212 protein-coding genes, 2 tRNA genes and 1 riboswitch (2 of these 215 running past the window's edge) are annotated in these 229645 nt (G+C 63.9%); of the genes, 85 read left to right on the top strand and 129 right to left on the bottom strand.

The features are described 5' to 3' along the window. On the top strand, positions 1-563 hold the 3' portion of the coding sequence (locus tag DXH78_RS01085) for a DUF3422 family protein (RefSeq protein ID WP_115515328.1). 748 nt of this gene lie to the left of the window's left edge; only the last 563 of its 1311 coding nucleotides appear in the window; its start codon lies beyond the left edge, outside the window; its stop codon occupies positions 561-563. A 67-nt stretch (positions 564-630) separates the two neighbouring features. Here the strand turns inward: DXH78_RS01085 and DXH78_RS01090 are convergent, their stop codons facing one another. Beyond that, positions 631-2325, bottom strand: coding sequence for an FAD-dependent oxidoreductase (locus tag DXH78_RS01090; RefSeq protein ID WP_115515329.1), 1695 nt, complete (start codon positions 2323-2325; stop codon positions 631-633). A 415-nt stretch (positions 2326-2740) separates the two neighbouring features. Here DXH78_RS01090 and DXH78_RS01095 point away from each other — a divergent pair, with 415 nt between their 5' ends. From DXH78_RS01095 to DXH78_RS01105, 3 genes are read left to right on the top strand one after another with little or no spacing between them, the layout of a single operon-like run. Then, entirely contained in the window at positions 2741-3511 is a 771-nt protein-coding gene (locus tag DXH78_RS01095; RefSeq protein ID WP_115515330.1) for an ImuA family protein, read from the top strand. Then, a complete protein-coding gene (locus tag DXH78_RS01100; RefSeq protein ID WP_245416695.1) occupies positions 3432-5006 on the top strand; it encodes a Y-family DNA polymerase in 1575 nt (524 codons plus the stop codon). The genes DXH78_RS01095 and DXH78_RS01100 overlap by 80 nt, the downstream gene beginning before the upstream one ends. Before the next feature lie 38 nt (positions 5007-5044). Next, positions 5045-8509, top strand: coding sequence for an error-prone DNA polymerase (locus tag DXH78_RS01105; RefSeq protein WP_115515332.1), 3465 nt, complete (start codon positions 5045-5047; stop codon positions 8507-8509). Here DXH78_RS01105 and DXH78_RS01110 read toward each other — a convergent pair. Next, the gene (locus tag DXH78_RS01110) at positions 8506-9408 is read right to left on the bottom strand and encodes a shikimate dehydrogenase (protein WP_115515333.1); all 903 of its coding nucleotides are present in this window, start codon (positions 9406-9408) and stop codon (positions 8506-8508) included. The genes DXH78_RS01105 and DXH78_RS01110 overlap by 4 nt on opposite strands. Positions 9409-9586: 178 nt before the next feature. Here DXH78_RS01110 and DXH78_RS01115 point away from each other — a divergent pair, with 178 nt between their 5' ends. Both DXH78_RS01115 and DXH78_RS01120 read left to right on the top strand, forming a co-directional pair. Then, positions 9587-10492 carry a 2-hydroxyacid dehydrogenase gene (locus DXH78_RS01115; protein WP_115515334.1) on the top strand — a complete coding sequence of 302 codons (906 nt, stop codon included), beginning with the start codon at positions 9587-9589 and terminating at the stop codon, positions 10490-10492. Between the two features lie 61 nt (positions 10493-10553). Beyond that, entirely contained in the window at positions 10554-10952 is a 399-nt protein-coding gene (locus DXH78_RS01120) for an MAPEG family protein (RefSeq protein ID WP_115515335.1), read from the top strand. 10 nt (positions 10953-10962) lie between these two features. On the opposite strand, the gene DXH78_RS01125 is transcribed toward DXH78_RS01120, so the two are convergent. Continuing rightward, positions 10963-12051, bottom strand: coding sequence for an LLM class flavin-dependent oxidoreductase (locus DXH78_RS01125; protein WP_115515336.1), 1089 nt, complete (start codon positions 12049-12051; stop codon positions 10963-10965). 142 nt (positions 12052-12193) lie between these two features. Here DXH78_RS01125 and DXH78_RS01130 point away from each other — a divergent pair, with 142 nt between their 5' ends. The 5 genes from DXH78_RS01130 to DXH78_RS01150 all read left to right on the top strand — a co-directional run bounded on the left by DXH78_RS01130 (position 12194) and on the right by DXH78_RS01150 (position 16882). After that, positions 12194-13192: an NAD(P)-dependent oxidoreductase gene (locus DXH78_RS01130; protein WP_115515337.1), complete on the top strand. Its 999-nt coding sequence runs from the start codon at positions 12194-12196 to the stop codon at positions 13190-13192. 327 nt (positions 13193-13519) lie between these two features. Further along, positions 13520-14389 carry a branched-chain amino acid ABC transporter permease gene (locus DXH78_RS01135; protein WP_115515338.1) on the top strand — a complete coding sequence of 290 codons (870 nt, stop codon included), beginning with the start codon at positions 13520-13522 and terminating at the stop codon, positions 14387-14389. Further along, entirely contained in the window at positions 14390-15352 is a 963-nt protein-coding gene (locus DXH78_RS01140; protein ID WP_115515339.1) for a branched-chain amino acid ABC transporter permease, read from the top strand. Then, entirely contained in the window at positions 15349-16128 is a 780-nt protein-coding gene (locus tag DXH78_RS01145; protein WP_245416696.1) for an ABC transporter ATP-binding protein, read from the top strand. Before DXH78_RS01140 ends, DXH78_RS01145 begins: the two co-directional genes overlap by 4 nt. A 1-nt stretch (position 16129) precedes the next feature. Next, a complete protein-coding gene (locus DXH78_RS01150) occupies positions 16130-16882 on the top strand; it encodes an ABC transporter ATP-binding protein (protein WP_115515340.1) in 753 nt (250 codons plus the stop codon). A 190-nt stretch (positions 16883-17072) separates the two neighbouring features. Here the strand turns inward: DXH78_RS01150 and DXH78_RS01155 are convergent, their stop codons facing one another. Beyond that, positions 17073-18347 carry an amino acid ABC transporter substrate-binding protein gene (locus DXH78_RS01155; protein ID WP_115515341.1) on the bottom strand — a complete coding sequence of 425 codons (1275 nt, stop codon included), beginning with the start codon at positions 18345-18347 and terminating at the stop codon, positions 17073-17075. A gap of 234 nt (positions 18348-18581) precedes the next feature. Between DXH78_RS01155 and DXH78_RS01160 the strand changes: the two genes are divergently transcribed. Both DXH78_RS01160 and DXH78_RS01165 read left to right on the top strand, forming a co-directional pair. After that, the gene (locus DXH78_RS01160) at positions 18582-19358 is read left to right on the top strand and encodes a cyclase family protein (protein WP_115515342.1); all 777 of its coding nucleotides are present in this window, start codon (positions 18582-18584) and stop codon (positions 19356-19358) included. Between the two features lie 145 nt (positions 19359-19503). Next, on the top strand, positions 19504-20766 hold the full coding sequence (locus DXH78_RS01165; protein ID WP_115515343.1) for a M20 family metallo-hydrolase: 1263 nt from the start codon (positions 19504-19506) through the stop codon (positions 20764-20766). Here DXH78_RS01165 and DXH78_RS01170 read toward each other — a convergent pair whose 3' ends face one another. Both DXH78_RS01170 and DXH78_RS01175 read right to left on the bottom strand, forming a co-directional pair. Next, positions 20767-21369 (bottom strand): HdeD family acid-resistance protein, encoded by a 603-nt coding sequence (locus tag DXH78_RS01170; protein WP_115515344.1) that lies wholly within the window; start codon positions 21367-21369, stop codon positions 20767-20769. It lies immediately after the preceding gene. A gap of 66 nt (positions 21370-21435) precedes the next feature. After that, complete coding sequence (locus tag DXH78_RS01175) at positions 21436-21972, bottom strand: CreA family protein (RefSeq protein WP_115515345.1); 537 nt, start codon at positions 21970-21972, stop codon at positions 21436-21438. 189 nt (positions 21973-22161) lie between these two features. Between DXH78_RS01175 and DXH78_RS01180 the strand changes: the two genes are divergently transcribed. Further along, positions 22162-23790: a methyl-accepting chemotaxis protein gene (locus tag DXH78_RS01180; RefSeq protein ID WP_115515346.1), complete on the top strand. Its 1629-nt coding sequence runs from the start codon at positions 22162-22164 to the stop codon at positions 23788-23790. 62 nt (positions 23791-23852) lie between these two features. On the opposite strand, the gene msrP is transcribed toward DXH78_RS01180, so the two are convergent. The 6 genes from msrP to DXH78_RS01210 form a co-directional block, all read right to left on the bottom strand. Further along, positions 23853-24836 carry a protein-methionine-sulfoxide reductase catalytic subunit MsrP gene (gene msrP / locus DXH78_RS01185; RefSeq protein WP_115515347.1) on the bottom strand — a complete coding sequence of 328 codons (984 nt, stop codon included), beginning with the start codon at positions 24834-24836 and terminating at the stop codon, positions 23853-23855. A gap of 196 nt (positions 24837-25032) precedes the next feature. Further along, positions 25033-27114, bottom strand: coding sequence for an elongation factor G (locus tag DXH78_RS01190; protein WP_115515348.1), 2082 nt, complete (start codon positions 27112-27114; stop codon positions 25033-25035). Between the two features lie 109 nt (positions 27115-27223). Beyond that, a complete protein-coding gene (locus tag DXH78_RS01195) occupies positions 27224-28210 on the bottom strand; it encodes an ABC transporter substrate-binding protein (protein ID WP_168192665.1) in 987 nt (328 codons plus the stop codon). A 63-nt stretch (positions 28211-28273) separates the two neighbouring features. After that, positions 28274-28804 (bottom strand): hypothetical protein, encoded by a 531-nt coding sequence (locus DXH78_RS01200; RefSeq protein WP_147292550.1) that lies wholly within the window; start codon positions 28802-28804, stop codon positions 28274-28276. Between the two features lie 20 nt (positions 28805-28824). Continuing rightward, complete coding sequence (locus DXH78_RS01205) at positions 28825-29226, bottom strand: hypothetical protein (protein WP_115515351.1); 402 nt, start codon at positions 29224-29226, stop codon at positions 28825-28827. Between the two features lie 159 nt (positions 29227-29385). Next, positions 29386-30591: a pyridoxal phosphate-dependent aminotransferase gene (locus DXH78_RS01210; RefSeq protein WP_115515352.1), complete on the bottom strand. Its 1206-nt coding sequence runs from the start codon at positions 30589-30591 to the stop codon at positions 29386-29388. Positions 30592-30787: 196 nt separating this feature from the next. Here DXH78_RS01210 and DXH78_RS01215 point away from each other — a divergent pair, with 196 nt between their 5' ends. Together DXH78_RS01215 and DXH78_RS01220 are read left to right on the top strand one after the other, a co-directional pair. Then, positions 30788-32074: a glycosyltransferase family 87 protein gene (locus DXH78_RS01215; protein ID WP_115515353.1), complete on the top strand. Its 1287-nt coding sequence runs from the start codon at positions 30788-30790 to the stop codon at positions 32072-32074. A 187-nt stretch (positions 32075-32261) separates the two neighbouring features. Beyond that, positions 32262-32891 (top strand): glutathione S-transferase family protein, encoded by a 630-nt coding sequence (locus DXH78_RS01220; protein WP_115515354.1) that lies wholly within the window; start codon positions 32262-32264, stop codon positions 32889-32891. Between the two features lie 105 nt (positions 32892-32996). Here DXH78_RS01220 and DXH78_RS01225 read toward each other — a convergent pair whose 3' ends face one another. After that, positions 32997-33233 (bottom strand): hypothetical protein, encoded by a 237-nt coding sequence (locus DXH78_RS01225; RefSeq protein ID WP_115515355.1) that lies wholly within the window; start codon positions 33231-33233, stop codon positions 32997-32999. Between the two features lie 35 nt (positions 33234-33268). Further along, complete coding sequence (locus DXH78_RS19720) at positions 33269-33565, bottom strand: hypothetical protein (protein WP_168192666.1); 297 nt, start codon at positions 33563-33565, stop codon at positions 33269-33271. Positions 33566-33766: 201 nt separating this feature from the next. On the opposite strand from DXH78_RS19720, the gene DXH78_RS01230 reads away from it, so the two are divergent. Continuing rightward, positions 33767-34057, top strand: coding sequence for a hypothetical protein (locus tag DXH78_RS01230; protein ID WP_115515356.1), 291 nt, complete (start codon positions 33767-33769; stop codon positions 34055-34057). 82 nt (positions 34058-34139) lie between these two features. Beyond that, entirely contained in the window at positions 34140-35267 is a 1128-nt protein-coding gene (locus tag DXH78_RS01235; protein WP_115517660.1) for a PQQ-dependent sugar dehydrogenase, read from the top strand. A 47-nt stretch (positions 35268-35314) separates the two neighbouring features. On the opposite strand, the gene DXH78_RS01240 is transcribed toward DXH78_RS01235, so the two are convergent. Then, on the bottom strand, positions 35315-35671 hold the full coding sequence (locus tag DXH78_RS01240) for a DMT family protein (RefSeq protein ID WP_115515357.1): 357 nt from the start codon (positions 35669-35671) through the stop codon (positions 35315-35317). Positions 35672-35911: 240 nt separating this feature from the next. Between DXH78_RS01240 and DXH78_RS01245 the strand changes: the two genes are divergently transcribed. The 6 genes from DXH78_RS01245 (at position 35912) to DXH78_RS01275 (ending at position 41213) form a co-directional block, all read left to right on the top strand. Further along, positions 35912-36673 carry a hypothetical protein gene (locus tag DXH78_RS01245; RefSeq protein ID WP_115515358.1) on the top strand — a complete coding sequence of 254 codons (762 nt, stop codon included), beginning with the start codon at positions 35912-35914 and terminating at the stop codon, positions 36671-36673. Between the two features lie 240 nt (positions 36674-36913). After that, on the top strand, positions 36914-37912 hold the full coding sequence (locus DXH78_RS01255) for a CorA family divalent cation transporter (RefSeq protein ID WP_168192667.1): 999 nt from the start codon (positions 36914-36916) through the stop codon (positions 37910-37912). Between the two features lie 113 nt (positions 37913-38025). Continuing rightward, on the top strand, positions 38026-39000 hold the full coding sequence (locus DXH78_RS01260; RefSeq protein ID WP_115515361.1) for a TRAP transporter substrate-binding protein: 975 nt from the start codon (positions 38026-38028) through the stop codon (positions 38998-39000). 79 nt (positions 39001-39079) lie between these two features. Next, positions 39080-39610, top strand: a complete 531-nt coding sequence (locus DXH78_RS01265; RefSeq protein ID WP_168192668.1) for a TRAP transporter small permease — start codon at positions 39080-39082, stop codon at positions 39608-39610. Continuing rightward, positions 39607-40896: a TRAP transporter large permease gene (locus DXH78_RS01270; protein WP_168192669.1), complete on the top strand. Its 1290-nt coding sequence runs from the start codon at positions 39607-39609 to the stop codon at positions 40894-40896. The genes DXH78_RS01265 and DXH78_RS01270 overlap by 4 nt, the downstream gene beginning before the upstream one ends. 17 nt (positions 40897-40913) lie before the next feature. Beyond that, positions 40914-41213 (top strand): antibiotic biosynthesis monooxygenase family protein, encoded by a 300-nt coding sequence (locus DXH78_RS01275; protein ID WP_115515363.1) that lies wholly within the window; start codon positions 40914-40916, stop codon positions 41211-41213. Between the two features lie 124 nt (positions 41214-41337). On the opposite strand, the gene DXH78_RS01280 is transcribed toward DXH78_RS01275, so the two are convergent. The 5 genes from DXH78_RS01280 to DXH78_RS01300 all read right to left on the bottom strand — a co-directional run bounded on the left by DXH78_RS01280 (position 41338) and on the right by DXH78_RS01300 (position 44971). Then, positions 41338-41586, bottom strand: coding sequence for a DUF1272 domain-containing protein (locus DXH78_RS01280; RefSeq protein ID WP_115515364.1), 249 nt, complete (start codon positions 41584-41586; stop codon positions 41338-41340). A gap of 87 nt (positions 41587-41673) precedes the next feature. Continuing rightward, positions 41674-42105 carry a hypothetical protein gene (locus tag DXH78_RS01285; RefSeq protein WP_115515365.1) on the bottom strand — a complete coding sequence of 144 codons (432 nt, stop codon included), beginning with the start codon at positions 42103-42105 and terminating at the stop codon, positions 41674-41676. Next, a complete protein-coding gene (locus DXH78_RS01290) occupies positions 42105-42362 on the bottom strand; it encodes a hypothetical protein (RefSeq protein WP_115515366.1) in 258 nt (85 codons plus the stop codon). Before DXH78_RS01290 ends, DXH78_RS01285 begins: the two co-directional genes overlap by 1 nt. A 119-nt stretch (positions 42363-42481) precedes the next feature. Next, on the bottom strand, positions 42482-43186 hold the full coding sequence (locus tag DXH78_RS01295; protein WP_147292551.1) for a hypothetical protein: 705 nt from the start codon (positions 43184-43186) through the stop codon (positions 42482-42484). A gap of 294 nt (positions 43187-43480) precedes the next feature. After that, positions 43481-44971, bottom strand: coding sequence for a sensor domain-containing diguanylate cyclase (locus tag DXH78_RS01300; RefSeq protein ID WP_210209487.1), 1491 nt, complete (start codon positions 44969-44971; stop codon positions 43481-43483). 218 nt (positions 44972-45189) lie between these two features. Between DXH78_RS01300 and uvrB the strand changes: the two genes are divergently transcribed. After that, positions 45190-48066: an excinuclease ABC subunit UvrB gene (uvrB, locus tag DXH78_RS01305; RefSeq protein WP_115515369.1), complete on the top strand. Its 2877-nt coding sequence runs from the start codon at positions 45190-45192 to the stop codon at positions 48064-48066. Then, on the top strand, positions 48066-48665 hold the full coding sequence (locus tag DXH78_RS01310) for a hypothetical protein (protein ID WP_115515370.1): 600 nt from the start codon (positions 48066-48068) through the stop codon (positions 48663-48665). Before uvrB ends, DXH78_RS01310 begins: the two co-directional genes overlap by 1 nt. 786 nt (positions 48666-49451) lie before the next feature. Here the strand turns inward: DXH78_RS01310 and DXH78_RS01315 are convergent. The 3 genes from DXH78_RS01315 to DXH78_RS19725 form a co-directional block, all read right to left on the bottom strand. Beyond that, the gene (locus DXH78_RS01315; protein WP_115515371.1) at positions 49452-49937 is read right to left on the bottom strand and encodes a peroxiredoxin; all 486 of its coding nucleotides are present in this window, start codon (positions 49935-49937) and stop codon (positions 49452-49454) included. Between the two features lie 147 nt (positions 49938-50084). Further along, a complete protein-coding gene (locus DXH78_RS01320) occupies positions 50085-50915 on the bottom strand; it encodes a protein-disulfide reductase DsbD domain-containing protein (protein ID WP_115517662.1) in 831 nt (276 codons plus the stop codon). Between the two features lie 14 nt (positions 50916-50929). Further along, a complete protein-coding gene (locus tag DXH78_RS19725; RefSeq protein WP_168192670.1) occupies positions 50930-51106 on the bottom strand; it encodes a hypothetical protein in 177 nt (58 codons plus the stop codon). Here DXH78_RS19725 and DXH78_RS01325 point away from each other — a divergent pair. Continuing rightward, positions 51105-51764, top strand: coding sequence for a YqgE/AlgH family protein (locus DXH78_RS01325; RefSeq protein WP_115515372.1), 660 nt, complete (start codon positions 51105-51107; stop codon positions 51762-51764). The genes DXH78_RS19725 and DXH78_RS01325 overlap by 2 nt on opposite strands. A 116-nt stretch (positions 51765-51880) precedes the next feature. Here DXH78_RS01325 and DXH78_RS01330 read toward each other — a convergent pair whose 3' ends face one another. Together DXH78_RS01330 and DXH78_RS01335 are read right to left on the bottom strand one after the other, a co-directional pair. Beyond that, a complete protein-coding gene (locus tag DXH78_RS01330; RefSeq protein WP_115517663.1) occupies positions 51881-54727 on the bottom strand; it encodes an EAL domain-containing protein in 2847 nt (948 codons plus the stop codon). 250 nt (positions 54728-54977) lie between these two features. Next, on the bottom strand, positions 54978-55973 hold the full coding sequence (locus tag DXH78_RS01335; RefSeq protein WP_115515373.1) for an NAD(P)H-quinone oxidoreductase: 996 nt from the start codon (positions 55971-55973) through the stop codon (positions 54978-54980). Between the two features lie 122 nt (positions 55974-56095). On the opposite strand from DXH78_RS01335, the gene DXH78_RS01340 reads away from it, so the two are divergent. After that, positions 56096-56290, top strand: a complete 195-nt coding sequence (locus DXH78_RS01340; protein WP_115515374.1) for a DUF1192 domain-containing protein — start codon at positions 56096-56098, stop codon at positions 56288-56290. Positions 56291-56755: 465 nt separating this feature from the next. Next, positions 56756-57280 (top strand): protease adaptor protein RcdA, encoded by a 525-nt coding sequence (rcdA, locus tag DXH78_RS01345; protein ID WP_115515375.1) that lies wholly within the window; start codon positions 56756-56758, stop codon positions 57278-57280. A gap of 81 nt (positions 57281-57361) precedes the next feature. On the opposite strand, the gene rpmE is transcribed toward rcdA, so the two are convergent. Then, entirely contained in the window at positions 57362-57595 is a 234-nt protein-coding gene (gene rpmE, locus DXH78_RS01350; RefSeq protein ID WP_115515376.1) for a 50S ribosomal protein L31, read from the bottom strand. Between the two features lie 278 nt (positions 57596-57873). Here rpmE and DXH78_RS01355 point away from each other — a divergent pair, with 278 nt between their 5' ends. Further along, positions 57874-59682, top strand: coding sequence for an ABC transporter transmembrane domain-containing protein (locus DXH78_RS01355; RefSeq protein WP_115515377.1), 1809 nt, complete (start codon positions 57874-57876; stop codon positions 59680-59682). A gap of 48 nt (positions 59683-59730) precedes the next feature. On the opposite strand, the gene DXH78_RS01360 is transcribed toward DXH78_RS01355, so the two are convergent. The 4 genes from DXH78_RS01360 to ispH all read right to left on the bottom strand — a co-directional run bounded on the left by DXH78_RS01360 (position 59731) and on the right by ispH (position 62629). After that, positions 59731-60003 (bottom strand): hypothetical protein, encoded by a 273-nt coding sequence (locus DXH78_RS01360; protein WP_115515378.1) that lies wholly within the window; start codon positions 60001-60003, stop codon positions 59731-59733. A gap of 129 nt (positions 60004-60132) precedes the next feature. Beyond that, a complete protein-coding gene (gene rnhA / locus DXH78_RS01365) occupies positions 60133-60603 on the bottom strand; it encodes a ribonuclease HI (RefSeq protein WP_115515379.1) in 471 nt (156 codons plus the stop codon). A 52-nt stretch (positions 60604-60655) separates the two neighbouring features. Then, complete coding sequence (locus DXH78_RS01370) at positions 60656-61621, bottom strand: homoserine kinase (RefSeq protein ID WP_115515380.1); 966 nt, start codon at positions 61619-61621, stop codon at positions 60656-60658. Between the two features lie 6 nt (positions 61622-61627). Then, the gene (gene ispH, locus DXH78_RS01375) at positions 61628-62629 is read right to left on the bottom strand and encodes a 4-hydroxy-3-methylbut-2-enyl diphosphate reductase (protein ID WP_245416697.1); all 1002 of its coding nucleotides are present in this window, start codon (positions 62627-62629) and stop codon (positions 61628-61630) included. 197 nt (positions 62630-62826) lie between these two features. Here ispH and DXH78_RS01380 point away from each other — a divergent pair, with 197 nt between their 5' ends. Next, positions 62827-63543 carry a DUF1013 domain-containing protein gene (locus DXH78_RS01380; protein WP_115515381.1) on the top strand — a complete coding sequence of 239 codons (717 nt, stop codon included), beginning with the start codon at positions 62827-62829 and terminating at the stop codon, positions 63541-63543. 76 nt (positions 63544-63619) lie between these two features. On the opposite strand, the gene DXH78_RS01385 is transcribed toward DXH78_RS01380, so the two are convergent. Together DXH78_RS01385 and DXH78_RS01390 are read right to left on the bottom strand one after the other, a co-directional pair. After that, a complete protein-coding gene (locus DXH78_RS01385) occupies positions 63620-63838 on the bottom strand; it encodes an alkylphosphonate utilization protein (RefSeq protein ID WP_115515382.1) in 219 nt (72 codons plus the stop codon). Positions 63839-63995: 157 nt separating this feature from the next. Next, on the bottom strand, positions 63996-65912 hold the full coding sequence (locus DXH78_RS01390) for a propionyl-CoA synthetase (protein WP_115515383.1): 1917 nt from the start codon (positions 65910-65912) through the stop codon (positions 63996-63998). Between the two features lie 213 nt (positions 65913-66125). Between DXH78_RS01390 and DXH78_RS01395 the strand changes: the two genes are divergently transcribed. Next, positions 66126-66893, top strand: a complete 768-nt coding sequence (locus DXH78_RS01395) for a sulfite exporter TauE/SafE family protein (protein WP_210209488.1) — start codon at positions 66126-66128, stop codon at positions 66891-66893. A gap of 59 nt (positions 66894-66952) precedes the next feature. Next, on the top strand, positions 66953-68581 hold the full coding sequence (locus tag DXH78_RS01400; RefSeq protein ID WP_115515385.1) for an acyl-CoA synthetase: 1629 nt from the start codon (positions 66953-66955) through the stop codon (positions 68579-68581). A 30-nt stretch (positions 68582-68611) separates the two neighbouring features. Here DXH78_RS01400 and DXH78_RS01405 read toward each other — a convergent pair whose 3' ends face one another. Together DXH78_RS01405 and DXH78_RS01410 are read right to left on the bottom strand one after the other, a co-directional pair. Further along, a complete protein-coding gene (locus DXH78_RS01405) occupies positions 68612-68884 on the bottom strand; it encodes a hypothetical protein (protein ID WP_115515386.1) in 273 nt (90 codons plus the stop codon). Positions 68885-68995: 111 nt separating this feature from the next. Continuing rightward, the gene (locus DXH78_RS01410) at positions 68996-71902 is read right to left on the bottom strand and encodes an outer membrane protein (protein WP_210209489.1); all 2907 of its coding nucleotides are present in this window, start codon (positions 71900-71902) and stop codon (positions 68996-68998) included. 184 nt (positions 71903-72086) lie between these two features. Here DXH78_RS01410 and DXH78_RS01415 point away from each other — a divergent pair, with 184 nt between their 5' ends. Then, positions 72087-72833, top strand: coding sequence for a crotonase/enoyl-CoA hydratase family protein (locus DXH78_RS01415; protein ID WP_115517665.1), 747 nt, complete (start codon positions 72087-72089; stop codon positions 72831-72833). A 27-nt stretch (positions 72834-72860) separates the two neighbouring features. Here the strand turns inward: DXH78_RS01415 and DXH78_RS01420 are convergent, their stop codons facing one another. Further along, positions 72861-73160: a hypothetical protein gene (locus DXH78_RS01420; protein ID WP_115515388.1), complete on the bottom strand. Its 300-nt coding sequence runs from the start codon at positions 73158-73160 to the stop codon at positions 72861-72863. A 222-nt stretch (positions 73161-73382) separates the two neighbouring features. After that, positions 73383-73568, bottom strand: a complete 186-nt coding sequence (locus DXH78_RS01425; protein WP_115515389.1) for a YdcH family protein — start codon at positions 73566-73568, stop codon at positions 73383-73385. Positions 73569-73888: 320 nt separating this feature from the next. Here DXH78_RS01425 and DXH78_RS01430 point away from each other — a divergent pair, with 320 nt between their 5' ends. Continuing rightward, positions 73889-74095, top strand: coding sequence for a YdcH family protein (locus DXH78_RS01430; RefSeq protein ID WP_115515390.1), 207 nt, complete (start codon positions 73889-73891; stop codon positions 74093-74095). A gap of 12 nt (positions 74096-74107) precedes the next feature. Here DXH78_RS01430 and DXH78_RS01435 read toward each other — a convergent pair whose 3' ends face one another. Further along, positions 74108-74689 carry a GGDEF domain-containing protein gene (locus tag DXH78_RS01435; RefSeq protein WP_168192673.1) on the bottom strand — a complete coding sequence of 194 codons (582 nt, stop codon included), beginning with the start codon at positions 74687-74689 and terminating at the stop codon, positions 74108-74110. A 229-nt stretch (positions 74690-74918) separates the two neighbouring features. Here DXH78_RS01435 and purE point away from each other — a divergent pair, with 229 nt between their 5' ends. The 4 genes from purE to DXH78_RS01455 all read left to right on the top strand — a co-directional run bounded on the left by purE (position 74919) and on the right by DXH78_RS01455 (position 77539). Further along, entirely contained in the window at positions 74919-75377 is a 459-nt protein-coding gene (gene purE, locus DXH78_RS01440) for a 5-(carboxyamino)imidazole ribonucleotide mutase (protein WP_115515392.1), read from the top strand. A 50-nt stretch (positions 75378-75427) separates the two neighbouring features. Next, positions 75428-76507: a 5-(carboxyamino)imidazole ribonucleotide synthase gene (locus DXH78_RS01445; protein WP_283805603.1), complete on the top strand. Its 1080-nt coding sequence runs from the start codon at positions 75428-75430 to the stop codon at positions 76505-76507. A 373-nt stretch (positions 76508-76880) separates the two neighbouring features. Beyond that, the gene (gene rpsU / locus DXH78_RS01450) at positions 76881-77183 is read left to right on the top strand and encodes a 30S ribosomal protein S21 (RefSeq protein WP_056912332.1); all 303 of its coding nucleotides are present in this window, start codon (positions 76881-76883) and stop codon (positions 77181-77183) included. 128 nt (positions 77184-77311) lie between these two features. Continuing rightward, positions 77312-77539 (top strand): hypothetical protein, encoded by a 228-nt coding sequence (locus DXH78_RS01455; RefSeq protein WP_147292553.1) that lies wholly within the window; start codon positions 77312-77314, stop codon positions 77537-77539. Here the strand turns inward: DXH78_RS01455 and DXH78_RS01460 are convergent. From DXH78_RS01460 to DXH78_RS01490, 7 genes are all read right to left on the bottom strand, one after another. After that, positions 77523-78401 carry an NAD-dependent epimerase/dehydratase family protein gene (locus DXH78_RS01460; RefSeq protein WP_115515395.1) on the bottom strand — a complete coding sequence of 293 codons (879 nt, stop codon included), beginning with the start codon at positions 78399-78401 and terminating at the stop codon, positions 77523-77525. The two genes, DXH78_RS01455 and DXH78_RS01460, sit on opposite strands and share 17 nt — an antisense overlap. A 51-nt stretch (positions 78402-78452) precedes the next feature. Next, positions 78453-79850 carry an NAD(P)(+) transhydrogenase (Re/Si-specific) subunit beta gene (locus DXH78_RS01465; protein ID WP_115515396.1) on the bottom strand — a complete coding sequence of 466 codons (1398 nt, stop codon included), beginning with the start codon at positions 79848-79850 and terminating at the stop codon, positions 78453-78455. 21 nt (positions 79851-79871) lie between these two features. Beyond that, complete coding sequence (locus DXH78_RS01470; RefSeq protein WP_115515397.1) at positions 79872-80195, bottom strand: proton-translocating transhydrogenase family protein; 324 nt, start codon at positions 80193-80195, stop codon at positions 79872-79874. 33 nt (positions 80196-80228) lie between these two features. Next, the gene (locus DXH78_RS01475) at positions 80229-81362 is read right to left on the bottom strand and encodes a Re/Si-specific NAD(P)(+) transhydrogenase subunit alpha (RefSeq protein WP_115515398.1); all 1134 of its coding nucleotides are present in this window, start codon (positions 81360-81362) and stop codon (positions 80229-80231) included. Between the two features lie 76 nt (positions 81363-81438). Next, complete coding sequence (locus tag DXH78_RS01480) at positions 81439-81732, bottom strand: aa3-type cytochrome c oxidase subunit IV (RefSeq protein WP_115515399.1); 294 nt, start codon at positions 81730-81732, stop codon at positions 81439-81441. A 100-nt stretch (positions 81733-81832) separates the two neighbouring features. Then, positions 81833-83194 carry an ABC1 kinase family protein gene (locus tag DXH78_RS01485; RefSeq protein ID WP_115515400.1) on the bottom strand — a complete coding sequence of 454 codons (1362 nt, stop codon included), beginning with the start codon at positions 83192-83194 and terminating at the stop codon, positions 81833-81835. Between the two features lie 98 nt (positions 83195-83292). Continuing rightward, positions 83293-85182 carry a M3 family oligoendopeptidase gene (locus tag DXH78_RS01490; protein WP_115515401.1) on the bottom strand — a complete coding sequence of 630 codons (1890 nt, stop codon included), beginning with the start codon at positions 85180-85182 and terminating at the stop codon, positions 83293-83295. A gap of 269 nt (positions 85183-85451) precedes the next feature. Here DXH78_RS01490 and DXH78_RS01495 point away from each other — a divergent pair, with 269 nt between their 5' ends. From DXH78_RS01495 to DXH78_RS01505, 3 genes are all read left to right on the top strand, one after another. Then, positions 85452-86993 carry a sigma-54-dependent transcriptional regulator gene (locus DXH78_RS01495; RefSeq protein ID WP_115515402.1) on the top strand — a complete coding sequence of 514 codons (1542 nt, stop codon included), beginning with the start codon at positions 85452-85454 and terminating at the stop codon, positions 86991-86993. 225 nt (positions 86994-87218) lie between these two features. Next, entirely contained in the window at positions 87219-89342 is a 2124-nt protein-coding gene (locus tag DXH78_RS01500) for a L,D-transpeptidase family protein (RefSeq protein ID WP_115515403.1), read from the top strand. 218 nt (positions 89343-89560) lie between these two features. Continuing rightward, on the top strand, positions 89561-91165 hold the full coding sequence (locus DXH78_RS01505) for a peptidoglycan L,D-endopeptidase MepK (protein ID WP_115515404.1): 1605 nt from the start codon (positions 89561-89563) through the stop codon (positions 91163-91165). Between the two features lie 137 nt (positions 91166-91302). On the opposite strand, the gene DXH78_RS01510 is transcribed toward DXH78_RS01505, so the two are convergent. From DXH78_RS01510 to DXH78_RS01525, 4 genes are all read right to left on the bottom strand, one after another. Further along, positions 91303-91578: a DUF2312 domain-containing protein gene (locus DXH78_RS01510; protein ID WP_115515405.1), complete on the bottom strand. Its 276-nt coding sequence runs from the start codon at positions 91576-91578 to the stop codon at positions 91303-91305. Positions 91579-91758: 180 nt separating this feature from the next. Continuing rightward, positions 91759-92067 carry a DUF1244 domain-containing protein gene (locus DXH78_RS01515; protein ID WP_115515406.1) on the bottom strand — a complete coding sequence of 103 codons (309 nt, stop codon included), beginning with the start codon at positions 92065-92067 and terminating at the stop codon, positions 91759-91761. A gap of 113 nt (positions 92068-92180) precedes the next feature. After that, a complete protein-coding gene (locus tag DXH78_RS01520) occupies positions 92181-94385 on the bottom strand; it encodes a xanthine dehydrogenase family protein molybdopterin-binding subunit (RefSeq protein ID WP_115515407.1) in 2205 nt (734 codons plus the stop codon). Further along, the gene (locus DXH78_RS01525; protein ID WP_115515408.1) at positions 94382-94843 is read right to left on the bottom strand and encodes a (2Fe-2S)-binding protein; all 462 of its coding nucleotides are present in this window, start codon (positions 94841-94843) and stop codon (positions 94382-94384) included. The genes DXH78_RS01520 and DXH78_RS01525 overlap by 4 nt, the downstream gene beginning before the upstream one ends. Positions 94844-95028: 185 nt before the next feature. Between DXH78_RS01525 and DXH78_RS01530 the strand changes: the two genes are divergently transcribed. From DXH78_RS01530 to DXH78_RS01550, 5 genes are all read left to right on the top strand, one after another. Beyond that, a complete protein-coding gene (locus DXH78_RS01530; RefSeq protein WP_115515409.1) occupies positions 95029-96318 on the top strand; it encodes a glycerate kinase type-2 family protein in 1290 nt (429 codons plus the stop codon). A 63-nt stretch (positions 96319-96381) separates the two neighbouring features. Continuing rightward, positions 96382-96963, top strand: coding sequence for a DUF1036 domain-containing protein (locus DXH78_RS01535; RefSeq protein WP_430727464.1), 582 nt, complete (start codon positions 96382-96384; stop codon positions 96961-96963). Continuing rightward, positions 96960-98393, top strand: a complete 1434-nt coding sequence (gene pyk / locus DXH78_RS01540; RefSeq protein WP_115515411.1) for a pyruvate kinase — start codon at positions 96960-96962, stop codon at positions 98391-98393. The genes DXH78_RS01535 and pyk overlap by 4 nt, the downstream gene beginning before the upstream one ends. A 130-nt stretch (positions 98394-98523) precedes the next feature. Continuing rightward, entirely contained in the window at positions 98524-99741 is a 1218-nt protein-coding gene (locus DXH78_RS01545) for a GGDEF domain-containing protein (RefSeq protein ID WP_115515412.1), read from the top strand. Between the two features lie 68 nt (positions 99742-99809). Then, positions 99810-101405, top strand: coding sequence for an MBL fold metallo-hydrolase (locus DXH78_RS01550; RefSeq protein ID WP_115515413.1), 1596 nt, complete (start codon positions 99810-99812; stop codon positions 101403-101405). Between the two features lie 23 nt (positions 101406-101428). Here DXH78_RS01550 and DXH78_RS01555 read toward each other — a convergent pair whose 3' ends face one another. The 3 genes from DXH78_RS01555 to ykgO form a co-directional block, all read right to left on the bottom strand. After that, complete coding sequence (locus DXH78_RS01555) at positions 101429-102364, bottom strand: alpha/beta fold hydrolase (RefSeq protein ID WP_115517666.1); 936 nt, start codon at positions 102362-102364, stop codon at positions 101429-101431. 100 nt (positions 102365-102464) lie between these two features. After that, the gene (locus tag DXH78_RS01560; RefSeq protein ID WP_115515414.1) at positions 102465-103085 is read right to left on the bottom strand and encodes a tetratricopeptide repeat protein; all 621 of its coding nucleotides are present in this window, start codon (positions 103083-103085) and stop codon (positions 102465-102467) included. Between the two features lie 107 nt (positions 103086-103192). Continuing rightward, positions 103193-103318, bottom strand: coding sequence for a type B 50S ribosomal protein L36 (gene ykgO, locus DXH78_RS01565; protein ID WP_115515415.1), 126 nt, complete (start codon positions 103316-103318; stop codon positions 103193-103195). Between the two features lie 148 nt (positions 103319-103466). On the opposite strand from ykgO, the gene DXH78_RS01570 reads away from it, so the two are divergent. Beyond that, a complete protein-coding gene (locus DXH78_RS01570; RefSeq protein ID WP_115515416.1) occupies positions 103467-104609 on the top strand; it encodes a cobalamin-independent methionine synthase II family protein in 1143 nt (380 codons plus the stop codon). Here the strand turns inward: DXH78_RS01570 and DXH78_RS01575 are convergent, their stop codons facing one another. Further along, positions 104610-105296 (bottom strand): TVP38/TMEM64 family protein, encoded by a 687-nt coding sequence (locus DXH78_RS01575; protein WP_115515417.1) that lies wholly within the window; start codon positions 105294-105296, stop codon positions 104610-104612. A gap of 239 nt (positions 105297-105535) precedes the next feature. Between DXH78_RS01575 and DXH78_RS01580 the strand changes: the two genes are divergently transcribed. Continuing rightward, the gene (locus DXH78_RS01580) at positions 105536-105829 is read left to right on the top strand and encodes a hypothetical protein (RefSeq protein WP_115515418.1); all 294 of its coding nucleotides are present in this window, start codon (positions 105536-105538) and stop codon (positions 105827-105829) included. Between the two features lie 24 nt (positions 105830-105853). Here the strand turns inward: DXH78_RS01580 and amaB are convergent, their stop codons facing one another. The 9 genes from amaB to DXH78_RS01630 form a co-directional block, all read right to left on the bottom strand. Further along, the gene (amaB, locus tag DXH78_RS01585) at positions 105854-107365 is read right to left on the bottom strand and encodes an L-piperidine-6-carboxylate dehydrogenase (protein ID WP_115515419.1); all 1512 of its coding nucleotides are present in this window, start codon (positions 107363-107365) and stop codon (positions 105854-105856) included. Between the two features lie 16 nt (positions 107366-107381). After that, a complete protein-coding gene (locus tag DXH78_RS01590) occupies positions 107382-108665 on the bottom strand; it encodes an NAD(P)/FAD-dependent oxidoreductase (protein ID WP_115515420.1) in 1284 nt (427 codons plus the stop codon). Next, on the bottom strand, positions 108662-109597 hold the full coding sequence (gene lhpI / locus DXH78_RS01595; protein ID WP_245416698.1) for a bifunctional Delta(1)-pyrroline-2-carboxylate/Delta(1)-piperideine-2-carboxylate reductase: 936 nt from the start codon (positions 109595-109597) through the stop codon (positions 108662-108664). Before lhpI ends, DXH78_RS01590 begins: the two co-directional genes overlap by 4 nt. Positions 109598-109838: 241 nt before the next feature. Then, a complete protein-coding gene (locus DXH78_RS01605; protein ID WP_115515423.1) occupies positions 109839-111074 on the bottom strand; it encodes an iron-containing alcohol dehydrogenase in 1236 nt (411 codons plus the stop codon). 28 nt (positions 111075-111102) lie between these two features. Beyond that, positions 111103-112608, bottom strand: a complete 1506-nt coding sequence (locus DXH78_RS01610) for a tripartite tricarboxylate transporter permease (protein WP_115515424.1) — start codon at positions 112606-112608, stop codon at positions 111103-111105. Then, a complete protein-coding gene (locus DXH78_RS01615; RefSeq protein WP_115515425.1) occupies positions 112601-113248 on the bottom strand; it encodes a tripartite tricarboxylate transporter TctB family protein in 648 nt (215 codons plus the stop codon). Before DXH78_RS01615 ends, DXH78_RS01610 begins: the two co-directional genes overlap by 8 nt. Before the next feature lie 37 nt (positions 113249-113285). Beyond that, on the bottom strand, positions 113286-114281 hold the full coding sequence (locus DXH78_RS01620; protein ID WP_168192674.1) for a Bug family tripartite tricarboxylate transporter substrate binding protein: 996 nt from the start codon (positions 114279-114281) through the stop codon (positions 113286-113288). 305 nt (positions 114282-114586) lie between these two features. Beyond that, positions 114587-115339, bottom strand: coding sequence for an SDR family oxidoreductase (locus DXH78_RS01625; protein ID WP_115515427.1), 753 nt, complete (start codon positions 115337-115339; stop codon positions 114587-114589). Positions 115340-115396: 57 nt separating this feature from the next. Next, entirely contained in the window at positions 115397-116326 is a 930-nt protein-coding gene (locus tag DXH78_RS01630) for a hypothetical protein (protein WP_147292554.1), read from the bottom strand. 271 nt (positions 116327-116597) lie between these two features. Between DXH78_RS01630 and DXH78_RS01635 the strand changes: the two genes are divergently transcribed. Further along, positions 116598-117539 carry an IclR family transcriptional regulator domain-containing protein gene (locus DXH78_RS01635; protein WP_168192675.1) on the top strand — a complete coding sequence of 314 codons (942 nt, stop codon included), beginning with the start codon at positions 116598-116600 and terminating at the stop codon, positions 117537-117539. A gap of 11 nt (positions 117540-117550) precedes the next feature. On the opposite strand, the gene DXH78_RS01640 is transcribed toward DXH78_RS01635, so the two are convergent. Continuing rightward, positions 117551-118012 (bottom strand): nuclear transport factor 2 family protein, encoded by a 462-nt coding sequence (locus DXH78_RS01640; protein WP_115515430.1) that lies wholly within the window; start codon positions 118010-118012, stop codon positions 117551-117553. A 20-nt stretch (positions 118013-118032) separates the two neighbouring features. Here DXH78_RS01640 and DXH78_RS19730 point away from each other — a divergent pair, with 20 nt between their 5' ends. Beyond that, positions 118033-118185: a hypothetical protein gene (locus DXH78_RS19730; protein WP_168192676.1), complete on the top strand. Its 153-nt coding sequence runs from the start codon at positions 118033-118035 to the stop codon at positions 118183-118185. A gap of 72 nt (positions 118186-118257) precedes the next feature. Here DXH78_RS19730 and DXH78_RS01645 read toward each other — a convergent pair whose 3' ends face one another. The 5 genes from DXH78_RS01645 to DXH78_RS19735 form a co-directional block, all read right to left on the bottom strand. Next, positions 118258-118929: an energy transducer TonB gene (locus tag DXH78_RS01645; protein ID WP_245416699.1), complete on the bottom strand. Its 672-nt coding sequence runs from the start codon at positions 118927-118929 to the stop codon at positions 118258-118260. Positions 118930-119227: 298 nt separating this feature from the next. Further along, entirely contained in the window at positions 119228-122815 is a 3588-nt protein-coding gene (locus tag DXH78_RS01650) for a TonB-dependent receptor domain-containing protein (protein WP_115515432.1), read from the bottom strand. A 95-nt stretch (positions 122816-122910) separates the two neighbouring features. Continuing rightward, positions 122911-123909: a FecR family protein gene (locus DXH78_RS01655; protein ID WP_245416700.1), complete on the bottom strand. Its 999-nt coding sequence runs from the start codon at positions 123907-123909 to the stop codon at positions 122911-122913. Between the two features lie 87 nt (positions 123910-123996). Beyond that, positions 123997-124512, bottom strand: coding sequence for an RNA polymerase sigma factor (locus DXH78_RS01660; RefSeq protein WP_115515434.1), 516 nt, complete (start codon positions 124510-124512; stop codon positions 123997-123999). Between the two features lie 506 nt (positions 124513-125018). Then, positions 125019-125138, bottom strand: a tRNA-OTHER gene (locus DXH78_RS19735). A 96-nt stretch (positions 125139-125234) separates the two neighbouring features. Between DXH78_RS19735 and DXH78_RS01670 the strand changes: the two genes are divergently transcribed. Beyond that, complete coding sequence (locus DXH78_RS01670; protein ID WP_115515436.1) at positions 125235-125864, top strand: flavin reductase family protein; 630 nt, start codon at positions 125235-125237, stop codon at positions 125862-125864. A 27-nt stretch (positions 125865-125891) separates the two neighbouring features. Here the strand turns inward: DXH78_RS01670 and DXH78_RS01675 are convergent, their stop codons facing one another. Continuing rightward, entirely contained in the window at positions 125892-126896 is a 1005-nt protein-coding gene (locus tag DXH78_RS01675; protein WP_115515437.1) for a Bug family tripartite tricarboxylate transporter substrate binding protein, read from the bottom strand. A gap of 162 nt (positions 126897-127058) precedes the next feature. On the opposite strand from DXH78_RS01675, the gene DXH78_RS01680 reads away from it, so the two are divergent. Continuing rightward, entirely contained in the window at positions 127059-127385 is a 327-nt protein-coding gene (locus tag DXH78_RS01680; protein WP_245416701.1) for a tyrosine-type recombinase/integrase, read from the top strand. 2 nt (positions 127386-127387) lie between these two features. Here the strand turns inward: DXH78_RS01680 and DXH78_RS01685 are convergent. Both DXH78_RS01685 and cpdR read right to left on the bottom strand, forming a co-directional pair. Continuing rightward, positions 127388-127462: transfer RNA gene (locus DXH78_RS01685), tRNA-Val, on the bottom strand. Positions 127463-127556: 94 nt separating this feature from the next. After that, on the bottom strand, positions 127557-127916 hold the full coding sequence (cpdR, locus tag DXH78_RS01690; protein ID WP_115515438.1) for a cell cycle two-component system response regulator CpdR: 360 nt from the start codon (positions 127914-127916) through the stop codon (positions 127557-127559). 300 nt (positions 127917-128216) lie between these two features. On the opposite strand from cpdR, the gene DXH78_RS01695 reads away from it, so the two are divergent. Continuing rightward, on the top strand, positions 128217-129092 hold the full coding sequence (locus DXH78_RS01695; RefSeq protein ID WP_245416833.1) for an N-formylglutamate amidohydrolase: 876 nt from the start codon (positions 128217-128219) through the stop codon (positions 129090-129092). Positions 129093-129497: 405 nt separating this feature from the next. Beyond that, entirely contained in the window at positions 129498-130280 is a 783-nt protein-coding gene (gene hisN, locus DXH78_RS01700; protein WP_115515440.1) for a histidinol-phosphatase, read from the top strand. Positions 130281-130295: 15 nt separating this feature from the next. Here the strand turns inward: hisN and DXH78_RS01705 are convergent, their stop codons facing one another. Beyond that, positions 130296-131240, bottom strand: a complete 945-nt coding sequence (locus DXH78_RS01705; RefSeq protein ID WP_115515441.1) for an alpha/beta fold hydrolase — start codon at positions 131238-131240, stop codon at positions 130296-130298. Positions 131241-131515: 275 nt separating this feature from the next. On the opposite strand from DXH78_RS01705, the gene DXH78_RS01710 reads away from it, so the two are divergent. Continuing rightward, positions 131516-131965: an Hsp20 family protein gene (locus tag DXH78_RS01710; protein ID WP_115515442.1), complete on the top strand. Its 450-nt coding sequence runs from the start codon at positions 131516-131518 to the stop codon at positions 131963-131965. 76 nt (positions 131966-132041) lie between these two features. Here DXH78_RS01710 and DXH78_RS20185 read toward each other — a convergent pair whose 3' ends face one another. Together DXH78_RS20185 and DXH78_RS01720 are read right to left on the bottom strand one after the other, a co-directional pair. After that, positions 132042-132731: a hypothetical protein gene (locus DXH78_RS20185; protein ID WP_115515443.1), complete on the bottom strand. Its 690-nt coding sequence runs from the start codon at positions 132729-132731 to the stop codon at positions 132042-132044. Then, the gene (locus DXH78_RS01720) at positions 132732-133463 is read right to left on the bottom strand and encodes a DoxX family protein (protein ID WP_168192677.1); all 732 of its coding nucleotides are present in this window, start codon (positions 133461-133463) and stop codon (positions 132732-132734) included. A gap of 495 nt (positions 133464-133958) precedes the next feature. On the opposite strand from DXH78_RS01720, the gene gltB reads away from it, so the two are divergent. Both gltB and DXH78_RS01730 read left to right on the top strand, forming a co-directional pair. Then, positions 133959-138710, top strand: coding sequence for a glutamate synthase large subunit (gene gltB / locus DXH78_RS01725; protein ID WP_488225865.1), 4752 nt, complete (start codon positions 133959-133961; stop codon positions 138708-138710). A gap of 1 nt (position 138711) precedes the next feature. Continuing rightward, complete coding sequence (locus DXH78_RS01730; protein WP_115515445.1) at positions 138712-140154, top strand: glutamate synthase subunit beta; 1443 nt, start codon at positions 138712-138714, stop codon at positions 140152-140154. 73 nt (positions 140155-140227) lie between these two features. Here the strand turns inward: DXH78_RS01730 and DXH78_RS01735 are convergent, their stop codons facing one another. Both DXH78_RS01735 and DXH78_RS01740 read right to left on the bottom strand, forming a co-directional pair. Beyond that, positions 140228-141964: an SGNH/GDSL hydrolase family protein gene (locus DXH78_RS01735; RefSeq protein WP_210209490.1), complete on the bottom strand. Its 1737-nt coding sequence runs from the start codon at positions 141962-141964 to the stop codon at positions 140228-140230. A 120-nt stretch (positions 141965-142084) separates the two neighbouring features. Next, positions 142085-143416, bottom strand: coding sequence for a lytic murein transglycosylase (locus tag DXH78_RS01740; RefSeq protein WP_115515447.1), 1332 nt, complete (start codon positions 143414-143416; stop codon positions 142085-142087). 180 nt (positions 143417-143596) lie between these two features. Here DXH78_RS01740 and galU point away from each other — a divergent pair, with 180 nt between their 5' ends. Then, positions 143597-144478, top strand: a complete 882-nt coding sequence (gene galU / locus DXH78_RS01745; protein WP_115515448.1) for a UTP--glucose-1-phosphate uridylyltransferase GalU — start codon at positions 143597-143599, stop codon at positions 144476-144478. Between the two features lie 13 nt (positions 144479-144491). On the opposite strand, the gene DXH78_RS01750 is transcribed toward galU, so the two are convergent. The 11 genes from DXH78_RS01750 to DXH78_RS01800 form a co-directional block, all read right to left on the bottom strand. Continuing rightward, positions 144492-146126: an outer membrane beta-barrel protein gene (locus DXH78_RS01750; protein ID WP_147292555.1), complete on the bottom strand. Its 1635-nt coding sequence runs from the start codon at positions 146124-146126 to the stop codon at positions 144492-144494. 149 nt (positions 146127-146275) lie between these two features. Further along, entirely contained in the window at positions 146276-147310 is a 1035-nt protein-coding gene (hemH, locus tag DXH78_RS01755; RefSeq protein WP_115515450.1) for a ferrochelatase, read from the bottom strand. Between the two features lie 48 nt (positions 147311-147358). Then, on the bottom strand, positions 147359-148591 hold the full coding sequence (locus DXH78_RS01760; RefSeq protein ID WP_115515451.1) for a phenylacetate--CoA ligase family protein: 1233 nt from the start codon (positions 148589-148591) through the stop codon (positions 147359-147361). Between the two features lie 20 nt (positions 148592-148611). Beyond that, positions 148612-149457 (bottom strand): ABC transporter ATP-binding protein, encoded by an 846-nt coding sequence (locus DXH78_RS01765; protein WP_115515452.1) that lies wholly within the window; start codon positions 149455-149457, stop codon positions 148612-148614. 135 nt (positions 149458-149592) lie between these two features. Continuing rightward, positions 149593-150924, bottom strand: a complete 1332-nt coding sequence (locus DXH78_RS01770) for an ABC transporter substrate-binding protein (RefSeq protein WP_115515453.1) — start codon at positions 150922-150924, stop codon at positions 149593-149595. Positions 150925-151044: 120 nt separating this feature from the next. Further along, entirely contained in the window at positions 151045-152121 is a 1077-nt protein-coding gene (locus DXH78_RS01775) for a branched-chain amino acid ABC transporter permease (protein WP_115515454.1), read from the bottom strand. 77 nt (positions 152122-152198) lie between these two features. Continuing rightward, complete coding sequence (locus DXH78_RS01780) at positions 152199-153155, bottom strand: branched-chain amino acid ABC transporter permease (protein WP_210209491.1); 957 nt, start codon at positions 153153-153155, stop codon at positions 152199-152201. Positions 153156-153164: 9 nt separating this feature from the next. After that, the gene (locus DXH78_RS01785; protein ID WP_115515455.1) at positions 153165-153968 is read right to left on the bottom strand and encodes an ABC transporter ATP-binding protein; all 804 of its coding nucleotides are present in this window, start codon (positions 153966-153968) and stop codon (positions 153165-153167) included. After that, positions 153965-155935 carry an AMP-binding protein gene (locus DXH78_RS01790; RefSeq protein WP_115515456.1) on the bottom strand — a complete coding sequence of 657 codons (1971 nt, stop codon included), beginning with the start codon at positions 155933-155935 and terminating at the stop codon, positions 153965-153967. Before DXH78_RS01790 ends, DXH78_RS01785 begins: the two co-directional genes overlap by 4 nt. Positions 155936-156297: 362 nt before the next feature. Further along, a complete protein-coding gene (locus DXH78_RS01795; protein WP_115515457.1) occupies positions 156298-156972 on the bottom strand; it encodes a Crp/Fnr family transcriptional regulator in 675 nt (224 codons plus the stop codon). A 109-nt stretch (positions 156973-157081) separates the two neighbouring features. After that, positions 157082-160564, bottom strand: a complete 3483-nt coding sequence (locus DXH78_RS01800) for an indolepyruvate ferredoxin oxidoreductase family protein (protein WP_115515458.1) — start codon at positions 160562-160564, stop codon at positions 157082-157084. A gap of 270 nt (positions 160565-160834) precedes the next feature. Here DXH78_RS01800 and DXH78_RS01805 point away from each other — a divergent pair, with 270 nt between their 5' ends. Then, complete coding sequence (locus tag DXH78_RS01805; RefSeq protein ID WP_115515459.1) at positions 160835-161698, top strand: OmpA family protein; 864 nt, start codon at positions 160835-160837, stop codon at positions 161696-161698. A 78-nt stretch (positions 161699-161776) separates the two neighbouring features. On the opposite strand, the gene DXH78_RS01810 is transcribed toward DXH78_RS01805, so the two are convergent. The 6 genes from DXH78_RS01810 to DXH78_RS01835 all read right to left on the bottom strand — a co-directional run bounded on the left by DXH78_RS01810 (position 161777) and on the right by DXH78_RS01835 (position 167593). Then, positions 161777-162058 carry an EscU/YscU/HrcU family type III secretion system export apparatus switch protein gene (locus DXH78_RS01810; protein ID WP_115515460.1) on the bottom strand — a complete coding sequence of 94 codons (282 nt, stop codon included), beginning with the start codon at positions 162056-162058 and terminating at the stop codon, positions 161777-161779. Continuing rightward, positions 162055-163548 (bottom strand): flagellar hook-length control protein FliK, encoded by a 1494-nt coding sequence (fliK, locus tag DXH78_RS01815; protein WP_115515461.1) that lies wholly within the window; start codon positions 163546-163548, stop codon positions 162055-162057. Before fliK ends, DXH78_RS01810 begins: the two co-directional genes overlap by 4 nt. Positions 163549-163634: 86 nt before the next feature. Then, on the bottom strand, positions 163635-164858 hold the full coding sequence (locus tag DXH78_RS01820; RefSeq protein ID WP_115515462.1) for an acyl-CoA dehydrogenase family protein: 1224 nt from the start codon (positions 164856-164858) through the stop codon (positions 163635-163637). An 11-nt stretch (positions 164859-164869) separates the two neighbouring features. Beyond that, positions 164870-165649 carry an SDR family NAD(P)-dependent oxidoreductase gene (locus tag DXH78_RS01825; RefSeq protein WP_115515463.1) on the bottom strand — a complete coding sequence of 260 codons (780 nt, stop codon included), beginning with the start codon at positions 165647-165649 and terminating at the stop codon, positions 164870-164872. A 50-nt stretch (positions 165650-165699) separates the two neighbouring features. Then, entirely contained in the window at positions 165700-167073 is a 1374-nt protein-coding gene (locus tag DXH78_RS01830) for a TRAP transporter large permease (RefSeq protein ID WP_115515464.1), read from the bottom strand. Then, positions 167060-167593: a TRAP transporter small permease subunit gene (locus tag DXH78_RS01835; RefSeq protein WP_115515465.1), complete on the bottom strand. Its 534-nt coding sequence runs from the start codon at positions 167591-167593 to the stop codon at positions 167060-167062. Before DXH78_RS01835 ends, DXH78_RS01830 begins: the two co-directional genes overlap by 14 nt. An 83-nt stretch (positions 167594-167676) precedes the next feature. Between DXH78_RS01835 and DXH78_RS01840 the strand changes: the two genes are divergently transcribed. From DXH78_RS01840 to DXH78_RS01855, 4 genes are all read left to right on the top strand, one after another. After that, a complete protein-coding gene (locus DXH78_RS01840) occupies positions 167677-168150 on the top strand; it encodes a nucleoside deaminase (protein ID WP_115515466.1) in 474 nt (157 codons plus the stop codon). 36 nt (positions 168151-168186) lie between these two features. Next, the gene (gene nthA, locus DXH78_RS01845) at positions 168187-168819 is read left to right on the top strand and encodes a nitrile hydratase subunit alpha (RefSeq protein ID WP_115515467.1); all 633 of its coding nucleotides are present in this window, start codon (positions 168187-168189) and stop codon (positions 168817-168819) included. Next, complete coding sequence (nthB, locus tag DXH78_RS01850; protein ID WP_115515468.1) at positions 168816-169475, top strand: nitrile hydratase subunit beta; 660 nt, start codon at positions 168816-168818, stop codon at positions 169473-169475. The genes nthA and nthB overlap by 4 nt, the downstream gene beginning before the upstream one ends. Positions 169476-169573: 98 nt before the next feature. After that, a complete protein-coding gene (locus DXH78_RS01855; RefSeq protein WP_115515469.1) occupies positions 169574-169963 on the top strand; it encodes a nitrile hydratase accessory protein in 390 nt (129 codons plus the stop codon). Here the strand turns inward: DXH78_RS01855 and DXH78_RS01860 are convergent. From DXH78_RS01860 to DXH78_RS01895, 8 genes are all read right to left on the bottom strand, one after another. Beyond that, positions 169937-170977: an NAD(P)H-dependent flavin oxidoreductase gene (locus DXH78_RS01860; RefSeq protein ID WP_115515470.1), complete on the bottom strand. Its 1041-nt coding sequence runs from the start codon at positions 170975-170977 to the stop codon at positions 169937-169939. The genes DXH78_RS01855 and DXH78_RS01860 overlap by 27 nt on opposite strands. Before the next feature lie 104 nt (positions 170978-171081). Continuing rightward, the gene (locus tag DXH78_RS01865; protein ID WP_115515471.1) at positions 171082-172185 is read right to left on the bottom strand and encodes a nickel/cobalt transporter; all 1104 of its coding nucleotides are present in this window, start codon (positions 172183-172185) and stop codon (positions 171082-171084) included. Between the two features lie 45 nt (positions 172186-172230). Next, entirely contained in the window at positions 172231-172881 is a 651-nt protein-coding gene (locus tag DXH78_RS01870) for a DUF1007 family protein (protein ID WP_115515472.1), read from the bottom strand. A gap of 78 nt (positions 172882-172959) precedes the next feature. Then, positions 172960-173916: a cation diffusion facilitator family transporter gene (locus DXH78_RS01875; RefSeq protein WP_115515473.1), complete on the bottom strand. Its 957-nt coding sequence runs from the start codon at positions 173914-173916 to the stop codon at positions 172960-172962. Between the two features lie 144 nt (positions 173917-174060). After that, positions 174061-175659, bottom strand: coding sequence for a gamma-glutamyltransferase family protein (locus DXH78_RS01880; protein WP_115515474.1), 1599 nt, complete (start codon positions 175657-175659; stop codon positions 174061-174063). A gap of 108 nt (positions 175660-175767) precedes the next feature. Beyond that, entirely contained in the window at positions 175768-177822 is a 2055-nt protein-coding gene (locus tag DXH78_RS01885; RefSeq protein ID WP_115515475.1) for a M3 family metallopeptidase, read from the bottom strand. Between the two features lie 197 nt (positions 177823-178019). After that, complete coding sequence (locus DXH78_RS01890; protein WP_115515476.1) at positions 178020-178523, bottom strand: YciE/YciF ferroxidase family protein; 504 nt, start codon at positions 178521-178523, stop codon at positions 178020-178022. A 114-nt stretch (positions 178524-178637) separates the two neighbouring features. Next, positions 178638-180476, bottom strand: coding sequence for a heavy metal translocating P-type ATPase (locus tag DXH78_RS01895; RefSeq protein WP_115517670.1), 1839 nt, complete (start codon positions 180474-180476; stop codon positions 178638-178640). A 143-nt stretch (positions 180477-180619) separates the two neighbouring features. On the opposite strand from DXH78_RS01895, the gene DXH78_RS01900 reads away from it, so the two are divergent. The 4 genes from DXH78_RS01900 (at position 180620) to DXH78_RS01915 (ending at position 184828) form a co-directional block, all read left to right on the top strand. Continuing rightward, the gene (locus DXH78_RS01900) at positions 180620-180862 is read left to right on the top strand and encodes a hypothetical protein (protein WP_115515477.1); all 243 of its coding nucleotides are present in this window, start codon (positions 180620-180622) and stop codon (positions 180860-180862) included. Positions 180863-181416: 554 nt separating this feature from the next. Beyond that, complete coding sequence (locus tag DXH78_RS01905; protein WP_115515478.1) at positions 181417-182559, top strand: type III PLP-dependent enzyme; 1143 nt, start codon at positions 181417-181419, stop codon at positions 182557-182559. Positions 182560-182684: 125 nt separating this feature from the next. Beyond that, a complete protein-coding gene (locus tag DXH78_RS01910; RefSeq protein ID WP_115515479.1) occupies positions 182685-183275 on the top strand; it encodes a GNAT family N-acetyltransferase in 591 nt (196 codons plus the stop codon). Positions 183276-183391: 116 nt separating this feature from the next. Next, positions 183392-184828: a homospermidine synthase gene (locus DXH78_RS01915; RefSeq protein ID WP_115515480.1), complete on the top strand. Its 1437-nt coding sequence runs from the start codon at positions 183392-183394 to the stop codon at positions 184826-184828. Between the two features lie 38 nt (positions 184829-184866). Here DXH78_RS01915 and DXH78_RS01920 read toward each other — a convergent pair whose 3' ends face one another. Next, a complete protein-coding gene (locus DXH78_RS01920) occupies positions 184867-185769 on the bottom strand; it encodes a LysR family transcriptional regulator (protein WP_115517671.1) in 903 nt (300 codons plus the stop codon). A gap of 114 nt (positions 185770-185883) precedes the next feature. On the opposite strand from DXH78_RS01920, the gene DXH78_RS01925 reads away from it, so the two are divergent. Further along, on the top strand, positions 185884-186606 hold the full coding sequence (locus DXH78_RS01925) for an SDR family oxidoreductase (protein WP_115517672.1): 723 nt from the start codon (positions 185884-185886) through the stop codon (positions 186604-186606). A gap of 9 nt (positions 186607-186615) precedes the next feature. Here DXH78_RS01925 and DXH78_RS01930 read toward each other — a convergent pair whose 3' ends face one another. The 5 genes from DXH78_RS01930 to DXH78_RS01950 form a co-directional block, all read right to left on the bottom strand. Continuing rightward, on the bottom strand, positions 186616-187626 hold the full coding sequence (locus DXH78_RS01930; protein ID WP_245416702.1) for a WD40 repeat domain-containing protein: 1011 nt from the start codon (positions 187624-187626) through the stop codon (positions 186616-186618). Positions 187627-187743: 117 nt separating this feature from the next. Continuing rightward, positions 187744-188802 carry a CobW family GTP-binding protein gene (locus DXH78_RS01935; protein WP_115515482.1) on the bottom strand — a complete coding sequence of 353 codons (1059 nt, stop codon included), beginning with the start codon at positions 188800-188802 and terminating at the stop codon, positions 187744-187746. A gap of 133 nt (positions 188803-188935) precedes the next feature. Beyond that, the gene (locus DXH78_RS01940; protein ID WP_115515483.1) at positions 188936-189205 is read right to left on the bottom strand and encodes a YMGG-like glycine zipper-containing protein; all 270 of its coding nucleotides are present in this window, start codon (positions 189203-189205) and stop codon (positions 188936-188938) included. Between the two features lie 220 nt (positions 189206-189425). Further along, positions 189426-190064: an NrsF family protein gene (locus DXH78_RS01945; protein WP_115515484.1), complete on the bottom strand. Its 639-nt coding sequence runs from the start codon at positions 190062-190064 to the stop codon at positions 189426-189428. A gap of 1 nt (position 190065) precedes the next feature. Beyond that, positions 190066-190605, bottom strand: coding sequence for a sigma-70 family RNA polymerase sigma factor (locus tag DXH78_RS01950; RefSeq protein WP_283805604.1), 540 nt, complete (start codon positions 190603-190605; stop codon positions 190066-190068). Between the two features lie 193 nt (positions 190606-190798). Here DXH78_RS01950 and DXH78_RS01955 point away from each other — a divergent pair, with 193 nt between their 5' ends. The 4 genes from DXH78_RS01955 to DXH78_RS01970 all read left to right on the top strand — a co-directional run bounded on the left by DXH78_RS01955 (position 190799) and on the right by DXH78_RS01970 (position 193269). Then, positions 190799-191089 carry a BufA1 family periplasmic bufferin-type metallophore gene (locus DXH78_RS01955; RefSeq protein ID WP_115515485.1) on the top strand — a complete coding sequence of 97 codons (291 nt, stop codon included), beginning with the start codon at positions 190799-190801 and terminating at the stop codon, positions 191087-191089. A gap of 64 nt (positions 191090-191153) precedes the next feature. Next, the gene (gene bufB / locus DXH78_RS01960) at positions 191154-192011 is read left to right on the top strand and encodes an MNIO family bufferin maturase (RefSeq protein WP_115515486.1); all 858 of its coding nucleotides are present in this window, start codon (positions 191154-191156) and stop codon (positions 192009-192011) included. Further along, positions 192011-192805 carry an HvfC/BufC N-terminal domain-containing protein gene (locus DXH78_RS01965; RefSeq protein ID WP_115515487.1) on the top strand — a complete coding sequence of 265 codons (795 nt, stop codon included), beginning with the start codon at positions 192011-192013 and terminating at the stop codon, positions 192803-192805. The genes bufB and DXH78_RS01965 overlap by 1 nt, the downstream gene beginning before the upstream one ends. Continuing rightward, positions 192802-193269, top strand: a complete 468-nt coding sequence (locus tag DXH78_RS01970; protein ID WP_115515488.1) for a DoxX family protein — start codon at positions 192802-192804, stop codon at positions 193267-193269. The genes DXH78_RS01965 and DXH78_RS01970 overlap by 4 nt, the downstream gene beginning before the upstream one ends. 93 nt (positions 193270-193362) lie before the next feature. On the opposite strand, the gene DXH78_RS01975 is transcribed toward DXH78_RS01970, so the two are convergent. Then, positions 193363-193983 carry a L,D-transpeptidase gene (locus DXH78_RS01975; protein WP_115515489.1) on the bottom strand — a complete coding sequence of 207 codons (621 nt, stop codon included), beginning with the start codon at positions 193981-193983 and terminating at the stop codon, positions 193363-193365. A gap of 443 nt (positions 193984-194426) precedes the next feature. Between DXH78_RS01975 and DXH78_RS19740 the strand changes: the two genes are divergently transcribed. Then, the gene (locus DXH78_RS19740; protein WP_168192678.1) at positions 194427-194603 is read left to right on the top strand and encodes a hypothetical protein; all 177 of its coding nucleotides are present in this window, start codon (positions 194427-194429) and stop codon (positions 194601-194603) included. Between the two features lie 15 nt (positions 194604-194618). On the opposite strand, the gene DXH78_RS01980 is transcribed toward DXH78_RS19740, so the two are convergent. Beyond that, positions 194619-194837 (bottom strand): hypothetical protein, encoded by a 219-nt coding sequence (locus DXH78_RS01980; protein WP_147292556.1) that lies wholly within the window; start codon positions 194835-194837, stop codon positions 194619-194621. Between the two features lie 181 nt (positions 194838-195018). Here DXH78_RS01980 and DXH78_RS01985 point away from each other — a divergent pair, with 181 nt between their 5' ends. The 3 genes from DXH78_RS01985 (at position 195019) to DXH78_RS01995 (ending at position 197746) form a co-directional block, all read left to right on the top strand. Continuing rightward, positions 195019-195912: a metal ABC transporter solute-binding protein, Zn/Mn family gene (locus tag DXH78_RS01985; RefSeq protein WP_210209492.1), complete on the top strand. Its 894-nt coding sequence runs from the start codon at positions 195019-195021 to the stop codon at positions 195910-195912. A 184-nt stretch (positions 195913-196096) separates the two neighbouring features. Beyond that, on the top strand, positions 196097-196933 hold the full coding sequence (locus DXH78_RS01990) for a metal ABC transporter ATP-binding protein (RefSeq protein WP_115515492.1): 837 nt from the start codon (positions 196097-196099) through the stop codon (positions 196931-196933). A gap of 12 nt (positions 196934-196945) precedes the next feature. Then, complete coding sequence (locus tag DXH78_RS01995; RefSeq protein WP_115515493.1) at positions 196946-197746, top strand: metal ABC transporter permease; 801 nt, start codon at positions 196946-196948, stop codon at positions 197744-197746. A gap of 68 nt (positions 197747-197814) precedes the next feature. Here the strand turns inward: DXH78_RS01995 and DXH78_RS02000 are convergent, their stop codons facing one another. From DXH78_RS02000 to DXH78_RS02010, 3 genes are all read right to left on the bottom strand, one after another. Next, entirely contained in the window at positions 197815-198777 is a 963-nt protein-coding gene (locus DXH78_RS02000; RefSeq protein WP_115515494.1) for a TAXI family TRAP transporter solute-binding subunit, read from the bottom strand. A gap of 104 nt (positions 198778-198881) precedes the next feature. Continuing rightward, entirely contained in the window at positions 198882-201086 is a 2205-nt protein-coding gene (locus DXH78_RS02005) for a TRAP transporter permease (protein WP_115515495.1), read from the bottom strand. A gap of 189 nt (positions 201087-201275) precedes the next feature. Then, positions 201276-201785 carry a bactofilin family protein gene (locus DXH78_RS02010; protein WP_245416836.1) on the bottom strand — a complete coding sequence of 170 codons (510 nt, stop codon included), beginning with the start codon at positions 201783-201785 and terminating at the stop codon, positions 201276-201278. 179 nt (positions 201786-201964) lie between these two features. Between DXH78_RS02010 and DXH78_RS02015 the strand changes: the two genes are divergently transcribed. Beyond that, complete coding sequence (locus tag DXH78_RS02015) at positions 201965-202210, top strand: DUF6494 family protein (protein ID WP_115515497.1); 246 nt, start codon at positions 201965-201967, stop codon at positions 202208-202210. A gap of 8 nt (positions 202211-202218) precedes the next feature. Here DXH78_RS02015 and DXH78_RS02020 read toward each other — a convergent pair whose 3' ends face one another. Next, positions 202219-203814: a regulator gene (locus tag DXH78_RS02020; protein WP_115515498.1), complete on the bottom strand. Its 1596-nt coding sequence runs from the start codon at positions 203812-203814 to the stop codon at positions 202219-202221. 14 nt (positions 203815-203828) lie between these two features. Further along, on the bottom strand, positions 203829-204497 hold the full coding sequence (locus DXH78_RS02025; protein WP_245416703.1) for a cysteine hydrolase family protein: 669 nt from the start codon (positions 204495-204497) through the stop codon (positions 203829-203831). Between DXH78_RS02025 and DXH78_RS19745 the strand changes: the two genes are divergently transcribed. Next, positions 204497-204685, top strand: coding sequence for a hypothetical protein (locus DXH78_RS19745; protein WP_168192680.1), 189 nt, complete (start codon positions 204497-204499; stop codon positions 204683-204685). The genes DXH78_RS02025 and DXH78_RS19745 overlap by 1 nt on opposite strands. 54 nt (positions 204686-204739) lie before the next feature. On the opposite strand, the gene DXH78_RS02030 is transcribed toward DXH78_RS19745, so the two are convergent. The 3 genes from DXH78_RS02030 to DXH78_RS02040 are packed head-to-tail and all read right to left on the bottom strand — an operon-like array spanning position 204740 to position 209616. Continuing rightward, the gene (locus DXH78_RS02030; RefSeq protein WP_115515499.1) at positions 204740-207865 is read right to left on the bottom strand and encodes an efflux RND transporter permease subunit; all 3126 of its coding nucleotides are present in this window, start codon (positions 207863-207865) and stop codon (positions 204740-204742) included. 21 nt (positions 207866-207886) lie between these two features. Next, a complete protein-coding gene (locus tag DXH78_RS02035; protein ID WP_115515500.1) occupies positions 207887-208984 on the bottom strand; it encodes an efflux RND transporter periplasmic adaptor subunit in 1098 nt (365 codons plus the stop codon). Further along, positions 208981-209616: a TetR/AcrR family transcriptional regulator gene (locus DXH78_RS02040; RefSeq protein ID WP_115515501.1), complete on the bottom strand. Its 636-nt coding sequence runs from the start codon at positions 209614-209616 to the stop codon at positions 208981-208983. Before DXH78_RS02040 ends, DXH78_RS02035 begins: the two co-directional genes overlap by 4 nt. A 247-nt stretch (positions 209617-209863) precedes the next feature. Then, positions 209864-209925, top strand: a riboswitch (Fluoride riboswitch). Between the two features lie 96 nt (positions 209926-210021). Here DXH78_RS02040 and crcB point away from each other — a divergent pair. After that, the gene (gene crcB, locus DXH78_RS02045; RefSeq protein ID WP_115515502.1) at positions 210022-210396 is read left to right on the top strand and encodes a fluoride efflux transporter CrcB; all 375 of its coding nucleotides are present in this window, start codon (positions 210022-210024) and stop codon (positions 210394-210396) included. A gap of 107 nt (positions 210397-210503) precedes the next feature. Continuing rightward, complete coding sequence (locus DXH78_RS02050; protein ID WP_147292557.1) at positions 210504-210764, top strand: hypothetical protein; 261 nt, start codon at positions 210504-210506, stop codon at positions 210762-210764. Positions 210765-210781: 17 nt separating this feature from the next. Here the strand turns inward: DXH78_RS02050 and DXH78_RS02055 are convergent, their stop codons facing one another. Then, a complete protein-coding gene (locus DXH78_RS02055; protein WP_168192681.1) occupies positions 210782-211180 on the bottom strand; it encodes an SH3 domain-containing protein in 399 nt (132 codons plus the stop codon). A 144-nt stretch (positions 211181-211324) separates the two neighbouring features. Between DXH78_RS02055 and DXH78_RS02060 the strand changes: the two genes are divergently transcribed. The 3 genes from DXH78_RS02060 to DXH78_RS02070 all read left to right on the top strand — a co-directional run bounded on the left by DXH78_RS02060 (position 211325) and on the right by DXH78_RS02070 (position 212305). Further along, positions 211325-211600: a DUF3297 family protein gene (locus DXH78_RS02060; RefSeq protein WP_115515505.1), complete on the top strand. Its 276-nt coding sequence runs from the start codon at positions 211325-211327 to the stop codon at positions 211598-211600. Between the two features lie 36 nt (positions 211601-211636). Continuing rightward, positions 211637-211984: a hypothetical protein gene (locus DXH78_RS02065; protein WP_115515506.1), complete on the top strand. Its 348-nt coding sequence runs from the start codon at positions 211637-211639 to the stop codon at positions 211982-211984. 117 nt (positions 211985-212101) lie between these two features. Beyond that, entirely contained in the window at positions 212102-212305 is a 204-nt protein-coding gene (locus tag DXH78_RS02070; protein ID WP_115515507.1) for a hypothetical protein, read from the top strand. 102 nt (positions 212306-212407) lie between these two features. Here the strand turns inward: DXH78_RS02070 and fdhF are convergent, their stop codons facing one another. Both fdhF and DXH78_RS02080 read right to left on the bottom strand, forming a co-directional pair. After that, positions 212408-215194, bottom strand: coding sequence for a formate dehydrogenase subunit alpha (fdhF, locus tag DXH78_RS02075; protein ID WP_115515508.1), 2787 nt, complete (start codon positions 215192-215194; stop codon positions 212408-212410). Then, entirely contained in the window at positions 215191-216939 is a 1749-nt protein-coding gene (locus tag DXH78_RS02080; protein WP_210209493.1) for an NAD(P)H-dependent oxidoreductase subunit E, read from the bottom strand. The genes fdhF and DXH78_RS02080 overlap by 4 nt, the downstream gene beginning before the upstream one ends. Positions 216940-217110: 171 nt before the next feature. Between DXH78_RS02080 and DXH78_RS02085 the strand changes: the two genes are divergently transcribed. Next, the gene (locus DXH78_RS02085) at positions 217111-218001 is read left to right on the top strand and encodes a LysR family transcriptional regulator (RefSeq protein ID WP_115515510.1); all 891 of its coding nucleotides are present in this window, start codon (positions 217111-217113) and stop codon (positions 217999-218001) included. 17 nt (positions 218002-218018) lie between these two features. Here DXH78_RS02085 and ppa read toward each other — a convergent pair whose 3' ends face one another. From ppa to DXH78_RS02140, 10 genes are all read right to left on the bottom strand, one after another. Beyond that, entirely contained in the window at positions 218019-218585 is a 567-nt protein-coding gene (gene ppa / locus DXH78_RS02090; RefSeq protein ID WP_115517675.1) for an inorganic diphosphatase, read from the bottom strand. Between the two features lie 106 nt (positions 218586-218691). Next, entirely contained in the window at positions 218692-219378 is a 687-nt protein-coding gene (locus DXH78_RS02095) for a glutathione S-transferase family protein (RefSeq protein ID WP_115515511.1), read from the bottom strand. A gap of 193 nt (positions 219379-219571) precedes the next feature. Beyond that, a complete protein-coding gene (locus DXH78_RS02105) occupies positions 219572-221269 on the bottom strand; it encodes a formate--tetrahydrofolate ligase (protein WP_115515513.1) in 1698 nt (565 codons plus the stop codon). Between the two features lie 83 nt (positions 221270-221352). Beyond that, on the bottom strand, positions 221353-222282 hold the full coding sequence (locus DXH78_RS02110) for a methionyl-tRNA formyltransferase (RefSeq protein WP_115515514.1): 930 nt from the start codon (positions 222280-222282) through the stop codon (positions 221353-221355). 143 nt (positions 222283-222425) lie between these two features. Beyond that, positions 222426-223895: a formyl-CoA transferase gene (gene frc / locus DXH78_RS02115; protein ID WP_245416704.1), complete on the bottom strand. Its 1470-nt coding sequence runs from the start codon at positions 223893-223895 to the stop codon at positions 222426-222428. Between the two features lie 59 nt (positions 223896-223954). Next, complete coding sequence (gene oxc, locus DXH78_RS02120) at positions 223955-225682, bottom strand: oxalyl-CoA decarboxylase (RefSeq protein ID WP_115515515.1); 1728 nt, start codon at positions 225680-225682, stop codon at positions 223955-223957. A gap of 77 nt (positions 225683-225759) precedes the next feature. After that, entirely contained in the window at positions 225760-226521 is a 762-nt protein-coding gene (locus tag DXH78_RS02125) for a GntR family transcriptional regulator (protein WP_115515516.1), read from the bottom strand. Positions 226522-226602: 81 nt separating this feature from the next. Next, positions 226603-228123, bottom strand: coding sequence for a tripartite tricarboxylate transporter permease (locus tag DXH78_RS02130; RefSeq protein WP_115515517.1), 1521 nt, complete (start codon positions 228121-228123; stop codon positions 226603-226605). Between the two features lie 29 nt (positions 228124-228152). Continuing rightward, the gene (locus DXH78_RS02135) at positions 228153-228659 is read right to left on the bottom strand and encodes a tripartite tricarboxylate transporter TctB family protein (protein WP_115515518.1); all 507 of its coding nucleotides are present in this window, start codon (positions 228657-228659) and stop codon (positions 228153-228155) included. Positions 228660-228808: 149 nt separating this feature from the next. Further along, positions 228809-229645 carry the 3' portion of a Bug family tripartite tricarboxylate transporter substrate binding protein gene (locus tag DXH78_RS02140; protein ID WP_115515519.1) on the bottom strand. 180 nt of this gene lie beyond the right edge of the window, so 837 of the gene's 1017 nt are visible here — the last part of the coding sequence; the start codon falls outside the window, past its right edge; its stop codon occupies positions 228809-228811.

Genomic DNA, 229645 nt, shown 5'->3' on the forward strand with positions numbered 1-229645 from the left:
CGGACAACCAGCGTCTGCTCGGTGAACTGACTGCGCTCGCTGCCGAACTCGAAGCGGGCGCCGGCACCAGCCATTATCGCTTCGGCGCCAGCCGCGCTTATAACGAAATCGTGCGACTGCGGCTTGAGACCATCGGCGAGCGCAAGGCCGGCATCTATCCGACATGGAGCTCGTTCCTGGCGCGGCGTCTGGCGCCGGCGATGCGCACCTGCATCACCACCGAGGAAAGACAGGCGACCTTGTCGGCACGGCTGTCGCGCGCTGCGAACCTGTTGCGCACGCGCGTCGACGTCGAACTGGAGCGGCAGAACCGCGATCTCCTCAAGTCGATGAACGAACGCACGCGACTGCAACTGCGACTGCAGACCACGGTCGAAGGCCTCTCGGTAGCGGCGGTAAGCTATTACGTCGTCGGTTTGTTTCACTATGCCATCGAAGGCGCGCACGCCAAGGGCCTGCATATCGACACGACCTTTGCCACGGCGTTGTTCGTGCCGGTGGCGATCGCGATGATCTGGCTGGTGGTGCGCGGCATCCGCAAAAGGCACGCCGGCGGAGAGTGACCGGCGATGGCTTACGCGGCGGCCTGTCGGACGAGGCGGCTGCCTTTCTCGCCAAATATTTCTAGCTTTACTCCGCCGCCTGCTGCACCGGCTCGTCGGCCAGCGCCAGCACCTGATGAATCTGCGACACCACCGCGGCGCCCTCGCCGATCGCGGCGCCGACGCGCTTGGTCGAGCCGGCGCGCACATCGCCGATGGCGAAAATGCCGGGCACGCTGGTTTCCAGCGAGTGCGGCGTCCGCGACGATCTGCGGTCGAACTCGGCGCCAGTAATGACGAAGCCCTTGCCATCGGTGGCGACGCAGCCTTCCAGCCAGTCGGCGTTCGGATCGGCACCGATGAACAAAAACAGATGGCGCAGCGGTAGGGACTTTTCGGTGCCGCTGCGGATCTCGCGGAAAGTGGCACCGCGCAGGCCGGATTTATCGCCTTCCAGTGAGACGATCTCCTTACCGACATGCACCGACACGTTCGGCAATGCCTTGATGCGGTCGATGAGATATTTCGACATCGTCTCCTCGAGCGCGCGGCGCACGATGAGATGCAAATGCTTGACCTTCGGCGCCAGGAAGACGACGGCTTGGCCCGCGGAATTTCCTCCGCCAATGAGCGCCACTTCTTCGCCTTCGCACAGCTTGGCTTCGATCGGCGAGGCCCAAAACGAAATACCGTTATTGTCGAAATCCGACAGGTTATCGATCGCCGGACGCCGATAGCGCGCGCCGGAGGCGACAATGACCGTGCGCGCCTGCAGCGCGCCGCGGCCGTCGGTCAGCTCGATGCGGAACGGCCTGCGCTTGGCGCAATCGGCATCGCCGCAATCAAGCTTGGAGACGGACAACGGAATGGCGATCTCGGCGCCGAATTTCTGCGCCTGATTGAAGGCACGGCCGGCGAGCGCCATGCCGGAAATGCCAGTCGGGAAACCGAGATAGTTTTCGATGCGCGCCGAGGCACCGGCCTGTCCACCGAAGGCGCGCGAGTCCAGCACGATCATCGACAGCCCTTCGGAGGCGCCATAGACGGCGGCAGCAAGTCCGGCCGGCCCGGCGCCGACCACAGCAACGTCATAGATCTTGCTGTGATCGAGCTCCGGCGTAATGCCGAGACAGGCGCCGGCTTCCGCATCGCTGGGCCGCTTCAGGAGCTTGCCATTCGGGCAGATCATCAGCGGCAGTTCGTCGTCGCGAATGCCGAAGCGCTCGACCGCATCGCGCGCGTCCGTGTCGGTTTCGACGTTGAGCACGGTGCACGGGTAACCGTTGCGCGACAGAAATCCCTGCAGCCGCACGATCTCCGGCATGTTCGGATGGCCGATCAGCAACGAGCCCGCGCCGTCGGTCTGGATTAACGCGACGCGGCGCAGGATGAAAGCGCGCATCACGACTTCGCCGATCTCCGCCGAGCCGACCATCAGTGCCCGGATATGAGCGGCGTCGAACGGCAGCGCGGTCAGGCCCTTCGGGCCGGCACGGCCGGAGGGAATCGAGCCGTTGCCACTCAATTGGCTGACCTCACCGGAAAACTGACCGGCGTCGTGCGAGATCACCGAGGCGAAACGGTGCAGGCCATCGCGGCGCACGATTTCCAGCGTGCCTTCCAGCACCAGATAGGCGGGGACATTGCGTTCGCCGGTGTCGAAGAGCGCTTCATTCGGCGCGAAGGTCCGCGCCGGACCGCTGGCGAAACGCGCCATGGTCTCGACCTGGGCCGGCTCGAGAACCGGGAACATCTGCTCGAAACGCTCGTCGGCGAGGCTCATGTCACACTCCTTGAACTACAGCGCTTCACGCTGCCGAGCCCTTTTGTCAATTGCAAGTCAACGTCCAGCGTCAAGAGACATCAGAGCTTGCCGGCATGCGTTTTGAATGATGGCGTCATGAAATCCAATCACTCGGGCCTCCGGCCTGGACACTGGTTTGGCAGTGCCGGTTTTTGTCGCCTGTGTGACGCATATCTGATCGGGCGCCGACAGCGAAATAACCTGGACAGGCTGATCGATAATGCCCCGGCTGTTCCCGGACGCCAGCGCTGCCGCCTGGTCGCGCCAAGAGCCCCCACTCGTTGTGGCTTGACGGCTTCCTCCGTCTTCGGCACATTAGAACAAATAGTGAACAATATAGAGGCCTATCCGCCGAATTCCGACGGATAACAAAGCTTCTTCAAAGGCTTGATCGATGCTCGATATGCTGCGCCAGCAGCTCATCCGCCTGCAGAAACCGGCCGGCATTGCCGACGCCCCGGCGGTGTTGCCATTGGGCGTCCCCGCTGTGGACGATGTGCTCGGCGGCGGGCTCTTGAGCGGCGCGCTGCACGAAATCGCGGCAACAAGCGAAGCGCATTTGCCGGCGGCGACCGGCTTTACGCTCGGGCTGGCGGCGCTGGCCACAGGCAACAAGAATTTCGTCTGGATCGCCGAGGACATGGCCCTCACCGAGAACGGCGCGCCTTACGGCGCCGGCCTCGATGTCTTCGGGCTGTCGCCCGAACGACTCGTCATCGTTGCCGTCGCGCACCGTCATGAACTGATGGCCGCGATGGAAGAAGCCCTGCGCTGCCGCGCCGTCGGTGTCGTGATCGGCGAGGTGCGCAACGGTACGCTCGATGCCGTCGCGGTGCGGCGGCTGTCGCTCGCGGCAAGCGATAGCGGCACCCTCGCCTTTTTCCTGCGCACGCAGCCGACCCATGACGCCTCCACCGCCGTGACACGCTGGGTGGTGGGGGCATCGCCTTCTGTCATTCCGGGACACGCACGTCAGTCCGCATCCCCAAATGGCAGCGAATTCGGCGCGCCGCGCTTTGCCGTTCATCTCACCCGCAATCGCCGCGGCCCGTCCGCGTCCTGGATTCTGGAATGGAGAAATCCCGATGACCGCTTCGTCCTCGCCGCGCCTCATGAGCCTGTGGCTGCCCCGCTTCGCCACCGACCGCATCAGAAGGTTGCGTGAGATTACAGCGCCGCTTGTCATCGCCGGCAAGCGTGGCAATGCCGATGTGCTGATCGCCATCGACGACTCCGCCGAACAACTCGGCCTCTCCGCCGGCATGGCACTGGCGCAGGCGCGCGCCATGCATCCGACGCTCGATGTCGTGCCGGAAGATGCGCGCGCCGATGGTGAACTGCTCGACAGCATCGCCGACTGGTGCCTGCGCTATACGCCGCTCGTCGCCTGCGATGCACCGGATGGCTTGCTGCTCGACATTTCCGGCTGCGCACATCTTTACGGCGGCGAGCGCGAACTGGTCGCCGATCTCGGCCGCCGTCTGACGCAAGCGGGCTTTGCCTATCGCGTCGCCATTGCCGGCACCATCGGCGCCGCCTGGGCCGCGGCGCATGACGGCCGGCCGGATGCTTACAAAAATGGCGAGGAGCGCGACATTCTCGCGCCGTTGCCGCTTTCCGCGTTGCGCCTGCCGCCGCCGGTCATCGCTTCGCTTGGCCGCGTCGGCCTGAAAACGATCGGCGCCATCATCGACATGCCACGTTCACCGCTCACCGCGCGGTTCGGTGCCGAGCTGCTGCGTCAGCTTGACCGCGCCCTCGGTCGTGAACATGAGCCGCTGACGCCGCGCCTGCCGATTGCACCTTACGTCGCCGAGAAACGCTTTCACGAGCCGATTGCCCGCGAGGAAGACGTCCTCCGCACCGTCGAGAAGCTGGCGACACGGCTGGCGACGGCGCTGGAGCGGCGCGGCGACGGCGCCCGCCGCATCGAGCTGACCTTGTTCCGCACCGACGGCGTCCTGCGCCGCATCGCCGCCGGCACCGCGCGACCGCTGCGCGATGCTGCCGACATGCGCGCCCTGTTTGCCGAACGCCTCGCGACCATCGCCGACGAACTTGATCCCGGCTTCGGCTTCGACATGGCCCGGCTGTCGGTGCTGATCGCCGAACCGGCGCCGGCCGAGCAGATCGGCATGGGATCGGCAGACGATGCCGGCGAACTGGTGCGTCTGGTCGATCGCCTGAGTGCGCGACTCGGCGCGCAACGTGTGCGACGCGTCGTGGCGCAGGACAGCCATATTCCCGAAATCGCGTCGATCACCTTGCCCGCACAGACGACGGTGAAAGACGACGGCTGGGCCGCTTTCAACCGGCATCGCAGCGCCATTGAACTCGCGCCGCGGCCGCTGCGGCTGCTCAGCAAGCCGGAGCCGATCGAAGCCGTCGCCGAAGTGCCGGACGGCCCGCCTTTGCGCTTCAAGTGGCGGCGCGCGCTGCACGATGTCGTTGTCGCCGAAGGTCCCGAGCGCATCGAGGGCGCGTGGTGGCAGGAAGCGAATGAAGCGGAAGTATCGCCCGCCGGCCACCGCGCCCGCGATTATTTCCGCGTCGAGGACAAAAGCGGTCATCGCTTCTGGCTGTTCCGCGCCGGGCTCTATCGCGATCTTGTCCCCGGCACCGCGCCGCCCGCGTGGTTCGTGCACGGAATGTTCGGGTGAGAGCTCTCTCACCCTCTCCCGCCAGGGGGGAGAGTTAGATGCGTTACGTCGAATTCGCCACCGCAACCAATTTCTCGTTCTTGCGCGGCGCCTCACATCCCGAGGAACTGATGCTGCAGGCACAGACCCTCGAGCTATCGGGCATAGGCGTCTGCGACCGCAACACGGTTTCCGGCGTGGTGCGCGCGCATCTGGCCAAACGCGAACAGAAATTGTCGCTCGCCTATCACCCCGGCGCGCGTCTCGTTTTCTCGGACGGCACGCCCGACATTCTCGTCTATCCGCGCGACCGCGCCGCCTGGGGTCGGCTGACGCGCCTGCTCACCGTCGGCAATCTCCGCGCCAAAAAGGGTGACTGCATTCTCACGCTCGACGATCTCGTCGCCCATGCGTTCGGGCTGGAGCTGGTGGTGATGCCGGACACAAACGCAAAAGAGACAATCGCTGCCCTCCGTCCGCTCGCTCCCGGCCGTGTACGACTCGCCGCCACCATGCTCTATCGTGGACAGGATCGCGCCCGGCTGATGCGCCTCAAGGCACTGGCGCAAGACACCCAGGTACCGCTGATCGCCATCAACGACGTACATTATCATCATCCCGACCGCCGCCCGCTTGCCGATGCGCTCACCTGCATTCGCGACAAGGTGACCATCGACCGTGCCGGGCGCCGCCTTGCCGTCAATGCCGAACGCTTTCTTAAAGCCCCGACCGAGATGGCACGGCTGTTCCGCGACGCGCCGGAAGCCATCGAGGAAACGATGCGCCTTTCCAAGACGCTGACCTTCTCGCTCGACGAACTAAAATATGAATACCCCGACGAAACCATGGTCGGCTTTCCCGACGCACAGTCCGCGCTTGCGCATCTCGTTCACGAGGAGGCGGTGAGGACCCGCTATCCGCAGGGCATACCGAACAAGGTAAAAGCCCTGCTCGATCACGAATTGCAGCTCATCGCGGAAAAGAAATACGCGCCCTACTTCCTGACCGTTTACGACATTGTCAGGCAAGCGCGTTCGCTGAACATCCTCTGTCAGGGTCGCGGCTCGGCGGCCAATTCCACCGTGTGCTACTGCCTCGGCATTACCGAGGTTGATCCCAACGAGAACAACCTCCTGTTCGAGCGGTTCATCTCCACGGAGCGACATGAGCCCCCCGACATCGACGTCGACTTCGAACATGAGCGCCGCGAAGAAGTCATTCAGTATATCTACGGGAAATACGGCAGCGACCGCGCCGGAATCGCCGGCACCGTCATCTGCTATCGTGGCCGCTCCGCCATTCGCGAGGTCGGCAAGGCCTTCGGCTTGAGCGAAGATACGATCGGCGCGCTGTCGTCATCGATCTGGGGCGGTGGCGGCGGCAATGTCTCGGAGGCCAGCGTCAAACGCACCGGGCTCGATCCGGACAGCTTCCGCATGAAGCAGGTGGCGGCGCTGGCGCAGGAGATTTCCGGCTTCCCGCGCCACCTGTCGCAGCATGTCGGCGGCTTTGTCATCACCCGCAGCCGACTCGATGAAGTGGTGCCGATCGGCAATGGCGCGATGGACGAGCGCACCTTCGTCGAGTGGGACAAGGACGATCTCGATGCGCTGGGCATTCTCAAGGTCGACGTGCTCGGCCTCGGCATGCTGTCCTGCATCCGCAAGGCCTTCGACCTGATGGAAAAGCATTATCCGGAGGCGACGCCGCCGGGCAAAAGGCTCGCCACCATTCCGTCGAAGGATGAGGCTCTCTATCGCATGCTCGGACGCGCCGACTCGCTCGGCGTGTTCCAGGTCGAAAGCCGCGCGCAGATGAGCATGCTGCCGCGCCTCAGACCGAAGGAATTCTACGATCTCGTCATTGAGGTGGCGATCGTCCGGCCGGGCCCGATCCAGGGCGACATGGTGCATCCTTATCTTCGTCGGCGAGAGAGCAAGGAGAAGATCGTTTATCCCTCAAAAGAACTCGAAGATATTCTGTCGAGAACCCTCGGCGTGCCGCTGTTTCAGGAACAGGCGATGAGTATCGCCATCGTTGCCGGCGGTTTCACACCGGGCGAAGCCGATAATCTGCGGCGCGCCATGGCCACCTTCAAGCGCACCGGCACCATCGGCACGTTCCGCGACAAGATGATCAAAGGCATGCTGGCAAAAGGCTACGAACGCGGTTTCGCCGAACGCTGTTTCAGCCAGATCGAAGGCTTCGGTGAATACGGCTTTCCGGAAAGCCATGCCGCCAGCTTCGCGCTGCTCGTCTATGCCTCGGCCTGGCTCAAATGCCACTACCCGGACGTGTTCGCCGCCGCGCTACTCAATGCGCAACCGATGGGCTTTTATGCTTCGTCGCAGATCGTACGCGACGCGCGCGAGCACGGCGTCGAGGTGCGCGCGCCGGATATCAACCACTCCGATTGGGATTCGACGCTCGAACCCGGCACATGGGACGATTCACGCCTGCATGACCTGCATAAAGACATGCGTAGCGATATCCGTACCGCCCGCGCCGTCCGTCTCGGCCTCCGTGAAATCAAGGGCATGAGCGAGAACGATGCGGAGCTGATCGCGGCAAAGCGCGGGGCAATCGCATACGACTCCGTCCGCGATCTGTGGCTGCGCACCGGCTTGCACACGCGCATGCTGGAACGGCTGGCCGATGCCGATGCTTTCTCATCGCTCGGGCTTACCCGCCGCGATGCGCTATGGGCGGCGAAAGCGCTCGGCCGCGTTGGCGACCAGAATGACGATCTGCCACTGTTTGCTGCCAGAGCAGCCAACTCAGCCGCCATATCCTACGCAAGCGGGGTATCCGGCACTGCCCTTGCAAAAGCTGGATCGTCTGCCTTCGCGGGCGATGACGGTGACAGAAATGACCTTCGCCATTTCCGCGAACCGGACATCGCGCTTCCGCCGATGCCGCTCGGCGAGGAGGTCGTCAACGACTATCGTTTTCTCCGCCTGTCGCTGCGCGCGCATCCGGCTGAGTTCCTGCGCGCCGACCTGTCCGCGCGTAACATCGTCGGTAACGATGCGCTGCGCGCCCTCAGGACCGGTGCACGCGCCACCATTTCCGGACTTGTCACCTGCCGGCAGCGACCGGGCTCAGCCAAGGGCGTAGTGTTCATGACGCTGGAGGATGAAACCAGTGTTGCCAATGTCATTGTCTGGCCCAAGATGTTCGAGCGGGTGCGGCCGATCGTGCTCGGCGCACGCTATGTATCGGTGACCGGCCGCGTGCAGTCGGAGTCGGGCGTCATCCACGTCGTCGCCGATGAAATCGAGGATCTCACTTTCCTGCTGGCGCGGCTGGCCGAACAAGGCGCCGATATCGACAGCCTCGTCCGCGCCGACGAAGTGCGCCGGCCGGTGCAAGAGATGCGCGAGGCCCACCGCAATGGTGGCCGCGAAAGCAGCCTCGAACGCCTCATTCGCGAGATGCCGGAACTGGCCGCCGATCTCGGCGTGCATGCACCTGGCTCGGCGCATATTCCGTTGCGCAGCGCCTCGGCGCGGAAAGCACGTTAACCGCGCGGCTTCTTCGGCGCCCGGGGCTTCACTGTTTTATCCGGGCTCGCCGGCTTCGGCGCCGCCATCGGCGCCAGATCTTCCTCGATCACTTTGCGCAGTTCCGGCGTCACTTCGGGCTTCACCCCGAACCACAATTCAAAACCACGCACGGCCTGGTGCAGCAGCATGCCGAGCCCGTCGGCAACCCGCAGGCCCTTGTCGCGCGCCGCGGCAAGCAGTTTGGTCTCGAGCGGAACATAGACGAGGTCCGAGACCACCATCGACATTGGACAACGCAGGTTGATGTCGATTTGCGGCTGACCGACCATGCCGAGCGAGGTGGTGTTGACCAGAAGCCCGGCGCCGCCGAGCAATCCCGTCATCTCGCCCCATTGCGCGACATTGACGCGCGCGCCAAAACGCGCGCGCAAAGCCTCGGCGCGCTCCGGCGAGCGATTGACGACATGGATGCGCTGCACGTCGCGCTGGATCAGCGCATAGACCACGGCGCGCGCGCCGCCGCCGGCCCCCAGCACCACGGCGCTTTCCAGGCCACGATCCCAGCCCGGCGTTGTCTGATCAAGATTGGCAAGGAAGCCTTCGACGTCGGTGTTGGTCGAGCGCAGCTTGTCACCATCGAACCACAAAGTGTTGGCGGCGCCGACCGCCTTGGCGCGATCGTCGGCAACCGTCAACTCCATCGCCGCCTGCTTGTGCGGTACCGTGACGTTGCACCCGACATAGCCGCGCTCGCGCAGGTGCGTAATGAAGTCGGCGAACTGCTCGGGCGGAATCGCCTCCTTGCGATACTCCGCATCGATGCCGTGTTTCTTCATCCAGTACTGATGGATGAGAGGCGAGCGCGAATGGCCGGCCGGCCAGCCGACAACACACACCGCTTTACGATTGTCACTCATGCCCCGAAATCACCCACATTCAGACTCGCCTAGGCCGCCCAGAACGTTTTGATGACGGTCCCGACGCGCCGCGCTACCAGCTTTGGCGTCCATCCGCCCCCGGCGCCCGCATTTATGCTTTGCCTGCAGGGCCGTCAACGCCGTATCCTCGCCACTCCCTTCCACAGTGGTTCAGGCGATGAAATCCATCTTTTTTGACTGCAATGACCAGCTCGGGCCGGTCTGGGAACAGGTTTTGCGCCCGGACGATCCCCCGATCGACGTCAACATGACGCCGTTCAAAAAGGAGGAACTGCCGCTGGTTATCGCCGGCTACGACATCGCCATCGACGACCACTCCTACATGCCGACCGATCTGGTCGAGCGCTGCAAGCAGCTCAAGCACATCGTGTTCCTCGGCACCGGCGCAGCGAGCTACATGAACATCGCCGAGCTGAAAGAGCGCGGCATCACCGTTCACATCATCAAGGGCTATGGCGACGTTGCGGTGGCCGAACACACCATGGCGCTGCTGTTCGCCTGCGCCCGCGATATCGCGCGCATGGACCGCGAAGTGCGCGGCGGCAGCTGGGCGCCGAAGGAAGGCATGCAGCTTCAGGGCAAGACCGTCGGCCTCATCGGCCTCGGTGGCATCGGTGGTGAATTTGCCCGCATGGCGGCCGGCATCGGCATGAACGTCATCGCCTACAACCGCACGCCCAAGCCTGAGCTTGGCATCAAGCAGGTCGATATCGAGGCGCTCCTCAAAACCTCCGATGTCGTGTCGCTGCATCTGACGCTCGGCGACGAGACCCGCGGCTTCCTTGGGGCCGAACGCATTGCCCTGATGAAGCACGGCGCCATTCTGGTGAACACCGCGCGCGGCGCACTGGTCGACGAACAGGCGCTCATTCAGGCGCTCAAGAGCGGCATCATCCGCCACGCCGGTCTCGACGTGTTCCATTCGGAGCCGCTCGATGCGAAATCCGAACTGGCGCAGTTGCCGAATGTGACGCTGAGCTCGCACGCCGCTTTCCGCACACTGGAAGCCTCGCAGACGCTGCTGCGGCGGGCCATCGATATCGTCAAATCGATCAAAGGCTAAACTTCGAATTGATCCAAAGTCACGTCTCGCGCGTTGTGAGCTAAACCGAAAGAGGTTCGCCATGCCGCTGATCGTCCCCGCTTACGCCGCCGTGCTCGGCCTCCTCTTCGCCGTGCTGTCGTTCCGTGTCGCCAATACACGGCGGGTCATGCGCATCGGGCTCGGCAGCGGCGGCGACCGGCAACTGGAGCGTTACATCCGCGTCCAGGCCAATTTCGCCGAATATGTGCCGATGGCGCTGATCCTGCTGGCTTTCCTTGAAGTGCAAGCCTGGCCGGAGTGGCTGTTGCACACGCTCTGCGCCTTGCTTCTCATTGCCCGCGTCGTTCACGCTCTCGGCGTTGCCCGCGAGCCGGAAGACATCCGCTTCCGCGCCTCGGGCATGGTGGCCACGCTGGCGGTGCTAATCGTGACATCGGTCCTGCTGCTCGCCGGCGGCATCTGGCAACCGTCGGCGTGAGCGATGAAAGCTAGCTCTCTATCGCCGCGTTGAGCTTCGGCAGCACTTTCTCCGCCAGTAGGATCATGGACCGGCGACCGAGATCGCGGTCGGCCCAATCCTTGCCGGCATAAAGCAGCGTGCCGAAATCGCCGACCGCGTCGCGATATTTCAGCAATTCATCGGCGACCTTGTCGGGCGTGCCGTAGGTGATGAGCTGGCTGCACACGGCTTCCAGCGTCACCTCGTCGTCCGGCTGATCGCGCCGCGTCTTGAACAGCTCGATACGGCCGTTCTTCTTCAACTTGGTGTAGAGCTGCTTGTAGTAGAAGACATAGGGACTGTCGGGGTCGGTGGCATAAGCCTTCGCCGTCTTCTCGTCGTCGGCCACAAAGATCGACCGCGCCACGCGCCAGTTTGCCGCGTCCACCGCGCGCCCAACGCGCTCGCAGCCTTCGACGTACTTCGGCCAGTGGCTTTTCACCCATTGCGGCATCAGGAAGTTGGCCGAGATCGGATCCCAGCCGCGCGCCGCGGCCTCCGTAACGCCCTTGGAAAACGGCGCCACCGCGGTGACGACGATCGGAGGATGCGGCCGCTGCAACGGTTTGGCGATGTAGCCCTGCCCTAATTCGGGAATGAACTGACGCGCCACACTGATGTCCCAGTATTTGCCGGTGAGGTCGTAAGGCGGCTCGCTTTGCCAGAGCGCAAGCACCTGGTTGATGGCCTCGAGGAACATGGCATTGCGGTCGGCGTCGAGATTGCCGAAAACCTCGGCATCGGACAACAGACCGCCGGGCGAGATACCGAACAGAAAGCGGCCGTCGAGCATGTGGTCGAGCATCGCAATCTGCGAAGCTACCGCCGCCGGATGCTGGTTCGGCATATTGACCGTGCCGGTGCCGAGCTTCATGCGCTTCACGCGGTCGACCAGGCTTGCCAGAAACACGACGCAGGAGGTGATGTTCTCGGCGCGGTCGGTGACATGCTCGCCGCAATAGGCCTCGGCGAAGCCCAGTTCGTCGGCCAGGATGAAGGCCTCACGGTCTTCGCGCAGCGATTGCCGCCAGTCCTTGTCAAGCGGGTGGATCGGCATCGTGAAAAAGCCAAGCTGCATCGCAATGCCTCCCGGTCATGTCTTTTTATTGCTGCCAACGATAGGCGAACGCGCAGCCGTTTGGAATGCCAAGGCTGCGCGTGACGCGGCCGCTCGCGCCATGGTACCCATTTAAAAGACCTGACACTGGGCAAGGCCGAACATGGCAAAGACAAAGAAGACGTCGAAAGCGTCGAAGCGATCGAAAAAGCGCGCGGTCGCGCGCCAGAGCAAAGGCACGGTGGGCATCGTCGGCCTCGGCATCATGGGCGGGGCTTTTGCCCGCCACCTCAAGAAGGCCGGCTGGCGCGTCGTCGGCTATGATCTCAGTGCGGCACGGCGGCTGGCGGCCAAGGATCGCGGCATTACGATCCTGCGCAACGCGACCGAGGTGGCGAAACAGGCGCCCGTCGTGCTGACGAGCCTGCCCTCGCCCAAGGCGCTGGAGTCGGTGGTGCATGAAATCGCCGGCGCCAAACTGCCGCCGATCACACTCGTCGAACTGAGCACCTTCGCCCTCGCCGACAAGCTGAAGGCCGAACGCCGCATGCGCAAAGCCAAGCACACCATGCTGGACGTACCGGTGAGCGGCACCGGGGCGCAGGCAGCGCGCGGCGATATCGTGTTCTACGCCAGCGGCTATAAAGCAGCGATCAAGCGGCTCAGACCGATGTTCGCCGATTTCGGCCGCGCCGCCTATGACGTCGGCGCATTCGGCAATGGCAGCAAGATGAAGTATGTCGCCAATTTGCTGGTCGCGATTCACAACGTCGCCAGTGCCGAAGCCATGGTACTCGGCATGAAGGCCGGGCTGCCGCCGCTGGCGATCCTCGAACTGGTCTCCGCCGGCGCGGGGCAATCGCGCATCTTCGACCTGCGCGGACCGATGATGGTGAAGAACGATTACGACGTCGTCACAGCGTCGCTCGATGTATTCGACAAGGATCTCAAGCTGATCGGCGATTTCGTCCGTGCCACCCGCGTACCGACGCCGGTGTTCGACGCGACGCGTCCGGTCTATGACAAGGCGATCAAATCCGGCCTCGGCGCCAAGGATGCCGCCGCAGTCTGCGCGGTTGTGGAAAAGATGGCGCGGCTCAAGCGCGACAAGACGGTGAAGGCGCCGAAGACGACGGGCCTCCGCCCACAAGCAACAGACTGAGCGTGCCGGCGGCGCTGCTACGGCGCTCCAGTGGGACGGCGCGCAACGCTCCGTGATGCCGCATGGATAGGCAGCGCTGGGCCGAGTCCCTGCCCGATCAACAGGCTAGCCAAGGCCATCCACTTCCTGCACACTGGGACGCAAGGCATGGGCGCCCGGCTGCGCACCGGCCACAAAAAGATCACTGGGGAGGTCAGAGTGCCGGCTATTGGCGGCCGATCACGCGAGCGCGAGGGTAGCGTTGCTTTTGATTTCACGATCGAAAGCCGAGCCTGTCGCACGTGACGCCGCCGTTCTGACGCAGCCGCCGGCCCGGCAGACGTTTTCATGCAGTTCGACCTGTTGATCAATGCCATCATCGCCGGCTTGATGCTCGGCGGCTTTTATGCGGCGGTCACCGCCGGCATTTCGATTTCTTTCGGTATGCTCGATATCGTCAATATCGCGCATCCGGGCTTCATCGTTCTGGGCTCCTACATCGCTTATATCGTCAATGCACAATTCGGTATCGACCCGATCGTCATCGCCATCCTGGCCCTGCCGGTGTTCTTTGCCCTCGGCACCGGGATCTATGGCATCTACTTCCATTCCTTCGAGAAGCACGGACAGGATGCGTTGCGCGGCCTCGCCTTCTTCTTCGGCCTGCTGTTCGTCACCGAAGTGCTGCTGATCCTGGTTTTCGGTGTCGATTACCGGACGGTGAGCACGGCCTATGTCGGCGGCAGCCTGAAAATCGGCGTCATGGAGTTCCCGCTGCGCATGCTGGTGCCAGCACTGGTGTCGTTCGCCATGTTCGCCGCCCTGCAGCTCTACATGTCGCGTACCTTCATCGGCCGCGCGGTGATGGCCGTGTCGCAGGACCCGCAGGCACTCGAACTGATGGCGGTCGATCCAACCCGCATCAAACGCATCGCCTTCTCGATCTCGATGGCGACCTGTGCGATGGCCGGCGCCTTCCTCATCGTCATCCAGCCAGTGCTGCCGTCCTCGGGACGAGAATATATCGGCCGGGTCTTCGCCATCTGCGTCCTCGGCGGGCTGGGCAGCCTGCCCGGCACGCTGATCGCCGCGCTGCTGATCGGCGTCATCGAAAGCATCGCAACGACCTTCTACGGACCCTCCTGGGCGCCGGCGGTGTCGTTCGGATTGCTCCTCCTCACTTTGGCCGTTCGGCCCTCCGGATTGCTGGGTCGTTAAATGAAGGCGCCGACATTCCTCCTCATTCTTACCGCCGTGGCCGCCGCCCTGTTCATGGCGTTCCGCCTTGTCGGCAACGATTACCTGTTCTTCGCCGGCTACACCGTGCTGCAATACGTCGTCATCGCCACCGCCTGGAACATCCTCGGCGGCTATTGCGGCTATGTGAATTTTGGCAGCGCCGGCTTCTTCGCGGTGGGCGTCTATTCAACCGTGTTTTTCCACAATATCGGCCAGATGGTCGATTTCCAATTGCCGATTCCGGTGCTGATCGTGATCGGCGGCATCATGTCGGGTCTGCTCGGCCTCGGCATGGGCTATCTTACGCTGCGCCTGCGCGGGGTGTTCTTCGCCATCGCTACACTGGCGTTGCTGGTGGTGATCGAAACCTTTGTCGTCAACTGGTCCTTTGTCGGCGGCTCGCGCGGCGCCTATATCATTCCCCCATCCGAAATCCCGATCCTCGGCGCCTTCATCCAGTATTTGTTCCTGCTGATGCTGATCCTGGTGGTGCTGTCTCTCGCCGCCGCGCGCACCATCGAACGCTCGCGTCTCGGCATCGGCTTTGCCACCATCCGCGACGACGAACTCGCCGCAGAAGCCTCCGGTGTCCCAACTTTGCGGCTCAAGCTGATCGCCACCGTCGTCTCCGGTGCGTTATTTGGCATGGCCGGCGCACCGTTCCCTTATTACATCGGCTACGTCGAGCCGAATTCCGCCTTCAACCTCGCCTATTCGGTGAATGCCATTGCCATGCCGATGATCGGCGGCACCATGACCTGGGTCGGGCCGATGGTCGGTGCGCTGCTGTTGTCAACGTTGCAGCAGGTCATCACGGTCACGATCTCGTCGGCCGCCAATCTCCTCATCACCGGCCTGTTGCTCATCGGATTCGTCATCCTCGCGCCCAAGGGTCTGGTCGGCCTGTGGCAAAGCCTAACCGCCGGGAGGAAACAGCCATGAGCCAGATCATGGGCCAGCCCGTTGCTGAGGAAGTGATTGGCGACGTGCCCCTGCTCGCCATCGAGCAGCTCGGCAAGCGTTTCGGCGGCTTCGTCGCGCTCGACACCGTCGATCTCAAGGTGCCGCAGGGCCAGCGCCTCGGCCTGATCGGACCGAACGGTTCGGGCAAATCGACTTTGGTCAACTGCATCAGCGGAACGCTGCAGAACGAAACCGGCAGCGTGAGCTTCGACGGCCAGCGGATTGATGGTTTTCCGGCGCACCGCCGCGCCCGGCTCGGCCTGGCCCGCAGTTTCCAGTTGCCGCGGCCGTTCCGCACCATGACGGTCGCCGAGAATGTGCGCGTGCCCTTGATCTACACCGTCGGCGCCCGCGCGGGCGTTCACCTGACTCAGAGCGAGCTTGAAGACCGCTGCATGGAAGTCCTGAGCCTTGTGGCGCTGCAGGACAAGGCCAACAAGAACCCCTTCGATCTCACCCAGGTCGAAATGCGCAAGCTCGAACTGGCCCGTGCCATGGCAGCGGAGCCGAAGCTGCTGATCGCCGACGAATCCATGGCCGGCTTGTCGCACTCCGAGGTCGAGGACATCGTCGCCCTGCTGATCCGCATGAACGAGCGCGGCGTCACCATTATCATGATCGAGCATATCATGCGCGCGGTGATGGCGTTCTCGCAGCGCCTGGTCGTGCTCGTATCCGGCCGCAAGATTGCCGACGGCGCGCCGGAAGACGTGATCAAGGACAAGGACGTGGTGGGGGCCTATCTTGGGACCTGACGTGACACCGGATCCGGCCCATGGCGCCAACAGTATCGCCGTCGAGGGCATCGACGCCGGCTACGGCCTGGTGCGCGTGCTCGATGACGTGTCGCTCAATGTCGGTTCCGGCGAGACCGTGGCGCTGCTCGGCACCAACGGCAACGGCAAAAGCACGTTGATGAAATGCATCATGGGTTGGGTGCGGCCGACAAAGGGCCGCATCGTCGCCGAAATCGACGGCGTCCGGCATGATCTCACAAAAATGGCGACGACCGACATCGTCGATCTCGGCATTGCGCTGGTGCCGGAAGGCCGCCGCCTGTTCCCGCGCCAGACCGTCGAGGAAAACCTGCTGCTCGGGGCCAGCCGGCCGAAAGCGCGACCCCACATCAAGACCAATCTCGATTTCTGTTTCGAGACCTTCCCGCGGCTCGCCGAGCGCCGCGGCCAACTCGCCGGCTCGATGTCCGGCGGCGAACAGCAAATGCTGGCGCTCGCCCGCGCGCTGATGCTCAACCCGCGCATTCTGCTGGTGGACGAGCCGTCGGTCGGCCTGTCGCCGCTTCTGGTCGGCCGCACCATCGACGCCATCAAGACGCTGAAGGAGCACTACAAGCTCACGGTGCTGATGGCCGAGCAGAATTTCACCCAGGCGCTGCGCATCGCCGACCGCGGCTACGTCATTGTCCACGGCAAGATCGAGTTCGAAGGCGCCTCGGCGGACGAACTGAACAACAACGATCTTATCCGGCAGTTCTATCTGGGGATGTGATGTCCTGCCCCGGACGCGGTGCAGCACAAGGTGCTGAACCGCAGATCCGGGGCCGTTCCAAATTTCGAAATTCGTGACGGTCCCGGGCGCGGCGCACCGCGAAGGTGCGCTGCGCCGCGCCCGGGACAAGAACAAAAAACGCCGCGGATTGCTCCGCGGCGTTTCGTCGTTTCAGCCCTCGATCAGGAGCTTACTTCATCGCCTTCTCGTAAGGATAGATCAGCTTGCCGGTGGCGAGGCTCGGCGGGTCGACCACGGTCTGGTAGCTCATGCCGCGCCAGGTCTCGAGGTTCGCCGCGTCAGTCAGGCTGTGGTACTGCACCTGCATCATGCGGCTGTCAGCCCATTCGCCCTTGGCGCCGAACTTGATCGGGCCGACCACGGTCTGGACGGTCGCCTTCTTCAGATATTCGGCAATCTTGGCGTCGTCGAAGCTCTTGGCACCCTTGATGCCGGCTTCCAGCACCTGCATCTGGGCATAGCCCCAGCCACCGAGATAGTAGCCGAGCGGATCGACGCCGGCAGCGCCGGCGCGCGACTGGTATTCCTTGTAGAAGGCTTCGGCGCCCTCATACATCTGCTTCTTGTCCGGCACCCAGGTCTCGTAATTGACGATGCCGTTGAGCTTGCCCTTGAGCTTGTCCTTGAACGGCGTGGCCTGCAGGCCGACCATGGCGCCGCCCATCATCTTCGGCTTGAGATCGACTTCGTGCGCCGCCAGCACCAGGCCGATCGAGTCGAGCGGATAAGAGCAGATCATCACCAGATCGGGATTCTCCGCCTTGATCGCGCGCACGATCGGGGCAAAATCCGTGGTCTTCGGCGGCGGCGGATAGGCCTTGTCGTAGACGATCTTGAGGTTCAGCTTCTTCGCGGTGGCGCGCGCGCCTTCGCAAGCGTTTTGCGAGAACTCGGCGTCGGCGAAGGTCAGCGCAATGGTCTGCGGCTTCGGCGACTGCTGCATCGCCACGTCGAACCAGCCCTGCGTGAACGAGCCCTTGGTGTCCTGGCCGGTCGGGATGATCGAGAAGTACTTGTCGTATTTGAACTTGTCGTTGATATCGAGGCCGAACAGACTGATGAAGGTCTTCTTCTTGCTCATCACGACCGGCATCGCCGGCGCGATCTGGTTCGAGGCGTAGCCGGAGACCACGAGGTCGACTTTGTCGACATCGATGAGCTTGGTGTAGATGCCCGGCACTTCGGAGCCCTGGCTCTTGTCGTCGTAGTATTTCAGCTCGACCTTTTTGCCGAGCAGACCGCCGGCCTTGTTGACTCGGTCGGCCCAGATTTCTTGACCGAGCAGCGCCTGCTTGCCGTTCGGCGACAGGAATCCGGTGAGCGATTGCGAGAACCCGATCTTCACCGTGTCCTGCGCATGGGCGCCCAGCGTCATGGCCGCCGTGACGGCAAGGCTAACGCCCGCAATCAAGGCAAGCTTCCGCGATTTGAGGCTATGCAGCATCTGTTTTTCCTCCCGAGGGTTTTAATTTTATTCGGTGACGCGATAATGCCAGTGACCGGCGCAACGGTCCACTGCGGCGTAAAAGCTGGAGCGAAGCGGCCGTGGCGCTTCGGTGGGCAGTGTCCCGCGGAGGCGGATTGTTGCACTGCACGATGATGTTGGTTGTTGCGATCAGTGCGCTGTCCCCGAATGATGCGCGCCAACAAGAACACTTCCCGGGAAGGAGCCCGCCCCATGCCGCGCCGGATCGTCGATATATCAATCCCGCTCGAGAATGATGTGGCGGCCGATCCGCCGGGCTACGGCCCCCAAATCCAGTACCTCGGTCATGAATCCACCGCCGCTGACATTCTCAAATTCTTTCCGGGGCTGAAGAAGGAAGACCTGCCGGACGGCGAAGGCTGGGGCTTCGAGTGGGTCAAACTGTCGACGCATTGCACGACGCATCTCGACGCGCCCTGGCATTTCGCCTCGACCATGGACGGCGGCAAACGCGCCATCACCATCGACGAGGTGCCGCTGGATTGGTGCTTCCAGCCCGGCGTCAAACTCGATTTCCGGCATTTCGCCGACGGCTATGTCGCCACCGCGGCCGACGTCGAAGCCGAACTCAAACGCATCGGCCATACTTTGGCGCCGCTGGACATCGTCGTCGTCAACACCAGCGCCGGCATGGCCTACGGCCAGCCTGACTACGTCGCCAGAGGCTGCGGCATGGGCCGCGAGGCCACGCTGTACCTATTGGAACGCGGCGTACGCGTCACCGGCACCGACGGCTGGAGCTGGGATGCGCCTTTCGTCTACACCATGAAGCGCTATGCCGAGACGCACGACCCCTCAATCATCTGGGAAGGCCATCGCGCCGGCCGCGATATCGGCTATTGCCACATCGAGAAACTTCACAATCTTGAAAGCCTGCCGTCGACTGGCTTCACGGTGAGCTGCTTCCCGGTCAAAATCCGCGGCGGCTCGGCGGGATGGACGCGGGCGGTGGCAATTATCGACGGGTAGGAACAAGTCCTTCCGGGACGCTCATGTAACGCGAACCCGGAGTCCAGAAGCTCGCTCCTGTCGCCGGATTCCGGTCTCGGCCTGCCGCCGATCCAGGAATGACGGAAAACTTTCGCGCCTGCGAAGGCACAGCTACCATGACAGTATGAACGCGACCGCCCTGCCGAACCTCCGCATCGATCCCGAACGCCTGTGGGCCGATCTCATGGAGAGCGCCAGGATCGGCGCGACGGCCAAAGGCGGCATTTGCCGCCTCACCCTCACCGATCTCGACCGTCAGGTCCGCGACTGGTTCAGAACCGCCGCCGAAAGTCTCGGCTGCACGGTCACCGTGGACGATATGGGAACGATGTTCGCGCGCCGCGCCGGCCAGCGGAACGACATTCCGCCGATCGCCATGGGCAGCCATCTCGACACCCAGCCGACCGGCGGCAAATTCGACGGCACCCTTGGCGTATTGGCCGCGCTGGAGGCTTTGCGCGCGCTGCATCGTGCCGGTTACGAGACCTTCGCACCGATCGAAGTGGTCAACTGGACCAATGAGGAAGGCTCGCGCTTTGCGCCGGCCATGATTGCATCCGGCGTCTTCGGCGGGGTTTTCACGCGCGACTGGGCGGTGGCGCGGCAGGATCGCGCCGGCGTGTCATTCGGCGACGCGCTTGAGGCCATCGGCTATCGCGGCGCACAGCGCTGCGGCGATCATCCGCTGTCGGCGTTTTTCGAAGTCCATATCGAGCAAGGCCCCTATCTCGAAATGGAGAACAAGAATATCGGCGTCGTCACCGGCGTGCAGGCGATCCGCTGGTACGACGTCACCTTCACCGGGCAGGACAGCCACGCCGGCACGACGCCGATGCACAGGCGGCACGACGCCCTGCTCGGCGCAGCGCGGCTGGTCGAGACCGTGAATGCCATCGCGCTCCGGCACAAGGGCTCGGTCGGCACCGTCGGCGTTCTCGAGGTCAAGCCGGCCTCGACCAACGTCATCCCCGGCGAGACCTATCTCACCATCGACTGCCGCGATCCTGACGAAGCGGTCCTCGATCGCATGGAACAGGACCTCAACGCGGCCGCCGAGGCGATCGCCCATGCGCTTGGCCTCGAGGTCGTGCTCAAGAATATCGTCAGGCAGCCTGCGGTGCATTTCGATCCGCAGTGCATCGAAGCGGTGCGGCGCGGAGCCGCGTCCGCAGGCCTGTCAACGCGCGACATGATGTCGGGCGCCGGACACGACGCTGCGTACGTCGCGCGTGTTGCGCCGGCATCCATGATCTTCGTGCCGTGCAAGGACGGCATCAGCCACAACGAGGCGGAATATTCGAGCAAGGAGCAGTGCGCCAATGGCGCACAGGTGCTGCTGCAGGCCGTGCTCGACTATGACCGGACGCTGGCGGAGAAGATGCGTTAGCTACGCAGCCTCGTTGCGCGCGTGCAGCGCCATCGCGATCAGCGCGACGCCGCCGAACACCATGTTGATGCCGACCAGAAGGCCGAGCGCCCAGACCGCCGTCGACGGCAGCCCCATGAGCAGCATCATCGCCAGCACCAGGTCGATCGCGCCGCTCGCCAGCATCCAGACCCACTGGCCGGACAATTCGCGGCGATGATCGAGCGCGAAGAAGATCGAGGCGATGCCTTCGATGATGAAGAAGGCGATCAGAATGAGGGTCAGCGACAGCGCGCCTCCGACGGGCTGCGCCAGCAGCCAGCCGCCGGCGAGAATGGCGAGCGCGGCCGAGATCAGCGCCCACCAGAAGCCCGGCGCGTTGCGCATCCAGAAGGTGGTGACGAGACCGATGACGCCGCTGATCAGGAACAGCCAGCCGAACAGGATAGTGACGGCAAGCGTCGCCAGCGGCGGAATGAGAATGGCGATGACGCCGAGGGCGACCAGCAGAATACCTTCGGCGAGATAGAGCTTCCAGTGCTCGTGGAGAGCCTTCACCACCGCCTTCTGCATGGTGGCGAGTTCGGTGTTGTCGCCCTGGGGCGTCGGCAGATCGGTCGGCATGTCAGTCTCCGTCGGCGTCATTCCGGGCCGGGAACTTAGCCCGGAACCTTGTCGTACGCCATTACCTTAGTTTTGCACCCAGTCAGCGCATTTGGGCACGTCGGTCTGCGAGCCCCATGGCATGATCGGCACGGACGAGGTCGAATTCTTCGGCGAGCCTTCGATGATTCGGTCGCTGTAGACCATATAGACCAACACGTTGCGCTTGAGATCACAGCCGCGCACAATCTGCATCTTCTTGAAGAACAGAGATCTGCGCTGACGGAACACGTCCTCGCCCTGCTCAAACTTCTCCTTGATTCGGATCGGCCCGACCTGCCGACACGCTAGCGAAATGTCGGACACTTCTTCCGCAACCCCAATCCAGCCCTTGAAACCGCCCCGCTCCGGCACGGTGAAATGGCAGGCGACGCCCTCCACATCCGGATCGTCGAGACCGTAGGTGGCAAGTTTGTCGTTCGGCGTCAGCCACTTGAAGACAGTCGACTTCTTGAAGATGAGGTCCGGCTGCTCAGCGGCGAAACTCGCATTCGCGCCGAGCCCCAGTGCCAATACCGCAACCAATACCACTCTCGTCCACCGCAACACGAAACCCTCCGCCATTAGTCGTAACCCAATGCAGATAGGAACTCTCACCGGCAGAGAAAAGATGTCGGCGGTACGATCGTGTCCGATCCAGATTATCAAGATGCGATGGAAAGCGCGCCTGCCAACCGAGTTAACGCGTCCATAAACTTGTCGGTCTAGATTCGCTGGGCAATTCCCGAAGAATCTGAGAGCGGAAGGCCAGCCATGCGCCTCAACAGCCCTGTCGTCGATGTCGAGCACGTAATCGAAGACGGCAAGACCATCGTCTCGACCACGGACCTCCACGGCAACATCACCTACGCCAATACCTACTTCATCGATGTCAGTGGTTACACCGAAGAAGAGCTCATCGGCGAGCCGCAAAATATTCTGCGGCATCCCGATATGCCGCCGACGGCTTTCAAGAATCTGTGGGACACCATCAAAGCCGGCCTGCCCTGGCGCGGTCTGGTCAAGAACCGCCGCAAGAATGGCGAATATTATTGGGTGATGGCCAATGTCACCCCGGTGATCGAGAACGGCAAAGCGGTCGGCTACATGTCGGTGCGCACCAAGCCGACGCGCCAGCAGGTCGATCTAGCGACCAAGCTCTACGCGCAAGAGCGCGCCAAGCCCGGCAGCGTCAAGCTGTCCCAGGGCCAGGTCGTCACCTCGTCGTGGGCGAGCTTCGCCTTCATTCAGCGCTATTCGATGGCGACCCGCACCCGCATCATCATGGCGATACTGCTGGCCTCGATCGGCACCGTCGGCGGCACCGCTATCGCGCAGGGCCTGCCGTGGTGGATCGGCGCCGTCTCCGGCATCAGCTTCGTCACCGCCGCTTCGGTCTGGTTCTATCTCGAGCAGAACATCCTCGGCCCGATCAAGGAGGCGCTGCGCGTCGCGCAATGCATGGCGGGCGGCGACCTCACCAGCCATGTCCAAACCACGCGCACCGACGAGATCGGTCAGTTGCTGCGCGCCATGGCGCAGCTCAACACCAACCTGCACTCGATCGTCGGCGACATCCGCAATAACTTCAACGATATCCTGTCGGCGACGGGCCAGCTTTCCAGCAGCAACCGCGATCTGTCGGCACGCACGGACTCGCAGGCCGCGGCATTGGAAGAAACCGCCGCCAGCATGGAAGAACTCACCTCGGCGGTGAAGCAGAATGCCGACAACTCCCGCGACGGCGACAAATACGCCGCAAACGCCCTGCAGACCGCCGAGAAGGGCGGCGCCATTGTCGGCAATGTTGTCGCGACGATTGCCGAGATCAGCGAGTCGTCGAGCAAGATCTCCGACATTGTCGGCATCATCAACGGCATCGCCTATCAGACCAATCTGCTGGCACTCAACGCCGCGGTCGAGGCGGCGCGCGCCGGCGAGGCCGGTCGCGGTTTCGCCGTGGTCGCCACGGAAGTGCGCAGTCTGGCGCAGCGGTCTGCAGCGGCGGCGACCGACATTCGCCAGTTGATCGAGGCCTCGGTCGCCAAGGTCAATCACGGCACCGTTCTCGCGAACGACGCCGGCACGGCGATGAACGACATTCTCGCCGCGGTTGCCAAGATGACCGGCCTCATGGCCGACATCGCCAATGCGTCCAACGAGCAATCGACCGGCATCAGCCAGGTCAATGATGCAGTCACGCAGATGGATCAGGTGACGCAGCAGAACGCCGCGCAGGTCGAGGAGACGTCGCACGCGACCGACGGCCTCCAGCAGCGCAGCACGAAGCTGAAGCAGGCGCTCGATGTCTTCAAGCTCGGGCGTACGGGCGGCGGCGCTGCCGCCACCCAGTCGGCTCAGAAAAACGACAAGCCGCGCCGGGCGATGCGCCGGGCGGCCTGAGCCGGTCCATCAAAGCGGGATCAATGCAGCGCGCGCCGCATTAAGCGGCGCGCGTATTGCTTTTACGCCCAGAGCCGCTCGCCGCTCATGCCCTTGTAGAGATCGGCGACGAACTCGCCATAGCCGTTGTACAGCAGCGTCGGCCGCCGCTCGCCGGTGCCGATGACCTCTTCGGTCGCCTGGCTCCAGCGCGGATGCGGCACCTCCGGATTGACGTTGGCCCAGAAGCCGTATTCGGAAGCCTGCAACGCCTCCCACATGCCCTTCGGCCGTTGCTCGACGAAGGAGAAGCGCACGATCGACTTGATCGACTTGAAGCCGTACTTCCACGGCACCGCGAGGCGCAGCGGCGCGCCGTGCTGCTTGGCCATCGGATGGCCATAGGCGCCGGTGGCGATGAAAGCGAGGTCGTTGGTGGCCTCGGCCATCGACAGACCCTCGACGTAGGGCCACGGATACCAGGATTGACGCTGGCCCGGCGCGACCTTCGGATTCAGGAAGGTTTCCATCTTGACGTATTTGGCCGAGCCTTGCGGATTGGCGAATTCCACCAGCTTCTTCAGCGGGAAGCCGCTCCAGGCGATCGCCATGCCCCAGGCTTCGACGCAGCGGTGGCGATAAGCACGCTCCTCGACACCCATCTTCTTGATGAGATCGTCGGCGTCGATCTCGATGGGCTTGTCGACCAGGCCGTCGATCTTCACCGCCCATGGCCGGACCGGCAGCTTCTGCGCCTGCTCGGCGACGTTCTTGCTTGAGTTGAACTCATAGAAATTGTTGTAGCTGGCGTTCACCTTCTCGTCGGTGATCGGCCGGTCGAGCACATACTTGTCGTTGCGCTTGGCCGGATAGAGCCCGGCATTCGGGTCCGGCAGGTTCGCGGCGTCGGACACCCGCTGCGCCTGCGCCAGGGTCGGGGCCAATGCCGGCGCCATCGCCAGCGCACTCGCTCCGGCAATCAAAACCTTGCGCCGGCTGAACACGAGGTGCTCGGGCGTGATCTGGCTTTCCGGGATTTCCCAGCCGCGGCGGCGAATGATGTTCATTGCGAAATGATCCCTCTGTCGTCCCATGTCGACATATACGGCCTAATGCCGCAAGGGGATCACAGGCAAATCACGGAATGGGGAGAACGGTCATTCCGGGCCGCGAGCAAAGCTCGCGGACCCGAAATCAACAGTTTGTGCGGCGGTCGCGCCCGGATTCCGGTTCGCGCTGGGCGCGCCCCGGAATGACGTGGTGCTACTCCGCCGCGCGCCGCGCGGCCACGACCTGCTCGGCCTGCCGGCCGGTCAGTTCCGCCATGTGGTCGAACTTGAAGCTGAACGAGCCGACGCCCGCCGTCGCCGAGCGCACCTCGACGATGAGATCGCCGATTTCGGCCTCCGCCATTTGCGCCCGCACGGTGTCCCAACCGTCCCAATTCTCGCGCGTATCGAAACCGAGGATGTGACCACGCCGGCCCGACAGGATGGCGTTGATGCGGGCGGTGGCGTCGTTCGGGCAGACAATCTCAACCATGTAGACCGGCTCGAGCAACACCGGCTGGCACTGCGGCAGACCGTCGGCGATGGCGATGCGGCCGGCAGTGCGGAACGCCATGTCCGAGGAATCGACAGTGTGATACGAGCCGTCGGTCAGCGACACCTCGACATCAACCACCGGGAAGCCGAGCGGACCGTGCTTGAGCCCGTCCTTGACGCCCTCCTCGACCGCCGGGATGTAATTGCGCGGCACCACGCCGCCGGTGACCATGTCGTTGAACTTGAAGCCGCCCTCGCGCGGCAGCGGCTTGATGTCGATCAGCACATCGCCGAACTGGCCGTGGCCGCCGGACTGCTTCTTGTGCCGGCCGCGGATGGTGATGGCCTTGCGGATCGTCTCGTGATAGCCGACCGCCGGCCGATGCGTCAGCACCGGCACGCCGTAACGGTCGGCAAGCCGCTCGGTGGCGACGCGGAGGTGCATCTCGCCCTGCCCCCACATCACCACCTCGTGACTCTCGGTGTTGTGGATCACGGTGAGCGAGGGGTCTTCCTCGGTCAGTTTGGTGAAGGCGACGCCGAGCTTGACGTCATCCTTGCGCTCTTTGGCCTCCACGGCCATGGCCAGCACGGGCGGCGACGGCGTGATCGTCACCAGCGGTTCTGTCGCGTGCTTGCCGGCCGATAATGTATCGCCGGTCTTCGCCCCATCGAGCTTGCCGAACGCCACGGTTTCACCCGCCGTGGCAGGGCCGCGCCTCGAAAACGCCTGGCCCATCAGACCGAAGACGCCGGACACCCGGCCGGCATCGCGGCGCGGCGCGAGGAATGTCGCGCCTTCGGCGACCTCGCCATTGAGCACGCGCGCGACCGACATCTTGCCACCATGCGCGGTGTGGAAGGTCTTGAGGACAATGGCCGTCGCGTCACCGGCTTTGGCGCCGAGCCGCTTCGCCGTGTCGGCAATGCCCGGCGCTTCGTGCCGCAACGCCTTCAACAGACGCAGCACGCCGTTCGAGCGCGAAGCGACGCCGAGCAGCACCGGACACACCGCGCCATCGCGCAGTTCTTTGGCCAGATCGTCGAACACCTTGTCGCGCGGCGGCTCCATGTCGCCGAGCAGTTGTTCGAGCAGCTCGTCGTCGTGATCGGCGAGCTTCTCCAGCATGGTGAAGCGCGCTTCCTTCTCGCGGTCCCTGTTCTCGCCGGCGAGTTCGATCACCTCGGACGCGGCATATTCGCGATAGACATGGGCGCGTTCCAGCGCCAGATCGACGAAGCCGGAGACAATGTCGCCGTTCCAGATCGGAATCTGGCGGAGCAGCAGCGGCACGCGCGACGCCGGCTGCAACAGCCTGACGGTCTCACGCACGCGCTTGTCGGCCTTGTCGATCTTGTTGAGAAACAGGAAGCGCGGAATCTGGCGATCTTCCAGTTCGCGCAAGATGAGCTGCAGCTGCGGCACCTTCTTTTCGTCGGCTTCACAGACGACGACGGCCGCATCGACGGCCGGCAGCACGCAGCGCATGTCGTGAATGAATTCGATGGAGCCCGGGCAGTCGACGAACGTATAGGTGTCGCCCATGAACTCGGTGGTGGCGAAGGTCGTCTCGACGCTCATCTTGTGATGACGCGCCTCCTTCGAGGCATCGCCGACCGTATTGCCGGCTTCGACGGAACCCTGCCGTGCGATGGCGCCGGTGCGCGCCAGGATCGCCTCAAGCAGCGTGGTCTTGCCGCTCTGGAATGGGCCCACCAGCGCGATGGTGCGGGGGCCCTTGGAACTTATCCCCTGGGAACGCGTGCCTTTCTGTTGCGCATTGTCTTGCTTCGAAAGCATGGCAACCTCCCTGGCCGGGAGCTGGACCAATATTACCCGGCCCGTGGCGCAATCGTTTCAGGCCTTATCGGCACTGGCAAGTCACGTTTGCGACGTTGCGCTGCAATAATCACTTGAAGTTCAAATCGACGAGATTTTGTGCATTGACCGTTTTGTCGAGCAGACCCTGCGCCTGATACCACGCGACGCGGCGGCTAAGGTCAGCGGTATCGACGCGCGCCTGCGCATCCATGTAATGCACTTCGCCTTCGGCCGCGGCCAACCCCTCGTCGCGGCGGGCGCGCGGATAGACATAATAAGCGAGAATCTTCGCCGCCTCTTGCGAGACCGCGTTCGACACGCGCTTGCTGTATCTGTCGAGGCGCAGAAATGCGGCGTGATAGTCGGCGGCGCCGCGCCGGTAGGCGCGAAGGAATTTCTCGCTGACGGCACGGCGGCCCGACAGCATCGCCTGTGAGGCGAACAGCGCCCCAAGTTCCGAGGTCGAGAACTGTGAGCACCAGGCCACCAGCTTGGCCTGATTGGTCGCGAGCAGATTGCGCGCTTCCACCATCGGCAGCATGGCAATGTCGGCGCGGCCTTCGGTGATGGCGGCGGCGGCCGCCTTCGGCGAGCCGGCGAAGCGCAAGGTGAAGCCCACCATACTGGCGCCCTTGGCCGTTCTGGCCTGCTCCAGTTGATAGTGCAGCGTGGAGCCGACGGCATCGACGACGACCACGCCGCTGAGCAACTGATCGAGCTTGCGGACGCCGCGGTCATAGGCGGCCGCCGACACAACCATCTCGTTGCCTTCGTAACCGTCCTTTTCACGCGCCTGGGCGGCCACGGCCTTGAAGACGCCCTGGCTCGCCAGCTTGACGGTCTCGATGCTCCAGTTGGCCAGCGCGATGTCGGTAGAGCCGGCGGCCATCGCCTTCACCACGTCGGCGTCCGACGCGTAGGCGGTCATGTCGAGCTCGATGCCTTCAGCCTTGAAGTAGCCGCGCGCCGCGGCCAGGAACAGCGCGCCATTGGCAGAACTGCGCGTGACAGCGACGGTCACGCGCTCCTGCGCCACGGCAGGCGCCAAAGCAAAAACGAATAATATCGCTGCCACGAGGCGGATAAACATGCCGCATGATAGCGAGTCCGTCCTCGATTCGCGCCTATGCCTGACAATCTACCGGCGACGGCCGATCAACATGCCGATAACCGCCGTCGCGGCCAAGGTGGCCAACAGCGTCTCCCGCGAGCCGTCGCGCACGACGCTGGCCGCTGCATCAATTGTCTGCCGGCTCAGAGCCACCGCGTCTGTCTCGGTTCGGTTGCCCGCCCCAGATGCAACGCGCTGGCTCTTGCGCAAGATGTCACGCGCCTCGGTCTTAATAGTGGCAAAATCGGGCGACGGTTGACGCGCGGCATTGGTGCGGATGGCAACGATAGTGAACGTCAGCAGCGCGATCACCAGTGACGCGCCGCCGGCAGCCGCGAGCCCGGCGAACGGGCCATGCACCATGGCCACCGCAAGATAAAGCGCGGCCAGACCGAACAGCACCGTAACCAGGGTGAATGCCAGCCCGACCACCACCAAAGCCGCGGTAACGCCGGCGGCAGCCGCCTGCCGCTTGGCGTCAGCGATGGTGCGATCCTTATACGATTGCGCGAGCAGCATCAGGCGGGATGCCTGCCCCTGCAAGACAATATCGGCCACGGATCGCAAGGTGCTCCACATCAGTTGCGGCCCCGGGACAGCATGCCGATGACGATGCCGACGAACAACGTGCCGCACACGGTTCCGAGGGGATTGCGCCGTGCCGTGTTCTCAAGCTCCGCGGCGAAGGTTTTGACCTGCGCAGTCGCGGTGCTCGCCGCCTGGCTTGCAAGGCCGCTCACCTCTTCGGCGACGTTCGACCCGATGTTCTGCGCTGTGCGATAGGCTTCGCTGCCGGCGTTGGAGACGAGCTTGGACAAGGTCTGCTGGATCGAGGCCATGTCGTCCTTGAGTTTGGCCATGTCACGGGTCAGATCGGCACTCGCGTCATTGGCCGAATTGGCAACGCGCGAAGTGCCCTTATTGAGTTCGTCGCTCAAATTGTCCTTGACGTTTGATGCCTTGGTGGCGAGGTCTGTCATGTTTCCGTCTCCTGTGCGCGCCTGCATTCTGTGTCCCGCGCCAACGGAAGCGAACCCGCAAAGTTCCGACGGCCGTCAAATTAAAAAAGCCGGCACACTTTACGTGTGCCGGCCTTTAGCTTTTGACATACCACGCCGCAATTACGCGGCGGAAAAACACTACTTCAAATTGCCGCAGAAACGCTGGATGCGCTGGCAGGCATCTTCGAGGTCCGACGTCTTGGTGGCGTAGGAGATGCGGAAGGCCGGACCAAGGCCGAAGGCCGAGCCCTGCACCACCGCGACGCCTTCGGCCTCGAGCAGTTCGGTGACGAAGTCCTCGTCGGTCGCGATCTTCTTGCCGCCCGGCGTGGTTTTGCCGATGGTGCCGGCACAGGACGGATAGACATAGAACGCGCCTTCCGGCATCGGGCACTTGATGCCGCTCGCCTGATTGAGCATCGACACCACGAGGTCGCGGCGCCCCTTGAAGATGACGTTGTGTTTGGCGATGAAGTCCTGCGGACCGTTCAGCGCCTCGACCGCCGCCCACTGCGACACCGCCGCCGGGTTCGACGTCGACTGCGACTGCAGCATCGCCATCGCCTTGATCAGTGGCTCGGGACCGCCGGCATAGCCGATGCGCCAGCCGGTCATGCAATAGGCCTTTGACGTGCCGTTGATGGTGAGCGTGCGCTCGTAGAGCTTCGGCTCGACCTGCGCCGGCGTGAAGAACTTGAAGTCGTCATAGACCAGGTGCTCGTACATGTCGTCGGTCATCACATAGACATGCGGATGACGCACGAGCACGTCGGTCAGCGCCTTCAACTCGGCCTGCGTATAGGCGCCGCCGGTCGGGTTCGACGGCGAGTTCAGCAGGAACCACTTGGTCTTCGGCGTGATCGCCTTCTCGAGCTGCGCCGCGGTGATCTTGAAGCCGGAGTCCATCGAGCAGACGACCTCGACCGGCGTGCCACCGGCCAGCATCACCATGTCGGGATAGCTCACCCAGTACGGCGCCGGGATGATGACCTCGTCGCCCGGGTTCAGCGTCGCCATGAAGGCGTTGTACAGCACCTGCTTGCCGCCGGTGCCGACGGTGATCTGCGAGGGCTTGTAGTCGAGGCCGTTCTCGCGCTTGAACTTGGCCGCGACCGCGGCCTTCAGCTCCGGAATGCCGTCGACATTGGTGTACTTCGAGGCGCGGCCTTCGCGGATCGCCTTGATCGCCGCTTCCTTGATGTTGTCCGGCGTATCGAAGTCCGGCTCGCCGGCCCCGAGGCCGATGACGTTACGGCCCGCCGCTTTCAGCGCGCGCGCTTTATCGGTCACCGCGATGGTGGGCGATGGCTTGATGCGCTTGAGGCTGTCGGCGAGGAAGGCCATGTCAAATCTCCCAAAATTCAGGTGCGCGGAGGGTCTAAAGCGCAGTGGGCTGCACTGCAAGGCGGTTTGAATGATCCACCCATCAGCGCTGTTGATGGGCGTTTCGCCCTCCCGCCCTTCGTCATTCCGGGACACATCAGGAGGACGTCGGCCCCGGAATGACCAAGCGTTAAGCCCGCTTTGCTAGACCCGGCCCATGGCCAGACTGTTCGACAACCTGCGCACCGGCGCCTGGGTCTCCCGGGAACGGGCCCGGCTGGTCGGCTTGGCCGTTCTAGCGACCTCCCTGTTCGGCCTGCTCTATATTCTCGCCACCGCGACCGGTCTGAACGACTATTCCGGCCGGCCGATCGGGTCCGATTTTTCCAATATCTACGCGGCCGGCACCTATGTGCTGGAGGGCGAGCCGGCCAAACCCTTCGACCCCGCGGCCCAGCACAGCCGCGAACAGGCGATCTTCGGTGCGGTCACGCCGTTTTACGGCTGGCATTACCCGCCGTTCTTTCTCGGGCTGGCGGCGCTGCTGGCGACCATGCCCTATCTGCTGGCGCTGGCCGTCTGGCAGGGCGTGACGCTGGTTTTGTACCTGCTGGCCATACGAGCCGTACTTCCTATCCCTCCTCCACTTGCCGGAAAGAATGGCCCGCCGAGCTGGCTATCGTTCCCTTTCGGGGGCGGGATAGAGAAGCTGTGGCTTCTCCTCGCCCTCGCCTACCCGGCCGTGTTCATCAATCTCGGCCACGGCCATAACGGCTTCCTCACCGCGGCGCTGTTTGCCGCCGCGCTGTTGACGCTGGACAGCCGGCCGATCCTGTCCGGAGTCCTCATCGGCTGTCTCGCCTACAAGCCGCAATTCGGACTGCTCATTCCGCTGGTGCTCCTCGTCACCGGCCGCTGGCGCGTTTTCATCGCAGCCGGCGTCACCGTGGCGCTGATGGCGCTCGCTGTGACCGCGGCCTTTGGCGTCGAGGTCTGGCGCGCTTTCCTCGCCAGCGGTGAGTTCACCCGCACGGTCGTACTCGAACAGGGCGGCACCGGATGGCACAAGATCCAGAGCGTCTTCTCATGGGCGCGAATGTGGGGCGCCGGCCTGCCGCTCGCCTACGCGGCGCAAGCGGCGACAACCGTGGCGGTCGCCACCGCGCTTGTTGTCATCTGGCGCGGCCGCTCAAGATTTGCCGAGAAAGCTGCCGCACTCCTGATCGGCTCCATTCTGGCGACGCCGTACAGCCTCGATTACGACCTGATGCTGATCGCGCCGGCCATCGCCTTTCTTGCCGCCGATGCAGCCCGGCACGGCCCGGCGCCGTGGCAGAAAACGCTGCTCGCCGCGCTCTGGCTGGTGCCCTTGATCGCGCGTTCGTTTGCGCAATTCACCCACATACCATTGGGCGTTCCTGTCTTGCTGTTGTCGTTCGTCTGGCTGCTTGACCGGGCCTTCCGTACCGACGCCCCGGACATCATCGAATCGCAAACGGCATAAATCTTCTGCATGTACGAAGATTGCTGGAATCGTTCTGCGCTTGAGGCCGTAAAATTAGCGCAAACATCGTGCGGCCGCATGATACGGTGGCCATGCAATTGCCCGAGTCTGACGTTTCATAAGCACCGCGTTGCGCCGGACCATGCGTGTCGGCGCCGACAATTGAGCCTGCTTCGGAGGCGCTCCAATGTATACCCTTTATTCGATGCAGCGTTCGGGCAACAGCTACAAGGTCCGCCTCGCGCTGGCCAAGCTCGCGATGCCCTACAGGCTGGTCGAAGTCGACATCCTGCAGGGCGAAAGCCGCACCCCCGAATTTCTCGCCATGAATCCCAACGGCCGCGTGCCGCTGCTCGAGGTCGCGCCGAATCGTTATCTCGCCGAGTCCAACGCCATTCTCTGGTACGTCGCGCGCGGCACCGAACTGGCGCCTGAAGACCCGATCGAGCGCGCCGAGGCGCTGCAATGGATGTTCTTCGAGCAGAGCAGCCTCGAGCCGAACATCGGCGCCGCCTATTTCTGGCTGTCGCTGGTCAAAGGCGGCCGCGAGCTGCAGGAACATTCGCTCGATGACTGGATGGAGAACGGCAACCGCGCGCTGCGCGTGATGGAGATGCATCTGGCGAAGCACGACTTCTTCGTCGCGGATCGCTTCACCATCGCCGACATTGCGCTCTATGGCTATGCGCATGTCGCGCATCTGTGCGATTTCGACCTGACGCCGTTCCCGGCGGTCAAGGCCTGGCTCGGTCGCGTCGTCGAAGAACCGGGTTATGTGGCGATGGATGAGCAGCCCACAGCGGTTGCCGCTGAATGAAATCGCGGCCATGAGCCGCGAACCGTCTTCACATCAATCTCATCTAAAAGCATCGGCCGTCCGGAGGCTTGCGCCTCCGAACGGACCGATAGCACCGCGCTTCGGTTACTGAGAAAGCGCAGCCTCAGTGGCACGATCGAACGCACGCTGTTCGGCGCTGGTGTAGGACGCATTGTTGTGCGCCGGCGCGTAGGCATAAGCCTGCGTACCGCGCAGCTGCTGCGTCTGCTGGGCGACGACCGGCTGGTTGACGTTCTGGTGCAGCACTTCAGACGCGTCGCTGGCGAAAGCCGAGGTGGCGAAGCCGACAGCGATGAGCGAAGCGATGATGGTCTTGGTCATTGTCGTGGTCTCCTTCTTGAAACGACAACGGTGATCTAGATCGCGATCGCGCCACGCCAAGTGGTTACATGGAGGATATCATGCGTTGTGATGACTCCCGCATCGCGGATCACGCGAGCGTGAGACACACGCGATAAAAATTTCACCGTGGTGTTTCCGCGCAACGCGAATGCGAAAAGCCCCAGCACAAAGCGAATTTCGACAGTGCGTGGAGCAGCAGCATCGCTTTGCCGCCACATCATCGCTCGCACTGACAGCGCGGCACCACTCGCACTACAAATGTCTGCCATGCGCCTGTCGGCAGGACCATGCGGGGTACCAGGTGCGGTCATGGATGTACCCGCCTTCGGCGTAACGCCCCCGGAACCGCGCGTCCTCTCCCCCGGCATTAACGGGCGGTTAACCATCATTGCCACCAAACCGCCCCGGTTCCTGAATGCCTTCGCCACAATCGGGTCGAACCAGCGCCGGGTTCCGGCGTTAGAAAGAAGAACGATTCAACATTCGAAACGGCTGGTTTTGACGGTTTCGTCATGCGCAAGCACCGTAAAGTCGAAGGTTTCCGGGGTCCGGCGGACCCTGACGCCCCGGGCGTAGAAGCCCGGCGTGTCGTGCTGGCCGAGTTGGCCGCCATTGCCGGCCTGACCGTTGCCACCCTCATCGCCGCGACCGCGGTCTCGGTCGGCATCGCGCGGGCCAGCGCGCTGGATGGCGTCATCGACAATGACGGCGGCCTGTTCACCATCGCGCTCATCCTCGGCTTGGCCTTCCTCGCCGTTGGCGGCTTGTCGCTGCTGCCGGGCGTGCGCAAACCGCGGCACTAATCCGCAGCCCTTTTTCCTGGTCTGCCGCGTTAAGGTGGCAATGGGCGCGTTTGCGTCCTGATCGCTGAACGAGGTGACCATCATGCTGCGCCATCTTCCTCTAGCTGCCGCCCTCGCTCTCGCGCCGGTGGCCGCAGCTGCGCAGACTTACTCGTCGTCGGCTGGGCCGCTTGCGGTCGAAACCGTGGCGCGCGGGCTCAATCATCCTTGGGCCCTCGCCTTCCTGCCTGATGGCCGCATGCTGGTGACCGAACGTCCTGGCCGCCTTCGCATCGTTACGGCCAAGGGCGAAGTGTCGAAGCCCGTCGAGAATGTGCCCAAGGTGTTCGCCCGCGGCCAGGGCGGCCTGCTCGACATTATTCTCGATCGCAATTTCACGCAGAACCGCACGCTCTATTTTTCGTACGCGGAGCCTGTCAGCGGCGGTGGCCGCACCGCGCTCGCCCGCGCCGTGCTCGATGCCGGCGCAGCGCCGGCCTTGCGCGATGTGAAGGTGATCTTCCAGCAGTCCGGCCCGCCGTCGAGCAGCAATCACTTCGGCGGCCGCATCGTGCAAGGCGCGGACGGCAATCTCTTCATCACCACCGGCGACCATTTCACCGATCGCGACATGGCGCAGACGCTCGACAACGATCTCGGCAAGGTCGTGCGCATTACACCGACTGGCGAGGTGCCGAAGGACAATCCCTTCGTCAACCGCGCCGATGCCCGTGCCATCATCTGGTCCTACGGCCACCGCAACCCGCAAGGCCTCGCCATCAATCCGGCCGACGGTTCGCTGTGGGAACAGGAACACGGCGCCCGTGGCGGCGACGAGATCAACATCATCAAGCCCGGCCGGAACTACGGCTGGCCGGTAGTATCCTTTGGCGTCAATTACGACGGCACCCCGGTCGGCACCGGCAAGCAGCAAGCCGAAGGCATGGAAGATTCGGTGTGGCACTGGACGCCATCGATCGCTCCGTCCGGCCTCACCTTCTATACGGGCACCCTGTTCCCGCAGTGGAAGGGCAGCCTGTTCAGCGGCGCGCTGCGCAGCCAGTTCTTGTCGCGGCTGGACATCAAGGATGGCAAGCCAGTCAAGGAAGAACGCTTGCTGCAAAACCTCAACGAGCGCATCCGCGATGTCCGCCAAGGCCCCGATGGCGCGCTTTATCTGCTCACCGACGCCGACGACGGCCGCATCCTGCGCGTCGCGCCGGCCAAGTAATCAGCGCGCATCGGCCTCACACGGGATCCAGCGACCGGTGCCGGCCATCACAACGGGCCGCGGAAAATGAAGTACGCGCCCGACGCGATCAGGGCAAAGCCAACGAGGTGGTTCAGCGTCAGGCCCTGCTTGAGATAGAGGACGGAAAATCCGGCAAACACCACCAGCGTGATCACTTCCTGGATCGTCTTGAGCTGCGCCGCCGAATAGACGTCGCTGCCGAGGCGGTTGGCCGGGACCGCCAGGCAATACTCGACGAAAGCCAGCCCCCAACTGATGAAGATGACGCTGAGGATCGGCACCTCTTTGTATTTCAGGTGCCAGTACCAGGCGGCGGTCATGAAGATATTGGAGCCGAGCAGCAAGGCGATCGGCATCAGATAAGGTGACAGTGCGGCGGGCATGTTGATCTCTGGACAAGAGGGAGATTGGCAGGGATTTTCATCTACCGGCATCGTCAGAACGCGGCAACAAGCGGCGGCCTGAATTCGTAGCAACTTTTCGAGAATGGCCCGCCGGCGCCGCGCGCGGCCGCATGGAACAGCGACCGGTTCGTCCGCGGCGGATAAGTTGAAAAGGGATCGCGGTTCTGCCGCATCATCTGTGGTAGATTCACACCAGTTCTTCCGGCCCGGAGCGGCGCGATGCCGAACACGATCCTGACGACCGCTCTGCTCGCTGTCGCCTTGGCAGCGGCGGCTGTTCCCGTGCAGGCGCAAAGAGCCGCCGCACAGCAAGCCGCGCCGGCCGTCGCCGGCAAGCCTTACCGCGCCGTCGCCATCACGCCACCGGCCGAGATGAAGGATGGGGACTTCACTGTGTTGCGCGCCAAGGTTGCCGAAGCCGCCAGGAACCGCGATCGCGCCGCTCTGGCCAAGCTCGTTGCAAAGGGGTTCTTCTGGGACCGCGATGGTGCCGACGCCGCCAAGGGCCGGTCCGGCATGGATGTGCTCGCGGCCGCGCTCGGTCTGTCCAACAAGGATGGCGTCGGCTGGGACATGCTCGCCGGACTGGCCGACGACCCCAGCGCCTCGCCTGCGCAAAGCCGCAAGAACGCAGTCTGCGGGCCGGCCGAGCCGCGTTACGACACCAAGGCCTTCGCCGCGTTGCTCAAGGACACGCAGACCGACGCCGCCACCTGGGGCTATCCGCTCATGGCAGGCACCGATGTCAGGGCGACGCCCCAGGCCAGCGCGCCGGTGATCGACAAGCTCGGACTCGCCTTCGTGCGCGTGCTGCCGGAGGGGTCGGTCAATCCGAATTACATGCGGGTGCTGACCCCGGCCGGCAAAGTCGGTTTCATCACCATCGATGCCCTGGCGCCGGTCGGCAACGACCAGCTCTGCTACGTCAAGGAAGGCGGCGTCTGGATGATCGGCGGCTACATCGGGGCCGGCGAGCCATGACCGTCACGCCGCAACCGACGTCCGCGCGCACGCTCACTTGCGCCGCCTGCGGCACGACGTTCACCTGCAGCGGCGATGTTGGATGCTGGTGCGCGGCGGAGCCCTTTCGCCTGCCGATGCCGTCACTGGAGGCCGCCGCCGATTGCCTCTGCCCGTCATGCCTGCGGGCCAAGGCCGCCCGGGGCCAAAACGTATAGCGGCTGTCATCGCCCTGTCACATGGCGCAGCACCTTTAGCGCTATGCACACCGATATCGCGACCGTCCATCCCGCAACCGGCATCGTCTGGGCCTACCGGTTTTCGGCCGACGGCACCGCGGAGCGGCTTCCGAACGACCGCGTCGATGACGCCTTGAGCGACCATCGCGACGCCTGGATCTGGGTGCACCTGGCGCTCGCCGACAATCGTTGCCGCAGTTGGATCGCGAGCTATGCGCCGCTGTCCGAGATGGCGCGCGAAGTGCTGTCCGGACCGGACAAGCACTTGCGCCTCGACATCATCGGCGACGAAATCGTCGGCGTGGTGCCCGATCTGCATCAGGGCCTGGTCGAGGAGAGCGATGACATCGTGCGCCTCCGCTTCGTCATGACCGAACGCATGATGATCACGGCGCGCCAGCAGCCGGTGCATTCCGTCGAGCACAACCGCCGCGCCATCGAGAGCGGCAAGCGCTTTCCGAGCGTCGTGTCCTTCCTCGATGCCATCATCGACCAGTTCGCCGACGCCATTGCGCGCATGGCGGAACGCCTCGGCGACGAACTCGACGGCATTGAAGAAAACGTCATGCGCGAGGAGCCGGCCGACGAACAGCGCCGCGTCGGCAAGGTGCGGATGCAGACCGTGCGCGTTCATCGCCAGCTTGCGCAACTCAAAACCATGTTCGCGCGCCTCGAGCCGCGGCTGGCGCAGCATAACAAGGCCGCGGCCGAGGCGGTGGGAGCGTTGGCGCAGAAGCTCGACGCCATCGACCACGAAATCGGCTCGCTTTACGAGCGCGCCCGCCTGCTGCTCGACGAGGCCGCCGCCAAGGTCAGCGCCCTTACCAACAAACGGCTTTTTACGTTGTCGATCCTGACGGCATGCCTGCTGCCTCCGACTTTAGTTACAGGCTTCTTCGGCATGAACACCAAGGACATGCCGTTGCAGAACACCGATGGCGGGAGCTGGCTCGCTTTGTGCGTCGCCTTTACGGCGGGGGCGGTCACTTACTGGGCGTTGCGGCGGCTGCGCGCCCTATAAAAATTTAGTCTGAGTGCGGCGCACAATCGCACTTGCGGCAAATTGACAAGTTCATACAACTCTATCTACGCTCCCTCCCAAGCAAAAAATACATAATTCCCAGGGAGGTTTGCATGAAGAAACTCGCCGCACTCGCGGCTGCTGCCATCGTTACGGCCACGGCCGCACACGCGCAGCAGATCGTCACCAAATATTCCGGCATTCAGCCGACCGACCATCCGGCCAGTTATTCTGAGCAATACTTCGGCCGCGAAGTCGGAATCCTGACCAAGGGCACGGTCAAGGTCGAAGTCTATCACAACACTCAGCTTGGCGACGCCGTCGCCAATGTGCAGAGCATCCGCAACGGCACCATCGGCTTCACCACCGTGTCGGCCTCGAACCTCAACCAGGTCGTGCCGGCGATGGACATGTATTCGCTGCCGTTCCTGTTCAAGAATGCCGACCACTTCTGGTGGTTCCTGGCTCAGCCGGAAGCCGCCGCGCTGGCCAAGCCGCTGGAGGATAAAGGCATCAAGGTGCTCGGCTATATCGACTCCGGCGCCCGCAACTTCTTCACCGACAAGGCCGTGCGAACGCCCGACGATCTCAAGGGCGCCAAAATCCGCGTGATGGCCTCGCCGGTGATGGTCAATACCATGAAGGCGCTCGGCGCAACCGGCGTGCCGGTGGCGTGGTCGGAGCTGTACACCGCGCTGCAGACCGGCGTCGTCGACGGCGCCGAGAACAATCATCCCTCCGTCGTCGCCAAGAAGTTCTACGAGGTGTCGAAGTTCTACACTCTCGACGAACACATGCGCATTCCGGACGTGATGATCATGTCGATGAAGCTGTGGAATCAGCTTAACGACGATCAGAAGAAGGCCGTCGCCGAAGCCGGCGCGCGGGCCCAGGCCTATATGCGCGGCGCCTGGTATGTGTCGGAAGTGAAGGACCTCGCCGAACTCAAGAGCAAGTTCAAGGAAATCATCACCCCGGACAAGGCACCGTTCGTGAAGGCGGTGTCGGGCATGGTGAGCGAGGAAGCCAAGCGGCTCGGCGTCGAAAAGACCGTCGCCTTCATCCTCGACAGCCAGAAGAACTTCTGATCGTCGACCGCAGGACGCACAGCAAAGGGCGGCGGATAACCGCCGCCCTTCTTGTTCGGGGGAAACCGTGGATACTGTCTTGAGCCTGTTCGACCGCCTCGTCGCACTCACCGCCGCGCTGGTGCGCATCGTCTGTATCGTGCTTGCCACCGCGCTTTTCGTCATCGTTGTCGCCGCGGTGATCGCGCGCTACGGCTTCGGCCAGGCGGTGTCGTGGACCGAAGAGGTCCCGCGCTATCTCCTGATCTGGATTTCGTTTCTGGCCGCCGCAAGCTGCGTGCTGCGCCGCGAGCACGTCGGCTTCGACGTCTTGTTCAATGCCCTGCCGAACGGCCCGCGCCGCGTATTGGGCACGGCGCTGAGTCTTCTCGTGTTCGGCTTCGGCTGGATCGTATTCCGCTACGGCATAACCTTCGTGCAGGACTTCGGCTCCGACCTGATGGAGACGATTCCCTACACCAACTACTGGTACTACCCGGCAATGCCAATCTCCGGCTTCCTGATCATGCTGTTCTCGATCAAGGTCATGATCGACGAATTGCGCAGCAAGGAAGCGGGCGCCATCGCCGGCGCCTCGGTCGAAACCGTCGGCATGGAGCAGCGCCCGTGACCCTCGCCATTCTCGGACTGGCCTTTATCGTCCTTGTCATCGTCGGCTTGCCCATTTCCTTTGCGGTCGGCGTCGCTTCGGTGATCGCGACCTTCCTGCTGTCCGGGGTCGACAACGCCACCATCGTCCAGCGCATGTTGACCGCCATCAATACGTTTCCGTTGCTCGCGGTCATCTTCTTCGTCTTCGCCGGTGTGCTGATGGCGCGTGGCGGCATCGCGCGCCGCCTGGTGATGATGGCCGAGGTGCTGGTCGGCTGGCTGCCCGGCTCGCTGGCGCAGATCGTCTGCGTTGCTTCGATGTTCTTCGGCGGCGTCACTGGGTCTGCAGTCGCCGAGGTCTCGTCCATCGGCTCGATGATGATCCCTGCAATGGAGAAGGATGGCTATTCCCGCCGCTTCGCCACCGCCATCGTGCTGATGGCCGCGACCATGGGGCCGATCATCCCGCCGTCCATCGGCATGATCGTGTTCGCCCATGTTGCCGGCAACGTGTCGATCGCCGCGCTGTTCCTCGCCGGCGTCATCCCCGGCGTCCTCATCGGCATGTCGCTGATGGCCGCCTCCTTCGTCCACGGCAAGCTCTATCACCGCAAGGAATTGCCGGTGATTCCGATGCGCGACAAGATCATCCGCGTGATCGACGGCATGGCCGGCGTCTTCACCATGGTGATCATCCTCGGCGGCATCATCTCCGGCATCTTCACGGCGACCGAGGCCGGCGCCGCCGCCGCGGTCTATGCGCTCATCCTCACGGTCTTCGTCTACAAGGAGATCAAGATTTCCGAGCTGCCGGAAATCATGTGGGAATGCTGCCTGACCAATGCCGTGGTGATGCTACTGATCGCCACCTGCTCGGTGTTCTCCTGGATTCTGACCTACGAGAACCTGCCGACACTGCTCGCCGAGAACTTCTTCAACCTGATCCAGTCGAAGTGGGCGTTCCTGCTGCTGCTCAACGTCTTTCTGCTGATCGTCGGCATGTTCATCGACATGACGCCGGCGCTGATCATGCTGGTGCCGATGCTGATCCCGCTGGCGATCAAGTTCGACATCAACATGGTCCACCTCGGCCTGATCATGGTGATCAACCTGTCGTTCGGTCTGACCACGCCGCCGGTCGGCACCGCCCTGTTTGTCGCGCTCAAGGTCGGCAAGATATCCATGGACAAGCTGTTGCCGCCGCTGCTGCCGCTGCTGGCGTGCATGTCCGTGGTGCTGCTGCTTGTCACCTACGTTCCGTCCATTTATGACTGGCTGCCGCGCATGCTCGGCCTGATGAAATAGCAGGAAGGAAATCGACGATGGTTACGGAAATCGCCCAGATCGAGGTCAAGCCCGGCATGGAAGCCGAGTTCGAAGCCGGCGTGGCCAAGGCCGCCCCGGTGTTCAAGCGCGCCAAAGGCTGCAAGGCCATGCGCCTCGAACGCTCGATCGAGATGCCGCAGCGCTACCGCCTGTTCGTTGCGTGGGAGACGGTGGAGAACCACACCGTCGATTTCCGCGGCTCGCCGGATTTCCAGGAATGGCGCGCCCTCGTCGGCCACTGCTTCGCCGCCCCGCCGGCGGTCGAGCATATCCAGGAAGCGGTGAAGGGGTTTTAGTGATTTTCGTCATTCAGGGGCGCCGCGAAAGCGGCAAACCCGGAATGCAGACACATCTCCAGAACTTGCCTCTGGATTCCGGGTCTGGCGCTAACGCGCCCTCCCGGAATGACTGCGAAAAAAACTACGCCGCCTGGCCGCAGCCCTGCGGCTTGAACACCCGCTCCGTCTGCGGCGGATATTTGCCGAGCTTGCCCGCCGGGCGAAGCGGCCGGCGTTCGAGATTGCCGCCGCAGTTCGGACAGACACCGCCGAGCCGGGTCTCGACGCAGTCGCGGCAGAACGTACACTCGAAGGTGCAGATCATCGCGTCCGCCGCATCCGGCGGCAGATCCTTGTCACAGCATTCGCAGTTCGGGCGCAGAGCGAGCATGGCGGGCTCCTGATCGCGGATTGGCTCAACGAGTGTGACCGCTCACTTTCGTGCTTTCAAGCGCCAACGCGGGTTCTGGCCGCGGCGTCAGAGCCTTCGCCCCAGCACGATGCCTGTGACGATCGCGGTCGTAACCGCCTGCACCATGCGCTCATGCGAACCCTCGCGCAGCGCGTCGGCGGCTTCGTTCACCGCGCGCTCGGTGGCGGCGATGGTGGCGCGCACCTCGTCGGCTTCGGTCGCCGCCGCCTTCTGCGGTTGTGGCGCCGGGCGGCGCGTCCCGTTGAAGGCCAAAGCCAGCAGGATCGCCGCCACCAGCACATTGCCACCGGCGATGGCCGCCAGCGTGTACATCGTGCCGAATGTTTCCTGCAGATAGACGAACAGCAGCGCCAGCCCGCTGACGAAAGCGGCCAGCAGCAGCGCGAAGGCGACCAGCGCCAGCAGCGCGCGCAACGTCAACGCGCGCAGCACGCGGCCGATTTCCGCGGCGATGGCATCGACAAGAATGCCGATCATCAATGCCTCCGCAGCAGCAGTCCGAGCAGAACGCCGACGCCGACCGCACCGGCAATCAGTGCATTCGGATTGGCGCGGGCATAGGCCTCGACGCTCGACATCGCGGACTGCGCTTCGCGCATGGCCGACTGCGCTTCGCGCTTGCCGGCCTGCTTCAGCGTGTCCTTGATGGCATCAAGATCGGCCTGCAGCCGGCGCAATTGCGCGGCAAGGTCGTCGGGCTGGGCCTGATTGGACGTATGTGCTTGATCGGACATGATGACACTCCGGACGGTATCTTCTGCAAAAGCAGGATGTCATGCCGCCCGGCCGCCGACTTTGCGGTGGATCAATCGTGCCGTACCAGGCTTTCAAAGCCCGAGGCCATCACGCCGCGCTAGGATACTTCGTTGAGGCGCCCGCCCGCCAACGTGCCTTCGAACCGGACCAGCACCGAGTCGTACTGCTCTGCCGGGCCGAGCGGCCCGTCCGCGGGCACGATAGTATGGCAAATCACATCAAGCGCGATGCCGCTCGGCCGCGTGGCGAGGAGATCGCACAAGAGCGTGCGGCCGGTGAAGCCGAAGGGCCCAACCATGGTGAGGCGATAGAGATAGCCACTGGTCGGCGCCCACATACCAACGCGGATATGAACACTCGATGGCCCTATCGGCATCCGGTTGATCCAGCCACCGACCTCGCCGGGGCCAATCCAGGCTCCGCTCCTTTGCGGAGCGACCAGCGTGGTCAGCGCAGCCAGTTCGCTCTCGTTGCCGGATGGGACGGCGATCGAGGACGCCCCGACAACGACGCCGTTCATCACGACAAAGGCAGTGAGTCTGGTCTTGCCAAGCGAGATCGGAATGCCGGCCAGTTGAAAGCGCACCGGTGTGACGCCCTGCGTACACATCACGCCTTCATGACGGCCGAGATGCAGAATGACGCTTTCCGTCTCCGGCGTCACGGACAAGCCAAGCGGCACCCCGCGCTGAGCGCCGTTGCCGAAGTAGCAGCCATTAGGAACGAACACGACCGCGTCGAGTGAGTAAGCGTTTTGCCCGCCATTGACGGTCAAGCTGAGGACCGGCTCAAGATTTCCCACGCGTCCCTCCCACTGTTTGAAAATACACAACGACACATCGCGCGTGCCGCACCTAACTTGCGGTAGTATCGAACAGACCGGCGCGCCAGGAATGAAGGGCGCGATTGTAACAAGGTGAAAGGAATAAACAGAGTGCTTTTTCTATCTATTCAACTATAAATAGCATTTCGGAGAAGCGCAAGCCCGCCGCAAACTGCAGCACGTCGTCGTGGCTGAACCGTCGTTGTGGCTAAGGTAGAGAGGCGGAAATCCGGGCGGATGCTCGCCGTGAAGGGGCGAGCGCCATCATGTCGATTACGACGCCGCCACGCGCCGCCGGTCGAATTCAGCCTGCGCATAGTGCGCACGCTTGGCTTCCAGCATGGCGAGGTCGGCGCGCTTGACCACCTGCTCCAGCCGCTCGCCGGGCTGGCTGGTGGCGATACCCATCGACAGCGACAGCGGCAGATCGGTGTAGAACTCGTTGTTGATGCCGATCAGGTCGCCGATCACTTTCATCATCGTCTCGCCTTCGGCACGCTCGGTACCGGGCAGGATGACGGCGAATTCGTCGCCGCCGATGCGCGCGGCGCGCGCCGGCTTGTCGACGATGGAGTTGAGCACCTCACCGGCGCGGCGCAGCAGTTGATCGCCGGCGGCGTGGCCGAGTTCGTCATTGGCGGCCTTGAGGCCGTTGAGGTCGGCCATGATGACGGTCACCGGCCACGGACCCTTGCGGTCCAGGCGGTTGAGCTCGTCGGCGAAGAAGGTGCGGTTGCACAATTTGGTCAGCGCGTCGTGGCTGCCGAGATATTCAAGATAGGCTTCGGCCTTCTTGCGCGCGGTGATGTCGGTGAGCGCAACCTGAACCAGCGACCAGTCATGCTCGCGGTCGGGAAACACCGAGAACTGCAGCAGCAGGTTCAGCTTGGTGCCATCCAGCGTGTAGTTCACCACCTCGCGCTGCTGGAACAGCTTGCCGTTCCACAGATCGATGAGCTGTTCGCGGAAGCACGGCTCCATCTCGTCGCGCATCACCACAGGCAGGCTCGACAGCAGGGTCTTCTTGTCCGGCGCGCCGAACAGCTCGAGCGTGTGCTTGTTGACGTCGACGATGCGGATCTCGCTGATGCAGCGGGCGACGAATTCCTCGTGGACGTCGGTGAAGACGCGCAGGTCGGTGATGCCTTGCATCCGCACTTCGTCGATCAGGCGCTTGACGCCGGAGAAGTCTTCCACCCACAGCGACACCGGCGAATGGGCGAACAGGCCGCGCGCATAATTCTCGCTGCCGGCGAGCCGCCGCCGCGCATCCTCGCGATCGGTGACATCCTCGGTCGAGAGCAGCACTTGCGACCAGTCGTCCTCGTGCCCGGGCAGAATGGTCGCCTTGAGCTGGATGTCGAGCCGGTCGCCGTCGAGCGTGTAGTTGACGGCGTTGCTGGTGAATGCGGTCTTGCCCTCCCAGAGCTGCACGAGCTCCTCTATGTGGGTGGTCAGCATGTCGTCGCGGAACACGTGGCCGATATTGCCGACCAGGTGCTCAATGTCCTTGGCGGCGAACAGCTCAAGCGTCTTGCGGTTGACCTTGAGAACGCGGATGCGGGATGCGCATTCGCGCACACGATCCGGATGGCCGGCAAGATGCTCGCGCAGCGAGATGACGCCGGCGCGCCGCCAGCCTTCGAGCAGTGCTTTGACGCCGGAATAATCTTCCAGCCACAGCGCCACAGGCGCCAGGTCGAAGACACCGGCGTCGGCTTGCATGGCGGCAGGAACGGGGCTGGGCACGTCGGTCATGGGCATTGGCGATACGAACAGTAGGTGATTCTCGGCCGCGCGGCCTCAGGCGTCCCCTTTCCTGCCACACGGTTCGTGACGAATCCCTTACAGGCGCCGCCCGCAAAGGCGGTACGCCGCGATAATACGGCAGAGCACCGGTTTCAAATGCTACTGCCGGAAACTGTCAGCGGGTTCCGTCAAGCTGCCTTTCATCCTCCCCGGACTCGCCCCATATTCCCGCCATGGCCAAGTCCCCTCCCAAGAAGCCCAAAGATCCAGCAAAGCCGACCCGCTCCAAGGCAAACCGGCCGGATTCCCCGGCGGTGCCGCAGGCGCTGGCCGACATCCTTAATCCGGCGTTGAACAAGGGCACCGCGGGCCTGGGTTCCGGCACCGGCGAAAGTTCCGGCCTGCAGCCGCCGCCGGACAATTCCTGGGACCGCCGCGCCGACAATGCCGCCGAACATCGTGCGCGCAAATCGGCGAAAGGGTTCGAGGAGGCGCCGCAAAAAAGCTACGAGGCCGACTTCGACGGCCCGCCGGTGACCGGCATCGATCCGCAGCTGGCCGAGGAACTCGGCCTGTCCGACACGCTGAAATATCGCCTGCCCAAGGCCGACTTGCCGACCGGCCCCGGCGGCCTGTCTTCGATGGGCGTCGCCGCCACCGCGGAGTCGCTGGAGCGGCTGCTGCGCGAAGGCCGGCCGGAATTCGCCACGGCCGGCGGCGCCTGGACGCCGCACCGTCCGCCGCGCCCGGAGAAATCCGAAGGCGGCCTGCGCTTCCAGATCAAGTCGGACTTCGAGCCGAAGGGCGACCAGCCGCAGGCGATCAAGGAACTGGTGGAAGGCGTGTCGCGCCACGACCGCACCCAGGTGCTGCTCGGCGTCACCGGCTCGGGCAAGACTTTCACCATGGCCAAGGTGATCGAGCAGACGCAGCGCCCCGCGCTCGTCCTCGCGCCGAACAAAACGCTCGCCGCCCAGCTCTATGGCGAGTTCAAGTCGTTCTTCCCCGACAACGCGGTGGAGTATTTCGTCAGCTACTACGACTACTACCAGCCGGAAGCCTACGTCCCGCGCACCGACACCTACATTGAGAAGGAATCCTCGATCAACGAGCAGATCGACCGCATGCGCCACTCGGCGACGCGCGCGCTGCTCGAACGCGACGACGTCATCATCGTCGCCTCGGTGTCGTGCATCTACGGTATCGGCTCTGTCGAAACCTATTCGGCGATGACCTTCACCCTCAAGCAGGGCGGCAAGGTGGAACAGCGCCAGTTGCTCGCCGACCTGATCGCGCTGCAGTACAAGCGCACGCAGGGCGATTTCTTCCGCGGCTCCTTCCGCGTGCGCGGCGACACTATCGACATTTTCCCGGCGCACTACGAAGACCGTGCCTGGCGCGTGCATTTGTTCGGCGACGAGATCGAGAAGATCGAGGAGATGGATCCGCTCACCGGCGCCAAGACGGACGAGCTGGAATTCGTGAAGATCTATGCCAACTCGCATTACGTCACGCCGCGCCCGACGCTGATCCAGGCCATGGACGGCATCAAGCGCGAACTGAAGATGCGGCTCGACCAGCTCAACGGCGCCGGCCGCCTCCTCGAGGCGCAGCGGCTCGAACAGCGCACGCGCTACGATCTGGAAATGATGGAGGCCACCGGCTCCTGCGCCGGCATCGAGAACTATTCGCGCTATCTCACCGGCCGCCAGCCCGGCGAGCCGCCGCCGACCTTGTTCGAATATGTGCCGGACAATGCGCTGATCTTCGCCGACGAGAGCCACGTCACGGTGCCGCAAATCGGCGCCATGTTCAAAGGCGACTTCCGGCGCAAGGCGACCTTGGCCGAATACGGCTTCCGCCTGCCCTCCGCCATGGACAACCGCCCGCTGCGCTTCGAGGAGTGGGATGCGATGCGGCCGCAGACCGTCGCGGTGTCGGCGACGCCGGCCGGCTGGGAGCTCAACGAGTCGGGCGGCGTGTTCGTGGAACAGGTCATTCGTCCGACCGGCCTCATCGATCCGCCGGTCGAGGTGCGCCCGGCGCGCACGCAGGTCGACGACCTCGTCGGCGAAGTGCGCGAGGTGTCGCGCAAGGGCTATCGCGCGCTGATCACCGTGCTGACCAAGCGCATGGCCGAAGACCTCACCGAATATCTGCATGAGCAGGGCGTCCGCGTCCGCTACATGCATTCGGACATCGACACGCTGGAGCGCATCGAGATCATCCGCGACCTCCGCCTGGGCGCCTTCGACGCGCTGGTCGGCATCAACCTGCTGCGCGAGGGCCTCGACATTCCCGAATGCGCCCTGGTCGCCATTCTCGACGCCGACAAGGAAGGCTTCCTGCGCTCGGAGACGTCGCTGGTGCAGACCATCGGCCGCGCCGCGCGTAACGTCGACGGCAAGGTCATTCTCTACGCCGATCAGGTGACCGGCTCCATGCAGCGCGCGATGGACGAAACCACGCGCCGCCGCGAAAAGCAGATCGAATACAACACCGCCAACGGCATCACGCCGGAGAGCGTCAAGAAAGGCATCTCCGACATTCTCGACAGCGTTTACGAGCGCGACCACGTTCTCATTTCGACCGGGGCTAAGAACAGCGAAGGCGAATTCGGCGACGCCGCCACCATCGGCCACAATTTCGAAAGCGTGCTGGCCGATCTGGAGACGCGCATGCGCGAAGCCGCCGCCGATCTCGACTTCGAGGAGGCCGCACGCCTGCGCGACGAACTCAAGCGCCTGCGCCAAACCGAACTGGCCGTGGTCGACAACCCGACCGTCCGCAATGTGATGATCACGCAGGATCCGAAATTGCGCCGCCACAACAAGGCGGCCGCCAAGGCCAACGAGAAGGCGGCGGCGAAAGTCGATCCGCTATCGCGCCCGCACAAGCCTGTGCTCGACGAAATGGGCATCGCCACCTGGCACGAGTTCAAGCCGGCGCGGCCGGGTGACCGCAAGGATGGTCCGCGCAAGCCCAATCTCGATGAAATGGGCCCCGGCGTCGAATCGATCCCGGCGCGCAAGGGCGAAGGCCCGCGCTCCACGGCCGGCAAACCCGGCCAGCGCGGCGGCTTCAGGACAAATAAGAAGCGGGGACGGTAATGCGCTTATGGGCCATCGCCTGTGCGCTTTTTTTGTGTGTTGCAGCGATCTTGCCCGCGTCGGCACAAAGCAGTTCGCGCGGCAATCGAGATCACATTGTTTTCCCGCCCGACCGGGACGAGATCGAATATCGCAAGACCGACGAAATTCCGCGCCAGTTGCGCGCCGTTATCGGTCGGGAATGCAATTACGCATTTTGGCTAAAAGATATTCCGATCAAAATCGTACGGCCAGCTCCGAAAGGAAGGGCGATCGCAATGGTTCCCTGCGGAAATATTATCCCGCGGAGCATGGCGTTCACGGACCTGACATCGCACACGCCAAGGTCCATGGCCTTCGCCGTGAAGGTCGCACCGAACGGGTTCGGTGTCAGTGACCTGCCAGGCTATCTCGAGTGGGACAGTGGCACACAAACAATGACGGCCACGGCGGGGACAGATATGATTGGAAGTACGGAGTGGCGTTACAGTTATCGCTATAGCCATATCGAAGGGCATTCGGCGTTTGTGCTAACTCGAATTGAACATCGCAAGACCGGGCATCCCCTATCGAATTGGCTGCCGTATTGGGAGGCTTCCGTTTGGGCCGAACCGCGCTAATCGATCGGCCTCATCCTGAGGAGCCCGAGCGCAGCGAGGGCGTCTCGAAGGATCGAGGCCGCCCCATCCTTCGAGACGGGCGCAAGCGCGCCCTCCTCAGGATGAGGACGGAATTTATTCAAAAAGCCGCTTGACTGTATTTAAGCCTAGGCCTATATTCCCCTGCATCCCGCCCCATCTAGCGAGGGGTGTCTGATCAGCGTCTCCAGATGCTGGGGCGGGGAGCGGTGGCCGGGTTCGGGGCGTCGGAGATGCGGCGCAGTTTCCCCTCCCGGCGGTCCAAGCCGCGCCGGGATTCCTGCACGCCTGCCGCGTGCCGGGGCCCTGACGGCCGGTACCCGGTCCTGAGTCAGAACAGGACCGGCGAGTTGCCTGCCCCTTCGGTGGAGCGTTGTCGGGCTGCGAACAGGCCGATGACGAACGGACGACCACCGGGAACGGCGCGGAGCAAACCTAGAAACACCGCGTGCGGAACGCCGGAAGTCCGGCAATTCCGTGGTGACGACGCTCGCGTGAATCTAACTCACACATCACGCGAGGCTGCGGGGCTGTTCGGGCCCCGGCGTTCCGCGCGCCCTCGTTATCGAAGGGCGATGGAATGAAGGTCTTGGACTGCGGCCTGCCCGGGGCCGACCAAACAATGCGGGCGATGAGTCATGTCCGCTCGTCATTCCGGGCTCGCGGCCAGAAGGCCGCGCCCCGGAATGACAGAGAAAGTACCCGCCGAAAAAGAAATGGCCGGGCAAATGCCCGGCCATCAACTCATCGCTGGAGGCGCTTATGACCTCAGATCTGCTTCAGCAGCGCGTCGCCGCTGGTCAGCTCGCACTTGCCCGGCGCGTCTTCCAGGTTGAGCTGCTTCACGGTGCCGTCCTCGACCAGCATCGAATAGCGCTTGGAGCGGATGCCGAGCACCGGCATGGCGCCGTCGAAATCCATGCCGATCGCCTTGGTGAATTCGGCGCTGCCGTCGGCGAGATAATCGATCTTGCCGTCGCCGCCGCTCTTCTCGGCCCAGGCCTTCATCACGAAGGGATCGTTCACCGAAACCACCGCCACGGTGTCGACGCCCTTGGCTTTGAAGTTGGCGAGGTTGTTGAGGAAGCTCGGCATGTGCAGGTTCGAGCAGGTCGGCGTGAAGGCGCCGGGAACGGCGAACAGCGCCACCTTCTTGCCTTTGAACACCTCGTCGGTGGTCCGGGGCTTGGGGCCCTCGCTCGTCATCACGCGAAACGTTGCAGCAGGCAGCTTGTCACCGACCTTGATGGTCATGGGTTTCCTCTCGGCTTTGGTAGATTTGGTGTAGCGGATTGCGATACCGGGGCAGAACCTAGAGCATTTTCCCGCGCAGGGGAAACCGCTTCGCATGCGGAAAATGCGCCTGCTGGAAAGCCACGATTCGGACAGAGCCGAGGCCGGTCAGTCGAGCCGCGTCGTCACCTCATAAGCGCGGTCGCCCTCGACCACCGTGAAAGTCAGATTGTAAGCGGTCTGGGGGTTGGCGCCCGGCGGCAGGCCGTCGAGCTCGAAGCCGAAATGGCGCCGGCCGGCCGGCGCGCCCTGCGCCGGCTTGGGAATGGGCAAAGCCCAGTCCGGCGATGGCCCTTCGGCGAACACCTGCATCGGCTTGTCGCCGGCCGCCTTGAGGTCCAGCGCGACCAGCGGCTTGGCGGCGTCGTTGACGCGGCGCACCGAAAGCCCCAGTGCAGCCGCCGTGACCTGCTGGGGCACACGCGCTTCGGCTTCCTTCAGCGCCGCATCCTGCGTGCTGGGCGCGGCGCCGACCGGCAGCTCGGCCTTGCCTTCGGCCGGTACGCACAGCTTCTCGCACACCGCATATTCGATCTTGAGTCGCGCGATCACCGGCTTGGCCGGATCGTTCGGCACGATGGTGACCGGAAAGATCACGCTGTCGTTGTAGCCGATCGACTGGCCACCGCCGTCGCTGAACAACAGCGGCGCCGGAAAACGCACCGTCGCCGATTTGACGTTGTCGGACCCGGCAAAGGAGAAGCGCGGCGGCACGCCGGAGTCGCCGGGGTAGCGCCAGTAGGTATGCCAGCCCGGCTGCATCTTGATCTCAATGCCGGCGCGCAGCGGCGCGCCTTTGGTGTTGGCGCCGGCGATCAGCCGCACCGCGGACTTGGTATCCTGGCTCCAGGCCGACGTATCGGCGGCCAGCGCCGGAGCGGCCGCGACCAAAGCCAGGCCGGCGGCAACGCAAGGAATTATTCCGTGACGGATCTTCATGCGCATACGTTTAATCAGAACGGCGCCGCCGCGCCATTGAACTCATTGTGAGCAGAGGTGAGCATCTTCTGGGCAGCAACTTGGCGCATGGCGTTTTTCGCCACAATTGACGCGCAGATTTCCAATTCACGCGGCCCCATCAAACTGCGGTTTGTTGGCAAAGCACCGCCGATCGGATAACCTTTACCCATGCCCGCCTCACGTCCCATCAAGACTCTGCCGAAAGCGAAAGGCTCGCGCCGCTCCACCGCGTCGGCAACGCCGACCGCGCGCGGCTATCTCGACGGCCAGATGCTGATCGCCATGCCAACGATGACCGATGAGCGCTTCGAACGCGCGGTCATCTATGTCTGCGCCCATTCGAGTGAAGGCGCGATGGGCATTATCGTCAATCAGCCGGCCGCGAACATCAAGTTTCCCGATCTCCTCGTGCAGCTCGAAGTCATTCCGGCGAATGAGCGCATTCAGTTGCCGGTCGAGGCCGGCGATGTGAAGGTGCTCAAGGGCGGCCCCGTCGAAACCGGGCGCGGCTTCGTCCTGCACTCGGCCGATTTCTTCATCGAGAATTCGACGCTGCCGATCGACGAAGGCGTCTGCCTCACCGCGACGCTCGATATCCTCAAGGCGATCGCGCATGGCCAGGGGCCGGAGAGCGCGATCCTCGCTTTGGGTTATGCAGGCTGGGCGCCGGGCCAGCTCGAGCAGGAGATCCAGCAGAACGGCTGGCTGCACTGCGCCGCCGACAGCGAACTGATCTTCGGCGTGGACACCGGCGCCAAATACAACAAGGCGCTGCGCAAGATCGGCATCGACCTCAGCTTCCTGTCGAACGAAGCGGGCCACGCTTAAATCGTCATTCCGGGGCGCGCGTTGGCGCGAACCCGAAATCCAGCCACCATAGACGACTGAGTTTGTTTCTGGATTCCGGATTGCCGCTGCGCGGCGTCCGGAATGACGTCAACGGGTCACTCGGACGCGATCTTCAGCGTGCGCGGCCGCGCCGGCTTTTCGATCAGCAGATCCAGCGCCTCGTCGGAGGTCATCGGCTCGCCGAAGGCAAAGCCTTGGGCATATTCGCAGCCCATCTGGTAAAGCTCGACGGCATCGCTGTCGGTCTCGGCGCCCTCCGCCACCACTTCCATGCCGAGGTCGTGCGCCAGCGCGATGATCGAACGCAGGATGACCGGCCGGGTGCCGCGCGATGTCGTGCGCACGAAAGACTGGTCGATCTTGATGGTGTCGAAGGGGAAGCGCTGCAGGTAAGCCAGCGACGAATGCCCGGTGCCGAAATCGTCGAGTGACAGCCCGGCCCCCAGTTCCTTGATGCGGGTCAGCATCTGTGCAGCGTGTTCGGGGTTTTCCATCACCAGACTCTCGGTGATCTCGAGCTTGAGCGAGCCGCGCGTGATCGGCGTGCGGGAGAGAACGCCGCGCAGGTCCTGGATCAGATCGTGGCGCAGCAACTGCCGCGACGACACATTGACCGATGCAAACACCGGCTCATGCCCACGCGGCAGTTCGGCCTGCCAGCGCGCCAGTTGCTTGGCGGTGTGATCGAGTACGAACAGGCCGAGATCGACGATCAGGCCGATTTCCTCGGCGATGGAAATAAACTCGGCCGGCGACAGCCGCCCCATTTTCGGATGATCCCAGCGCGACAACGCCTCGAAGCCGGCGATGGCGCGATCCTCCAGCCGCACGATCGGCTGGAACAGCACCTTGATTTCCTGCCGTTCGATGGCGCGGCGCAGTTCGGATTCCATGGTAAGCCGGTCGGTCTTGCGCGCACGCATGGCCGGCTTGAAGATTTCGATACGGTCGCCACCAATGCGCTTGGCGTAGTACATCGCCAGTTCGGCGTCTTTCAGCACTTCCTCGGTCCGGTGCGGCGCGCCTTCGGCCAGCGCCAGACCGATCGAAGCCGTGAGGAAGATTTCGCGATCATTGAATGCGATCGGTGCGCGCAGCGCGCGGCGCAAGGTTTCGGCAAAGGATACGATGCGTGCCGGTTCCTTCTCAGACAGGAGAATGATGGCGAACTGGTCGCCGGACAGGCGGGCCAACGTGTCCTGCGGCTTGAGCGCGCGACCGAGCCGGCGGGCAATGGTCAACAGAATGGAATCGCCGACCGCGATGCCGACCGAGTCATTGACCTGCTTGAAGCGGTCGAGGTCGATCACCATCACCGACGGTCGGATATTGCTATCGGAGCGCGCGAAGGCAAACGCCGCTTCCATGCGGTCGATGAACAGCTCGCGGTTCGGCAGGCCCGTGAGATTGTCATGCACGGCGTCGAACAGCAGGCGCTCTTCAGCGTTCTTGAAATCGGTGACGTCGGTCAGCGTGCCGACCACGCGCACGACTTCGCCGTCGGAGCCGACCACCGGCCGGGCCTTCAGCGTGAACCACACATAATGTCCGTCGGCGGCGCGCAGGCGGAAGTCCTGCGTGAGTCGGCCGCGACGTTGTTCCAGCACGCTATCGAGCGACGCGCGGAACCGGTCGCGGTCGAGCGAGTGCAGGAATTCAAGCCAACTGGCGGCGGGGCCTTCGAGCGCGCCGCGCTTGAGGCCGAGCGTGTGTTCGGTTTCGGGGCTGGTGAACACCTTGTCGGCGGAGACGTCCCAGTCCCAGATCATGTCGCCGGCGCCGGTCAGCGCCAGCGCGCGTCGCTCGACGTCGGAAACAATGCCGTGGGTGATGCCGCCGGCGAAAGCGTGCTGCATCACCGTGAAGCCGATCAGCATCACGATCAGCACCAGACCGCCGAGCAAGGCGGGGCCGATAATGTCGTTCTGCACGGCGCCGGTGACGGCAAGGCCCGCGGCGAAGGTCCACACCACCAGCAGGATCCAGGTCGGGATCAGGAGCACGGCGCGGTCGAAGCCATGCGTCGACAGGTAGATCACCAGCCCCAGGCCGAACACAGCGATGAGAGCCAGCGAAATGCGCGCGATGCCCGACGCTACGGCCGGATCGAACACCGCAACCGCAACCAGCGCAGCAAGCGCCGCCAGCCAGGCGATGGTGATGTGGGCATAACGGACGTGCCAGCGCGACAGATTGAGGTAGGCGAACAAGAACACCAGCAAGGTCGCCGACAGGATCGCCTCGCCGCAGGCGCGCCAGACGCGCTCGGCGCCGGCCGACATATCGAATACCTTGCCCCAGAAGCCGAAGTCGATGCCGATATAGATCAGCACCGCCCAGCCCAATGCCGCCGCGGCCGGAAACATCACCGATCCCTTCACCACAAAGAGAATGGTGAGGAACAGCGCCAGCAGGCCGGCAATGCCGATAACGATGCCCTGATAGAGCGTGAAGGAGTTGACCTTGTCCTTGTAGGCGTCCGGCTCCCACAGATAGATCTGCGGCAGATTGCCGGTGCGCAGTTCGGCGACGAAGGTGATCACCGTGCCGGGGTCGAGCGTGACGCGGAAAATGTCGGCGGCGTTGCTCTCCTGCCGAACCGGACGATCGCCGGAGGACGGCGTGATGGCTACGACTCGCGACAGGCCGAGATCGGGCCAGATCAAGCCGGAGCCGACCATGCGGTAGTGCGGAACGACAATCAGCCGGTCGATCTGCTCGTCCGAATTATTGGTGAGCGCGAACACGGCCCAGTTGGTGTTGGCCTCGCGGCCGCGGACCTCGATGCGGCGCACGATGCCGTCGGGGCCAGGTGCGGTGGAAACCTGGATGCGATCGTTTTCGGTACGCTGACGCTGGGTGGCGGCAGTGAGGTCGATAGCCGGAGTGTCGAGACGAACGTTGACCGCTTCCACGGCATGCGCGCCGACGCTCGCCACCATCGCTGCGGCGAGCACGAGCGCACTCAACAGTCCGTGCACGGCAGCTTTCAAAATCCGAACCCGCTTTTCGACCAGACGATATCCCGCTGGGCGCCCCGCTAAGATGAGTAGCGGGCGATGAGGCCACCCGGCAAGCATTTACCGATGCCCCCAGAATGTGGCAGCGAATAGGCTTAACGCGAAAACATACGGTATTTTCGTGGGTTAAGCCTAAGCCGACAAGGTTTTCCTAGGCTTTCGGGGCCTGCCGTCAAGCCGTCAGCACGATCTTGCCGATATGGGCGCTGGATTCCATCAGGGCGTGTGCCGCAGCAGCCTCTTGGAGCGGGAAGGTCTTGTAGATGACCGGCTTGATCTTGCCCGCAGCAACGAGCGGCAGGACGTGGGTCTCGATCGCATCGCGGATTGCGCCCTTGTCGGCGACCGAGCGCGAGCGCAGCGTCGAACCGGTATGGTGCAGGCGCTTGAGCATGATGCGACGGAAATCGACCGTCGCCTTCGGCGAGCCCTGGAACGCGATCTGCACAATACGGCCTTCCACGCTCGCCGCTTCGTAGTTGCGCTCGATGTAGTCGCCGCCGACCATGTCGAGGATGACCTCAGCCCCCTTCTTCTCGGTCGCCTTCTTCACCTCGGCGACAAAGTCCTGCGTCTTGTAGTTGATCGCAACATCGGCGCCGAGCTTGAGGCAGGCGTCGCATTTGTCGTCGGAACCTGCGGTGACGATGACCTTGGCACCGAAATGCTTGGCCAGTTGGATCGCCGTGGTGCCGATGCCGGAAGAGCCGCCATGCACCAGCAACGTCTCGCCTTCCTTCAGAGCGCCGCGCTCGAACACATTGTGCCAGACGGTGAAGAAGGTTTCCGGCACGGCGGCCGCTTCCACCATCGGCAAGCCGCTCACCGCCAGGATGTGCGAGACATGCGCCTTGCAGTATTCGGCGTAACCGCCGCCGACCACCAGCGCCATGACGCGGTCACCCACCTTCCAGCGCTTGACGGCCGAGCCGATCGCGGCGAGTTCGCCGGCGACTTCAAGACCGGGAATGTCGGGGGCGCCCGGCGGCGGCGGATAGAGGCCCTTCCGCTGCATGACGTCCGGCCTGTTGACGCCAGCCGCAGCGACCTTGATCAGCACCTCATCAGCCGCCAGTTCCGGCATGTCGCGCTGCTCGGGCACGAGCACTTCAGGCCCTCCAGGTTCCTTGATGCCGATGACGGTAATGCGGGCGGGAAGCGCGGACATAAGCGGCCCTTTCCAGGCTGGAACTTGCGAGGCAGGTATTTCACCACTTCTTTAGGCAGCAGTCCGCGGTGTGACAACCCGCGCCTTGGGAGGTAGTTTCCGGCTGCGGGAGGACGACGACCATGGCAGCTTTCGACGACGATGACCGGCCGAAAAAGAAAATCGCGCATGAGGTGGGGCAGGATCTCAGTCTGCTCTCGGTCGATGAGATCACGGCGCGGATCGGCCTGCTTCAGGACGAAATCAAAAGACTCGAAGCCGACAAGGCGCAGAAGCATGCCAAGCGCGCCGCCGCCGATCAGTTCTTCAAGAGTTAATATGGTTAACGGCGGTGGTAATTTGGTGCGGCGACGCAATTGTTAAGTCGCAACCTAATTCACAGCTTAACGCGACATTAAGCTTTCCCGCCTATTACTGAGATCTGTCCATCTTCATGGACTTTGAGTGGCTCCTGTCCACTCTGTTTGACGCCTCCCTGTTATCGAACTTGAGCCGCCGGCAACGGCGGCTCCTTTTTTTGTAAGTTGTTTTATATTTGTTCGCGGCCGTTGTGCCGTTTTGACGCAAAGGTCCGATCTGGGCTGTGGTTTCCGCAGCCGTAGCAACTATGTCGCAAGCTTTGCCGGCCGAGGATATGGACAGAACGACCGGTGGCGCGCATCCTTACCCAATCGTGAACGGCGCCGGGCCGTGGCTAAATATCCGTCAATGTCCGGCAACGGCAAAGAGCGCCTAAGAACAATTACAAGCGGCGCGTTCAGTGTTTTGGTGAGGCGTAGCGTATGTCCGAGCACAGTATGGTTAACCCGCATGAACCGGTGGCGTTCGGCGAGCGGTTGGCGAACTCACAGGCCTTCTCCGAGCTGTTCCGCAGCGGCATGGCGCTGGTGGAGGAAACCGCCGGCTATCTCGACGGTCCGGGCCGCACCGAATCCAAGCAGCTCGCCCGTGCCGCGGCGCTGGCCTACGCTACCGAGAGCATGCGGCTGACGACGCGGCTGATGCAGATCGCGTCCTGGCTGCTCCTGCACCGCGCCGTGAAGGAAGGCGAGATGTCGCTCGCCCAGGCCAACAAGGAAAAGACCAAGGTCAAACTGTCGGCGCTCGACAACCACGACCCGAACAACGTCGAGCTGTTGCCGCAGCAGCTGCGCGACCTTATCGACCGCGCTCAGAAGCTGCGCATGCAGGTGCGCCGCCTCGACCAGACCATTCATACCGTGCCGGACGAACAGGCGCCGTCGATCAATCCGGTCGAGCACCAGCTTGGTCTGTTGAAAGCAGCGTTTGGCCGCGAAAGCGCCTAAGCACCGCGCACTGACATCCGACAATGCAAAAGCCCCGGGGCGATGCCCCGGGGCTTTTCAATTCCGCAAAGCGGAAATCGCTTACTTCTTGTCTTCCTTGAGGAAGCCCGAGAACTTCTTCTGGAAGCGCGAGACGCGGCCGCCGCGATCCATGATCTGCTGCTGGCCACCGGTCCAGGCCGGGTGCGACTTGGGATCGATGTCGAGATTCATCGTGTCACCTTCCTTGCCCCAGGTGGAGCGGGTGGTGAACTCGCTGCCATCCGTCATCACGATCTTGATGGTGTGGTAGTCGGGGTGGATTTCGGCCTTCATCGCTATGGTTCCATCGAGCTAGGGTCGGGCCGGTCGGGCGACCCGAAAATTCGTCAAAATTGGCTTGGAATTGGCCGGGTCTATACATGACGAAGCGGCCTGCGGCAAGTCACTGGCCCTGCCGGCGGAATTGACCCAGGACAACGCCCCGGGGCATGTTCCGGCCTAGTTTAGACCCTTCTGGCGCCCGGGCGAGGCGTTTCAGTGCATGATCCCGAAAGGGAAACCCGTTTCGGGCCAGATCATGCGTCATCGGATGAGAAAAGGCAGCGCGTCGCATGAGTTTTGCCAGTGAAGGCCGGGGGTTGGGAACGCCGCAGCCGGGCGCCCCCACCGACAGCCGAAGGGTCAATGTTAAACCCTTCAAACGGCTCGTCCCCTATATCGTCCGTTACCGCGGCCGCGCTTTCGCCGCCCTGATCGCCCTGATCGTTGCCGCCCTGACCACATTGGTGGTGCCGGTCGCGGTGCGACGCATGATCGACTTCGGTTTTTCGGCGCAGGCAGCCGAACTCATCAACTCCTATTTCAGCGTGCTGATCGCCGTGGTGGCCGTGCTCGCGACCTCGAGCGCTCTGCGCTACTATCTCGTCACCACGCTTGGCGAGCGCATCGTCGCCGACCTGCGCGCCGACGTATTCGCACATCTGATCCGTCTGTCGCCCGGCTTCTTCGATTCCGCCAAGACCGGCGAGATGATCTCGCGGCTCACCGCCGACACCACGCAGATCAAATCCGCGGTCGGCGCCTCGGTGTCCATCGCGTTACGTAACCTTGTGCTGTTCTTCGGTGGCGCAACCATGATGGTCGTGACTTCACCGCGCCTGTCGCTGTTCGTGCTCGGTGTCATCCCGGTCATCGTACTGCCGCTGGTCGGCTACGGTCGCGCCGTGCGCAAGAAGAGCCGCCAGGCGCAGGATACGCTCGCCGAAGCCTCCAGCTATGCCAGCGAGTTGATCGGCGCGGTGCGCACCCTGCAGGCCTTCACCAACGAAGCGACGGCCAAGGGACGGTTCTCCGGCGCGGTCGAAGACGCCTATAACGCCGCGCGCGGCGCAACGCGGGCGCGCTCGGTGCTCACCGCCATTGCCATCTTTCTCGTCTTCGCCAGCGTTGTGCTGGTGTTGTGGGTGGGTGCGCAGGATGTGCTGGCCGGCGACATCACACCCGGCCGGCTCGGCCAGTTCGTGCTGTACGCGGTGTTCGCCGCCGGCGGCCTCGGCGAGTTGTCTCAGGTATGGGGCGAAATTTCACAGGCGTCCGGCGCAGCCGAACGGCTGTTCGAAATCCTCGACGTCGAGCCGGAGATCAAGGCGCCGGCCAATCCCGCTGCAATGCCGGTGCCGGCGCGTGGCGCCGTCACGTTCGACGACGTGCGCTTTGCCTATCCGACGCGACCAGAAACTTTCGTGCTCGACAGCCTATCGTTCGCCGTGAACACCGGCGAACGCCTGGCGCTCGTCGGCCCTTCCGGCGCCGGCAAGAGCACGATCTTCCATCTGATCCTGCGCTTTTATGATCCGGCCAGCGGGCGCGTCCGCTTCGACGGCGTGGATCTGCCAACGGCCGCGCCTGCGGACCTGCGTCAACGCATCGCGCTGGTGCCGCAAGAAACCGTCGTGTTCGCCGCAAGCGTTGCCGACAACATTCGCTTCGGCAATCCGGACGCGAGCGACGACGATGTGAAGCGCGCCGCGGAAGCCGCGCACGCCACCGAGTTCATCACGCGGCTGCCGCAAGGCTACGACACGCAACTCGGCGAGCGCGGCATCACCTTGTCGGGGGGACAACGCCAGCGCATCGCGATTGCCCGCGCCATCCTGCGCAACGCGCCGCTGCTCTTGCTCGACGAGGCCACTTCGTCACTCGATGCCGAAAGCGAGACCTTGGTGCAGAAGGCGCTGACGCAACTGATGCAGCAGCGCACCTCCATCGTCATCGCGCACCGGCTTGCCACCGTGCTGTCCTGCGACCGCATCCTCGTTATCGACAAGGGCCGCATCGTCGAGGAAGGCACGCACGCCCAGCTCTCGGCGTCGGGCGGGCTCTATGCGCGGCTGGCAAAGTTGCAATTCGAAGCGGCATAGCGGCCCTCATCCTGAGGAGCGCTGCGCGCCGCCTCTCCATGAGGCGGATCAACGCGCGGCGACAAACGCCCGCGCCGCATCCTGCGTATCGAAGCGCTTCACCACACGCCAGTTTGGCCCGCGCCGGGTCACCTTGGTGCATTCCATCACGACGAAGCGCGAACCGTCCCGATCGATGACGCGCGAGAAGTCATCGCTGCGATAGGGCGCGACGTCATAGGCCCGGCAGTGCGGACAGTGAGCGCTGTCGGTTTCCGCCGCCTCGAGATGCCAGTGCCCCTCGCAGACGGTGCAGACATAGTGATTGCGGAACCAGGTCATGGGAACTCTCGCGTAAAACGAATCAGTTCATAAAATGAGAGCACAGAATTCGCGACGAACTAGGGCCGATGCCCCACCGTTCGTCCCCTGCAATGCAAGGAGGGTGGCGCAAGCAGGCGGGAAAGACCGTTACGTCTTGCTCATTGCGCCTTTGGCGCCAGCGCGGGCAGCGACAATGCCTTCGCGCGCCAGTTCATCGGCGCGTTCGTTCATCGGATGGCCGGCGTGGCCCTTGACCCAGTGCCAATGCACATTGTGCGGCTTGAGCGCGTCGTCGAGACGCTGCCACAGATCGACATTCTTCACTGGCTTCTTGTCCGCCGTGCGCCAGCCGTTTTTCTTCCAGCCGTGAATCCAGCTCATGATGCCGTTGCGCAAATACTGGCTGTCGGTGTGCAGATCGACGGTGCAAGGCCGCTTTAACGCTTCAAGCGCCGAGATCGCCGCCATCAGCTCCATGCGGTTGTTGGTGGTGTGGGCCTCGCCGCCGAATATTTCCTTGCGTGTGTCGCCCAAGGTGAGGATGGCACCCCAGCCGCCTGGCCCCGGATTCCCCGAGCAGGCGCCATCGGTGTAAATCGTGACGCGCTGGTCGCTCATGGCTTTGCTTTGCACATGATCTTGGTCGAAAACCGGTGACCACTTTTCGGGATCATGCGTCCAGCCCGTAATCGGTCGCACTCGTCACCGACTGGTGGAAGCGCAGCTTGCGGAAATATTCGAGCGGATCCTTCGGCTTGACCAGCGCCCCCTCCGGCACCGCGAGCCAGTCCACAAGCCGCGTCAGCAGGAAGCGCATCGCCGCACCGCGCGCCAGTATCGGCAGCGCGGCGCATTCGGCGGCCGAGAGCGGCCGCACCGTCTGATACGCCTTCAAGAGCGCGCGGCCCTTGGTGACATTGAACGCATGATCGGGCTCAAAGCACCAGCAGTTGAGGCAGATCGCCACGTCATAAGCGAGCGTGTCGGTGCAGGCGAAATAGAAATCGATCAGGCCCGACAGCTTATCGCCGAGGAAGAACACATTGTCCGGAAACAGGTCCGCGTGAATGACGCCCTGCGGCAGATCGCGCGGCCAGGATTTCTCAAGCACGTCGAGTTCTTTGGCGACCTCGGCGCACAGGCCCGGCCGCACGTCATCGCCGCGCGCAGCAGCGCGATCGAGCAAAGGCCGCCAGCTTTCCACCGACAGCGCATTGGCGCGCGTCATCGCGAAATCGCTGCCGGCAATGTGCAACTGCGCCAGCGCTTCGCCGACTGCGGCGCAATGGCCAACGCTGGGCTTTCTGATCCACAAGCCATCGAGGAAGGTGACGATCGCTGCCGGTCGCCCCGCCAGCATGCCCAGCGCACTGCCGTCGCTGGTCTTCACCGGTTGCGGACAGTTCAGCCCGCGCGCGGCCAGATGCTCCATCAAGCCGATGAAGAACGGCAGATCTTTTTCCGCCACGCGCTTTTCGTAAAGCGTGAGGATGAAATGACCTTTGCTCGTGTGAACGAGGAAATTCGAGTTCTCGACGCCCTCAGCGATGCCTTTGTAGGAGAGCAATTCGCCAATGTCGTAACGGGAAAGAAAACGCGCGAGATCGTCGGTGGTAACATCGGTATAGACCGCCATGAGCGCCTACTCCGCCGCCTGGTTTTCGCGCAGTGCGCGCGGCAGCGGGAAGAAAACGCCCTCCTCGGCCGCAGACACCGTCTCGACGCTCACGTCATAGCGCGCGGCAAAGGCATCAATGATTTCCTCGACCAGGATTTCCGGCGCTGATGCGCCGGCCGTGATGCCGAGGCGCGCGATGTTGCCGAAAGCGCCCCAGTCGATATCGGCGGCGCGCTGCACCAAAGCGGCATGGGCGCAGCCGGCGCGCTCGGCGACTTCGCGCAAGCGCTGCGAGTTCGACGAGTTCGGCGCGCCGACGACGATCATGGCGTCAACGATGGGCGCGACGCGCTGCACGGCCTCTTGCCGGTTGGTGGTGGCGTAGCAGATGTCTTCCTTGTGCGGGCCGACGATGGCGGGGAAACGCTGCCTCAGCCGCTCGACGATCGCCGCCGTGTCCTGCACCGACAATGTCGTCTGCGTCACATAAGCGAGCGAAGCGGCATCGCGCGGCGCAAAGCGATCGGCGTCATCGAGCGTCTCGATCAGGCTCACGGCGCCGGCCGGCAGTTGCCCCATGGTGCCGATGACCTCGGGGTGACCGGCGTGGCCAATCAGCACGATCTCGCGGCCGCGCTTGTAATGGATTTCGGCCTCGCGATGCACCTTGGTGACCAGCGGACAGGTGGCATCGAGCGCGAACAGGTTGCGGCCCGCCGCCTCGTCCGGCACCGATTTCGGCACCCCATGTGCGGAGAAAATCACCGGCGCCTTGGTGCCCTCAGGTACCTCGGCCAGCTCCTCGACGAAAATGGCGCCCTTGGCGCGCAGGCTTTCGACCACATAGCGGTTGTGGACGATCTCGTGGCGAACATAGACCGGAGGGCCGTAGATTTTCAGGGCCTGCTCGACCGAATCGATGGCCCGGACCACCCCGGCGCAGAAGCCGCGCGGCGAGCACAGGAGCACCTTCAAGGACGGCTTGGCTGAGCTCCCGGATCCCATCTTTTCGTCCTGATCGGCCATCTAGACCTCGAAAAACCCGGAATTTCCCGCCGGTTCGCCCGCCCGACATGGGGTTGGGCGCCCCACCCTGTCAAGCCGGAACGGTTGCGCGCCGTCCCCTGTGCCCTTATATTCCGGCCACTTCCCGATCATCGCCGATGATCTTTTGTTCCGGCCCGTAAGAATTTGCGGGCGGAGCGCTTGAGGAGATTTGCCTTATGGCCAGCGCAGCCCCCCTGATGCCCAAAGCCACCGCCGTGTGGCTGCTGGACAATACCGCGCTGTCGTTCGACCAGATCGCGGACTTCTGCAAGCTGCACCCGCTTGAGGTCAAAGCCATCGCCGACGGCGACTCGGCCCAGGGCATCAAGGGCCTCGACCCGGTCGCCACCGGCCAGCTCACCCGCGAGCAGATTGCCGCGGCCGAGGCCGACCCGTCGGCATCGCTGAAGCTGGTCGATCCCAAGGTGCCATTGACCGGCAGCGCCGGGGGCAAGAAGAGCCCGCGCTACACGCCGGTGTCGCGCCGCCAGGACCGCCCGAACGCCATCCTGTGGCTGGTCCGCAATCATCCCGAACTCAAGGACGCGCAGATCATGCGCCTGGTCGGCACCACCAAGTCGACCATCGCTGCGATCCGCGACCGCACCCACTGGAACGCCACCAACCTCGCGCCGATGGACCCGGTGACGCTCGGCCTCACCTCGCAGATCGAGCTCGACATGGAAGTGGCGCGCGCCAACAAGGAAAAGCCGCTGCCGACCGCTTCCGGCGCAACCTTGCTGCCGGCCGCCGAGACCACGCGCAAGGAAGCCGAAGTCGCGGCCGCTGCAGCCGAAGAGAAGGAAAAGTCCGGCGACGTGGATGTCAGCGCCGTGTTCGCCAAGCTCAAGCAGATCGGCGGCAAGAACGCGCGCGACGAGGACGAGGAATAAGCGCTCTGCGCTGCCTCACGCAACGTCATTCAGGTCAAACGGCCGGAGCCATGCTCCGGCCGTTTTGTTTCAGCCCTCAGGCCTTCTTCAAGAACTCGGTGCGCAGCACCAGGCCCTTTACCTTGTCGGTGCGGCCTTCGATTTCATCCTCGCTGCCGTTGAAGCGGATGTTCTTGATCACCGTGCCGCGCTTGATCACGGTGGACGAGCCCTTGACCTTCAGATCCTTGATGACGGTGACGGTATCGCCCTCACTGAGCGGCGTGCCGTTCGAATCCTTGACGACGATGTCCATCGATGAAGCCTTTCCGGAAAGATGCGTGGCGCGAAATGTTGAGCGCATGTGCGCGAACGGATGGTGCGGTGTCAATTGGCGGCGTGCGCTGCTGCCGTCCTTCGAGACGCAGCACCCTCAGGATGAGGCGGGTCTGGCCTCGGGAGAGAAAAGGCGACTAGCCGCCGCTCCCCACCCCATGCCCCTTCAGCGCATCGCCGATTTCGCCGAGCACCGCCGGGTCGTCGATGGTGGCCGGCATGCTCCATTGATCGCCGTCGGCGATCTTTTTCATGGTGCCGCGCAAAATTTTTCCTGAGCGCGTTTTGGGCAGGCGAGCCACCGTAATCACCAATTTGAACGCCGCGACGGGGCCGATCTTGTCGCGCACGAGTTGGACGATTTCCTTTTCGATGATGGCGGGGTCACGTTCCACACCGGCTTTCAGCACGATGAAGCCGCAGGGTACTTCGCCCTTGAGCTGATCGCGCACGCCGAGCACGGCGCATTCGGCGACATCCTTGTGCGAGGCCAGCACCTCTTCCATGCCGCCGGTCGAGAGGCGGTGGCCAGCCACGTTGATGATATCGTCGGTACGGCCCATGACGAAGACATAGCCGTCGTCGTCCTTGTAACCGGCGTCCGCCGTTTTGTAGTAGCCGGGAAACTCGGCGAGATAAGCGTCCTTGAAGCGCTCGTCGTTCTGCCACAACGTCGGAAACGCGCCGGGCGGCATCGGCAGCTTGATGACAATGGAGCCTATCTTGTTGGCGGGCACGGGCTTGCAGGCTTCATCCACCACATCGATCTGATAGCCCGGCATCGGCACCGTGGCCGAGCCGTGCTTCACCGGCAGCAGGCCAAGACCCATGGGATTGCCGGCAATGCACCAGCCGGTTTCCGTCTGCCACCAGTGATCGATGACCGGAACGCCGAGCACCTCCTCCGCCCATTCGATGGTCGGCGGGTCGGCGCGCTCGCCGGCCAGAAACAGCGCACGGAATTTCTTGAGTTCGTATTGCTTAAGCAGCTTGGCGTCCGGGTCTTCCTTGCGGATGGCGCGGAAGGCGGTGGGCGCGGTGAACAGCGCGACGGCATTGTGATCGGAAATGACGCGCCAGAACGCGCCGGCGTCCGGCGTGCCGACCGGCTTGCCCTCGTACATCACCGACGTCGCGCCATGCAGGAGCGGGCCGTAGACGATGTAGGAATGGCCGACCACCCAACCGATGTCGGAGGCACACCACCACACCTCACCGGGGTCGATATTGTAGAGGTTCTTCATTGACCATTTCAGCGCGACCATGTGGCCGCCATTGTCGCGCACCACGCCCTTCGGAATGCCGGTCGTGCCCGAGGTGTAAAGAATATAAAGCGGGTCGGTCGCCTTCACCGGCACGCAGTCCGAGGTCTTGGCGTAATGGACCGCGTGCTCCCAGGTCTTGCGCCAGTCGTGGTCGCGGCCGTCGGTGAGCCGCGCCTCGCATTGCGGGCGCTGCAGGATCATGCAGTTATCCGGCTTGTGCGCGGCAAGACCGATCGCCTCATCCAGCAACGGCTTGTAGGCGATGACGCGCTGGCCCTCGATGCCGCAACTCGCCGACAGGATCAGCTTGGGCTTGCAGTCGTCGATGCGGGTTGCAAGCTCCTTCGGCGCGAAGCCGCCGAACACCACCGAATGCACGGCGCCAATGCGCGCGCAGGCCAGCATGGCAAAGACCGCCTCCGGCACCATCGGCATGTAAATGATAACGGTGTCGCCCTTGCGGATGCCGAAATCGGTGAGGATGGCGCCGAGAATCTGCACCTCGGACAGCATGCGGCCATAGGTGTAGGTGATCTTCTGCCCGGTGACCGGGGAATCGTAGATCAGCGCCGCCTGCTGGCCACGGCCCGCCTCGACATGGCGGTCGAGTGCGTTGTAGCAGGTGTTGCAGACACCGTCGGGGAACCAGCGGCCATAGACGCCCTGCGCGCCGTCAAACACGGCCTTCGGCGTCTCGATCCAGTCGATCGCCTCGGCGGCCTCGCGCCAGAAACCCTCCGGGTCCGTCCGCCACTGGGCATAGGTCTGGTGATAGCGGCTGGCATCCATGGCATCTCCCCTCATTTGCCCGGCATTGTGTCCCGCCGGCCATGCGCAAACAAGGCTGGCGAACATCCGGTTGATTGCGTAGGGAAACGATGAGTGAGGGCCGTCATTCCGGGACGGCCCGACAGGGCCGGACCCGGAATCCAGATACAACCTCATGCGGGTCTGGATTCCGGGTTCGCGCTAAAGCGCGCCCCGGAATGACCGGGGAGTATTTTGACCATCATCACCGATCCCCTGTTCTACGCGCTCGCGATACCGGCGGTGATCTCGCTCGGCCTGTCGAAAGGCGGCTTCGCCGGCATGGGGCAGATCGCGACGCCGATGCTGGCGCTGATCATGCCGCCGCTGGAAGCGGCCGCCATTCTGCTGCCGATCATGCTCGTCCAGGACGCCAACGCCGTGTGGGTTTACCGCAAGGACTGGAGCGGCCGCATCGTCGCCATCTTCGTGTCCGGCTCGCTGATCGGCATCGGCGTCGCCTGGTGGCTGGCCTCCTATATCTCGGACGCGGCGGTGCGCATTTTCATCGGCGGCTTTACCATCGCCTTCGTTGCCTATTCCATCGTCGGCATGATGCGGGTGCCGCGCGAGCCGGGACAGCCGGGCATTCGCGACGGCGTGTTCTGGGGCGCGCTGTCGGGCTTCACCTCGACGATTTGCCAGGCCGGCAGCCCGCCCTACCAGATGTACGCACTGCGGCTGCGCCTGTCGAAAATGACCTTCGTCGGCACCACGGCGATGACCTTCGCGCTGATCAACGTGATCAAGGTCGTGCCCTATTTCGCACTCGGCAATTTCACCACCAAGAGCCTCGGCACCTCCCTGGTGCTGTTGCCCCTGGCGATGGTGACCAACTGGCTCGGCTTCTGGCTGGTCAAGGTGACGCCCCAGGAGCGGTTCTACCGCATCATGCTGGTCGTCATGCTGGTGCTGTCGCTCGAGCTGACGCGCGAGGGCGTGATGGAGCTGTGGGCGCATTAACGGCATTGCTTGCGCCCGGTCCGGTTCGCTAACCTCTCGAAATAGAGGGGAAACGACCAATGGCGAAAGCGCCTTACGATACCGATCTCGACCGCAATCCGGCCAACCACCAGCCACTGACGCCGCTCGGCTTTCTTGAGCGCGCCGCCAGCGTCTTCCCGGACCGCACCGCCATCGTCCACGGCGCGCTCAGGCGCACTTATGCGGATTTCTATGCCCGCGCGCGCCGCCTTGCCTCGGCGCTGTCCAAACGCGGTATCAAACGTGGCGACACGGTAAGCGTGATGCTTGCCAATACGCCGGCCATGCTGGAGGCCCATTACGGCGTGCCGATGTGCCAGGCCGTGCTCAATACGCTGAACACACGGCTGGACGCCGCCATCATCGCCTTCTCGCTCGATCACGCCGAAACGAAAGTGCTGATCACCGACCGCGAATATTCAAAGATCGTCAAGGAAGCGCTCAGCCTCGCCAAGGTGAAGCCGCTGATCATCGACTATGACGATCCTGAATATTCCGGAAGTGGCGAGCGGTTGGGTGGCATCGATTACGAGGACTTCATCGCCCACGGCGATGCCAACTTCGCCTGGTCGATGCCGGACGACGAATGGGACGCCATTACGCTTAACTACACCTCAGGAACGACCGGTGACCCCAAGGGCGTGGTCTATCATCATCGCGGCGCGCATCTGCTGAGCGTCGGCAATGTCGTCACCTGTTCGATGGGCAAGCATCCGGTCTATTTGTGGACGCTGCCGATGTTCCATTGCAATGGCTGGTGCTTCCCATGGTCGATCTCGGTCGTCGCCGGGACGCATGTGTGCCTGCGCTATGTGCGCGCAGCGGCGATGTATGACGCTATCGCGAACCACAAGGTGACGCATCTGTGCGGCGCGCCGATCGTGATGGCGACCCTGCTCAACGCGCCGGACACCGAGAAGAAGCCGCTGCCGCACGCGGTCGAATTCTTCACCGCGGCGGCGCCACCGCCGGAGGCGGTGCTCGCGGCCATGAAGAACGCCGGTTTCAACGTCACGCATCTTTATGGCCTCACCGAATGCTATGGCCCCTCTGTGGTGAATGACTGGCACAGAGAGTGGGACGCCCTGCCCCCGGCTGAGCAGGCGGCGAAGAAGGCGCGGCAGGGCGTGCGCTATGGCGCGCTGGAAGCGCTCGACGTCTTGGACCCGGAGACCATGCAACCGGTGCCGCGCGACGGCACGACCATGGGCGAAGTGATGATGCGCGGCAACGTCGTCATGAAGGGCTATCTGAAAAACCGCAAATCGACCGACGCGGCTTTCGCCGGCGGCTGGTTTCACACCGGCGATCTCGGCGTCATGCATCCGGACGGCTACATCCAGCTCAAGGACCGCTCCAAGGACATCATCATTTCCGGCGGCGAGAACATCTCGTCGATTGAGGTCGAGGACGCGCTGTACAAGCACCCCGCGGTGATGGCGGTCGCCGTGGTCGCCAAGCAGGACGACAAATGGGGCGAGACGCCCTGCGCCTTCGTGGAACTGAAACCAGGCGCGCAGGCCAGCATCGAAGACCTCACCGCGTGGTGCAAGAAGCACCTCGCCGGCTACAAGGTGCCGCGCCATTTCGTGTTCGCCGAAATTCCGAAGACGAGCACGGGGAAGATCCAAAAGTTCAAACTGCGGGAGATGACGAAGGGACTGTAAGCTCGGCTCTTCGAGACGGCCCGGCCGCCTCTATTGCCCGAAAGGTCGCCCGCCCCTGTCGTTGGTCATCCCATCGAGCATCCTTTGATAGCCGCGCGTGCCGCGAGCCTGCGCTTCGGCCAGGCGCTTGCGGCAATCCTCATAGGCCGGCGAGCCCGGCTGCAGGCCGGATGATCGGCATTTGGCATCATCGGCGGCGACCTGGTCCCGTCCGGCCGCCTCCAGGTTCGCGTTCCGCGCCTCATCGTATTGCGCACAGCCCACGAGAGACGTCAGAATCACAAGCGCCGCCACAAACCGCATCGCACGTCTCCTTGCACTGCACCTTATAGGCCCGCGCGTCTCCTGCCGAACGCCAAGGTACCATCCGTGTCATCGCCAGCGCGAAACGACCGGCCTTTGCGCCGAGCCACCTTACCGAGACATCGGCGAGAAGTGGTAATTCACGCCCAATGTCATCAGATGCAAATGGGACTTAATGTTGTTCGGCGTGACCGCCGCCGCCACCGCCGGCACGTTAAACGCCACCGAACGCGTGCCGAAGTCGACGTACTTGTAGTCGACATTCACCGACCAGCGCGCGTTGAGCGAATGCTCAAGGCCGCCGCCCACAGTCCAACCCCAATCGGTCACGGTGTGGCTGTCGATGGCGCCGCCGCCCGCGATCGAATTGAGCGTGTAATTCACCCGCGCCGTCGCCGCGCCGGCGCGGAGATACATCAGGCTGCGGCCGAAGGCGTAACCGGCGCGGCCGGTGAACAGACCGATCGGCAGCGTCGTGTTCTCGCACTGGAAACCCGCGCTGGTGGACGGCGGCAACAGGCCGAAGCAGGTGTCCGCGCCCTCAATGCGCGCGAACGCTCCCGCCGCTTCCACGCCGGCAACGAACTTGCCGAATTGGGCATTGTAGCCCACCTGAGCGCCGCCGAGCGCGCCGGCCGTCTTCACACGATCGCCGACCGGCGCCTGCGGATAAGGATCGCTCCAGTCGAAGGTGCCGACACCGGCGCCGAGCTGGCCGCCGGCATAGAAGCCGGCCCAGTTCACATGCTGCTCACGTTCTTCCGAGGCGAAGGCGTTGGTCTGCGTACCGCCGATCTTGTACGAGGCCTGCATGAACGCGCCGTAACGGTCTGCTGTAAACTTGACCGGCGCCGCCGTCGTGGCCGGGAACGGCGCCGCGCCATCGAGCGTCGAGTAGTACCAATAGCGGCCGCCGACGCCGACATTCATGCGTGGCGTCACGGCATAGGAGACCAGCGCCTCGATCTGCGCGCCCCAGGCGCGGCCGGTTTCCGGGCCCGCGTTGATATCGGCGCGCGCCCAGTGATTGTCGACGCCGGCGCGATCGACATAAGGCAGATACGCGGCGTCAACTTCGACCTTCCAGCGCGGCGTGATGTTCATGCGCGTATTGAAACCGACGGCCACACCGCGCCAGGTTTCGGTTTCGGTCAGAGCCAGATTCGAGAACGGAATCTGACCGGCGCCCGCACAGATATTGCCTTGCGCGACCTGCGCACAACCGAAGCCGCGCGCCCGCTGATAGAAGTAACGATAGCCGACATAAGGCCCGAGGCTGCCGGCCGCGCCGTCGATCACGTTGTAGCCGAGATCGAGACTGCCGTAGCGCATGCTCGAACTGCCGATATTGTGGACCGTCGCCGAATACGGCGTCGTATCCGGCGGCATGTCTTCGTCGTAAAGCGAACCGCCGACGATGGAGCCAAGGCCGAGATTGCCCTTGATGAAAACGCGGCTTTCGTGATCGAGCCGAACAAAGGCTTCCGCCGAATGCGAAAGCAGTCCGCCATAGATCAGCCGCGAATTGACCTGACCCGGCACGGTGCCGGCGTACAGATCCTGCTGCGACTTGCCGTTGCTGTAGAAGTAACGCAAGCCCGCTTCCATCGCCCAGCCTGAAGAGACCATCGGCATTTTTCCGAACAACGCTGAGTTCGCATGCGTCGCGGTCGGGTCCTCGCCCAGTTTGTAGTTGAGGCCCAGCTTGATGAGATGAATGTCCTGGCCGATGGCCACATTGGACGTGCCTGTCGCTCCCGACAGCGAGACGGTCTTCTCACCCAGATCGACGAAGTTGTATTCGATCTTGCCGGAGAAGGCCGGCGTGAACGCATATTCGATGCCCGAGCCGAGCACGTAACCGCTACGCTTGCTGGAGCCCGACAGTTCGGGGGTGACGCTGGAACGATAGGCGTCGTGCGTTTCCGCGCCCCAGGCAACGCCCGCAAGACCGTAGATCAGGAAGTTGCCATAGGCCTGACCGAGTTTGCCGGTCGCGGTGTACAGGCTGTTCATGCGGCTGTGGCACACATAGCTGTCCACCGCCGCGCTGGTGGCGCACTTGGCGTAACCGTCCAGATTGGTCCAGCTGGCGGCAAGCTCGGCGCCGATCACCCACGATCCGAATTGCCGGTTGTAACCAACCTGCCCGCCCAGGATCGAACCGTCGGCGGTACCGGATCCCGCGAATGTCTGGGTCGAGAACGCGGCGAGCACGCCGTCGGCCGAATTCCAGTCCGTGGTGCCGAAAGCTCCTCCGCCGTGAACGCCGACATAGAGACCTGTCCAGTCATGGGTCGGCTCTCCGGTCGAACTCCACAAGGGACGCTCGAAGGGCGAGCGTTTGCCGAACTGGTAGTTCAGGCCGAGCTTGATCAGATGGATGCGCTGCGTCAGCGCGACGCTGGGGTTATTGCCTTCATTGCCGGAGAACGAAACATCGCCGCTGAAATCGAGGAAGTCGTATTCGACCTTCGCAGCGAGCGAGGAGGTCAGCGCGTATTCAAGCCCCGCGCCCACAACAAACCCCTTGCGCCATGTCTTGCCGACATAGGTTTCGGTCTGGCCGTTGCCCGGCGTCGGCGTCATCTTGAGATGCTCGTGCATCAATGCGCCGCCGGCTTTGCCGTAAGCCAGCAAGCGACCGAATGCATAGCCGCCCCGCAGCGCAAGCGTGCCGATACCGTCGATAGACGTCTGGCAGAGATAAATGGCGTCGGCGCAGCGTGCCGAACCTTCGATGTCGGCGAGCGACGCTTCGGCTTCGACACCCCAAACCCAATTTCCGATCTGGCGGTTATAGCCGGCCTGGAAACCGTTGCTCAGACCGCCGCCGGTGAAGGCCCCGGCGAATTCAGGACCAGCCCCTGTCCCGCTTTTCCACTGACTGTCGGCAGCGCCGTTCGCGATGTGCGTACCGGCATAAAAACCGGTCCAGTCGTGGGTCGTCTGCGCTTTCGCAGCGTTTTGCCCTGCAATACAAATCAGAAAGCCGGCAACAAAAGTGCCGGCAGCCATTCCCAGTTTCAACGTCGACCCCCGTAACGCAACGCGCCGCAAATTTTTCAACGCCGCCGCTCGCCTGTACATTGACGGGCCCGGCGCCCGATGACAATGGCAAGTTGGCAACAGGGCGCACCAAAAGTTCTTTCGCGCCCCGATAGTATAGTCTGCCGGGTTCAGGTGCCTGGGGGAGGACGTCATGGCCGACATCGACATTACCGACGAAGGATCCATCCGCATCATCCGCATGAACCGGCTGGACAAGAAGAATGCGTTGACGCTGCCGATGTATACCGCCATGGCGGAAGCGATCAGCGGCGCGGCGCAAGACGCCAGCATCCGCTGTCTCATGATCGCCGGCGGGCCCGACGTGTTCTGCGCCGGCAACGACATCGGCGATTTCATGAAGGCAGCGCAGGGCGGCGGGCTCGGCCAGCCGATCCTCGATTTCCTCTACGCGCTGGTTCGCTGCGAAAAGCCGGTGGTGTCGGCTGTAAATGGCAACGCCGTCGGCATCGGCACAACCATGCTCTTGCATTGTGATTACGTGGTCGCCGGCAATGGTGCTCGGTTGTCGACGCCGTTCGTCGGCCTTGGCCTGGTGCCGGAAGCGGCGTCGAGCCTGGTAGCACCGCGGCTGATGGGGCACGCGCGGGCCTTCGCGCTGCTGGTCATGGGCCTGCCGTTAAGCGCGCAGGCGGCAATGGACGCCGGCATCGTCAATGCGATGACTGAACCGGGTGAGACCGACGCGGTCGCGCTCGCCGCTGCGGCGCGGATTGCCGCACTGCCGGCCGAGGGTGTGCTGATGTCGCGGCGGCTGATGCGCGGTTCGCCGGACGAGATCGTAAAGCGCATTGATGACGAGGCCGAAGCCTTCAAGACCCGCCTCAAGTCGCCCGAGGCGCAGGCGGCATTCATGGCGTTTTTGACGCGGAAGAAGTAGCGCGGAGAAACGTCGCCGCCTGAGCGGCTACTTGCCCATCAGGTAATTCGGCGAGAAGTACTGGCTCGGGCTGAAATTTTGGTTGGCGCTGCCGGACGGCCCGAAGAAGACGCGCGGGCCATTATTGTCCAGCGTCCGCTTGTCGCCGTCGCGCGACGGCTTCTTGTTCGGGTCGTTGTAATTGAGGTCGACCCAGCCATTGGCCGGACCGTTGTTCGCACCACCATAGTTCTCGATGGTCAGCGCAGAAGCGGGCCGGCCGGCAGCCGCCACAATGGCCGCTGCGACAGCGAACCCAGCAAGAATAGCGGTCTGGCGACGGGTCATGACAGCCTCGCGAATGAATCCGTCCCGACAATACTGCAAATATTGTCGTCGGCAAGGCGGCACCGGGCCGCACGATTAGCCGCCCCGGTAACGCAAAACCGCCGGCGCCTGTTCAGGCCGGGCCGGCGGTTTGCACTGCGTCGAAGGCAACGCGCTTCTGGAATGAAAGAACGCAGCCTCCTCATTCAAAGACGGTCTGAATGATATCAGGTCGTTCGGAAATTAGTGAACGCTGGGTGGCGGGCCGTGCCTCAGCCTTTCGATCTCGTCTTTGACCAGCAGCTTTTTGCGCTTGAGTTCCACCACCTGGAGATCGTCGACAGCGGGGTGGGTCTGGCAGTCGTGTATCTGTTGTTCGAGGGCCTTATGCTTCTTTTCGAGTTCCGCAAGATGCGATTGCATCGACATGTCAGATGTCTCCTCAATCCTTGGTTCTTCGATCAGGGTTTTTAGTGCAGCAAGGCTTTCTGTCTTTGATATGGCACTCCGGTTGAAATTAACTGCAAGCCTACGCCTGACCCGGCGCCGCCTCAAGGGCGACCGGGGGCAGCGGTTAAACATCCATCAACGTCGCAACCCCCTTGATCGGCCGGGCTTTTTCCGCGGCGCTTGTGCACCTCTGTGGAAAACGTGATAATTTATGTCGCACCGGACTGTATAATACCTCTCATGGTTCCCGCATGCGGGTTGTCGGTTCCCTTCCGCGGTTGCTGTGAACGACCAGACATATGAATGACAATGACGAGACCGCGCTGCGTGCCCTGCTCGCCCGGCTGGAACAAGAGCACCGCGATCTTGATGCGGCGATCGCCGCACTGGCGTCCTCGCCCGGCTCCGACCTCATCCAGGTCCAGCGGCTGAAGAAGCGAAAACTGGTACTGCGCGACAAGATCCGACAGATCGAAGACCAACTGACGCCGGATATCATTGCCTGACGGCGGGACGACCTAGGTCCGCTTGGACTTCTTGCGCGCATACATGGCGCGATCGGCTTCGACAATCAGATCCGCCGCCGTCACGCCGGCGCGCAACGCCACGCCGCCGGCGCTGGCGCCGACCGACAGGTTGGCGCCGTTATGATCGATGTGCGCCTGCGCGATGATGGTCTCGAGATCGAGCGCTTTCGCCGCCACCAGGTTCTGATCCGCATTCCACATCAGGATGCAGAACTCGTCGCCGCCAAGCCGCGCTACAACGTCGGATGCTCGGACCTTCGATACAAGGGTGGCGGCCACCGCCTTGAGCAGCGCATCGCCTACGGTATGACCATAGATGTCGTTGATCGGCTTGAAGCCGTCGAGATCGATGAAGATCAGCCCGGCGCGGGTTCCGTAACGCGCGAAGTAAGCTAGCGAGCGCGTCAGCTCGCGCTCGAAGCCGCGACGGTTGAGGACATCGAGCAACGGATCGACATCCGCACGGACCTCCAGCTCGGCGATCCGCTCCTGCGCCAAGGACAGCTCACGCCGGAGGCGCCTGACCTCGGCGAGAAGCTCATGCGGCGGCGCATCGGAATGGTCGTGTTTCATGGTCCGCTGAGGCTTGGGTGCAGGCGCGCTTGTCGCTCGCCGGCTGCCGATGGAAACGGTCAGAATCACTTGCGGCAAGCATAACGTGAGCCGGGCCGAACACCACGGGAGACCCGTACCTTTCGCCTTGCCAGCAAGGGTTCGGTACCTATAATCCGCCGCTTCCTTGCGCCGGGGGTGGCGCTTTTCGGGGAGCAGAAAAGCCGTGGCAAAGCCGGTCGCCGTGATCATGGGCAGTCAGTCCGACTGGGCCACGATGAAACATGCCGCGGATACGCTCGACGCGCTGAAGATCGGCTACGAAGCCCTGATCGTATCGGCGCACCGCACCCCGAAGCGACTCTATGAATTTGCCCATTCCGCCCGCGACAAAGGCTTCAAAGTGGTGATCGCAGGCGCCGGTGGCGCCGCGCATTTACCCGGTATGGCGGCCTCGATGACGCCCCTGCCCGTGCTCGGCGTGCCGATGAACACGCATGCGCTGGAAGGCAAGGACTCGCTGCTGTCGATCTTGCAAATGCCGGGCGGCATTCCGGTCGGCACCTTGGCTATCGGCAAGGCCGGTGCCATCAATGCCGCACTGCTCGCCGCCGCCATTCTGGCTTTGTCGGACAGCAAGATCGCCAAGCGGCTCGACCTGTGGCGCGCCAGGCAAACAAGCTCGGTGAAAAAGAAGCCGAAGGATTGAGATGGTGAGATTGCGTCTCGCCCCGCTCATCCCTCATAAGGCCGACTGACGTGCTGAAACCAGGTTCCACCATCGGCATTCTCGGCGGCGGCCAGCTCGGCCGCATGCTGGCGCTTGCGGCGGCGCGGCTCGGCCTGCATTGCCACATCTATTCGCCGGAGAAGGACTCCGGTGCCTTCGAGGTCGCCCGGGCTTTTACCCGTGCGGATTATGAGGACGAGGCGGCGCTGGCGAAATTTGCGGCCGCTGTCGATGTCATCACCTACGAGTTCGAGAACATCCCCGCCGCAACGGCCGCCTTCCTGTCGAAGCGGAAGCCGGTACACCCGAACCCGAAAGTGCTGGAAACCACACAGGATCGGCTGGTCGAAAAGAACTTCATTTCCGCTCTAAAAATTCCAGTCGCGCCCTATGCGCCGGTTCATTCGGCGGCGCAACTTGCCAATGGCATCGAGAAGCTCGGCCTGCCTGCGGTGCTGAAGACCACGACCATGGGCTATGACGGCAAGGGCCAGATCAAGATCATGCCGGGCGACGATGCCAACGCGGCATGGCGCTCGCTCAAGAACAAGCCCTGCGTGCTCGAGGGTTTCGTCAATTTCCAGCGCGAAGTCTCGGTGATCGCGGCGCGTTCGGCCGACGGCAAGGTCGAATGTTTCGAGGTGACCGAGAACGATCACCAGAACCACATCCTGAAGACCTCGACCGTGCCGGCGAAGGTGACGGACGAGACGGCGAAGGAAGCCGAAAGGATCGCCGCCAAGATCGCCAAGGCGCTCGATTATGTCGGCGTGCTCGGCGTCGAGATGTTCGTCGTGAAGGTCAAAGGCAAGCAGGCGCTGATGGTCAACGAGATCGCGCCGCGCGTACACAATTCCGGACACTGGACGCTGGACGGCGCCACGGTGTCGCAGTTCGAGCAGCACATCCGTGCCGTGGCCGGCTGGCCGTTGGCCAAACCGCTGCGCCTCGGCCGCAAGGTGCAGATGACCAATCTGATCGGCGACGAGGTACACGATCTCGCGCCCTGGCTGACACTGCCGGGTACGTCACTGCACCTCTACGGCAAACCGGACGCCCGCGCGGGGCGCAAGATGGGCCACGTCACGCGCGTGTGGCCGGCGAAATAGCGAACCCTCTGTCCGATCCTGGTGGAGCCGGCGTCTCCCTAAGGTAGTCCTATAACGGAATACAATCAAAAGGATATAGGCGCCGACTCGCCCGCGGACCTGTTCCGGGGGCCTAGGCGCCGGCCCGCGGGGCCCGCCTGAAGGGCGCCTTTTAGGGGCTCAGGACCCTCTGGAGACCTGGAAAAGTCCGCCCCATATGAGGAAAGCAGCCCGCGGAGCGCAAAACCGCCAAATTGGCGCGATTTGTTGGACTCAAGGCGACAGGCCTGCTATAGGCACCCGACTCGAAAGCCCTGCGATTACGCGGTTTTCGACCCGAAATTCGAACCATCTGCCGATATCTGCCAGATTTGGCATCAGCTAAGGAGCAAGCGTGCAAGTTCTCGTTCGCGATAACAACGTCGATCAGGCCCTCAAGGCGCTCAAGAAGAAGATGCAGCGTGAGGGTATCTTCCGCGAGATGAAGCTTCGCGGCCACTACGAAAAGCCCTCCGAGAAAAAGGCTCGTGAAAAGGCGGAAGCGGTGCGCCGCGCCCGCAAGCTCGCGCGCAAGAAGATGCAGCGCGAAGGTCTGCTGCCGATGAAGCCGAAGCCAGTGATGGGCGCCGCGGGCGGCCGTGGCGGCGAAGGTCGCGGCGCTGGTGCCGGCGGCCGTGGCGGCGCGCCGCGCTTCTAAGCGACGGTATTCCCGCGCCGCTGACTTTCAGCGAATCACAAGCTAATCTGTCCGACATGTATTTGACGCGGGCGTTCGAAAGAACGCCCGCGTTTTATTTTGGCAATGTCGGCACGCAGGAGAAAAAGATGGCCAGCAAGCCCTGGACGCTCGGGTCCATTCGCAGCATGAACCTGCAACTGGAAGCCGCGTGCATCGAGCCGGGCTGCGGCTGGACGGCGTCCTACGACGTCGACAAGATGATCGCCGAATTCGGCGCCGACTGCGAATTGCCGACCAGCCAGGGCGGCCTCGCCTGCGAACATTGCGGCGCACCGGTCGATTTCGGTCTCGTCGCGCTCAAGAAGACCGCCTGATCGCGTCGAGACCTTCGCGATAGGTCGGATAGCGCAGCGTCACGCCAAGCACGCTCTTCAGCCGCTCGTTCCGCACACGGCGGCAATCGGCGTAGAAGCTCGCCGCCATGGGCGACATGGATGGCTTTGCCGTTTCGAACGGGATCGCGGGCGGCGGCGCGACGCCGAGGAGCGTCGCGGCGTAGACAACGGGATCGCCCGGCGGCGTCGGCTCGTCATCGCAGACATTGAAAATGCCGCCGACGCGACGATCTAAAGCCGCCTTGATCGCCTGCGCGATGTCATCGACGTGGATGCGGTTGAAGACCTGCCCCGGCTTGTCGATGATACGGGCCGTGCCAGCCCGCACATTATCGAGCGCGCTGCGGCCGGGGCCATAAATGCCGGCCAGCCGCAGGATGGTGACGACTGCGCCCGTCCGCTGGCCGAACGCGAGCCACGCCTGTTCGGCTTCGTAACGCCGCCGCGTACGGCCATCCCTGGCCCGGCATTCGCTCGTCTCGTCGACCCAGGCGCCGTCGTAATTGCCATAGACACCGAGCGTTGAGAGATAAACGACATCGCGCAGCTGGCCCGACGCAGCGAGCGCCTCGCCGCAACAGGTGAGCAAGGAGTCACCCGCCTCGCCCGGCGGCGCGGAAACGAGCAGCGCATCGGCCCGCGCGACGGCTTCCGCGAGCGCCGACGAGACCAGGCTGCCGTCGAACGGCACAACGTTGAGAGGGCCCGGCGTCGCCGCATCCAGCATCGCGGCGCGATCCGCATCGCGCACGGTCGCGGTGACGCGCGTCCAGCGCGCGGCATCGAGGGCGAGATAATGCTCAGCGGAAAAGCCCAGGCCGAGGACGAGTAGATTGGACATAGACTGCAGGCTCGCCAGCGCGCAATTCGGGCGCGCCCTCTCCCGCGCCAATTACAGCGACTTGACGATGCTCTCGGTCATCTTCTTCGCGTCGCCGAGCAGCATCATCGTGTTGTCGCGGTAGAACAGCGGATTGTCGATGCCGGCATAACCCGAGGCGAGCGAGCGCTTGATGAACATCACCGTGCCGGCCTTCCAGACCTGCAGCACCGGCATGCCGTAGATCGGCGAGGTCTTGTCTTCTTCGGCGGCCGGGTTGGTCACGTCGTTCGCGCCGATGACGAAAGCGATGTCGGCCTGCGCGAATTCCGAGTTGATGTCCTCGAGCTCGAACACTTCGTCATAAGGCACGTTGGCTTCGGCCAGCAGCACGTTCATGTGGCCGGGCATACGGCCGGCCACCGGGTGAATGGCGTATTTCACCTCGACGCCTTCGGCCTTGAGCTTGTCGGCCATTTCCTTGAGCGCGTGCTGCGCCTGCGCCACCGCCATGCCGTAGCCCGGCACGATGATGACCTTCTGCGCGTTCTTCATGATGTAGGCAGCATCGTCCGCCGAACCGAGCTTGACCGGACGCTGCTCAGCCGCGCCGCCGCCCGAAGCCGCGGTCTCGCCGCCGAAGCCGCCGAGGATGACCGAGATGAACGAACGGTTCATCGCGTGGCACATGATGTAGGACAGGATCGCGCCCGATGAACCGACCAGCGCGCCGGTGATGATCAGCGCCGAATTGCCCAGCGTGAAGCCGATGCCGGCTGCCGCCCAACCCGAATAGGAGTTGAGCATCGAGATCACGACCGGCATGTCGGCGCCGCCGATCGGGATGATCATGAGGACGCCGAGCACCAGCGCGATGATGGTGATGAGCCAGAAATCGATCTGGCTCTGCGAATGCACCAGTCCGTAGATGAAGAACACCAGCGCCAGCGCCAGCACGATGTTGATGATGTGGCGGGCCGGCAGCATGATCGGCGCACCGCTCATGCGGCCCGACAGCTTGAGGAAGGCGATCACCGAGCCGGTGAAGGTCAAGGCGCCGATGGCGACACCGAGCGCCATTTCGACGAGGCTCGCCTTGTGGATGGCGCCGCGGGTGCCGATGTCGAAGGCGGCGGGCGCGTAGTAGGCGCCGGCGGCGACCAGCACCGCGGCCATGCCGACCAGCGAGTGGAAGGCCGCGACCAGTTCCGGCATCGAGGTCATCGGCACCTTGCGGGCGATCACCGCGCCGATGGCGCCGCCAATCGCGATGCCGCCGATCACCAGCACCCAGGACGTGGCGCTTGCCGGCGGGTGAGCCGCCAGGGTCGTCAGTACGGCGATGGTCATGCCGACCATGCCGAACAGGTTGCCGCGGCGCGAGCTATCGGGGCTCGACAGGCCACGGAGCGCCAGAATGAACAGGACACCGGCGACGAGGTAGAGCAAGGCGGCTAGGTTGGCGCTCATGGCGTCATTACTCTCCCGTCATCACTTCTTTTTCTTCTGGTACATCGCGAGCATGCGCGAGGTCACCAGGAAGCCGCCGAAAATATTGATCGACGCGAAGATCAGCGCGACGAAGCCGAAAGCGCGGGCCCAGAGCGGCCCATTGTCGTCGACCACCAGCGGCACGCCGACGGCGAGCAGCGCGCCAACAACGATGACCGAGGAAATGGCGTTGGTGACCGACATCAGCGGCGTGTGCAGCGCCGGCGTCACCGACCAGACCACGTAATAGCCGACGAACACGGCGAGAACGAAGATCGAAAGGCGGAAGACGAAGGGATCGACCGCGGTGGCAAGTTCGTGCATCACGCGCTCCTTGGGTGCGGACCCGCCGCTCGTTTAAGCCGCCGTCTTTGGCATGAAATTCGGATGCACGACCGCGCCATCGCGCGTCAGCATGGTCGCCTTGATCAGCTCGTCGTCCCAGTTGATGGCGAGCTTCTTCTCTTTCTTGTCGATCATGGTGTCGATGAAGGTGAGAAGGTTCTTGGCGTAAAGCGCCGAGGCCGAGGCCGCAAGACGGCCGGGCACGTTGAGATGGCCGACGATCTTGGCCGGACCGACCTGAACCACCTGTCCCGGAACCGCGCCTTCGACATTGCCGCCGCGCTCGACGGCGAGATCGATGATCACCGATCCGGGCTTCATCGAGGCTACCATCGCAGCCGTAATCAGCTTCGGCGCCGGACGACCCGGAATGAGCGCGGTGGTGATGACGATGTCCTGCTTCTTGATGTGCTCGGCGACCAGTGCAGCCTGCTTGGCCTGATACTCTTTCGACATTTCCTTGGCGTAGCCGCCAGCCGTCTGCGCGTTCTTGAATTCCTCATCCTCGACGGCGAGGAATTTGGCGCCGAGGCTTTCCACCTGCTCCTTGGTGGCGGGGCGCACGTCGGTCGCGGTGACGACGGCGCCGAGACGGCGCGCAGTTGCGATCGCCTGCAGGCCGGCGACACCGACACCCATGATGAAAACCCGGGCCGCCGGCACGGTGCCGGCCGCGGTCATCATCATCGGCATGGCGCGGCCATAGGTCTCCGCGCCGTCGATCACGGCGCGGTAGCCGGCCAGGTTGGCCTGGGAGGACAGCACGTCCATCGACTGCGCGCGGGTGATGCGCGGCATCAATTCCATGGCGAAGGTGGTCAGCCCGGCATCGGCCATCGCCTTGAGCGCGGCCTCGTTGCCGTACGGGTCCATGATCGCGATGACGATGGCGCCCTTTTTGTAGGACGCGATCTCGCCGGTCGAGGGCCGGCGAACTTTCAGGATCAGGTCGGCGTCCCCGCCGACCGCCTCGGCGATCGTCGCGCCGGCGGCCTCATACTCGGCATCGGGATAGCCGGAGGCGTTGCCGGCGCCCCGCGCCACCACCACCTCGGCGCCGAGCGCCTTGAATTTCTTGACGGTCTCGGGGCTGGCCGCGACACGCGGCTCATTGGCCTCGGTTTCCCGTGCAACCGCAATACGCATTCCGACAGCCTCCGCTCGCCCAGCCGAAGGCCCGGGCCGCTAACGGCCCCAGCCTACCCGGGCAGATTATGCGCCACTACGACAGGGCGGTGAAGCCGAAGATCAGGAAGCTGAGGATAAATGCCACGTAGCTCGGCGTCTTCGAGCCGGAGCCAAGCGCCACCACCAGACCGAGAATCGCGATCAGGAAGACGGGGATCGCGGTCAACCAGTGGCCGAGCACGCCGCCAACGGTCAACGCCAGCAAGAGGTTGATGACGTGGATGGTGCCGTCAAACGAGTACTTGATGAAGCTTTCGTAGGTCTGCTCGTGCGCCGGATAGTCGTTGCCGGTCGCGGTGGCGTATTCGACGGGCCCGTGGTCGGCCATGGCGGAAAGTCTCCGGTTCGCTTGGTTCCTCAGCGCACAGGGGTTAGCGCAATCGCGGCGGCAGGGCAACGTCTGGGAGGCTACGGGCGGGCCTCCCCCGTCAGGGCACAGTGAGCCCCGCCTCGGCCAGCGCGGCGTCCTGCCGCGCCGTCACCTCCTCGACCGAGAAGCGCTCGATGGCCTCATTGAACAGCCGATAGAAATTCAATTCCGCCGCCAGATGCAGGAAGACGGCCCCGAGGCCGATGGCAGCGCGGTCCATGAAGACGAATTCGCGCGGCACCTGTACCGGGCCGAGTTTCTTCAACGCCTGGTGGACCTGGAAAGCCTGTTTGCGACCGTAATCGGCAGGCTTCACCCCGTCGGCAATGGTGCGGACACGGTCGTCGAGCAGCGGGCCGTAGATGAAGCGCGCCCAGATATTGAGGGTGTCGATCAATTCCCGGGTCAGGCGGCGGAAGCCCCAGATCTCGTAGGCATGCACCACCCTCGCCTCGTCGCCCTCGAGCAGACCGCGATAAAGATCGACCACACCGGCGACGAAGCTGGGCGGGAAAATCCGGATGCACCCGTAGTCCAGGAGATTGATGCCGGCCGGCGCACCGCCTTCGGTGAAGACCGAATAGTTGCCGAGATGCGGATCGCCGTGGATGACGCCGAAGCGGCTGAACGGAAACCACCAGGCGGTGAACATCGCGGTGGCGAGACGGTTGCGGACCTCGAGACTGTCGTCCTTGTGCGACAGCATTTTACTGCCGTCCATCCAGTCCATCGTCAGCAGCCGTCCGCTCGACAAATCCGGCCACACATTCGGCACGCGGATCAGCGGCTCGTCCTTGAGCATGTGGCGATAGAGCGACGCGTGTCTGGCCTCGCGCACGTAATCCAGTTCCTCGCGCAGCCGGGCGCCGATCTCGACCGCGATCTGGTCGGTGTCGATGGCCGGTTCGAAGCGCTTGCGCAGCGAGAACAGAAGATTGAGCTGATGCAGATCGGCTTCGACCGCCGACTGCATATCCGGATACTGGAGTTTGCAGGCGAGATGCGTGCCGTCGAGCGCCTCGGCGCGATGCACCTGGCCAAGCGAGGCGGCGGCCGCCGGCTGATGCTCGAAGGATTTGAACTTTGCCTGCCAGTCGGCGCCCAGCTCCGCAGCCATGCGGCGCTTGACGAAAGCCCAGCCCATCGGCGGCGCCTGGCTTTGCAGCTTCATCAGTTCGCTGGCGTATTCCGGCGGCACCGCGTCGGGAATGGTGGCGAGCAGTTGCGCCACCTTCATCAGCGGACCTTTCAGGCCGCCCAGCGCGGCGGCCAGCGCCTCGGCATTGCCGGCGCGGTCACCTTGCGCGCCGAGATAACGCTGGCTCGCCATGCGCGCGGCGACACCGCCGACTTTGGTGCCGACCCTGGCATAGCGGGCGGCGCGGGCGGCGAAGCGGTTTTTCTCAGGGTCGGTGGACATACATATGAGGTAGTGACGAAAGCAGCCCTTCGCAAACTAAGGACCATCACCCTGAGGCGCTCGGCCGCAGGCCGAGCCTCGACGGGCCGGGAAATAGCCTACCCCAGCCCCTCCAGTTCCTCGATCAGCTTCGCGATCACCGATAGCCCGCCGTCCCAGAACTTCGGGTCACGGGCGTCGAGGCCAAACGGCGCGAGCAACTCGGAGTGATGCTTGGTGCCACCGGCCGAGAGCATGGCGAGGTAGCGCTCGGCAAAGCCGCCCTCCGACTTTTCGTAGACCGCATAAAGCGAGTTCACCAGGCAGTCGCCGAAGGCATAGGCATAGACGTAGAACGGCGAATGGATGAAGTGCGGAATGTAGACCCAGAAGGTCTCGTAGCCGGGCCTCAAATCGATCGCCGGCCCGAGGCTTTCGGACTGTACCGACATCCACAGTTCGCAGAGCTTGTCGACGGTGAGTTCGCCGTTGCGGCGCTCGAGATGGACCTTGCGCTCGAAGGTGTAGAACGCGATCTGCCGCACCACCGTGTTGATCATGTCCTCCACCTTGGCGGCGAGCATGGCCTTGCGCTGCTTCTTGTCGGTGGTGTTGGCGAGCAGCCTCTTGAACGTGAGCATTTCGCCGAACACGCTGGCTGTTTCAGCGAGCGTCAGCGGCGTCGGCGCCATCAGCGCGCCGTTGGGCGCGGCGAGCACCTGATGCACGCCGTGGCCCAGCTCATGCGCCAGCGTCATCACGTCGCGCGGCTTGCCCTGGTAATTGATCAAGACATAAGGATGCGCCGACGGCACGGTCGGATGTGAGAACGCGCCCGGTTGCTTGCCCGGCCGCACACCGGCATCGATCCAGTTCTTCTGGAAGAAACGATCGGCCACTTCCGCCATCGTCGGCGAAAAGGCACCGTAGGCCGTGAGCACCGTATTGCGCGCGTCGGACCACGGAATGCTGCGCTGCTCGACCTTGGGCAGCGGCGCGTTGCGGTCCCAGTGCGCCAGCTTTTTCTTGCCGAACCAGCTGGCTTTCAGCGCGTAGTAGCGGTGCGACAATTTCGGGTAGGCGGCCCGCACGGCCGACACCAGCGCCTCGACCACCTCCGGCTCGACCCGGTTCGACAGATGCCGCGCGTCGGCAACGTCCTTGAAGCCGCGCCAGCGATCGGAGATCTCCTTGTCCTTGGCCAGCGTGTTGGTGATCAGCGTGAACGGCCGCAGGTTGGCCTTGAACGTTTTGGCCAAAGCCTCGGCGGCGTCCTTGCGCTTGGCGCCGTCGGTGTCCTGCATGAAGTTGAGCGTCGGCTCGATCGGCAATTCCTTGCCGCGCACCTTGAAGCGCAAGGCCGCAATGGTGTCGTCGAACAATCTGTTCCACGCCGAATAGGCGGTCAGCGACTTTTCGTGGAACAGCTGCTCGATGCGGTCCTCGAGCTGATACGGCTTTTCCTTGCGCACATCCTCGATCCACGGCCGATAATGGCCGAGCGCCCCGGACGACATCGCGGCGTCGATCAGCTTGTCGTCAATGCGGTTGAGCTCGAGATCAAAGAACAGCAGATGCGAATAGGCGGTGGTGATGCGCTCGTTCATGTCGCCGTAGAATTTGGCGATGGTCTGATCGGTCGAGTTGCCGGCATGCAGGAGGCCGGCATAGGAGCCGATGCGGCCCAGCACGTCGGCGATTTTCTCGTAGCGCTTCACCGCCTCGCACAGGGCCTCGCTGGCGCCGGGCTGCGCCGCGAGGACGCCGAGCTTGCCCTTGTAGAGCTCCTCGAAGGCCACGCATTCGCCGTCCATCCAGGACAGGTCCTGCTTGAGCGCCGTGCTCTCGATGCCGGGATAAAGATCGTCCAGATTCCAGTCCGGCAGCGCGCCCACCCGGGCGGCACCCGCCGCTGCCGCCTTCGGCCGCGCCTTGGCGGCCTTGCGGGCGGGCTTGGTCTTCGCGGCGTTGCGGGCAGCGGGCTTCTTGCGGGTCGCGGATTTGGCCATGTGTCGGTTACGTTTCGTTAGGGAAAAAGATCGGGGTGGAATCGGTTCGGACGCTCACTTTACCCAAGCTTGCCCACAATTAAGCGTTCGGCAGTGGCGGCGCGATGGCAATCCGGGACATTTTTCCGTCTTTTTCACCCTGTCGGCAGAGCCCGGCCCCCGGCCCGATCCGATTAAGAAGCCCTTAAGCGTGCCTCCCAATACTGCGCCAAATCGGCACAGCCTGAGTCGCGTTAGAGCGCGGGCCGCCGCGCTGTAAGGGCGTGTCCATGTCGCAAGTCGTGTTGATCGTCGACGACGATCCGGTCCAGCGTCGCCTGCTCGAAGCGATGGTGCAGCGTTTCGGCTACCGGGCGATCACCGCCGACGGCGGCGACGCGGCCTTGGGCGTGCTCACCGGCGTCGATGCGGTCGCGGTCGATTGCGTCATTCTCGACCTCGTGATGCCGGACCTGGACGGCCTCGGCGTCATGGCGCGGATGCGCCAGGCCAGCCTCGATATTCCGGTCATCGTTCAGACCGCCCATGGCGGCATCGACAATGTCGTCTCGGCGATGCGCGCCGGCGCCACCGATTTCGTCGTCAAACCCGCCAGCCCCGAGCGCCTCGAAGTCTCGCTGCGCAATGCGCTCGCAGTCCGCGCGCTCGCCGGCGAACTGCAGCGCGTCAAACGCAGCCGCGATGGCACCTTGAGCCTCGCCGATGTCATCACCCGTTCGCCGGCAATGACGCCGGTCCTGAAAGCGGCGGAGAAGACCGCGGCCTCCGACATCCCCGTCCTGCTCGAAGGCGAAAGCGGCGTCGGCAAGGAACTGATGGCGCGCGCCATCCATGGTTCAGGCGAGCGCCGCGCCAAACCCTTCGTCGCCGTCAACTGCGGCGCGCTGCCCGAGCACCTGATCGAGTCGATCCTGTTCGGTCACGAGAAAGGCGCCTTCACCGGCGCCACCGAAAAGCACACCGGCAAATTCGTCGAAGCCGACGGCGGCACCCTCTTCCTCGACGAAGTCGGCGAACTGCCGCTGGCGGCGCAGGTGAAGCTGCTGCGCGCGCTGCAGGAGAGCGAAGTCGAGCCGGTCGGCTCGCGCAAGACCGTGAAGGTCAATGTGCGCATCATCTCCGCCACCAACCGCGACCTCATCGCCGAAGTGAAGGCGGGGCGCTTCCGCGAAGACCTGTTTTATCGCCTGCACGTCTTCCCGATCACCATTCCGCCGCTGCGGCAGCGGCCGGAAGACATCGAGACGCTGGCGCGCCATTTCGTCACCCGCATCGCCGCCGAGCAGGGCAAGCGCATCCGCGGCCTGGATGCCGCGACGCTTCATGCGCTCGCCGCCCATCGCTGGCCGGGCAATGTGCGCCAGCTCGAGAACGCGGTGTACCGCGCCGTCGTCATGGCGGATAGCGACACCATCGGCATCGCGGAATTTCCGCAGCTTGCGACGACGAACGGCGATGCAATGGTAAACGTCGGCATCGCGCCGGCCACCGCTCCGTCGTTCGATCATGACGCCGTTTACGTTGACGGCAGCATCAGCTTGCAGGAGCGCATGCTGCGGCTTAATCCTTCAGCCATGTCGCAGACACAACCAGTCCTGTCGTTAACCGACGATCGAAACGACGTGAAACCGCTCGAAGATATCGAGCGCGAGGTCATCCGCTTTGCCATCGAGCATTATCGCGGACAGATGTCGGAAGTCGCGCGCCGTCTCAAAATCGGACGCTCGACGCTGTATCGCAAGCTCGAAACGCTGCAAATGCACGACGAAACGAGCATCGCGCCCGACAACAACCCCGTCGACGCCGGTTAATCATTAAAATTTTAACGACCGCGCGCCGCGTTCACTTTGATGCAAAGTAAGCGGCGACCGCACGGCGATTTCATTTCATGCCGCGCGCCGTTCGGTCGCATAATGCGCCGATAACACTTGTCCTATGCTTGTCTTGCCGGAGAGACCGGCCGGCGCCAGTTAACAAGTCGCATTGCATTCGATGCATCGTGGTAACGGCGCCGTGTGGTGTGGAGTTGAAGCGTGATGCGTAAATCGAGGTTCGAGCGTTTGCTGGCCGGCACTGTGCTGGCCCTCACGACGGCGACAGTGACGACGGCGACGCCGTCTTTCGCCGCACCCGACGGCATCCGTCAGGTCGCGCCGCTGCCGCCGTCGCTGAACGGCGTGCGTGTCATTCAGCGCCGTCCCGAACCGGCACAGGACCAGGTCCGCGTCGATCCGCCGGCGCCGGTGCCGATGCCCCCCGAGGTCCGCCGCGAAGCGCCGCGCCCCGAACCGGTGCGCCTGGAGACGCCGCGTCAGGAATTAACGCACCCCGAGCCCGTGCGTCAGGAGCCCGCGCGCGTCGAGACACCGCGGCAGGACCCGGCGCGTCAAGAACCCGTGTCGGCCGAGCCGGCCCGCGCCGAAGCGCCGCGCGACAGCGGCGTCATCGCCTCCGCGCTCGACAAGATTTTCGGCGTCTCCGATGCGCAGATTGCCGACAGGCTGCGCGCTACGATGGCCGGCAGTAAAGCGGACAAGGGCGACTCCGAACGCAAGGCAGTCGAGAGCTTTTATGCCGCGCGCAATTACGCGCCGGTCTGGATCCGCGACGGCCGCCTGACTGGCGGCGCCAAATCGGCGGTCCTGCGCATGAAGAATGCGCAAGGCGATGCGCTCGAACCGGCCGACTATCCGGTGCCGGATTTCGCCCACGCCAACGGCGCCGACCAGCTCGCCGCCGCCGATCTCAAGCTCACGCTCGCGGCGCTCGATTATGCACGCCATCTCTCGCTCGGCCGCATCGCGCCGACGCGCGTGACCGCGGAAGTCGATTACGGCAAGCGCGACATGGACAACGCCGATGCGCTGCGCAAGCTTGCCGACGCCCGCGACGCCAATACTGCCTTTGACGGCTTCGAGCCGCCGCACCAGGCGTACAAGGCGCTCAAGCGCAAACTTGCCGACATGCGCAACGCCGGACCGCGCGCCGATGCGAGCGAGCGTATCGCCGGCGGCCCGGCGATCAAACCCGGCGACAAGGATGGCCGCGTGCCGCAATTGCGCGAGCGGCTCAATGTGCGCCTCGCGGTGCAGGGTCCCCGCACCACGCAGGTGCGCGACCCACGCACCGGCCGCATGAAGACCGTGAAGGTGGCTGGCGAAGATCCGAAGGCCGCCGAACTCGTCTATGACAGGGCGCTGTTCAACGCGATCAAGAACGTGCAGGCGCGCGCCGATATCAAACCGACCGGCGTGATCGACAACAAGACGATCGCCGCCATCAACGGCCCGACCCAGCAGCAGCAGATCGACACCGTCATGGCCAATATGGAGCGCTGGCGCTGGCTGCCGCGCAACCTCAGCGCCAATTACGTGATGGTCAATGTGCCGGACTACACGCTCAAGGTCGTGCGCGACAACAACGTCGTCTGGCGCACCAGGATTGTCGCCGGCAAGCCGCAGACGCCGACCCCGCTCCTGACCGCGGCGATGGACAATGTCGTCGTCAACCCGTCCTGGTATGTGCCGCAGTCGATCATCCAGAACGAACTCCTGCCGCAATACGCCAGCGACCCGAACATCTTCGACCGCATGGGGCTCGAAGTGAAGCGTGGCGCCGACGGCCACATCAATGTGGTGCAGCCGCCGGGCATGGCCAATGCGCTCGGCCGCATCAAGTTCAACTTCCCGAACAAGTACCAGGTGTATCTGCACGACACGCCGGAGAAGCGGCTGTTCGCAGCCGACAAGCGCGCCTTCAGCCATGGCTGTATGCGCGTCGAGAACCCGACCAAGTTCGGCGAGGTGATGCTGGCGATGGCCATCCCCGGTCCGACGCCGACGCAGCCGCAGATCGAACGTCTCGTCGGCCATGAGGAAAAGACCTTCAAGATGGTCAACCGGCCGATGGTGCATCTGACCTATCAGTCGGCTTTCGTCGACGATGACGGCAAGCTGCAGATGCGCGACGACATCTACGGCTTCGACAAGCGCATCCACGCCATCATGACGAGCGACGAACGCCGTGTCGCCGACGTCGCGCCGCCGCAGGACAAGTCGCGCGATCTGGCAACGATGAAGAGCAACCAGGAAATCCTCGGCCGCGTCGAGCGGCGCGAAGCGGGCAATCCGTTCTCGTTCTTCGAGAAGATTTTCAGATAAGCGCTCACGGCTGCGCTGACGCACATACTGTCGACCCTCCCCCGCCAGGAGGAGGGTATGATTCTGCCTGAAGTTCCCTCCGATACCGACCTTATTTCGACAATTTTGCCCCTTAACCAAAGTGCCGCACGGGGGATCATCGCCCGCATAAGGGATGGTTAACGAAATCCCGCCAACACTGACGGCCGTCAGCGCGGCCGCTTGAACCGGGCGTACCGATGGCTGTCGGACGAAGTTCGTGGATTGTGTCAGTGTCGGTACGCGGCGTGTCTCGCCATAAATCCCTTTTCAATCGGCGCCTGGGCACCCGGCTCGGCCTGTCGGCCGCGCTCGCCGGCATCGTGCTGCTGGGCGCCGGCAACGCGCTGCTGCCCGCCGCAGCCGAGGGCGACAGCCGCACCCTCTCCTTCCTGCATCTCCACACCCGCGAGACCATCACCGTCACGTTCAAGCGCAACGGCCGCTATGACGATGCCGCGCTGACGAAGCTCAACTGGTTCCTGCGCGACTGGCGCCGCGACGAACCCACAACGATGGACCCCAAGCTGTTCGACATCTTGTGGGAAGTCTATCGCGAGGTCGGCGGCAAGGAGCCAATCGAGATCATCTCCGCCTATCGCTCGCCCGGCACTAACGCCATGTTGCGCACGCGCTCGAGCGGCGTTGCCGAGAACTCAAACCACACCACCGGCCACGCCATCGATTTTGAAATTCCGGGCGTGCCGCTCGCCAGAATCCGCGAAGTCGGCCTGCGGCTGCAACGCGGCGGCGTCGGTTTCTATCCCACCTCCGGCTCGCCTTTCGTGCATCTCGACACCGGCTCGATCCGCCACTGGCCGCGCATGACGCGCGAGCAGCTCGTCAAGGTTTTCCCCGACGAGCGCACCGTCCACATTCCTTCCGACGGCCAGCCGCTGGCCGGCTATGCCTTGGCGCTGGCCGACGTACAGAGTCGCGGCAATGCGCCTTCGAACGTGTTGATGGCGCAGGCGCGCGAAGCCGGCATTACCGAAGCGCGGAGCGACACGGCGAAGAAGCCGCGTAGTTTGCTGGCGGCGCTGTTCACCCGGTCCGCCACCGCGGATGAGTTGTCGGACGAGGCCCAGGCGGCCGAGCCGACGCCAGCCAAGGTCACGCTGGCGAGCGCCAGTGCCAAGCCCGACGTAAAGCCGAAGCCGGTCGCCACCGCGACAATCGTGCCGTTGCCATCATCGCGGCCGAGGCCCATCGCTGTTGCCGCCGCCGACCCGGCGCCGGCCGCGGCGAATGTCATCGCACCGCCCGGCGGCGCGCTGTGGGCCAACGCCGTCGAGAGCGGCGATCTCGCGCCGAAGGTCGCGCAATCGCCTTTCACCTTCGCCGACACCATGACGACGGCCTCGACCAATGTGCTCGCTTATGCCGCCGAGCCGGCGCGCGTCGCCACGCAGTTGCCGCCGCCGCGCCCGGCCAAGGCGCCGCCGATGGGCGCCAATATTCCCGTGGCGCCGCCGGCGGCCATGATCGCCGCTGCGCCCGCCGGCACCAGCGCCGCACAGGTGGTCGCCCCTGCGATCGCCGGCGGTGGCGGCCGCACCGACAGCCCGTGGCTGCGCGCGGCCATCCTGACGCCGGACCTCGCGAGCTTCATGACTGCGACGCATATGGGCGCCCGCGACATGAGCCAGTTCGGCCATCTGTTCCACAAGCCGGCGCAGGCGGTGATGATGAGCTTCTCGGCCGACCCGGGCCTCGGCCTCGTCGCCGGCCGCTTCACCGGCAGCGCGGTAACCTTCCTCGCCACGGCGACCTTCGTGCCGCAGACCACCGCATCGCTGCGGTAATGACGACTTGTCCCGGACGCGATGCAGCGTAAAACGCTGCTTCGCAGAGCCGGGACCGTCTCACATTCGGAATTTGGGAAGATCCCGGTTCAGCAGCGCGTCATTGCATGCCGCGCTGCGCCCGGGACAAGAGAACCTTACTGCAACATCCCCAGGGCGTGCATGTAGGTCTCGAGGATCTCTTCCTGCTCGCGGCGCTCGTTGGCATCCTGCTTGCGCAGGCGCACGATGGTGCGCAGCGCCTTGGCATCGAAACCGTTCGACTTGGCCTCGGCGTAGACGTCCTTGATGTCGTCGGAGGTCGCCTTCTTTTCCTCTTCCAGCCGCTCGATGCGCTCGATGATCGCCTTGAGCTGATCCTTGGCGAAGCGGTGCGAGGTTTCTTCTTTATCGGCCGCTGCGGGCATCGACATACCTTGAACTCCTTCAATACGCACTGAACGCGCGCGCGGCAGAACCCGCGCAAGCCGCGGGAACCGGACAACGTCTCACCGGAAAGCTTTCGGAATTCAAGCGCTCAAGGTCAAGGCGGGGGTGGGGTCATCCACGTTGTTCACAAGCGCCATTCTTTTGGTTGTCACGAATGGCTTTTTTCAGTGGCCCGGTCTGGACTTTTCGAATGCCGCCTTCTGCTCGGACGACGCCTCTTTCTGGTGCTTGGCGCGCCATTGCTCGTAGGGCTCGCCATAGACGATCTGGCGGGCCTCGTCCTTGGAGAGCGGCACGCCCTTGGCGTCGGCGGCGTCCTTCATCCAGTTCGACAGGCAATTGCGGCAGAAGCCGGCCAGATTCATCAGGTCGATGTTCTGCACGTCGGTCCGCTTGCGCAGATGCTCGACCAGGCGGCGATAGACGGCCGCTTCGAGCTCAATGCGGGTCTTGTCGTCGAATTCGGCGCTCATGGAAAAGCCTTTCCTCGGTTTCCTCGAAGATAGGGTCGCCGGAGCGCCGTTTCCATCAAAAAACCCGCCGCATTCCGGTCTGGAACGCGGCGGGCCGGATTCATGACCGAAGGTCAGGTCTTGAGCGCCGCTTTCACCCGATCCGGCGAGAACGGCATCTCGCGCAGCGGCTTGCCGGTCAGCGCCAGGAAAGCGTTGGCGACCGCCGGCGCCGCACCGCCGATGGCGAGTTCGCCGACCGGGAGCGGGATGTCGCCGGAACGCTGAACCTCGGTCATGAATCGAGGCACGTCCGACTGGCGCAGGACCTCGTAATCGTGGAAATTCGACTGCTCCACCGCGCCGTCCTTGATCGAGATCGCCTCCTTCAGCGCGCCGCTGAGGCCGTAAACCAGGGCGCCCTCGATCTGGGCGACGACGTTGTTCGGCTGCAACGGCAGGCCGACATCGGCGACGCTCCACATGTTGTGGACCTTGATCTTGCCGCTGGCGCGGTCGGCGGAAATCTCGGCGACCGTGGCGATCATCGAGAACCCGACCGGCGGCAGGCCGAGCTTGGAGAAGGCCATACCGAGCGCACGGCCGTCCGTCCGCTTGCGCTTCCACTCCGACATCTCGGCGACGCGCGAGACGATGGCCTTGGCGCGCGGGTCCTTGAGCAAGGCCATCCGGAACTCGAACGGGTCCTTGCCGGTGGCGCGCGCGATCTCGTCGATCATCGCCTCATTGGCAAAGTTGGTGTAGCCCGCGCCGATGCCGCGATAGGCGGCGACGCGCGCGCCGCGATCCTCGTAGATGTGCTCGGTGACATGCGCCGGCACGTCGTAGAACGGCATGTCGGCGCCGTAGATGACGATGAGATCGACGCCCTTGTCGGCCTCGAGCCGCGCCTGGTTATAGACGTAAGGCGCGACCGGTTCGGCGGCGAGGCGATGACGCCACGCCACGACCTTGCCCTCCGCATCGAGACCGACATCGACCTTTTGCGCCGTCATCGGCCGGAAGCGGCCGACACGAATGTCGTCCTCGCGGCTCTGCACCATCTTCACCGGCTTGCCGACAGCCTTCGACAGCAGGACGGCGTCGGTGACGTATTCCACGAAAGCGCGCCGGCCGTAGCCGCCGCCCATCTGCAGCGTGTGGAATTTGACCTTGTCCGGCGTAACGCCCGCCGCCTTGGCCGCTTCCTCGACGGATTTGGTCGGCCATTGCGTACCGGCCCAGACCTCGACACCATCGGCCGTCACCGACGCGGTGCAGCTCAAGGGCTCCATCTGCGCGTGATAGACATAAGGCGAGGTGAACTCGGCCGAGATCACCTTGGCGGCCGACGCCAGCGCCGGTTCGGCCTCGCCGGTCTTGCGCACGACCACACCCTTCTTCGAGGTGTCGCGCACCGCGGCGAGATATTCCTTCAGATCGCGGCCGGAATCGATCTTCGATCCCTTGGCGTCCTTCCACGTCGCCTGCACCTTGTGACGCGCGGCGAAGAGCTGCGGCACCGATTGTGCGACGATGCCGATGGCATGATCGAAGGCCACCGCATCGACAACGCCGGGCTGCTTCTTGATCTCGTCCCGGTTGAACGAGACCGGGCCCGAGCCACGCGCCGGCGCCCGCACGATGGTGCCGTACAACATGCCCGGCACCTGAACATCGCTGGCATAAGTGAGGCGTCCGCTCGATTTGTCAGCGATGTCGAAACGCGGCGTATCCTTGCCGAGCAGCCGGAACTGCGCCGGCGGCTTGAGTTGCTCCGGCTTGATCTCCGGCAACTTGTCCGAGACCTGCGTAATCGAGGCGGCTTCGCCGTAGCTCATCTTCCGATTCGAGGCGGCGTGCACAACAATGCTCGGCTCGGTGGTCAGCTCGGTGACCGGCACATTCCACTTCGCCGCCACCGCATCGAGCAGAACGCGGCGGGCCTGCGCGCCCGCAGTGCGCAACGGCATCCAGTAGCCACGGGTGGTCAGGCTCGCGACCTGGTACTGGGCGCGGAACACCGGATGATTATAGGCCGGATTGACCGGCGCCTGTTCGATCTTCACCTTGCTCCAGTCGGCATCGAGTTCTTCGGCGATGATCAGCGGCAGCGCGGTGTTGACGCCTTGCCCCATTTCCGGCGCCGGCATCAGGATCGTGATCGCGCCGTCGCCGGCAATGGTGACATAGGCGTTGAGCTTGCCGGTGACGCCTTGCGCCAGTGCGTCCATGGCCGGCGCAAAGGCAAAAGCGAAGGTCAGACCGGCGGAGCCGGCGAGCATCTGGCGGCGCGTCAGGCCGCTTTCGGTGCGCATGGCTTTATCGATCATGTTCATGACCGGCCTCCCGCAGCGCGTTCGATGGCGCGCACGATGCGCGGATAAGTGCCGCAACGGCAGATGTTGCCGTCCATGTGCTCGACGATCTGATCGCGCGTCGGCTGTTTATTTGTCGCGAGCAGCGCCGCGGCCTGCATGATCTGGCCCGACTGGCAGTAGCCGCATTGCGGCACCTGCTCGGTAACCCAGGCCTTCTGCAGCGGATGCTGACCGTCCGGCGACAGACCTTCGATGGTCGTCACCTTGCGACCCTGCACCTGCGACACGGAGGTCTGGCAGGAGCGCACCGGCTTGCCGTCGACATGGACCGTGCAGGCGCCGCACAGGCCCGAGCCGCAGCCGAATTTGGTGCCGGTCAATTTCAGTTGTTCGCGCACGACCCAGAGCAGAGCCGTGTCCGGCTCTGCGTCGACGCGCGCAGGTTTTTCGTTGATCGTGAACGAAATAGACGCCATCAGTTCCCTCCCTCGAGGAATGTCTGTTGCCGGGCGCGGTTTTTCCGCGTTCGTTGCAGCCGGAGCGTCAACGAACCTGACGCGCCACGCTTGGCGGCCAGAGTCGAAGAAGGCATCCGTACTGCCTTGTTAGAACTGGATAAATTATAGACAGTAATCGCCGCCGGACAGGTAGGAAAAGATTGATGAGCGACGGACTGCGACCATTTCTCACAGGATTGTTTCGCACAGCAGTGGAGGTCGCCCACCCGGCGTCGTTCCTGCCCGGGCTTTTGCCCACGCCGCCGAAAGGCCGTGTCATCCTGCTCGCCGCCGGCAAGGCCGCCGGCTCGATGATCGAAACCGCCGAACGGCATTATCTCGACACGCTCAAGCTGCCCACCGACCGGCTCGCCGGCATTGCCGTAGCGCGGCATGGCTATGGCCGGCCCACCCGTGTGGTGACGATGATCGAGGCGGGACACCCGGTGCCGGACGAAGCGGGTTTGAAAGGCGCAGCCCGCGCGCTCGAACTCGCGGGCAGCGCCGGCGCCGACGATATCGTGCTGGTGCTGATGTCGGGTGGCGCCTCCGCCAACTGGATCGCGCCGTCTGGCGGCATTTCGTTCGCCGACAAGCAGACGGTGACGCGGGCGCTGCTGCGCAGCGGCGCGCATATCGGCGAAATCAACACCGTGCGCAAACATCTCTCGCGCATCAAAGGCGGACGCCTTGCCGCGCATGCCTTCCCGGCAAGAGTGATCACTGTCGCAATTTCCGACGTGCCCGGCGACGATCCTTCCGCAATCGGCTCCGGCCCGACGGTGCCCGATCCGACAACGCTCGCCGACGCGCGCGCCATCGTCGTCAAATACAAACTCGATCTGCCGGCGTCGATCACGCAAGCGCTGAACGATCCTGCCAACGAATCGCCCAAGCCCGGCGATCCGAAGCTCGCGCATTCATCTTTCGTGCTCGCCGCGCGTCCGCTCGATGCGCTTAAGGCCGCCGAGAAGGCGATCACCGCCGCGGGCTACGAATGCATCTCGCTCGGCGCGGATGTCGAGGGCGAGGCGCGCGAGGTTGCGGCCCGCCATGCGGCGATGGCGCGCGATCTGCGCATCAAGGGCAAGCGCGCCGTGATCGTGTCCGGCGGCGAACTCACCGTGACCATGCGCGGCAAGGGCCGAGGCGGCCCGAACCAGGAATACGCGCTGGCGCTGGTGGCGCCTCTGGCCGGCTTGGCTGGCGTGGCTGGCATCGCCGGCGACACCGACGGCACCGATGGCGGCGGCGGCTCCGCCACCGACCCCGCCGGTGCGCTGGTCGACGGCGATACGGCCGCCCGCGCCAGGGCCCTTGGCCTCGATCCGGCCGCGTTTCTGGCCGATAATAATTCGACGGAATTCTTCGCCCGCCTCGGTGACCTGCTTGAACCGGGCCCTACCTTCACCAACGTCAACGACTTTCGTGCGATCGTCGTCGACACGCCATGATCGTCGTCGACACGCCATGATGGTCTGCTTTACAACGTTGAATCGTCAGACCACGCCGGCACCGTGACCCCTTTGCTTTTTTCACTCGCCAGATGCCGCGTCCTCCGCCTCGCCGCCGTCCTCGTGCCGGCGTTGATCGTCTGCGCCTTCGCCACCGCTGAGCCGGCGCGCGCCGACTTCCGGCTCTGCAACAACACCGGCGGCCGCGTCGGCGTCGCCATCGGTTACAAGGATGCCGAAGGCTGGATCACCGAAGGCTGGTGGAACATCTCCGCGCGCAGCTGCGACACGCTTTTGCGCGGCACATTGGTCGCGCGCTACTACTACATCTATGCGATCGATTACGATCGCGGCGGCGAGTGGTCGGGCCATGCCTTCATGTGCTCGCGCGAAAAGGAATTCACCATTCGCGGCACCGAGAACTGCCTGGCGCGCGGCTATGATCGCACCGGTTATTTCGAAGTCGACACACAGGAGCAACGCTCGTGGACGGTGCAGTTGACCGACACCGCCGAGCAGCCGGTCGACCGGCCGCTCTCGCCGCGCAGCGGACCGCCACCGCGCACGCCGTTGGGCGGCGGGCCACCGCCTGGAGGCGCACCGCCGGCGTCGCCTGATCTCAACAAGGAAGGACTGCGCCGATGAGACGCCACCGCCGTGCCAAGATCGTGGCCACGCTCGGGCCGGCTTCGTCCAGCCGGGACATGATCGACGCGTTGTTCAAGGCCGGCGCCGACGTCTTCCGAATCAACATGAGCCATACCAGCCAGGAGCGTCTGCGCGAACTGGTGGCGATGATCCGTCAGGTCGAGGAGGACAACGGCCGTCCGATCGGCATTCTCGCCGACCTGCAAGGCCCGAAGCTGCGCCTCGGCACCATTGCCGGCGGCGCGATCATGGTGAAGCAGGGCGACACCGTGGTGCTGGATTCCAATCCGGCCATTGGCGGCGCCGACCGCATCTATTTGCCGCATCCGGAAATCATCGCCGCGGTGCAGCCCGGCCATACGCTGCTGATCGACGACGGCAAGGTGCGACTTACCGTGACCAAGACCGAGCCGGACCGGATCACCTCGCGCGTCGAGGTCGCCGGCAAGCTGTCAGACCGCAAGGGCGTCAGCGTGCCGGATACGACGATTCCGGTGTCGGCGCTCACCGCCAAGGATCTCTCTGATCTCGAAGCGGCGCTTGAAGCCGGCATCGACTGGCTCGCGCTGTCCTTCGTGCAGCGGCCCGAAGACGTGGCGGAAGCCAAGAAGCTGACGCGCGGCCGCGCGCTGGTGATGGTCAAGGTCGAAAAACCACAGGCCGTCGCGCGCCTCAGCGAAATCATCGAAATCGCCGATGCCCTGATGGTGGCGCGCGGCGATCTCGGCGTCGAGATGCCGCTCGAGAAGGTCCCGGGCGTTCAGAAGCAGATGACGCGGCTCTGCCGCGCCACCGGCAAGCCGGTCGTGGTTGCGACGCAAATGCTGGAATCGATGATCTCTTCGCCGGTGCCGACGCGCGCCGAAGTCTCCGACGTCGCCACCGCCATCTTCGAAGGGGCGGATGCGGTGATGCTGTCGGCGGAATCGGCGGCCGGGCAATATCCGCTCGAGGCGGTCGAGACCATGAGCCGCATCGCAACGCAGGTGGAGAGCGACCCGCCCTATCGCGAGATCATCAATGCGCAGCGCACCAGACCGGAAGCGACCGGCGCCGACGCCATTGCCGATGCGGCGCGGCACATTGCCGACACGCTCGATCTGGCCGCCGTGATCTGCTGGACCTCGTCGGGATCGACGGCGCTGCGCGTGGCGCGCGAGCGTCCGCGTCCGCCGATCGTGGCGTTGTCGCCGAAGATGGAAACCGGCCGCCGCCTCGCTGTGGCGTGGGGCGTGCATTGCGTCGTCACCGAAGACGCACATGACCAGGACGACATGGTCGACCGCGCCTGCCGCATCGCCTTCAAGGAAGGCTTCGCCAAGCCCGGCCAGCGCGTCATCGTCGTCGCCGGTGTGCCGCTCGGCACGCCGGGCGCGACCAACATGCTGCGAATCGCTTATGTCGGCGCCGACGACAGCGCCGATTGAGGATTCCGAGGCTTGTTTCAGCTGACCGCCGCCGTGATTTACCTTTCGGCAATCACGACCGGGGCCGGACGAAATCGTAAAGCCGTTGTTAAGCCCCAAGGTGTCTTTAGGCCCTGAAACGGGGACAGGAATGCAGAAAGACGCCAGGGTCTACAGCTTGCCGAAGTGGCGCCTGACCCGCTGGCTGGTCGATGCCGGTCCCGGGATTCCTGACGACATCCGTGACGCGCTCATCGCCAGCCTGTTCAGCGGTCTGCCGGTCTTCTTCGGCGGCGCTGTCAATGTCATTCTGGTCGCCGGCGCGGTCGCGCTCCAGACGCAGAAGCCTGTGTTCATCGCCTGGTTTGTCTTCGAAGTCGTCGTCTGCCTGGCGCGGCTCGTCGTCCTGGTCATCGCGCGGCGCGCGGCGCTCGCAAGGCGCAAGACGCCCACCGATCTCTACCTGCTGCTGGGGCTGGCCTGGAGCTGCGGCGTCGGATACGGCGTTCTGACCACCATGGCGAGCGGCAACTGGCTGATCGCCAGCGCCACCTGTCTGTCGGGCGCGGCTATGGTTGGCGGCATCTGCTTGCGCAATTTCGGCGCGCCGCGTCTTGCCGCTGCAATGATCTTCTGCAGCATTGGGCCGAGCATCGCCGGCGCGGCGCTGGCCGGCGAACCGCTGTACTACATCGTGTTCATCCAGGCACCGATGTATTTCTTCGCCATGGCGGCCGCTGCCTTCCGGCTCAAGACCATGCTGGTGACCAGCATGCTTGCCGAACGTGAGAACGATCATCGCGCCCGGCACGACGCACTCACGGGCCTGCCGAACCGGCACGGCCTGGTCAACGCCGCGGAGGCCAAGCTTGCCGCCGCCTGCGAGACCGGCCGCCCGCTCTCGCTGCTGTTCGTCGATCTCGACGGCTTCAAGGCCGTCAACGACACCTATGGCCATGCGGCTGGCGATACGTTGCTCAAGCTGGTTGCCGAACGTTTGCGGCACATGCTGCGCCCCGACGATCTCGCCGCGCGCATCGGCGGCGATGAATTCGTGATGCTGGTCGCCAACCGCGACGAACGGGAAAGCATGGCCTTCGCCGAGCAACTGATCGCCACGGTATCGTCGTCCTACGATCTTGGCGGCGGCGCCAACGCCCCTATCGGCCTGAGTATCGGCATTGCCATGGCGCCCGAGCACGGCGCATCGATCGAAGCACTTCTGGCGTCGGCCGACGCCGCGCTCTACGAGGCCAAATCGAAGGGCAAATGCCGCTGCTGCATGGCGTCGGTCGCGGCCAACATCGCTGCCCTCCAGCGCCTCAGCGGTCACACCGTAACGGGCGAGGCCTCCTCGGTCGCGGCCTAGCGTGGCGGCCTTCGGCCCTTGCTGCTAACGAGAGCAGACCAAGCGACGATTGAACGAAAGACAATACCATGAGTGTCACGCTGCAGTTCTGCGGGGCCGCACGGACGGTGACCGGCTCCTGTTATCTCCTGCAGAGCAAGGCCGGACGGCTGCTGGTCGATTGCGGCATGTACCAGGGCTCCAAAACGCTCAAAGAGCTCAACTACGGCGCCTTCCCCTTCAATCCGGTCGATATCGACGCCGTGCTTCTCACGCACGCCCATATCGACCACAGCGGCCTGCTGCCGAAGCTGGTCCGTACCGGCTTTCGCGGCCATATCTTCGCGACGCGCGGCACCATCGACCTGTGCTCCTACATGCTGCCCGATGCCGGCAGCATCCAGGAATCCGAAGTCATTGCGCTCAACCGGCGCAACGCCGCGCGCGGTCGCCCCGAAGTCAGTCCGATCTACACCGCCGCCGACGCGGCGGCGTCGCTACAGGCCTTCCAGCCGGTCGACTACGAGACCTGGATTGCGCCGATGGCGGGCGTGCGCGCACGCTACTGGAACGCCGGCCACCTGCTCGGCTCGGCCTCGATCGAAATCGAGTTCGCCGGCGAAGGCAAAGACGGCAAGCCGCTGCGGCTGTTGTTCTCCGGCGATGTCGGTCCGGATGCGAAGCTGCTGCAGCCCGATCCGGAAGCGCCGGCAGGGCTCGACTACGTCATCTGCGAATCGACCTACGGCAATACGGACCGGCCGGCCATCACGCCGCCGGCGCGGCGCGCGCGGCTCGCCGAATTGGTGCGCGCCGCCCATGCCGCCGGCGGACCTTTGCTCATTCCGGCCTTTGCCGTCGAGCGTACACAGGAACTGATCGTCGAACTGATCGACCTGATGGAAGAAGGGCTGGTGCCGGCGGCGCCGATCTTTCTCGATTCACCTTTGGCAATCCGCGCGACCGACGTATTCCGGCAGCACGCTTCCGAATTGACGACCGACATCGACGTCAATCGCATGCTGGCCTCGCCGCATCTGCGCTTCACCGAGACGGTGGATGAGAGCAAGGCGATCGCCAAGCTCTCCGGCTTTCACATCATCATCGCCGGCAGCGGCATGTGCGATGCCGGCCGCATTCGCCACCATCTCAAGCGCTGGCTGTGGCACGCAAATGCCACCGTGCTGCTGTCGGGCTTTCAGGCGCAAGGCACGCTCGGACGCTTCCTTTTCGACGGCGCCAAGGCCGTTCGCATCCAGGGCGAGGAGATCAAGGTCGCGGCCCGCATTGCCTCTTTCGATGAATATTCCGGCCATGCCGACGGCCCCGAACTGGCGCGCTGGATCGCCGAGCGACGGCCCATTGAACGCGCGGTGTTCCTGGTGCATGGCGAAGAGCCGGCGCTGGCCGGCCTGTCGGAACGCATTGCCGAACGCTTCGTCCCCGCGGCCCGGGTCAATATCCCGATCCTCGATGACATCTACGAACTCACCACCGCCGCGCCGACGCCGCTCGCCGGCAAGCAAAGGCGGCGGCTGGCGCCGGAAGCGGTCATCTCGCTCGACTGGCACAACGACATGTCGAAGCTGATCCTCGACATCAACGATCGCATCGAGGCCGCCGCCGACGACCGCGCCCGCGGCGTCCTTGTGCGGCGCCTGCGCCGGGCGCTGGAGCAGGATTAGACGTCGCGCGCGCGAGCGAACGATCAGCGCGGCACGGCGACAACGCCATCGATCACCGCCACGACGTCGTCGCGGGCAATGCTGTGAACCATGTGGCCGACGCCCGGCAACACGGTGAGCGTCGCCTGCGGTATCTGGCGTTCGAGCGCGCGCGAATGAATGTCGGTGTAGACGACCGGATCGGCATCGCCGGCAACGATCGCCACCGGGACCTTGATCTCCGGATAGCGCGGCATCTGCCGCGTGACAAATTCCTTGAGTCCGTCGAGATCGCGGGCATTGGCGATGAACTCGCGCGGCCGCAGCAGCATGGTGACAGCGGTTTTTGCATCGTAATCCGGCGGCGGCGATTGCGGCGCGAACACGCCCCTGATGCCGGAGTCGATCAGAAAATAGCCGGTCGGCATGATGAGCGTATAAGCCAGCAGCGGCCCGATGACGGGCGTCGCGACGATATGGTTGATGGCGCCAATGCCGCCTGGCCAGCGATGCGTGACAGGTGCCAGCAGCACCAGACCGCTGATGTCGGCGGGATAGGCGAGCGCATAAGCGGTCGCCAGCGCCCCTGACCATGAATGTCCGACCACGACGGGTGCGCGCACACCGAGTTTGGCCAGAGCTTGATGAATGAGCGCCGCCTGTGCGGCCGGCGATGCATCGGCCGCACCGCCCGGCCTGTCGCTCCATCCATGGCCGGGGCGATCGACGAGAATGACGCGATAACGCGACGACAGCGCATCGCCCAGCGCCAGCTTCATGTCGAGCAAATTGCCGCTCGCGCCATGCAGCAGCAAGACCGGCGGCGCCGCGGCGGGCCCGAGCTCGACGACATGCAGCCGGCCGCCTTCGACATCGACGAAACGGCCGGACGGCGGATTGTTGCTCTCGATCAGTCGGGCGCCGATCAACGTGCCGCCGATAAGCGCGACGACGATGGCGACGAAGATCAAGACGGCCATGCGGACCTTACGAATGAAACCCTTCACGACAACAGATACGGCCCGCGGCGCCGTTGGGATCACTGGAATTTGCCGGATCGGCCTTAAATAGACGCGCGCGTCAGATGTCGCGGCCTTCGACCTCTTCCTGCAGCTTCTTCACCACGTCGGGAATGCGCTGCAGGCGCGGATAGACATCGAGCGCACGGCGATAGGCGTCGAGCGCGTGCTTGTCGTCGCCGATGTCCTGGAGGATGAGGCCGAGCCCGGCCAGCGCGCCGAAGTGGCGCGGCTCGCGGCGCAGCACCTCACGAATATCGGCGAGTGAGCGGCCATAATCCTTCTTCATGTAATAGAGCGTGGCGCGGCGGTTCCAGCCTTCGACATAATCGGGCCGAATCTTGACGATGCCGTCGAGAAGCTTGATCGCCAGATCCATGTCCTTGGCTTCGATGGCGGCGCGCACCCGCATCATCAGCAGATTGGCCGTGTCGCTGGTCGACACCATCCACTGCGCCCAGATGCGCTGTTCGATGGCCTTGGCGCTGGTTTCGTCCGGCGCGACTTTCAGGGCGCCGAACAGGAAGTCGAGGTCTTCGCTGAAAGGCTTGCGCTTGGGGGTATTGACCGGCGCGTCCACCCAACCGCCAGGCTCGGCCCGCGCAGGCGCAGGCACGCTTGCCGTGAGGCCTACGGCCAGGGCGGCGGCGATCAGGACGGCAGACGTGCGGAATCGGTCCATGAGCAAAGACTAGCGTCTTCGCGCTTCATGGCAAATCGGCGGCCAAATCTGTGGCTTTGTGGAAGGAAACCGGCCCGAGGCCGGTAAAGGGCCTGGCGGCGGTCGCCTTAGCCCTGGCGGGCCTTAAAGCGCGGATTGGTCTTGTTGATGATGAAAACGCGGCCTTTGCGCCGGACCAGCTTGTTGTTCCGGTGGCGCCCACGCAGCGATTTCAATGAGTTACGGATCTTCATTGCAATCTCACTAGGTCAGCTTTGGCGGGTTTTTAGGGGTCCGGAGGCCCCCTGTCAACGAATGGTGCGGGGATGTGGTTTAGGGCTCCCCCATGCTCTACTGTCCGACCAAAGGCCCCTCAGAGGGCCGGACCTCCGAGGAGCAGCCATGCAGCGCAGCCGCGATCGTTTCTTGACCACCCACACCGGCAGCCTGCCCCGCCCCGACGACCTCATCCGGATCATGTACGCGAAGGAGGAAGGGGTTCCGGTGGAACCCACGGCACTGAGTGAACACATCAAGGCCGCCGTCGCCGACGTCGTGAAGAAGCAGGCCGACGCCGGCGTCGATCTGATCAATGACGGCGAGATGTCGAAGCCGAGCTACGCCACTTACGTCAAGGACCGCCTCAACGGCTTCGGCGGCACCGGCAACACCTTCGTCTATCAGGACGTCCACGAATTCCCGGCACTGGAAAAGAAAGTGTTCGGCGATCCCGGCCGCTCGCGCCGCAAGACGCCGGCCTGCAACGCGCCGATCAGCGTGCGCGACGCCCAGGCCCCGCTCGACGATATCGCCAACCTGAAGGATGCGCTCAAGTCCGTGCCGCATGTCGGCGGCTTCATGAGCGCGGCCTCGCCCGGCGTGGTGTCGCTGTTCTTCCGCAACGACCACTACAAGGACTTCGAGACCTATATCTACGCCATCGCCGACGCGATGAAGTATGAGTACGAGGCGGTGGCGAAAGCCGGCTTCGTGTTGCAGATCGACTGCCCCGATCTCGGCATGGGCCGGCACATTCAATATGCCGATCTCGACCTCACCGGCTTCCGCAAGCGCGCCCAGCTTCATGTCGAGGCGCTCAACCACGCCGTCGCCAATATCCCGGCCGAACAGCTCCGCATGCATTTGTGCTGGGGCAATTACGAAGGCCCGCATCACTTCGACGTGCCGCTCGCCGACATCATCGATGTCGTGTTCAAGGCCAAGCCCGTTGCGATCTCGCTCGAGGCCGCCAATCCGCGCCACGCCCATGAATGGGCGGTGTTCGAAACGGTGAAGCTGCCGGACGGCAAGGTGCTGATCCCCGGCGTGCTCGAATCCAAATCGAACTTCATCGAACATCCCGAACTGATTGCGCAGCGCATCGGCCGCTACGCCAAGCTGGTCGGGCGCGAGAATGTCATCGCCGGTTCGGATTGCGGTTATGGCACCTGGGTCGGCCAGGCCGCGGTCGATCCGCAGGTCGTGTTCGCCAAGCTCGCGGCGATGGCGGAAGGCGCGCGCATCGCCACCAAGCAGTTCTGGTAGTCAGACCGGCGGCGGCGCTTTCGTCTCGTCGCCGTTCTTCCAGCGCTTGTAGAAGTACGGCGCGAAAATCACGAGCGCGATCACCGCCAGCATCAGCAGCGCATAACGGATGTTGTCGGTGTCGCCGGCCAGCGCCTGGGTGCCGGCGTAACCGATATAGGTGTAGGCGATCGTCGATGGCGCCATGAACACGAGCGTTGCCAGCACATAGTGCCAGAACGGAATGCGCGTCAGCCCGAGCATGTAATTGACGATCGTGTAGGGAATGACCGGCACCAGCCGCACGAAAGCGACGAAGCGCCAGCCGTCGGCCTCGACGCTGGTCATCACCTTCTGCACGCGCGGGCCGGCCCGGCGGCGCACCCAGTCTGCGGCGCCATGACGCGCGACAAGGAAGGCTCCGGCCGCGCCCAAAGTGCCGCCGGCGAGATTGATCAGGCTGCCATAGACCGGACCGAACACCGCGCCGCCGACAACGTCGAGCACGCCGCCCGGCAAGCCCGCCACCGTGCTGACGGCGTAAAGCATGATGAAGCCCGCCGGCGCCCAGTGACCCAGGCTTTCCACCCGCGTCTGCAGCGCGGCGACGCTGGTGACACCCCAGAACAGCCACAGCATGGCGAGCACGGTCGCCGCGATGGCAAGCGCAGTCAGGGCCAGTAACAGCCAGCGACGATGACGTGTCATGGACCTGGGGTGCCGATGGAAGCGCGTGTACGGAACGATGCGCGGGCCTGGATTTCGGCAGTGCCTACCATACCCGGCCGGAACCGGTCAAACCGCTGATTTTCAATGTATATTCAGAAGCCTCGCCACCGTGACCGGCGCTGCGCAGGGCGCAGGGCAGGCGCGACACTGGCGCGGTTCATTTTGCCCGCCGCCCATGCGAAGGACCGCTCATCGCACGAACCGCACGGGACCTCCGCATGACTGCCATAGCCAGAACCTTCTTTCATGTGCCCGTTTTCGGGTGGCTCCTGAAAGACGCCGTCCACGGCGCGGTCGATGCGAAGTACTACTTCTTCGGCAACCTGGTCGCTGTCCTCGCCGTGCTGGTCTACATGGTCGGCTATCCGCTGCTGATCGTGCTGGCGCTCACCATGGCGGCGGCGGTGTTGAGCATGATCCTCATCCTCACGGCGACCGACCTGATCGACCAGCGCACGCGCCGCACCAAGGCGCACGCCACCAGGACCGCAGCGCTCGCGCGCCGGGCGTAACCGCGCGACAGGCGCGCGCTTCTCTCAGATATCGAATTTGACGCCCTGGGCGAGCGGCAGCTTGCGGCCGTAGTTCACGGCGCTGGTCTGGCGGCGCATATAAGCCTTCCAGGCATCGGTGCCGCTTTCGCGGCCGCCGCCGGTTTCCTTTTCGCCGCCGAAAGCGCCGCCGATTTCCGCGCCCGACGTGCCCATGTTGACATTGGCGATGCCGCAGTCGGAACCGCGCGCCGACAGGAAGGTCTCGATTTCGCGGATATCGGTGCCGAAGATGGACGACGACAGTCCTTGCGGCACGCCGTTATGCAGCGCGATGGCCTCGTCGAGATCCTTGTATTTCAGCACATAGAGAATCGGCGCGAAGGTCTCGTCGCACACCGGACCCACCTGCCCCGGCATCTCGACCAGAGCCGGCCGCACATAGAATGAGTTCGGCCCGTTGATGTCGACGCGCTCGCCGCCATGCACAATACCGCCGGCTTTCTTCGCCTCGGCCAGCGCTCCTTGCATCGACTCGTAAGCGCGGCCGTCGATCAGCGGACCGACCAGCGCGTCCGACGTGATCGGGTTGCCGATCGAGATCGACTTGTAGACCGAGGCCAGCTTCGGCACGAGCTTGTCGTACACGCTCTCGTGCACGATCAGCCGGCGCATCGTCGTGCAACGCTGGCCGGCGGTGCCCATGGCGCCGAAGGCGACCGCACGCAAGGTGAGGTCGAGATCGGCCGACGGCGTCACGATCGAGGCATTGTTGCCGCCGAGTTCGAGAATGGCGCGGCCGAAGCGGCGCGCCACGCGCTCGCCGACGACACGGCCCATGCGCGTCGAGCCGGTGGCGGAGACGACCGGCACGCGAACGTCATCGACCAGCGCCTCGCCGACTTCGCGGCCGCCGATCAGCATGGTCAGCAAGCCTTTCGGCACGCCGCCGAACTTCTGCGCGGCGCGCGCCATGATGGCCGCAACCGCCAGCGCCGTGAGCGGCGCCTTCTCCGACGGCTTCCACACCACCGAGTCGCCGCAGACGAAAGCCAGCGCCGCGTTCCACGACCAAACCGCGACCGGAAAATTGAACGCCGAGATGACGCCGACGACGCCGGCCGGATGCCACTGTTCGGTAAGGCGATGGTCCTCGCGCTCCGACTGGATGACGAGGCCGTAGAGTTGCCGCGACAGCCCGACGGCGAAGTCGCAGATGTCGATCATCTCCTGCACTTCGCCCAAACCTTCGGACGGCGACTTGCCGACTTCGAGGCTGACGAGCCTGCCGAGCGCGGGCTTGGCCGCGCGCAGTTCCTCGCCGAGCAGACGCACGAACTCGCCGCGGCGCGGCGCCGGCACGGCCCGCCATTCGAGATAAGCCTGATGCGCCTGGCCGATCAGCGTCGCCGCCTCGGCCGGCGTCGTCTCCGGCACCGCCGCGACCACCGCGCCGTCCACGGGCGACACCACTTTCAATGTGCCGCCTTGCGTCTGTGCCGGCGTCACGCCGAGCGCGTCGAGAACGGTGCGGACGTCGGTGCTGATTGTTGTCATGGCCTGGCCTGTTCACTCAAAAACGCGCATCCGCGACATGCGCCAGCTGCGCGCCGACCTCGTAGTAGATTTCCTTCGCCGCACGCAAGGCGGCGGCCTGCGGCTCGCTCACCGGCAATGGCAGATCGCCATCGCCGGTCCGGCCCAGCATCAGATCGGCCAGGCAGCGGCCGAATACCGTGCCGGGTGCGATGCCGCGGCCGTTATAGCCGCTGAACGAGATGACATTGCGGCCGAGGCGATGGAAACGCGGCAGGTTGTCCGCGGTCATGCCGATCCAGCCATACCATTCGGTCTCGAAACCGACGCCCTTGAGTTGCGGAAACAGCTTCGTCATGGCGCGGCGGCCCCAGCCGCGATGCACCGGCCCGCCGCTCCCGCGCAAGGCGCCGACGCTGCCGAAGATGAAGCGGCCTTCCTTGTCGAAACGGAACGAGCTGAGGACTTCCCTGGTGTCCCACGCGCCCTGCCGCTCCGGCAGAATGGAGCGGCGCAAATTGCCGGAGAGCGGCGGCGTCGCCATGTTGAAATACGGCAGATGCACCAGCTCGGCGCGGAGCTGCGGCCACAACGTCGTCGTATAGGCATTGGTGGCGACGATCACCGCCGGCGCGGCCACCACGCCGCCCGGCGTCGTCAGCCGCCACAGCGCGCCGTCGTCGTCAGCCGCCGTCACCGGGCTCGATGTATAAATCGTCGCGCCCGCCCGCACAGCGGCCTGCGCCAGCCCGCGCGCATAGGCCAAAGGCTGGATGGTGCCGGCGCGCTCGTCGAGCAGCGATCCGGCATAGGCCGAGGTGCCGACCTTGCGCGCCGTCTCCGCCGCATCGAGCACACGCACCGCCGCACCGCGCGCCTGCCATTGCCGCGCGCGCTCCTTGATCTCGGCCAGTCCGGCCTCGCCAACCGCGCAATGCAACGTGCCCTGCCGCTCCGCCTCGCAGGCAATACCGTGTTTGTCGATGAGATCGAACACCGCGCGCGGCGCATTGCCGAGCAGATCGAGCAGCCGCGCGCCGTAAACATCGCCGAGCACCGCCGGCAATTCATCCGGCATCACCCACATGCCGGCATTGACCAGGCCGACATTGCGGCCCGAGCCGCCGAAACCGGCTTCCACCGCTTCCAGCACCACGACCTTGGCGCCGCCTTCGCAAAGATGCAGCGCCGCCGACAGGCCGGTGAAGCCGGCGCCGATGATCGCCACGTCGGCCTTCACCGCGCCGGCGAGCGGCCCGGTGAGCGGCGCCGGCGGTGCGGTGCACTCCCACAGGCCGTGGCTGCGCGGATCGTTCTTCATGCCCGCACCAGAAGCGAAGCCGCCGTCAGATCCTCGATGGCCGCGCCGACCGACTTGAACACCGTAATCTCCGCCTCGTCGCGGCGGCCGGGCACCGCGCCGCTGGCGAGATCGTGCAAATCGCCGCGAATGGCGTCGGCGCTCAACAGCCCCGCCGCCATCGGCTGCAGGATGTCGCCGGCCTCCTTGAGCGCGCCCGCGCGCGTATCGACGTAAACAGCCGCACGCAACATGGTGTTGTCGTCGCATTCGCGCATTTGCGGCGTGAAAGCGCCGACGAGATCGACATGCGTGCCGGGACGCAGAAGGCGGCCCCGCACCAGCGCCTGCGTCGACGTCGTCGCGCAGCTCACGATATCCGCCTGCGCGATCGCGACGTCGAGATCGCCGACCGCCGTCGCCGCAAGCCCTTTGCCCTGGAGCGTCGCCGCCAGCGCCGCGGCACGCTCGCCGTTGCGGCCCCACACCAGCACCTTGTCGATCGGCCGCACCGCCGCATGGGCCGGCGGCAAATGATGCGCGAGGTGCCCGGTGCCGACCATCAGCAGCGTCGAACTGTCGGGGCGCGACAGATAAGAGGACGCCAAAGCCGAGGCCGCGGCGGTGCGGCGGTTGGTCAGCGCCTCGCCGTCGATCATGGCGCGCGGCACGCCGGTCTCGCCGTCGAACAACACGTAAAGCGACGACACGGCGCCGAGGCCGCGCGCTGCATTCTGCGGAAACACCGTGACCAGCTTGACGCCGAGCGTCTGGCCGCGCTGCCAGGCCGGCATGGTGAGCAGATGCGCCGGCGCGCCGGCAAAGCCGACGTCGTAGGCCTGCCGCACCGGCATCGGCTCGCCGCCCTGCCGGAACGCTTCACGCAGCGCGTCGATCAGCGACGGGTAATCCAGCGCGGCATGAACGTCATCGCCTGAGAAATTGCGCAGCAAGATCGGACCTCGATACCGGAGGCGGCACGGCCGCCGAGGCTCCATTTGGCGCATTTTTCGGGAGGGGAGCAACTGATACTAACGGACGCAGGGAATAGCGACCCACGGCCCACCGGCTTTCTCGATGGGCTTAAAGTGCGGCTCGACATTTCATATCTGGTGCCGGAAGCGGCGCAGGCCGCCGTGCTGCAGGCTGGCGCACGCGGCTATCTGCACGGCGTTCATCGCCAAATAGCTTTTGTCAGCTCGCAGCCGTGCGCAGGCGCGCCCGGTCGCCGGCAAAGGCCGCCTCGACCAGATTCGCCATGGTGCTGAGTTCAATCAGACGCGGGTTGTTCTTGATGAGCCGCGCACTGCCCATCGCCTGCTCGGCAACCAGTCCGAGCTGCGATTGCACAACGCCGAGATCGGCAATCGTCTTCGGGATGCCGATAGAGGCAAAGAGCTTCTCAACTGCGTCGATGGTGGCACCGGCTTGCTCAGACATGGTGCGTTCGGCGCGATCGAGACCCATGGCTTTGCCGATCTCGGCCAGCTCCGGCTCACAATGACCGCGATTGAATTCCATGACGTAAGGCATCATCACCGCGACGCCCGCGCCGTGCGGCGTGTGAGTCATGGCGCCCACGGGGTATTGCACCGCATGAGCCGCGGCCGTGCCGGCGGTACCGAAGGCCAGGCCGGCCATCGTCGCTCCCAGCATCAGCCGCTCGCGCGCTTGCGTATCGTCGCCATCGTCGTAAGCGCGCTTGAGGCTCGCGGCGATATGCGAGATCGCCAGGAGCGCATAATTGTCGCTCAGCACATTCTTGCCGAGGAAGACGTGCTCATGAACGATGCTGCCGGTCGGCTCGCGGCGGATCGCGGTGAATGCTTCAATGGCGTGGGTCAACGCATCGGCGCCGGAGACGGCGGTGAGCCCCGGCGGGCATGAATAAGTGAGTTCGGGATCGCAGATCGCGGTGTGGCTGATAATGTGCGGTGAGGCGATTCCGACCTTCACCGCCCTGTCGGGGTCGGTGATGACCGCGACGGGTGTCACCTCCGAGCCGGTGCCGGATGTCGTCGGTACCGAGATCAGCGGCAGCACCGGGCCGGGCACCTTGAACTCGCCATAGTAGTCGGCCGCCTTGCCGCCATGCGTGAGCAGCACGGCCGCGACCTTCGCCGCATCAAGACAACTGCCGCCGCCGATGCCGATGACAAGATCGGCGCCGTGGGCCTTGCCGGCATCGACGGCGGCCGCAATGCACTCCATCGGCAATTCGGCAATCGTACCGTCGAAGACGCGAACCTGAAGTCCGGCCTGCATGAGCGATGATATCAGACGCAAAAATTCCGGGTCGGCGCCGAGCCGCTCGTCTGTCACGACCAGCGGGCGGCTGCCGAGAGCCTTGGCATAACCGGAAAGCGCTTGCCGTTGACCCGCGCCGAAAACGAGATGGCGCGGGGTGCGCAGAGTTCCAAACAGCGACAAATGAATTCTCCTGATGAGCCGGCGGGGCTTAATCTTCGTCGACGAGTTTTTCCCGGCCCTTGCTAATCGACGGCACCAGCGCCAGGCCGAGCGCCAGCAGCGCCGCGGTGAGCAGCGCCAGCGTCAGCGGTTCGCTGAGGAAGGTCCAGACATTGCCGTTGCTGAGGATGAGGCCGCGCCGGAGATTGTCTTCCAGCATGGCGCCAAGCACGAGGCCGAGCAGCAAGGGTGCCAGTTCGAATTTCAGCCTGTAGAACAAGTAGCCGAGCGCTCCGAAGGCAGCCACTTCCAGCACGTCCGACGGTCGCGAGTTCACCGAGTAAATGCCGATGCAGCAGAACAGCACGATCATCGGAAACAACAGGTGGTACGGCACCTTGAGGAATTTCACCCACATGCCGATGAGCGGCAGGTTGATGATGACGAGCATCAGGTTGCCGACCCACATTGATGAGACCACACCCCAGAACAGATCGGGATGCTTGGTGATGACCTGCGGGCCAGGCACCACGCCATGCAAGGTCATCGCGCCGCCGACCAGCGCCATCACCGCCGTCGACGGCAGGCCCAGCGTCAGCAATGGAATGAAGGTCGTCTGCGCCGCGGCGTTGTTGGCCGACTCCGGGCCGGCCACGCCTTCAATCGCGCCCTTGCCGAACCTTTCGGGATGCCGGGAGAGCGCTTTCTCCAGGGCATAGGATACAAACGACGACAAGGTCGCGCCATTGCCCGGAATGATACCGATGATCGACCCGAGCACCGAACCACGCGCGATGGCGCCGGCGGAATCCTTGATGTCCTTGCGGTCGGGCAACAGGCCGCCGATCACCTCCCCGACGAACGGCTTCTGCTCGGGTGCTTCGAGATTGCGCAGGATCTCGGCAATGCCGAACAGCCCCATCGACACGATGGCGATGTCGAAGCCGTCGTAGAAAACCTGAATGCCGTAGGTAAGGCGCGGCTCGGCCGTGATCTGATCGGCGCCGACCAGCGCCATGACGACACCGATGATCAGCGTACAGACCGCCTTGATCACCGAGCCGCCGGCCAGAATGATGGCAAGGCTCAGGCCCAGCACCATCAGCGCAAAATAGTTCCCAGCGGTGAAGCTCAAGGCCAGCTTCGACAGCGGAATCGCCGTGCCGGCGATAACAAACGTGGCGAAAGTGCCGGCAATGAAGGAGCCGATAGCGGCGATGCCGAGCGCCTTGCCCGCCCTGCCCTGCCGCGCCATCGCGTGGCCGTCGAAGGTCGTGACCAGCGACGAGGTCTCGCCAGGCATGTTGACGAGGATCGCCGTCGTCGAGCCGCCATACTGCGAACCGTAGTAAATACCGGCCAGCATAATGAGCGAGCCGATCGGCTCGGCGTTGTAGGTCAGCGGCATGAGAATGGCGATCGTCGCCAGCGGGCCGATGCCCGGCAAGACGCCGATCAGCGTGCCGAGAAGACAGCCGACGAAGCAGAGCAGGATATTCTGCACCGACAGGATGGCGGCGAAGCCGACATACAGGTTCTGGAAGAGATCAGCCACGCGGCATCTCCGGAAGCCCGAAGAAGGCAACGTAGAGCACCGCCGCGACTGCCGCGTAAGCGGCGTAAGCGATCCTCACGACGGTATCGATGCCGAGCGAGAATGTCAGCGGGTCCTGGATGAATTTCGGAAACACCGGGATCGTCACGCCCAGCATGTCCATGAAGATCACCAGCATCGCGGCGGTGAGCCCAAAGCACAAAACCAGCAGGCTCTTCACATGCATTTCCGGCGTCGCGCATCCAGCGATGAACACCGTCAGCGGACCGACGATCATCAGTCCGAGTTGCGGCGTGGACATGAAACCGAAATTCCCACCACGGATGAAAAGACCGAAGATCGCAATGGCAACAATGACGATCGCCCCCGGACGTACCGCCGCGTAAAAGCGCACGGCCTCGCTGTCGCTCTGCAGCAGCCCCTGGAGCAGGATCACAAAACCCGCCAGGAACAGCAGTACCGCGAGAGCCCTGGGCAACGCGCCCGAGCCGATGCGCATGAGCGAGCCGGCATCCAGCGCTATTGCGCCGAACCAGATCAGGGCGGCGATAAAAACCATCAGCGCCCCGCCGATCACATCGATACGTGCGTAACGCGGGACGGCGGTATGGCGCCGCCCCTCGATCGGCTGGTTCGTCATCGACGCGCTGCCTCCCAAATCCTTGCCGCGGCCTACGTCACTTCGCCGCGACTTGCTCGATAAGCGCCTTCCAGCCCTTGGTCTGGCGCTCCATGAAAGCCTGCGTTTCGGCAGCGCTGTAGTCGAGCTGCTCGATAGCGACTTCGGCGTAACGGTCCTGCACGGCCTTGGTCTTCAGCGCCTCGCGCGACTTGGCGTTCAGATACTCGACAATATCATTGGGCGTGTCCTTGGGAACGAACATCGCAACCCAGGAGTCGATGACGTAGTCCTTCACGTCAAGCTTGTCGATCGTCGGCACGTCGGGCAGGAACGACGACTTCTGCGGCGTGGTGATCGCGATCGGCGTGACGCTGCCCGCCTTGATAAACGGCATGATCGAGCCGCTGTCGGCAATGGTGGCCGAGGCGCGCCCGGCGACGACGTCGTTGATGGCGTCCACCGAGCCCTTGTAGGGCACGAGCGTCATCGCAAGGCCGGATCGCAATTCGAGTCCCCTGCGCGCCAGATCCCCGACGCTGGTCCAGCTTGCATAGGTCAGCTTGCCGGGATTTTCCTTGCCGTACTTCATCAGTTCGGAGAAGGACTTGATGTTGAGATTGTTGGCCACCACCAGAACGTAAGGCGTGTAGCCGATGATCGCGACTGCCTTGAGATCGGTCAGCGGCTTGTAGTCGGCCGCCTTGTTGGTGAACGGGTTGATGGTAATCGTCGAGGCGACGCCCATCAGCACGGTGTAGCCGTCCGGATCGGCGGCGATGCCCTGCTTGGTGGCCGGGATGCCAGCCGCGGCGCCGTTGTTCTCGATGATGATGCGGCGATTGATGATCGGGCCTATGGCACCGCCCCAGATACGCGTCTGGGTATCGGCGCCGCCGCCGGCGGCAAAGGGTACGATCGCGGTGATGTTCTTCGCCGGATACTGCTGCGCCAAAGCGGTGCCAGCCGCGAACGTCGTGGCAGCGAGGGCGGCTGCGATCGCAAGGCCTCGTAACGGCCGGGCGGTCGTCAGGATCTCCGAGGTTCGCTTCATCGTCGTCTCTCCCTTTGATCGTGTCATTGCATGGCCGCGCGCTTGTTGTCGCCCGCGTTGTGACGAGCCGAATCTGGCGTTCCGGGACGGACAGAAGGCCGAGCGCCTCTTCATCCCGGAGCAGTTTCGGCGGCTGGGCGCGATGCTAGAGAAATCTGGACCGCGGCCCACCGGCCAAACGCTTAGTTTCGGACAATGAAACAGGGTCGGGCGCGACGACGTCGCCAAAAGCAAAGAGCGGCCAATCGATTGGCCGCTCTTTGAGGATTTGCCCCGGTCCAGCCTCGTGGACGGTCGCGGTGTTCCTAGCGCTGCGCGCCCATGACGTCGAGAACCGCGCCCGTCACGAGCGAGGCCTTGTTCGACAGCAACCAGATGATGGCTTCCGCCACCTCTTCCGGTCGCCCGGCGCGGCCCAACGGGTTCTTGGCGGCGAATTCCTTGACCCGGTCCGCTTGCCCTGCCTTGGCGTGAATGGGCGTGTCGACCATGCCGGGGCGGATCGAATTGACACGCACGCCGTCGCGCGCCACTTCGACCGCCAGGCCCTTGGTCATCGTGTCCACGGCGGCTTTCGAGCCGGCATAGTGGATGAAGCGGCCCGGCGAGCCGGTCAGCGCGCCGATCGACGAGATGTTGACGATGCTGCCGCCCTTGCCGCCGAACTTGGTCGACATGCGCTTGATACCCTCGCGGCAGCAGATCAGCACACCGATCGCGTTGACCGCATAGATATCCATCGCTTCCTGGAAATCGTAGGTATCCGCCGAGCGATGGTTGGTCCCGTTGACGCCGGCATTGTTGACGAGACCCGTCAGAGGACCGAACGCCTTGTCACATTCCTCGAACATGCGGACGATATCGGCTTCGGATCCCATATTGGCCTTCACCGCGATCGCCTTGCCGCCGAGCTTCACGACATCGGCCACGACGCCGTCGGCCAGCTCCTTCGAGCTGTTGTAGTTGACGACGACATGTGCCCCGGCGGCGCCCAGCATGCGCGCCGTGGCGGCGCCGATGCCGCTGCTCGCACCGGTAACAATAACGACTTCCTGCATGAAACCTCTTGTCTTGCGAAACGATGTAATGGCGCAAAGGCGCCGGCGTTGATTGTGTCAGCCCGGCTTCTGCCAGCTCAAAAGCGTACCCCCGGTCTTGACCTTGTGTTCACCCTCGACGACGGGAAGCGGATACTCGTCCTCGTTGATCACGAAGCCCTTCTTCGACGCAAAGTCCATGCGCGGCGGGCAGAAGATATCGTAGAGCGAGCTCGATGGCCCGTCGGTGCCAATGCAGCGGCTGGTGTGGATGGCGTAGGCCGGAATGATCACGACCGACGGCGTTCCCATCTCGGCATGATCGTCAGGCACCCAGCTGCTCATGTCGGCACCCCAGTTGTAGCGCATATGGTGTACCCATGTGCCTTCGAAGCAGAGCGAGCCCTGCTCGAAGTCATCGTGCCAGTGCGGACTGAGGGAGTTCGTCGGCCGCCGGGTGAAGAACTGGCCGAACAGATTGACCATCATGTTGGTCGAACGGAAGCAGCGCGGCTGAATGCGGTCGCCTTTCGGATCGAGATATTGCGCCAGCGGATAGTGGCGCAGCTTGAAGCCGCCGACCGGCGCCGGCCACAGATCGGGCGCCGCCAGTTCCGGCGCGCCATCGGCATAGACGGACGCGTTGACCGCCAGGGCCATGATGTCGGTCGACGCCTTCGAGAAAATCCGTGCCACCTTGCCGGCGCTGCGCGCCACCACCCGGCTCTGGCCCGGCGGCACGATGGTCAGCGACTCCGGTTCGGCGTCGACGGTCTGGCCGCCCGCTTCGATGGCGATCGAGGCGCCGCCCGGGGGCAGGATCACCATGTACTCTTCGGGGTTGTTGTCACGCGCCAGCACGGCGCCCGATTTCACCTCCGAGACGCAGACGGCGAAATTGCCGCCGCGCGTGATCCACGTCCGGGCCAGGCCGTCCTTGCTGATCTCCTGAGGTTCCTGGTCGGAAAACACCGACTTGGTCGCCAGTCGCCTCGACAATCCGCTCATCGTCGTCTTCTTCCCTTGGCCATGCATGGATGCCCCCGCGCAGGGGCTGCGCCGAGCCTGTGCCCGAATATGCGGCAGGAGAAGATGCCGGGGCAGCGCAATCCCGTCGAATTTCGGGTAATGAAATGACCGATGCTTGTACCGACCAGGCCGGGCTTTGGCCGCGCGCGGCCTTATCCTCGTTGGAGTGTCTTGGTATAATTCTGTCAAAAGCGGCAAAAGCCCTGATCCACCTTGGATTTTGCGGCACCGCCGGGTGAAGGGAGTTCCAGTGAACAAGATCGTCCGCAGCCTCGCCGAGGTCGAGCCGGTCAGCGGGTCCGTCCCAGACCTTGTGCCGTCGACCATCCACTGCCGGACCAATTCCCGGCGCGGCCACACCAACCCTCTCGATCGCTCCTATCCGCCGGTCAACGCCGTATGCCGGGCCTTGCACGTGCTCAAGGTGGCGAACCAAAAATCCATTGTCACGGTCAACTCCATCCACGCCGCCACGGCGATCCCGCGGCCGACCATCGTGCGCATCCTCGAGACCCTGATGCACGAAGGCTATGTCGTCCGCGACAACATGTGCGGCGGCTACCGCGTCACGCAGAACGTGCTTGAACTGTCGGCGGGCTATGGCGGCATTCCGCGCGTCATCGAAATCGCGCGGCCGCTGTCGATCGGGCTCACGCGACAGATCAAGTGGCCGATCGGGCTCGGCGTCATCGACGGCGATGCCATCGAGATCGTGTACTGGACCGGCACCATCAGCCCCGTGGTTCACACCAACACGGTGCTGGGCAAGCGACCCGACCTGTTCCGCTTCGCGATGGGCCGCGCCTATATGGCATTCTGCGGCGACGACGAACGCGAACGGCACATCGCACGCATGCGCAAGGAAATGCCGGACGAATTCGGCGCCAATGAAGAAGCCGCCTTCCGCCAGCATCTCAAGCGCGCGCGCAGTGCCGGTTATGCCATGCGAGATCCGCGCACCGAGCCCGCGCGCATGACGACCTTCGGCGTGCCCTTGATGGAAAAAGGCAACGTCGCGGCGGTGATGTCAGTGAGCTTTTTCACGTCATCGGTACCGCAGAAGGACGTGAAGAAAGCGGTGTTGAAGCCGCTGATCGAGACCCGGCTCAATATCGAGCACGCTCTGGCTTTTATCAGCGACCGGCCGCATCTCGACGCGACTGCCCGCCGCGAATACGACGTGAATATCTAGCTGCCCCAGGACTACTTGTTGTCGAGCACCGGATTGGTCGGCGGCGTGCCGCCTTCGAACAGCGGATCGAATTTGCGATAGGTGACTTTCCAGCCGCTGGCGGTCTTGATCAGGCGGTCTGTCATGTAGGCGATCTGGATCGGCGGATGCGTCGGGAGCACCGGCTTGCCGTCGGCGGCATAAAGCATCATGAACCAGTGACAAATCGCCTTGTCGGGACCGCCGTCGAAGAAAGCCTGGAAGTTGATCACCGAGTGCACGACGGTACGGTCGCCGCGATCTTCGCGCCACTTGTAGAAGGCGCGGATCTTTTCGCGGCCCTCATATGCCGCTGCAGAGCCGATGAATTTCGCATCCTCGGTATAGTAATCTGGAGCGTTGCGTCCCCAGTTGGTATCGACGTCATGCCAGTAATCGATCACCAGGGCATGAAGCAGTTGCGTCAACTTCAGCCGCTCGTCGTCGAATTGCATCGCCTGTCCTTCGCACTGCCGTGGCTATCGCCGCTTCGTACCAAAGCGGCATCGGCTGGCGTGGGCAATTACTGACTTTTTCGATGCGTGAAACAGGTGCGCGGCGCGCCGGCAGAACGCGCCTCGACGATGAGGACGACCTGCAGGCCTTCGCCAGCGCAACATTATGGTGAAAACAGAACAATTGCGGCCGTCACTCCAAACTGTGCACTTCAGCGTGAATAGTCAGCCTCGCACCGCCAGGATCAGTTCGTGTTGAAGCGAATCGGGACCGTAATGCTCCGGTTAACGCCCGGCGGCGGCGGCGGAACGGGTGAGGCACGCCGCACCATCGCGAGCCCTTCTTGATCGAACCCGCCAACCCCCGATGATCTTGCCACCGCAACGTTCAGGACATTGCCTGCATTGTCGATGGTGAAGCGCACATACACGATCCCCATTCGTGCCCCAGCATCGCCCGGATAGCGTTTGCGGGTTTCCAGATGCGCCATCAGCCGTGACTGCCAGGTCGCAGGCGACATCGCCATGCCTTCGGATGTCTGCGCAGCAGCGAAGCGGTCCGATTGCCGCGTCTGCAACTGCGCCTGCCGTTTTGCGTTCGATGCCCTCGAAGCACGTTGAGAGGTGGACGCCTTTTGCCTCGCAGGCTTCGGCTCCGGTTTCTTCGCCGGTTCGGTGCGCTCCGGCGGCAATTTGACCTCCGCCTCCTCGATTACCGGCACCTTTTCCTTTGAAACTTCATGCTCGACGGTCTTCTCGTAGCTCGGATCTTTCGCTTCCTCGGCCTGAGGTTTCTGCGGCTCGTCCTGCCGCTTCCGCTCTTGCGCCGCCGCGTTTTCGTCTGCCGACGTCTTGTCGGACGCAATATCGGTCATCTCAGCCTGCATGGCCTCCGGCGCGATGGCGAGTTCGAGCATGATCGCCGTAGGCGGCGAGCTGTCTGCGGCGACAACCGGGTCCACATGCAACATCCAAGCGACGACGCCGACATGCGCCGTTACCGTCACCAGCGAGGCGCCCGACCAGATCAGCGCTGCGGTCGCCTTGTCACGGCGCGACGTCCCAATGCCGCAACCGATCATCGAACGCCCTGACTTCCGTGTGCGGACCGTATCGCGAGCGTCGTCGCCACTGGCTGGCTATGCGTCAAGATCATTGACCTTGGCTGGCTGGTGGCGATGGCTATGCTGACCGACACTGATTGGTTTCACGCGATCAGAAGCGATAGTTGACGCCGAGCCGGATCATCGGAATATCGACCTTGCTGAACACGCGGCGGCCGGTAACCGTATTCGCCGTCACCGGATAGCCATAGTTGTTGGCGTCTACGACACCGGCTTTGGCGTTGGCAAACACCATCGGGCCTTCTTCAGCAAATCGCGCCAGCAGGTATTCACCCTTCAGCGACCACGACTTATCGAGCGCATATTCAAGACCGCCACCGATGACATAACCGGTACGCGTCCGGGACGCTTCCTCGGTAAAGGTCGCCGCCGTTGTCGTGAAACTTCGCGAGACTGTCGCATATTGCGTGCGTTCGGCGTCGTGACGCATGAAAGCAAGACCGCCGGTGCCGTAAACCATCAGACGGTCATTGACCGCATAACCGAGACGGCCGCGCAAGGTCGACAGCCACTGGACGCTCTCCTTCTGCACCGCTTCATACTGCCGCTGGCGGAACAGATTACTGCCGAAGTTCTCGGTTGCACCTTCGGTCGCGTAGGTGATCTGCGAACCGCTCATTTGTGTCTTGGCAATGTCCGCTTCGACACCGACAACCATGCGGTTGACAAACTGGTGATTAAAGCCGGCGTGGATGCCAAAAGACATGGCGTCCAGATTGAAGTCCGGCGATTCGGATGCGCCATAGCGGCCGCTGGTGCCATCGAGCTGCGTCGTCCGGCCGGTGATGTCGGCGTAGTTATACGCCCCATTGACGCCGGCGTAGAAGCCGCTCCAGTTGGCTGCGGTCCGGGCCGGTGCAAACACGCGCCCCAGCGATGCAGGCGATGCGGGTTCGGCGCCGCCGAACTTCCCGGTCATGCCGAAGCGCAAGGTGCGGCCCGGACTTGGTTGTGCGACGAGGCTGAGCGGATCGACGTAGTATTGGTCGTTCAGGTTCTCGACCGACGTCCACATGGTGACGTCCCTGGTCAGCTTGTACTCGGCGAAGACATCGAACAGCCAGTAAGGCTGCCATACGATCGGGGAGATGATCGCGGCCGCACCGTACTGTACAGCGCCGTACTTCACCGAGCGCGGGCCGGTGTGACTGACGCGGGTGCCGACCGTAAGGTCGTCGTTGAGCAATTTCTGTGACAGAGTCAGATTGGCCGAATATTGCGGCGGCACCTGATTGGTCGCGTAATCTCCCGACAAGGTCGACGCCGAGCATGAATTGGGGATGGGGCAGAATTCGACATTGAGGTAGTAATTCGCCGCCAGGTCCGCGCTGAAACCGCCGTTCTCGTAGCGGCCGGAAAATTCCAGTCCCGAGAATTTCGCGCGATCGATGTTGAGGATCGTCAGAGCCGTATAGGCATAGCCATAGGTCGGATCGACGAACTGCCGGCTCTGGCGCGCGACGTAGTCCTTCACATTCCAGTTGAAGTAGCCGAACTTCATCATCGCCTTGTCGTTCGACGAGAAGAGACCGGTCTTGTCCAAGTTGACGCCGAATTCCCAGTTGTTCGAACGCTCCGGACGCAGGTTCGGATTGACGACCAGCGTGTAGGCGGCAACGGTCTCGAATAAGGTCGGCATGCGCAACGCGCTCGAGTAATTGGCATATAGCTGCGCGCCCTTGATCGGCTCCACAACCACGCCGCCGGACGGACTATAGCCCTTGTACTCGCGCGACGCGTCCGGATTGACGTAGGCGGCGTTGGTCTGCGTGCTCAGATCAAGCGACGTACTGCGCGAATAACGCAGGCCGCCATTGAGCGTGAGCCAGTCCACCGGTTTGTAGGCGACCTTGCCGAAGAAGCCGGATTCACTGCGGGTGCCGTCGCGGGTCGGAATACCCAATGTGAGCTGGCTCGAGTAAGGCGTCGGCTGCGTTGACTCGTGGATATAGGAGAAGCCGTAGGTCAGGTCGAACGACCCGAAGCGATTGAGCGACAGGTGACTCTTGTTGCTGACGTCGCCGCCCCACATCCGGGCGTCGTTGCCGGTCTTGTAGTCACGCGGCAGGCCGAAATCTTCCGGCTTGGCTGCGGCCGAACTGACGCGCAACGGTGTGCGCAGCCTGAGTGTCGTCAGCCACAGATTGGCCTTCAGATCGACAAAACCGTTTTCATTGGGTTGAAAGCGATAGCGCAGTGTGCCGGTGTCGAGCTTGGTGTCGTCGGACTGCGTCTGTTCGACCGCCTGCGATCGCGTACTCCCGAATAGCGACGCCAGCAGATCACCCGCCTGCGCACGATAACCATTATAGCCGAGTTGCAAGCTCTGACCGTTGTTATCACGCAACGTGCCCTTGGCGATCCACGATTCGGTGTTCAGCCAGGTGTTGAGAACCTGCTCGCCGGCGCGATAGCTCGACAACCCGCCGTTCTGATAAACGTGAGCGTAGGAAATCGGGTGCGGTGGATAGTAGCATGTACCGCTTGGATAGCAGAGCGGCTGTGGGCCGGTATCGATCACCTGCGCACCGGGACCATTCTTACCGGCGAAATAATTGCCCTGCTGCCGCTTGGCGTAGCCCCACAGCAGATCGTAATTCTTTTCCTTGATCGCCGCGATGGTGCTGAAAGAACCACTGGTCGGCGTCAGTGCATTCGGCCGGTCGAGTCCCGAGGCCTGCGCCGTTGGGACCGGATAAGGCTGCGGATCGCTGACATAAGGCATGGGCCAGGTGTAACCGCCAAGAGAGCCCGGCTTTGGCGCCGTCGTATTGGTGCCGAAACCGCCCTTAACCCAGACGCCCCACTTTTCGCCCGGTTTCACGACATCGTTCGCGCCCAATGTGCGCATCGACACGGTGCCGGCAATCCCGCGCGAACTGGCGTCCGAACCTTTCAGAATATCGGCGCCCGCCAGAAGATCGGGGTCGATATAAGTGCGGTTAGAGATGCCCTGATAGCCCTGATAGACGGAGAGGCCGTTTTCTGCGCCATCGACATTGACCGCGACGCGCCCCATGCCCTGCATGCCGCGCACGTTAACGTCGATGCTGCCGCCACCGTTACGCGCTTCACCGGACAGCACGCCGGGCGTGCCGCGGAAGATGTCGGCCGGCGACGAGCCGCGGAAACGCTCGATGGTCTCGCCCGAGATATGGCTCACGGGCGCCGGTGTCTGATAAGGCGCTTCGACCGCGGTGCGGCCGGTGCCGTAGACGTCGATCGTATCGAGCATCAGCGTTCCGTCCGACGCCACCGCGCTGTTGGCATTGAACGCAGCGGAATCAATCAGAGCAGCCGAGCCCGCAGCGCCGATGCGCACATCGATGCCGGTGCCGGCAACAAGCCGTTTCAGTGCCTGCGCCGGCGGCATGTCGCCGACGATCGCCGCCGATGTCTTGCCCTGCACCAATGCCGTCGAATAGCTGATCTGCCAGCCCGTCGCGCGAATAAAAGCCGTGACGGCCGACGACAAAGGCTGTGCGGAAATCGAAAAGCGAACAGTTTGACCGGCAGCCGCCGTGCGGGCGCCTTGCGCATGGGCCGGTGTTGTCTTTGTCGCCGCGGTCCCGAAGCCAAGCACGGTCGTCGACAGCAGCAGAATGCCGAAACGCCGCAAACCACCGATCGTGCTGGCGGCTCCATTCACGCGCGACGAAGCCGGAACCACACCGTCCATTTTAGAAACCCTCTTGTCTGTCTCGAGGGCTTCGCAATCATCCGTCCCTCATGAAGCTGACGTTTTGAGGGACGCGATCCGGAAAATTTCTTTTGCTATCTCAGAATGACGACACTGCCCGGCAAACGAAGCATCGTGATGCCGGCCGCATCGGCCAATGTGCGCATCGCGCCTTCGATGTCGTCGATGCGATAATTCCCTGACACCGCAAGATTCTTCACGCTGTCGCCGATGACAATCAGAGAACCGGGATAGTAACGACGCAATTCGTCGACGACATTCGCGAACGGTTCGTTATCGAACACGATGCGTCCGTCGCGCCACGCCAGGGCATGGGCGAGATCGACCGGCGACACCATGATCGACGCAGCGGTCGCAGTCGCCATTTGCCTCGGTGCAAGTGTCGACTTGTCGTGGGCACTTGCCGAACGCCGCACATCGACCACGCCGCGCTCGAGAACGACCTGATCCAGTTTATCCAGCGTCTTGACGGCAAAGGCCGTGCCCTTGACTTCAACATCGCCGAAATGCGCGGCAACGCGGAAAGGGTGTTGCGGATCGTGGCGCACGTCAAAGAAGGCTTCGCCCTTCAGCAAATGAACATTGCGTCGGCCCGCGGCGAAATCGATCGCGACGGCGGAGCCACTGTTCAGCATCATCGTCGAACCATCCGGCAACGTGACCGTCGATTGCACACCGGCCGCCGTCACGTAATCCGCGTTCAACCACAACTGCAGACGGGGAAATTGCCAGACACCGATAGCCAGAATAGCAATCGACGCGGCCAGCGCCATTTGCCTCGATACGCCGCGCGAGCGGCGCACGGCAACAGGCGGCGTTGCCACAGACTGTCCCGGCGACAGGCTTCGGGCCGATTTTTCGAAAGACGGGGAAGCCCACATCGCCTCGATATTGCGAAATTCGGCCCCATGACTCGGGCTGCGCGCGAGCCAGGCCTCGAAGGCCACCCGCGTCGCGCCGTCGGCATCGGGCTGGCGCAACCGGATGACCCAGTCCAGCGCCTCGTCGGCGACCGCGTCGCCATGCGCGAGCCCCCGCCCCCCGTTCTTGTCGTTGACATCGTCGCGCTTCAAGCGAGCCATCCAGTTGATGCAGCCGCAGCCTTATAGCCGAGACGTCTCGCGGTCTGGAATTGGCAAAAAAAGCGAAAGGAGTCCCGGCTATCGGGATTCGAGCCGGGCAAGCGAATCGCGGCAATGGGCCAGCGCCAGCTTGAGGTCGTTGAACACTGTGCGCTCGGAGACACCGAGGTGCTCGGCAATCTGCGCGTTAGACCAGCCTTCGATACGGCTGAACCGCAGCACGGTCTGAACCCGATCCGGAAGTTGCGTCATCGCATTCTGAAACGTGCGCAGCCGCTCTCGCTCGATCAGCTCCGTTTCCAGCGACGGAATGTCGGCGGGAATGTTGCTCAACTCCGTCTCGGTCGGGCGGGCCGCGCCGAGCTCGCCCCGCGTCTTGCGCCGGCGCAAATAGTCGATCGCCAGATTGCGCGCGGTCTGGTGAAGGAAGGCTTCGATGTGCTCGATGCGGCCGGCTTCGAACGCTTTGCGGGCCCGCAGATAGGCATCCTGCGCCAGATCCTCGGCGGTCTGCCGGTCGCGTACGATACGAAACACCGCCCCCATCAGGGCGTTCCGTTGCACCAGAAACACCTCATTCAACAAAGCAGACATCGCACAACACAACCAACGCCCGGCGCCAAAACAGCGCCACCGCGTCAATGGTGTTAAGGCATCACTAAAATCTACGCAACATCAATGATTTAGAGAGAGTCAAAACAATGCTACGCGCACGGCGCACTCTGGGAATGGCTGCACTCCAACTGACCGCGCCCTGAACTTTCATCCAGGAGCGATTAGAGTCTCGGCGGATGTACGCCGTTCCGGCGCATCGCCTGTCCTTCGCACTGCCATGGCTATCGTCGCTTCTTACCAAAGCGGCATCGGCTGGCGTGGGGCAATGACTGACTTTTTCGATGCGCGCAACAGGTGCGCGGCGCGCCGGCAAATGGCCTCGACGATGAGGATGACCTCGACGGCAGCATCACGCGCGAAATCTACGCGGGATTCTCATCGAGCTTTCTGCTGCGCGAGGCTGCGGCAGCACCGGAATTCGCCGACCAAGCTTCAACGAACCTGGAGACCGCTATTCAAAGGGCGGATAACCATCTTGAATTAGATGGCGAGCGCGACAGGGATCGAACCCGTGACCCCTTCCATGTCAGCGAAGCCGCCGCCGAAGCTGTAGTGAGTTCAAATTGCGGACCCGGATGCGAAAGCGATTAAAATAAGACACGCCCGCCCGCACCCGGGAAACACCCAACGCGCATGTTCACTGTGCAGACTGTACGAATGCATTAGGGTCAGTCCGCGCAGCACTCTAGAATGAATGCATCATGTTCTACCAACCCTCAAGAAAAGATCACGGCTTGCCGCACGACCCCTTGTCGGCTTGCATCGCCCCGAGGCCCATCGGATGGATCAGCACTATTGACAACAACGGGGTTTCCAACCTCGCGCCGTTCAGCTTTTTCAACGGCGTGGGCTACAACCCTCCGACGGTGATGTTTTGCCCGAACGGGCGCGACGTGAACGGAGACTTCAGTCACACACTGGTCAATGTGGAACAGGTCCACGATTTCGTCGTGAATATCGCCACCTACGATCTTCGGGAAGCGATGAACTTGACCAGCCGCCAGTTGCCGCCGGGCGCGAGCGAATTCGCGCTCGCCGGCTTGACCGAGGCGCCATCGCGATGTGTGAGGGCGCCGGGTGTCGCGCAATCGCCGATCCGACTCGAATGCAGGCACTTGCAGACAGTCCACCTGCCGTCGACGATACCAGGCTACCCCTTGAACATCGTTTTCGGCGAGGTAGTCGGCGTGCACATCAGTGAAAGCGTCCTCACGGACGGCAAGGTTGACTACGGCAAGCTGCGGCCGATCGCCCGCCTGGGCTATCGGCAGTTCGCCGTCATCGACGCCGTGTTCGAAATGCAGAGCGAGACGTTTAAATATCGCCCTTGAGGGGAATGTGCGTCTCGCTCCGCAATCTCAGTTCTTCGGAATTTTGATTTCGTCTATAAGCGCAGCCCACTTGATATAGTCTTCGGATGCGGTCGCCTTGAATTCAGCAGGCGTGGTCTTCTTGATGGTGGCGCCGTAATCCTTCGCCGTATCATGCATGGCCTGGGTGTTCTTCGCCGTGTCGGTCATGTCCGACAGCTTGGTCAAAACGTTTTGCGGAAGCTTGGCGGGAGCGTAGATGCCGTACCAATTATCGGCCGTGTATTTCGGGAACGTCTCGCCGACAGTCGCCACATTGGGAAGCAGCGCCGATCGGGCTTGAGAAGTCACGGCTACCGCCTTGAGTTGCCCGACCTCGATGTAAGGCATGGCGTTGCGGATTGGCATGATCTCGACCTGAACCTCTCCCTTGAGAACCGCCGGCAACGCTTCCGCGCCGCCTTTATAGGCTACGCAAATGATCTTCGTGCCGGCGATGACGTTCAGAAGCTCCGTCGCCACGTGCGAGAAGCTACCGACACCCGCCGTCCCGGAATTGAGTTCTCCGGGGCGCGACTTTGCAAGGGCGACAAGATCGGACAGTGAGTTTACCTGAAGGCTCGGATGCGCAACGAGAACGTTGGGGACTTCGATCAGCAGGCTGATGGGCGTCAGGTCGGAGACTGGATTGTACCGCGGGACCTTGGCCAAAGCCGGTACAAAGCTGTTCGTGGAATTGTCGCCGATCAGCAGCGTGTAGCCGTCCGCGTCGGCGTTGATAACGTTCTGAGTGCCGATCAATCCGCCGGCGCCGGCGCGATTTTCAACGATGACAGGGTGCCCCCCGATCTTCTCAAGTTCGCGCGCGAAGCGCCGTGCAACGATGTCGGTGCCCCCGCCAGCCGAATAAGGCACCACAAGCTTGATGACACGTGTCGGGAAATCTGCCGTCTGCGCGTGAAGCTGGACGTTCCCCATCTCGCCGAAGAGAGCAACAATCAAGCCAAGGAAAATGTATTTTCGCATTGTCACGCCGCTCCATTGAAAAAACATCTCGCACCAAAAGCACAAGCCGATTTATTCAACCTCCGGCGTTGCGGCCGAATAAATCATGCGCGTCAGGTCGCACGACAACGCTAGAGCGAATTTCGACCATGACAATTCGTATTTACTGCTTGGTCGATTGCGCCCGTCTATAAATTCAGTGCAAACCGATTGAAGAAGCCCCCGCTCCTCAAGCAAGGAATGTGGCGTGCGTTCGGCAGAGAAACGCGGCATCACTGGCCGTGCCTCGCACATGGAGCGGCCGGTTTCGCCCACATCTTCCGGCACTCGGCCGCCGTGCACATGGCAGAGGCCGGCATAGCGATGGAGGTGATTGCGCAACTCCTCGGCCACGAGGATGTCAGCGTCACGCGCGAGATTTATGCAAGATTTCCGCCGACCTATCTGCGGGAGGCCGCAGCGGCGCTCGCATTCGGCAATGCTGGTTCAACGAACCTGGAGACCGCCACTCAAAGGGCGGATAACCATCTTGAATGAGATGGTGGGCGCGACAGGGATCGAACCTGTGACCCCTACCATGTCAAGGTAGTGCTCTCCCGCTGAGCTACGCGCCCTTATCGAGGGTGGTCTTTATCGGCTCCGATCCGGGGTGGCAAGGGCCTGTCTGAAGGCCTCGGCTGCCGGACGAGGGAGCTGCCGGGCGGCCCCTCAGGCCGCCAGCATCTTGTGGACCTCGTTGACGAGGTCGCGCAGGTGGACCGGCTTGGACAGAACCTTGGCCTGCTTCGGCGCGGTCGAATCCGCGTTCAGGGCCACGGCGGCAAAACCGGTGATGAACATGATCTTGATGTCGGGGTCGAGTTCGGCGGCCCGGCGGGCCAGCTCGATCCCGTCCATTTCCGGCATCACGATATCGGTCAGCAGCAGTTCGAAAGGTTCCTCGCGCAGCCGCTGATAGGCCGACAGGCCGTTGTCATAGGAGGTCACGTCGAAACCGGCGTTTTGCAGCGCCTTGACCAGAAAGCGCCGCATATCGGTATCGTCTTCGGCCAGCAAAATCTTCGACATTGGACCTTCCGGTGCCCCTTCTCGCCAGCCTTGAACCCCATGGCCGGCCGGCGCTTTCCGCGCGCCGTCGCCTCATAAGACTTGTCCCGGGTAAATAACGGGTGAACCCCAAGCTTCGCTTGGCATTACCCCCGGGCGGATGGACAATAGACCGTAACATATGCCCAAAACAGGGCCGTTTGCCCGCTCCGCCGCGGCTCCGGCCCCGGGGCGTCAATTTGGGAACACCAACCACCGATGAGCGATGCCCGTCCCGGAGCCAACCGCCAGGAGCTGAATCCGGACCCCGATCGGGGCCAGATCCAGGATTTCGACCCGCCGTTCGAGATCGTCGAGTCGGCGGCGCTCGCCGGGCCGCTGCTGTTCAATTCGCCGCATTCCGGCGCCATCTATCCGGAGGCGTTCCTGCGGCTCTCGCAGCTCGATGTCGCCACCTTGCGCCGCTCGGAGGATTCCTTCGTCGACGAATTGTTCGCCGGCGTGGTGGCGCAGGGCTATCCCATGATGCGCGCGCATTTCCCGCGCTGCTTTGTCGATGTGAACCGCGAGCCTTACGAGCTCGATCCGCGCATGTTCGAAGGCCGCCTGCCCTCCTTCGCCAATACCCGCTCGATGCGGGTGGCCGGCGGGCTCGGCACCGTCGCCCGCGTCGTCGGCGACGCGCAGGAAATCTATGGCCGACGCATTCCGGTGGACGCGGCGCTGGCGCGCATCGAGAGCCTGTACAAGCCCTATCACCGCGCGCTGCGGCGGCTGTTTTCGAAGCTGCACCGCGATTTCGGTTACGCCATCCTGATCGATTGCCACTCGATGCCCTCGACCGCCGGCCAGCGCGACGAGCGGCCGCGGCCGGAATTCGTCATCGGCGACCGCTACGGCACCAGCTGCACCGGCGCGGTGACGGAGGTGATCGAGCAGACCTTGCGCGAACTGGGCTACACGGTGAGCCGCAACAAGCCCTATGCCGGCGGCTTCATCACCGAGCATTACGGCAATCCGGCTGCCGGGCTGCATGCCGTCCAGCTCGAGATCAACCGCGCGCTCTACATGGATGAGCAGCGCCACAAGCGCACCGCCGGGTTTGAGCGATTGTGTGAGGATATTGGAAAGCTGGCGAACTGCGTTGGCGAGATTCCGCCCGGGGAGCTGCAGCCCTATCGCGCGGCCGCCGAATAACGGGCGGCCCCTAGCGGGCGGCGTTCCGACATCCCAAAAGATGGGCAAGAAAAAAGGGCCGCTCGCAATGCAAGCGGCCCAAGTCTAGGGAGGAAACGCCCAAGGAGGGCAACGGTATCGCTACCGCATTGCGGTAAGATACGCCGCACCGCACAAAGCGCAAGCGCGGATACGTGTTTTCCCATGCATCCAACGCATATCGATCTACTAAAATCGCAATATATGCTTTCGGGCTATGCATAAATATTGCGGCTTGCCCGATTGCATCGCAACAAACTGTCGCCACCCGAGGCTATTTGGACACTTCGCAGCATTGTGCCGCTATGCCGATCAAGAGGCAGTCTGGGCGACTTTTGCGAGTGCCGGGCGCACCGCTGGCAATGCCCTTAGAGCAAAAGGACGAATATGACGGCCATCGATTTTACCAGCTTCGTCGACCGACTAGCCGCCGTTTCGGGCGAAACCATTATGCCCTTCTTCCGGTCAGCGTTGACCGTCGAGAACAAGAAGGCCGGTGGCTTCGACCCGGTCACCGCTGCCGACCGCGCGGCGGAAGAAGCCATGCGCAGCCAGATCCGCAAGGCCTTCCCCGAACACGGCATTCTCGGCGAGGAATACGGCTCGGAGCGTACCGATTCCGAATATGTCTGGGTGCTCGATCCGATCGACGGCACCAAGTCTTTCATCTCGGGCATGGTGGCCTGGGGCACGCTGATTGGGCTGATGCGTTTCGGCGAACCGGTCTACGGCATGATGCACCAGCCGTTCACACGCGAACGCTTTTCCGGCGACAACGGCGCGGCGCTTTATCGCGGCCCGACCGGCAATCGCAGCCTCAACGTGCGGCCCTGTACCGGGCTTGACGATGCGCTTCTCTTCACCACCAGCCCGTTGCTCATGAAAGAGACCGACCGTGCGCAGTTCCGCAAGGTCGAGAACAAAGTGAGGCTGTCGCGATATGGTGGCGATTGCTACGCGTATTGCATGCTGGCGGCCGGGCAGATCGATCTGATCATCGAAACCGAACTGAAGCCTTACGACATCATCGCTCTCATCCCGATCATCCATGGCGCCGGTGGCATCATTACCACGTGGGAAGGCACGCCTGCGCAAGGCGGCGGCCGCGTCGTGGTCGCTGGCGACAAGCGCGTGCATGAGGCGGCGTTGGAAATCCTGAACCGGGTATAGGCCAGTCTCTGCCGATTAGTACCGCGGCGTGCCGGGCACGAAGGCGTCGAAGGCAGCCCAGAATTGAGCGCGATACTGATCCTGCTCCTGCAGGATTTCGTGGCGTGCACCCGGCAGTATGAGATGACGGCCCGCAAGCAGGTACATACCGAAATCCTCGATCGCCGGTGTCCACACCACCTGATCGTAACCTGCGGCGACCAACAGCATCGGCTGGCGGATGTGCGCAGCGTAGGATGGATTGCTGAAGTCCCGCATCTGTCGCAGTGCTGCGTCGGCCCAGCCGATGGTCGGCGGCCCGAGGGCAAGATCCGGCTCCTCGGCAAGGATCGCTAGATTACGCGCAAACCGCACCGGGTCGGACGTCAGCACATTGCCGACGAAATCTTCTGGACCGGAGGGTTGCTGATCGCCGCCGGGGATATAGGCTCCCCCTCTCCCCATCCAACGCATCAGGCGCGCCATCGGCGCCGCCATGCCTGCAAACCGCCGCGGCGGCAAAGCGAGCATTGGCGCGGACAGTACGACGCGCTCAAACCACCGCCTTCCGTCATGACAGGCGCGGATCGCCACCGCGCCACCCATCGAGTGCCCGAGCACGAAATAAGGCGGCGGACAATCCGGCAACACCACCTGTTCCATGATGGTGTCGAGATCCATGGCGTACTGCGCGAAGTTACGCACGTAGCCCTTGCGCCGGTCGGAGAAGGCACGATCGGAGAGACCTTGTCCGCGCCAGTCAAAGGTCGCGACCGCAAAGCCTCGCGCGCGCAGGTCACGCACCGTCTCGAAATACTTTTCGATGAACTCGGCACGGCCCTGAAGAATGACCACTGTGCCCTTGCGCCCCGGCGGCGGCTCCCAACGGCCATAACGCAGCGACACGCCGTCTGGCGTCTTGACGACGCCGGCAAGGCCGTTCTCGGGCACTGGATTGGCCGGGATGGAAACGAATTTCATGAAGAATCAAACTGCGCGCGGCGATGTTCAAGGCGTTATAGGCCATGCACCGGCAAAGTGTGAGCCGGATTTGAAATCGGGCCGCCGCTGGATCGTAGAACTAAAAATACCAATATTTCAATGTCTTGCATGTCCGGCGCGGGCCCCTTGAAGGCCCGAAAAACTGCCCCATATCAATCGGGCGCAGGCCACTCCATGGCTGCGCGCGGGACGGTCCGGCCATCAGGCGGATTGCCCGAAGACCAACCTCAAGTCGCTCACAGGAGGACTTTGACATGCGTACTTTCGATCTCTCTCCCCTTTACCGTTCCACCGTCGGTTTCGACCGGCTGTTCTCGATGCTCGATGGCTTTGAAGCCGCGCCGGGCTATCCGCCCTACAACATCGAACGCACCGGCGAGAACGCTTACCGCATCACCGTTGCGGTCGCGGGTTTCGGCGAGAACGAGCTTTCGATTGAATCGAAAGAAAACACCCTCACCATCAAGGGCGCCAAGCAGACACAAACTGCGCAGAACGGCGAGGTGCTGTATCAGGGCATCGCGGCGCGCGCCTTCGAGCGCGCATTCCAGCTGGCCGATTATGTGACGGTGAAGAATGCCGCCCTCGAGAATGGCTTGCTGCACGTCGATCTCGTGCGCGAGATCCCCGAGGCCAAGAAGCCGCGCCAGATTCCGATCAGCAACGCTCAGCCCCAGGTGGTCGAGACCAAGGTCGCTGCGTAACGGCAACGCCTGACCTCCAGAATACGACAAGCGCCCCGGATGCCCCGGGGCGCTTTTTTATTGGCAAGAGCGGACCTCAGTCCTTCGGCTCCGGCGGCGCGAGGCGTGGATCGCCCGGCGGCGGCAGGTGATCGTCGTTGTCATCGACGGCACCCGGCAGTGGCGTCATGGGATCCGGCGCGGCGGAATCAGCCACCGGCGCTGCGACAGCAACGGGCTTGGCGGCCGGAGCCGGCAAAGGAGCCGGCATGGGCGGCGGCGTGAAAGTGGTGAGCGGCTCCGGCGGCGGGGGACGCGGCTGGCCGAAACGCGGGGTTGGCCGCAAAGGTGACGGTCCGTCATGAATCGAGGCGGTCGGCGGCGGTGGCGGCGCGCTTAGCAGTGCGCGCTTCGGCCCGCTCGGTTCCGGCTCCGGCGGAGGCGGCGGCTCGGGCAGCGACGCGCTGAACGGCTTGCGGCGCGCCGGCTCGTTCTTTTTCGATTGCGTCTTCGGCAACGGCTCGGCGCGCGACGCGCGCGGCGTGGCCGGCCGCTCGACGCGACGCGGACGCACCGGCGGCGCCGCTTCTCCAGCGTCATCGTCGTCCAGGTCGTCAGGCGCCGTGGTTCGCAGGCTCGCTTGCGTGCGGCGCAAGTCGTCGCCCGGCTGCGGCACCACGATCACACGCGGCGCGCTCAGCGTATAATAGGTGTTGTCCGCCCACGCCGCCGCGCTGGCGACGATAACCGCCGCCGACGCCATCGCGATGGTGAGCCGCCGTTTCAACTAGCGCCTCACCAATCGGCGGATCAGGTGGTCGAACGACGCCGGGCCCGGGCCTTGGGACACCAGCACCAGCAAAATGGCCGCCCAGTAGATCTGCGCCGTGGCCAGCGGATCGGGGGCGACGAAGGCCAGGATCATCGCGGTGATGACCAGCAGGCCGAGCGCGGCAAAGCGCGTGCCCAGCCCGATCACCAGCATGATCGGCAGAATGAACTCGGCGTAGCTGACGAGATAGGCCGCGATCGCCGGCGGCACCGGCACCAGCGGATATTGCGTGGCGAAGGCGGAGAAGGTTTCCGGCCGCACCGCCGTCGGCACCGTGACGGCGAAATTCCAGCCGGTCAGGTAATAGTTGGTCAGTTCCGCGACATTCACCGGCAGGCGGATGCCATCGATGCGCGTCTGGCCGTCGACGAAGAACACACGCGCCATCATCAGGCGCAGCACGAAAGCCACGGCGGCGTAAGGCACGAAGGCGCAGGCCGAGACGAAGCTCTCGATCAGATTGACCAGCACCGGGCGTTGCGAGCGGCGCGCGCGCTCATGGGCGCGGCGGGCGATCGCAGCGCTGGCGGACAGCCCGGCGGCAACCGCCGGCGATTGCCGGACGATATTGTTGGTGGACAGGTCGAGCGGCGCGGGTGCCAGGGCGGTCAGCCGGTCGGCCAGCCGCTCCATCGCAGCGGCGCCCGCAGCGCGGTCAGCCATCGTCTGCGCATTTGCAATAGACATGAGGGGTCTCCGAAACTTCTGAGACACCATACCGAGGCGCCAAAACCGCGCCGCTGTTTCCCGTTTTCACCATTAAACGGTTAATCGGGCGCCCGTTTCCGACGCTGCGCCGAACGCAATGGCATTGCGCAAAAGCCCCCCGCCGTGGTCTTGTTCTTGCTTGGCTGGAAGGCGCGGTAGCAACAAAGCGCAAGGATTGAGCGATTCCAGCATGGACCGGTCTTGTGCGGCCGGGCAAAATTTGGCATGGTCTATTAGGACAGCATTGCTGTCCTAATGGTGCCGCCGCGGTGCCGGCTTATTAAAGCGGGGCAGGCAGCGCGGGCGCCCAACGGGAGCTGCCGCGCCCGACAGTCGGGCCAGGGCATGCGCCTTCTTTAGATCGGTTACGCTTTCCAGCGGGCCCCTTCAAGGCTGCCATGATGTGGCCAGGCAACAAGGGTGTCGCGGATAAGACGAGTGCGCCGGGATTGGTCCGGCAGGGGTAGGATGACGATGAGCCACGGGACGAAGAGCACGAAGTTTGGCGGACGCAAGGTGGAAGCACCGTTGCGCGACAAACATTCGTTCGCGGACGAGTCCTTTGCCGGCGAGCCTTTCATGGGCTCGACGGCCGACCCGGGCGTTCCCGCGCCGATGGGCCTTTACGATCCCGCGCGCGACAAGGACGCCTGCGGCGTCGGCTTCATTGCGCACATCAAGGGCCAGAAGTCGCACAGCATCATCGAAGATGGCCTGCGCATTCTCTGCAATCTCGAGCACCGCGGCGCCACCGGTGCCGATCCGCGCATGGGCGACGGCGCCGGCATTCTGGTGCAGATCCCGCACAAGTTCTTCGTCAAGGAAGCCAAGAAGCTCGGCTTCGAACTGCCCGCCCCCGGCCAGTATGCCGTCGGCCAACTGTTCATGCCGCATGAGGCCAACTGGCAGGAAATCATCCGCGACATTTATGCGGACGTGATCGACCGCGAGGGCCTGACGCTGCTCGGCTGGCGCAACGTGCCGAAGGACAACGCATCGCTCGGCGAGTCGGTGAAGCCGACCGAGCCGGTCCATATGCAGGTTTTCATCGGGCTCGGAGCCAAGAAGCTCAGCGAGAGCGAATTCGAGCGCCGGCTCTACATCCTGCGCAAGTCGATCTCGAACGCGATCTATCGCCGGAGAGAGCGGCGCACGTCGAGCTATTACCCGGTTTCGATCTCGTGCCGCACCGTCGTCTACAAGGGCATGTTCCTCGCCGACCAGCTCGGCAGCTACTACCCCGATTTGCACGACCCGGATTTCGAGTCGGCGATTGCGCTGGTGCATCAGCGCTTCTCGACCAACACCTTCCCGACCTGGTCGCTGGCGCATCCGTACCGCTATCTGGCGCACAACGGCGAAATCAACACGCTGCGCGGCAACGTCAACTGGATGGCGGCGCGGCAAGCCTCCGTGTCCTCGCCGCTGTTCGGCCAGGACATCAAGCGGCTGTGGCCGATCTCCTACGAAGGCCAGTCGGACACCGCCTGCTTCGACAACGCGCTCGAATTCCTGGTGCAGGGCGGCTACTCGCTCGCGCACGCCATGATGATGATGGTGCCGGAAGCCTGGGCGGGTAACCCGCTGATGGATGAAGAGCGCCGCGCCTTCTATGAATACAACGCCGCGCTGATGGAGCCGTGGGACGGTCCGGCCGCGCTCGCCTTCACCGACGGCCGCCAGATCGGCGCCACGCTGGACCGCAACGGCCTGCGCCCGGCGCGCTATTTCCTGACGCGCGACGACCGCATCATCATGGCCTCGGAAATGGGCGTGCTGCCGATTCCGGAAAAGGACATCCTGAAGAAGTGGCGCCTGCAGCCGGGCAAGATGCTGCTCGTGGATCTGGCCGAGGGTCGCGTCATTCCCGACGAGGAACTCAAGGCGACGCTGGCGAAGAGCCATCCCTACAAGGAGTGGCTCGACCGCACGCAGATCGTGCTCGAGGAACTGCCGGGCGCCGCGGGCGGCGCGCCGAAGTCGAACCTGTCGCTGCTCGATCGCCAGCAGCTCTTCGGCTACACCCAGGAAGACATCAAGATCCTGATGGCGCCGATGGGCGCAACCGGCGAGGAAGCCATCGGCTCGATGGGCAATGACACGCCGATCTCGGCGATGTCGGACAAGCCGAAGCCGCTGTTCACCTATTTCAAGCAGAACTTCGCGCAGGTGACGAACCCGCCGATCGACCCGATCCGCGAAGAACTGGTGATGAGCCTGGTCTCGATCATCGGGCCGCGCCCGAACATCCTCGATCACGAGGGCATGTCGAACACCAAGCGCCTCGAGGTTCGCCAGCCGATCCTCACCAACAGCGATCTGGAAAAGATCCGCTCGATTTCGGAAATGTCCGGCGACCACTTCAAGTCGCTGACTTTCGACATCACCTACCCGGCCGACCACGGCCCGGAAGGCATGGACTGGGCGGTCGACGAGCTGTGCGTGCGCGCCGAGGAAGAGGTCAACGGCGGCTGCAACATTCTCATCCTGTCGGACCGCAAGGCTTCGGCCGAGCGCATTCCGATTCCGGCGCTGCTCGCCTGCGCCGCCGTGCATCATCATCTGATCCGCAAGGGTCTGCGCACGTCGGTCGGCCTCGTGCTCGAGACGGGCGAACCGCGCGAGGTGCATCACTTCGCCTGCCTGGCCGGCTACGGCGCCGAAGCGATCAACCCCTATCTCGCCTTCGAAACCTTGTCGGCGATGAAGGACCACCTGCCGGGCAAGCTCGACGACTACGAACTGACCAAGCGCTACATCAAGGCAATCGACAAGGGCCTGCTCAAGGTCATGTCGAAGATGGGCATCTCCACCTATCAGTCTTATTGCGGCGCGCAGATCTTCGACGCGATCGGCCTGAAGAAGGACTTCGTCGACAAGTATTTCACCGGCACGCATACGCAGATCGAAGGCGTCGGCCTGACCGAAATTGCGGAAGAGACGGTGCGCCGCCATCGCGCCGCCTTCTCCGACGCGCCGATCTATCGCTCGATGCTCGACGTCGGCGGCGACTATGCCGTACGCGTGCGCGGTGAGGATCACGTCTGGACCGCGGAGACGGTCAAGGAACTGCAGCACGCGGTGCGCGGCAACTCGGTGGAGCGCTACCGCGCCTTCGCCAAGGCAATCAACGATCAGAGCGAAAAGCTGCTGACCATCCGCGGCCTGTTCACGATCAAGTCGGCGGAGTCGGACGGCCGCAAGCCGGTGTCGATCGACGAGGTCGAGCCGGCCAAGGATATCGTCAAGCGCTTCTCGACCGGCGCCATGTCGTTCGGCTCGATCTCGCGCGAGGCGCACACCACGCTCGCCATCGCCATGAACCGCATCGGCGGCAAGTCGAACACCGGCGAAGGCGGCGAGGAAGCCGATCGCTTCAAGCCGATGCCGAACGGCGACTCGATGCGCTCGGCCATCAAGCAGGTGGCGTCGGGCCGCTTCGGCGTGACAACCGAGTATCTGGTCAACTCCGACCTGATGCAGATCAAGATGGCGCAGGGCGCCAAGCCCGGCGAAGGCGGCCAGTTGCCCGGCCACAAGGTCGACAAGACCATCGCCAAGGTGCGTCACTCGACGCCGGGCGTCGGCCTGATCTCACCGCCGCCGCATCACGATATCTACTCGATCGAGGATCTGGCGCAGCTCATCTACGATCTCAAGAACGTCAATCCGGCCGGCGACGTGTCGGTGAAGCTCGTCTCCGAAATCGGCGTCGGCACCGTTGCCGCCGGCGTGTCGAAGGCGCGCGCCGACCATGTCACCATTTCCGGCTACGAGGGCGGCACCGGTGCCTCCCCCCTCACCTCGCTCAAGCATGCCGGCTCGCCGTGGGAAATCGGCCTCGCCGAAACGCATCAGACGCTCGTCGCCAACCGCCTGCGCTCGCGCATCGCGGTGCAGGTCGACGGCGGCCTGCGCACCGGCCGTGACGTCGTCATCGGCGCTCTCTTGGGCGCCGACGAATTCGGCTTCGCCACCGCGCCGCTGATCGCGGCCGGCTGCATCATGATGCGCAAGTGTCATCTCAACACCTGCCCGGTCGGCGTTGCGACGCAGGACCCGGTGCTGCGCGCCCGCTTCAAGGGCCAGCCCGAGCATGTGATCAACTACTTCTTCTTCGTCGCCGAGGAAGTGCGCGAGATCATGGCCGAACTCGGCTACCGCACGATGGACGAGATGGTCGGTCAGTTGCAGATGCTCGATCAGCGCCGCCTCGTTCAGCACTGGAAGGCCAAGGGCCTCGACTTCTCCAAGCTGTTCATGAAGCCGAAGGCCGACGCCAAGACACCGATCTATCACTGCGAAAAGCAGGACCACCACCTCGAGAAGGTGCTGGACCGCAAGCTGATCGCGGAAGCGCAGACCGCGCTCGACCGCGGCGCGCCGGTGCGCCTGCAGACCGCCATCAACTCGACCAACCGTTCGGCCGGCGCCATGCTGTCCGGCGAGGTCGCCAAGCGCTACGGCCATGAGGGCCTGCCCGACTCGACGATCCACGTTCGGCTGACCGGCACCGCCGGCCAGGCCTTCGGCGCCTGGCTCGCCAAAGGCGTGACCTTCGAGCTCGAAGGCGACGCCAACGACTATGTCGGCAAAGGCCTGTCGGGCGGCCGCATCATTATTCGCCCGCCGGCCGACTCCGGCATCGTGCCGGAGGAGTCGATCATCGTCGGCAACACCGTGATGTACGGCGCCATCGCCGGCGAATGCTATTTCCGCGGCGTCGCCGGCGAACGCTTCGCCGTGCGCAACTCGGGCGCCACCGTCGTCGTCGAAGGCACCGGCGACCATGGCTGCGAGTACATGACCGGCGGCATTGTCGTCGTGCTCGGCAACACCGGCCGCAACTTCGCGGCCGGCATGTCGGGCGGCATCGCCTACGTGCTCGACGAGGACGACTCGTTCAAGTCACGCTGCAACATGGCGATGGTCTCGCTCGAGCCGGTTCCGGCAGAGGAAGCGATTTCCGAAACCGAGTTCGGTCACCAGCTCGAAACCAGCGGCATGGTCGATATCATGTCGGACCTCACCACGCGCGACGCCGAGCGGCTCAAGAAGCTGATCTCGGATCACGCGCGCTATACCAACTCGGCACGCGCCAAGGCGATCCTCGCCGACTGGGCGCGATATCGTCCTCTGTTCAAGAAAGTGATGCCGGTCGAATACGCCCGCGCGCTCGCTGAGATGGCAAAGGAAAAGGCCGCGACCATGCAGGCGGCGGAGTAAGATGGGCAAGATTACCGGTTTTCTCGAGTTCGAACGTCATGATCGTCACTACGCTCCGGTCGAGGAGCGTATCAAACACTATCGTGAATTCGTCGTGCCGCTTCCCGAAGGCGAAGTGCGCCAGCAGGCCGCGCGCTGCATGGATTGCGGCGTGCCCTATTGCCACGGCACCAGCCGCATCACCGGCCAGCCGACCGGCTGCCCGGTCAACAACCAGATTCCGGACTGGAACGATCTGGTCTATCGCGGCGAATGGGACGAGGCGGCGCGCAACCTGCACTCGACCAACAACTTCCCCGAAGTGACGGGCCGCGTCTGCCCGGCGCCGTGCGAAGCATCCTGCACGCTCAACATCGAAGATACGCCGGTCACCATCAAGACCATCGAATGCGAAATCGCCGACCGCGCCATCGCGCAGGGCCTCAAGCCCGAGGTTGCCGCGCACAAGACCGGCAAGAAGGTCGCCGTCGTCGGTTCGGGTCCCGCGGGCATGGCCTGCGCGCAGCAACTCGCCCGCGCCGGCCACGACGTGCATCTCTATGAGCGCTGGGCCAAGGCCGGCGGCCTGATGCGCTACGGCATTCCGGACTTCAAGATGGAGAAGGTCCACATCGACCGCCGCGTCGCGCAGATGCAGGCCGAAGGCGTGACGTTCCATTACGGCGTCCATGTCGGCGTCGATCTGCCGGTGGACAAGCTCACCGCCGAATACGATGCGGTGGTGCTGTCGGGCGGCGCGGAAAAGCCGCGCGACCTGCCGATCCCGGGCCGCGAGCTCAAGGGCATCCATTTCGCGATGGATTTCCTGCCGCAGCAGAACCGGCGAGTCGGCAACGAGGCGCTCGGCTCGGTCGCGCCGATCCTGGCGACCGGCAAGAAGGTCGTCGTCATCGGCGGCGGCGACACCGGCTCGGACTGCATCGGCACCTCGATCCGTCAGGGCGCCGTGTCGGTGACCAACTTCGAGATCATGCCGGCACCGCCGGAGAAGGAAAACAAGGACCTCACCTGGCCGAACTGGCCGCTGAAGATGCGCACCTCGTCGAGCCACCTCGAAGGCGCCCAGCGCGGCTTCGCCGTCGGCACGCTGAAATTCTCCGGCGAGAACGGCGAGGTGAAGAAGCTGCACTGCGCGCATCTCGACGACAAGTTCAAGCCGGTGCCGGGCACGGAGTTCGAGATCGAGGCCGATCTCGTGCTGCTCGCCATGGGCTTCGTGCATCCGGTTCATGAGGGCATGCTGAAGTCGCTCGACGTCGCGCTCGACCAGCGCGGCAACGTGGTGGCCGACACGGTGTCCTATGTTACGTCGGTGCCGAAGGTATTCTCGGCTGGCGACATGCGCCGCGGCCAGTCGCTGGTGGTCTGGGCGATCCGCGAAGGCCGCCAGTGCGCCCATGCCGTCGACAAGTTCCTGATGGGCTCGACGACGCTGCCGCGCTGAACGCCCGCGCATCCGACAACTAAAAAGCCCCGCTTACGCGGGGCTTTTTATTGGGTCGTCGCTGTCAATCGTTCTACCGGAATAACCCAAACAATCCGCCATCGTCGCGGCGGCGCGGCGGCTGTTGCGCAATGCCCTGCGGCGGACGCGGCGCGCGCGGATCGACCGCCTGCTGATGCTGCGGCGGGCGCTGCCGGTTATCGGCGGCGGCCGGCGGAGCGCGCGGCCGTTCCACAGCGCGCGGCGGCGCGGGAGCGGGCTTCGGCTCGATCGAAGCTTCAGCGGGCTTCGGCTCGGCCGGTTTGGTCTCGACAGGTTTTGCTTGCGGCGCCGGCTCAGGCTTGACGATCGCGGCGGGAGCCGGAGGCATGACGACGGCCGGTGCGACAGGCGCCGGAGCAGATGGCGTCACCGCTGCCGCCTTCGGCGCTGCAGGTTGAACGGCCGGCATCGCAACCGGCGTCGGGGGCTTCGGCCTTTCACTGCCGGGCGGCCAGACGAAATCGTCAGCGCGGCCAGGCGCAGCCTGAACCGCATCGCCCTTCACCAGCACTGCGGTTGCCGAGACATCGGCGCGCGCATTCGCAGCGCTGCCACCGACCAGTTCGTCGTTATTGCCGGTGATCGCAGTCAACGGAACCACCGGACCGGCGAGCGGGCGCGCCGCCGGCTTGCCGTCACTCGGCAGCGGCGCAGCCGGTCCCATCGGCAGCGCGATCGGACCGCGGTTCGCCATATAGCGGCGGATCTCGCGCTCGACATAGTGCGCGAGCTTGCGCGCGCCGTATTTGGTGAAATAGACGCCGTCGGCCGAACGCAGGCGGCGCATCTGGCCTTCATAATCAGGGCCGACATTCGTGTACTTGCCCTCTTCGTCGACGAAGCCGTCCCACACATCGACGTAAACGGCGCCGGCCTTCTCGGCGCGGGCGCGATAAAGATCGTTGAGGTAACCAGTATCGGCGGTCGATTTGGTGCCGCGGATCGGCGGCAGACCGACCCAGAACACCGGCACACCCTTCGATTTGAGCGCGGCAATCGTGTCGTCGATACGCCGCGTATAAACCTTCTCCCACGGCTCGGAGCGGAACTCGATGGCGCCGCCGGCGCTACGCCGCGCAGCCGGCGCCTTCGGTTCGGGCGCGACGATGCCGCCCTCGTCGTCGGTTTCCTTCTTCGGCTGACCGGTGGCGTCGCTCTTGTTCGCCTGGTCCTTGCCGGCCTGGTCCTTATTAGCCTGATCTTTGGCCTGCTGCTCGGCTTCCTTGGCGACGTCGCGCTCGCGCAAGTTCTGGCGGTCGCCGACGCCGATCATCATCACGACGTAGCTCGCCTTCTCGTTGGCGAGCAAATCGCGTGCGACGTGCCACCAGTCCTGATCGTTGCGGGCATCGTAGCGCAACAAACCGGAATGCTGTTTGGCCTTGCGCAGGATGGCGATTTCCGGCGCGTCGCCGAAAGCATCTTCGAGGCCTGAGGCCAGCCAGTCCGCCATGCCGTCGCCGAGCACGACGATCGACGTGGTCGGTTCGACCTGATCGGCCCGGGTGTCCTTGCGCGGGGCCGGAGCGCGCGAATTATCCACCGGCGCTTCGCGATAAATCTCGCGATCGTCAGGGCGCTGGCGGCTGCCGCCGCCGAACAGACTGTCAAAGAAGCCGCCACCGCGCTGACGTTGCAGCGACGGGTAACGTGGTTCAAAAAACTGGGCCTGCGCCGGCTGCACCATCGTCAGCCCGGTAAAAGCCACAGCGGCGAGTTCGGCCAGCCCCAACAGAGCCAGCCCGCCAAGGAACCGCACGGCTTTCATTTTGCGCATCATCGGGACGTCCAGCGAGCGGTCGGGCTCGGTTTCCGGGACAAATCCTTTGCGTCCCGGGCCATGGACCAATAGCCGGGAAAAAATGTCAACTCGAAGGTCGACTTCTAGTTAGCGCCCGGCGCGCAAGCTATCGAGGACCCCGGCGGAGGCAAATCCATCCGGAATACGGCCGATTCTGACCTGGAAATCGCGCAGCGCCTCGCGGGTCTTGGCACCCAGACGGCCGTCCGGCTCGCCGACGTCGAACCCGTGCCGCTCGAGAAGCTGCTGGAGTTCAAGGCGCTCGGCGCGGGTCAGGACCCGTTCATAGCGGGGCCAGTCCTGGACAAATGGCCCGCCGCCCCGCAGCCGGTCCGCCAGATGGCCGATCGCCAGCGCGTACGACTCCGAAGGATTGTAGCGCATGATGACCTTGAAGTTCGGCAGCATCAGGAAGCCAGGGCCCTGCACGCCGGCCGGCACCAGCAGAAAGGCCCGATCGTCGGGTCGCGGAAAGGCCCTGCCCCCGGCGCGGGAAATGCCGTGGCGTTCCCATTCGCGGATCGTCATCACGCGGCTTCGATCGGCCAGCATGAAATCCAGAGTGCCGGGAAGGACGACCTCGTAGCCCCAGGTCTCGCCGTTCTGCCAGCCGGTCTTCTTGAGGTTGTTGGCGGTCGAGGCAATGAGATCCGGCATCGAATCGATGACGTCGCGCCGCCCGTCGTGGTCGCCGTCGACGGCGTAGCGCTTGAACGCGGTCGGCATGAACTGCGTCGGCCCGAAGGCGCCGGCCCAGGAACCGATGAAGCGATCCGGCCGCACGTCGCCGCGATGCAGAATGTCGAGGGCGGCGATGAATTCGTCGCGGAAATAGCGCTGGCGTCGACCGACGCAGGCCAAAGTTGCGGTCGAACGCAATACCGGGCGATCGCCGCCAATAGCGCCGTAATCGGTCTCAACGCCCCAGATCGCCGCGATGATGTAACGATCGACACCATAGGCACGTTCAGCGGCGTCGAACTGAGCACTGTATTTCGCGAGTACTTCGCGGCCGCGCGCCACGCGCCGTTCGTTCACCAGGATGTCGAGATAATCCCATACCGCTTTGGTGAACTCGGGCTGGCTGTCGAGCAGATCCATAATGCGCAGTTCGGGCGTCAACCGCGCCGTCATGCGATCAAAACTTTCGCGCGAAATGCGGTGGCGGGCGGCAAGCGGCCACATGCGTTCGATGCAGTGAGGGAAATCGGCGACGGCAGCGCGGATCGCCGCGGCCGTCATCAGCGGGTGCCCTGAGGCACCGTCCTCGCCGCTCCATGCGCGTTGATCGGTCCGGTCGACGCCAGCGGCGGCGGGGATGGACCCGGTCTGCTCGATGTCGCCAGCAGCCGCGGCCAAGCCCCCGCCGGCGGCGAGGGCCAGAAAGCCGGCCAAGAACAATTTCCGGGTATTCCGCATTAACCTGCCGCGCCCTTGTCGTTTTCCGTCGCCCCATCCGACCGGGATATCGTTTCGACAAGGTTAACAGCTTACCGCTTTGTCTCAATCCGGGCCAGTTTCTGGCCTCAACTGGACCTTTCCGGGCGAGCGTGCTTTTTAGCCGCATGTTTGCCGCCCCTTGAGCGAGACCCATCCGACATGAAGCCTGTCCGCAAAGCGATCTTTCCCGTCGCCGGCCTTGGAACCCGGTTCCTGCCCGCCACCAAGGCGATGCCGAAGGAGATGTTGCCGGTCGTCGACCGCCCCCTGATTCAGCACGTGGTGGACGAGGCCCGCGAGGCTGGCATCGAGCACTGCATCTTCGTGACCGGACGCAACAAAAGCGTGATCGAAGATCACTTCGACCGTCAGTTCGAGCTTGAAGTCACCCTGATCGAGCGCGGCAAGAATGCCGACCTTGAATTGCTCAAGGAGGATCTGCCGGAAGCCGGTGGCACCAGCTTCACGCGCCAGCAGTCACCGCTCGGCCTCGGCCATGCGGTGTGGTGCGCACGTGACCTGGTCGGCAACGAGCCCTTCGCCGTGGTACTGCCCGACGTGCTGGTGAAGAATCCCAAGGGCTGCCTGGCGCAGATGATGGAAGCTGCGAAGGACCTCGACGACAAGGCCAATATCATTGCCGTCGAAGAAGTGCCGATGGATCGCATCCATATGTATGGCGTCGTCGGCGTCGGCAAGACGAAAGGCAAGGCTTTTGAAGTGACCCAGATGGTCGAGAAGCCGAAGGCAAAAGATGCGCCGTCCAATCTATCAATCACCGGCCGCTATATCCTGCAGCCGGAATTGTTCGAGGTGCTGAGCAGCCAGGCCGCCGGCGCCGGCGGCGAAATCCAGTTGACCGACGCCATGCTGACGCTGGCGAAGTCGCAGCCGTTCTACGGCTTCAAGTTCGACGGCCGCAGCTACGATTGCGGCTCGAAGATCGGCTTCCTCACGGCCAACGTCGCTTACGGGCTCGACCGCAACGACCTGTCGGCGGAATTCCGTTCCGAGATCGAACGCATTCTCGCCGGCAAGTAGACCGCACCATCGATCACTGCTGCAGACGGACACCGACGAGGAAAGTGCTCGCCGTGTAGTCGTTGCCGCTGAAATTCGAGCGCAGCCAGTCCTGCCGGAACTCGCCTTTGATCTGCGCCCAGCGCGATAGTTTATAGGTCAGGCCGAGGGCGACCATGTAGCGGTTGTCATCGCGGCTCGACCCCTTGTAGTCGTCATTGCCGTATCCGGCCTTCACGCTGCCAATCAGCCAGCGGCGGAAGGCGTGATCGACCTGAAGCCCGAAATCACGCGACAATACGCCGGAAACCCCGGCCACAGCCGACTCCTGAACCGCCGATTTTGCGTTGAACTGCACGGTGGTAAGCGAACTCGCCGTCCAGATCAGCGAGGCATTGCCGACAAAGCCGCTCAGTTTGTCGAGGCGCGTGTCGTCATACTTTCGCTCGGTGTAACCGATGCCGGTTTCGCCGGTGAGCAGCCGCGACAATTCGAAAGTCGAACCGACCAGCGCTGTCCAGCCCTTCGAGTTGCGCTGATAGCCGGAGAAATCAGTCGCCAGATCATGCCGGCGGGTATCGACCGTGCCTTCGACATAAGGCGTGACGCCGGGCGTCAATTCGTAGCCGCCGCGCAACGTAACGCCGTATTGATCGTAGTTGCGATCCTCATTCGAGGCGGTCGTGCCGTCGGTCAGCTTTGAGTTCTGGTAGGCGGTGCGCTCGGCATCGCCCTTGAGCGACAGGTCGAGACGGTTGAATTTCTGTCCGAGGCCGACCGAGCCGCCAGCCGTGGTGAAGATCGGCAGTTTTGAAAGTCCAGCCTGCAAATTCGGGCTGCCGGGATTGTCGGTCGATACAAGGACGCGGCCGCCGAGGTCGATACGAGTCGAGCGGGTGACATCGACGCGGCCATCGATCTTGCCGTTCGCATAAGGGCGACTGAGCGTCGGCGTCGTGTCGGGCGAATAGCCGGTGTAGCTGCCGCGCAGATCGGCCTTGAGTTCGTGGCGCGACCAGTTCGATTGCGCGCGAAGTTCCGGCGCAGCGCTGTAGAGCGAAGCGCCGGCCGGGTTTGATGATTGACCGGGGTTGGTGCTGTAGCCGCCGGACAATTCGATTGCCGGATAGAGCAGGAAGCCGCCGGCGTGAACGCCAAGCGGCGCGTAAGGATCGTCGGCGTCGTCGCGGCGGCGCTTCTTCAGCGGCTTGCGAATGGGGCCGATCTCGACCGGTGGCTGGCCAGCGGCGGCCGCCATTGCACTCTTTGCTTCAGTCGGAAACGGCTTCTGGTACGGCGACAGCGTCAGCGGCGCCGGCTGGCCGGTGGTGAGCGCCTGAGCCTGGGCGCGTGCCGCGGCGCCGGGCTTCTGCGTCGCCGCCTGCTTCCTGGCTTTGGCGCGGCGGCTGTTGGTTGAATCGTATCCGGTGTCGCCGGCGGCGGAGGCTGGCGGGGCGAAGCTCGGCGTCTGCGCCAGTTGCTGTTGTTGCTGTGGCCCGAATTTCTGGAATTTTTGCGGCTTGCTCGCCTGCTTCGGCGCCAACGGATCGGCGTCCGGGGTCACGATCTGCGCAACAGCCGCACCGCTCGCAAACGACAGCACACAGGCAAGCGCCATCGCCCCCATGAATGGGTGCGAAACTGCCGGGATGACGCGTGCGCGCTTCACGTCCTAACGCAAGCCTCCTGGGACCGGCCGCAAGGGCGCGCGCACGGGCGCACGCCCGCCGAGCCGGCGGGAAGTGGTTAACGGACGTTAAAGCGCTATGGTTAACGAGGTGTTGCTGACCCCTTCCCTTTCAGGGACGGATCAGAAGTTCACACCCAGCCCTGAAGCTCCCGGGCGACGACATCGGCGATCACCGCCATGCCCTCGGCAGTATCGTTGAGGCAGGAAATCGCGGCGAAGTTCTCGCCACCGTGTTCCTTGAAGATGCCGGCATTCTCCATGGCGATCTCTTCGAGCGTCTCAAGGCAATCCGAGGAAAAGCCCGGCGTGATGATGGCGAGGTTCTTGACGCCGCGCTGGGCCAGCGCCTCTACCGTCTTGTCGGTATAGGGTTTGAGCCATTCCGCGGGCCCGAAGCGGGACTGGAACGTCATCATCAATTGCGTCTCGTCGAGCTTGAGACGCTCGCGCAGCAGCCGCGCCGTCGCCGCACATTGACAATAATAGGGATCGCCCTTGGCGAGATACTCTTCCGGCATGCCATGGAAGGAGGCGAGGATGACATCCGGCTTGAAACTGAGCTGCGCCAACGATGCCTGCAGCGAGTTGGCCAGCGCCTCGATATAGACCGGGTTGTTGAAATAGGCCGGCGCGATGCGCACCGCCGGCTGCCAGCGCATTTGTGCCAGCGCCTCGAAGGCCTTGTCGGCCACCGTCGCTGTGGTTGCGGCGGCGTATTGCGGATAGAGCGGCACGATCAGTATGCGGTCGCAACCCTCGGCCTGCAGCGCATCGAGCCGCGACTTGATCGACGGATTGCCGTAGCGCATGGCCCAATCGACGACGATGCGCGCGTCGCCCTTCATCGCGGCGGACAATTTCTCGGCCTGCGAGCGCGTGATGGTCTTGAGGAATGACTCGTTGCGCTCCTTGTTCCAGATCTTGTCGTAGTCCTTGCCCTTCCGGCCCGGCCGGAAAGTAAGGATGATCAGATTGAGCACCAGCCACCACTTGATCGGGTTCTCCTCGATGACGCGGCGGTCCGACAGGAATTCCTTGAGGTAACGCCGCATCGACCAGTAGTCGGTGGCGTCGGGGGTGCCGAGATTGACCAGCAGCACGCCGATGCGGCGCGGCGGCAGTTTCGGGTGGTTTGGCGGCAGGTGCGGATTGGGATCGGTCATACCCCGCAATCAGCGGGAAATGCGCCGGGGCGTCAAGTCACGACTGCCCTACCCGACCGGCCGCTCGTCGGCGATCACCTTGCCGTCATTCGGCAACGAGCCGGGCGCGACCAGCCTGACTTCGCCGCGCAGCTTGGTCACCGACTGCAGCGTCGCAGCCACGGCCTCGGCGAGCGCAACGTCCAAGCCCGATGCTTCGGCCATCAACGTCATGGTGTCCTGCTCGGCTTCACGGCCCACCACCAGGCGCAGCCGCTTCAACTCAGAATGCCGCGCGCCGACCTCGGCAACCTGCTTGGGATGAACGAACATGCCTTTAACCTTGGCAGTCTGGTCGGCGCGGCCCATCCAGCCCTTGATCCGATGATTGGTGCGGCCACACGGCGACAGGCCCGGCAGAATCGCCGACAGGTCGCCGGTGGCCAGGCGAATCATGGGGTAATCGGGATTGAACGAGGTGACGACCACCTCCCCGACCTCGCCATCCGGCACCGGATCGCCAGTGCCGGGCCGCACGATCTCCAGAATGACGTGCTCGTTGACGATCATGCCGTCCATCGCTTCGGTCTCATAGGCGATGACGCCGAGCTCGGCGGTGGCGTAGCACTGGAGCACCTGGACGCCGCGCGTGCGCAATTCCTCGCGCAATGAGCCAGGCAAAGCCGCGCCGGACACCAGAGCGCGCCTGATCGAGGACGCATCCTTGCCGCCCTTCGCGGCGGCATCGAGCAGGATCTTGAGGAAATCCGGCGTGCCGATATAGGCCGACGGCCGGTAATGCGCCATGGCCTCGAGCTGCTGCTCGGTGTTGCCGACGCCGCCGGGAATAACGGCACAACCGAGCTTGTGCGCGCCCGACTCCAGAATGAAGCCGCCGGGCGTGAGATGATAGGCGAACGAATTGTGGACGATGTCGTCTGCGCGCATGCCGGCGGCGAAGCAGGCGCGCGCCGCCCCCCACCAGTCATCACCGTAACCCTCGGGCTCGAAGATCGGCCCCGGCGACATCAGCAGCCGCTTGGCCTGGCCCGGCGGCGTGACGTTGAGTCCGCCGAACGGCGGATGCTCTTTCTGCAGGGCAGCGATATCGGCTTTGCGCATCACCGGCAGCTTCGCCAGCGTTTCGCGCGAGACGACCGATTTCGGATTGACGCCGGATAGATGCTTCGCCCAGCCCGGCGCCTTCATTGCGTGGGCGACGATGCCGTGCAGGACGGCAAACTCCTCGCTGTCGCGCAGCGCCGCACCGCGGGTTTCGAGATGGTCGTAATGCTCGGGCATTGCCGCTCCGCGATGAATTCTTACGCCAGCCACCTTTTGCGCCGGCGATAGTGCTTGCCTTCGCGGAACGACTTGCGGCGGCCCTCGGAGATGCCGAGGTAGAACTCCTTGACGTCGGCGTTGTCGGCCAACGATTTGGCATCGCCATCCATGACGACGCGGCCGTTTTCAAGAATATAGCCGTACGTGGCGTATTTCAGCGCCATGTTGGTGTTCTGCTCGGCGAGCAGGAAGGACACGCCTTCCTTGGCGTTCAGGTCCTTTACGATTTCGAAGATTTCCTCGACGATCTGCGGCGCCAGTCCCATTGAGGGCTCGTCAAGCAGGATCATCTTCGGCTTGGACATCAATGCACGGCCGACCGCGCACATCTGCTGCTCGCCGCCAGAGGTATAGCCGGCCAGCGAATTGCGGCGTTCGCGCAGCCGCGGAAAGTAGGCGTAGACCTTTTCCATGTCGCGCCGGATCGCTGCCTTGCCGTCGCGCCGGGTGAAGGCACCTGTGAGAAGGTTCTCTTCGATCGACAAATGGCCGAAACAATGCCGGCCTTCCATCACCTGGATGCAGCCGCGCTTCACCAGATCGTTCGGCGACTGGTCCTGCACCTCGGCACCGTCGAAAATGATGGAGCCCTTGGTGACATCACCGCGTTCGGCATGCAGCAGATTGGAAATCGCTTTCAGCGTGGTGGTCTTGCCGGCGCCGTTGGCACCCAGCAACGCCACGATGCCGCCTTTCGGCACCGCGAGCGACACGCCCTTCAGCACCAGGATGACGTGATCGTAGATCACTTCGATATTGTTGACGGCAAGGATGGTTTCCGTCGCGGGGGTGGGGGCGAGCTTGTCTTGTGCGGCAGCCGTCATGACACATCCCGAAAGGGCCCTCATCCTGAAGAGGCGCGTCAGCGCCGTCTCGAAGGATGAGGGCGTTTACTCGGCCCCTCGCCCTCGAGACGCGCCTGACGGCGCTCCTCAGGACGAGAGGATCCATTCACAACCTCACGACGACTTGTCGCAAGGCTCCGTGCGCTTCGGCCAGCCGGTGTTGGACTCGACATAGGCCTTGGCGGCCGCCTCGATCAGCGGGCGCACCTTATCCTTCATCGGCTCCATCCAGTCCGACGACTTCACCCACTTGGTGCCGTCCCACGTGGCCATGAACACCTTGTGATGGCCGTTGTGATCGGTGCAGGACGTGCGCACCGGCGAGGCAAAGCCCGCGGCGCCCATTTCCTTGAGACGAGCCTCGGTGATGTCGAGTTGCTCAAGGCCACGCCGCACATCTTCACCGGTCACAACCTTCTTGCCGGTGATCTTCTGCGCGGTGCGGATCGCTTCCGCGATCAGCATCGAGTTGTAGACACCACGGTTGTAAAGGTTCTCGCCGACCTTTTCCTTCTGGACCTGACTCTTGCCCTTATCGACCACGAACTTCTGGATGTCCTTGATCACCGGGAAGTCGGTGCCGACCGCGTGGAAGTCGAGCGACGAGTAGCCCTTGGCACCGTCGCCGGCCGGACGCGCGTCGTCATCGCCGCCGGCCCACCAGACGCCGATCAGCCTGTCCATCGGAAAGTTGATCTTGGCGGCTTCCTTCACGGCCGTCGGGTTCATCGCACCCCAGCCCTGCAGGTAGATCCAGTCCGGACGATCGCGGCGGACATTGAGCCACAGCGACGACTGGTTCTGCATTTCCGAGGCCGGCACCGGATAGAGCTTCAGTTCGAAGCCGTATTCCTTGGCCAGCGCTTCGAGCAGCGGGATCGGCTCCTTGCCATAAGGCGCGTCGAGATGGACGAGGCCGAGCTTCTTGCCCTTGAGCTTGTCCAGACCGCCTTCCTTCTGCGCCGCGAACTTCACGAACACCGACGCGCCATCCCAATAGGTCGCCGGCGGGTTGAACACCCACGGGAAGTTGGTGCCGTCAGCCGAGGCCGACAGGCCGTAGGCCATCGACAGCACCGGGATCTTGTCGACCGCGGCCTTGGGGATCAGCTGCAGCGTGATGCCGGTCGAGTAGGGGTTGGTAATGACCGGCTTCTTACCCTTCGAGGCCTCGTAGCACTCGACGCCCTTCTTGGTGTCGTAGCCGGTTTCGCATTCCTCGATCGCCAGCTTGACGCCGCCGATGCCGCCATCGCGCTCGTTGAGCATGGTGAGATAGTCCGACATGCCGTTGGCAATCGGAATACCGGAACCGGCGAACGGGCCGGTGCGATACGTGAACAGCGGAACGTAGATCGTGTCCTGCGCCTGCGCGGGCGGCGCGACGAAGTCGCCGCCGATCAGCGCCGCAATAGCGGCACCGAGTACGAGATGCTTCTTACGCATCGTTTCCCTCCTTTGTTTCCCTCCGAGGCCCGCGGCGGTTGCCGCGGCTCGACTTATTGGCCCCGGATGGGGCTGTTTCCGGCCCCTTACCGGGGCGGAATTGGAAGAGAGTGTGCGCCTTCAATACGGGAAAGGCCACACCCGCAATTTCTGCTTTCCGATCTGCCAGAGCCGCGCCAGACCGTGCGGTTCGACGATCAGAAAGACGACGATCAGCGCACCGACGATGATGAAAGTGAGGTGCTCAACGGTTGCGGCATGCAGCGGAACGCCCAGTTCCGCCGGAACGAAACGCAGGATGATCGGCAGGATGTAGATCAGCGCCGCGCCGAAGAACGAGCCGATCAGGCTGCCAAGCCCGCCGATGATGACCATGAACAGGATGGTGAAACTCTGATTGATGTTGAACACCTCGGCTTCGGCGCCGCCGTACCAGAGGAACACCATCATGGCGCCGGCAACGCCGCAGTAGAATGACGACACCGCGAAGGCGAGCAGCTTGGTGTTGAGCAGGCGAATGCCGATCAGCTCGGCAGCGATGTCCATGTCACGCACCGCCATCCACATGCGGCCGATGCGGCCGCGGATGAGGTTGGAAGCGAGCCAGGTCATGACGATGACAATCGCCAGCACGATGAGGTAACGCGTGACCGGCGCTGAATTGGGCCCGGTGATCGGGACGCCGAACAAGGTCCGCTGCGGCACCTCGATGGCACCGGAGACATTGTAATTGAACAGCCACGGCACGCGGATAAAGCACCAGGACAGGAAGAACTGCGCGGCCAACGTCGCCACCGCCAGATAGAAGCCCTTGATGCGCAGCGACGGCAGGCCGAACAGCACGCCGACCGCAGCGGAGAAGAAGCCCGAGCAGACGATCCAGACGATGACGTTCACACCCGGGAACGAGGTCGTCAGCTTGTAGCAGGCAAAGGCGCCGACCCCCATAAAGGCGCCTGTGCCGAGCGACAGCAGACCGGTGTAGCCGGTGAGCAGGTTCAGCCCGATAGTGGCAAGTGCGAAAACCAGGAACGGTGTCATCACCGCCTGCAACAGGAAGTCGCTGCCAAACAGCGGAATGATGACGGCGGCGATAAACAGGATGACGCCGACGCCGATCCTATCCTGAAGGATCGGGAACACCGCCATGTCCTTGGTGTAGTCGGTCTTGAACTGGCCGGCCTCGCGGTAAAGCATGGGCTATTTCTCCGTCATTCCGGCGCGCGAGCGCGGCGAGCGAACCCGGAATGACAATGTGGAATGGCTCATCATCGTCATATTCTCTCGATGATCTTCTCGCCGAACAGGCCCTGCGGCCGATACAGCAGGAACAGAAGGGCGATGAAGTAAGCGAGCCAGCTCTCAATGCCGGAGCCGAGCAGCGGGCCCCAGTAGAATTCGCCCAGCTTCTCACCAATGCCAATGATGAGGCCGCCAACAATGGCGCCGGGAATAGAGGTGAAGCCGCCGAGGATCAGCACCGGCAGCGCCTTCAGCGCGATGATCTGCAGCGCGAAGGACACTTCCGAGCGCGCGCCCCACATGATGCCCGTGGCCAAGGCCACCACACCGGCGGCGAACCAGACGATCACCCAGATCTGCTCCAGCGAGATGCCGACCGACAACGCCGCCTTGTGGCTGTCAGCGACCGCGCGCAGCGCACGGCCGACGCGGGTTTTCTGGAAGAACACGGCGAGCGACGCCACCATCGCCGATGCGATCACGGTCGCGGCGATATCGATCTTCTGCAGCGACACAAAGCCGCCAAGCATGTTGATGTCGATGGTACCCTTGGGCAGGCCGAGCTCGCTGGCGATCATCACCTTCGGATTGCCGCCGAACACCAGTTCGCCGAGGCCGATGAGGAAGTATGTCAGGCCGAAAGTCGCCATGAACAGGATGATGTCGGGCTGGTTGACCAACGGTCGCAGCATCAGCCGCTCGACGCCAACCGCAAGCGCGAACATCACGGCGACGGTCATGGCGAGCGCGACATAGGCGGGCACGCCCTTCTCGTGGAGGCCAACCAATGTCAGCGCCGCGAACACCACCATGATGCCCTGCGCGAAATTGAAGACACCCGAGGCCTTGAAGATCAGCACGAAGCCGAGCGCGATCAGCGCATAGAGCACGCCGGCCACGAGGCCATCCCACAATGTCTGCACCAGCAGGTCAGGCGCCATGCCCATCTGGACAAAGGGGTCGATGAAGATCTTGTAGAGGATGTCCATCGCAGGCCCCTAATGCGCCACGCCGAGATAGGCGTCGATCACCGCCTGATTGCGCTTGACCTCGTCCGGCGTGCCATCGGCGATCTTGATGCCGTGGTCGAGCACGACGACCCGGTCGGAGAGATCCATGACCACGCCCATGTCGTGCTCGATCAGCGCAATCGTGGTGCCGTAGTATTCGTTGACGTCGAGGATGAAGCGCGACATGTCCTCCTTCTCCTCGAGGTTCATGCCGGCCATCGGCTCGTCGAGCAGCAACAGCTCCGGCTCCATGGCGAGCGCGCGGCCGAGCTCGACGCGCTTCTGCAGGCCATAAGGCAATCGGCCGACCGGCGTGCGGCGGATGTCCTGTATCTTCAGGAAGTCGATGATCTCCTCGACGAAGCGACGGTGCTCCACCTCTTCGCGCACGGCCGGACCGTGACGGAAAACCTGCCAGAAGAAATTGACATGCATCTTCAACGTGCGGCCGGCCATAATGTTGTCCAGCGCCGACATGCCGCGGAACAGCGCCACGTTCTGGAATGTACGGGCGATGCCGCCGGACGCCGCCTCGTAAGGACGCATGCGGCTGCGCGTCCGCCCCTTGAAAGTGATGCGGCCCTGCTGGGGATGGTAGAAGCCGTTGATGACGTTGAGCATCGACGTCTTGCCGGCGCCGTTCGGGCCGATGATGGCGCGGATCTCGCCCTGGCGGATGTCGAACGACACGCCGCTGATCGCCTTGACGCCGCCAAAGGCCAGCGACACATCCTCCACCGCGAGCAACACGTCGCCAATGCGGGCCTTCGGTGAACCGTCTGGCGCTCTCATGCCGCCTTCTCCAGCGCGGCAGATGGCTCGACCTTCATGTCGCGGATCTTGACACGGGCGCTGATGATGCCCTTGCGGCCGTCCTCGAAGGTCACTTCAGTCGAGATATCGGCCTCGCTCGACCCGTCATAGAGCGCGTTGATCAGCGGCGCGTAACGTTCGGCGACGAACCCGCGGCGGACTTTCTGCGTGCGCGTCAATTCGCCGTCGTCGGCGTCGAGTTCCTTGTGCAGGATCAGGAAGCGCCTGACCTGCGCACCGGCCATCACCTTGTCGGCCGCCAGCGAACGGTTCACTTCGGCAACGTTCTTTTCCAGCATGTCGTAGACCAGCGGGTGGCCCGCGAGTTCCTGGTACGAGGCATAGGACACGTTGTTGCGCTCGGCCCAGGAGCCGACCGCGGTGAGGTCGATGTTCAGCATCACCGTGACGAAGTCGCGGCTGTCGCCATAGGCCACCGCCTCGCGGATGTTCGGGAAGAACTTGAGCTTGTTCTCGATGTATTTCGGCGCGAACAATGTTCCGTCGACAAGCCGGCCGACATCCTTGGCGCGATCGATGATCTTCAACTGCCCGGTCTTGTCGTCGAAGAAACCGGCATCGCCGGTCTTTACATAGCCATCCGGTGTCATCACTTCCGCGGTCTTCGTTGCATCCTTGAAATAGCCGGTGAACATGCCCGGCGACCTGAACAGCACCTCACCATTGTCGGCGATCTTGATGTCGACATGCGGCGCCGCCGGTCCGACCGTGTCGGAATAGATGGCGCCGTCGGGCTGGCAGGTGACGTAGAGGAAGGCTTCGGTCTGGCCGTAGAGCTGCTTCAGATTGAGCCCGATCGAGCGATAGAAGGCGAACAGGTCCGGCCCGATCGCTTCGCCCGCGGTATAAGCGGTGCGCACATATGTGAAGCCGAGCACGTTCTTCAGCGGGCCGTAGACCAGAAGATTGCCAATGCCGTACAGGACGCGGCCAAGCAGCGGCACCTTCTGGCCGTTGAGAATGCGCTCGCCGTATTGCCGCGCGATGCCGATGAAATAGTGGAACAGCTTGCGCTTGAAGGGGCTCGCGTCTTCCATGCGGATCATGACGCGGGTGAGCAATGCTTCCAGCGTGCGCGGCGGCGCGAAATAGAATGTCGGGCCGATCTCGCGCAGGTCCGCCATCGCCGTATCGGCGTTTTCCGGGCAGGCGGTGCAGAAACCGGCGACCATGCCTTGGGCGAAATTGAGGTAGTGATCGCCGACCCAGGCCAGCGGCAGATAGGCCAGCGCCACATCGTTCTCGTCGAGATGATCGAAGTTCACGGTGTCGGTCGCCGCCGCGATCGAGCGCTCGCCCGACAGCACTACGCCCTTGGAGGTGCCGGTGGTGCCCGACGTGTAAAGAATGATGGACGGATCGGAGCCCTTGGTCGCGGCAATCTCGTTGTCGAGCCATTCGCCGAGCGCGGCATCGGCGGCCAGCGCCGTGCGGCCGTCGGCGATCACGTCTTCCATCGACCGCAGCCGGCTGTGGTCGTAATCGCGCAGCCCCCGGGCCTCGTCGTAGAACATCCATTCAAGGTTCGGCAGACGGTCCATCACCGACTGGATCTTGTCGACCTGCTCCTGATCCTCGACGGCGGCAAAACGCACGTCGGCATGCTTGAGCACGAAGGCCAATTCGTCGGCTACGGCGTCGGCGTAGACCGGCACCGGAATGGCGCCAAGGGCCTGCGCCGCCAGGATCGACCAGTAAAGTTTCGGCCGGTTGGACCCGATGATGGCGACCGCATCGCCTCGCTTGACACCGAGCCGCGACAAACCGGCGGCATAAGCGCGCACAAGGTCGAGCGTCTCGCTCCAGGTCCAGCTCTGCCAGATGCCGAGATCCTTGTGCCGCATGGCCGGCCGCGCCGCGAATTCGCGAGCGTTCAACGCAAGCAGCTTCGGAAACGTGTCCGCGCGCGCGGCGGTATTCGCCACAGCCAATCCTCCCAATGACCGCGCGATTGGTTCATCGCGCCGGCCGCATTTCCCCTCGCGCCCCTTTTCGGGTCGTCTTGGTTTGCCTCGATAAGAAAACACCACCCGATGCCGGTCAAGCCTTTGGCGGTCCGGTATTGGGCTGCAGCAGGCGTCTAAGCCATTCCGCAGCTTTGCGAAGTTCTCTTATTTCAACGATCGTTTTCGCGATGCAGTGTGAAGCGAAACAGCCGTGCAGAGAACAGGCCGCTTGACAGACAAGACGGGGCCTTGTTGGCTATGTGAGCCGGGATGTCGACTCTTATGTCGCGCCGCACAATCCCGGCAACGATCAGCCAGCAAAAATCTGCACTTGGTCGCGCTCAGGCGCCGTAGCGCGAGAGCCGTTCCGCATCCAGCACGGTGATGCCGCCATGCTCGATGCGCAGCAGACCCTTCTTTTCGAGAGTCTGCAAACTTTTGTTCGCCATCTGCCGTGACAGACCCGACAGCAGCCCAGCCTCTTCCTGCGAAATTTCCAGATGCGGATCCGGCTTGTGATACAGAACCGGATTGAAGAGCCAGGCAATGCTGCGCGCCAGCCGCGCCGCTGCATCGAGACTGCGATCGTATTCGACAAAGGCAATGAACTGGCCGAGGCGCTCATTGAGCTGGCGCACCAGGAAGCGATTGAAGCCGACGCTGTTCTCGAACAGCCACATGAAGGTCGCGCGCTCCATCAGCGCCAGACGGGTGTCGCGCAGCGCGACGAGATCGTATTGGCGCAGCTCATTCTTGAGCACGGTACCTTCGCCGAACCAGCCGCCAGTGCGCATGCCGGCAAGCGTGACGGCTTTACCGGAGCGCGAGATCGCGGCGATCTTCAACAGCCCTTCCGAGACGCCGGTCCAGGCGTCGAACCGATCGCCGCGGTGAAAGACATAAGCGCCCTTGGCATAGGACTTCTCGACGATACCGCGGCGCGCCCGCTCGAACTCCTGTTCGGGCAGCTCATGGGACCAGAATGCAATGCGCCGCAGATGATCGCCTGAGATCACGAATCCATGTCCTTCAGCAGCCGGGCTTCGGTTGCGTGCAATGCAGTATGGCGCTGATCGAGGCGGTAACCAAGCGGCGTGCGCGTTTAGCCGCTGGTTGACGACGGCACTATTCTGCCGCTTTGAGGAAAGCCGCGGCGCCGGAGCGGAATTGCTCCCACAACCCCTGCTCTTCGGCCTGCGCGATCTTGAGCGAGCGCGCCTTGACCGGACCGTAGCCGCGGATTTTCTCCGGGATGGAGGCAATCGCCACGGCAGCCGGGTAGTTGGCCGGCGTCAGATCAGCAGCCAGGGTCTCGATCTTGGCAAGGTAGTCGGTCACCAGCTTGCGTTCGGTGCGGCGCTCCTCGGTATAGCCGAACGGATCGAACGGCGTGCCGCGCAGGATCTTGAACTTCGCCAGCACACCGAATGCCTTGAGCATCCACGGCCCGAAGGTCATCTTCTTCGGCTCGCCGGTCGACGGATCGTGTTTGGCGAGCATCGGCGGCGCGAGATGGAATTCGAAGCGCAGATTGCCGGGAGCGAACTGGCTCTTCACCCGCTCGACGAAACCGGTATCGGTATAAAGGCGAGCGACTTCATACTCGTCCTTGTAGGCCATCAGCTTGAACAGATAGCGCGCGACCGCGTCCGACAGCGCACTCTGGCCCGGCGCCTTCTCGGCTTCCGCGACGACGATCTTCTCGACTGCTGTGCGATAGCGGCGAGCATAGCGCGCGTTCTGATAGGCTGTGAGGAAGGCAACGCGGCGGTCCAACGTCTCGCCAAAGCTCTGCGACAATTTCAGCGAGTCGTTGTCTTCCGTCGGCGCCGGCGTGATCAGCTTTTCCAGCGCCGCCGGATCGACCGCGGCACGGCGGCCATAGCGGAACGCCTGGATGTTCATCTTCACAGCTTCCCCGTTCATCTCGATCGCCTTCTCGATCGCCTCGGGCGACAGCGGCAACGCGCCGTTCTGATAGGCGTAACCGAGCATGAACATGTTGGCGCCGATCGAATTGCCGAGCAGCGCTGTCGCAAGCCGCGAGGCATCGATGAAATGACTGTTGTCGCGCCCCGCCGACGAGACTATGGCGCGCTTGAGACGTTCGGTCGGCAACGAGAAGTCTGCATTGCGGGTGAAGTCGCCCGGCAGGAACTCGGCGGTGTTCACGATCATCCGGGTGTTGCCCGGTTTGACCGCTCCCAGCACCTTCTTGTTGCCGACGACGACGATATCGCCGCCGAGGACAAGATCGGCGCCGGCCGCCGACACGCGGATGGCGTGGATGTCGTCCGGATTATTGGCGATACGGATGTGGCTATAGACCGCACCGCCCTTCTGCGCGAGGCCGGCCATGTCGATAATGCCGACGCCCTTGCCTTCCAGATGCGCCGCCATGCCGATGATGGCGCCGACGGTGACGATGCCGGTGCCACCTACACCGGTGACGATGATGCCGTAGGGATGGTTGATCAGCGGCACGCTCGGCGACGGCAGCGCCGTCCAGTCTGCCGGTTCGGCAATCGCGTCGGCCTTCTTCGGCTTGGCGCCGTGGACCGTCACGAATGACGGACAGAAGCCCTTCACACAGGAGAAGTCCTTGTTGCAGCTCGACTGATCGATGGTGCGCTTGCGGCCCCATTCGGTGGCGAGCGGCTGAACCGAGACGCAGTTGGACTTGACGCCGCAATCACCGCAGCCTTCGCAGACGAGATCATTGATGACGACGCGCTTGTCCGGATCGGGGAAAGTGCCACGCTTGCGGCGACGGCGTTTCTCGGCAGCACAGGTCTGGTCATAGATCAGCACGGTGACGCCGGATACCTCGGCCAGCTGCCGCTGCAGCATGTCGAGCTCGTCGCGGTGATGCAGCGTCAGCCCCTTGGGCCAGTCGGTGTCCTTCGGATACTTCCATGGCTCGTCGGACACGACGATAACGCGCTTGGCACCTTCAGCGGCGACCTGCGCGGCGATCTGCGGCACGGTCAGCCCACCCTCGTGATGCTGACCGCCGGTCATCGCCACCGCGTCGTTGTAAAGAATCTTGTAGGTCATCGTCACGCCGGACGCGATCGCAGCGCGGATGGCGAGATAACCGGAGTGATTGTAAGTGCCGTCACCCAGATTCTGGAAGACGTGGTCGCGCTTGGAGAACGGCGCCTCGCCGATCCAGTTGGCGCCCTCGCCGCCCATCTGCGTGAAGCCGAGCGTTTTGCGATCCATCCACTGCGCCATGTAATGGCAGCCGATACCGGCATAGGCGCGGCTGCCTTCCGGCACGCGCGTCGACGTGTTGTGCGGACAGCCCGAGCAGAAATAGGGCACGCGCACGGCGACGTCGCCGGTTTCGGCCAGAGCGCGCTGCGCGCCCTTCAGCCGCACCACATGCGTCGCAAGTTCGTCATTGACGCCAACATGCTTGAGGACGCGCTCGCCGATACAAACCGCGATATCATTGGGATCGAGCGCACCTTTGACCGGGAACAGCCAATTGCCGCTCTCATCCTTCTTGCCGATACAGACCGGCTGGTTCGGCATGCCGTACAGCTCTTCGCGCACCTGCACTTCGATGAGCGAGCGCTTTTCCTCGACCACGATGATGAGGTCGAGACCGCGAGCGAATTCGACCAGTTCCTCGCGTGGAATCGGCCACGGGCAACCGATCTTGAACAGGCGGATGCCAAGATCGTTACACTTGATCTCGTCGATGCCGAGTTCGTCGAAAGCCTGACGCACGTCGAGATAGGACTTGCCGGTGGAGATGATGCCGATCTTCGGGGCGCGGCCGCCGGTCGTGATCATCTTGTTGATCTTGTTGGCCCGCACGAAGGCGAGCATCGCATCGCGCTTGTAGTCGTGAAGGCGCGCTTCCTGTCCAAGAACAGTATCGACAAGGCGGATATTCAGACCGCCTTCCGGCACGACGAAATCAGGCGGCGTTACGATCTGAAGGCGCTCGAGGCTGCCGTCGACGATGCCGGTCGATTCGACCGTGTCGTGCATGCACTTGAGAGCGGTCCAGGCGCCGGTGTAGCGCGACATCGCCCAGCCGAGCTGGGCATAGTCAATGATCTCCTGAACGCCGGCCGGGTTCAGGATCGGGATCATGACGTCGACAAAATGGAATTCGGACTGGTGCGCCGTGGTCGAAGATTCGGCGGTGTGGTCGTCGCCCATCAGGGCAAGGACGCCGCCATGCTTCGAAGAGCCGGCAAGATTGGCATGGCGGAAGACGTCGCCGGAGCGGTCAACGCCCGGGCCCTTGCCGTACCAGAGGCCGAAGACGCCATCGAACTTGCCCTCGCCGCGCAATTCGGCCTGCTGGGTGCCCCAGAGCGCAGTGGCGGCCAACTCCTCATTGAGGCCGGGCTGAAACTGGACGTCGGCCGCCGACAGATGCTTGCTGGCACGAGCGAATTGCTGGTCGAGGCCGCCCAGCGGCGAGCCGCGATAGCCGGTCAGAAAGCCGCCGGTGTTCAGGCCGGCCCGACGGTCGCGCTCCTTTTGCATCAGGATGGCGCGGATCAGGGCTTGGTAGCCGGTGACCAGGACATGGGTCTGGTTCAGGTCGTATTTGTCGTCGAGGCTGACCGGTCGGAGCGTCATTGAATGGCCTCCCGCCGGGCCTTCCGGCCCACGCCGTGACTGGCTTGAATACGATACCGGCTTCGCACGACATTCATATAGGCACTCGAGGCCCGAGGCAAAACCAGTCCGACCAGCCTATCCCCCGGAACTTGCGGGTCAATTTCGTTTTCTGGGGCGGCTCTAAAAGGAAATTTCCACGGCCGCGGCCCCGGCGCAGTTTCCAGGCGACAGACAGCCGCGGCCGTATAAACTTTTGATAAAGGGGCCGATCGAAACGGGGAGGTGGCGATGGCGGGGGCAGCACTGGCGGCCGGCACGGCAGCGGTTCTGGGAGCGGTCGTAGCAGTGGCCGGTACCGCATATGTGATGTGGAATTCGACAGCGGACCAGCGCACGAAACTGTTCGCGCAAATCGAGACGCTCAGCGCCAAGGTCGACAAGACCAGCGCCGCGCTCGCTGACCTCACCCGGACGCCGGCAGCCGGCGGTCCAGATATCGCCCTCGCCGCGATGTCGGCCAAGCTCGACGCCGCCAACAAGTCGCTCGCGGCGCTCAGCGCCAAGATCGACTCGACCGACAAGGCGCTCGCCGACCTCAAGAGCGCAACCTCGGCGCAAACGCAATCGCTGCAGCAGACAAAGGCTTCGGTCGACAGCATCAAGACGACGGCCGAAGCGCAGAAGGCGGCGCTCATCGCCATGAGCACGCCAACCACCACCGTCGCCAAGGACACCGCGCAATTGGACATGAAGGCGCCGGCCGAGCGCGAATTGATCGTCGTCTATGTGCCGCAGGCGGCCACGGCGGCCGCTTCCGCACCGCCCGGACTGTCCGTGCGTTTCGACAGGACCGCCAACGCCAATATGCAGACTCAGAAGCTCGGCGCCGATCTCAAGACGATCATCGGGGCGCGCAAGAGCTGCGTTGTGACCGTGGCCGGCTATGCCGACACGCTCGGCAGCGATCAGACCAACCTGGCGGTGTCGCGTGAGCGCGCGCAGATCGTCGCCAACGGCCTGCGTTCGGCTTTGCCCGGCGTCGAGGTCAAGGAAGTCGCCTGGGGCGAGCGCAGCCTCGCCGTGTGGACGCCGGACAACAAAATCGAAATGGCCAACCGCCGCATCGACGTCAATGTCGAGTGCAAGGGGTAGGCTTTACCTGTCATTCCGGGACGCGCGTAAACGCGCTGGTGCGCCCGTGCCCCGGAATGACGGACGAAATATCTTCCATTACTTCCCCGCCGCCAGCTTGCCCGAGGTGCGCAGGATATAGGACAGCACCTCGGCGACGGCGCGGTAGAGCTTCTCGGGAATTTCCTGATCGAGCGGCAGTTTCGACAGCGCCGCGGCAAGCTGCGGATTTTCCACCAGCGGCACACCGTGATGGCGAGCAATCTCCAGCATTCGTTCGGCCAGTTCGCCCTTGCCGATGCCGGTGACGCGCGGCGTGGTTTCCCGGTCATATTCGAGGGCCACAGCGAGCGGTGGTTTCGGCGTGCTGTCGTCGCTCATGACGCGCGGTTCACGAACTGGCCTTGCGGCGCCGTGACCCTGGTCTGATCGTGACTGAGGCAATGCAGATCGCCGGGCTCAAGATTGGCCTGCGCCAGCGCGGCCTTGAGCGAGCCGATGTCCTGTTGCAAGGCGGCGGCGCTTTCCAGCTTTTCCGCGACCAATGTCGCGCTGGTCCTGCCGCCGATCTGCGCCACCCGCGCGCGCACGGGGCCGATCGGCTCCATGTCGACGGCGAAGCGCACGCTCCATATCGGTGCCTCGGCTTCGCGCTGCGGCGCGTCGCGCTCGATCTGAATCTGCACCACGGTGGTGCCTTGCGGCGTGACCAGCGGAATATCGAACACCAGACGCTGCGTGTGATCGTCGGGCGGATGCGCCGGCTGTTGCGCGGCCGGCAATGACGCGATCTGCAACATGACGTGGCGGGCGATCGCGGCATCGGCCTGCCCCAGCACCGTCATCGCCGCTTCGCGCAAGCTCGCGCCGGCGATGGTCGCGGGCATCGGCGGCTGTGCCACCGGCAAGGCGCCACGAAACGGCGGTGGCAAAGGCTTGCTGCGACCGGCAGCCGGAGCGCTGTCGACACCGAGGAAGGCCTTCAATGCATCGCGCAGACTTTGCACCGCCATCTTGACCGCGGCGTCGGCCAATGCCGCATCCGGCAACAGCGCGCCGAGCGGAAGCACGGACGACGCGCTCGGCAATTGGGGAACGGCCGCAGAGCGTAAACCGAGCAACGCCTGGGCGGCGTTGCGCACAGCCTCCGGCAAATTCGGCTGTGCCAATAGCGTCTCAAGATTATCCGACACGGCCGGCAATCCGGCTGAGCGTGGCGCGGCCACCGGCGGCGCGAGGATCGTCTCCGCTTCGACCAGCATCGCCATGGCCGCCTGCTGCACGTTCGCTCCGACCGCCGGAGACATTGGCGCAGACGCAGCCGGTGTCGCTGCCGGTGTGGACACCGAGACCGGCGTGGGCGTCGCGGCCGTCGAGACCGTCGCGGCTCTCGCAGCCGCCGGCGCATCACCAAGACCGAGCAGGCCCTGCAACGCCGTGCGCAAATCCTGCAAAGCCGACTTGATGTTGGCATTGGGTGTCAGGCCTTTGGCCTGCACCGCTTCGACAAACAGGCCGGAGCGGCTGATGGCCTGGCGCAGCGTGCCGCCCTCGATCGCGGTACCCGACAGGCGCAGATTGAGCAGCGTCTGCGCCGCGTTACGCGCGGCGTCGGGCAGATCGCTGCGCCCGATCAGCGCCTCGAGATTGGCGAGAAGCGGCGCGAGGCCGTTCTGACGCACGGCGGCGGCGCCGAGCGCCTGAGACAATGCCGCGATCAGGGGATCGAGCGGCGGCGCTTGCGCCCCAACCGCGGAAGCCGCCGCGGCGGAGGCCACACCGCCACCGCCATTGCCGACAACAGCCGACGGCTCCGGACGCTGGCCGGTCGCGGCGTAAGACAGGCCGGGCTGCACGGGCGGAACGGACATCCAGGGCCCCCATGATTCGGCAATAATCCAATCTAGCCGAATTCACAGGCCGGCGCGCGGGTTCCCGCCGCTGCCCCCTGGCTCGCCTAAGGCGCGTTCCTGCGCCCCTCTCCGGGACCCCAGGCCCAGAAATCCTGGCCTTCGTCGCGCATGAACTTGGCGAGCACCATCATGTGGACCTCGGAAGCGCCATCCACGAGCTTGGCCGAACGGGCGTAGCGATAAAGCCACTCGACGATGGTGTCCTTGGAAAAACCACGGGCGCCCTGAAGCTGGATCGCGACGTCGGCGGCCTGATGCAGCGCATTGGCGACATGCACCTTGGCCATCGACACCTCTTTGCGCGCGCGGCCGCCCTGATCGAGCATCCAGGCCGCATGCATCGTGAGCAGCCGCGCGATCTGAATCTGCTGCGCGACTTCGCCGAGCTTGATCTGCACGCTCTCGCGATCGGCCAGCCGGACGCCGAAGCCTTCGCGGCTGGCAATATACTCCTGCGCAATCTCGACGCAGCGCTTGGACCAGCCGGTCCAGCGCATGCAATGCGTCAGCCGCGCCGGGCCAAGGCGCACCTGCATCAGCCGCAAGCCCTCGCCCACATTGCCGAGCACGTTTTCTTCCGGAATTTCGAGGCCGTCGAATTCCAGCTCGCAGTGGCCGCCATGCTCCTCCGGTCCCATGATCTCGATGCGGCGCAGGATGCGCCAGCCCGGCTGATCCTTATGAAAGAGAAACGCGGTAATGCCCTTGCGGGCATCGTCCGATGTGCGCGCCATAAGGATGAAATGCGATGCGCCGTCGGCACCGGTGATGAACCACTTGCGGCCATGGACGACATATTTGCCGCCCTTCTTTTCCGCACGTGTGCGCATCATGGTCGGATCCGAGCCGTTGCCCGGCGCCGGTTCGGTCATGACGAAAGCCGAACGCACCTTGCCGGCGACGATCGGCGCCAGCCATTTGTCCTTCTGCGCCTGCGTGCCGACCAGACGCAGCATGTTCATGTTGCCGTCGTCCGGCGCCATGCAGTTGATCGCGAGCGGGCCGAAGACCGAGCGCGCGGCTTCCTCGTAGATCGCCGCCCAGGCGACCATCGGCAATTCCATGCCGCCGTATTCCTTCGGGCTTTGCGGCGCCCACAGGCCGAGCTTGCGCGCCTTCTCGCGCACCGGCTCCAGCCGCTCATGCGGAATGTTCTCGTGCTCGGCAAAATTCGCCGGGTCTTTCTCCAGCGGCAGCACGTCTTGCGCAATGAAGGCGCGCACCCTGAGGCGCAGCTCTTCGTGTTCGGGGGAGAGAGAGAAGTCCATGGTGTTCCTCTTTATCCTTTAAGCTGCACCACCTGCCCGCCATCGACGACGATGGTGGCGCCGGTGATGTAGCGACCGGCATCCGATGCCAGCAGCAAGAGCGCGCCATCGAGATCGCCCTTCTCGCCGAAACGGCCCATCGGGATGTCGCGCTTCATCGCATGACCTGCCTCGCTGTTGAGGTAGGTGTCATTGATCTCGGTCACGAACCAGCCCGGGGCGATGGCGTTGACACGCACGCCCTTGAAGGCGAGTTCGATGGCCAGCGCCTGCGTCGCCTGCACCACCGCCGCTTTCGCCACCGCATAGGCGGCCGTGCCTTTCGACACGCCGAAGCCGAGAACCGAGGCGATGTTGACGATGGAACCCTGCTGGCCAGCGGCGATCATGCGGCGGGCGCCCTCCTGCGCCCAGTAGAACACGGCATCGAGATCGACCGACAACACGCGGCGCCATTCCTCGACGCTGACCTCGACGGCGCGCAACGGCTTCTGCGCCACGCCGGCATTGTTGACGAGGATGGTCACGGTACCGAATGCCTTTTCCGCAGCGTCGAACGCCGCTTTCATCGCGGCCGGATCGGTGACGTCGGCCTCGATGGCGACGGCCCTGGCGCCGGCCGCCTCGAGTTCGGCGCGGAATGCTTCGAGCCGTTCAGCGCGGCGCGCGACCAGCGCCACCGATGCGCCGTTATCGGCCAGCGCGCGGGCGAATTGCTGACCCAGACCCGACGACGCGCCGGTGACCAGCGCGACGCGGCCCGCGAGACTGAACATGTCGGCGGCTTTCATGGCGCTTCCTTCCTTATCCCTCCCCCGCAGGGGAGGGATTAGTAAATCATCTACCGCCCATCAAACGCGTGCGGCAGCGCGGTGGCAAGAGCCGGCCAGAACCACAGCACCACCAGCGCAACGAGCTGGATGGCGACAAACGGGATAATGCCGACATAGATGTGCCGCGTCGTGATTTCCGGCGGCGCCACGCCGCGCAGGAAGAACAAGGTCGGGCCGAGCGGCGGGTGCATATACGAGGTCTGCAGGTTCACCGCGATCATGATGCCGAGCCAGATCGGATCGATGCCCGGCAGCTTCAGAAGCGCCGGCGCCACGATCGGCACCACGACGAAAATGATTTCGAAGGCGTCCATGACGAAGCCGAGCAGGAACACCGCCAGCATCACGATCAGCACCGCGCCGTTGGCGCCGCCCGGCAGATCGGTGAGCGCGCGCGCCACCATGTCGTCGCCGCCGAGCGCGCGGAACACCAGGCTGAACAATGTGGCGCCGATCAGAATGAGGAAGATCATGGCCGTGATCTGCGCCGTCTTGTCGACCACCGGCCGCAGCATCGGCGCAAGCGGCGCGCGCCGCCACGCCAGCAGGATCGAACCGACGGCACCGACCGATGCGGCTTCGGTCGGTGTCGCGATGCCGAACAGGATCGAACCCAGCACGGCGACAATGAGCACTACGGGCGCCAGCAATATTTCGAGCAAGCTGCCTTTGGGCGCGTCCCCGGTCGCGACCGCAGGCGCGCTCGCCGGCTTCAGCCAGGCGACGGCCGCGATATAGACAAGATAGAGAACGACCAGCAGCAGCCCCGGCCCCAGCGCGCCGGCGAATAGATCACCAACGGAGACGACATCCGGCGCGAACGAACCCTTGGCGAGTTGCGCCGCCTGAAAGGCGATGTTGATCTGGTCGCCGAGCAGGATCAGCACGGTCGATGGCGGCACGATCTGCGCCAGCGTCGCCGAAGCCGCGACGGTGCCGGAGGCGAGCCGCGGATCATAGCCGTGGCGCAGCATCGACGGCAGCATGATCAGGCCCATCGTCACCGCGGTGGCGCCGACGAGACCGGTCGAGGCCGCGAGCAGCGCGCCAACCAGCACCACCGCGTAACCGAGGCCGCCCCGCAGCGGACCGAACAGCCGGCCGACGCGTTCGAGCAATTCCTCGGCGATACGCGACTGCTCCAGCATCACGCCCATGAAGATGAACATCGGCAGCGCCAGCAGCACGTCATTGGTCATGACGCCATAGATGCGCTGCGGCAGCGCGCCGAGAATGGCGATGTTCATCAGCCCGAGCGCGTCACCCAGCAAGGCGAAGGCCAGCGACACGCCGGCCAGCGTCAACGCCACCGGATAACCGATCAGCAGCGCGCCGACCGCCGCGGCGACGAGCAGGATGGACAATATTTCAGGAAGCGACATGGGATTCGTCTTTGCGATGCGGGATCGCGGTGCGCAGCACGGCGATGCTGCGGATCGCCTGAGCGAAGCCCTGCAGCGCCAGCATCGCGGCGAACACGGGAATGAGCGTCTTCAGCACGAAGACCAGCGGCAGCCCGCTCGCTTCCTGCGAGCGCTCCAGGATCGCCCACGACCGCATGGCGAACGGCAGCGACAACCACAACAGAGCCAGTGCGAACGGCATCAGCAGCAACAGCGCGCCGAGGAGATCGATAAAGGCACGGGCGCGCGGCGACGCGTCGGCATAGAAGACGTCGACGCGCACGTGACCGCCGCTGCGCAAGGTCCAGGCCGAGGCCAGCAGAAACAGCGCGGCGTGGCCATAGACGACGCTTTCGGTGACCCATATCGAGCCAATACCGAACAGGTAGCGTGCCACTACGAGCGCGAATTGCAGCAGCACGATGACAAGTGCCAGCCATGCAACACTGCGGCCGATAAACGCCGAGAGGCCGTCGATTGTGTCCGCGATCCGGTTCATGATGCTATGATGGCATAGCAGCCGGCGGCGCGCGATGCGATCCCGGCGCGGAAGAGCGCCTGAGTTTTTTGGAAGCATCTGGGATGTCCACGACCGATGAAGACCTGCTGCGGCTCGCTTTCGATGTCGCCGAACGCGCCATGGACAATGGCAACCACCCATTCGGCGCCGTGCTCGCCGGACCCGACGGCGAAGTGCTGCTCGAGGTCGAAAACGGCTACCTGCCCGACGGCGACATGACCGGCCATGCCGAGCGGCTGCTCGCCACGCTCGCCTGCAAGACCTTCGAGCCGGAAGAACTGGCCGACTGCACCATCTATTCCTCGGCCGAGCCCTGTGCGATGTGCGCCGGCGCCATCTACTGGGCCGGCATCGGCCGCGTCGTCTACGGCCTGTCGGAGGAACGGCTGAAGACCATGACCGGCAATCACCCGGAAAATCCGACCTTGTCCCTGCCCTGCCGCACCGTGTTCGCCGCCGGCCAGCGCAAGGTCGAGGTGATCGGGCCGCTGCTCGAGGACGAGGCCGCGGAACTGCACGAAGGCGTGTGGGAATAGCTTTCGCACGGACCCGTGGCGCATTAGACTACGGCCATGGCCCACGATCACGACCACCACCACGATCACGAGCATTCCGAACTGTCGGAGACCCAGCTGCGCGTCCGCGCGCTGGAGACCATCCTGACGGAAAAAGGCTACGTCGATCCCAAGGCGCTCGACGCCATTGTCGAGATGTACGAGACCAAGATCGGCCCGCGCAACGGTGCGCGCGTCGTCGCCAAAGCCTGGACCGACCCGGCCTTCAAGCAGGCGCTGCTCGCCGATGCCACGCAGGCGATCAACACGCTCGGCCATGTCAGCCGCACCGGCGATCATCTGATCGCGGTCGAGAACACACCGCAGCGCCACAACATGGTCGTCTGCACGTTGTGCTCCTGCTATCCGTGGGAAATGCTCGGCCTGCCGCCGGTCTGGTACAAGGCCTCGCCCTACCGCTCGCGTGCCGTGAAGGATCCGCGCGGCGTGCTCGCCGATTTCGGCGTGACGCTGGCCAAGGACACCGAAATCCGGGTTTGGGATTCGACCGCCGAAACGCGCTTCATCGTGTTGCCAATGCGGCCCGAAGGCACCGACGGCTGGAGCGAAGACAAACTCGCCGAACTCGTTACCCGCGACTCCATGATCGGCACCGGTCTGCCGAAGAAGCCGGCGGAGATGAAGTCATGAACGGCGTTCATGACATGGGCGGCATGGACGGCTTCGGCAAGGTCGAGCCGGAGGCCAATGAGCCGACCTTCCATCACGAATGGGAAGGCCGCGTCATGGCCATGGTGCGCGCGATGGGCGCCAATGGCGGCGTCAATATCGACTCGCAGCGCTTTGCCCGCGAGTCGCTGCCGCCCGAGGTCTATCTCGCCAGCTCCTATTACAAGAAGTGGTTCCTCGCGATCGAGAACCAGCTCGTCGAACGCAACATGGTCGGCGCCGACGAACTCGAAGCTGGTCATTCGCTGCACCAGAGCCCGCCGCTGCCGCGCGGCAAATTCACGCTCGACGACGTCAAGCGCTGCGAGACGCGCGCTAATTTCGATCGACAGCCCCAAGGTCCGGCCAGCTTCAAGCCGGGCGACAAGGTGCGGACGAAGAACATCAACCCGCTGACGCATACGCGCCTGCCGCGCTACGTGCGCGGTCATACCGGCGTGGTCGAGCGCATCAATGGCTGTCACGTGTTTCCCGACACCAATGCGCACTTCAAGGGCGATCATCCGCAGTGGCTCTACACGGTGGTGTTCGACGCCCGCGATCTGTGGGGCGACGATGCCGACCCGACGCTGAAAGTGTCGATCGAGGCCTTCGAGCCCTATCTGGAGAAAATCTAGCTGTCATTCCGGACGCCGAGCACTGCGAGGCGATCCGGAATCCAGCGCTGGATTCCGGGTTCGCCGCTACGCGGCGCCCCGGAATGACGAGGAAAACAATGACGAGCATCGACCCCGCCGCCGCCCGCCGCGCCACCGAAGAAGTGCCAAGCATTCCTCGCGACGGCGACGGCCCCGTGTTCAAGGAGCCGTGGCAGGCGCAGGCCTTCGCCATGGCGCTGGCGCTGCACGAGCGCGGCGTTTTCACCTGGCCGGAATGGGCGGCGACACTGTCGGACGAGATCAAGCGCGCGCAGGCCGCGGGCGATCCCGACACCGGCGAGACGTACTATATGCACTGGCTGGCGGCGCTGGAGCGGCTGGTCGCCGAGAAGGGCGTCGCCTCGCGCGACACCCTGCACGAATATCGCCATGCCTGGGAGCACGCCTGCGATCGCACGCCGCACGGCAAGCCGATCGAATTAACGCCCGCCGATTTCCATCACTAAGGTGCGCATCAGTTCGGCCGCCGGCATTTCGCGCGCCCGCGTCACGCCGCGCCCCGCCCATAGCGAGATGTAATCAGGCAAGCCCTTCTTGCCGGACTCCGTGCGCATGGCGCGCGTGAGATCGTTCTGCTGGCGGAACGGCAGCACCGCCACGCCGTCGCATTCGTCGATGAACAGATTGCGCAGGCCGCGGGCGGCGCGACCGGAATAAACGCGCGTGATCACGGTCGTATCCTTGCGCGCGCGCAAGGCCTGCCGGTAAGGCTCGGGAATGCCGCTCTCCGGGCACAGCAAAAAAGCGGTGCCGAACTGCGCCGCCTGCGCGCCGGCATCGAAGGCGCGCTTGACGTCGGCGCCGTCCATCAGGCCACCGGACGCGAACACAGGCAGCTTCGTCGCAGAAGCAATGGCGCGGGTGAGGTCGAGCGTCGGCACCATCGATTCTTCCGCGCTGCGCAGAAAGGTGCCGCGATGGGCACCGGCTTCCTCGCCCTGCGCCACGATGGCATCGACGCCGGCCTCGGCCAGCGCCCGGCCCTCTTCCAAAGTCGTCGCGGTGCCGCAGGTCGGGATGCCGGCCTTGCACAGCCGCGCCAGCGCATCGGCCGACGGAATGCCGAAAGTGAAAGAGAACAGCGCCGGCTTCGCTTCGATCACCGCGGTGAGTTGATCGTCGAATGGCGAGGCCGGATTGGGCGGCAGCACCGGCGGCGCGAGGCCAAGCCGTTCATGCGCTCTCGCCACCACCGCGAGCATCGGCGCCGGCTCGACGACGCGATCCGGCTCATAACCGCCGGCGAACAGATTGAGCGCAATGGGTTTGTCCGTCAGCGCGCGGATGTCCTTGACGGCGTCGAGGATCTGCTGCGGCGACAAATAAGCCGCGCCGAAGGAGCCGAGCCCGCCGGCATTCGACACCGCCGCGACCAGCGCCGGGGACCCGGCCCCGCCGGCCATGGGCCCGAGCACCACGGGATGACCGACACCGATGCTGCGCAGAAATTCACCCGGCATGAGGCTCTCCCTGTTTCGCGCAAACTAGTGGCGCGGCGCGCAGCCTGCCATTCTTGTTCGACGATGGCAGCCTCAAAAATGCGCGAGGGGAAGATTGACCTGCGTCAAACCCCGATCATGCGCTCGCTCACCATGTAGCCGGTGAGCAGCAGCACGCCGAAGGCGACGATGGCAACGGCGGCGGCCGCCTCAAGACCACGCAGCAGCAACAGGCCGCCGCCGGCTTTCGACGCCGCGATCTTGCCGGCGACGCCGCGGGCCGCGACCGCCAGCATGGCAATGGCGGAGACGGTGATGGCGGTGCCGAGACCCATGACGAAGGTCGAGGCGATGCCGATCCAGAATATGCCCTGCGCCAGCGCAAAGACGAGGACGATGATCGCGCCCGAACAGGGCCGCAGACCGACGGCGACCACGGCGGCAAGGCCGCGGCGCAGCCAGTGTTTGCCGGTCAGTTCGCGCGGCTCCGGCGCATGAGCATGACCCCAGGCATGACCATCGTCGTGGTCGTGGTGGTGACCGTGGGAACACGCTTCGGAATGCACATGCGCGGGGTGATGGTGGTCATGATCGTGCCCGTGATCGTGATGATGGTCATGGCCGTGCGAGTGACCATGCGCGTGGGCATGAGCGAGTTGCGGCGCCTGCTGCGGCACCAGAAGCTTCAGGAAAGCCCGGCCCTTGACCCAAACCAGCCGCAGCCCGATCAGCACGATCAAGCCGTAGCTGACGATCTCGACGAAGCGCACGGTGTCGCCCATGACCTTCGACGTCGCGCCCAGCAGCACCGCGGCCACCGCCACGATGACCACCGCGGTCACCGCCTGCAGCACGGCCGAGATGAAGGAGAGCACAATGCCGCGCTTCCAGGTTTCATTGTTGGCAACGAGATAGGACGAGATCACCGCCTTGCCGTGGCCGGGACCGGCGGCATGGAAGATGCCGTAGGCGAAAGAGATGCCCATCAGGCCGAAGGCCGCGGTGCCGTCGGCCTTGGAGGCGCGGATCGCACCCGACAGCATGCGGTAGAACTCGGCCTGCTTCATCAGGATCCAGCCCGTGAAGCCATCGAGCGACTGCGGCGCCGGGCCCGCCGACGCGCCGAACGGCGCGGCGGATGCCGCATCGATGAGGCCGGCGACGGCCAGAACGATCGCGAGAAGCAAAAGCGATTGCGTGAGGGCAGAGCGCCGCGCGAACCATGTCATGGAAGGTTTCCCCGGATCGCCGCCCCGCGATCGATCAGATTCGGCTCAAGGACAGTGAACGAGAATTCTGTTGGCGAACTCGGCGCCGATGGCCATGCTGACATTGGGCTGATCGACGGGTATCTGGCTGAGCGCCTTGCCTTCGGCGAAGGTCATTTCGCGCGGCAGCACGACATCGAGCTTGCAGTGCGCCGGCGCATCGACAAGCTTCGCCGGGTTCTGCTTGGCAAACGAGAAATCGACGAAGATCGTCGGATCGTAAACCTCGACCTGCAACTCCCTGGTCTTCACCGGATGCTCGAAGGGCAGCGTCAGGTGCAAGGTCAGCACCGCGTCCTTCCATTCGAGATAATAGCCGGGGGCGGGCTCCTTGAGCTTCACCTTCTTGCCGTCGACCTTCACGTAGGTGAAGTAGTCGTATTCCTTCAGCGACTCGACATTGACCTGCGCCAGCGGCTGCAGCTCCTCGCGGGTGAACTCGCCTTTGACCTTGCTCTCATAACCCTGCGTGGCGAAGGCCGAGAACATGTCATCGAAGGCCCAGGCGTGGCGGATGCCGGTGATGGTGCCGTCCGGCGCGTAAACGAGCTCGGTCTGCATCGTCACCCAGACATGCGGGTGGGCGCGCGCCGGCTCGGCGACAATAATCATGCCGTAAACGGCGGCCAGTGCGGCAAGAAAGCGGGAGCCGGTCATGTGGTTCCTGTCAGACCCGAACAAGGCGCCACCATTAGCACAGTCTGCGGCGGAAACGGGGCGGCGGCCAAAACACGGCTAACGGCGGGCGTTGGCATCGCAGGCGGTCTCGCAGGTGCCCTTGTCCGCCGTCTCGACCTGAACGGTGCAATGGCCGATGCCGAAACGGTGCTCCAGCTCATGGGCAAGCCTGTGCAGGAAGGCGTCGCCGGGATGGCCGGCCGGCGTGACGAGATGCGCCGTCAACGCGTTCTCGGTGGTGCTCATGGCCCAGATGTGCAGATCGTGAACGCCCTGCACCTCGGGCAGACCTTGGAGATAGCCGCGCACGACGGTGGGGTCGATTTCGCGCGGCGCGGCGTTGAGCGCGAGGCGCAGCGAGTCACGCAAAAGCCGCCAGGTGCCGACCAGGATCACGGCGGAAATCAGCAGGCTCACTGCGGGGTCGAGCCATTGCCAGCCGGTCAGCCAGATGCCGAAACCAGCGGCGATGACCGCGACCGACACGGCGGCGTCCGCCACCATATGCAGGAAAGCGCCGTGCATGTTGAGATCGGACTTGCTGCCGTGGCTCAACATCCAGGCGGAGGCGCCGTTGACGACGACGCCGAGCGCGGCCAGCAACATCACCGTGCCGCTCGCCACCGGCTGCGGCGCCGCGAAGCGTTCGATCGCCTCATAGCCGATGACGGCCACGGCTGCGACCAGCAACAGGCCATTGGCCAGCGCCGCGAGGATCGAGGCGGCGCCCAATTGATAAGTATAGCCACTCGACGGACGCCAGCGTGCAACCGCGAAGGCGACCCAGGCCAGTATCAGGCCCATGACGTCGCTGAGATTGTGACCGGCGTCGGCGATCAGCGCGAGCGAATTGGCCCACAGGCCGAAGCCGAACTGCGCTGCGACCAGCGCAACGTTGAGAGCGGTGGCGATCGCGAAGGTGCGGCCGAAATTGGTCGGCGCATGATGATGCCCGCCAATACCGTGGCTGTGAGAATGGGTGTGATCGTGGGAATGCGAATGGTCGTGCGGCATGCGACAGAAATAGCGCGGCGGCCAATGGATACTAGAACGTAATAGTGTGACAGATCTGTCGGGTGGGCTGAGCAACGCGAAGCTCACCAGCAAGTGCCACGGTGGGCTCGGCGCTACGCGTCTTAGCCCACCCTACGCACCTCATCACACCCCCGCCGCGCCGCCGTCGGCGCGTGGATCATGGCCGCCTTCGCAAGTACCATCCGGATGCAGCACCACGGCGCCGGCATGACCCATGGTGTCGGAATAGTCGGCGTCCAGCACGTCGACATCGTGGCCCGCCGACATCAGCCGGTCGACAAGCCGCTCATCGAAGCGCTTTTCCAATCGCAAATTCATGTGTGACGAACCCCAGGTACGCCCCAGCAGCCAGCGCGGCGCATCGAGCGCGCGCTCGAGCGGCTGTTTGTATGTGACATGGCGCGTGAACAGCGCGCTCTGCGTCTGCGGCTGGCCCTCGCCGCCCATGGTGCCATAGGCCATGACCCGGCCATCCTTGAGGACCGCGAGCGCGGGATTGAGCGTGTGGAACGGACGGCGGCCGGGCGCGAGCGCGTTGAGCGCGCGCTCGTCGAGCGAGAAACTGGCGCCGCGGTTCTGCATCAGCACGCCGGTCTTCGGCAGCACGACGCCGGAGCCGAACTCCCAGTAGATCGACTGGATGTAGGAGACGACAAGACCGGACGCATCCGCCGCGCCCATCCAGATGGTGTCACCGCGCGCCGAGGGATCGGGCCACGGCGCAGCTTTCTTCGGATCGATCTTCGCCGCCTCGCCATCGAGGAACGCCGCGTCGAGAAACCGCGACAGCGGACCGTCAATGCGATCGGGATCGGTGACGACGCGATCGCGCACCAGAAAGGCGCGCTTGGTGGCTTCGATCAGGCCGTGGATATGCGCGAAGCTTTCGCCATCGCCGATGCGCAGACGATCGTACAAAGCGAGGATGATAAGCGAGGCAAGGCCCTGGGTCGGCGCCGGCGTATTGTAAAGCGTACCGGCGCTGACATTGACGCTCAAGGGGTCGGTGACGAAGGCTTCGTATTTCGTCAGATCCTCGCGCGTCACCGGCGAACCGATACGCTCGAGGTCGGCGGCCATCTCGCGGCCGACATCGCCGCGATAGAAATCGGCAAGACCGGCATTGGCAAGATGATCGAGCGTCGCGGCCAAAGCCGGTTGCTTCATGGTCGCGCCTTCGTCCGGCGCCTTGCCGTCGACGAGGAAGGCCTCGCCGAAGCCGGGCACCTTTTCCAGCTCGGCAAACTTGTCGCGCGTCAAGGCCCCCTGGCTGCGCGTCACCTTGTAGCCCTCGCGCGCATGCCTGATCGCGGCGGACAGCAACAGATCGAGCGGCAGCCTGCCGCGATGCGCGCGCGCCGCGTCGAACGCCCGTTGCCAGCCGGCGATGGCGCCCGGCACGGTGAGCGCGGCGCCCGGCCCGCGCGTCGGCATCTCGTGATGACCGGCATCGCGATAGAAACGGACGGTCGCCTTCGCCCCGGCGCGCCCGGCGCCCATGATGGCGCGCACGCGGCCATTCGGTTCGCGGATCAGCCAGAAGCCGTCGCCGCCGATGTGGTTCATGTGCGGATAGACGGCGGCAACCGACGCCGCCATGGCGATCATCGCCTCGATGGCGTTGCCGCCTTCGGCGAGAATGGCGCGGCCATCCTCGGCGGCGGCGGCATGCGGCGCGGCGACGACCCCGCGACGATGGCCGGCGGTGTGGAGATTAGTCATTCTCTATCATTCCGGGGCGCGAGTGAAACGAGCGAACCCGGAATCCAATACTCACAGACCGGGGTTATGGATTCCGGGCCCGGCCCTGCGGGCCGCCCCGGAATGACGTCAAGCCGCCGCCTCATCAAGCCCCCGCTTCTTCAAGAGCGCGTCGACCGACGGCAGCTTGCCGCGGAAGGCCTTGTAGGCCTCCGCGGGGTCGCGGAGATTGCCGGCGCTGTAGATGAAATCGTGCAGGCGCTTGGCGGTGGCGGCGTCGAAGGCGTTGCCGGTTTCCTCGAAGGCTTCGAAGGCGTCGGCATCGAGCACCTCCGACCACATATACGAGTAATAGCCGGCAGCGTAGCCATCGCCGGAGAACAGATGACCGAAGTGCGGCAGGCGGTGCCGCATCACGATCTCGGCCGGCATCTGAAGGGCGGCAAGGCGATCCTTCTCGAACTGCGTGACGTCGAGCGTGTCTGCAATGCCCTTGTCGTGAATGTCGAGATCGACCAGCGCGCAGGACGTATATTCGACGGTGGCGAAGCCCTGATTGAAGGTGCGCGTCGCCAGCACCTTGTCGAGCAGCGCCTTCGGCATTGGCGCGCCGGTCTTGGCGTGGCGCGCATATTTCTCAAGGATCGCCGGCACTTCCAGCCAGTGCTCGTAAAGCTGCGACGGCAGTTCGACGAAGTCGCGCGCCACCGCGGTGCCCGACAAGGTCGGGTAGGTCACGTTCGACAACAGGCCGTGCAGGCCGTGGCCGAATTCGTGAAACAAAGTGCGCGCGTCGTCGAACGACAACAGCGCCGGCTCACCCGCCGCCGGTTTGGAAAAATTGCAGACATTGAGGATGACCGGCCGGGTGTCGCCGGTGAGGCGCTGCTGGTCGCGCAGCGAGGTCATCCACGCGCCGGAATGCTTCGACGGCCGGGCGAAGTAATCGCCGATGAACAGGCCGACATGCTTTCCGGCGGCGTCGCTCACCTTCCAGGCGCGAGCGTCGGGGTGATAGAGCGGCACCGTCACGGGCTTGAAGGTAACGCCGAAGAGGCGCGTCGCGGTTTCGAACGCCGCCTCGATCATCTTGTCGAGCTGGAAATACGGTTTGATCTCGGACTCATCCAGATCGTATTTCGCCTTGCGCAGCTTCTCCGCGTAATAGCGCCAGTCATGCGGCGCCAGTTTGAAATTGCCGCCCTCGGCCGCAATCATCTCCTGCAGCGCATCGCGCTCGCGGCCGGCTCTGGCGCGGGCGCGGCCCCAGACGTTGTTCAGCAGGTCGCGCGCCGCTTCCGGCGTTTTCGCCATCGTGTCTTCGAGGCGGTAGTCGGCGAAAGAGGCAAAGCCGAGCAAACGCGCACGCTCGTCGCGCAGCTTCACCATCTCGGCGATCACGGCGCGGTTGTCGGTCGCGCCGCCATTCTCGCCGCGCCTGATCCAGGCATCGAACACCTTCTCGCGCAGATCGCGGCGTGACGAAAACTGCAGAAAACCCTCGCAGGACGAGCGCAGCAGCGTGATGGCGTATTTGCCGGGATGGCCGCGATCCGCCGCCGCCGCGCCGGCCGCGGCGCGGGCGAAATCCGGCAGTCCGGCGAGATCGGCCTCCTCCAGGATCAGCGCCCAGGATTTCTCGTCGGCGAGCACGTTCTGGCCGAACTGGGTGCCGAGCGAGGCGAGCCGCTCGTTGATGGCGGCGAGGCGGTCCTGCTTGTCCTTGTCGAGCGCGCCACCGGCGCGGACGAAGCGCGAATGAGTGCGGTCGAGCAAACGGGCCTGCTCATCGTTCAGGCCGAGCGTGTCGCGGCGGGCATAGAGGTCGGCGATACGCGCATAAAGCTGGGCATTGAGGTACAGCGCGCTGGAATGGCGCGCGAGCAGCGGCGAGATATCGCGCTCAATGGCCTCGATTTCGTCGCCGGTATCGGCGCCAGCCTTGACGAAGAACACATTGGCGACCTTGTCGAGGTCGCGGCCGCTTTTCTCCAGCGCCTCGATGGTGTTGGCGAAAGTCGGCGCGGCCTTGTCGGCGGCAATTGTCGCGATCTCGGCGCGGTGGCGCTCGAGCGCGGCATCGAAGGCCGGGCGAAAATGTTCAGGCTTGAGGTCGTTGAAAGACGGCAGGCCGAAAGCCTGGGTCCAGTCGGCGAGCAGGGGATTCGTGGCGGTGTTTGTCATGCCCCTGATCTAGGACATGCGGGGCGCAAACTAAAGGTCCGGGGGGCGGGCGCGAAAACTGCTGAACCTGCCCGGCCCGACACAGAAAGGCCCCGAGCCTTGCGGCCGGGGCCTTTCCGGATCGTCGCGATGTCCTGCCTAACCGCGCGATCGGAGCTGCCCGTTGGGACGGGCAGCACTACATCAGGCAACCATCACTAGGCCGCTTTGGCGTTGATGCCGCGTTCGGCCAGCGCGGTGAGCTTGGCGTCGGCCGCCTTCTCCTCCTTGAGATTCTGCTCGAGGATGTTGGCGCAGTCGGCCCGGCCGAGTTGGCGCGCCCAGGCAATCAGAGTGCCGTAGCGGGTCATCTCATAATGTTCGACCGCCTGCCCCGCCGCGATCAAAGCGGCGTCCAGCCCCTTCTTGTCGTCGATCTCGCCGGCGATCTCGTTGGTTTCTTCGATGATGCCGTCAATCGCGGGACAGGCAACGCCTTCGGCCTTGGCACCGTGCATCTTGAAGACCTGTTCCAGTCGCACGACGTGGTTCTTGGTCTCGCCAAGATGCGCCTGCAGGCCCTGCTTGAGGCCGCCATCGGTCGCCTTCTCGATCATGTCGGGCAATGCCTTCAGAATCTGGTTCTCGGCGTAATAGATGTCCTTGAGCGTGTGAACGAACAAATCGTCCATCGTCTTGATGTCTTTGCTGAACAGGCCCATGGGGTCCTCCTTATTGAGATTGTTTGTGTGGAGCCGGCGCGCCCGGTTGTTCTGTTAATGCGTGAACCGCAGGCGCGTTCCTGTTCCGGCGCAAAAGCGCACAGCGGCGGGAACTCAGGCGCGCAAGGCGCGCAGCGCGTTGAAAATGACGGCGACGTCGATCACTTCCTGTAACAGCGCGCCCTCCACCGGCTGGAGATAACCGGCCGCGGCCGCAAGCATTGCGGCGAAGGACAGTCCGATACCGACGACGACGCTCTGCAGCGCGATCGCGCGCGAGCGGCGGGCGATACCGATCGCCGGCAGGATGCGATCGAGACGATCGACCAGCAGCACGACGTCGGCGGCTTCGGAACTCGCGGCGGCGCCGCGCGCGCCCATGGCAACGCCGAGATCGGCGGCAGCCAGCGCCGGCGCATCGTTAACGCCGTCGCCGATCATCATCACCGGGCCGTTCTTGCGTTCGGAGAGCACCACCAGCACCTTCTGGTCGGGCGTCAGGTCAGCGCGCACCAGATCGAGACGGAGACCGGCGCCGACGAAGCGGGCGACGTCCATGCGGTCGCCGGTCGCCAGCACGATACGTTCGATGCCCTGCTCGCGCAGGCGGCGCAGCAGATCCTCGGTTCCCTCGCGCACCCTGTCGGCGAGGACGATAACGCCGGCCGCCTTGCCGTCGACGGCGACCGCGACACCGACCGCGCCGGGCGGGCGGCTGCGGCTGAGTTTGCGCAGCTCGGCGTCGCCGACGCGATCAGCGACATATTGAAAGCCGCCGACCGAAACCAGCCGGCCGTCGACGCGGCCGCTGAGGCCGGCGCCGGGCGTATCCTCGACCGTGGTCGGAACCGACAAAGCCAGCCCCTGCTCGCGCGCGGCGGCGACCAGCGTTTCGGCAATGATGTGCTTGGAGGCCTGGTCGAGCGAGGCGGCAAGGCGCAGCAACTCGGACGGCGAAATGGCGTCGGCAACCCGGGTATCGACAATGTGCGCCGTGCCGACGGTCAGCGTCCCGGTCTTGTCGATGACCAAAGCCCGCACGCGGGCCAGCATCTCCAGCGCCTTGCCGCTCTTGATCAGGATGCCGCTCTTGGCGGCCCGCGAGATGCCGGCCATCAGCGCCACCGGCACGGCAAGGATCAGCGGGCACGGCGTTGCCACCACCAGCACCGCGACGACCCGGACCGGGTCGCCGGTGAGCCAGCCGGTCAGGCCAGCCAGCAGCACGGTGACGCCCAGGAACACCATGGCAAAGCGGTCGGCCATGCGGGCCATCGGCGCGCGCGAGCGCTGCGCCTCCTCGGCCAGCCGCACCACGCCGGCATAGGTCGAATCGGCGGCACGGTGGGACGCCATGAGGTCGAAGGCATCGCCGGCGTTGGTCGAACCGCTGAGCACGTCGTCGCCGGCGTTCAGGCGCACCGGCATGGCCTCGCCGGTCAGCGCCGACTGGTCGAGCACAGCAACGCCGTCGACGACGCGGCCGTCGACCGGGATCACGTCGCCGCGGCGGATCAGCAGGCGGTCGCCGGGCTCGAGGCGCTCGACCAGGACTTCCACCAGTGCACCGTCCGAGTGCAGCATGGCGCTGCGCGGCACCCGGGCCAGCAGCGCGGTCATCTCGCGCTGGGCGCGGCGCTCGGCGAAGTTTTCCAGGTACTGGCCGCCGGCATACATCAGGGCGACGATGGCGGCGGCCAGATGCTCGCCGATGGCCATGGCCGCCGACATCGACAGCGCGGCGACCACGTCGAGGCCGAAGTCGCCGCGCCGCAGCCCGCCGGCGATCTCGGCAACCAGCACCGCAAGCACCGGGGCGCTGCCGACGATCCAGAGCACGCTGGCCAGCGCCTCGTTGCCGGCAAAGCGCGCGGCGAGGCCGGCGACGAGCCCGATGACGGGCCAGGCTACCAAAAAAGGCCGCAAACGGCTGACAAACGATGGTGCAGGCATCCTTGGCGACATCGCGACAATCTGCCCCGCGGGCCCCGTTTTGCCCATGAGGCAAATCAATCCGCAGGGCCGCCGGGCCGGTTTGCGGGCTTGATCGGCGGGGCCATTTCGGAGAGATTGCGCCCGCTTAACAGGAGAATGAGATGGCTACTGGCCGCCGCATCAACTGGCTCAACGTATCGACCGTCGTCTCGGCGGCGATCCTGATCGGCGCCGAGGTGTTCGGAGCGGCCTTCGCCGGCTCCTGGGCGCTCGCTACCTTGTTCGATCTCGGCACGACCGGCCAGCGTATCCTCGACGGCGCCTTTGTGCTCGTCGGCCTCCTCGTGATGGCACGTTTCATCAACAACGCGCACCGCATCGAGCCTTTCACCAAGCGCGCCTGACGCGCCGCGCGACGCGGCGGCAAGCCTGGCTGCGGCGAAGCAGCGACGCATCCGAGAAAAGTTAAGGATGATTTGTCGCGCGGTGAAGAAATTCTCTTGCAACCGGGGCGAAAGGTGTTATTTCCACTCTTGCCCAATTTCGCACGTGCCTGTGGTCGTGTGTCAATCGGTAGGTAGCCGGACAAGAGGCCGGCCAGCCGCCTGAGGTGAGCGAGCTCCTTCTCCCACGGGAGAGAGTAAGTAGCCTCAAGTTTTCTGATTGGCAGCCGGAGGCGAAACCGGCGCACTCTGCTCTCCGCAGGGGACGCGACTTAAAGCAACGACGGAGCGGGCTTCTTTGGTCTCTGCTGGCCTTCCACCGCCAGCGACGGGTTACCGACGAGGCTTGTCCATCTTTGCCAACAGTGCGGCGGGGATCCCCCACCAATCTCACGGCAGCACCTAGCGGTTAAGAGCCTGCGGCACGGCTGCGTCCCCAAAGCGCACCTGCTCGAGGCTCCCAAACGCATCATCCGAGCGACAGACGTCGCTCCTTGAGCTGGGAGTTTGCGCCAATGACCGAGCGCATCCGTGAGTTTTTGCGCGACCGCCGCGAGCGCGGCATCGATGAAGGCCCCGTCCTGGTCGTTGACCTGGACGTGGTCAAGGACAACTACACCGCCTTCGCCAAGGCGTTGCCGGACACGCGCGTGTTCTACGCCGTGAAGGCAAACCCGGCGCCGGAAGTGCTGTCGCTACTCGCATCGATGGGCTCCTGCTTCGACACCGCCTCGGTCCAGGAGATCGAGATGGCGCTCGCGGCCGGTGCAACGCCCGACCGCATCTCGTTCGGCAACACGATCAAGAAGGAACGCGATATCGCGCGCGCCTACGCGCTCGGCATCCGCCTCTTCGCGATCGACTGCCAGGCCGAGGCCGACAAGGTTGCCCGTGCAGCCCCCGGCGCGAAGGTGTTCTGCCGCATCCTGTGCGACGGCGCCGGGGCCGAATGGCCGCTGTCGCGCAAGTTCGGTTGCGAGCCGGCGATGGCCGTGGACGTCCTCGAGCACGCCTTCAAGGCGGGCCTCGAGCCCTACGGCATCTCGTTCCATGTCGGTTCGCAGCAGCGCAACCAGCATGCCTGGGACCGTGCCCTCGCGCAGGCGGCGGCCGTGTTCAAGGAGTGCGGCGAGCGCGGCATCAACCTGTCGATGGTCAACCTGGGCGGCGGCTTCCCGACCAAGTACCTGAAGAACGTGCCGACGGTTCGCACCTACGGCAACGCCATCTTCAAGGCACTGCGGAAGCACTTCGGCAACCGCATCCCGGAGACGATCATCGAACCGGGCCGCGGCATGGTCGGCAATGCCGGCATGATCGAGACCGAAGTCGTCCTCGTCTCGAAGAAGAGCGAGGAAGACGACGTGCGCTGGGTCTACCTGGACATCGGCAAGTTCGGCGGTCTCGCCGAGACGATGGACGAGTCGATCCGCTACGCGATCAAGACGCCGCGGGACGCCGACGCGATGGCCCCGTGCGTGCTCGCCGGTCCGACGTGCGACTCGGCCGACGTGCTGTACGAGAAGCAGCCCTACCCGCTCCCGGTCAGCCTGGAGATCGGTGACAAGCTGCTGATCGAAGGCACCGGTGCCTACACGTCGACCTACTCGGCGGTGGCGTTCAACGGTTTGCCGCCGTTGAAGACGATCCACATCTGACGGCTCATACCGTCTGATTGTTAAGGGAGGCGGTTCTCCGCCTCCCCCTTTCCTCCGAACTTGAACTGACGGCGCTCTCGTCGCACGCGTTTGCGCGCGCCCGGGAGCGGGGAAGGAGTACGACCATGATCCAGATCCGCCACGAACGGCTTGCCGACTTCGATGCGCGCGAAGCGCTGCTCGACGCCGCCTTCGGCGAGACCCGCTATCGCAAGTCGTCGGAACGGCTGCGCGAAGACCGCCTGCCGGCCGAAGGCCTGTCCTTTATCGCCGCGGAAGGCCGCCGCGTGATCGGTACCGCACGGCTGTGGGACGTTTGCGTCGGCAACGGCAAGCGGGCGCTGCTGCTTGGGCCGGTGGCGGTGGCCGAAGACTGCCGGGCCAAGGGCCTCGGCGGCGCCATGGTGCGCCGCGCGATCCAGATGGCGCGCAAGCTGGGCCATGACGCCATCGTGCTGGTCGGCGACCCGGAATATTACGAGCGCTTCGGCTTCTCGGGCGAGAAGACCGCCGCGCTGTGGATGCCGGGGCCGTTCGAGCGGCGCCGCCTGCTCGGCCGCGAACTCACCGCCGGGGCGCTCGACGGCGCACGCGGCATGATCGCACCGGCCGGCCGTATGGCCCCGACGCCAGACCTCGACGTGCTGGTGGCGCAGGATGCCCGCGCCAACGGCTCGAAGGTCTTGCGTCTTCGCCGGGTCTCGCGCGCCGCCTAACCACAGAAGAAGGCCGTTCACGGCCTAACCTTGGGACGCTCCGCCACAGCGGGGCGTCCCTTCCGTTTGTCACACAGGGCGGCTATCACGACCTGATTATCTGGAGGAATTTCAACATGGCTGATTGGCCCGTTTACGCCACCATCACCGGCCCGATTGTCATGGTCGGCTTCGGCTCCATCGGCAAAGGCACGCTGCCGATGCTCGAGCGGCATTTCAAATTCGACAAGTCGCGCCTTGTCGTGCTCGATCCCAAGGACGAGGGCCGCAAAGCGCTGTGCGACAAGCACGGCGTGCGCTTCATCCAGAAGGGCCTGACCCGCGACAATTACCGCGAGATCCTGACGCCGCTGCTCACCGCGGGCGGCGGCCAGGGCTTCTGCGTCAATTTGTCGGTCGACACCGGCTCGGTCGACATCATGGAGCTGTGCAGCGAAATCGGCGCGCTCTACATCGACACCGTCAACGAACCGTGGCTCGGCTTCTACTTCGACAAATCGAAAGGCGCGGCCGCACGCTCCAACTACGCGCTGCGCGAGACCACGCTCGCCGCCAAGCGCGCGCGCAAGCCCGGCTCCACCACAGCCGTGTCGTGCTGCGGCGCCAATCCGGGCATGGTGTCGTTCTTCGCCAAGCAGGCGCTGCTCAATGTCGCGGCCGACCTCAAGCTCAACGTCCCCGAGCCGAAGACCAAGGCCGAATGGGCCGACCTGATGCGCCAGGCCGGCGTCAAGGGCATCCACATTGCTGAGCGCGACACGCAACGTTGCAGGACGCCCAAGGAAGCGGAAGTGTTCGTCAACACCTGGTCGGTCGAGGGCTTCCTGTCGGAAGGCATGCAGCCGGCCGAACTCGGCTGGGGCACGCACGAGAAGTGGATGCCGGCGAACGCCCATACGCACGAGACCGGCTGCGGCGCGGCGATCTATCTGATGCAGCCCGGCGCCAATACCCGCGTGCGCACCTGGTGCCCGACGCGCGGCGCGCAATACGGCTTCCTGGTCACGCACAACGAGTCGATTTCGATTTCGGACTATTTCACCGCGCGCGATGCGTCGGGCAAGGTGACGTACCGGCCGACCTGTCATTACGCCTATCACCCGGCGGACGACGCCGTGCTGTCGCTGCACGAACTATTCGGCTCGGGCAAGATGCAGGAGAAGCATCACATCCTCGAAGAGGACGAAATCGTCGACGGCATCGACGAGCTCGGCGTGCTGCTCTACGGCCACGGCAAGAACGCCTACTGGTTCGGCTCGCAGCTCTCTATCGAGGAGACGCGGGCGCTGGCGCCCTATCAGAACGCCACGGCGCTGCAGGTGACCTCGGCGATCATCGGCGGCATGGTATGGGCGCTGGAGCATCCGAACGAGGGCATCGTCGAGGCCGACGAGATGGACTTCCATCGCCTGTTGGAAATCCAGCTGCCTTATCTCGGGCCGGTGAAAGGCTATTACACCGACTGGACGCCGCTCGCGAGTCGTCCGGGGCTGTTCCCGGAAGACATCGACACGTCCGACCCGTGGCAGTTCAGGAACGTGCTGGTTGGGTGACGACATGCAAAAGGCGGCCTTCTGGCCGCCTTTCTGCTTCAAGCCTGTTTCATCACGTCCGCGACGAAATCGACGAAGGCCCGCACCTTGGCCGGCTGCTGGCGGCGTGAGGGAAATTCGACGTAGAGCGGAAAGTGCTCGCCGTTCCAGTCGGGAAACAGATCGACCAATTTTCCCTTGCGCAGACCGGGCGCGGCGAATTCCAGCACCTGGGCGATGCCGTGACCCTGCTCGCACAGAGTGAGCATGGTCTCGCCGTCGTCGAGCGTAAGACGCCCTTTCACCGTGACCTTCTCGACCCGACCCTTGCGGTGAAACTCCCAGGCGAACGGCCGCCCGCTTCCCGCATCGACGTAGTGAATGCATTCATGTGCGGCGAGTTCGCGCGGATGCGTCGGTCTGCCGTGGCGCTTCAGGTAAACAGGCGAGGCGCAGGTCACGACACGCGTGTCGGTAAGGCGCCGCACGATATGACCGGGCCGTTCCGGCTCGCCGAAACGCACGGCGACGTCGAAGCCATCGGCCACCAGGTCGCTCGCCACATCCTGTGCGGCGATGGAAAGTGACAAATCCGAATACTGCGCGAGGAAAGCGCTAAGCTGGTCCGCCAGCACCATGCGCAGCACCAGCGGATTGACGCTAACTCTCAGAGCGCCGCGCACCGCGGTCGCTGCGCGGCCGACGTCATTCACCGCTTCATCCAGCTCGGCGAACAGAGGCGCGGCGCGCTCGAAGAAGCGGCGGCCCTCATCGGTCAGCACTACGGCGCGGGCGTGACGCTCGAAAAGGCGCGCCCCGACGCGCTGTTCCAGCCGCGCGACCGCGCGCGACACACCGGATTGCGTCATGCCGAGCACGCTCGCCGCGCCGACAAAACTGCCGGACTGCACCACCGCCGCAACGACACCGATGCCGCTCAACAGCCGTCCGTCGAAGGTCAATTCCGCCTCCATGATCTTTAGTCATCTATGGAGTGACATTAATGCGCTGGAATCATGTCATGTCCAGGCGCATTTTCCGCCCAGAACAAACCCAACGGCAAAGGACTGAAGGCCATGACCACTCTCAACGGCAAAAAGATCGTTCTGCTCGGCGGAACGTCGGGCATCGGCCTCGCGACCGCGCAAGCCGCGGCGGCGGAAGGCGCAGAGATCGTCGTCGTCTCCAGCCGCAAGGAGAGCGTCGATCGCGCGCTCAAGGCACTGCCGGCCGGCGCGCGAGGCCACACCGCCGACCTCACCAACGAGGCAGAGTTGAAGGCGCTGTTCGAACGCATCGGCGATTTCGATCATCTTGTCTTTACCGCCGGCGAAAATCTCGCGCTAGCGGACCTCGACAAGACCGCGGTCGCCGAGGCGCAGGGTTTCTTCAAACTGCGGTTCTGGGGCGCCTTTACCGCGGCCAAATACGGCCACGCTCACATCCGCAAAGGTGGCTCGATCATGCTGACCACCGGCGTTGCCGGGGCGCGGCCGCAAAAGGGTTGGAGTATCGCGGCAAGTCTCTGCACGGCGATGGAGGGTTTGACGCGCGCGCTCGCGGTCGAACTGGCGCCGATCCGCGTCAACGCCGTGTCGCCGGGTGTCGTCAGGACGCCGCTGTGGGCTGGCATGAGCGAGGAAGACCGCGAAGCGCTGTATCGCAATGTCGGCGCCGCGTTGCCAGTCGGCCGCGTCGGCGAAGCCGAGGATGTCGCGCAGACCTATCTCTATCTGATGCGCAACGGCTTCGTCAGCGGACAGATCAGCATCGTCGATGGCGGCACGGTGCTGGTGTGACGCAGGTTCTTACAGCGTCAGCACCCGCGCATCGCCCTGCTCGGTGCCCATCGCAAGCACCTGCCCCTCCGGGCTCCAGCCGAGCGCGCTGACGGGCTGGCCATCGGCCTCGCGCGCGAGAATGAGCGCGCCGTCTTCGAGACGCACCATCAGGACCGTGCCATCGGCAAAGCCGGCCGCACAAACCGGCTGCTTCGGATGGCAAGCAACGCGGGTGCAGCGCGACGGCGATTGCGCGAACATGGTCGGCTGCTTGCCCATCGGGCCATCCTTGCCGTCGAAGGGCCAGAGAATGAGTTGCTCGGAGCCGGACGTCGCCAGGAGGCCGCCGTCATGCGTCCACGACACCGAGCGCACGCGCGCCGAATAGCCCGACATGCGCATGTGCTTGGCGTCGACGAGGCGCCAGCCGTGCAAGGTCGGCTCCTGCATGGTGGTGATGAGGAAGCGGCCGTCGGGGCTCAGCGTGACGCCGAGATGCGAGCCCTTCCACTCCAGCGCTTCCGGCTTGGCGCCCGCCGCGTTGGGAAACCACAGCGCTACCCCATTGTAGTGCGCGACCGCGAGGCGGAAGCCCTTGGGAAAGAAGGCGAGCCCACCGACGGTCGAGGCCGCCTGGAATTCGCGCAGTTCGCCCTTACCGGTCTTCACGTGCGCGATCTTGCCGGTGGACCACGCCACCGCGCCATCGGGTCCCAGCGCGACCTGATCGATCCAGCGCTTGCGCTCGTCGCTCGCCAGCACCTCGGTGTTGCCGTCGCGATCCGTCGCAACAAGTTTGCCGTCATCGCCGCCGGTGACGATGCGCAACGGGTCCGCGACGCTGGTCAGAATGCCGCCGTCATGCACGGCGACGCGCGTGCGCTTTTCGGCGGGCGCGAACAGCAGCGCCTCCTCGCCGAGCACAAAGACCGGCGTCTGGCGCAGGAAGTGCACGCCGATGATGGTCGAACCTTCGGCTTCGGAAACGATCCGCGCGCGGTCAGCAAGCGTGAGCATGGTGGAGGGAGGGTTGGTCATTTTTTCCGTCATTCCGGGGCGCCACGAAGTGGCGAGCCCGGAATCCATAGTCACAGACAGGGGTTATGGATTCCGGGTTCGCGGTCTAACGACCGCGCCCCGGAATGACCAGCAATTTTACGCCACGCAGCTCTCGAAACCCTTGCGGATCTTCTCTTCCGGCAAATGACGGCCGATGAAGACGGCGCGGCTGATGCGCTGCTCCCCATCCTTCCATTTGCGCTGGTGATCGCCATCCAGGATCATGTGGACGCCCTGAAACACGAAGCGCTCCTCATCGTCCTTGAACGACAGGATGCCCTTGCAGCGCAGGATGTCCTTGCCGTCGGTCTGCACCAATTCCTGAATCCACGGGAAGAACTTGTCCGGGTTGAGCGGCTTGTCCGATGACAGCGCGATCGATTGCATCTCTTCGTCGTGATAGTGCTTCAGCCCACCATGATGGTGATGATGGCCGTGGCCATGATCGTGGTGGTGATGATCATGATCGTGGTCGTGATCGTCGGCCTCGAGGAAGGCCGGCTCGATCTCGAGGATGCGGTCGAGGTCGAAGGCGTTGCGGCCGAGCACATCCTTGATATTCACCTGGGCGCGCTCGGTCCGATGCAGCGTGGCATAAGGATTGATGCCGCGAATGCGCGCCTCGACTTCGTCCAGTTCGGCCGGCGTCACGAGATCGGTCTTGTTGAGCACGATTACGTCGGCAAAGGCGATCTGGTTCTTGGCTTCCGGCGCATCCTTGAGGCGGTCCTTGAGCCACTTGGCATCGGCCACCGTGACCACGGCGTCGAGCTTGGTCTTGGCGCCGATATTCTCGTCCATGAAAAAGGTCTGGGCGACCGGCGCCGGATCGGCGAGGCCGGTGGTTTCGACGATGATGGCGTCGAATTTGCCCTTGCGGCGCATCAAGCCGTCGATGATGCGGACGAGGTCGCCGCGCACCGTGCAACAGATGCAGCCATTGTTCATCTCGAAGACTTCCTCGTCGGCGTCCACCACGAGGTCGTTGTCGATGCCGATCTCGCCGAACTCGTTGACGATGACGGCGAACTTCTGGCCGTGCGGCTCGGTCAGAATGCGGTTCAGCAGCGTGGTCTTGCCGGCGCCGAGATAGCCGGTGAGCACGGTGACAGGGATCTTGCCGGCCGGCGTGGCCGCGGAATTGGCGTCGGTCATGAGAAATGAGCTCCTTAGGGCGCACATATAAGGGCTCGCCGCCGGAGGTGCAAAAGCCCTCTTTAGGAGCTGAAATACAAAAAGGCCGCCCGAAGGCGGCCTTTTAGTCCGTCGAAACGACGGAATATCCGGCTTAGCGGCAGCGCACGTAGTGACGGCGGCCGTAACGGTCGTGGTAGTAGCAACGGCCCGGACGGGTCGCGTCCGCAATGATCGCACCGGCAGCAGCACCGACGAGACCACCGGCGACCGCACCGCCGACCGAATTCGTGGCCAGACCGCCGATCAGGGCGCCACCGCCGCCGCCGATGAGGGCGCCGCCGGCCATACGATCCTGCCGCGCGGTTTCGCAACCACCGAGTGCGAGGGCCAGGGCACTCACAACCAATACCTTCTTGAGCATGTTCTTTTCTCCCGGGATGTCCAATTGACGTACAAATCGTAACAGGCTGTCAGGATGACATTATGGCCCGCCCCGGTAATGCCCGAAAGCGTCCTAAGGTTCCGACCGGCCGTGCGCCGAACAGACGTCATACCGGCCGCTGATTAACGGATTTTGGCGTTAAATGCGAAGTTTGGACGGTATCAAACCACCCGCTGGCGCCGGAAGCCACAAGACTTCCCTACCAGCGTAGCAGAACGCGGCCCAGCAGCGCGCCAGCAATGGTCACGCCTGCGATGGCGATCGGATACCAGACAGCAACGAACAGCGGCGAATCGTCGGGACAATGGGTGGCGTAGAGCATAGCCGCCAGTCCGCTGGCGGCGAGACCGGCTACCGCACCCGCAACGGCGCCCGAGGCCGGCGCGCCGCGCCTGAGCACGACCATGAACGCCGCCAGGAGCGGCAGTGACATCAGCGGAATGGCGGTCAGGCAAACGCGCGAATTGGTACCCACCAGCCTGACGAGCCACTGGTTCGAGGGAACGGCGAGCAGCTCGGCAACAACCGTGACAAGCAACAGCGCCGGCGCCGCGGCAAGCGCCACGGTGCGCCATCCCCGCGCCGGCACCGGCCGGCCGATCTGCAGGACAAGAGCAAAGGCTGTCGCCGCCAGCAGGATCACTTCGACGATCTTGATGTCGAAACGCACCGTGGCCACCGCCCGGGCAATGTCGGCACGCGGACCGAGCACCAGCAGAAATCCGGCGGCGGACAGCACAAGGCCGACACCAAGCGCCCAGGCGAACTGAGCGCCCAGCGGTGATTGGGCCGTCGCGCGATCGGCCACCAAAGCCTGAACCAGATCGTCCGTCCGCATCTCAGTCCTGTCCCAGTTGTCTTGCCAGCGCCGCCAAGCCGCGATGCAACGCGACCCGGACGGCGCCCGCCGTCATCTTTAGCCGTTCCGCAGCCTCGCCGATCGAATGGCCTTCAACCGCAATCGCTTGCACCACCGTGCGCTGACCGGTCGGCAGCTTCGCCAGATGGCGCTCGACCTCGCCCGGCGAGGCCGACGGCTCCGGCGCCTCGGCCGCGAGCGTCTCGGAAAACTCGTCGATCGACAGATCGAACTTGCCGGTGCGCCGGCGCAACACATCGACAACCTTGTAGCGGGCGATGGCATGCACCCACGGCTCGATGGGACGTTCACTGTCCCAGGTATGCCGCTTCAGATGCACGGCCAGCAGCACCTCCTGAACCACATCCTCCACATCGGCAGCGGACCGCCCCGCGCGCAAAAGATGACGGCGGATCGGCGCGCGCAAAGCAGCCGCTATGGCCCGCAGCAGACGCTCGTAAGCCTCCGCATCGCCGGTATTGGCGGCGCGCATCAGGTCTGACCAGCCGGCGTCGCTCAAACCCGCTCCTTCATCGTCATTCGTAGGTTTCTGGCGTTTGTTACACGCCACATCGAAAAATTCGCATTCATAGCCGCCCAACACAAAAACGTGAGCGATGTAACGCCGGGGGTCCTGGCCGCGAAAGACGGGAAGTGAGCCGGGACACCTCCCGCGCCGCGATTCGTAAACGCCTCACAGGAAGGACCATCTTATGACAAAGAATGCCATCGCCGCCACGACGCTCGCTGGTTCGCTGGCCGCCGCCTTCGCGATGATCTCGGTCGCTTCGGCTGCGCCGGCCCCCGCCCAACCGAACGCCGACAAATGCTACGGCGTCTCGCTCGCCGGCAAGAACGACTGCGCCGCCGGCCCCGGCACCACCTGCGCCGGCACCTCCAAGGTCGACTATCAGGGCAATGCCTGGAAGTACGTCGCCAAGGGCACCTGCGCCGCGATGAAGACGCCGAAGGGCATGGGCTCGCTCATGCCGATCAAGAGCTGATCGGCCAACGGGAGGCGCGTCTCCCCGCGCGCCTCCCGCCTCATCATCCCAAGCGAGATCCGCCATGCCCAGCGCTTCCTCTCTCCCCGCCTCCGCCGGCGTCGGCTTCAAGCCGCAACACTTCGCCGACATACTGGCCGGCGACGCACCGATTGGATTCATCGAAGTCCACGCCGAGAACTACATGGGCGATGGCGGGCCGCCGCATGCGCAACTCAACACACTGAGTGAACACTTTGCACTTTCGGTGCACGGCGTCGGGCTATCGATCGGCGGCGACGGTCCGCTCGACCCCGCGCATCTCACACGGCTCAAGACCTTGTGCGACCGGCATCAGCCGCAGAGCTTCTCCGAGCATCTGGCCTGGTCGTCGCACGGCGAGTTTTTCTACAACGACCTGCTGCCGCTGCCCTACACGGAAGCGACGCTGGCGCGCGTCTGCGAGCATATCGATAGAGTGCAGAGCGCACTCGGCCGCGAAATGCTCCTGGAAAATCCATCGACCTACGTCACCTTCACCGACAGCACGATCCCGGAAACAGAATTTCTCGACGTCGTGGCGCGGCGCACCGGTTGCGGCCTGTTGCTCGACGTCAACAATGTCTTCGTCAGCGCCACAAATCACGGCACCGATCCAGCGGCCTATCTCGCCGCGTTTCCGCTCAGCCGCGTGAAGGAGATCCATCTCGGCGGTCATGACGCACAGAGCGACGACGCCGGCGCGCCGCTCCTCATCGACGCGCATGGCACGGCGGTCGCCGATCCGGTCTGGACCCTTTATGAGGCCGTCATCGCCCGCACCGGCCCCGTCGCAACCTTGATCGAATGGGACAACGACGTGCCGGCCTGGCCGGTGCTGGCAGACGAGGCACGCGCCGCCTCGCGCATTCTCGCACGCGCCGCGGCGCAGGAGGCGGCGTGATGACCGATACCTTCCAGACAGTTCAGGCACAGTTCGCCGGCGCACTGATCGATGCCGAGCGTGCGGTGCCGCCTGCCGTATCGTCGCATACCGCGCGCACGCCACAGAAGCGGTTCGCGGTCTACCGCAACAACGTTATCGTTGGTCTCAGCGAAGCCCTGCGCACGCAGTTTCCGGCAACAGAGCGGATCGTCGGCCGGGAATTCTTCGCGGCTCTGGCGCGCGTCTATATCGCCAGCGAACCGCCGCGTTCGCCGGTCATGATGAGCTATGGCCAACGATTTCCCGCATTCATCGAGAGGTTCGAGCCGGCCGCAACCCTTCCCTATCTCGCCGATGTGGCGCGGCTCGAATTCGCGCGCACGCAAGCCTATCACGCCGCGGACGCAGCGCCGCTCGACGCAACCGCATGGCAGAGTATCGATGCGGATGCGCTGGGCCAAGCGCGCGTTGGGCTCCATCCATCATTGCGCATTGTGCGTTCGGCCTTTCCGGTGGTGACAATCTGGTCGATGAACGCCGGCATCATCGAGCCGGCCTCGATCGAAGACTGCGATGCAGAGGATGCCGTGATTATCCGCCCGCACACCGACGTCGAAGTGCGCCGGCTGCCGCCCGGCGGCGCGGCGTTCCTCGACGGGCTGGCCGCCGATCTGCCGCTCGGCGCAGCGGCTGCAGCGGCGGCCGATGCCGACGTCGCCTTTGACCTGACCGTCAATCTCGCCGGGCTGATCGGCGCCGGATTGACGATTGAGCTTCGTCCCTCCGCGCCCGTGAAAGGCACCGCATCATGAGCCAGACCTTGATTGCAACTCCAAGACCCACATCGACCGCGCTGGTCAAGCGCGCCATCTCTTTGATGGAAGCCATCCCTTACTGGGTCGTCGCATTGATAACGCGGATCGCAATTGCCGGCGTGTTCTGGCAATCCGGCCAGACCAAGGTCGACGGCTTCCATGTTACGGAAAGTGCGATTGAATTGTTTCGCAGCGAGTATCGTCTGCCGCTGATTGATCCGGCTGTGGCGGCGCATCTGGCCGCGCTCGCCGAACACCTGTTTCCGGTGCTGCTGCTCATCGGTCTCGCAACGCGCTTCTCCGCGCTCGCGCTTCTCGGCATGACGTTGGTCATCCAGATCTTCGTATACCCGGATGCCTGGCCGACGCACGGCACCTGGGCGGCCTGCCTCCTGATGCTGATGACGCGCGGGCCGGGACTGGTGTCGCTCGACGCGCTGATTGCGCGCCGCCACCCCTAACCCTTCGTCGCTCGGGGAGCCGATAACCGCCCAAGAAAAAGGCGCCGCGTCAGCGGCGCCTCAATCCGGATCAAGACGCTCAAACAGATCGCCTCAGATCACTTTCACGGTCGCGCCGACCGGCACGCGCTCGTAAAGGTCGAGGATGTCCTGGTTGAACAGGCGGATGCAGCCGCTCGACACCGCGGTGCCGATGGTCTCCGGCTCGATGGTGCCGTGCAGGCGGAAATAGGTGTCCTTGCCGCCGCGGTAGAGATAGAGAGCGCGCGGACCGAGCGGGTTTTCCGGGCCGCCCTGCATGCCGCCGGCAAAGGCGCGGTAGCGCGGAATAGCCGACATCATGGACGCGGTCGGCGTCCAGTGCGGCCACTTCTCCTTGCGGCCGATGACAGCGGTGCCGCGGAAGTTCGCGCCCTCGCTGCGGCCGACACCGACGCCGTAGCGGATCGCACGGCCGCCATCCTGCACCAGGTAAAGCCGACGCTGCCCGATATTGACGACGACGGTGCCCGGCTTTTCGTTGCCGCTCCACGACACTTCCGTGCGCATCAGGCTCGGATCGACGTTTTCGACCGCGGAAATGGTGTGGCCACCATCGCTGACATAGCCATAGTTGGCGGTCATGCAGCCGGCGGCGAAAAGCGGCAAACCCAGGGTAAACGCGCGGCGGGAAAGGCGAACAGCGGATTCGGTCGTGATTTTCGGGCGATTCATGGGGCACTCTGATGATTTGCGCGCATATTGCTAACCATCGTCCCGCCATGCAACACGCCGAAGACGAAACCCACACCGGTGTGTCCCGAAAGTGACATCGCTTCCCGCGATTCAGCCGTTAATTCGGCAGCATCGGCGTCGTGCGGCGCTTTACCACGCCGCTTAACCAGCCCGACAGACTTTGAAACGCTTCGGCCCCGGGCCTTGGTAGTCTGTGGCCAGCCCGACAGATTAGTGATGCCGTTTGTCCGGGCCAGAGGCAGCCGGGCGGGAAACTGTCCGGCTGCCTCGCTAATTTGTGGCCCGTCCGGAGCCATCCTGAGCCCCGTCGGCCGCACGGCCAAAGTTTAACGGCCGTTTTTCAGGTTTGTTCACTCTTGCGGCCTAGTCTCGATCAGCCACGGGCGTCGCCCGGCGCGACGTTGTATTGTGTGGGGCCGGCCATGTCGTTATCCGCGATCGAGAACTTCCTGCAGAACGCGCGAGCCCAGATCTCGCAGCGGGACATCAACGAAAGCTATTTGCGGGCCCTGACCGAGATGACCCGCGAGATCAAACGGCTGGAAGACGAAGTCCGCCGCGTCCAGCGCGATGTGCGCGTGGGCCGCCGTTTCGGCTGATTTACTGGACTTTTCTCAAGTACGCTTACGCAGCTCGTAGCGCTCTTCCGCGACAATCTGGATCAGATCGCACCCGCATTCGTTGGCGAAGGCGCGCAAGGCCGCGCGCGCGAACGGGTCAGGCTCCCCGGGGGGAAATAGACCTCCGAACTGCGCATAAGGCAGATCGAAGATGTGCCCCGCCGGCATGTCCGCCAAGTAGCTCCTGAGCACGTCGCTGGTCAGTTTCGCCATGATTTCGATCCAATTGCCCGGCCGGGCACGGCCGTTAGAGGGCGTGATAACGCCCCTTAAGTCTCTGATCAAAGCCGGAAACCGGAGCATTCTCCTGCAAAGGCCCCGGCGGGCTTGCCAGAGGAAATGTTATAATATTACATCCTTCGCGAACCCACCCTCTGACATGACGAGTTTGCCCATGCACGCCCGATCCTTTGCTCCTTTCGCGGCTGTCTTCGCGTTGCTTGCGTTGCCCTTTGCGACGGCCCAGGCCCAGACCACCGCTTGGCCCCTGAAGGTGGTGGCGGCCGAGAACTTCTACGGCGGCATCGCCGCCCAGATCGGCGGCGCCCATGTCAGCGTCTCCAATATCATCGCCAATCCGGATCAGGACCCCCATTCCTTCGAGGCGACGCCCGGCCAGGTGCGCCAGGTGGCCGACGCCAAGATCGTGATTTTCAACGGCGGACACTACGACGAGTGGATGGAAAAGCTGCTGAAGGCCGCGCCGCGCAAGGACCGCCTCACGGTCAATGCCGCCGCGGTGGTGAAGGCCAAGCACGGCGGCAACCCGCATCTGTGGTACGCGCCGGCGACCATGCCGGCCGTCGCCAAGGCCATGGCCGCGGCCTTCACCAAGGCCGATGCCGCCCATGCCAGCGATTACGCCGCCAATCTCGACAAGGTGCTCGCCGAGCTGGAGCGCGTGACCCAGCGCGTCGGCCAGCTCCGCGAGAAGCACAAGGGCAAGCCCGTGACGGCGACCGAGCCGGTGTTCGGCCTGATGGCGGAGGCCCTTGGCCTCACCATGCGCAACGAGAAATTCCAGCTCGCACTGATGAATGAATCCGAGCCGAGCGCCCGCGACATTGCCGCTTTCGAGAGCGACCTCAAAGCCCGCAAGGTGAAGGTGCTGCTCTATAATTCGCAGGTGTCGGAAAAGCTAGCGCAGCGGCTGGTGGACATCGCCAATCAGTCGAAAGTGCCGGTCGTCGGCGTCACCGAGACCCAGCCGGCCGACAAGTCCTTCGTCGACTGGATGCTCGGCCAGCTCGACGCCCTCGACAAGGCGCTCGACACGCCCGGCGCGTGATAACGACTCCCCACCCCTGCTCCCCTTCGCCGCGAATTGCGGGAAGGCTCAGGGGTGAGGGCTCTTTGCGATTGAAATGCCGGTGCAGCGGTGACAGCTTCTCCCCCACCCCAGACCCCTCTCAGCCACGCGCAAGCGCGTGTGCGGTGAGGGGAAGACCACCGCATTCGCAGATTGCCATCGGATGACCACCAGCGCCGTCATCGAACTCGACCATGCCACCATCGCGATCGGCGGCCGCGCCGTGCTGCGCGAGGTGAGCTTTGCCATTGCGCCCGGCGAATTCATCGGCGTGCTGGGACCGAACGGCGCCGGCAAGACGACATTGATGCGCGCGATCCTCGGCCTGCTGCCGCCGGCGGGCGGCGTGCTCCGCGTGTTCGGCGCGCTCCCGGCGCGCGGCAATGCCACCATCGGCTATCTGCCGCAATTGCGCACCGTGCTGCCCGACCTGCGGATCCGCGGGCTCGATTACATCGCCAGTTCGCTCAACGGCGAACGCTGGGGCTTGCCGTCGCTGACCGCCGCCGACCGCAACGCCATCGAACAGACGCTGGACGCCGTCGGCGCCGCCGATCTGGCGCGGCGGCCGCTGTCCGACATGTCGGGCGGCGAACGGCAGCGGCTGCTGCTGGCGCAGGCGCTGATGGGCAACCCGAAACTGCTGCTGCTCGACGAGCCGCTGATCAGCCTCGACGCCCGGCATCAGGAAGTCGTCATCGAGGTGGTGCGCAAGATCGCGCGCGAACGCGGCATTACGGTTCTGTTCTCGGCGCATGAGCTCAACCAGTTGCTCGGCGCCATCGACAAGGTGCTCTATCTCGGCAACGGCCACGCCGCGCTCGGCACGGTGGACGAGGTCGTCACGGCGCCGGTGTTGTCGCAGCTCTACGACACCGAGATCGAGGTCGTGCGCGCCGCCGGCCATATCTTCGTGATGTCGCGCGGCCGCGACGTCGAGCGCGATGCGCATATGCACGATCACGGGCACGCGCACGACCACCACGGCCATCACCATTAAGGCAACGGCACAGTGTTCCAGTACGACTTCGTTATCAACGCCTTCATCGCCGCCGGCATCGTCGCCGTGGTGTCGGGCGTGACCGGTTACTTCCTGGTGATGCGCGGGCAGACCTTTGCCGGCCACGCGCTGTCGCATATCGGTTTTGCCGGCGCGACCGGCGCGGGTCTGATCGGCTTGTCGCCGCTGGCGGGCCTTGTCGGCTTCACGCTGATCGCCGGCGTCGCCATGGGGCTGATGGGCGAACGCCTCGCCAACCGCGACGTCGCCATCGGCGTGGTGCTGTCGCTGGCGCTCGGTTTCGGCATCCTGTTTCTCTATTACTATACGTCGTTCGCCACCCAGGCGACGGCGCTGCTGTTCGGCAACGTGCTTGCGGTCGATATGGAGATGATCCGGGCGCTGTCCGCGCTCGGCGCGGCGACACTCATCCTGCTCGCCATCATCATGCGGCCGCTGATCTTCGCCTCGTTGCAGCCTGAGCTTGCCGAAGCCAAGGGCGTGCCGCTGCGCTTCATCTCGACCGTGTTCCTGGCTTTGGTGGCGCTGGCCGTCGCGGCCTGCGCCCAGATCGTCGGCGTGCTGATGGTATTCACGCTGATGGTCGGGCCGGCGGCGGCGGCGCAGCGTCTGGTCAACGGCCTGTGGAGTGGGCTCGCGCTCGCTGCGGTAATCGCGCTGGCCGAGGCCTGGCTCGGCATCGTCATCGCCTACCACACTGACTGGCCGGTGAGCTTCTGCATCGCGCTGCTGAGCGCGACGATCTATTTCGCCGCGGCGATGCGGCCGGCGACGGATCGGCACGCTCACTAGGACAAAAGCAAACGGCCCCGCCGAAGCGGGGCCGTCACTGGGTCGATCAAAGGCGAACTCTCGGCGCCTTACATCTTGGCGCCGCGCTCCTTGAAGAACTTCACCGCACCCGGATGCCACGGAACCGGCGAGTTGTCCTTGATCTGGTTCTCGACCGAGAAGCTGCTGGCTTCCTTGTGAACGGCGACGAGATCGGCCTTCTTGTCCACGATCAGCTTGACGATGTTATAGGCATCCTGCTCCGACATCTTGTCGCCGGTGACGAGGATGTTCCACACCGCCGATGCCTTGTTGGCCTTGCCCTGGTTCGGATAAGTGCCGGCCTTGATGTCGACCGCCGCGTACAGGTTGTTGTACTTGTCGTTCATCTTCTTCACGACGTCGGAGTGATCGACGAGCTTCATCGTGACGCCCGGCGTGGCGCCGAGATCGGTCACGGCCGCGGTCGGCAGACCGCCGACCCAGAAGAAGGCGTCGATCTTGCGGTCCTTGATGGCGTTTACCGATTCCGCGACGCCGAGGCGCTCGCGCTTCATGTCCTTGTCCTTGTCCAGGCCGCCGGCCTCGATGACGCGGAACGCCATCACTTCGGTGGCGCTGCCCGGCGAACCGGTCGAGACGCGCTTGCCCTTGAGATCCGCAATCGAATTGATGCCGGTGCCATCGATCGTCACGACGTGCATGACGTTCGGATAGAGCACCATCAGCGTCTGCAAGTTGACCTTGCCGCTCTTGAACTTGTCTTCGCCCTTGAACGCATCGAGCGCGGCATCGGCCATCGAGAAGCCGATCTCGCTCTGGCCCGAGCCGATGAGCTTGAGGTTGTCGACCGAACCGCCGGTGACCTCGGCAGTCGCCTGCGTGTTGGGCAGATTCTTCGAGATCAGATTGGCGAGGCCGCCGCCGATCGGATAGTAGACGCCGCCCGTGCCGCCCGTGCCGATGGCGATGGTGCGCTGCTGCGCCGTTGCGCCCATTGAGAGCGATACCGTGGCCGCGGCCGCCAGTACGCCGACGAAAAACTTGTTCATCCGTATCCTCCGATTGCTGATTTTCAATGCCGGCCGGCTGATCCCGGCTTCTGCTGTCTATTGTGCCGCCTGAAGGCCGTTATTCCAACGCCTTTTTTGAGATGTCACGCGAGTGCAGCCGAAGGCCGCGGCCCCTTCCATTGCCAGAGCAACAGGGCCGCGCCCAAGGCGAGGCCAAATGGCGCCGGATGCGGAATGTCGGCGCCGATGACCTTTTCGATCCCCGCCTCCAGCAGGCTTGGGAACACCAGCAGCAGGCCGCAAATCGTGAACAGAATGCGCTCGACGACCGTGGTCGCGCGGAGCGCCCAGTTCTGCGCCGCCGCCGATAGCGCGCCGAGGCCGGCCGCGGTGACGAAGGTAATCCAGACGATGCTCCAGACCGTGCCGTCCTTCGGCATTTTCAGCAGGAGGCCGATGCCGAGCGGATCGAGCACGAAGACGAAGGGCACGAGGAAGGCCGGCAGCGTATATTTCCAGGCCTGCAACGTCGTCTTGTAGGGATCGCCACCGGTAATGGCCGCCGCCGCGAAAGGCGACAATGCGGTCGGTGGCGACACTTCCGAGAGCACGGCGTAATAGAAGATGAACATATGCGCGGCGTAGTCCGGCACGCCGAGCTTGGTCAACGCCGGCGCGGCGATGACCGCGCAGATGATGTAGGACGCCGTCACCGGCACGGCGAGACCGATGATCCAGACCACCAGCGACGTGTAGATCGCCGTCATCAGCAGGCTACCGCCGGCCATATCGATGACGATCGACGAGAATTTGAGACCAAGGCCGGTCAGCGTCACGACGCCGACGATGATGCCGGCCGCGGCGCAGGTTGTCGCCGCACTGAGCACGCCGATCGAGCCATCGGCAAGCGCGGAGGTCAGCTTCTTCGCGGAGGGCATCGCCTTCTGGCCACGCTCCGTCAACCCCGAGAAAGCAACCACGGCCATGACGATGAGAATGATCATCGGGAACCAGGCCTGAACCAAGCCTCCAATCGCCGAGGAGGAGAAATTCGGAATCATCTCCAGAACCACCGCAACGATGGCTGCCCCAAGCAGAGCCAGCAAAACGCGTTGCGGGCCGAGAGAGGTTTCCGGCGTCAGCGCGCTCATGCCGAAGGCAAGCACGGTGGCATAGAACACCGACAGCATCGGCGAGAAGCCGATCACCATAAAAATCACGACCCCGACCAGCGAGACGAAGTGGAAACCGTACCGCTTCGTCATCTGCCAGACGGTCATCTCCTGATTGAAGGCAACCTCGCGCGCGCCGAAGCGCAGCGCATCGAGTTCCACCATGAACAGCAGCGAGAGGTAGTAGAGACAGGTCGGGATGATCGCCATCCAGATAACATCGAGATAGCCGATCTTGAGAAATTCGGCGATCAGGAACGCGGCGGCGCCGAGGACCGGCGGCGAGATGATGGCGCCGAGGCCGCCTGCGGCAAGCAGGCCGCCGGCGGCATTCTTTTCGAAGCCGGCTTTCTTCAGCATCGGCCAGGCGACGGTGCCGATCATCACCGTGGTCGCGACGCCCGAGCCCGACGGGCCGCCAAGCAGGAACGACGAGGCGACAACCGCACGGCCGGCGCTCGACGGCTTGTTGCCCATGACACCGAGCGAAAAGTCGATGAAGAATTTTCCGGCGCCCGAATGCTGCAGGATGGCACCGTAGATCGTGAACATGATGATCAGCGATGCCGAGACGTCGACCGCGACGCCGAAAATGCCTTCGAGTGTGATGAAGAGATGACCGACGAGACGCGCGATGTCGAAGCCGCGATGCGTCCACGGCGGCGGCAGATGCGGGCCCAACATCGCATAGGCGATGAACAGGATCGCCACGATCGGCATGATCGGACCGGTGGTGCGGCGCGCGGCTTCAAGGACGAGCAGAATGAAGATGCCGCCCATGATGACATCCATCCGGTCGGGCACCGTGGCGCGGTCGGTGAAGTCTTCGCCGCCCCACAGCGCATAGAGGATGATGACGATGCCGGCGAGCGCGGGAATGATGTCGAACCACTGCAGCCGGTTGCGGAAACGATCCGCCATCGGGAACAGCATGAAGCTGAGCAGCAGAACGAAAGCGACGTGGATGTAGCGCAGCGGCTGCGTCGGAACGATATCGTAGGCTGCGTAGAGGTGGAACAGGGTCATCGTGATCGCGATGGCGATCACCGCGGTGCCGACCCAGCCGGTCAGGCGGTTCCCCGCGCCTTCTTCCTGCTGGACGTATTCTTCGGCTTTGCGCAGACCCTCAGCGGAAATGCTGTCATCGGCTACGGCAGATTTTGGATCCGCTGTCATCGTCCCCCCTCAAGTTCACTTCGACCGGCGGGCTTTGTGCCTTCGAGCCGATCGTTCCGACCGCCCATATCACGTTTGCCGACAGGGCAAAACCTCCGGGACGTTGCATCGCAAAACGGGAAAAGGCGCTGCCACAAAATGCGGCAGCGCCCGATCATTAAACTAAAGGCGCAGATGCAACGCTAGGTGTCAGGCCAGCACATCATTATCGATGCCGGCCGGAGCGCCCACATAGTGCTGCGGCACGAGGTCAAGCGGCTCGGCGGCCGGCGCCAGCGGTGCGAAGTCACGATTGCCGCCAACGTCGTTGACGCTGGGGGCTTCGACCGGCCGCTCAAGGCGGCGCGAGGAGCCTTCGAACACGACGTTCGGCTCGATACTGAGCGACTTGTTGTAGACCTCGCCCTCGATGCGGGCGCTGCCCTGAAGCTTCACGGTGTTGCCTTGGATCGTGCCCTTGAAGGAACCCTGCACGATGGCGTCGAGCGCAGTGACATTGCCTTCGACATAGGCGCCCTCGCCGACAATGAGATGCGCGGCGTGGATATCGCCGAGCACGCGGCCGAACACCTGAACGGCGCCGGCGCAAACGACATTGCCGGTCACCAGCATGCCGGGACCGAATGTGGTGACGATATCGGGCTGCGCCTTGGAAGCGGAACCCAGGCGGGCCTCGGCGGCCGAATAATCCTTGGACATGAAGCTCACGACATCACCTTGCTGGTTGGCGTTCCCGTATCCCGCGCAAAAATACCGCGCCCTTTGAACCGGGCCAGCGCAAAGCCGATTCATCACTAATGCGGGCCGCATTAACTTAACGGCCGTCGATTGGCGCAGGCGAACTTGATTAAAGCGCCGCCGAAACGCTTAATGTCGGAATGCGGAGCCCTGTTGTAACCAAGGCGAAAGCCACCCAGACGGCGCGGGACAAGGCCATCGAGGCCGCGGTCAGCCAGTTCATGAAGTCGATCGATCACGCCACGCGGCGCGAGATCGAGAAGCGCCTGCGCAAGGCGCTTGCCGACGGCGTTGTTAAGCCGGGCGACAGCATCACCGCCGGCATGGGCCTCAAAAGTCCGGACGCCGATCTCGACGTCGCGGTGTTCGGCAAGATCAAGCTGTAGCGCCCGAACTACTCCGCCGGCACCGCCGCCGCCGGCACGCGCGCTGTCGCCGGCTGCCGCGACAGCACGAACAGGAAGCCCGACACGATCAGGTAAGCGAGCGCGATCTGCGGCTGCACGCCGAAGCCTTTGCCGATTCCGATGGCTTCGCCGTGCATGAAGCCGAAATAGGTCAGCACCGCGCCGGCCAGCGCGAAACCCGCCGCATTGGCGAACTTCTTGTCGATGACGAAGACGCCGATGGCGCCCAGCACCAGGCCGACCAGGATCGAACCGCCGCCCATCAGCTCAAGGCCGTGGGCGAGCACGCCGTTCTGCGCCATCTTGCCGACGAAGTCCGGCGCGTGCTGTGCACCAAAATTCATGCCGGCGGCGCCGAGCGCGCCGGAGAGCAGCACGGTCGCCCAGGCGGCCAGATGCGGCGTGGTGGCGAGCGCGATCGCCGGCGCATGCTCGCGCGGCGTCGTCTGGAACGCCTGCGCGCAGATCAGCATGCCGATGTAGAGAAGGATCGGCGAGATCGCGACTACCGGCACGATGGCGAGCATCAGCGAGATGACGCCGAACCACGACAGCACGATCACCATCAGCCCGGTCGCCGCCGAATAGCCGATGCGGCCGCCCATCGCCTTCCAGCCGGGATGGCCGATATAGACGGCGTTGATGAACGGATTGCCCATCAGGCAGCCGATCAGGCTGACGACGCCGTCGGCGGTGAGCACACGGGTGGTCGGGTATTCGTCGCCCGCCGCTTCCGCGCTTTCGACGTTATCCATCGCCTCGACCAGATCGTAGATGCCGTAGGGAATCGCGGTGACGAGGATAACGGCGAGATACTCGAAGCCGGAGAAGACGTGGCCGAAGGCCGGCAGCGGCACCGAGAAGCCGAAGTTCGAGAACGCCGCCTTGACGCCCGCAACATTGACGCCGCCGATGTCGAGGCCGAACAGGGTCGAACCCCAGGCGATCACCATGCCGACGCCGATGGCGACAAGGCCGGCGGGAATGCCTTTCGGGTACTTGTAACCGCCGAACCAGCTCACCAGAATGATGGCGAAGCAGGTCAGACCGATCACCGGCGTCATGAACATTTCCAGCGCCGGGCGCATCGAGATGAAGGCGATGGAAACGCCGGCGAGCGTGCCAAGCAGCGCCGCGCGCGGTGTGATCTTGCGGATGACCGGAGCGATGAAGCCGCCGATCATCAGGATGAAGCTCTGGAAGAACACCCAGACGAGACCCGCCTCCCAGCCCTTGATCGGATCGCCGGTCGAAATCGTGATCGGCAGCATGATCACGAAGGTGACGATGAACATGTGCGGCACGCTGATGCCCGAAGGCAGCGCGCAAACGTCGGAGCGTCCGGTCTTCTTCGCCAGGCTGTAGGCGAGCCAGGCGTAGTAGAATGTCGACAGGCACATCATCAGGCCCATCGCCGGCAGGATGCGGCCGAACACGATGGCGTCCGGCATCTTCAGCACAAAGCGCAACAGGCCGGTGAGCACCAGCATGTTGACCAGAATGTTGGTGCCGAAGCCGAAGAAGGCATTCCAGTCGCCGGGCGTCCACAGCGCCGGTGTCGTCTTGGTCGTGACCATGTTCATTGCTCCCCGTTGCCTTACGCCGCCATCGCCTGCAGCAATTGCCGCGAACCCGTAACCCAGCCGAAGATGCCGCCCTGCGCCTTGATCATGGCGAGGCCGGCCGCATGAAATTCCGGAAAATAGGACGCGCAGCAGTCCGCCAGCACGATGCAGCGGTAGCCGCGGTCATTGGCCTCGCGAACCGTGGTGTTGACGCAGACTTCGGTGGTGACACCGGCGACCAGCAAATTCTCGATGCCGCGATTGGACAGGATCAGCCCGAGATTGGTGGCGTAGAAAGCGCCCTTGCCCGGCTTGTCGACCACCGGCTCGCCGGCGATCGGATAAAGCGCGTCGATGATGTCGTGGCCGGCTTCGCCCTGGATGAGGATACGGCCCATGGGTCCCGGATCCCCGATGCGTTTCGACGGCGAGCCGCGCTCGACCTTGGCCGGCGGCGCGTCGTGCATGTCAGGCGCGTGGCCTTCGCGGGTATGGATGACGAGAATGCCGGCCGCGCGCGCGGCGTCGAGCACCGCCTTGCACGGTGCCACAGCGGCATTGAGCAGCGACACGTCGTTGCCAAGCGTCTCGCCGAAGCCGCCCGGCTCCATAAAGTCGCGCTGCATGTCGATAATGATCAGCGCGGTACGCGCAAGATCGATGTCGATCGGCGCGGGTTCAGCGGCAATGCGGGTGACCAATGGCTTTCCCTCCCTCGGGGAAAACGACGCCTTGGTTCAACCTCAGCAAGCCGCGTGCCAATCGGTACACAATCGAAAATTACTGCCCGGCAATTGGTCAGACCGACCAATTTGACAAAAAATCCATCGGCTTAACAGCAGGATTGTGCCTGCCGATCAAACAGGCAGCGCTCGGCCGGATCGTATAATGGCAGCCAAAAATTAGGCGATGACGCGCAAAGCCGCGCCGCCGCACTTGTCGTCTACTCCGCCGGCATGCCCTGCTTGGCCAGCCGCCGCGCGGCGCGGCGTTCGCGCCAGCGGTCACGTTTCGCGGCGAGATTGGCGATGGCCATCAGCGCCGCCGGCGTCACGATCAGCGTCAGCACCGTGGCAAAGCCGAGGCCGAACACGATCGCCGTCGACAGGCTGATCCACCACTGCGTCGCCGGGGCGCCGACCGTGATATTGCGATGGACGAATTCGAGGTTGACGCCAAAGGCAATGGGCAACACGCCAAGGATCGCCGTCACCGCGGTGAGCACCACCGGGCGCGCACGCTCGCGGCAGGTCTCCAGGATGGCCTCATAGGCCTCCTGCCCTTCGCGGCGCAGCCGGTCGTAGGTGTCGATCAGAACGATGTTGTTGTTCACGATGACGCCGGCATTGGCGATGATGCCGATGCCGGTCATCACCACGCCGAATGGCTGGCCCATGATCATGAGCCCGAGCAGCACGCCGATGGTTGAGAGCAGCACGGCCGACAGCACCAGCCCGACCGAAATAAAGCGATTGAACTGCGCCAGCAGGATCGCGAAGATCAGGAACAGCGCGGTACCGAAGGCCTTGCCGAGGAAGGCGCCGGCCTTGTCGCGCTCTTCGTCCTCGCCCTTGAGCTTGAAGATGACGCCATCGCCGAGATTCATCTTGCCGAGCGTGTCGACAATGTTCTTCTGCACCACCGCGTTCTGTACACCGTCGGCGATGTTCGACGACACCGTCATGACGCGATTGCCGTTGACGCGGTTGATGTAGCCGACGCGCTGCGCCGGCACGCGCTCGACGAAGTTGCCGATCGGCACGTAGCCGGCCGGAGTCTGCACGCGCAGTTCGTCGATCTGATCGAGGCTGCGGCGGTCTTCCGGGAAGCGGACGATGATGTCGACCGCCTTGTCGTTGTCCGACGGGCGATATTCGGTGACCTTCACGCCGTTGGTGACAAGCTGCACGGCGTTGCCGACCGCGGTCAGCCCGGCGCCATACTTTGCCGCCTCGGTCTTGTTGACGTTGATCTTCCAGTCGATGCCCGGCAGCGGCAGGCCGTCGTCGAGGTCGCGAATCTCCGGCATCGCCGCCAGCGCTTCGGCGACCTTCTTGGCCGCGGCCGGTAACTTGGCCGGATCGAGCGCGGCAAGCTGCACCTGAACCGGCTTGCCGGTCGGCGGACCGCCGCGCGGCGCCGTCACCTCGACAAGCACGCCCGGGATCGACTGCGTGCGTTCGCGGATCTGATCCATGATCACATGGGCCGGCGGGCGCTTCTGCCAGTCGGAAAACTCGTACTGAATGACACCGATCGTATCCTCGGTGATTTCGCTGGAGCCGCGCGGCTGCTCGCCGACGCGAGTGTAGACGGTCTGAAGGCCGTCGGTGGCGAGCACGGTCTTCTCGACCTGCGCCAACGTCTTGTCCTTCTCATCGAGCGACAGGTTGCCGCGCGCATGGACAATCACCTGGCCGTAGTCCGGCTCCACGTTAGGGAAGAACTCGACGCCGTTGCCGAGCTTGCCGTAAGCGCCGATCACCGCGACCAGCAGGCCAACGGCGAGACCCAGAATGAGCACCGGCCGGTGCAGCGCGAAACGCACCGTCCTCATATAAGGCCCTGTGTCGGAAGCGCGGTCGTCATGCGGCACCGGAGAGGCTCGCCCCAGCAGCGCACCGAGAGTCGGCGTGAAGAACAGTGCCACCGCCAGCGACGCCGAGAGCGTCGCGATCAGCGTGATCGGCATGTATTTCATGAACTCGCCGACAATGCCCGGCCAGAACAGCAGCGGCGAGAACGCCGCAACGCGGGTCGCGGTCGCCGCGATCACCGGGCCCGACATGCGCACCGCCGCCTGGGCGTAGGCTTCTTTCGGCGCCATGCCTTCCGACATGCGGCGCTCGGCGTATTCCGAGACGATGATGGCGTCGTCGACCAGCATACCCACCGCCAGGATCAGCGAGAACAGAACGACGATATTGACGGTCAGCCCCGCCAACTGAAGGCCGAGCACGCCGGCGAGGAACGATGCCGGAATGGCGATGCCGATGAACAGCGAAGCACGGAAGCCAAGCGCAAACAGGATAATGACAGCGACCAGCAGCACGCCGGTGGCCACCGAGTTCTGCAGGTCGGCCAGCATCTGCCGGATGATCTTGGATTTGTCCTGCGTGAAGCCGACCTCGACGCCTTCCGGCCAGGTCTTCTGCATCACGGCAACCTGCTTCTTCACCGCATCGACGGTCTCGATGAGGTTGGCGCCGGTACGCTTCGACACTTCGATAGCCATGGCCGGCCGGCCGTTGACGCGGGTCACCGAGGTCGCGTCCTTGAAGGTCGGACGAACGGTCGCGATGTCCCCGAGAGCCACCGACGCGCCGGCGGTCGAGGCGATCGGGATATTGAGCATGTCCTGCGGACGCTCGATCAGACCGGGCACCTTGACGGCGAAGCGGCCGGTCGCGCTTTCCAGCGCGCCTGCGGCAATCAGGCTGTTGGACTGCTGGGTCACCTGAATGAGCTGATCGATCGAAATGCCGTAACTCTTCATCAGCATCGGCTCGGCGACGACTTCGACGGCTTCGTCGCGCGCGCCGCGCAGCTCCGCCTTGAGCACGCCGGGCTGCTGCTCGATCTGGTTCTTGGCCTCGCGCGCGATGCGCAACAGCGTGCGCTCCGGAACGTTGCCGGCCAGCGTCACAATCAGCACCGGATAGAGCGACAGATTGACTTCCTGCACGGAAGGCTCGTCGGCGTCGCGCGGCAGATCGCGCTTGGCCTGATCGACCTTGGCGCGCACGTCGGCAAGCGCCGCATCGGAATTGAAGCCGGCTTCGAATTCGAGCAGCACATAGCCGCCGCCCTCATAGCCGGTGGCGCGCATTTCCTTGACGCTAGTCACCGACTTGAGCTGGGTTTCGACCGGGCGGATCAGCAGGCGCTCGGCGTCTTCCGGGCTGATGCCCCGCTGCGTCAGCTGCACATAGATGATCGGCACCTTGACGTCGGGCTCGGCCTCTTTCGGGATGGTCTGATAGGCAATGAGCCCCGCGACCAGCAGAAAGGCCAGCGTCGCCAAGGTCAGGCGCGCATGGGAGATGGCGTAATTGATCAAACCGGTCATTGTTGAATTCGCCCGTCGAGCCTACTTCGCCGCCGCTTCGGCGGAGACCGCCGACGCATTGACCTTCTGACCTTCGCGCACGAAATCCTGGCCGCGCACGATGACCCGCGCGCCATCGGCAATGCCCGACAGCCACATCGTGTCCTGCATGTCTTCGACGATCTTCACCGGCACGAACTGCACCTTCTGTTCGGCATCGACGATACGGACACCGATGTCGCCGGAGGACGCAATGGTGAGCGCCGAGCGCGGCACCTGCGTCGCCGGCTCCGGCTGCAGCGACACCGCGACTTCGGCGGTGATGCCGTCGGGGATTGTGCCCTGCGCATTGTCCATCTCGACCTCGACGCGATAGGTACGCGTCGTCGCGCTGGCCGACTTGGCCACATAACGCACGCGGCCGGTGGCGGTCACGCCGGTGATCAGCTTCACCGCAGCCGGCTCGCCGACCTTGACGCCGGCGAGCTTGCGCTCGGAGACTTCGACGACCGCCAGCATGGGATCCAGCGCCACGAGGGTCGCAATCTCCTTGCCGGCCATCGAGAACGCCGCGCCGCCGACTTCCGCCGGCACGTCGGTGATGACGCCCGCCCAAGGGGCACGCACGACACTGCGCTCGAGTTCGGCGCGGGCCGCGCTGAGCGAGGCTTCTGCCGCCTTGAATTGCGATTCCAGATTGACCATGTCGAGCTTGGGCAGCGCGCCGCTTTGGATCAGCGTGCGCTTGGCATCGAGCTCGGCCCGGCGTTGCTCGACCAGTGCTTCGGCCTGCGCCAGTTGCGCCTTGCGCGCGTCGTCGGACAATACAGCGACGATTTCGTCCTTTTGGACATGCTGGCCACGCTTGATGCGCAGCTCGGTCAAGGTGCCGCCAGTGCGCGCCGTGATGGCGACCTTACGGTCGGCTTCGGTACGGCCCGACAAAGTCAGCTTCGGCGCATGCTGCTCGATCTTGGCCGGCACGACGGAGACGCGAAACAGCGGCTGCTGTTTGGCTTCCCCGGGACGCACGGCCGCCTCGCCCTGCGCACCTTCATGCGGCACCAGATAACCGGACGCGATCCAGAGCACCGCGGCTGCGACGATGCCGACAGCAGTAATACGGCTTGATTTCATCATGACTTGATACCGTTTCTCGCTTCATTGCCGCCCGCCGCGTTCGTCGGTGCCAGCAGCCCGTGCACCATCCTGAGAACGAGGGGCAGCGAATTTTCCGCGCTGAATTTCGGGTCGACCGAACGCCGCCACGACATGCCATCGCCGATGGCGAGCAACAGGCTGGCGATTGAATCGACGTCGAGGTCGCTGCGGATCTCACCGCGCTCGGCGGCGCGCGCGAGCATCGCGGCCATACGCTCGCGAACCTCGTTCTCGATGGTCTGGTAGAGTTTCGAGATTTCGGGATGACGCCGGCTCTCTGCCATGATCTCGGCGCAGATCGAGACCTCGTCGTCGGTGCGATCGACAAGGTGATATTGCGCCAGCCCCGCGAGCGCCTCGAAGAAGTCGGGCGCGTCATTGACCTGGTTGAAACTGTCGACCGCGTCGGCCCGATTGCGCTCGCAGATACCGGCGATCAGCGCCTCTTTCGACGGAAAATAACGATAGAGATTGCCGGGACTCATCTCCGCCTCGGCGCAAATGTCCTGCATCGAGGCCCGATGAAATCCCGAACGGGCGAAGCAGCGCTCGGCTGCGTCGAGAATTTCTGCGCGGCGATCCGATTGCCGCTGCGGATTTGGATGGCGCATGACTTGTCCGAATTGACCGTTGCGAAACCGCCTGCCGCGAAGGTGAACCGGGCGAATGGCCCCGCCAGCCCCGTCCCGCGGGCAGAAGCCCCCACAGATTGCACTGCACTTAAATGAGAATGAACGTTCACTCTATAAAGAGCGGGCTACCAGCCGTCAAGCCGGACGAGATCGCACGGCCTGTCCGCAACCAGACCAGGCAACGCCGCGCGCGGACATTGACCGGCTCGTGGCCGGCTCATAATTTGAAATCGATGGGGATGGGGTCCCCCGATAACCGCCAAAACGGCTGATGACTCCTGCCAGATCAAACAACGTGCGGCGCCCGATGGCGCGCGCGGGTGGCAGGATTAGGCCGTTTCAGGCGGTCTTTTGTTGCCCGGTGCACAGAAGAGAAGGTGAAACATGCTCTATGCGATCGTTTTTCTCGGCGGCGGGCTCGGCGCGGCGCTGCGGCACGGCGTCAATGTCGGAACCGCCCGGCTCTTCGGGACATCGTTTCCCTTCGGCACCCTGACGGTCAACATCGTCGGCTGCCTCGTCATGGGCCTGCTGACCGGCTATTTCGCCTTCAAAGGTGACACGTCGCAGCACTGGCGGCTGTTTCTGACCACCGGCATCCTCGGCGGTTTCACGACGTTTTCAGCCTTTTCTCTCGATGTGGCCGCGCTCTACGAGCGCGGCGAAGTGGCCATGACGGCGGTCTATGTCCTCGCCTCGGTGATTGTTTCCATTGCCGCGGTCTTCAGCGGGCTTGCGCTGATGCGCAGCCTGACGTGATGTTGGGTCGCGTTGAGCCTCCGGACCGGCCGTGGTATTTTTGCCTTAAATCGGGTGCAAATGGCACCCAACACCAGTTACGGACGACGCTTTCGGGGAGAAACGCCGTGTTGAGAGTTGCAGTCGCAGGATTGATGGTGGCCGGTTTGCTGGCCGGGATGTGGTCGCAGCCGGCGCTGGCGCAGGGGCGTAAGCCCTTCCATGCCATGTCCAACGATGAAAAGAACGACGTAAAGACCGCCGAGAGCGTGGATGCGCAGTATCGCAATGCGCTGGCGCGAACCAGCAAAGGCGATGCCAAGCCGGTACAGGTCGATCCTTGGTCGAACATGCGCGGCGCCGAAACATCGCCTGCCAAGAAAAAGTAGCGGGTTTAGTCCGGCGCTTACCAGCGATAGCGCGGTCCCCAATAGGGGCCGAAATAGTGCCGGCGATAATACGGCCCGTAATAGACCGGCGGCGGCGGTGCCGCGTAATAGATCGGCGGCTCCTCGACATAATAGCGCGGCCGCGATATGCGCCGCGGCGGCACCCGGCCCGAGAAGTCGATGGCGGTTTCGATGGCGAAACCGCTTTTCTCCTGCCAGGTCACGGCGCACCACCCGCCGGTGCAATCCCCAACGTCGATGAGGCTGCCGCTCGGAATCTTGCCGAGAATGTCTTTATCCGTGCCGGGTCCCGACCGCAGATTGACGGTCGACGGCACGTAAGCGGGCTTGGCCAGCGCCGGTCCCGCAGTCACGGCCAGCACAAGGCCGGCGGCGATCGCCATGAATGCACGCATTACCATCGATCCGTTTTCTGTCAGTCCCAGACCGTCATCGCGGACATCATACCATGTCATCCCCCGAAAGCGGCAGCATCGCGGCATTCGAAAGCCGGGCCGGCCGCGCTTGCAGGCCCCTTGGTCCTATGAGAGAAGGCGGCCATGTCAGAGACTGAAAACAACACCCCGCCGCCCGCCGCCGACACACTGCCCGACCGGCTGTCAACCGATCCGCGCAGCCCCTATTTCAACGCCGACATTTTGGCGCGCGACATTGGCATCCGCTTCAAGGGTGTCGAGAAGACCAATGTCGAGGAATATTGCGTCAGCGAAGGCTGGGTCCGCGTCGCTGCCGGCAAGGCACTCGACCGTTACGGCCAGCCGCTGACCATCAAGCTCACCGGGACGGTCGAGCCGTATTTCCGCAACAAGGCCTAAAGTCCGGCGAACTGCAGTGGGCCCCGGAGCGCGCTGATGAACGACGAGCTCGCCAGTTCCGAGATTGCCCGGCTGGAAGAGCGCATTGACGAACTTCGCCAGGCCATTGATCGCTGCGACAAGCTCGCCTGGGCCGCGAAAGTCGCCATCGCCGGCGGCGCCCTGTGGTTTGTGCTGGCGCTTGTGAACGTCCTCATCTTCTCGGCAACCGGATTTACCGGCGCGCTGGCCGCGCTCTTGGGCGGCTTCGTGCTGCTCGGCTCCAACCAGACGACGCGCAACGAAACCGAAGCGGCGCTTCACGCCGCCGACGAGCGGCGCCGGGCGCTGATCGACACCATGCAGCTCAGGCTGGTTGAAGAATCCGACACCACAATCCACTGAAGCCCGCGCCGAGTGGTTAATGCGGATTGATAAAATTGAGGCGATCGCTTCCCGAATAATTTAACGGCCGCATTGCAGTATCCCCGCCATGGTGACGAGACGTGGGAGACTGCAGCAGTGATCCGGATTCCAATCAAAAACGGCGATATCGACGCGGCGCTCGACAAGTTCAAAGCAGCCAAAAAAGAGCAGAATCAGAAGTTCGACGAGCAGGTTGCCGCCTTCTTCGCGCCTAAAGGACAGGACGAGCCTGAGCAGAAGAAGCCGGCCAAAGCGCCGAGCTACCAGAGCATTCTGACGCGCTCGCGCCGCATGGGCTGACGCGCAACGCGAAGCCTGACAACAGCGCCAGCGATAAAAAATGCCCCGCTCAGCGGGGCATTTTTCGTTTCCGGTATTGCGGCAAGAGGCCGGCCCTGCGCCCTACTCCGCCGCTTCCATCCGCGGCCGCACGGCCTCGACCTTGGCGGCGCAGAACTTGAACTCGGGAATCTTGCCGAACGGATCGAGCTTCGGATTGGTCAAAAGGTTCGCCGCCGCTTCGACATACGCGAAGGGGATGAACACGACGCCGTCCGGCACCGCATCGTCCTGCCGCGCCTGCAACTCGACCTCGCCGCGGCGGGTCGAGACGCGCACCATATCGCCGGGCTCGATGCCCAGCTTCTCGATGGTGCCGCGCGACAGCTGCGCGATCGCAGTCGGCTCGATCGCGTCGAGCACCTTGGTGCGGCGAGTCATCGAGCCGGTGTGCCAATGCTCGAGCTGGCGGCCGGTGGAGAGAATGAACGGATAGTCGTGATCCGGCACCTCGTCCGGCGGCTGCAGCTTCGTCGCGACCAGTTTGGCGAAGCCACCCGGGCGGGGGAATCCGGCATCAAACACGACGTCGCGGCCCGGTACATCCGGCCCATCGACCGGATAGGTCACGGCGTGCTGACGCTCGACGCGCTCCCAGGTGATGTTGGCGAGCGCCGGCATCAGCGACGCCATCTCGGTGAAGACCTCGCCGACATGCTTGTAATTCCAGCCGCAGCCGAGGCGGTTGGCGATGTCCTGGATGATCCAGAGATCCTGACGCGCATCGCCCGGCAGCGGCACGGCGGCACGGCCCATCTGCACCTGACGGTTGGTGTTGGTAACGGTGCCGTCCTTCTCCGGCCAGCCCGAGGCCGGCAAAACGACGTCGGCGTAGACGGCGGTCTCGGTGAGGAACAGGTCCTGCACCACCAGATGTTCGAGATCCGCGAGCGCCTGACGCGCGTGATTGAGATCGGGATCGGACATCGCCGGGTTCTCACCCTCGATATACATGCCCTTGATCTCGCCGGCATGGATCGCGTCCATGATCTCGACGACGGTCTTGCCGCGCTTCGGCGGCAGCTTGACGCCCCACGCGCTCTCGTACTGAGCGCGAATTTCCGGGTTCTCGACCGACTTGTAATCCGGGAAGAACATCGGAATGAGGCCGGCATCGGAGGCACCCTGCACGTTGTTCTGGCCGCGCAGCGGATGCAGCCCCGTGCCGGGACGGCCGATCTGGCCGGTGATGAGCGCCAGCGCGATCAGGCAGCGGGCATTATCGGTGCCGTGGGTGTGCTGGGAGACACCCATCCCCCAGAAAATAATCGCTGACTCGGCACGGGCGTAGGCGCGCGCGACTTCGCGTAAGGTGTCGGCGTCGATGCCGCAGATCGGCGCCATCTCTTCCGGCGTGAAGTCCTTGACGTTCTCCTTCCAGGCAGCGAAGCCCTCGACATAGGTCTGGATGTACTGCTCGTCATAGAGCTTCTCGGTCACAATCACATTGAGCATGGCGTTGAGCATTGCCACGTCGGTGCCGTTCTTGAACTGCATCATCTTCCAGGCATGGCGCTTCATCGCCGTGCCGCGCGGATCCATAATGACGAGCTTGGAGCCGCGCTTGGCGGCCTGCTTGAAATAGGTCGCTGCCACTGGATGGTTTTCGGTCGGGTTGGCTCCGATGACGATGATGACTTCCGAGTTCTTCACTTCGTTGAAGGTCGCTGACACCGCGGCCGAGCCGACACCTTCCAGCAGTGCCGACACCGACGAGGCGTGACAGAGCCGCGTACAGTGATCGACATTGTTGGTGCCGAAGCCGGTGCGCACCAACTTCTGGAATAGATAGGCTTCCTCATTCGAACCCTTGGCCGAGCCGAAGCCGGCCAGCGCGTCCGAGCCATCACGATCACGGATGGTCTTGAGGCCACCTGCAGCGCGGTCGAGCGCTTCTTCCCAGGTCGCTTCGCGGAAATGCGTCCAAGGATTGGATGGATCGATGAATTCGTGCGGGACTTTGGGCACGCCTTCCTTGCGAATCATCGGCTTAGTCAGGCGTTGCGGATTGTTGACGTAGTCAAAGCCGAAGCGGCCTTTGACGCAGAGCCGGTTCTCGTTGGCAGGACCGTTGCGGCCGCTGACCGAAACGATCTTGTCGTTCTTGATCTCGTAAGTGAGCTGACAGCCGACGCCGCAATAAGGACAGACCGAGTCCACCGTACGATCAGGGGCGCCGAGATAGACGTTGTTGTCGTCGACCATGGTCGAGGGCATCAGCGCGCCGGTTGGGCAGGCCTGCACGCATTCGCCGCAGGCGACGCAGGTCGAATTGCCCATCGGATCGTCGAAATCGAATACGATCTTTTCGTTGTGACCGCGGCCGGCCATGCCGATGACGTCGTTGACCTGCACTTCACGGCAGGCGCGGACGCAGAGATTACACTGAATGCAGGCGTCGAGATTGACCGCCATCGCCGGGTGGCTGCGGTCGGGCGCCGGCACGATAATCGCGTCGCGCCTGGGGAAGCGGCCTGCCTCAACGTTCTGACGCTTGGCGGTCTTCCAGAATTCGCTGTCGCGATCGTGTGCGACTTCCATCGCCGGCTGATCGGTGACCAGCAGCTCGGCGACCATCTTGCGCGCGGTCTGCGCGCGGTGGGTGTCGGTTTTGACCTTCATGCCCGGCGACGGCGTACGGATGCAAGACGCAGCGAGCACGCGCTCACCCTCGATCTCAACCATGCAGACACGGCAGTTGCCGTCGGCGCGGTAGCCGGGCTGTGGCGAGTAGCACAGATGTGGCAGCTTGATGTCGAGGCGGCGCGCGGCGTTGAAGATCGACTCGCCCGCGCGAATGTCGATCTCATGGCCGTCGATAAAGAAAGTGCTGGCCGGCTTGTCGGTCATGGCGCGAGGTCCTGAAGCGGCGTTTCGAGATCTTCGGGGAAATACGTGAGCACCGACAGAAGCGGATTGGGCGCGGCCTGGCCGAGACCGCAGATCGAGGCGTCGCGCATCAATGTCGACAATTCGGTCAGCAGACCGACGTTCCAGGGGCCATGTTCCATTAGCTTGACAGCCTTCTCGGTGCCGACGCGGCACGGCGTGCATTGGCCGCAGCTTTCATCCTCGAAGAACTTCATGAGGTTGAGCGCGACCGCCTTCATGTCGTCCTTGTCGGAAAGAATGACCACCGCATGCGAGCCGACAAAGCCGCCGTGCTTTTCGAAGGTGCCGAAATCGAGCGGATGTTCGGCGAATGACGCCGGAAAGATACCGCCCGAGGCGCCGCCGGGCAGGAAGCCCTTGAGCGTGTGGCCGCCCTGCATGCCTCCGCAATAATTCTCAATCAGTTCGCGGATCGTCGTGCCGGCCGGCGCAACTTTCACGCCGGGATTCTTCACGCGGCCTGACACCGAAAAGCTGCGGAAGCCGGTGCGCTCCGGCTTGCCCTGCGAGGCGAACCACTGTGGACCCTTCTCGATGATGTCGCGGATCCAGTACATGGTCTCCACGTTCTGCTCGAGCGTCGGACGGCCGAACAGGCCCTTCTGCGCGACATAAGGCGGGCGATGGCGCGGCAGGCCGCGCTTGCCCTCGATCGACTCGATCATCGCCGACTCTTCACCGCAAATGTAAGCACCGGCGCCGCGGCGCACATGCACCTTGGTGTGCGGCGACAGACCGGCAGCGGCAACCTTGCCGAGCTCCTCGATCAGCATCAGCCGGATCTCGGGATACTCGTCGCGTATGTAGAGATAAGTGTCGGCGGCTTCGACCACAAAGGCCGCGATCAGCATGCCTTCGATGAAACGGTGCGGATCGCGTTCGAGATAATAGCGGTCCTTGAACGTGCCCGGCTCGCCCTCGTCGCAGTTCACCGCGAACAGGCGCGGCGCCGGCTCGGAGCGCACCAGCGACCATTTTCGCCCGGTCGGGAAACCGGCGCCGCCCAGACCGCGCAAGCCGGCATCGCTGACGATCTTGACGAGTTCGTCGATCGTGCGTTTGCCCGCAGCTAGGTCTTTCAGCAGCGAATAGCCGCCCTTCTGCCGGTAGGTCGCGAGATCGGTCTCGGGATTCCAGGCATGGGGATGCGGATGCGCCTTCACCGCAGCGGCGATCTTGTCAGCCGTAGCGTTGAAGGTCTGCATGTGGCCGACGGCAACGGCGGGTGCATGATCGCAAGCGCCCATGCAGGGCGCGCGCACCACACGGACATCCTTGCCGAGCTTACCCGGCAGTTCGGTGAGCAGCTTGTCAGCGCCGGCCATACAGCACGACAATGAATCGCAAACGCGCACGGTGACCGGCGCCGGCGGTGCTTCGCCTTCCTTCACCACGTCGAAATGCGAATAGAAGGTCGCAACCTCGTAGACCTCGGCCTGAGCCATGCGCATCTCCTGCGCCAGCGCGGCAAGGTGCGGCGCGGAGATGTGGCCGTATTGATCCTGGATGAGATGCAGATGCTCGATGAGCAGATCGCGCCGCCGCGGCCGATCAATAAGTAGCGCCTGGACTTCGCTGAGGGCCCGCGGATCGACCTGACGCCCCTTCGGGGTACGCCGCGCCTTACGCCGACCGCCGTTGCCCGAACCTTGACCCGGACCAGGGCCATTCCCGCCCGTTTTCGGCGGATTATGGATATTCATCGTGTTCTCCCAGACGTCCTTTTTGAAGCCGTTCCAGAGAGTGGACAACCCCGTACCCGGCATGGGTTAATAGCTAAAAGCTATCGTGGGAGGGGCCATTGCCGCGGAAGTCTGATGTATCCACCCGAGACCCGTAACAAGATAAGCAACTGATTTAGAAGGATTATTCCTTTGATCGACAAGCTTGAGTTCCTGCTGGCGCTGGCACGGGAGAAGCACTTTGGCAGGGCCGCCGAATCCTGCGGTGTCACCCAGCCGACCTTGTCGGCCGGCGTTAAGCAGATCGAGGAGCAGATGGGCGTGCTGCTGGTCAAACGCGGCTCGCGATTCCAGGGCTTTACGCCGGAGGGCGAGCGCGTGCTGGAATGGGCGCGGCGCATCGTCGGCGACAGCCGGGCCATGCGCGAGGACATCAAGGCGCTGCGCCACGGCCTGACCGGACGGCTGCGCATCGCCGCGATCCCCACGGCGCTGCCTATGGTTGCCGCGCTTACAACACCCTTTCGCGAGCGGCACCCCAACGTGCAGTTCACAGTGCTGTCGCGAACGTCGGTCGAGATTCTCGACCTGCTGGAAAATCTCGAGATCGACGCCGGTATCACCTACATCGAGAACGAGCCGATTGGCCGCGTCAACATCGTGCCGCTCTATCAGGAGCACTACCGGCTGCTGACATCGGCCGATGCCCCGCTAGGCGATCGCACCAGCGTGACGTGGGCGGAGGTGGCGCAGGTGCCGCTGTGCCTGCTGACGCCCGACATGCAGAACCGCCGCATTATCGACCGACTTCTGAAAAGCGCCGGCAGTGAGTCGCGGCCCACGCTCGAGTCGAACTCGATGATCCTGTTATACAGCCATGTGCGCACCGGGCGCTGGGCAAGCGTGATGCCCGAGAAGATCGCGCAAACTCTCGGCCTCACCGAGACGATCCGCGCCATTCCGATCCTGGAACCAGACGCGGTGCAGACGATCGGCCTTGTCGTACCTCGGCGCGAGCCAATGACGCCGACAACGGCGGCGCTCGTTACCGAGGCCAAGCGTATTGCTCCGTCACTAGCGTAAGGTTTTTTTGAACGGGCCTACTTCTTCGCCGCCGTTTTGGCCGGCTTCTTGCGCGCCTTGCCTTTCGCGCGTTTGATGCCGTCCATGATCAATCCTTCGGCTTCGCGGGCATCGAGCCAGCGCACGATTGATACCCACTTGCCCTTTTCCAGATCCTTGTAGTGCTGGAAGAAGTGCGCAATCTGCTCGATCATCACATCGGGCAGATCGCGATAGCTGGTGACGCCTTTATAGAAAGGATGCAGCTTGTCCACCGGCACGGCGAGGATTTTCTCGTCGCCGCCGGCTTCGTCTTCCATCAGCAATGCGCCGACCGGACGCACGCGGATCACCGCACCCGGCACAACCGGCACCTGGGTGATCACCATGACGTCGCAGGGATCGCCGTCGTTCGACAATGTATGTGGGATGAATCCGTAATTACCCGGATAGAACATCGCCGTATGCAGAAATCGATCGACGAACAGCGCGCTCGAGGCCTTGTCGAACTCGTATTTGACCGGCACGCCGCCGAGCGGCACCTCGATCACGGCGTAGACGTCGTGCGGCGGATTGAGCCCGGTCGGTATCTTGTTAAGGTCCATGGCGAAGCCTTCATCGTCTGGCAAAAACGAAGGCTAGACCATTTGTCGTTAAGATGAAATTGCTGCGCTCCCCTCGCCCCGCACCGCGGGGCGAGGGGGAAGCCGCCTAGGTCACCTTCTCTTGCATGTGGCGGAACATGGCCTTCTTGGCCTCATCATCAAATTCTGTCTTGAATGCATGCCGGTCCTTGACGGCGACGGCGCGGGCCGCGGCCGGACGCGCGTTGATCTCGTCCATCAGGCGCTTGAGGTTCGGAAACTTGGCCCAATAGCTCTCACCGAGCGCCACCGGGATGAGCCGCGCCCAGCCCCACAGCGCCATGTCGATGATCGTGTAGGTATCGCCGACCATGTACTTCTGCTTACCCAGCCGCGCATCGATGATACCGTAATGCCGCTGCGCTTCGTACATATAGCGGTTGATGGCGTATTCGATCTTCTCGGGCGCGTAGTTGCGGAAGTGGACCGACTGGCCCGAATAAGGCCCGACGCCCGAAGCGATGAACATCAGCCAGGACAACAGCTCGCCACGCATCTTGTCGCCGGCCGGCGGCATGAACTTGCCGGTCTTCTCGCCGAGATAGAGCAGGATCGCGTTCGAATCGAACACCGTGACGTCGCCATCCACGATTGCCGGCACCTTGGCATTCGGATTGATTGCCAGAAATTCCGGCTTGTGCTGTTCGCCCCTCCGGGTGTCGACCGGGACCGCCTCATAGGGCAGACCGGCCTCCTCGAGGAACAGCGCCACTTTCATCGGATTTGGCGCGCCGGAATAATAGAACTTGAGCATCTTGCTTTTCCCTTGGGTGACCCGGTTTCAAATAGGCGCGCAGTCGATCATCCCGTCCGACCTGAGGCAAGCGGGATGGCCGCAAAAATACGTGAGGCAGGTCTGCCGTTTTCCGGGGGAAGAAAAACGGGCGGCCCGAAGGCCGCCCGTTGTGTTCAGTCACGATGAAATCGGCGGCGATGAGTAGCCGGCCCTAGAACAATCCGACGATCCGGCCATCGGCGCCGACATCGATGGTGTCCGCCGACGGCGTCTTCGGCAAACCCGGCATGGTCATGATTTCACCGCAGACGGCGACGATGAACTCGGCACCGGCGGAGAGACGCACTTCGCGGACCGGGATATTGAAGCCGGTAGGCGCGCCCTTGGCGTCCGGGTTGGTCGAGAACGAGTACTGCGTCTTGGCGATGCAGACTGGCAGCTTGCCGAAACCCATCTCTTCCCAGGTCTTGAGCTGATCCTTGACCGACTTGTCGGCGGTCGCATCGTCGGCGCGGTAGATTTCCTTGCAGATGGTGCGGATCTTCTCGAACAGCGGCATCTCGTCCGGGTAGAGGAATTTGAGGTTGGCCTTGCCCTCATCGATGGTCTTGACCACCGCCTTGGCCACGTCAGCCGCGCCCTCGCCGCCCATGGCCCAGTGATCGGCCATCAGCGCCTCAACACCAAGCGCCTTGCACTTCTCCTTGACCAGCTTGATTTCGTTATCGGTGTCAGCCGAGAAGCGGTTGATCGACACCACCGCCGGCAGTCCGAACTTCTTGAGGTTCTCGATGTGCCGCTGCAGGTTCGACATGCCGGCCTCGAGTGCCTTCAGATCTTCCTTCTTCAGGTCTTCCTTCTTGACCCCACCGTGCATCTTGAGCGCCCGGATGGTCGCGACGATAACGACGCAATCGGGCTTGAGTCCCGCCTTGCGGCATTTGATGTCAATGAACTTTTCGGCGCCAAGGTCGGCGCCGAAGCCGGCTTCGGTCACCACGTAATCGGCGAGCTTCAGGGCGGTCGCCGTCGCCGACACCGAGTTACAGCCGTGGGCGATGTTGGCGAAGGGGCCGCCATGGATGAAGGCCGGCGTGCCTTCGAGCGTCTGCACCATATTCGGAGCAATCGCGTCCTTGAGCAGCGCGGCCATCGCACCGTGAGCATTCAGTTCCTTGGCGCGCACCGGCTTACGCTCGCGCGTATAGCCCACGATGATGTTGCCGAGACGGGTCTTGAGGTCCTCGAGATCCTTGGCGAGGCAAAAGATCGCCATGACTTCGGACGCCACGGTGATGTCGAAGCCAGCCTCACGCGGATAGCCGTTGGCGACGCCGCCGAGCGAGCAGACGATTTCGCGCAGCGCGCGGTCGTTCATGTCGAGTACGCGGCGCCAGGCGACACGGCGCGTATCGATACCGAGCGAGTTACCCCAGTAGATGTGGTTATCGATCAGCGCCGAAAGCAGATTGTGCGCCGAGGTGATGGCGTGGAAGTCGCCGGTGAAATGGAGGTTGATATCCTCCATGGGGATCACCTGCGCATAACCGCCGCCGGCAGCGCCGCCTTTGACGCCGAAGCATGGGCCGAGCGACGGCTCGCGCAGCGCACACATCGCCTTCTTGCCGATGTGGTTGAGTGCGTCGGTGAGACCGACCGTGGTTGTAGTCTTGCCTTCGCCGGCTGGCGTCGGGTTGATAGCGGTGACGAGGATCAGCTTGCCGTTCGGCTTGTTGGCGAGCGACTTGATGTACTCCATCGATACCTTGGCCTTGTAGTGGCCATAGGGCTCGAGGTTGTCGATCGCGATACCGAGCCTTTCCTTGGCCACGTCGGCGATGCGACGTGGCTTGGCGGCCTGGGCGATTTCAATATCGGATTTCGGAGACTGGTGCTGCGAAGCAGGCATGGTGCGTTTCCAACTGATGCGGTGAACCGGCTATTCGTTACTCTTTGACATGGCCGGGTTTGACCCGGCCTGACGGCATCCAATCAGGCGAACCTCGATTTCAGCGCGAGATTGACCGACTTCGCCCACTCGCCGGCGCTGACCTTCTTGCCGCCTTCGGCCTGGACACGGGTGACGTTGAAGCGGCCGTCGGCGCAGACGACGGTGATGCTGTTGTCATCCATGGCGACGATCTCGCCGAGCTTGCCGGCGATACCTTTCGGATCGCGCGCCGGCAGCGGCTTGGCGTCGAACACCTTGACGGTGGCGCCGTTGAACGTGGTCCAGGCGCCGGGCGCCGGATTGCAGCCGCGGATCAAGCGGTCGATCTGCTCCCATGGCTTGCCCCAGTCGATCTTCGCGTTCTCGGCGCGGCACAGGCCTTCGTAAGTCGCCTTGGACTCATCTTGCTTGATCTTCGGCGCCTTGCCGGCCTTCACCAGATCCACGCCTTCAAGCATGGCATCGACGCCCATCGGGAACAGGCGGTCGAAATAGACGGTGCCGAGCGTGTCGGTGTCGGAGATCGGCGTCTTTTTCTGAATCAGGATGTCGCCGGTATCGAGGCCGTTGTCCGGCCAGAAGATCGACAGGCCCGTTTCCTTCTCGCCTTTGATGATCGGCCAGTTGATGGCGGAAGCGCCGCGATAGGCCGGCAGCAGAGACGGGTGATACTGGATCGAGCCATGGGTCGGGATGTTGAGGAATTCCTCCGGCACGAACAACGTCACGAAGGCCATAACCTGCAGATCCGGCTTCAGCGCCTTGAACTCGTCCCAGACTTTCGGATCCTTGTAGGACGCCGGCTGATGCACCGGCAGGCCGGCGGCAAGCGCGGCCTCCTTGAGCGGATCGGCCTTCGCGCCCTCTTTCTCGGGCGCGACATAGACGGCAACGACGTTGTCACCGCGTTTGAGCAGCGCTTCCAGCACCGCCTTGCCGAAGGCTTGCTGGCCGTGGACCACAATACGCATCAATGACTCTCCCCGATCCTTCTTGTTCCGGACGCCGCGCGGCACAAAGTGATGCGCGGCAGAACCGTGACCATTCCAAGCTCAGTGGTCACGACGGTCCCGGCTTTGCAGCGCATCGCAAGTGCGCTGCACTGCAAATAGGCTTACGCCGCTTTCTCTTTCTTCTCCGGCGCGCTGAGAGCGCCCGAGTTCTTGATTTCCGCGATCTCCGCCGCTTTGAAGCCGAGCACGTCGGACAGAATTTCGTCGGTGTGCTCGCCAAGCAGAGGCGACCTCTTCACCTCGGAGATCGAATCCGACATCTTGATTGGATTGCCGACGGTCAGATACTTGCCACGAGTCGGGTGGTCAACTTCGACCACCGTTCCGGTATCGCGCAGCGATTTCTCTTCGGCAATTTCCTTCATCGACAGGATCGGGCCGACTGGAATATCGACCGCGTTGCACGCATTCATGACCTCAAACTTGGTCATGGTCATAGTCCACTGCTCGATGCGGGCGAAAATCTGGTTGAGCTTCGGTAGACGCGCCTTCGGCGTCGCGAATTCCGGATCGGTCTTCCAGGTCGGCTCGCCGATGATGTCGCAGATCTCGCCCCAAACCGGCGCCTGGGTGATGAAGTAGATGTAGGCGTTCGGATCTTCCGGCGCACCCTTGCACTTGAGAATGCGGCCCGGCTGACCGCCACCGGAATCGTTGCCTGCGCGCGGCGTCGCATCGCCGAACGGAATGCCCTCGCCATACTGCGAGTATTCGGTGAGCGGTCCGTGCTTGAGGCGCTGCTGGTCGCGCAGTTTGACGCGTGACAGATTAAGGACGCCATCCTGCATGGCGCAGAGCACCTTCTGGCCGCGGCCGGTGCGGATGCGCTGATACAAGGCCGACACGATTCCGAGCGCCAGATGAAGACCGGTGCCGCTATCGCCGATCTGTGCGCCGGTGACGAGCGGTGGCCCATCGCGGAAGCCGGTGGTCGAAGCCGAGCCGCCGGCACACTGCGCGACGTTCTCGTAGACCTTACAATCTTCATACGGGCCGGGGCCGAAACCCTTCACCGAGGCAACGATCATGCGCGGATTAAGCTTGTGGATGTAGTCCCATGTCAGCCCCATGCGGTCGAGCGCGCCGGGCGCGAAGTTCTCAACCAGCACATCGCAGGACTTGATGAGCGCGTTGAGCACGCGCATGCCCTGTGGGTGCTTGGAGTCGATTGTGATCGAGCGCTTGTTATGGTTGAGCATGGTGAAATAGAGCGAGTCCGCACCCTTCACATCGACCAGCTGGCCGCGCGTGATGTCGCCGACTCCGGGGCGCTCGACCTTGATAACGTCCGCGCCGAACCAGGCCAGCAATTGGGTGCAGGTCGGACCCGACTGCACATGCGTGAAATCAAGAATGCGCACGCCCTGCAGTGCCTTGCCGTCCTGACCGAAGGGCTTGGACGACGGCTTGGGATAAGCACCGTTGCCGTTGGCCGCCTTCTTCGACACCGCCTTCTTCGCCGCAAGTTTCACCGCCTTGCGGGTGGCGGGTTTCGCCGACTTCCTGGCCGATTTTTTGGCGGCTTTTTTAGCCGGCTTTTTGGCGTTCGTCTTCTTGGCTTTCTTGGCCATCGTCCTGTTCTCCTGTCTCGACCTTGTCCCGGGCGCCGTTAGACGCTTCCGGGCGGGTGTCATTTCTTCTTCAATTGGCTCTGCGGATTGAGATTGCCGATCCGGCCCGACTCGCTGCCGGCGGCCGGATCAAGCACGGCGTTGATCAAGGTCGGCTTGCCCGAATCCATCGCTGCATTAACCGCCCGCTTCAACTCATCCGGTGAGGTCGCGTTGACGCCGACGCCGCCGAAGGCCTCCATCATCTTGTCGTAGCGCGCGCCCTTGACGAATACGGTGGTCGCCGGATCGTCGCTCGTCTTGTTGACGTCGGTGCCACGGTAGATGCCGTCATTGTTGAAAACGACGATACAGACCGGCAGGCCGTAGCGGCAGATGGTCTCGATCTCCATGCCGGAGAAGCCGAATGCCGAATCGCCCTCGACGCACAGCACACGCTGGCCGGTTTCGACCGCGGCGGCGACGGCATAGCCCATGCCGATGCCCATAATGCCCCAGGTGCCGACGTCGATGCGCTTGCGCGGCTTGTAGACATCGATAATGCCGCGCGCGAGATCGAGGGTGTTGGCGCCTTCATTGACAAGGATGGCGTCGGGCCGCTCCTTGACGATGGTGCGCAGCACACCCAGCGCGCCGTGATAATCCATCGGCACATTATTGTTCATCAGACGCGGCGCCATCTTGGCGACGTTCTCCTCGCGCTTCTTGGCGACCGCCGAAACCCAGTCGGCCGACGGCGCCGGCCACTTGTCGCCCATGCCCTTGAGCAGCGCATCAACGCAGGAACCGATGTCGCCAACCACAGGCGCCACGATCTCCACGTTCGAATCCATTTCCTTGGGTTCGATATCGATCTGAATGAATTTCTTCGGCGCGTCGCCCCAAGCCTTGCCCTTGCCGTGCGACAGCAGCCAGTTGAGGCGGGCGCCGATCAGCATGACAACGTCGGAGTCCTTCAGCACGGTCGAACGCGCCGCACCGGCGCATTGCGGATGCGTGTCTGGCAGCAGGCCTTTGGCCATCGACATCGGCAGGAACGGCACGCCGGACTTCTCGATCAGCGCCTTCACCGCATCGTCGGCCTGGGCATAGGCCGCGCCCTTCCCCAGAATGATCAGCGGCTTCTTGGCGCTCTTGAGTACCTCGAGCGCACGCTTGATCGATTCAGGTGCCGGGATCTGCGCGGGCGCAGGATCAATCACCTTGACCAGCGACTTCCTGCCGGCTTCGGCATCCATTACCTGGCCGAACAGCTTGGCCGGCAGGTCGAGATAAACACCACCGGGACGGCCAGAGACGGCGGCGCGGATGGCGCGGGCGAGACCGATGCCGATGTCCTGGGCATGCAGCACACGAAACGCCGCCTTGCACAAAGGCTTGGCAATGGCGAGCTGGTCCATTTCCTCGTAGTCGCCCTGCTGCAGATCGACGATCTCGCGCTCGGACGAGCCTGAAATCAGGATCATCGGAAAGCAGTTGGTGGTGGCATGGGCCAGCGCCGTCAGGCCATTGAGAAAGCCCGGCGCCGAGACTGTGACGCATATGCCCGGCTGCTTCGTAAGATAGCCGGCGATCGATGCGGCGTAACCCGCGGCTTGCTCGTGGCGGAACGACAGCACACGCAGCCCCTCCGCCTGCGACATGCGCAGGAAATCCGTGATCGGAATGCCCGGCACAGCATAGAGCGTCTTGACGCCGTTAAGCTTGAGCGCGTCGATGATGAGATTGAAGCCATCGGTCAGCTCACGCTCACCGCCGGCATCCTGTTTCACCGCTGCTTCTGCCATTATTCTCGCTCCCCTCTTCTTTCATGCTGCGGCCTCCGCTCGCGCCGAGCGCGGCGCGGGACCGCTTCAATCCAATTTCAATCCAGGTAATCGGCAAACTTGGCCACGTGATCGGCCAGGCCGAGCGCATGATCGCGTACGAGCTGTTCGGCGCGCTTGGTGTCGCGCGCTTCCAGCGCCTCGATGATCGCCATATGATCCTTGATCGACCGGTCGGCACGATCCTTCTCACCGATGGTGGTTCGGCGAATCATCCGCATGTGCGTGAACAGGTTGGCCGCCAGATCGATCAGCACGCTGTTCTTGCTCAGGCGGATGATGGTCTGGTGAAATTCGATATTGGCGTCGGAATATTCATCGAGATGGGCGCGCAGCTCACCGTCGATGAATGCTGCGAACATCTCGCGCAGACCTTCGATCTCGTCATCGGTCGCGGCTTGGGTGATCAGGCGCGCCGCCATGCTCTCGAGCGCCGCCCAGGCCGTGATCATCTCGATCACTTCCTGCCTGGTCTTGCGCACGACATAGATGCCGCGCCGCGGCACCGAACGCACGAAGCCTTCGCTTTCGAGCTGTGCCATGGCCTCACGCACCGGCGTGCGGGAAATGCCAAAGTCCTGCGCCAGCTTGCGCTCGTCGAGCCGAATTTCGTCGCGGCTATGATAGATGTCCATCGCCACGATGGCGTTCTTCAGCGCCGTATAGGCCTTGTGCTTGAAGCTCGGCGACTCCTCGATCGGCGCCAAAGACGGCCGCTCAACGCCCGCTGGCGTGCGCACGGCATTGCCGGCGCGGCCGCGCGGGGAAGCACTCCGGGTACCGATGCCTTTGACGCTCATGATCACCTGAATACCGCTCTGGTATACAATATGCCAGAGGGCCAATGGGGCTGCAACCGTGCCTCCCGTCGTCCCTCGTAATTATTCTGCCGCCCGCGGTTCGGGCGACGAGCCGCGAATGCGCGTCCACGTGTTCTGAATGATCGGCCAGAACAGTGCGATCAGGCCGAGGGTCATGATGGTCGAGACCAAGCCGTTCGAGAAAAAGACGTTGAGGCCGCCTTGCGACGCCAACAGCGACTGGCGGAAGGCCTCTTCCGCCTTGTCGCCGAGCACGATCGCGAGAACCATCGGCGCGAGCGGGTAGTTCGTCTTTTTCATGAAGTAGCCGGCGACGCCGAACACCATCATCATGATTACGTCGAACGTGTTGTTGTGAACGGTGTAGGCGCCAATAGCGCAGAGCACGAGAATGATCGGCGCGATAACGCTGAACGGAATGCGCAGGATGGCGGCGAACAGCGGCACACAGGTCAGCACGATGATCAGGCCGACGATGTTGCCCATGTACATGGAGGCGATGAGGCCCCAGACGAAGTCCTTCTGCTCAACGAACAGCAGAGGACCGGGCTGCAGGCCCCAGATCAGGAGGCCGCCGAGCAGCACCGCCGCCGTCGGCGAACCGGGGACGCCAAGCGAAATCATCGGCAGCAGCGCCGCGGTGCCGGCGGCATGCGCCGCGGTTTCCGGCGCGATGACGCCTTCGATTTCGCCCTTGCCGAAGTTCTTGCCCCGCTTGGAGATGCGCTTGGCAATGCCGTAGCTCATGAACGAGGCAGGCGTCGCGCCGGCCGGCGAAATGCCCATCCAGCAGCCTATGAGGCAGGAGCGCAGCGACAACATCCAGTACTTCGGCAGCTCCATCCAGGTTTTCAGCACGACCTTCATACTGATCTTGGCAGCTTTGCCGCGGAACGACAGGCCCTCCTCCATCGTCAGCAGGATTTCGCCGATACCGAACAGGCCGATCACGGCGATGAGGAAATCGAAGCCACCCAGCATCGACTCAAAGCCGAACGTGAGGCGGAGCTGGCCGGTGACTTGGTCGAGACCGACCGCACCGAGCGCGAAGCCGACCATCATCGAGGCGACCGTCTTGAACGGCGGTTCTTTCGACAAGCCAACGAAACTACAGAACGCGAGGAAATAGACAGAGAAGATCTCGGGGGGCCCAAAGCGCAGCGCGAAACTGGCCACCAGCGGCGCGACCAGCGTGATCATGATGACGGCGAACAGCGCGCCAACGAAGGACGACGTGAAAGCAGCGGTCAGGGCCTCGCCGGCTTTGCCCTGCTGCGCCATCGGATAACCGTCGAATGTTGTCGCGACGGACCATGGCTCGCCGGGTATATTGAACAGAATCGAGGTGATGGCGCCGCCGAACAGCGCGCCCCAGTAAATGCAGGACAACATGATGATCGCCGATGTCGGCGACATTGAGAATGTCAGCGGCAGCAGGATGGCCACGCCATTGGCGCCGCCCAGGCCCGGCAGCACGCCGACGATAACGCCGAGCACGATGCCGACTACCATCAGCAACAGGTTGAACGGCTGCACGACAACCGAGAAGCCGTGAAACAGATTACCGATATCTTCAAACATTGCCGTCCCCTGCTGCGATCCGCGCGGCGTTAAAAACCGAGAAGTTTCTCGACCGGGCCTTTGGGCAGCGGCACGAGGAACCATTTCTCGAAAATGACGAAGACCAGAATTGGCATGCCGATCGCAATCGGCAATGTCACCTGCGGCCGGTAGCGCCCCAGCCACGTCATGAAGACCGCGATCAGGATGATCGAGGCGACGTAGATACCGATGTAGGGGATAGCGAACACATAGATGGTCGTCGGTACAACGACCGAGGACACCTGGCGCAGTTGAAGCCAGGTCGCGAACACTTTGCCGTCACCCTTCGTATTCCAGGCATGCATCAGATTGACGGCGCTGGAGATCAGAATGGAAAGACCGATATAGAACGGAAAGAATCCAGCCTGCGGTCCGTCGGAGCCCCAACCGGCCCCGACCTGGAGGCTGCCAATAACGGCGATGAGGCCAATCAGGGCCACGAATATCGTCACACCGATTTCGACGCCCCGGTGGGACGGCCCTGCGCCGCCCGTTTCATGCATCATGTCGCTCATATCGCCCTCGACTGGATGTGACGTATCTTTCGCGAGCGGATTGGCTCGCGTCGGTAAACTGACGTTCGCTTGTGGACCGGATTTGCTGCCTGCCGACCGGCTCGGACCGGCCTCCATGGCCGGTCCGGCGTGATCGTTAGCTGGACTCTTTAGTTAGATTTGGCGAGGAAACCCGCCTCCTTCATCAGGTCTTCGTGGGTCTTCTCGGCCGCCGCAACCCACTTGGCGTATTCGTCGCCGCTCATGAAGGTCTGATTGAAAGCGCCGTCGTTCATCAACTTCTTCCATTCCGGCGTCTCCCGCACCTTCTTGAAGAGATCGACGTAGTAGTCGACGACTTCCTTGCTGACGCCCGCCGGCATGAAGTAGCCACGCAACATCAGATACTCGACGTCGATGCCTTCCGACTTGCAGGTTGGGATCGAATCCCAGGCGAGATCGCCCGCAATCTTGTCGTGATAGTCGAGCTTCTTGGTATCGAAAACACAGAGCGGGCGCAGCTTGCCGGCACGCCAATGGGCCACCGCTTCGATCGGATTGTTGACCGACGAGTTGATGTGGTTGCCGACGAGCTGCACGGCGACTTCACCGCCGCCTTTGTACGGAATGTAGGTCATCTTCTTGCCGACGACCTTCTGCAGCGCCACGGTGATGATCTGGTCTTCCTGCTTCGAACCGGTGCCGCCCATCTTGAACTGACCGTCGGCTCCGGCCTTAATCGCAGCAACATATTCCTTGGCGGTCTTGTAGGGCGATTCAGCGTTGACCCAGAGCACGAACTCGTCGAGCGCCATCATCGCGACCGGGGTCATGTCCTTCCAGGAGAAGGGGATTCCGGTGGCCATCGGCGTGGTGAACAGATTCGATAGCGTGATGACCAGCTTATGATCATTGCCCTTCGAGTTTTTGATGTCGAGAAAGCCTTCGCCGCCAGCGCCGCCGGACTTATTGACGACGACGACAGATTGCTTCGACAGATTGTGCTT

Source organism: Undibacter mobilis (genome assembly GCF_003367195.1).
In the GTDB taxonomy this organism is placed as follows: domain Bacteria; phylum Pseudomonadota; class Alphaproteobacteria; order Rhizobiales; family Xanthobacteraceae; genus Pseudolabrys; species Pseudolabrys mobilis.

Coding starts and splice junctions, on each gene's coding strand:
- DXH78_RS01410 (WP_210209489.1), bottom strand. CDS start 71,902: ATGGCTGCCGGCACTTTTGTTGCCGGCTTTCTGATTTGTATTGCAGGG.
- gltB (WP_488225865.1), top strand. CDS start 133,959: ATGAGCCACGGGACGAAGAGCACGAAGTTTGGCGGACGCAAGGTGGAA.
- DXH78_RS01985 (WP_210209492.1), top strand. CDS start 195,019: ATGCACGCCCGATCCTTTGCTCCTTTCGCGGCTGTCTTCGCGTTGCTT.
- ispH (WP_245416697.1), bottom strand. CDS start 62,629: ATGGCCGATCAGGACGAAAAGATGGGATCCGGGAGCTCAGCCAAGCCG.
- DXH78_RS01550 (WP_115515413.1), top strand. CDS start 99,810: ATGAGTGTCACGCTGCAGTTCTGCGGGGCCGCACGGACGGTGACCGGC.
- DXH78_RS01205 (WP_115515351.1), bottom strand. CDS start 29,226: ATGACAGACCTCGCCACCAAGGCATCAAACGTCAAGGACAATTTGAGC.
- DXH78_RS01460 (WP_115515395.1), bottom strand. CDS start 78,401: ATGTCCAATCTACTCGTCCTCGGCCTGGGCTTTTCCGCTGAGCATTAT.
- DXH78_RS01405 (WP_115515386.1), bottom strand. CDS start 68,884: ATGCGGTTTGTGGCGGCGCTTGTGATTCTGACGTCTCTCGTGGGCTGT.
- DXH78_RS01095 (WP_115515330.1), top strand. CDS start 2,741: ATGCTCGATATGCTGCGCCAGCAGCTCATCCGCCTGCAGAAACCGGCC.
- bufB (WP_115515486.1), top strand. CDS start 191,154: ATGCCCAGCGCTTCCTCTCTCCCCGCCTCCGCCGGCGTCGGCTTCAAG.
- DXH78_RS02125 (WP_115515516.1), bottom strand. CDS start 226,521: ATGAGCGTCAAAGGCATCGGTACCCGGAGTGCTTCCCCGCGCGGCCGC.
- DXH78_RS01890 (WP_115515476.1), bottom strand. CDS start 178,523: ATGGGCCTGTTCAGCAAAGACATCAAGACGATGGACGATTTGTTCGTT.
- DXH78_RS02060 (WP_115515505.1), top strand. CDS start 211,325: ATGTCAGAGACTGAAAACAACACCCCGCCGCCCGCCGCCGACACACTG.
- DXH78_RS01575 (WP_115515417.1), bottom strand. CDS start 105,296: ATGACACGTCATCGTCGCTGGCTGTTACTGGCCCTGACTGCGCTTGCC.
- DXH78_RS02105 (WP_115515513.1), bottom strand. CDS start 221,269: ATGCCTGCTTCGCAGCACCAGTCTCCGAAATCCGATATTGAAATCGCC.
- DXH78_RS01645 (WP_245416699.1), bottom strand. CDS start 118,929: ATGCTCGAACTCGCCATCGCGCCGGAGGCCATGCAGGCTGAGATGACC.
- DXH78_RS01310 (WP_115515370.1), top strand. CDS start 48,066: ATGCGCTTATGGGCCATCGCCTGTGCGCTTTTTTTGTGTGTTGCAGCG.
- DXH78_RS01730 (WP_115515445.1), top strand. CDS start 138,712: ATGGGCAAGATTACCGGTTTTCTCGAGTTCGAACGTCATGATCGTCAC.
- DXH78_RS01885 (WP_115515475.1), bottom strand. CDS start 177,822: ATGACAAACACCGCCACGAATCCCCTGCTCGCCGACTGGACCCAGGCT.
- DXH78_RS01495 (WP_115515402.1), top strand. CDS start 85,452: ATGTCGCAAGTCGTGTTGATCGTCGACGACGATCCGGTCCAGCGTCGC.
- DXH78_RS01620 (WP_168192674.1), bottom strand. CDS start 114,281: ATGAAGCGAACCTCGGAGATCCTGACGACCGCCCGGCCGTTACGAGGC.
- DXH78_RS01770 (WP_115515453.1), bottom strand. CDS start 150,924: ATGCGTAAGAAGCATCTCGTACTCGGTGCCGCTATTGCGGCGCTGATC.
- hemH (WP_115515450.1), bottom strand. CDS start 147,310: ATGACCGATCCCAATCCGCACCTGCCGCCAAACCACCCGAAACTGCCG.
- DXH78_RS01165 (WP_115515343.1), top strand. CDS start 19,504: ATGAACGCGACCGCCCTGCCGAACCTCCGCATCGATCCCGAACGCCTG.
- DXH78_RS01325 (WP_115515372.1), top strand. CDS start 51,105: ATGCCCGCCTCACGTCCCATCAAGACTCTGCCGAAAGCGAAAGGCTCG.
- crcB (WP_115515502.1), top strand. CDS start 210,022: ATGCTCTATGCGATCGTTTTTCTCGGCGGCGGGCTCGGCGCGGCGCTG.
- DXH78_RS01640 (WP_115515430.1), bottom strand. CDS start 118,012: ATGCAATTCGACGACGAGCGGCTGAAGTTGACGCAACTGCTTCATGCC.
- nthA (WP_115515467.1), top strand. CDS start 168,187: ATGGCCCACGATCACGACCACCACCACGATCACGAGCATTCCGAACTG.
- DXH78_RS01370 (WP_115515380.1), bottom strand. CDS start 61,621: ATGGCGGTCTATACCGATGTTACCACCGACGATCTCGCGCGTTTTCTT.
- pyk (WP_115515411.1), top strand. CDS start 96,960: ATGAGACGCCACCGCCGTGCCAAGATCGTGGCCACGCTCGGGCCGGCT.
- frc (WP_245416704.1), bottom strand. CDS start 223,895: ATGGCCAAGAAAGCCAAGAAGACGAACGCCAAAAAGCCGGCTAAAAAA.
- DXH78_RS01865 (WP_115515471.1), bottom strand. CDS start 172,185: ATGACATGGTTCGCGCGGCGCTCTGCCCTCACGCAATCGCTTTTGCTT.
- DXH78_RS01900 (WP_115515477.1), top strand. CDS start 180,620: ATGGCTACTGGCCGCCGCATCAACTGGCTCAACGTATCGACCGTCGTC.
- cpdR (WP_115515438.1), bottom strand. CDS start 127,916: ATGTCGAAGATTTTGCTGGCCGAAGACGATACCGATATGCGGCGCTTT.
- DXH78_RS02065 (WP_115515506.1), top strand. CDS start 211,637: ATGAACGACGAGCTCGCCAGTTCCGAGATTGCCCGGCTGGAAGAGCGC.
- DXH78_RS01280 (WP_115515364.1), bottom strand. CDS start 41,586: ATGCTCGCTCTGCGCCCGAACTGCGAATGCTGTGACAAGGATCTGCCG.
- DXH78_RS01895 (WP_115517670.1), bottom strand. CDS start 180,476: ATGCCTGCACCATCGTTTGTCAGCCGTTTGCGGCCTTTTTTGGTAGCC.
- DXH78_RS01455 (WP_147292553.1), top strand. CDS start 77,312: ATGGCCAGCAAGCCCTGGACGCTCGGGTCCATTCGCAGCATGAACCTG.
- DXH78_RS01580 (WP_115515418.1), top strand. CDS start 105,536: ATGACTGCCATAGCCAGAACCTTCTTTCATGTGCCCGTTTTCGGGTGG.
- DXH78_RS01235 (WP_115517660.1), top strand. CDS start 34,140: ATGCTGCGCCATCTTCCTCTAGCTGCCGCCCTCGCTCTCGCGCCGGTG.
- DXH78_RS01545 (WP_115515412.1), top strand. CDS start 98,524: ATGCAGAAAGACGCCAGGGTCTACAGCTTGCCGAAGTGGCGCCTGACC.
- DXH78_RS01155 (WP_115515341.1), bottom strand. CDS start 18,347: ATGCTGCATAGCCTCAAATCGCGGAAGCTTGCCTTGATTGCGGGCGTT.
- DXH78_RS01930 (WP_245416702.1), bottom strand. CDS start 187,626: ATGACCAACCCTCCCTCCACCATGCTCACGCTTGCTGACCGCGCGCGG.
- DXH78_RS01780 (WP_210209491.1), bottom strand. CDS start 153,155: ATGGACATCCTCTACAAGATCTTCATCGACCCCTTTGTCCAGATGGGC.
- DXH78_RS19725 (WP_168192670.1), bottom strand. CDS start 51,106: ATGGGTAAAGGTTATCCGATCGGCGGTGCTTTGCCAACAAACCGCAGT.
- fliK (WP_115515461.1), bottom strand. CDS start 163,548: ATGTCCGTTCCGCCCGTGCAGCCCGGCCTGTCTTACGCCGCGACCGGC.
- DXH78_RS01500 (WP_115515403.1), top strand. CDS start 87,219: ATGCGTAAATCGAGGTTCGAGCGTTTGCTGGCCGGCACTGTGCTGGCC.
- DXH78_RS01875 (WP_115515473.1), bottom strand. CDS start 173,916: ATGCCGCACGACCATTCGCATTCCCACGATCACACCCATTCTCACAGC.
- DXH78_RS01135 (WP_115515338.1), top strand. CDS start 13,520: ATGCAGTTCGACCTGTTGATCAATGCCATCATCGCCGGCTTGATGCTC.
- DXH78_RS01740 (WP_115515447.1), bottom strand. CDS start 143,416: ATGCGGAATACCCGGAAATTGTTCTTGGCCGGCTTTCTGGCCCTCGCC.
- DXH78_RS01880 (WP_115515474.1), bottom strand. CDS start 175,659: ATGACTAATCTCCACACCGCCGGCCATCGTCGCGGGGTCGTCGCCGCG.
- DXH78_RS01910 (WP_115515479.1), top strand. CDS start 182,685: ATGATCCAGATCCGCCACGAACGGCTTGCCGACTTCGATGCGCGCGAA.
- fdhF (WP_115515508.1), bottom strand. CDS start 215,194: ATGACCGACAAGCCGGCCAGCACTTTCTTTATCGACGGCCATGAGATC.
- DXH78_RS01110 (WP_115515333.1), bottom strand. CDS start 9,408: ATGAGTGACAATCGTAAAGCGGTGTGTGTTGTCGGCTGGCCGGCCGGC.
- msrP (WP_115515347.1), bottom strand. CDS start 24,836: ATGAACATCATTCGCCGCCGCGGCTGGGAAATCCCGGAAAGCCAGATC.
- DXH78_RS01330 (WP_115517663.1), bottom strand. CDS start 54,727: ATGGTGGCGAGCGTCGGCGCGCATGCCGTGGAAGCGGTCAACGTTCGT.
- DXH78_RS01335 (WP_115515373.1), bottom strand. CDS start 55,973: ATGTCCGCGCTTCCCGCCCGCATTACCGTCATCGGCATCAAGGAACCT.
- DXH78_RS01260 (WP_115515361.1), top strand. CDS start 38,026: ATGAAGAAACTCGCCGCACTCGCGGCTGCTGCCATCGTTACGGCCACG.
- DXH78_RS01650 (WP_115515432.1), bottom strand. CDS start 122,815: ATGGACGGTGTGGTTCCGGCTTCGTCGCGCGTGAATGGAGCCGCCAGC.
- DXH78_RS01810 (WP_115515460.1), bottom strand. CDS start 162,058: ATGAGCGACGACAGCACGCCGAAACCACCGCTCGCTGTGGCCCTCGAA.
- DXH78_RS01915 (WP_115515480.1), top strand. CDS start 183,392: ATGGCTGATTGGCCCGTTTACGCCACCATCACCGGCCCGATTGTCATG.
- DXH78_RS01805 (WP_115515459.1), top strand. CDS start 160,835: ATGGCGGGGGCAGCACTGGCGGCCGGCACGGCAGCGGTTCTGGGAGCG.
- DXH78_RS01140 (WP_115515339.1), top strand. CDS start 14,390: ATGAAGGCGCCGACATTCCTCCTCATTCTTACCGCCGTGGCCGCCGCC.
- DXH78_RS01560 (WP_115515414.1), bottom strand. CDS start 103,085: ATGGACCGATTCCGCACGTCTGCCGTCCTGATCGCCGCCGCCCTGGCC.
- DXH78_RS01285 (WP_115515365.1), bottom strand. CDS start 42,105: ATGATCGGCATTCTTGTCGATGCCATCGCCGCGGAAATCGGCCGCGTG.
- DXH78_RS01145 (WP_245416696.1), top strand. CDS start 15,349: ATGAGCCAGATCATGGGCCAGCCCGTTGCTGAGGAAGTGATTGGCGAC.
- DXH78_RS01615 (WP_115515425.1), bottom strand. CDS start 113,248: ATGACGAACCAGCCGATCGAGGGGCGGCGCCATACCGCCGTCCCGCGT.
- DXH78_RS01775 (WP_115515454.1), bottom strand. CDS start 152,121: ATGCTTTACCGCGAGGCCGGCCAGTTCAAGACCGACTACACCAAGGAC.
- DXH78_RS01340 (WP_115515374.1), top strand. CDS start 56,096: ATGGCAGCTTTCGACGACGATGACCGGCCGAAAAAGAAAATCGCGCAT.
- DXH78_RS01940 (WP_115515483.1), bottom strand. CDS start 189,205: ATGCTCAAGAAGGTATTGGTTGTGAGTGCCCTGGCCCTCGCACTCGGT.
- nthB (WP_115515468.1), top strand. CDS start 168,816: ATGAACGGCGTTCATGACATGGGCGGCATGGACGGCTTCGGCAAGGTC.
- DXH78_RS01475 (WP_115515398.1), bottom strand. CDS start 81,362: ATGCGTATTGCGGTTGCACGGGAAACCGAGGCCAATGAGCCGCGTGTC.
- DXH78_RS01670 (WP_115515436.1), top strand. CDS start 125,235: ATGTTCTACCAACCCTCAAGAAAAGATCACGGCTTGCCGCACGACCCC.
- DXH78_RS01925 (WP_115517672.1), top strand. CDS start 185,884: ATGACCACTCTCAACGGCAAAAAGATCGTTCTGCTCGGCGGAACGTCG.
- DXH78_RS02095 (WP_115515511.1), bottom strand. CDS start 219,378: ATGCTCAAGTTCTATTATTCCGGCGCGCCAAATCCGATGAAAGTGGCG.
- DXH78_RS02005 (WP_115515495.1), bottom strand. CDS start 201,086: ATGACAGCGGATCCAAAATCTGCCGTAGCCGATGACAGCATTTCCGCT.
- DXH78_RS01465 (WP_115515396.1), bottom strand. CDS start 79,850: ATGAGCGCCAACCTAGCCGCCTTGCTCTACCTCGTCGCCGGTGTCCTG.
- uvrB (WP_115515369.1), top strand. CDS start 45,190: ATGGCCAAGTCCCCTCCCAAGAAGCCCAAAGATCCAGCAAAGCCGACC.
- DXH78_RS01380 (WP_115515381.1), top strand. CDS start 62,827: ATGGCCAGCGCAGCCCCCCTGATGCCCAAAGCCACCGCCGTGTGGCTG.
- DXH78_RS01860 (WP_115515470.1), bottom strand. CDS start 170,977: ATGCCGGGTGAATTTCTGCGCAGCATCGGTGTCGGTCATCCCGTGGTG.
- DXH78_RS01230 (WP_115515356.1), top strand. CDS start 33,767: ATGCGCAAGCACCGTAAAGTCGAAGGTTTCCGGGGTCCGGCGGACCCT.
- DXH78_RS01955 (WP_115515485.1), top strand. CDS start 190,799: ATGACAAAGAATGCCATCGCCGCCACGACGCTCGCTGGTTCGCTGGCC.
- DXH78_RS01315 (WP_115515371.1), bottom strand. CDS start 49,937: ATGACCATCAAGGTCGGTGACAAGCTGCCTGCTGCAACGTTTCGCGTG.
- DXH78_RS01945 (WP_115515484.1), bottom strand. CDS start 190,064: ATGCGGACGGACGATCTGGTTCAGGCTTTGGTGGCCGATCGCGCGACG.
- DXH78_RS01835 (WP_115515465.1), bottom strand. CDS start 167,593: ATGAACCGGATCGCGGACACAATCGACGGCCTCTCGGCGTTTATCGGC.
- DXH78_RS01125 (WP_115515336.1), bottom strand. CDS start 12,051: ATGCAGCTTGGCTTTTTCACGATGCCGATCCACCCGCTTGACAAGGAC.
- DXH78_RS01240 (WP_115515357.1), bottom strand. CDS start 35,671: ATGCCCGCCGCACTGTCACCTTATCTGATGCCGATCGCCTTGCTGCTC.
- DXH78_RS01290 (WP_115515366.1), bottom strand. CDS start 42,362: ATGTCCGATCAAGCACATACGTCCAATCAGGCCCAGCCCGACGACCTT.
- DXH78_RS01820 (WP_115515462.1), bottom strand. CDS start 164,858: ATGGACTTCTCTCTCTCCCCCGAACACGAAGAGCTGCGCCTCAGGGTG.
- DXH78_RS02080 (WP_210209493.1), bottom strand. CDS start 216,939: ATGAATATCCATAATCCGCCGAAAACGGGCGGGAATGGCCCTGGTCCG.
- DXH78_RS01170 (WP_115515344.1), bottom strand. CDS start 21,369: ATGCCGACCGATCTGCCGACGCCCCAGGGCGACAACACCGAACTCGCC.
- DXH78_RS01425 (WP_115515389.1), bottom strand. CDS start 73,568: ATGTCGATGCAATCGCATCTTGCGGAACTCGAAAAGAAGCATAAGGCC.
- DXH78_RS02010 (WP_245416836.1), bottom strand. CDS start 201,785: ATGTCCAAGGATTATTCGGCCGCCGAGGCCCGCCTGGGTTCCGCTTCC.
- DXH78_RS01555 (WP_115517666.1), bottom strand. CDS start 102,364: ATGGCCGTCTTGATCTTCGTCGCCATCGTCGTCGCGCTTATCGGCGGC.
- DXH78_RS01485 (WP_115515400.1), bottom strand. CDS start 83,194: ATGTCCACCGACCCTGAGAAAAACCGCTTCGCCGCCCGCGCCGCCCGC.
- DXH78_RS02110 (WP_115515514.1), bottom strand. CDS start 222,282: ATGCGTATTGTGGTCCACGGCCAGCAAGCCTTCGGCAAGGCGGTGCTG.
- DXH78_RS01470 (WP_115515397.1), bottom strand. CDS start 80,195: ATGCACGAACTTGCCACCGCGGTCGATCCCTTCGTCTTCCGCCTTTCG.
- purE (WP_115515392.1), top strand. CDS start 74,919: ATGGGCAGTCAGTCCGACTGGGCCACGATGAAACATGCCGCGGATACG.
- DXH78_RS02020 (WP_115515498.1), bottom strand. CDS start 203,814: ATGAACATGGTCACGACCAAGACGACACCGGCGCTGTGGACGCCCGGC.
- DXH78_RS01215 (WP_115515353.1), top strand. CDS start 30,788: ATGGCCAGACTGTTCGACAACCTGCGCACCGGCGCCTGGGTCTCCCGG.
- DXH78_RS01520 (WP_115515407.1), bottom strand. CDS start 94,385: ATGAACATGATCGATAAAGCCATGCGCACCGAAAGCGGCCTGACGCGC.
- oxc (WP_115515515.1), bottom strand. CDS start 225,682: ATGGCAGAAGCAGCGGTGAAACAGGATGCCGGCGGTGAGCGTGAGCTG.
- DXH78_RS02055 (WP_168192681.1), bottom strand. CDS start 211,180: ATGCGTGCATTCATGGCGATCGCCGCCGGCCTTGTGCTGGCCGTGACT.
- DXH78_RS01130 (WP_115515337.1), top strand. CDS start 12,194: ATGGCAAAGACAAAGAAGACGTCGAAAGCGTCGAAGCGATCGAAAAAG.
- DXH78_RS01735 (WP_210209490.1), bottom strand. CDS start 141,964: ATGAAAGCCGTGCGGTTCCTTGGCGGGCTGGCTCTGTTGGGGCTGGCC.
- DXH78_RS01710 (WP_115515442.1), top strand. CDS start 131,516: ATGCGTACTTTCGATCTCTCTCCCCTTTACCGTTCCACCGTCGGTTTC.
- DXH78_RS01675 (WP_115515437.1), bottom strand. CDS start 126,896: ATGTTTTTTCAATGGAGCGGCGTGACAATGCGAAAATACATTTTCCTT.
- DXH78_RS01935 (WP_115515482.1), bottom strand. CDS start 188,802: ATGACCGACGCCAATTCCGCGGCCACGCCGGCCGGCAAGATCCCTGTC.
- DXH78_RS01570 (WP_115515416.1), top strand. CDS start 103,467: ATGCAGCGCAGCCGCGATCGTTTCTTGACCACCCACACCGGCAGCCTG.
- ykgO (WP_115515415.1), bottom strand. CDS start 103,318: ATGAAGATCCGTAACTCATTGAAATCGCTGCGTGGGCGCCACCGGAAC.
- DXH78_RS01705 (WP_115515441.1), bottom strand. CDS start 131,240: ATGAAATTCGTTTCCATCCCGGCCAATCCAGTGCCCGAGAACGGCCTT.
- DXH78_RS01390 (WP_115515383.1), bottom strand. CDS start 65,912: ATGGATGCCAGCCGCTATCACCAGACCTATGCCCAGTGGCGGACGGAC.
- DXH78_RS01245 (WP_115515358.1), top strand. CDS start 35,912: ATGCCGAACACGATCCTGACGACCGCTCTGCTCGCTGTCGCCTTGGCA.
- DXH78_RS01510 (WP_115515405.1), bottom strand. CDS start 91,578: ATGTCGATGCCCGCAGCGGCCGATAAAGAAGAAACCTCGCACCGCTTC.
- DXH78_RS01505 (WP_115515404.1), top strand. CDS start 89,561: ATGGCTGTCGGACGAAGTTCGTGGATTGTGTCAGTGTCGGTACGCGGC.
- DXH78_RS01320 (WP_115517662.1), bottom strand. CDS start 50,915: ATGAAGATCCGTCACGGAATAATTCCTTGCGTTGCCGCCGGCCTGGCT.
- DXH78_RS01420 (WP_115515388.1), bottom strand. CDS start 73,160: ATGACCCGTCGCCAGACCGCTATTCTTGCTGGGTTCGCTGTCGCAGCG.
- DXH78_RS19745 (WP_168192680.1), top strand. CDS start 204,497: ATGGCTTTCCCTCCCTCGGGGAAAACGACGCCTTGGTTCAACCTCAGC.
- DXH78_RS01855 (WP_115515469.1), top strand. CDS start 169,574: ATGACGAGCATCGACCCCGCCGCCGCCCGCCGCGCCACCGAAGAAGTG.
- DXH78_RS01515 (WP_115515406.1), bottom strand. CDS start 92,067: ATGAGCGCCGAATTCGACGACAAGACCCGCATTGAGCTCGAAGCGGCC.
- DXH78_RS01385 (WP_115515382.1), bottom strand. CDS start 63,838: ATGGACATCGTCGTCAAGGATTCGAACGGCACGCCGCTCAGTGAGGGC.
- DXH78_RS02040 (WP_115515501.1), bottom strand. CDS start 209,616: ATGCGCCATCCAAATCCGCAGCGGCAATCGGATCGCCGCGCAGAAATT.
- DXH78_RS02030 (WP_115515499.1), bottom strand. CDS start 207,865: ATGACCGGTTTGATCAATTACGCCATCTCCCATGCGCGCCTGACCTTG.
- DXH78_RS01355 (WP_115515377.1), top strand. CDS start 57,874: ATGAGTTTTGCCAGTGAAGGCCGGGGGTTGGGAACGCCGCAGCCGGGC.
- DXH78_RS01840 (WP_115515466.1), top strand. CDS start 167,677: ATGTCCACGACCGATGAAGACCTGCTGCGGCTCGCTTTCGATGTCGCC.
- DXH78_RS01435 (WP_168192673.1), bottom strand. CDS start 74,689: ATGAAACACGACCATTCCGATGCGCCGCCGCATGAGCTTCTCGCCGAG.
- DXH78_RS01100 (WP_245416695.1), top strand. CDS start 3,432: ATGACCGCTTCGTCCTCGCCGCGCCTCATGAGCCTGTGGCTGCCCCGC.
- DXH78_RS01525 (WP_115515408.1), bottom strand. CDS start 94,843: ATGGCGTCTATTTCGTTCACGATCAACGAAAAACCTGCGCGCGTCGAC.
- DXH78_RS01225 (WP_115515355.1), bottom strand. CDS start 33,233: ATGACCAAGACCATCATCGCTTCGCTCATCGCTGTCGGCTTCGCCACC.
- DXH78_RS01255 (WP_168192667.1), top strand. CDS start 36,914: ATGCACACCGATATCGCGACCGTCCATCCCGCAACCGGCATCGTCTGG.
- DXH78_RS02015 (WP_115515497.1), top strand. CDS start 201,965: ATGCGGAGCCCTGTTGTAACCAAGGCGAAAGCCACCCAGACGGCGCGG.
- DXH78_RS01430 (WP_115515390.1), top strand. CDS start 73,889: ATGAATGACAATGACGAGACCGCGCTGCGTGCCCTGCTCGCCCGGCTG.
- DXH78_RS01720 (WP_168192677.1), bottom strand. CDS start 133,463: ATGTCTATTGCAAATGCGCAGACGATGGCTGACCGCGCTGCGGGCGCC.
- DXH78_RS01300 (WP_210209487.1), bottom strand. CDS start 44,971: ATGCCCATGACCGACGTGCCCAGCCCCGTTCCTGCCGCCATGCAAGCC.
- DXH78_RS01105 (WP_115515332.1), top strand. CDS start 5,045: ATGCGTTACGTCGAATTCGCCACCGCAACCAATTTCTCGTTCTTGCGC.
- DXH78_RS01785 (WP_115515455.1), bottom strand. CDS start 153,968: ATGAGAGCGCCAGACGGTTCACCGAAGGCCCGCATTGGCGACGTGTTG.
- DXH78_RS01630 (WP_147292554.1), bottom strand. CDS start 116,326: ATGAGCGGATTGTCGAGGCGACTGGCGACCAAGTCGGTGTTTTCCGAC.
- DXH78_RS01415 (WP_115517665.1), top strand. CDS start 72,087: ATGGCCGACATCGACATTACCGACGAAGGATCCATCCGCATCATCCGC.
- DXH78_RS01220 (WP_115515354.1), top strand. CDS start 32,262: ATGTATACCCTTTATTCGATGCAGCGTTCGGGCAACAGCTACAAGGTC.
- DXH78_RS01870 (WP_115515472.1), bottom strand. CDS start 172,881: ATGACCGGCTCCCGCTTTCTTGCCGCACTGGCCGCCGTTTACGGCATG.
- rnhA (WP_115515379.1), bottom strand. CDS start 60,603: ATGAGCGACCAGCGCGTCACGATTTACACCGATGGCGCCTGCTCGGGG.
- DXH78_RS01905 (WP_115515478.1), top strand. CDS start 181,417: ATGACCGAGCGCATCCGTGAGTTTTTGCGCGACCGCCGCGAGCGCGGC.
- amaB (WP_115515419.1), bottom strand. CDS start 107,365: ATGACAACAATCAGCACCGACGTCCGCACCGTTCTCGACGCGCTCGGC.
- DXH78_RS01490 (WP_115515401.1), bottom strand. CDS start 85,182: ATGGCCAAATCCGCGACCCGCAAGAAGCCCGCTGCCCGCAACGCCGCG.
- DXH78_RS01830 (WP_115515464.1), bottom strand. CDS start 167,073: ATGTCGCTTCCTGAAATATTGTCCATCCTGCTCGTCGCCGCGGCGGTC.
- DXH78_RS01090 (WP_115515329.1), bottom strand. CDS start 2,325: ATGAGCCTCGCCGACGAGCGTTTCGAGCAGATGTTCCCGGTTCTCGAG.
- DXH78_RS01590 (WP_115515420.1), bottom strand. CDS start 108,665: ATGAAGAACGATCCGCGCAGCCACGGCCTGTGGGAGTGCACCGCACCG.
- DXH78_RS01625 (WP_115515427.1), bottom strand. CDS start 115,339: ATGCAGGAAGTCGTTATTGTTACCGGTGCGAGCAGCGGCATCGGCGCC.
- DXH78_RS01765 (WP_115515452.1), bottom strand. CDS start 149,457: ATGACGGCTGCCGCACAAGACAAGCTCGCCCCCACCCCCGCGACGGAA.
- DXH78_RS01115 (WP_115515334.1), top strand. CDS start 9,587: ATGAAATCCATCTTTTTTGACTGCAATGACCAGCTCGGGCCGGTCTGG.
- DXH78_RS01190 (WP_115515348.1), bottom strand. CDS start 27,114: ATGCTTTCGAAGCAAGACAATGCGCAACAGAAAGGCACGCGTTCCCAG.
- DXH78_RS01275 (WP_115515363.1), top strand. CDS start 40,914: ATGGTTACGGAAATCGCCCAGATCGAGGTCAAGCCCGGCATGGAAGCC.
- DXH78_RS01400 (WP_115515385.1), top strand. CDS start 66,953: ATGGCGAAAGCGCCTTACGATACCGATCTCGACCGCAATCCGGCCAAC.
- ppa (WP_115517675.1), bottom strand. CDS start 218,585: ATGGACCTTAACAAGATACCGACCGGGCTCAATCCGCCGCACGACGTC.
- DXH78_RS01360 (WP_115515378.1), bottom strand. CDS start 60,003: ATGACCTGGTTCCGCAATCACTATGTCTGCACCGTCTGCGAGGGGCAC.
- DXH78_RS01210 (WP_115515352.1), bottom strand. CDS start 30,591: ATGGCCTTCCTCGCCGACAGCCTCAAGCGCATCAAGCCATCGCCCACC.
- DXH78_RS01480 (WP_115515399.1), bottom strand. CDS start 81,732: ATGGCCGACCACGGGCCCGTCGAATACGCCACCGCGACCGGCAACGAC.
- DXH78_RS01660 (WP_115515434.1), bottom strand. CDS start 124,512: ATGTCTGCTTTGTTGAATGAGGTGTTTCTGGTGCAACGGAACGCCCTG.
- DXH78_RS01970 (WP_115515488.1), top strand. CDS start 192,802: ATGAGCCAGACCTTGATTGCAACTCCAAGACCCACATCGACCGCGCTG.
- DXH78_RS02130 (WP_115515517.1), bottom strand. CDS start 228,123: ATGTTTGAAGATATCGGTAATCTGTTTCACGGCTTCTCGGTTGTCGTG.
- rcdA (WP_115515375.1), top strand. CDS start 56,756: ATGTCCGAGCACAGTATGGTTAACCCGCATGAACCGGTGGCGTTCGGC.
- DXH78_RS01120 (WP_115515335.1), top strand. CDS start 10,554: ATGCCGCTGATCGTCCCCGCTTACGCCGCCGTGCTCGGCCTCCTCTTC.
- DXH78_RS01530 (WP_115515409.1), top strand. CDS start 95,029: ATGAGCGACGGACTGCGACCATTTCTCACAGGATTGTTTCGCACAGCA.
- DXH78_RS01160 (WP_115515342.1), top strand. CDS start 18,582: ATGCCGCGCCGGATCGTCGATATATCAATCCCGCTCGAGAATGATGTG.
- DXH78_RS01980 (WP_147292556.1), bottom strand. CDS start 194,837: ATGGCGAAACTGACCAGCGACGTGCTCAGGAGCTACTTGGCGGACATG.
- DXH78_RS02135 (WP_115515518.1), bottom strand. CDS start 228,659: ATGAGCGACATGATGCATGAAACGGGCGGCGCAGGGCCGTCCCACCGG.
- DXH78_RS01825 (WP_115515463.1), bottom strand. CDS start 165,649: ATGAAAGCCGCCGACATGTTCAGTCTCGCGGGCCGCGTCGCGCTGGTC.
- DXH78_RS01965 (WP_115515487.1), top strand. CDS start 192,011: ATGACCGATACCTTCCAGACAGTTCAGGCACAGTTCGCCGGCGCACTG.
- galU (WP_115515448.1), top strand. CDS start 143,597: ATGAAGCCTGTCCGCAAAGCGATCTTTCCCGTCGCCGGCCTTGGAACC.
- hisN (WP_115515440.1), top strand. CDS start 129,498: ATGACGGCCATCGATTTTACCAGCTTCGTCGACCGACTAGCCGCCGTT.
- DXH78_RS01800 (WP_115515458.1), bottom strand. CDS start 160,564: ATGACGCTCCGACCGGTCAGCCTCGACGACAAATACGACCTGAACCAG.
- DXH78_RS19720 (WP_168192666.1), bottom strand. CDS start 33,565: ATGACCGCACCTGGTACCCCGCATGGTCCTGCCGACAGGCGCATGGCA.
- DXH78_RS01760 (WP_115515451.1), bottom strand. CDS start 148,591: ATGCCCGAGCATTACGACCATCTCGAAACCCGCGGTGCGGCGCTGCGC.
- rpmE (WP_115515376.1), bottom strand. CDS start 57,595: ATGAAGGCCGAAATCCACCCCGACTACCACACCATCAAGATCGTGATG.
- DXH78_RS01180 (WP_115515346.1), top strand. CDS start 22,162: ATGCGCCTCAACAGCCCTGTCGTCGATGTCGAGCACGTAATCGAAGAC.
- DXH78_RS19740 (WP_168192678.1), top strand. CDS start 194,427: ATGTCGTTATCCGCGATCGAGAACTTCCTGCAGAACGCGCGAGCCCAG.
- DXH78_RS01975 (WP_115515489.1), bottom strand. CDS start 193,983: ATGAATCGCCCGAAAATCACGACCGAATCCGCTGTTCGCCTTTCCCGC.
- DXH78_RS02035 (WP_115515500.1), bottom strand. CDS start 208,984: ATGATGAAATCAAGCCGTATTACTGCTGTCGGCATCGTCGCAGCCGCG.
- DXH78_RS01175 (WP_115515345.1), bottom strand. CDS start 21,972: ATGGCGGAGGGTTTCGTGTTGCGGTGGACGAGAGTGGTATTGGTTGCG.
- DXH78_RS02000 (WP_115515494.1), bottom strand. CDS start 198,777: ATGAACAAGTTTTTCGTCGGCGTACTGGCGGCCGCGGCCACGGTATCG.
- DXH78_RS01990 (WP_115515492.1), top strand. CDS start 196,097: ATGACCACCAGCGCCGTCATCGAACTCGACCATGCCACCATCGCGATC.